This is a genomic window from Micromonospora sp. NPDC047557 (genome assembly GCF_043205095.1).
GTDB lineage: Bacteria > Actinomycetota > Actinomycetes > Mycobacteriales > Micromonosporaceae > Micromonospora.
The window spans coordinates 796,837-1,021,359 of the sequence record NZ_JBIDDK010000001.1; the positions used below are offsets into that span (position 1 = coordinate 796,837).

At 71.6% G+C, this 224,523-nt stretch carries 216 protein-coding genes, 1 tRNA gene, 2 pseudogenes and 1 riboswitch; of the genes and pseudogenes, 93 read left to right on the forward strand and 126 right to left on the reverse strand.

From position 1 onward, the window contains the following. Positions 1–550: 550 nt before the first annotated feature. The 3 genes from ACGGAQ_RS03650 (at position 551) to ACGGAQ_RS03660 (ending at position 2,691) form a co-directional block, all read left to right on the forward strand. The gene (locus ACGGAQ_RS03650; protein WP_393044268.1) at positions 551–889 is read left to right on the forward strand and encodes a lipopolysaccharide assembly LapA domain-containing protein; all 339 of its coding nucleotides are present in this window, start codon (positions 551–553) and stop codon (positions 887–889) included. A 3-nt stretch (positions 890–892) separates the two neighbouring features. Beyond that, positions 893–1,435: a DUF5994 family protein gene (locus ACGGAQ_RS03655; RefSeq protein WP_393044270.1), complete on the forward strand. Its 543-nt coding sequence runs from the start codon at positions 893–895 to the stop codon at positions 1,433–1,435. Between the two features lie 80 nt (positions 1,436–1,515). Beyond that, entirely contained in the window at positions 1,516–2,691 is a 1,176-nt protein-coding gene (locus tag ACGGAQ_RS03660) for a low temperature requirement protein A (RefSeq protein ID WP_393044272.1), read from the forward strand. A 7-nt stretch (positions 2,692–2,698) separates the two neighbouring features. Here the strand turns inward: ACGGAQ_RS03660 and ACGGAQ_RS03665 are convergent, their stop codons facing one another. The 4 genes from ACGGAQ_RS03665 to ACGGAQ_RS03680 form a co-directional block, all read right to left on the reverse strand. Next, the gene (locus ACGGAQ_RS03665) at positions 2,699–3,730 is read right to left on the reverse strand and encodes a medium chain dehydrogenase/reductase family protein (RefSeq protein WP_393044274.1); all 1,032 of its coding nucleotides are present in this window, start codon (positions 3,728–3,730) and stop codon (positions 2,699–2,701) included. Positions 3,731–3,825: 95 nt separating this feature from the next. Beyond that, on the reverse strand, positions 3,826–4,368 hold the full coding sequence (locus tag ACGGAQ_RS03670) for a TetR/AcrR family transcriptional regulator (protein ID WP_393044276.1): 543 nt from the start codon (positions 4,366–4,368) through the stop codon (positions 3,826–3,828). A 46-nt stretch (positions 4,369–4,414) separates the two neighbouring features. Then, complete coding sequence (locus ACGGAQ_RS03675; RefSeq protein WP_393044278.1) at positions 4,415–4,744, reverse strand: nuclear transport factor 2 family protein; 330 nt, start codon at positions 4,742–4,744, stop codon at positions 4,415–4,417. Between the two features lie 25 nt (positions 4,745–4,769). Then, positions 4,770–5,549, reverse strand: a complete 780-nt coding sequence (locus ACGGAQ_RS03680; RefSeq protein ID WP_393044280.1) for an SDR family oxidoreductase — start codon at positions 5,547–5,549, stop codon at positions 4,770–4,772. A 116-nt stretch (positions 5,550–5,665) separates the two neighbouring features. Between ACGGAQ_RS03680 and ACGGAQ_RS03685 the strand changes: the two genes are divergently transcribed. Next, the gene (locus tag ACGGAQ_RS03685; protein WP_393045649.1) at positions 5,666–6,181 is read left to right on the forward strand and encodes a winged helix-turn-helix transcriptional regulator; all 516 of its coding nucleotides are present in this window, start codon (positions 5,666–5,668) and stop codon (positions 6,179–6,181) included. Between the two features lie 156 nt (positions 6,182–6,337). Here the strand turns inward: ACGGAQ_RS03685 and ACGGAQ_RS03690 are convergent. Beyond that, positions 6,338–6,945, reverse strand: a pseudogene (locus tag ACGGAQ_RS03690) (transcriptional regulator); the annotation flags it as partial. Between the two features lie 283 nt (positions 6,946–7,228). Here ACGGAQ_RS03690 and ACGGAQ_RS03695 point away from each other — a divergent pair. Then, positions 7,229–8,095, forward strand: a complete 867-nt coding sequence (locus ACGGAQ_RS03695; RefSeq protein ID WP_393044282.1) for an oxidoreductase — start codon at positions 7,229–7,231, stop codon at positions 8,093–8,095. 33 nt (positions 8,096–8,128) lie between these two features. Here the strand turns inward: ACGGAQ_RS03695 and ACGGAQ_RS03700 are convergent, their stop codons facing one another. Continuing rightward, a complete protein-coding gene (locus tag ACGGAQ_RS03700) occupies positions 8,129–9,040 on the reverse strand; it encodes a LysR family transcriptional regulator (RefSeq protein ID WP_393044284.1) in 912 nt (303 codons plus the stop codon). A 28-nt stretch (positions 9,041–9,068) separates the two neighbouring features. Here ACGGAQ_RS03700 and ACGGAQ_RS03705 point away from each other — a divergent pair, with 28 nt between their 5' ends. Next, positions 9,069–9,950, forward strand: coding sequence for an NAD(P)-dependent oxidoreductase (locus ACGGAQ_RS03705; RefSeq protein WP_393045651.1), 882 nt, complete (start codon positions 9,069–9,071; stop codon positions 9,948–9,950). Next, entirely contained in the window at positions 9,947–10,354 is a 408-nt protein-coding gene (locus ACGGAQ_RS03710; protein WP_354855585.1) for a RidA family protein, read from the forward strand. Before ACGGAQ_RS03705 ends, ACGGAQ_RS03710 begins: the two co-directional genes overlap by 4 nt. A 49-nt stretch (positions 10,355–10,403) precedes the next feature. Here the strand turns inward: ACGGAQ_RS03710 and ACGGAQ_RS03715 are convergent, their stop codons facing one another. Then, complete coding sequence (locus tag ACGGAQ_RS03715; protein ID WP_393044286.1) at positions 10,404–11,945, reverse strand: MFS transporter; 1,542 nt, start codon at positions 11,943–11,945, stop codon at positions 10,404–10,406. A 106-nt stretch (positions 11,946–12,051) separates the two neighbouring features. Between ACGGAQ_RS03715 and ACGGAQ_RS03720 the strand changes: the two genes are divergently transcribed. Next, positions 12,052–12,531, forward strand: coding sequence for a winged helix-turn-helix transcriptional regulator (locus ACGGAQ_RS03720; protein ID WP_393044288.1), 480 nt, complete (start codon positions 12,052–12,054; stop codon positions 12,529–12,531). 8 nt (positions 12,532–12,539) lie between these two features. Here ACGGAQ_RS03720 and ACGGAQ_RS03725 read toward each other — a convergent pair whose 3' ends face one another. The 6 genes from ACGGAQ_RS03725 to ACGGAQ_RS03750 all read right to left on the reverse strand — a co-directional run bounded on the left by ACGGAQ_RS03725 (position 12,540) and on the right by ACGGAQ_RS03750 (position 20,521). Then, complete coding sequence (locus ACGGAQ_RS03725) at positions 12,540–13,070, reverse strand: GNAT family N-acetyltransferase (protein WP_393044290.1); 531 nt, start codon at positions 13,068–13,070, stop codon at positions 12,540–12,542. Positions 13,071–13,141: 71 nt separating this feature from the next. After that, positions 13,142–15,355 carry a glycoside hydrolase family 27 protein gene (locus tag ACGGAQ_RS03730; protein ID WP_393044292.1) on the reverse strand — a complete coding sequence of 738 codons (2,214 nt, stop codon included), beginning with the start codon at positions 15,353–15,355 and terminating at the stop codon, positions 13,142–13,144. A 46-nt stretch (positions 15,356–15,401) separates the two neighbouring features. Further along, positions 15,402–17,489: an alpha-galactosidase gene (locus ACGGAQ_RS03735; RefSeq protein ID WP_393044294.1), complete on the reverse strand. Its 2,088-nt coding sequence runs from the start codon at positions 17,487–17,489 to the stop codon at positions 15,402–15,404. Beyond that, positions 17,486–18,307, reverse strand: a complete 822-nt coding sequence (locus ACGGAQ_RS03740; RefSeq protein ID WP_393044296.1) for a carbohydrate ABC transporter permease — start codon at positions 18,305–18,307, stop codon at positions 17,486–17,488. Before ACGGAQ_RS03740 ends, ACGGAQ_RS03735 begins: the two co-directional genes overlap by 4 nt. Beyond that, a complete protein-coding gene (locus tag ACGGAQ_RS03745) occupies positions 18,307–19,224 on the reverse strand; it encodes a carbohydrate ABC transporter permease (RefSeq protein WP_393044298.1) in 918 nt (305 codons plus the stop codon). Before ACGGAQ_RS03745 ends, ACGGAQ_RS03740 begins: the two co-directional genes overlap by 1 nt. 1 nt (position 19,225) lies before the next feature. Then, positions 19,226–20,521, reverse strand: coding sequence for an ABC transporter substrate-binding protein (locus tag ACGGAQ_RS03750; RefSeq protein WP_393044300.1), 1,296 nt, complete (start codon positions 20,519–20,521; stop codon positions 19,226–19,228). Between the two features lie 159 nt (positions 20,522–20,680). Here ACGGAQ_RS03750 and ACGGAQ_RS03755 point away from each other — a divergent pair, with 159 nt between their 5' ends. From ACGGAQ_RS03755 to ACGGAQ_RS03790, 8 genes are all read left to right on the forward strand, one after another. Beyond that, complete coding sequence (locus tag ACGGAQ_RS03755; RefSeq protein ID WP_393044302.1) at positions 20,681–21,427, forward strand: SDR family NAD(P)-dependent oxidoreductase; 747 nt, start codon at positions 20,681–20,683, stop codon at positions 21,425–21,427. Positions 21,428–21,464: 37 nt separating this feature from the next. Next, positions 21,465–22,175, forward strand: a complete 711-nt coding sequence (locus ACGGAQ_RS03760) for an FCD domain-containing protein (protein WP_357490871.1) — start codon at positions 21,465–21,467, stop codon at positions 22,173–22,175. Then, positions 22,172–23,317: a galactonate dehydratase gene (gene dgoD, locus ACGGAQ_RS03765; protein WP_393044304.1), complete on the forward strand. Its 1,146-nt coding sequence runs from the start codon at positions 22,172–22,174 to the stop codon at positions 23,315–23,317. The genes ACGGAQ_RS03760 and dgoD overlap by 4 nt, the downstream gene beginning before the upstream one ends. Next, positions 23,311–24,150: a hypothetical protein gene (locus ACGGAQ_RS03770; protein WP_393044306.1), complete on the forward strand. Its 840-nt coding sequence runs from the start codon at positions 23,311–23,313 to the stop codon at positions 24,148–24,150. Before dgoD ends, ACGGAQ_RS03770 begins: the two co-directional genes overlap by 7 nt. An 11-nt stretch (positions 24,151–24,161) precedes the next feature. Beyond that, a complete protein-coding gene (locus ACGGAQ_RS03775; protein WP_393044308.1) occupies positions 24,162–24,782 on the forward strand; it encodes a bifunctional 4-hydroxy-2-oxoglutarate aldolase/2-dehydro-3-deoxy-phosphogluconate aldolase in 621 nt (206 codons plus the stop codon). Next, positions 24,779–25,720, forward strand: a complete 942-nt coding sequence (locus tag ACGGAQ_RS03780; protein WP_393044310.1) for a sugar kinase — start codon at positions 24,779–24,781, stop codon at positions 25,718–25,720. Before ACGGAQ_RS03775 ends, ACGGAQ_RS03780 begins: the two co-directional genes overlap by 4 nt. Positions 25,721–25,742: 22 nt before the next feature. After that, entirely contained in the window at positions 25,743–26,624 is an 882-nt protein-coding gene (locus ACGGAQ_RS03785) for an SMP-30/gluconolactonase/LRE family protein (RefSeq protein WP_393044312.1), read from the forward strand. A gap of 100 nt (positions 26,625–26,724) precedes the next feature. Further along, positions 26,725–27,828, forward strand: a complete 1,104-nt coding sequence (locus tag ACGGAQ_RS03790; RefSeq protein ID WP_393044314.1) for an L-dopachrome tautomerase-related protein — start codon at positions 26,725–26,727, stop codon at positions 27,826–27,828. A gap of 19 nt (positions 27,829–27,847) precedes the next feature. Here the strand turns inward: ACGGAQ_RS03790 and ACGGAQ_RS03795 are convergent, their stop codons facing one another. Then, positions 27,848–28,603 carry a dienelactone hydrolase family protein gene (locus tag ACGGAQ_RS03795; protein WP_393044316.1) on the reverse strand — a complete coding sequence of 252 codons (756 nt, stop codon included), beginning with the start codon at positions 28,601–28,603 and terminating at the stop codon, positions 27,848–27,850. Positions 28,604–28,801: 198 nt separating this feature from the next. Here ACGGAQ_RS03795 and ACGGAQ_RS03800 point away from each other — a divergent pair, with 198 nt between their 5' ends. From ACGGAQ_RS03800 to ACGGAQ_RS03810, 3 genes are all read left to right on the forward strand, one after another. Then, entirely contained in the window at positions 28,802–29,194 is a 393-nt protein-coding gene (locus tag ACGGAQ_RS03800; protein ID WP_393044318.1) for a hypothetical protein, read from the forward strand. After that, the gene (locus ACGGAQ_RS03805; protein WP_393044320.1) at positions 29,191–29,694 is read left to right on the forward strand and encodes a universal stress protein; all 504 of its coding nucleotides are present in this window, start codon (positions 29,191–29,193) and stop codon (positions 29,692–29,694) included. Before ACGGAQ_RS03800 ends, ACGGAQ_RS03805 begins: the two co-directional genes overlap by 4 nt. Before the next feature lie 74 nt (positions 29,695–29,768). Next, a complete protein-coding gene (locus ACGGAQ_RS03810) occupies positions 29,769–30,110 on the forward strand; it encodes an SAV_915 family protein (RefSeq protein WP_393044322.1) in 342 nt (113 codons plus the stop codon). On the opposite strand, the gene ACGGAQ_RS03815 is transcribed toward ACGGAQ_RS03810, so the two are convergent. From ACGGAQ_RS03815 to ACGGAQ_RS03850, 8 genes are all read right to left on the reverse strand, one after another. Then, positions 30,071–32,080: an FAD-dependent oxidoreductase gene (locus tag ACGGAQ_RS03815; RefSeq protein WP_393044324.1), complete on the reverse strand. Its 2,010-nt coding sequence runs from the start codon at positions 32,078–32,080 to the stop codon at positions 30,071–30,073. The genes ACGGAQ_RS03810 and ACGGAQ_RS03815 overlap by 40 nt on opposite strands. Positions 32,081–32,184: 104 nt before the next feature. Continuing rightward, positions 32,185–32,865, reverse strand: a complete 681-nt coding sequence (locus ACGGAQ_RS03820) for a response regulator (protein ID WP_354855575.1) — start codon at positions 32,863–32,865, stop codon at positions 32,185–32,187. After that, positions 32,862–35,414 (reverse strand): DUF4118 domain-containing protein, encoded by a 2,553-nt coding sequence (locus ACGGAQ_RS03825; protein ID WP_393044327.1) that lies wholly within the window; start codon positions 35,412–35,414, stop codon positions 32,862–32,864. The genes ACGGAQ_RS03820 and ACGGAQ_RS03825 overlap by 4 nt, the downstream gene beginning before the upstream one ends. Before the next feature lie 73 nt (positions 35,415–35,487). After that, the gene (locus ACGGAQ_RS03830; protein WP_393044329.1) at positions 35,488–36,369 is read right to left on the reverse strand and encodes a potassium-transporting ATPase subunit C; all 882 of its coding nucleotides are present in this window, start codon (positions 36,367–36,369) and stop codon (positions 35,488–35,490) included. Further along, positions 36,369–38,564: a potassium-transporting ATPase subunit KdpB gene (gene kdpB / locus ACGGAQ_RS03835; RefSeq protein WP_393044331.1), complete on the reverse strand. Its 2,196-nt coding sequence runs from the start codon at positions 38,562–38,564 to the stop codon at positions 36,369–36,371. Before kdpB ends, ACGGAQ_RS03830 begins: the two co-directional genes overlap by 1 nt. 20 nt (positions 38,565–38,584) lie before the next feature. After that, the gene (gene kdpA, locus ACGGAQ_RS03840; protein ID WP_393044333.1) at positions 38,585–40,240 is read right to left on the reverse strand and encodes a potassium-transporting ATPase subunit KdpA; all 1,656 of its coding nucleotides are present in this window, start codon (positions 40,238–40,240) and stop codon (positions 38,585–38,587) included. Beyond that, positions 40,240–40,329 carry a K(+)-transporting ATPase subunit F gene (gene kdpF / locus ACGGAQ_RS03845; protein ID WP_036390805.1) on the reverse strand — a complete coding sequence of 30 codons (90 nt, stop codon included), beginning with the start codon at positions 40,327–40,329 and terminating at the stop codon, positions 40,240–40,242. Before kdpF ends, kdpA begins: the two co-directional genes overlap by 1 nt. A gap of 384 nt (positions 40,330–40,713) precedes the next feature. After that, the gene (locus tag ACGGAQ_RS03850) at positions 40,714–41,754 is read right to left on the reverse strand and encodes a TRM11 family SAM-dependent methyltransferase (protein ID WP_393044335.1); all 1,041 of its coding nucleotides are present in this window, start codon (positions 41,752–41,754) and stop codon (positions 40,714–40,716) included. Between the two features lie 72 nt (positions 41,755–41,826). Here ACGGAQ_RS03850 and ACGGAQ_RS03855 point away from each other — a divergent pair, with 72 nt between their 5' ends. Then, a complete protein-coding gene (locus ACGGAQ_RS03855; RefSeq protein ID WP_393045653.1) occupies positions 41,827–42,681 on the forward strand; it encodes a zf-HC2 domain-containing protein in 855 nt (284 codons plus the stop codon). Positions 42,682–42,705: 24 nt separating this feature from the next. Here the strand turns inward: ACGGAQ_RS03855 and ACGGAQ_RS03860 are convergent, their stop codons facing one another. From ACGGAQ_RS03860 to ACGGAQ_RS03870, 3 genes are all read right to left on the reverse strand, one after another. Beyond that, positions 42,706–43,329 carry a CGNR zinc finger domain-containing protein gene (locus ACGGAQ_RS03860; protein WP_393044337.1) on the reverse strand — a complete coding sequence of 208 codons (624 nt, stop codon included), beginning with the start codon at positions 43,327–43,329 and terminating at the stop codon, positions 42,706–42,708. Between the two features lie 7 nt (positions 43,330–43,336). Beyond that, entirely contained in the window at positions 43,337–44,185 is an 849-nt protein-coding gene (locus ACGGAQ_RS03865) for an MBL fold metallo-hydrolase (protein WP_393044340.1), read from the reverse strand. A 162-nt stretch (positions 44,186–44,347) separates the two neighbouring features. Beyond that, on the reverse strand, positions 44,348–45,844 hold the full coding sequence (locus ACGGAQ_RS03870) for a flavin-containing monooxygenase (RefSeq protein WP_393044342.1): 1,497 nt from the start codon (positions 45,842–45,844) through the stop codon (positions 44,348–44,350). 127 nt (positions 45,845–45,971) lie between these two features. Between ACGGAQ_RS03870 and ACGGAQ_RS03875 the strand changes: the two genes are divergently transcribed. Next, a complete protein-coding gene (locus ACGGAQ_RS03875) occupies positions 45,972–46,481 on the forward strand; it encodes a pyridoxamine 5'-phosphate oxidase family protein (protein ID WP_393044344.1) in 510 nt (169 codons plus the stop codon). A gap of 20 nt (positions 46,482–46,501) precedes the next feature. On the opposite strand, the gene ACGGAQ_RS03880 is transcribed toward ACGGAQ_RS03875, so the two are convergent. Both ACGGAQ_RS03880 and ACGGAQ_RS03885 read right to left on the reverse strand, forming a co-directional pair. Next, entirely contained in the window at positions 46,502–47,134 is a 633-nt protein-coding gene (locus tag ACGGAQ_RS03880) for a TetR/AcrR family transcriptional regulator (RefSeq protein ID WP_393044345.1), read from the reverse strand. Between the two features lie 78 nt (positions 47,135–47,212). Beyond that, the gene (locus tag ACGGAQ_RS03885; RefSeq protein ID WP_393044347.1) at positions 47,213–47,611 is read right to left on the reverse strand and encodes a VOC family protein; all 399 of its coding nucleotides are present in this window, start codon (positions 47,609–47,611) and stop codon (positions 47,213–47,215) included. 99 nt (positions 47,612–47,710) lie between these two features. Here ACGGAQ_RS03885 and ACGGAQ_RS03890 point away from each other — a divergent pair, with 99 nt between their 5' ends. Next, positions 47,711–48,688, forward strand: coding sequence for a helix-turn-helix transcriptional regulator (locus ACGGAQ_RS03890; protein ID WP_393044349.1), 978 nt, complete (start codon positions 47,711–47,713; stop codon positions 48,686–48,688). A gap of 78 nt (positions 48,689–48,766) precedes the next feature. Here ACGGAQ_RS03890 and ACGGAQ_RS03895 read toward each other — a convergent pair whose 3' ends face one another. Then, the gene (locus tag ACGGAQ_RS03895; protein WP_393044350.1) at positions 48,767–49,084 is read right to left on the reverse strand and encodes a hypothetical protein; all 318 of its coding nucleotides are present in this window, start codon (positions 49,082–49,084) and stop codon (positions 48,767–48,769) included. A 61-nt stretch (positions 49,085–49,145) separates the two neighbouring features. Here ACGGAQ_RS03895 and ACGGAQ_RS03900 point away from each other — a divergent pair, with 61 nt between their 5' ends. From ACGGAQ_RS03900 to ACGGAQ_RS03955, 12 genes are all read left to right on the forward strand, one after another. Then, entirely contained in the window at positions 49,146–50,027 is an 882-nt protein-coding gene (locus ACGGAQ_RS03900; RefSeq protein ID WP_393044352.1) for an alpha/beta fold hydrolase, read from the forward strand. 32 nt (positions 50,028–50,059) lie between these two features. Then, positions 50,060–51,220 (forward strand): acyl-CoA dehydrogenase family protein, encoded by a 1,161-nt coding sequence (locus ACGGAQ_RS03905; RefSeq protein WP_387263984.1) that lies wholly within the window; start codon positions 50,060–50,062, stop codon positions 51,218–51,220. Next, the gene (locus tag ACGGAQ_RS03910; protein WP_393044354.1) at positions 51,210–52,424 is read left to right on the forward strand and encodes an acetyl-CoA C-acetyltransferase; all 1,215 of its coding nucleotides are present in this window, start codon (positions 51,210–51,212) and stop codon (positions 52,422–52,424) included. Before ACGGAQ_RS03905 ends, ACGGAQ_RS03910 begins: the two co-directional genes overlap by 11 nt. A gap of 17 nt (positions 52,425–52,441) precedes the next feature. Then, positions 52,442–54,583 carry a 3-hydroxyacyl-CoA dehydrogenase NAD-binding domain-containing protein gene (locus ACGGAQ_RS03915; protein ID WP_393044356.1) on the forward strand — a complete coding sequence of 714 codons (2,142 nt, stop codon included), beginning with the start codon at positions 52,442–52,444 and terminating at the stop codon, positions 54,581–54,583. Then, positions 54,580–55,701, forward strand: a complete 1,122-nt coding sequence (locus ACGGAQ_RS03920) for a CaiB/BaiF CoA transferase family protein (RefSeq protein WP_393044358.1) — start codon at positions 54,580–54,582, stop codon at positions 55,699–55,701. The genes ACGGAQ_RS03915 and ACGGAQ_RS03920 overlap by 4 nt, the downstream gene beginning before the upstream one ends. Before the next feature lie 88 nt (positions 55,702–55,789). Then, positions 55,790–56,236, forward strand: a complete 447-nt coding sequence (locus ACGGAQ_RS03925; protein WP_393044360.1) for a YbaB/EbfC family nucleoid-associated protein — start codon at positions 55,790–55,792, stop codon at positions 56,234–56,236. 3 nt (positions 56,237–56,239) lie between these two features. Further along, positions 56,240–56,581 carry a hypothetical protein gene (locus tag ACGGAQ_RS03930; RefSeq protein ID WP_354855556.1) on the forward strand — a complete coding sequence of 114 codons (342 nt, stop codon included), beginning with the start codon at positions 56,240–56,242 and terminating at the stop codon, positions 56,579–56,581. After that, on the forward strand, positions 56,559–57,644 hold the full coding sequence (locus ACGGAQ_RS03935) for a hypothetical protein (RefSeq protein ID WP_393044362.1): 1,086 nt from the start codon (positions 56,559–56,561) through the stop codon (positions 57,642–57,644). The genes ACGGAQ_RS03930 and ACGGAQ_RS03935 overlap by 23 nt, the downstream gene beginning before the upstream one ends. Before the next feature lie 14 nt (positions 57,645–57,658). After that, complete coding sequence (locus ACGGAQ_RS03940; protein ID WP_393044364.1) at positions 57,659–57,937, forward strand: hypothetical protein; 279 nt, start codon at positions 57,659–57,661, stop codon at positions 57,935–57,937. Positions 57,938–58,132: 195 nt separating this feature from the next. Next, positions 58,133–59,374 (forward strand): DUF2786 domain-containing protein, encoded by a 1,242-nt coding sequence (locus ACGGAQ_RS03945; RefSeq protein ID WP_393044366.1) that lies wholly within the window; start codon positions 58,133–58,135, stop codon positions 59,372–59,374. A gap of 148 nt (positions 59,375–59,522) precedes the next feature. After that, entirely contained in the window at positions 59,523–59,879 is a 357-nt protein-coding gene (locus ACGGAQ_RS03950; protein ID WP_393045655.1) for a YciI family protein, read from the forward strand. Next, a complete protein-coding gene (locus ACGGAQ_RS03955; protein ID WP_393044368.1) occupies positions 59,876–61,138 on the forward strand; it encodes an RNA polymerase sigma factor in 1,263 nt (420 codons plus the stop codon). The genes ACGGAQ_RS03950 and ACGGAQ_RS03955 overlap by 4 nt, the downstream gene beginning before the upstream one ends. 75 nt (positions 61,139–61,213) lie before the next feature. Here ACGGAQ_RS03955 and ACGGAQ_RS03960 read toward each other — a convergent pair whose 3' ends face one another. The 7 genes from ACGGAQ_RS03960 to ACGGAQ_RS03990 all read right to left on the reverse strand — a co-directional run bounded on the left by ACGGAQ_RS03960 (position 61,214) and on the right by ACGGAQ_RS03990 (position 67,244). Continuing rightward, complete coding sequence (locus ACGGAQ_RS03960) at positions 61,214–62,662, reverse strand: alpha/beta hydrolase (RefSeq protein WP_393044370.1); 1,449 nt, start codon at positions 62,660–62,662, stop codon at positions 61,214–61,216. Between the two features lie 123 nt (positions 62,663–62,785). Beyond that, positions 62,786–63,055, reverse strand: coding sequence for a hypothetical protein (locus ACGGAQ_RS03965; RefSeq protein WP_393044372.1), 270 nt, complete (start codon positions 63,053–63,055; stop codon positions 62,786–62,788). Continuing rightward, positions 63,052–63,399, reverse strand: coding sequence for an ArsR/SmtB family transcription factor (locus ACGGAQ_RS03970; RefSeq protein ID WP_393044373.1), 348 nt, complete (start codon positions 63,397–63,399; stop codon positions 63,052–63,054). Before ACGGAQ_RS03970 ends, ACGGAQ_RS03965 begins: the two co-directional genes overlap by 4 nt. A 159-nt stretch (positions 63,400–63,558) precedes the next feature. Further along, a complete protein-coding gene (locus ACGGAQ_RS03975) occupies positions 63,559–63,732 on the reverse strand; it encodes a CsbD family protein (protein WP_139583988.1) in 174 nt (57 codons plus the stop codon). 75 nt (positions 63,733–63,807) lie between these two features. Next, on the reverse strand, positions 63,808–66,060 hold the full coding sequence (locus tag ACGGAQ_RS03980; RefSeq protein WP_393044375.1) for a heavy metal translocating P-type ATPase: 2,253 nt from the start codon (positions 66,058–66,060) through the stop codon (positions 63,808–63,810). A gap of 12 nt (positions 66,061–66,072) precedes the next feature. Beyond that, positions 66,073–67,020, reverse strand: coding sequence for a hypothetical protein (locus tag ACGGAQ_RS03985; RefSeq protein WP_393044377.1), 948 nt, complete (start codon positions 67,018–67,020; stop codon positions 66,073–66,075). A 14-nt stretch (positions 67,021–67,034) separates the two neighbouring features. Next, positions 67,035–67,244 (reverse strand): copper ion binding protein, encoded by a 210-nt coding sequence (locus tag ACGGAQ_RS03990; protein WP_354855548.1) that lies wholly within the window; start codon positions 67,242–67,244, stop codon positions 67,035–67,037. 149 nt (positions 67,245–67,393) lie between these two features. Here ACGGAQ_RS03990 and ACGGAQ_RS03995 point away from each other — a divergent pair, with 149 nt between their 5' ends. After that, positions 67,394–67,690 (forward strand): metal-sensitive transcriptional regulator, encoded by a 297-nt coding sequence (locus tag ACGGAQ_RS03995; RefSeq protein WP_030329541.1) that lies wholly within the window; start codon positions 67,394–67,396, stop codon positions 67,688–67,690. 5 nt (positions 67,691–67,695) lie between these two features. Here the strand turns inward: ACGGAQ_RS03995 and ACGGAQ_RS04000 are convergent, their stop codons facing one another. Next, positions 67,696–69,807, reverse strand: coding sequence for a copper-translocating P-type ATPase (locus ACGGAQ_RS04000; RefSeq protein ID WP_393044380.1), 2,112 nt, complete (start codon positions 69,805–69,807; stop codon positions 67,696–67,698). A 311-nt stretch (positions 69,808–70,118) separates the two neighbouring features. On the opposite strand from ACGGAQ_RS04000, the gene ACGGAQ_RS04005 reads away from it, so the two are divergent. After that, a complete protein-coding gene (locus ACGGAQ_RS04005) occupies positions 70,119–71,483 on the forward strand; it encodes a YibE/F family protein (protein WP_393044382.1) in 1,365 nt (454 codons plus the stop codon). A gap of 166 nt (positions 71,484–71,649) precedes the next feature. Next, positions 71,650–71,780: riboswitch (cyclic di-AMP (ydaO/yuaA leader) on the forward strand. A gap of 4 nt (positions 71,781–71,784) precedes the next feature. Continuing rightward, positions 71,785–72,804: a coiled-coil domain-containing protein gene (locus tag ACGGAQ_RS04010; protein WP_393044384.1), complete on the forward strand. Its 1,020-nt coding sequence runs from the start codon at positions 71,785–71,787 to the stop codon at positions 72,802–72,804. An 88-nt stretch (positions 72,805–72,892) separates the two neighbouring features. Here the strand turns inward: ACGGAQ_RS04010 and ACGGAQ_RS04015 are convergent, their stop codons facing one another. Further along, the gene (locus tag ACGGAQ_RS04015) at positions 72,893–73,618 is read right to left on the reverse strand and encodes a carbonic anhydrase (protein WP_393044385.1); all 726 of its coding nucleotides are present in this window, start codon (positions 73,616–73,618) and stop codon (positions 72,893–72,895) included. A gap of 248 nt (positions 73,619–73,866) precedes the next feature. Between ACGGAQ_RS04015 and ACGGAQ_RS04020 the strand changes: the two genes are divergently transcribed. Together ACGGAQ_RS04020 and mycP are read left to right on the forward strand one after the other, a co-directional pair. Next, on the forward strand, positions 73,867–74,196 hold the full coding sequence (locus tag ACGGAQ_RS04020) for a MarR family winged helix-turn-helix transcriptional regulator (protein WP_354855544.1): 330 nt from the start codon (positions 73,867–73,869) through the stop codon (positions 74,194–74,196). Positions 74,197–74,346: 150 nt separating this feature from the next. After that, a complete protein-coding gene (gene mycP / locus ACGGAQ_RS04025; RefSeq protein WP_393044388.1) occupies positions 74,347–75,582 on the forward strand; it encodes a type VII secretion-associated serine protease mycosin in 1,236 nt (411 codons plus the stop codon). A 90-nt stretch (positions 75,583–75,672) separates the two neighbouring features. On the opposite strand, the gene ACGGAQ_RS04030 is transcribed toward mycP, so the two are convergent. The 6 genes from ACGGAQ_RS04030 to eccCa (ACGGAQ_RS04055) all read right to left on the reverse strand — a co-directional run bounded on the left by ACGGAQ_RS04030 (position 75,673) and on the right by eccCa (ACGGAQ_RS04055) (position 84,015). Beyond that, the gene (locus ACGGAQ_RS04030; RefSeq protein WP_393044389.1) at positions 75,673–76,998 is read right to left on the reverse strand and encodes a WXG100 family type VII secretion target; all 1,326 of its coding nucleotides are present in this window, start codon (positions 76,996–76,998) and stop codon (positions 75,673–75,675) included. Between the two features lie 18 nt (positions 76,999–77,016). Then, a complete protein-coding gene (locus ACGGAQ_RS04035) occupies positions 77,017–77,580 on the reverse strand; it encodes a hypothetical protein (RefSeq protein ID WP_393044390.1) in 564 nt (187 codons plus the stop codon). A gap of 37 nt (positions 77,581–77,617) precedes the next feature. Further along, on the reverse strand, positions 77,618–79,042 hold the full coding sequence (locus ACGGAQ_RS04040) for a S8 family serine peptidase (RefSeq protein ID WP_393044391.1): 1,425 nt from the start codon (positions 79,040–79,042) through the stop codon (positions 77,618–77,620). A gap of 119 nt (positions 79,043–79,161) precedes the next feature. Further along, a complete protein-coding gene (locus tag ACGGAQ_RS04045) occupies positions 79,162–79,440 on the reverse strand; it encodes a WXG100 family type VII secretion target (RefSeq protein ID WP_354855539.1) in 279 nt (92 codons plus the stop codon). Positions 79,441–79,465: 25 nt separating this feature from the next. Continuing rightward, complete coding sequence (locus ACGGAQ_RS04050; RefSeq protein ID WP_393044393.1) at positions 79,466–79,774, reverse strand: WXG100 family type VII secretion target; 309 nt, start codon at positions 79,772–79,774, stop codon at positions 79,466–79,468. A 278-nt stretch (positions 79,775–80,052) separates the two neighbouring features. Further along, positions 80,053–84,015: a type VII secretion protein EccCa gene (eccCa, locus tag ACGGAQ_RS04055; protein ID WP_393044395.1), complete on the reverse strand. Its 3,963-nt coding sequence runs from the start codon at positions 84,013–84,015 to the stop codon at positions 80,053–80,055. Positions 84,016–84,181: 166 nt separating this feature from the next. Here eccCa (ACGGAQ_RS04055) and eccD (ACGGAQ_RS04060) point away from each other — a divergent pair, with 166 nt between their 5' ends. Then, positions 84,182–85,579 carry a type VII secretion integral membrane protein EccD gene (eccD, locus tag ACGGAQ_RS04060; RefSeq protein WP_393044397.1) on the forward strand — a complete coding sequence of 466 codons (1,398 nt, stop codon included), beginning with the start codon at positions 84,182–84,184 and terminating at the stop codon, positions 85,577–85,579. A 22-nt stretch (positions 85,580–85,601) separates the two neighbouring features. On the opposite strand, the gene ACGGAQ_RS04065 is transcribed toward eccD (ACGGAQ_RS04060), so the two are convergent. Beyond that, positions 85,602–86,789, reverse strand: coding sequence for a type VII secretion protein EccE (locus ACGGAQ_RS04065; RefSeq protein ID WP_393044399.1), 1,188 nt, complete (start codon positions 86,787–86,789; stop codon positions 85,602–85,604). Positions 86,790–86,948: 159 nt separating this feature from the next. On the opposite strand from ACGGAQ_RS04065, the gene eccB reads away from it, so the two are divergent. From eccB to ACGGAQ_RS04080, 3 genes are all read left to right on the forward strand, one after another. Further along, the gene (eccB, locus tag ACGGAQ_RS04070) at positions 86,949–88,475 is read left to right on the forward strand and encodes a type VII secretion protein EccB (RefSeq protein WP_393044401.1); all 1,527 of its coding nucleotides are present in this window, start codon (positions 86,949–86,951) and stop codon (positions 88,473–88,475) included. An 87-nt stretch (positions 88,476–88,562) separates the two neighbouring features. Then, the gene (locus tag ACGGAQ_RS04075) at positions 88,563–88,931 is read left to right on the forward strand and encodes a hypothetical protein (RefSeq protein WP_393044403.1); all 369 of its coding nucleotides are present in this window, start codon (positions 88,563–88,565) and stop codon (positions 88,929–88,931) included. Then, on the forward strand, positions 88,924–90,183 hold the full coding sequence (locus tag ACGGAQ_RS04080) for a hypothetical protein (RefSeq protein WP_393044405.1): 1,260 nt from the start codon (positions 88,924–88,926) through the stop codon (positions 90,181–90,183). Before ACGGAQ_RS04075 ends, ACGGAQ_RS04080 begins: the two co-directional genes overlap by 8 nt. A gap of 64 nt (positions 90,184–90,247) precedes the next feature. On the opposite strand, the gene ACGGAQ_RS04085 is transcribed toward ACGGAQ_RS04080, so the two are convergent. Continuing rightward, positions 90,248–90,385, reverse strand: a complete 138-nt coding sequence (locus ACGGAQ_RS04085; protein ID WP_393044407.1) for a hypothetical protein — start codon at positions 90,383–90,385, stop codon at positions 90,248–90,250. 26 nt (positions 90,386–90,411) lie between these two features. On the opposite strand from ACGGAQ_RS04085, the gene ACGGAQ_RS04090 reads away from it, so the two are divergent. The 5 genes from ACGGAQ_RS04090 (at position 90,412) to ACGGAQ_RS04110 (ending at position 93,564) form a co-directional block, all read left to right on the forward strand. After that, positions 90,412–90,771 (forward strand): hypothetical protein, encoded by a 360-nt coding sequence (locus tag ACGGAQ_RS04090; RefSeq protein ID WP_393044409.1) that lies wholly within the window; start codon positions 90,412–90,414, stop codon positions 90,769–90,771. A gap of 268 nt (positions 90,772–91,039) precedes the next feature. Further along, positions 91,040–91,837 carry a hypothetical protein gene (locus tag ACGGAQ_RS04095; protein ID WP_393044411.1) on the forward strand — a complete coding sequence of 266 codons (798 nt, stop codon included), beginning with the start codon at positions 91,040–91,042 and terminating at the stop codon, positions 91,835–91,837. Positions 91,838–91,915: 78 nt separating this feature from the next. Continuing rightward, complete coding sequence (locus ACGGAQ_RS04100) at positions 91,916–92,254, forward strand: hypothetical protein (RefSeq protein ID WP_393044413.1); 339 nt, start codon at positions 91,916–91,918, stop codon at positions 92,252–92,254. 31 nt (positions 92,255–92,285) lie between these two features. Further along, positions 92,286–92,693: a pyridoxamine 5'-phosphate oxidase family protein gene (locus tag ACGGAQ_RS04105; RefSeq protein ID WP_393044415.1), complete on the forward strand. Its 408-nt coding sequence runs from the start codon at positions 92,286–92,288 to the stop codon at positions 92,691–92,693. Positions 92,694–92,919: 226 nt separating this feature from the next. After that, on the forward strand, positions 92,920–93,564 hold the full coding sequence (locus tag ACGGAQ_RS04110) for a C39 family peptidase (RefSeq protein WP_393044417.1): 645 nt from the start codon (positions 92,920–92,922) through the stop codon (positions 93,562–93,564). Positions 93,565–93,574: 10 nt separating this feature from the next. Here ACGGAQ_RS04110 and ACGGAQ_RS04115 read toward each other — a convergent pair whose 3' ends face one another. From ACGGAQ_RS04115 to ACGGAQ_RS04150, 8 genes are all read right to left on the reverse strand, one after another. Then, positions 93,575–94,900, reverse strand: a complete 1,326-nt coding sequence (locus ACGGAQ_RS04115) for an aromatic acid exporter family protein (RefSeq protein WP_393044419.1) — start codon at positions 94,898–94,900, stop codon at positions 93,575–93,577. A gap of 75 nt (positions 94,901–94,975) precedes the next feature. Further along, positions 94,976–96,145, reverse strand: coding sequence for a M20 family metallopeptidase (locus tag ACGGAQ_RS04120; RefSeq protein ID WP_393044421.1), 1,170 nt, complete (start codon positions 96,143–96,145; stop codon positions 94,976–94,978). Then, positions 96,145–96,921, reverse strand: a complete 777-nt coding sequence (locus tag ACGGAQ_RS04125; RefSeq protein WP_393044423.1) for an amino acid ABC transporter ATP-binding protein — start codon at positions 96,919–96,921, stop codon at positions 96,145–96,147. The genes ACGGAQ_RS04120 and ACGGAQ_RS04125 overlap by 1 nt, the downstream gene beginning before the upstream one ends. After that, entirely contained in the window at positions 96,918–97,769 is an 852-nt protein-coding gene (locus ACGGAQ_RS04130; RefSeq protein WP_393044425.1) for an amino acid ABC transporter permease, read from the reverse strand. Before ACGGAQ_RS04130 ends, ACGGAQ_RS04125 begins: the two co-directional genes overlap by 4 nt. Positions 97,770–97,886: 117 nt before the next feature. Continuing rightward, complete coding sequence (locus ACGGAQ_RS04135; protein WP_393044427.1) at positions 97,887–98,834, reverse strand: transporter substrate-binding domain-containing protein; 948 nt, start codon at positions 98,832–98,834, stop codon at positions 97,887–97,889. Between the two features lie 90 nt (positions 98,835–98,924). Further along, on the reverse strand, positions 98,925–99,866 hold the full coding sequence (locus tag ACGGAQ_RS04140) for a MurR/RpiR family transcriptional regulator (RefSeq protein WP_393044429.1): 942 nt from the start codon (positions 99,864–99,866) through the stop codon (positions 98,925–98,927). Between the two features lie 66 nt (positions 99,867–99,932). Continuing rightward, positions 99,933–101,363, reverse strand: coding sequence for a hypothetical protein (locus ACGGAQ_RS04145; protein ID WP_393044431.1), 1,431 nt, complete (start codon positions 101,361–101,363; stop codon positions 99,933–99,935). Between the two features lie 208 nt (positions 101,364–101,571). Continuing rightward, the gene (locus ACGGAQ_RS04150; RefSeq protein ID WP_393044433.1) at positions 101,572–102,825 is read right to left on the reverse strand and encodes a cyanophycinase; all 1,254 of its coding nucleotides are present in this window, start codon (positions 102,823–102,825) and stop codon (positions 101,572–101,574) included. A 169-nt stretch (positions 102,826–102,994) separates the two neighbouring features. Between ACGGAQ_RS04150 and ACGGAQ_RS04155 the strand changes: the two genes are divergently transcribed. Then, positions 102,995–103,600, forward strand: coding sequence for a hemerythrin domain-containing protein (locus ACGGAQ_RS04155; protein ID WP_393044435.1), 606 nt, complete (start codon positions 102,995–102,997; stop codon positions 103,598–103,600). 70 nt (positions 103,601–103,670) lie between these two features. Here ACGGAQ_RS04155 and ACGGAQ_RS04160 read toward each other — a convergent pair whose 3' ends face one another. Beyond that, the gene (locus tag ACGGAQ_RS04160) at positions 103,671–103,841 is read right to left on the reverse strand and encodes an antitoxin (RefSeq protein ID WP_255787856.1); all 171 of its coding nucleotides are present in this window, start codon (positions 103,839–103,841) and stop codon (positions 103,671–103,673) included. Positions 103,842–103,999: 158 nt separating this feature from the next. On the opposite strand from ACGGAQ_RS04160, the gene ACGGAQ_RS04165 reads away from it, so the two are divergent. Then, positions 104,000–105,187: an AI-2E family transporter gene (locus tag ACGGAQ_RS04165; RefSeq protein WP_393044437.1), complete on the forward strand. Its 1,188-nt coding sequence runs from the start codon at positions 104,000–104,002 to the stop codon at positions 105,185–105,187. Here the strand turns inward: ACGGAQ_RS04165 and ACGGAQ_RS04170 are convergent. Then, on the reverse strand, positions 105,182–105,859 hold the full coding sequence (locus ACGGAQ_RS04170) for a dienelactone hydrolase family protein (RefSeq protein ID WP_393044439.1): 678 nt from the start codon (positions 105,857–105,859) through the stop codon (positions 105,182–105,184). The genes ACGGAQ_RS04165 and ACGGAQ_RS04170 overlap by 6 nt on opposite strands. 181 nt (positions 105,860–106,040) lie before the next feature. On the opposite strand from ACGGAQ_RS04170, the gene ACGGAQ_RS04175 reads away from it, so the two are divergent. Next, entirely contained in the window at positions 106,041–106,220 is a 180-nt protein-coding gene (locus tag ACGGAQ_RS04175) for a hypothetical protein (protein WP_354861957.1), read from the forward strand. A gap of 45 nt (positions 106,221–106,265) precedes the next feature. On the opposite strand, the gene ACGGAQ_RS04180 is transcribed toward ACGGAQ_RS04175, so the two are convergent. The 10 genes from ACGGAQ_RS04180 to ACGGAQ_RS04225 all read right to left on the reverse strand — a co-directional run bounded on the left by ACGGAQ_RS04180 (position 106,266) and on the right by ACGGAQ_RS04225 (position 119,818). Continuing rightward, positions 106,266–108,638 carry a glycoside hydrolase family 65 protein gene (locus ACGGAQ_RS04180; protein WP_393044441.1) on the reverse strand — a complete coding sequence of 791 codons (2,373 nt, stop codon included), beginning with the start codon at positions 108,636–108,638 and terminating at the stop codon, positions 106,266–106,268. Further along, a complete protein-coding gene (locus ACGGAQ_RS04185; RefSeq protein ID WP_393044443.1) occupies positions 108,635–109,453 on the reverse strand; it encodes a beta-phosphoglucomutase family hydrolase in 819 nt (272 codons plus the stop codon). The genes ACGGAQ_RS04180 and ACGGAQ_RS04185 overlap by 4 nt, the downstream gene beginning before the upstream one ends. Positions 109,454–109,514: 61 nt before the next feature. After that, entirely contained in the window at positions 109,515–109,979 is a 465-nt protein-coding gene (locus ACGGAQ_RS04190; protein ID WP_354861951.1) for a DUF4442 domain-containing protein, read from the reverse strand. A gap of 62 nt (positions 109,980–110,041) precedes the next feature. Further along, on the reverse strand, positions 110,042–111,088 hold the full coding sequence (locus tag ACGGAQ_RS04195) for a hypothetical protein (protein WP_393044445.1): 1,047 nt from the start codon (positions 111,086–111,088) through the stop codon (positions 110,042–110,044). Between the two features lie 92 nt (positions 111,089–111,180). Further along, complete coding sequence (locus tag ACGGAQ_RS04200) at positions 111,181–112,479, reverse strand: ABC transporter ATP-binding protein (RefSeq protein ID WP_393044447.1); 1,299 nt, start codon at positions 112,477–112,479, stop codon at positions 111,181–111,183. Between the two features lie 132 nt (positions 112,480–112,611). Next, the gene (locus tag ACGGAQ_RS04205; RefSeq protein WP_393044449.1) at positions 112,612–114,822 is read right to left on the reverse strand and encodes a CDP-glycerol glycerophosphotransferase family protein; all 2,211 of its coding nucleotides are present in this window, start codon (positions 114,820–114,822) and stop codon (positions 112,612–112,614) included. A 16-nt stretch (positions 114,823–114,838) separates the two neighbouring features. Continuing rightward, positions 114,839–116,803: a DUF5941 domain-containing protein gene (locus ACGGAQ_RS04210; RefSeq protein WP_393044451.1), complete on the reverse strand. Its 1,965-nt coding sequence runs from the start codon at positions 116,801–116,803 to the stop codon at positions 114,839–114,841. Further along, positions 116,800–117,546: an ABC transporter ATP-binding protein gene (locus ACGGAQ_RS04215; protein WP_354863304.1), complete on the reverse strand. Its 747-nt coding sequence runs from the start codon at positions 117,544–117,546 to the stop codon at positions 116,800–116,802. The genes ACGGAQ_RS04210 and ACGGAQ_RS04215 overlap by 4 nt, the downstream gene beginning before the upstream one ends. 1 nt (position 117,547) lies before the next feature. Then, positions 117,548–118,375, reverse strand: coding sequence for an ABC transporter permease (locus ACGGAQ_RS04220; RefSeq protein ID WP_393044453.1), 828 nt, complete (start codon positions 118,373–118,375; stop codon positions 117,548–117,550). A 72-nt stretch (positions 118,376–118,447) separates the two neighbouring features. Next, a complete protein-coding gene (locus ACGGAQ_RS04225; protein WP_393044455.1) occupies positions 118,448–119,818 on the reverse strand; it encodes an L-serine ammonia-lyase in 1,371 nt (456 codons plus the stop codon). Between the two features lie 518 nt (positions 119,819–120,336). Here ACGGAQ_RS04225 and ACGGAQ_RS04230 point away from each other — a divergent pair. Next, the gene (locus tag ACGGAQ_RS04230) at positions 120,337–120,546 is read left to right on the forward strand and encodes a PspC domain-containing protein (protein WP_393044457.1); all 210 of its coding nucleotides are present in this window, start codon (positions 120,337–120,339) and stop codon (positions 120,544–120,546) included. A 385-nt stretch (positions 120,547–120,931) separates the two neighbouring features. On the opposite strand, the gene ACGGAQ_RS04235 is transcribed toward ACGGAQ_RS04230, so the two are convergent. The 7 genes from ACGGAQ_RS04235 to pdxH all read right to left on the reverse strand — a co-directional run bounded on the left by ACGGAQ_RS04235 (position 120,932) and on the right by pdxH (position 127,088). Further along, positions 120,932–121,738: a DUF4230 domain-containing protein gene (locus ACGGAQ_RS04235; protein WP_393044459.1), complete on the reverse strand. Its 807-nt coding sequence runs from the start codon at positions 121,736–121,738 to the stop codon at positions 120,932–120,934. A gap of 99 nt (positions 121,739–121,837) precedes the next feature. Then, positions 121,838–122,998: an acyl-CoA dehydrogenase family protein gene (locus ACGGAQ_RS04240; RefSeq protein ID WP_393044461.1), complete on the reverse strand. Its 1,161-nt coding sequence runs from the start codon at positions 122,996–122,998 to the stop codon at positions 121,838–121,840. A gap of 34 nt (positions 122,999–123,032) precedes the next feature. Beyond that, positions 123,033–123,338: a type II toxin-antitoxin system VapB family antitoxin gene (locus ACGGAQ_RS04245; protein ID WP_357004262.1), complete on the reverse strand. Its 306-nt coding sequence runs from the start codon at positions 123,336–123,338 to the stop codon at positions 123,033–123,035. A gap of 188 nt (positions 123,339–123,526) precedes the next feature. Beyond that, positions 123,527–124,129, reverse strand: a complete 603-nt coding sequence (locus tag ACGGAQ_RS04250; protein ID WP_393044464.1) for a nitroreductase family protein — start codon at positions 124,127–124,129, stop codon at positions 123,527–123,529. Further along, a complete protein-coding gene (locus tag ACGGAQ_RS04255) occupies positions 124,129–125,058 on the reverse strand; it encodes an aldose 1-epimerase family protein (RefSeq protein WP_393044466.1) in 930 nt (309 codons plus the stop codon). Before ACGGAQ_RS04255 ends, ACGGAQ_RS04250 begins: the two co-directional genes overlap by 1 nt. 18 nt (positions 125,059–125,076) lie before the next feature. Beyond that, entirely contained in the window at positions 125,077–126,375 is a 1,299-nt protein-coding gene (locus ACGGAQ_RS04260; RefSeq protein WP_393044468.1) for an MFS transporter, read from the reverse strand. Beyond that, complete coding sequence (gene pdxH / locus ACGGAQ_RS04265; RefSeq protein WP_393044470.1) at positions 126,372–127,088, reverse strand: pyridoxamine 5'-phosphate oxidase; 717 nt, start codon at positions 127,086–127,088, stop codon at positions 126,372–126,374. Before pdxH ends, ACGGAQ_RS04260 begins: the two co-directional genes overlap by 4 nt. A gap of 192 nt (positions 127,089–127,280) precedes the next feature. Between pdxH and ACGGAQ_RS04270 the strand changes: the two genes are divergently transcribed. The 3 genes from ACGGAQ_RS04270 (at position 127,281) to sepH (ending at position 131,014) form a co-directional block, all read left to right on the forward strand. Continuing rightward, entirely contained in the window at positions 127,281–128,387 is a 1,107-nt protein-coding gene (locus ACGGAQ_RS04270) for a citrate synthase 2 (protein ID WP_354862774.1), read from the forward strand. A 231-nt stretch (positions 128,388–128,618) separates the two neighbouring features. Then, entirely contained in the window at positions 128,619–129,746 is a 1,128-nt protein-coding gene (gene serC / locus ACGGAQ_RS04275; protein ID WP_393044472.1) for a phosphoserine transaminase, read from the forward strand. 185 nt (positions 129,747–129,931) lie between these two features. Next, the gene (gene sepH / locus ACGGAQ_RS04280) at positions 129,932–131,014 is read left to right on the forward strand and encodes a septation protein SepH (protein WP_355065543.1); all 1,083 of its coding nucleotides are present in this window, start codon (positions 129,932–129,934) and stop codon (positions 131,012–131,014) included. Between the two features lie 121 nt (positions 131,015–131,135). Here the strand turns inward: sepH and thpR are convergent, their stop codons facing one another. The 5 genes from thpR to ACGGAQ_RS04305 all read right to left on the reverse strand — a co-directional run bounded on the left by thpR (position 131,136) and on the right by ACGGAQ_RS04305 (position 135,776). Next, positions 131,136–131,714 carry an RNA 2',3'-cyclic phosphodiesterase gene (gene thpR / locus ACGGAQ_RS04285; RefSeq protein ID WP_393044475.1) on the reverse strand — a complete coding sequence of 193 codons (579 nt, stop codon included), beginning with the start codon at positions 131,712–131,714 and terminating at the stop codon, positions 131,136–131,138. A gap of 11 nt (positions 131,715–131,725) precedes the next feature. Then, the gene (locus tag ACGGAQ_RS04290; protein ID WP_354854804.1) at positions 131,726–132,235 is read right to left on the reverse strand and encodes a hypothetical protein; all 510 of its coding nucleotides are present in this window, start codon (positions 132,233–132,235) and stop codon (positions 131,726–131,728) included. Between the two features lie 139 nt (positions 132,236–132,374). Further along, positions 132,375–133,658: an MFS transporter gene (locus ACGGAQ_RS04295; RefSeq protein WP_393044477.1), complete on the reverse strand. Its 1,284-nt coding sequence runs from the start codon at positions 133,656–133,658 to the stop codon at positions 132,375–132,377. Between the two features lie 73 nt (positions 133,659–133,731). After that, on the reverse strand, positions 133,732–134,181 hold the full coding sequence (locus ACGGAQ_RS04300; RefSeq protein ID WP_393044479.1) for a MarR family winged helix-turn-helix transcriptional regulator: 450 nt from the start codon (positions 134,179–134,181) through the stop codon (positions 133,732–133,734). A 116-nt stretch (positions 134,182–134,297) separates the two neighbouring features. After that, on the reverse strand, positions 134,298–135,776 hold the full coding sequence (locus tag ACGGAQ_RS04305) for an NCS2 family permease (RefSeq protein WP_393045657.1): 1,479 nt from the start codon (positions 135,774–135,776) through the stop codon (positions 134,298–134,300). A gap of 88 nt (positions 135,777–135,864) precedes the next feature. Here ACGGAQ_RS04305 and ACGGAQ_RS04310 point away from each other — a divergent pair, with 88 nt between their 5' ends. Next, positions 135,865–136,110 (forward strand): DUF2530 domain-containing protein, encoded by a 246-nt coding sequence (locus tag ACGGAQ_RS04310; protein ID WP_393044481.1) that lies wholly within the window; start codon positions 135,865–135,867, stop codon positions 136,108–136,110. A 28-nt stretch (positions 136,111–136,138) separates the two neighbouring features. Here ACGGAQ_RS04310 and ACGGAQ_RS04315 read toward each other — a convergent pair whose 3' ends face one another. Further along, positions 136,139–137,068: a DUF3027 domain-containing protein gene (locus tag ACGGAQ_RS04315; protein WP_393044483.1), complete on the reverse strand. Its 930-nt coding sequence runs from the start codon at positions 137,066–137,068 to the stop codon at positions 136,139–136,141. Between ACGGAQ_RS04315 and ACGGAQ_RS04320 the strand changes: the two genes are divergently transcribed. Together ACGGAQ_RS04320 and ACGGAQ_RS04325 are read left to right on the forward strand one after the other, a co-directional pair. Continuing rightward, the gene (locus ACGGAQ_RS04320; protein WP_393044485.1) at positions 137,067–138,680 is read left to right on the forward strand and encodes an MFS transporter; all 1,614 of its coding nucleotides are present in this window, start codon (positions 137,067–137,069) and stop codon (positions 138,678–138,680) included. The genes ACGGAQ_RS04315 and ACGGAQ_RS04320 overlap by 2 nt on opposite strands. After that, the gene (locus ACGGAQ_RS04325; protein ID WP_393044487.1) at positions 138,677–139,327 is read left to right on the forward strand and encodes a futalosine hydrolase; all 651 of its coding nucleotides are present in this window, start codon (positions 138,677–138,679) and stop codon (positions 139,325–139,327) included. Before ACGGAQ_RS04320 ends, ACGGAQ_RS04325 begins: the two co-directional genes overlap by 4 nt. A 13-nt stretch (positions 139,328–139,340) precedes the next feature. On the opposite strand, the gene ACGGAQ_RS04330 is transcribed toward ACGGAQ_RS04325, so the two are convergent. Next, positions 139,341–140,168: a GNAT family N-acetyltransferase gene (locus tag ACGGAQ_RS04330; RefSeq protein ID WP_393044489.1), complete on the reverse strand. Its 828-nt coding sequence runs from the start codon at positions 140,166–140,168 to the stop codon at positions 139,341–139,343. Positions 140,169–140,851: 683 nt separating this feature from the next. On the opposite strand from ACGGAQ_RS04330, the gene ACGGAQ_RS04335 reads away from it, so the two are divergent. Further along, entirely contained in the window at positions 140,852–141,682 is an 831-nt protein-coding gene (locus ACGGAQ_RS04335; RefSeq protein WP_393044491.1) for a 1,4-dihydroxy-6-naphthoate synthase, read from the forward strand. Here the strand turns inward: ACGGAQ_RS04335 and ACGGAQ_RS04340 are convergent. Beyond that, positions 141,643–142,029, reverse strand: coding sequence for a cold-shock protein (locus ACGGAQ_RS04340; RefSeq protein ID WP_088986676.1), 387 nt, complete (start codon positions 142,027–142,029; stop codon positions 141,643–141,645). The genes ACGGAQ_RS04335 and ACGGAQ_RS04340 overlap by 40 nt on opposite strands. A gap of 27 nt (positions 142,030–142,056) precedes the next feature. Continuing rightward, the gene (locus ACGGAQ_RS04345; protein ID WP_393044494.1) at positions 142,057–142,680 is read right to left on the reverse strand and encodes an HAD family hydrolase; all 624 of its coding nucleotides are present in this window, start codon (positions 142,678–142,680) and stop codon (positions 142,057–142,059) included. 84 nt (positions 142,681–142,764) lie between these two features. Here ACGGAQ_RS04345 and ACGGAQ_RS04350 point away from each other — a divergent pair, with 84 nt between their 5' ends. Next, entirely contained in the window at positions 142,765–145,248 is a 2,484-nt protein-coding gene (locus ACGGAQ_RS04350) for a helicase-associated domain-containing protein (RefSeq protein ID WP_393044496.1), read from the forward strand. Positions 145,249–145,278: 30 nt separating this feature from the next. On the opposite strand, the gene ACGGAQ_RS04355 is transcribed toward ACGGAQ_RS04350, so the two are convergent. Beyond that, positions 145,279–145,515, reverse strand: a complete 237-nt coding sequence (locus ACGGAQ_RS04355) for a hypothetical protein (protein ID WP_393044498.1) — start codon at positions 145,513–145,515, stop codon at positions 145,279–145,281. Between the two features lie 95 nt (positions 145,516–145,610). Then, on the reverse strand, positions 145,611–146,501 hold the full coding sequence (locus tag ACGGAQ_RS04360; RefSeq protein ID WP_393044500.1) for a L,D-transpeptidase family protein: 891 nt from the start codon (positions 146,499–146,501) through the stop codon (positions 145,611–145,613). 173 nt (positions 146,502–146,674) lie between these two features. On the opposite strand from ACGGAQ_RS04360, the gene ACGGAQ_RS04365 reads away from it, so the two are divergent. Beyond that, the gene (locus ACGGAQ_RS04365) at positions 146,675–148,354 is read left to right on the forward strand and encodes a DNA repair helicase XPB (protein ID WP_355065525.1); all 1,680 of its coding nucleotides are present in this window, start codon (positions 146,675–146,677) and stop codon (positions 148,352–148,354) included. Between the two features lie 111 nt (positions 148,355–148,465). Here ACGGAQ_RS04365 and ACGGAQ_RS04370 read toward each other — a convergent pair whose 3' ends face one another. Next, positions 148,466–149,038, reverse strand: coding sequence for a TetR/AcrR family transcriptional regulator (locus tag ACGGAQ_RS04370; protein ID WP_393044502.1), 573 nt, complete (start codon positions 149,036–149,038; stop codon positions 148,466–148,468). Between the two features lie 88 nt (positions 149,039–149,126). Here ACGGAQ_RS04370 and ACGGAQ_RS04375 point away from each other — a divergent pair, with 88 nt between their 5' ends. Next, positions 149,127–149,498, forward strand: a complete 372-nt coding sequence (locus ACGGAQ_RS04375) for a DUF4267 domain-containing protein (RefSeq protein ID WP_393044504.1) — start codon at positions 149,127–149,129, stop codon at positions 149,496–149,498. A gap of 87 nt (positions 149,499–149,585) precedes the next feature. Here ACGGAQ_RS04375 and ACGGAQ_RS04380 read toward each other — a convergent pair whose 3' ends face one another. The 4 genes from ACGGAQ_RS04380 to ACGGAQ_RS04395 form a co-directional block, all read right to left on the reverse strand. Then, a complete protein-coding gene (locus tag ACGGAQ_RS04380) occupies positions 149,586–150,281 on the reverse strand; it encodes a hypothetical protein (protein ID WP_393044506.1) in 696 nt (231 codons plus the stop codon). Between the two features lie 191 nt (positions 150,282–150,472). Continuing rightward, positions 150,473–155,458 carry a carbohydrate-binding protein gene (locus ACGGAQ_RS04385; RefSeq protein ID WP_393044508.1) on the reverse strand — a complete coding sequence of 1,662 codons (4,986 nt, stop codon included), beginning with the start codon at positions 155,456–155,458 and terminating at the stop codon, positions 150,473–150,475. Positions 155,459–155,554: 96 nt separating this feature from the next. Next, a complete protein-coding gene (locus ACGGAQ_RS04390; protein WP_393044510.1) occupies positions 155,555–156,298 on the reverse strand; it encodes a hypothetical protein in 744 nt (247 codons plus the stop codon). Positions 156,299–156,469: 171 nt separating this feature from the next. Next, on the reverse strand, positions 156,470–156,814 hold the full coding sequence (locus ACGGAQ_RS04395; protein WP_393044512.1) for a type II toxin-antitoxin system HicB family antitoxin: 345 nt from the start codon (positions 156,812–156,814) through the stop codon (positions 156,470–156,472). 672 nt (positions 156,815–157,486) lie between these two features. Between ACGGAQ_RS04395 and ACGGAQ_RS04400 the strand changes: the two genes are divergently transcribed. From ACGGAQ_RS04400 to ACGGAQ_RS04410, 3 genes are read left to right on the forward strand one after another with little or no spacing between them, the layout of a single operon-like run. Next, a complete protein-coding gene (locus tag ACGGAQ_RS04400; protein WP_393044513.1) occupies positions 157,487–158,125 on the forward strand; it encodes a hypothetical protein in 639 nt (212 codons plus the stop codon). Next, a complete protein-coding gene (locus ACGGAQ_RS04405) occupies positions 158,122–160,335 on the forward strand; it encodes a hypothetical protein (RefSeq protein ID WP_393044515.1) in 2,214 nt (737 codons plus the stop codon). Before ACGGAQ_RS04400 ends, ACGGAQ_RS04405 begins: the two co-directional genes overlap by 4 nt. Then, positions 160,262–162,484 (forward strand): hypothetical protein, encoded by a 2,223-nt coding sequence (locus ACGGAQ_RS04410; protein ID WP_393044517.1) that lies wholly within the window; start codon positions 160,262–160,264, stop codon positions 162,482–162,484. Before ACGGAQ_RS04405 ends, ACGGAQ_RS04410 begins: the two co-directional genes overlap by 74 nt. A 410-nt stretch (positions 162,485–162,894) precedes the next feature. On the opposite strand, the gene ACGGAQ_RS04415 is transcribed toward ACGGAQ_RS04410, so the two are convergent. The 3 genes from ACGGAQ_RS04415 to ACGGAQ_RS04425 all read right to left on the reverse strand — a co-directional run bounded on the left by ACGGAQ_RS04415 (position 162,895) and on the right by ACGGAQ_RS04425 (position 165,129). Then, positions 162,895–163,491, reverse strand: coding sequence for a hypothetical protein (locus tag ACGGAQ_RS04415; RefSeq protein WP_393044519.1), 597 nt, complete (start codon positions 163,489–163,491; stop codon positions 162,895–162,897). Then, positions 163,476–164,594 carry a helix-turn-helix domain-containing protein gene (locus ACGGAQ_RS04420; protein WP_393044521.1) on the reverse strand — a complete coding sequence of 373 codons (1,119 nt, stop codon included), beginning with the start codon at positions 164,592–164,594 and terminating at the stop codon, positions 163,476–163,478. The genes ACGGAQ_RS04415 and ACGGAQ_RS04420 overlap by 16 nt, the downstream gene beginning before the upstream one ends. 328 nt (positions 164,595–164,922) lie before the next feature. Then, entirely contained in the window at positions 164,923–165,129 is a 207-nt protein-coding gene (locus tag ACGGAQ_RS04425; RefSeq protein ID WP_393044523.1) for a winged helix-turn-helix domain-containing protein, read from the reverse strand. Positions 165,130–165,533: 404 nt separating this feature from the next. Between ACGGAQ_RS04425 and ACGGAQ_RS04430 the strand changes: the two genes are divergently transcribed. Beyond that, a complete protein-coding gene (locus ACGGAQ_RS04430) occupies positions 165,534–165,803 on the forward strand; it encodes a hypothetical protein (protein ID WP_393044525.1) in 270 nt (89 codons plus the stop codon). A 72-nt stretch (positions 165,804–165,875) separates the two neighbouring features. Here the strand turns inward: ACGGAQ_RS04430 and ACGGAQ_RS04435 are convergent, their stop codons facing one another. Continuing rightward, a complete protein-coding gene (locus ACGGAQ_RS04435) occupies positions 165,876–166,790 on the reverse strand; it encodes an RNA polymerase sigma-70 factor (RefSeq protein WP_393044526.1) in 915 nt (304 codons plus the stop codon). A 169-nt stretch (positions 166,791–166,959) separates the two neighbouring features. On the opposite strand from ACGGAQ_RS04435, the gene ACGGAQ_RS04440 reads away from it, so the two are divergent. Next, on the forward strand, positions 166,960–167,442 hold the full coding sequence (locus ACGGAQ_RS04440; RefSeq protein ID WP_393044528.1) for a carboxymuconolactone decarboxylase family protein: 483 nt from the start codon (positions 166,960–166,962) through the stop codon (positions 167,440–167,442). 123 nt (positions 167,443–167,565) lie between these two features. Here ACGGAQ_RS04440 and ACGGAQ_RS04445 read toward each other — a convergent pair whose 3' ends face one another. Together ACGGAQ_RS04445 and ACGGAQ_RS04450 are read right to left on the reverse strand one after the other, a co-directional pair. Continuing rightward, positions 167,566–168,528, reverse strand: a complete 963-nt coding sequence (locus ACGGAQ_RS04445; RefSeq protein ID WP_393044530.1) for a zinc metalloprotease — start codon at positions 168,526–168,528, stop codon at positions 167,566–167,568. A gap of 159 nt (positions 168,529–168,687) precedes the next feature. After that, positions 168,688–169,440: a TIGR03089 family protein gene (locus ACGGAQ_RS04450; RefSeq protein ID WP_393044532.1), complete on the reverse strand. Its 753-nt coding sequence runs from the start codon at positions 169,438–169,440 to the stop codon at positions 168,688–168,690. A gap of 140 nt (positions 169,441–169,580) precedes the next feature. Here ACGGAQ_RS04450 and ACGGAQ_RS04455 point away from each other — a divergent pair, with 140 nt between their 5' ends. Then, positions 169,581–170,612 carry a hypothetical protein gene (locus ACGGAQ_RS04455; protein WP_393044534.1) on the forward strand — a complete coding sequence of 344 codons (1,032 nt, stop codon included), beginning with the start codon at positions 169,581–169,583 and terminating at the stop codon, positions 170,610–170,612. A 51-nt stretch (positions 170,613–170,663) separates the two neighbouring features. Here ACGGAQ_RS04455 and ACGGAQ_RS04460 read toward each other — a convergent pair whose 3' ends face one another. From ACGGAQ_RS04460 to ACGGAQ_RS04470, 3 genes are read right to left on the reverse strand one after another with little or no spacing between them, the layout of a single operon-like run. Continuing rightward, entirely contained in the window at positions 170,664–171,548 is an 885-nt protein-coding gene (locus ACGGAQ_RS04460) for a hypothetical protein (RefSeq protein ID WP_393044536.1), read from the reverse strand. Between the two features lie 6 nt (positions 171,549–171,554). Next, complete coding sequence (locus ACGGAQ_RS04465) at positions 171,555–172,073, reverse strand: SigE family RNA polymerase sigma factor (protein WP_393044538.1); 519 nt, start codon at positions 172,071–172,073, stop codon at positions 171,555–171,557. A gap of 54 nt (positions 172,074–172,127) precedes the next feature. After that, positions 172,128–172,496, reverse strand: a complete 369-nt coding sequence (locus ACGGAQ_RS04470) for a MerR family transcriptional regulator (RefSeq protein WP_393044540.1) — start codon at positions 172,494–172,496, stop codon at positions 172,128–172,130. Positions 172,497–172,602: 106 nt separating this feature from the next. Between ACGGAQ_RS04470 and ACGGAQ_RS04475 the strand changes: the two genes are divergently transcribed. Together ACGGAQ_RS04475 and ACGGAQ_RS04480 are read left to right on the forward strand one after the other, a co-directional pair. After that, on the forward strand, positions 172,603–173,466 hold the full coding sequence (locus ACGGAQ_RS04475) for an NAD(P)-dependent oxidoreductase (protein ID WP_393045659.1): 864 nt from the start codon (positions 172,603–172,605) through the stop codon (positions 173,464–173,466). A gap of 77 nt (positions 173,467–173,543) precedes the next feature. Continuing rightward, on the forward strand, positions 173,544–174,284 hold the full coding sequence (locus ACGGAQ_RS04480) for a hypothetical protein (RefSeq protein ID WP_393044542.1): 741 nt from the start codon (positions 173,544–173,546) through the stop codon (positions 174,282–174,284). 6 nt (positions 174,285–174,290) lie between these two features. Here ACGGAQ_RS04480 and ACGGAQ_RS04485 read toward each other — a convergent pair whose 3' ends face one another. From ACGGAQ_RS04485 to ligD (ACGGAQ_RS04495), 3 genes are all read right to left on the reverse strand, one after another. Beyond that, positions 174,291–175,358, reverse strand: coding sequence for a hypothetical protein (locus tag ACGGAQ_RS04485; RefSeq protein ID WP_393044544.1), 1,068 nt, complete (start codon positions 175,356–175,358; stop codon positions 174,291–174,293). 86 nt (positions 175,359–175,444) lie between these two features. Then, on the reverse strand, positions 175,445–176,362 hold the full coding sequence (ligD, locus tag ACGGAQ_RS04490) for a non-homologous end-joining DNA ligase (RefSeq protein ID WP_393044546.1): 918 nt from the start codon (positions 176,360–176,362) through the stop codon (positions 175,445–175,447). Then, complete coding sequence (ligD, locus tag ACGGAQ_RS04495; protein ID WP_393044548.1) at positions 176,352–177,293, reverse strand: non-homologous end-joining DNA ligase; 942 nt, start codon at positions 177,291–177,293, stop codon at positions 176,352–176,354. The genes ligD (ACGGAQ_RS04490) and ligD (ACGGAQ_RS04495) overlap by 11 nt, the downstream gene beginning before the upstream one ends. Positions 177,294–177,378: 85 nt before the next feature. Between ligD (ACGGAQ_RS04495) and ACGGAQ_RS04500 the strand changes: the two genes are divergently transcribed. The 6 genes from ACGGAQ_RS04500 (at position 177,379) to ACGGAQ_RS04525 (ending at position 182,783) form a co-directional block, all read left to right on the forward strand. After that, positions 177,379–178,389, forward strand: coding sequence for a Ku protein (locus ACGGAQ_RS04500; protein WP_393044550.1), 1,011 nt, complete (start codon positions 177,379–177,381; stop codon positions 178,387–178,389). Positions 178,390–178,464: 75 nt separating this feature from the next. Then, positions 178,465–179,103: a DUF4241 domain-containing protein gene (locus ACGGAQ_RS04505; protein WP_393044552.1), complete on the forward strand. Its 639-nt coding sequence runs from the start codon at positions 178,465–178,467 to the stop codon at positions 179,101–179,103. A gap of 100 nt (positions 179,104–179,203) precedes the next feature. Further along, on the forward strand, positions 179,204–179,920 hold the full coding sequence (locus tag ACGGAQ_RS04510) for an FKBP-type peptidyl-prolyl cis-trans isomerase (RefSeq protein ID WP_393045661.1): 717 nt from the start codon (positions 179,204–179,206) through the stop codon (positions 179,918–179,920). 189 nt (positions 179,921–180,109) lie between these two features. Beyond that, positions 180,110–180,934: a hypothetical protein gene (locus tag ACGGAQ_RS04515; protein ID WP_354854811.1), complete on the forward strand. Its 825-nt coding sequence runs from the start codon at positions 180,110–180,112 to the stop codon at positions 180,932–180,934. Positions 180,935–180,966: 32 nt separating this feature from the next. Then, on the forward strand, positions 180,967–181,623 hold the full coding sequence (locus tag ACGGAQ_RS04520; protein ID WP_393044554.1) for an HAD family hydrolase: 657 nt from the start codon (positions 180,967–180,969) through the stop codon (positions 181,621–181,623). A gap of 149 nt (positions 181,624–181,772) precedes the next feature. Then, positions 181,773–182,783 carry an NADPH:quinone reductase gene (locus ACGGAQ_RS04525; protein WP_393044556.1) on the forward strand — a complete coding sequence of 337 codons (1,011 nt, stop codon included), beginning with the start codon at positions 181,773–181,775 and terminating at the stop codon, positions 182,781–182,783. Positions 182,784–182,970: 187 nt separating this feature from the next. Here ACGGAQ_RS04525 and ACGGAQ_RS04530 read toward each other — a convergent pair whose 3' ends face one another. After that, entirely contained in the window at positions 182,971–184,620 is a 1,650-nt protein-coding gene (locus ACGGAQ_RS04530) for a fatty acid--CoA ligase (RefSeq protein ID WP_393044558.1), read from the reverse strand. 56 nt (positions 184,621–184,676) lie between these two features. On the opposite strand from ACGGAQ_RS04530, the gene ACGGAQ_RS04535 reads away from it, so the two are divergent. Beyond that, the gene (locus ACGGAQ_RS04535; RefSeq protein ID WP_393044560.1) at positions 184,677–185,168 is read left to right on the forward strand and encodes an NUDIX domain-containing protein; all 492 of its coding nucleotides are present in this window, start codon (positions 184,677–184,679) and stop codon (positions 185,166–185,168) included. Between the two features lie 53 nt (positions 185,169–185,221). Here the strand turns inward: ACGGAQ_RS04535 and ACGGAQ_RS04540 are convergent, their stop codons facing one another. Beyond that, positions 185,222–186,337 (reverse strand): NAD(P)/FAD-dependent oxidoreductase, encoded by a 1,116-nt coding sequence (locus tag ACGGAQ_RS04540; RefSeq protein WP_393044562.1) that lies wholly within the window; start codon positions 186,335–186,337, stop codon positions 185,222–185,224. A gap of 148 nt (positions 186,338–186,485) precedes the next feature. On the opposite strand from ACGGAQ_RS04540, the gene ACGGAQ_RS04545 reads away from it, so the two are divergent. After that, the gene (locus tag ACGGAQ_RS04545) at positions 186,486–187,343 is read left to right on the forward strand and encodes a helix-turn-helix transcriptional regulator (protein ID WP_393044564.1); all 858 of its coding nucleotides are present in this window, start codon (positions 186,486–186,488) and stop codon (positions 187,341–187,343) included. Positions 187,344–187,392: 49 nt separating this feature from the next. On the opposite strand, the gene ACGGAQ_RS04550 is transcribed toward ACGGAQ_RS04545, so the two are convergent. Both ACGGAQ_RS04550 and ACGGAQ_RS04555 read right to left on the reverse strand, forming a co-directional pair. Beyond that, on the reverse strand, positions 187,393–189,069 hold the full coding sequence (locus ACGGAQ_RS04550) for an MDR family MFS transporter (protein ID WP_393044566.1): 1,677 nt from the start codon (positions 189,067–189,069) through the stop codon (positions 187,393–187,395). 195 nt (positions 189,070–189,264) lie between these two features. After that, complete coding sequence (locus ACGGAQ_RS04555) at positions 189,265–189,807, reverse strand: type 1 glutamine amidotransferase domain-containing protein (RefSeq protein ID WP_393044568.1); 543 nt, start codon at positions 189,805–189,807, stop codon at positions 189,265–189,267. A gap of 180 nt (positions 189,808–189,987) precedes the next feature. Here ACGGAQ_RS04555 and rfaE2 point away from each other — a divergent pair, with 180 nt between their 5' ends. Together rfaE2 and ACGGAQ_RS04565 are read left to right on the forward strand one after the other, a co-directional pair. Beyond that, on the forward strand, positions 189,988–191,784 hold the full coding sequence (gene rfaE2 / locus ACGGAQ_RS04560; RefSeq protein WP_393044570.1) for a D-glycero-beta-D-manno-heptose 1-phosphate adenylyltransferase: 1,797 nt from the start codon (positions 189,988–189,990) through the stop codon (positions 191,782–191,784). Further along, positions 191,781–192,659 carry a glycosyltransferase gene (locus ACGGAQ_RS04565; RefSeq protein WP_393044572.1) on the forward strand — a complete coding sequence of 293 codons (879 nt, stop codon included), beginning with the start codon at positions 191,781–191,783 and terminating at the stop codon, positions 192,657–192,659. Before rfaE2 ends, ACGGAQ_RS04565 begins: the two co-directional genes overlap by 4 nt. Positions 192,660–192,666: 7 nt before the next feature. On the opposite strand, the gene ACGGAQ_RS04570 is transcribed toward ACGGAQ_RS04565, so the two are convergent. The 3 genes from ACGGAQ_RS04570 to ACGGAQ_RS04580 are packed head-to-tail and all read right to left on the reverse strand — an operon-like array spanning position 192,667 to position 194,833. Continuing rightward, positions 192,667–193,773, reverse strand: a complete 1,107-nt coding sequence (locus tag ACGGAQ_RS04570; RefSeq protein WP_393044573.1) for a glycosyltransferase family 9 protein — start codon at positions 193,771–193,773, stop codon at positions 192,667–192,669. A gap of 8 nt (positions 193,774–193,781) precedes the next feature. Then, entirely contained in the window at positions 193,782–194,330 is a 549-nt protein-coding gene (locus ACGGAQ_RS04575; RefSeq protein ID WP_393044575.1) for an Hsp20/alpha crystallin family protein, read from the reverse strand. Then, positions 194,327–194,833 carry a DUF2231 domain-containing protein gene (locus ACGGAQ_RS04580; RefSeq protein ID WP_393044577.1) on the reverse strand — a complete coding sequence of 169 codons (507 nt, stop codon included), beginning with the start codon at positions 194,831–194,833 and terminating at the stop codon, positions 194,327–194,329. The genes ACGGAQ_RS04575 and ACGGAQ_RS04580 overlap by 4 nt, the downstream gene beginning before the upstream one ends. 165 nt (positions 194,834–194,998) lie before the next feature. Here ACGGAQ_RS04580 and ACGGAQ_RS04585 point away from each other — a divergent pair, with 165 nt between their 5' ends. Next, on the forward strand, positions 194,999–195,616 hold the full coding sequence (locus ACGGAQ_RS04585) for a pyridoxamine 5'-phosphate oxidase family protein (RefSeq protein WP_393044579.1): 618 nt from the start codon (positions 194,999–195,001) through the stop codon (positions 195,614–195,616). Between the two features lie 54 nt (positions 195,617–195,670). On the opposite strand, the gene ACGGAQ_RS04590 is transcribed toward ACGGAQ_RS04585, so the two are convergent. After that, positions 195,671–196,075, reverse strand: a complete 405-nt coding sequence (locus ACGGAQ_RS04590; protein ID WP_393044581.1) for a VOC family protein — start codon at positions 196,073–196,075, stop codon at positions 195,671–195,673. Between the two features lie 134 nt (positions 196,076–196,209). On the opposite strand from ACGGAQ_RS04590, the gene ACGGAQ_RS04595 reads away from it, so the two are divergent. Next, complete coding sequence (locus tag ACGGAQ_RS04595) at positions 196,210–196,740, forward strand: 2'-5' RNA ligase family protein (protein WP_393044583.1); 531 nt, start codon at positions 196,210–196,212, stop codon at positions 196,738–196,740. A 29-nt stretch (positions 196,741–196,769) separates the two neighbouring features. On the opposite strand, the gene ACGGAQ_RS04600 is transcribed toward ACGGAQ_RS04595, so the two are convergent. Then, the gene (locus ACGGAQ_RS04600) at positions 196,770–197,015 is read right to left on the reverse strand and encodes a hypothetical protein (protein WP_393044585.1); all 246 of its coding nucleotides are present in this window, start codon (positions 197,013–197,015) and stop codon (positions 196,770–196,772) included. Between the two features lie 89 nt (positions 197,016–197,104). Here ACGGAQ_RS04600 and ACGGAQ_RS04605 point away from each other — a divergent pair, with 89 nt between their 5' ends. The 6 genes from ACGGAQ_RS04605 to ACGGAQ_RS04630 are packed head-to-tail and all read left to right on the forward strand — an operon-like array spanning position 197,105 to position 204,920. Then, positions 197,105–197,359, forward strand: a complete 255-nt coding sequence (locus ACGGAQ_RS04605; protein ID WP_354854706.1) for a hypothetical protein — start codon at positions 197,105–197,107, stop codon at positions 197,357–197,359. Continuing rightward, entirely contained in the window at positions 197,356–198,684 is a 1,329-nt protein-coding gene (gene eccD / locus ACGGAQ_RS04610; protein ID WP_393044587.1) for a type VII secretion integral membrane protein EccD, read from the forward strand. The genes ACGGAQ_RS04605 and eccD (ACGGAQ_RS04610) overlap by 4 nt, the downstream gene beginning before the upstream one ends. 13 nt (positions 198,685–198,697) lie before the next feature. Continuing rightward, positions 198,698–199,636, forward strand: coding sequence for a MinD/ParA family protein (locus ACGGAQ_RS04615; protein ID WP_393044589.1), 939 nt, complete (start codon positions 198,698–198,700; stop codon positions 199,634–199,636). Positions 199,637–199,651: 15 nt separating this feature from the next. Continuing rightward, a complete protein-coding gene (gene eccCa, locus ACGGAQ_RS04620) occupies positions 199,652–203,611 on the forward strand; it encodes a type VII secretion protein EccCa (protein ID WP_393044591.1) in 3,960 nt (1,319 codons plus the stop codon). Further along, positions 203,611–203,970 carry a hypothetical protein gene (locus ACGGAQ_RS04625; RefSeq protein WP_393044593.1) on the forward strand — a complete coding sequence of 120 codons (360 nt, stop codon included), beginning with the start codon at positions 203,611–203,613 and terminating at the stop codon, positions 203,968–203,970. Before eccCa (ACGGAQ_RS04620) ends, ACGGAQ_RS04625 begins: the two co-directional genes overlap by 1 nt. Then, entirely contained in the window at positions 203,955–204,920 is a 966-nt protein-coding gene (locus ACGGAQ_RS04630; protein WP_393044595.1) for a DUF6177 family protein, read from the forward strand. The genes ACGGAQ_RS04625 and ACGGAQ_RS04630 overlap by 16 nt, the downstream gene beginning before the upstream one ends. Here ACGGAQ_RS04630 and ACGGAQ_RS04635 read toward each other — a convergent pair. The 8 genes from ACGGAQ_RS04635 to ACGGAQ_RS04670 form a co-directional block, all read right to left on the reverse strand. Further along, on the reverse strand, positions 204,917–205,612 hold the full coding sequence (locus ACGGAQ_RS04635) for a hypothetical protein (protein ID WP_393044597.1): 696 nt from the start codon (positions 205,610–205,612) through the stop codon (positions 204,917–204,919). The two genes, ACGGAQ_RS04630 and ACGGAQ_RS04635, sit on opposite strands and share 4 nt — an antisense overlap. 118 nt (positions 205,613–205,730) lie before the next feature. Further along, positions 205,731–206,081 carry a hypothetical protein gene (locus tag ACGGAQ_RS04640; RefSeq protein ID WP_393044599.1) on the reverse strand — a complete coding sequence of 117 codons (351 nt, stop codon included), beginning with the start codon at positions 206,079–206,081 and terminating at the stop codon, positions 205,731–205,733. After that, on the reverse strand, positions 206,081–208,030 hold the full coding sequence (locus tag ACGGAQ_RS04645; protein WP_393044601.1) for a hypothetical protein: 1,950 nt from the start codon (positions 208,028–208,030) through the stop codon (positions 206,081–206,083). Before ACGGAQ_RS04645 ends, ACGGAQ_RS04640 begins: the two co-directional genes overlap by 1 nt. Further along, the gene (locus tag ACGGAQ_RS04650) at positions 208,027–208,386 is read right to left on the reverse strand and encodes a DUF6507 family protein (protein ID WP_393044603.1); all 360 of its coding nucleotides are present in this window, start codon (positions 208,384–208,386) and stop codon (positions 208,027–208,029) included. The genes ACGGAQ_RS04645 and ACGGAQ_RS04650 overlap by 4 nt, the downstream gene beginning before the upstream one ends. Positions 208,387–208,424: 38 nt before the next feature. Further along, positions 208,425–208,730 (reverse strand): pore-forming ESAT-6 family protein, encoded by a 306-nt coding sequence (locus ACGGAQ_RS04655; RefSeq protein WP_393044605.1) that lies wholly within the window; start codon positions 208,728–208,730, stop codon positions 208,425–208,427. A gap of 18 nt (positions 208,731–208,748) precedes the next feature. Continuing rightward, the gene (locus ACGGAQ_RS04660) at positions 208,749–209,084 is read right to left on the reverse strand and encodes a hypothetical protein (RefSeq protein ID WP_266248208.1); all 336 of its coding nucleotides are present in this window, start codon (positions 209,082–209,084) and stop codon (positions 208,749–208,751) included. A gap of 296 nt (positions 209,085–209,380) precedes the next feature. Beyond that, positions 209,381–209,740, reverse strand: coding sequence for a hypothetical protein (locus tag ACGGAQ_RS04665; RefSeq protein ID WP_393044608.1), 360 nt, complete (start codon positions 209,738–209,740; stop codon positions 209,381–209,383). Between the two features lie 184 nt (positions 209,741–209,924). Next, positions 209,925–211,082: an MFS transporter gene (locus ACGGAQ_RS04670; RefSeq protein WP_393044610.1), complete on the reverse strand. Its 1,158-nt coding sequence runs from the start codon at positions 211,080–211,082 to the stop codon at positions 209,925–209,927. A 124-nt stretch (positions 211,083–211,206) separates the two neighbouring features. On the opposite strand from ACGGAQ_RS04670, the gene ACGGAQ_RS04675 reads away from it, so the two are divergent. Continuing rightward, a complete protein-coding gene (locus ACGGAQ_RS04675; RefSeq protein ID WP_393044612.1) occupies positions 211,207–211,980 on the forward strand; it encodes an AraC family transcriptional regulator in 774 nt (257 codons plus the stop codon). A gap of 199 nt (positions 211,981–212,179) precedes the next feature. Here the strand turns inward: ACGGAQ_RS04675 and ACGGAQ_RS04680 are convergent. Then, positions 212,180–212,253, reverse strand: a tRNA-Thr gene (locus tag ACGGAQ_RS04680). Positions 212,254–212,396: 143 nt separating this feature from the next. On the opposite strand from ACGGAQ_RS04680, the gene ACGGAQ_RS04685 reads away from it, so the two are divergent. Further along, positions 212,397–214,133 carry a metallophosphoesterase family protein gene (locus tag ACGGAQ_RS04685; protein ID WP_393044614.1) on the forward strand — a complete coding sequence of 579 codons (1,737 nt, stop codon included), beginning with the start codon at positions 212,397–212,399 and terminating at the stop codon, positions 214,131–214,133. Positions 214,134–214,236: 103 nt separating this feature from the next. Here ACGGAQ_RS04685 and ACGGAQ_RS04690 read toward each other — a convergent pair. Then, a pseudogene (locus tag ACGGAQ_RS04690) lies at positions 214,237–214,443 on the reverse strand (regulatory iron-sulfur-containing complex subunit RicT); the annotation flags it as partial. Positions 214,444–214,514: 71 nt separating this feature from the next. Here ACGGAQ_RS04690 and ACGGAQ_RS04695 point away from each other — a divergent pair. Both ACGGAQ_RS04695 and ACGGAQ_RS04700 read left to right on the forward strand, forming a co-directional pair. Beyond that, positions 214,515–216,062: a recombinase family protein gene (locus tag ACGGAQ_RS04695; RefSeq protein ID WP_393044616.1), complete on the forward strand. Its 1,548-nt coding sequence runs from the start codon at positions 214,515–214,517 to the stop codon at positions 216,060–216,062. A gap of 79 nt (positions 216,063–216,141) precedes the next feature. Then, a complete protein-coding gene (locus tag ACGGAQ_RS04700) occupies positions 216,142–216,291 on the forward strand; it encodes a hypothetical protein (RefSeq protein WP_393044618.1) in 150 nt (49 codons plus the stop codon). A gap of 35 nt (positions 216,292–216,326) precedes the next feature. Here ACGGAQ_RS04700 and ACGGAQ_RS04705 read toward each other — a convergent pair whose 3' ends face one another. The 6 genes from ACGGAQ_RS04705 to tmk all read right to left on the reverse strand — a co-directional run bounded on the left by ACGGAQ_RS04705 (position 216,327) and on the right by tmk (position 222,252). Beyond that, the gene (locus ACGGAQ_RS04705; RefSeq protein WP_393044620.1) at positions 216,327–217,163 is read right to left on the reverse strand and encodes a stage 0 sporulation family protein; all 837 of its coding nucleotides are present in this window, start codon (positions 217,161–217,163) and stop codon (positions 216,327–216,329) included. 285 nt (positions 217,164–217,448) lie between these two features. Further along, positions 217,449–218,129 carry a hypothetical protein gene (locus ACGGAQ_RS04710; RefSeq protein ID WP_393044622.1) on the reverse strand — a complete coding sequence of 227 codons (681 nt, stop codon included), beginning with the start codon at positions 218,127–218,129 and terminating at the stop codon, positions 217,449–217,451. Continuing rightward, positions 218,129–218,434, reverse strand: coding sequence for a hypothetical protein (locus ACGGAQ_RS04715; protein WP_393044624.1), 306 nt, complete (start codon positions 218,432–218,434; stop codon positions 218,129–218,131). Before ACGGAQ_RS04715 ends, ACGGAQ_RS04710 begins: the two co-directional genes overlap by 1 nt. A 1-nt stretch (position 218,435) precedes the next feature. Continuing rightward, on the reverse strand, positions 218,436–218,765 hold the full coding sequence (locus tag ACGGAQ_RS04720; protein WP_007454690.1) for a YbaB/EbfC family nucleoid-associated protein: 330 nt from the start codon (positions 218,763–218,765) through the stop codon (positions 218,436–218,438). Positions 218,766–218,887: 122 nt separating this feature from the next. Next, positions 218,888–220,162 (reverse strand): DNA polymerase III subunit delta', encoded by a 1,275-nt coding sequence (locus ACGGAQ_RS04725; protein ID WP_393044626.1) that lies wholly within the window; start codon positions 220,160–220,162, stop codon positions 218,888–218,890. Beyond that, the gene (gene tmk, locus ACGGAQ_RS04730) at positions 220,162–222,252 is read right to left on the reverse strand and encodes a dTMP kinase (protein ID WP_393045664.1); all 2,091 of its coding nucleotides are present in this window, start codon (positions 222,250–222,252) and stop codon (positions 220,162–220,164) included. The genes ACGGAQ_RS04725 and tmk overlap by 1 nt, the downstream gene beginning before the upstream one ends. Before the next feature lie 317 nt (positions 222,253–222,569). Between tmk and ACGGAQ_RS04735 the strand changes: the two genes are divergently transcribed. After that, entirely contained in the window at positions 222,570–223,775 is a 1,206-nt protein-coding gene (locus ACGGAQ_RS04735; RefSeq protein ID WP_393044628.1) for an amino acid deaminase/aldolase, read from the forward strand. 43 nt (positions 223,776–223,818) lie between these two features. Here the strand turns inward: ACGGAQ_RS04735 and ACGGAQ_RS04740 are convergent, their stop codons facing one another. Beyond that, entirely contained in the window at positions 223,819–224,424 is a 606-nt protein-coding gene (locus tag ACGGAQ_RS04740) for a TetR family transcriptional regulator (RefSeq protein WP_393045666.1), read from the reverse strand. Positions 224,425–224,523 lie beyond the last annotated feature (99 nt).

A 224,523-nucleotide genomic window follows, 5' to 3' on the forward strand; every position in this document is an offset into this window, starting at 1 on the left:
GATGCCATCCGCTGCCGTCATCGGGGACCGAATGTGCGGTGACCGGTGAATCCGACTGTCGGGCCGATGGTCGAGGACGACCAGGACGATCAGCACGCCGCAGCGGTTGGGATGACGATCGGTAATGCCCTGACGGGCTGGTGGCGGCGACATCCGGCGGCCACCGGGGGCCCCGGACGACATGCCCAGCGTACGCCCCGGCCCGTGCGGCTGCACGCGCACCGGCCGCGCCACCCGGCGGAGGTCGCCTCCGCGGCGGTCCCTGCCGCGGCGGCGTACGCTCGGAGTACTCGCCGCCGCACACCCATTCGACCCGGTCGCCGACTTCCCGTGGCACCGATGGCCGGCCCCTCCCCCGCACCGGCTCGCCGGGCCGCGACGGCTTGTCGACGGCCCGCCCTCAGCCCGCCACGCTGGCAGTCAGCCGCGCCGGGCACCCATCGGAAGGCGGCGGATCGTCATGACCGCACCCCCGAACAGCCACATCCAACCCTCCACCATCAACGGTCACGAGGGTCCCGCCGATTCTCGCCCGGCTCCTGTGCCGCCGGTGGTGAAGCGATCGCGAATCGGGGATCTCTGGATCGTCGCCGTGGTGTTCGCGGTCATGCTCCTGCTGCTCCTGATCTTCGTACTTCAGAACGGGCAGCAGGCCGAGGTGTCCTTCTTCGGGACGCACGCGGCCCTGCCCACCGGCGTGGCGCTGCTGCTGGCGGCGGTGATCGGCGTCCTTCTCGTCGCCCTTCCCGGCACTGCCCGGATCCTCCAGCTACGGATGCGCAGCCGCCGTTCCTCGACGCCCCCGCCCGGATGGCCCTCGTCCGGTTCGATCCCCCTGTCGAGGACCGGCGTCGCCCCGGTTCCGCCGGCGCCCCGCCAGGACGGCTGAGTCATGACGGCCACCGCGCGAAGGCCCGCCACGATCTCCGTCCCGACCCCGACCGCCCCTCGGCTCATCCTCGCCACCGTTCGGGGGCGGACGGTGCTCGACGGCGCCTGGTGGCCACGGTCGTGGGACGCGGCCGCCGAACTTCCCGGGCTTGTCGGCGCACTGGTCGAGCGGCATGGCCGGATCCGGCATCTCATGCTCAACATCCGCGCCTGGGACAGCCGGATCCATCGGTTGACCGTCGGACCGCACGTGGTCCGCATCGGCTGGTTCGACACCCTCGACCCTGCCGTGCTGGTCGCCACGACGGGCAGGGACGACCAGGTCGACCTGCTCGTGGTGCCACCCGCCACCGAACCGGAGGCAGCCGCGCGGGCGATGACCGCCGCCGCGGATCCGGCCAACCGCAGGCGAGCACCGGACATCCTGGCCACCGCCCCGCGTCCGGGCCCGTCGGCGGCGACCGCCGATCGGTACGCGGTCTGGGACAACGAGGGCGGTAGCAGCGCTCCCCGCCGAGACCGCGTTGATCCAGCCGCTCGATAGGGGCTGACCTGCCGCTTCGCGGGAATAGACGCTGCTGCCTCACTAGCATCAAGGTCCCGAAGCAACCAGACGGGCACCTGATGACTACCGACCGAGCGGTGGGACTGACCCGCAGGGACGAGGGGCCCCAGCGGGCGACCCTGCTGGAACTGTTCCTCGATCTGGTCTTCGTCGCCGCGCTCGCCCTGACCTCCCGCACCCTGGCGCAGCGTCTGGACTGGATCGGGGTCGTGCAGAGCACGTTGGTGCTGATGGCGGTCTGGTGGGTCTGGTCCGCCACCGCGCTGGCAACCGAGCTCTGCCACGCGCGGCGACCACCGGTCTTCCTCACGACGCTCTGGGTCATGCTCGGGACCATCCTGCTGGCCGGCTCACTGCCCGGCGCCTTTGCCGAGCACGGCCTGCTCTTCGCGGGCGCGTACGTGGCCATCCAGGTGGGACGTGGGGTCTTTCTCGTCGCCGCGCTGCACGGTCGCGCTGCACCCGCCAACCGGCTGATCTTCTGGTTCGTCGTGTCCGCCGTGCCCTGGCTGGCCGGCGGTCTCGTGGCGGGCCCGGCGCGGGGCCTGCTGTGGGCCGGCGCTCTCGCCGTCGACTACGGGGCAGCCTGGTTCCGATACCCGACGCCGCGACTCGGCCGGCTGCCCATGCTCCAGTACGCCGTGGCAGCCGACCATCTGGCGGAGCGCTATCAGCAGTTCTTCACTCTCGCCCTCGGCGATCTCGTCCTCGTCACCACGCTGACCTACGCCGACAGCGGTGTGACGACCACCCGTACGGTGGCGCTCGTCGTGGCCTTCGCCGCCACCGTGCTGCTGTGGCAGATCTACGTCCACCGCGCCGGGGCCCTGCTCCAGGCCGCCATCGAGTCCTCCCGGGACCCCGGCGGATTCGTGCGGTCGGCGCCCAACACCCATCTGCTGATGGTGGCCGGAGTGGTGCCGACGGCGGCCGGCTTCGAAATCGTCATCGCCCACCCCACCGCGTCCACCACACCCTGGCTGGCCGGCGTCCTCCTCGGCGGACCCGCGCTGTTCCTGGCCGGTCGCGCCCGATTCGAGTACGAGGTGTTCAGCCGGGTGTCACCGTCCCGGTCGGTCGCGCTGCTCGTGCTGGTGGTCGCGGGGCCCGCCCTGGTGCGTACGCCCGCGCTGGTGCCCGGTCTCGTCGCCACCCTCGTCCTGGCGGGAGTCGCTGTCGCGGACGGCCTCCGCGCCCGTGGCCACCCGCCCGAGGCACCCGCGCCGTCGACGTGATGGCCGGTCAGGGCTCCAGCACGACCTTGCCCGGGCGACTGCGGGCCTCGGCGAAGACCAGCGCGGCGGAGACCTCGGTGAGCGGGTAACGGGCGGCGATCTGGGGCACGATCACGCCCTGGCGCAGCAGGTCGAGCACGATGCCGAGGTCGGTACGCAGCCGACGCCGGAACGCCGCGGCGCGGATGCGGCGGCCGGACCAGAAGTTGTAGAACCCGACCCGGTGACCGTTCGGCAGGGCGTTCCAGGTGTAGAGGCGCGCCAGCAGCTTCACGAAGACCCAGACGATCGAGCGTGCGGAGCCCAGGGCGGAGGCGTTGCCGTAGACGACCAGCTTGCCGCCGGGGGCGAGCAGCCGGTACGACGTGCGTACGCCCGGGCCGGCGACCGGGTCGAAGAAGGCGTCGACGCCGCCGGGAGACAGCGCGCGGACCCGCGCGGCCAGGTCGGGGTCGCGGTAGTCCAGCGGTTCGACGCCGAGTTCCCGCAGCGCCGCGTGGTGTCGCGGGGCGGCGGTGCCGATGACCCGCAGCCCGAGGTGGCGTCCGAGTTGGACGAGCACGGTCCCGACGCCGCCGTTCGCGCCGTGCACGAGGATCGTCTGCCCGGCCCGCAGGCGGGCGCCGTGCAGCATCTGCCAGGCGGTCACCCCGTTGACGACGACGGTCTCGGCCGCAGCCGGGTCCAGGCCCGGCGGGACCGGGGTGAGGTCGTCGACGCCCACCACCGCGTGCGTGGTCCAGGCGCCGGTCTTGGTGACCGCCGCGACCCGGGTGCCGACCAGCGAGCCGTCGCCGCCCGGTCCCACCGCCCGGACGGTGCCGACCAGGTCGTAGCCGGGTACGAACGGGAAGGCCGGCTGGCCGGGGTAGAGGTCACGGCGCATGCTCTGCTCGGCGTACGAGATGCCGGTGGCCTCGACCTCGACGAGCGCCTGCCCCGCGGCGGGAAGGGGCATGGCACGTCGGTTGACCTGGAGCCCGTCCGGCTCCACCACGCCGGGCAGTACCACTTCGGTGATCATGCGCTCGGTTGTCATCACGTTCTCCTCCTGTTTGTAAGTGTGCACTCACACACATGCTTGCCGGAAAAAGTGGGCCGCCCGGAAGCGGCCCGGTGGTACGGACGTCGGGATCAGGGGTGGCGGATGCCTGCGGTCAGCGCACGAGCCCACGGCTCGGGCACCTGCTCCAGGCCGGCGGTCACGATCAGGTGGCAGAGCTGGCCGTACGCGAAGAACTGCTGGACCTGCGCGTCGCTGGCGCCGGACCGACTCCCCACGAAGGTGGCGACCCGCCGGTAGCCGGCCCGCACCGCCTCGGCGATCTCCGGGACGTCCGTGACGGCCTGCGCCTGCACCTGGAACAGCAGGAGATCACGGTCGGCGATCAGCTCAGCGTAGGCGTCGCCCATCGCCTCCAGAATCTCCTCCGGCCCGGCGTCTCCGGCACGCTCCGCCCCGACCTCCAGCGCCATGACGATCCGCTCGAAGCACGCCCCGGCGGCCGCCACGAACAACCCGAGCTTTCCGGCGAAGAGCCGGAAGACGTACGCCTCGGAGATGCCGGCGGCGGCCGCCACGGCGGTGACCGGGGTGGCGTGGAAGCCGGTGCGCGCGAAGGCCGACACGGCGGCGTTCAGAACGGTGGCCCGGCGGGCCTCAGCGGTGGATCGCATGTTTGTAAGTGTGCACTCACAAACAGAGCGATGTCAAACCCTACCGTCAGGGCGCGATGCGCAGTGCCCGGATGGCCTTGTCGTCGTAGTCGCTGAAGCGGTACCGAAGGCCCGCGAACGGACTGCCCGGAAAGTCACCGGTGATCGTGGCGGTGACGACCGTGCCGGCCGGAGTGTCCTCGACGTCGGTGATCTCGTACGACACCAGCGGCACCTCGCGACGCCACCGTCGAATGGCCTCGATGCCGTGGTAGCTGGTCGACTCGTCCTCGACGACCGCGTCGTCGGCGAACAGCGCGAAGTAGTCCTCCGAGTCCGGCCGACCGGCGAGTTCGAAGTAGCGGCGGATGATGTCGGGGGCCTCGCCCTCGGTCATTGTCGTTGTCCTTCCGAGGATCGGATCAGACGGTCGGGATGGTGCCGCCGTCGATGACGTGCTCCGCGCCGACGATCGCCGAGGCGCGGTCGGAGACCAGGAAGGCCACCAGGTCGGCGACCTCCTCCGGGCGGGCCGGACGACCCAGCGGGATCCCACCCAGGGAGTCCATCAACTGGGCGAGGGCGGCGTCGCGGTCGACCCCACCGCCGCTGGCGAGACGGTCGATCAGCGCGTCGGCGGCCGTGGTCTGGATGAAGCCGGGCGCGACGCTGTTGACCCGTACGCCGTGGGGTGCGACCTCGTTGGCCAACCCCTTGCTGTACGCGGTGAGCGCCGCCTTGGCCGCCGCGTACCCCAGGGTGGCCTCGTACAACGGCTTGCGGCGCTGGATCGAGGAGACGTGCACGATCGCGCCGGAACGCTTCTCGATCATGGCTGGGACGAGACGCCGGTCGAGGCGTACCGCGCCGAGGAGGTTGAGGTTCAACTCCTGCATCCAGGCCTCCTCGTTGAGCGCCGCGAAGCCGCCGGCCGGGGCGTGTGAGCCACCGACCACGTGGACGACGATGTCGGCGCCGCCCGCAGCGAGCAGACGGTCGGCAACCACCTCGGCACCGTCGACGCTGGACGTGTCGGCGGCGACGAAGCGGTCGGGAAACTCGTACCCCTCGGGAGCGCTGCGCGCGCTGACCCAGACGTCCGCGCCGAGTTCGCGCAGCCGGGCGGCTATCGCCGCGCCGGCGCCCTTCGTTCCACCCGTCACCAGGGCTTGGCGACCGCGCAACGAGTCCCGCTCGGACATCTCCCCACCTCCATCACGACAGCCTGAAGCGGACGCCGGACCGGCGTCGTATAGTTACTTCGAAAACAGCACCTACTGACTTCGACCTTAGCACCTACTCGTAGGAAGGCTCACCAGTGGCAGGGAAGATCCGCTTGGAGGACCGCGAGTGCCCGCTGTCCAGCGCCCTCGGCCACGTCGGCGAATGGTGGACGCTCCTGATCTTGCATGATGCTTTCGACGGTTACACCCGGTTCGACCAGTTCCAAGCCAACCTGGGGGTCTCCACCAGCATCCTGACCAGCCGCCTCAAGACCCTGACCGGTCAGGGTCTCCTCGAACGACGCCGCTACCAGACCCGGCCGGACCGCTACGAGTACGTCCTCACCGACCTTGGCCGCAGCCTGCGTCCCGTCGTCGTCGCCCTCGCCGCCTGGGGAAACTCCCGCCTCGACCCCAGCGAGCGCAGCATGATCCTCATCGACCGGAACACCGGCGTGGAGGCCGACCCGGTCATCGTCGACCGCAGCACCGGGCGCCCGCTCGACGACAGCGACTTCGTCTTCGCCGCCGGCCCGGCCGCCAGCGACGCCATGCGCAGGCGCTACGAGCACATCCGGACCGAGGGGTCGGCCGACCGGCACCCGCGCTGACCGGCCATTCGGCTCACTCCAGGGGATACAGGCGGGCCGGATCGCCGGCCCGGCGACTGTCCGGCTGGCGTCCGGCGTGCTGGCCGCGATCGAGCCGAGCAGCGCCAACGAACGTGCCGACTCCGTACCGGGCTCGGCGTGGTAGATCACCAGGAGCTGCCCCTCGGCGCCGGCTACCGCGAGCTTGTCGCAGTACAGGTCGAGATCGCCCACCTCGGGGTGGTGCAGCCGGCTCACCACACCCTGCCGCCGCCGCACCTCGTGCCGGGCCCACAACTGGCGGAAACAGTCGCTCTTGAGCGACAACTCCCCCACCAGCGCCGTCAGTCGCGGGTTGTCGGCGTCCGCGGCCGAGTCGGCACGCAGCTGCCCCACCACGCTTGCATCGCCTGCCGCCAGTCCCGGAACAACTCCCGCTCCGCCGCGTCCAGGAACACCGCGCGGAGCCGGTTGGCGCCCGGAGCGAGATCCGGCGACAGCGCCCTCGCCATCCGGTTCGACGCCAGGATGTCGAGATAGCGGTTCTGCACGAACGCCGGCATCGGGAGCTCTCGCACCAGGTGCAGGACACTGGCCGGCACCCGCTCGACGGCCGGCCGGACCGCCCGGCGGGACCGCGGCCGGGTCAACCCGATCATGTACGCGGTGGCCTCCGGGTCCAGCCGCAGCACACCGGCGAGCGCGTCGAGGACCTGCACCGAGGGATGCCGCTCACGCCCCTGCTCCAACCGCAGGTAGTAGTCGGCGCTGATGCCCGCCAACATCGCCACCTCCTCGCGGCGCAGGCCAGGCACCCGGCGCAGGCCGACGCCCGGGCCGAGACCGACGTCCTCGGGCCGGACCCGTTCCGACAGGCGCGCAGAAAGTCGCCGAGCTGGTTGGTGGCGTCCATGCCGTCGACGGTAGATCGCCCCACGACCCGGTGACTGGCTGTGTCACTACCAGGAACACCTCGCCCTGCCGCCCGGACGGACGCCGACGGACAGTCGTCGAAGGTCGATCTCCGGACCGCCGCATATCCACGACGACAACGGATAGAGGAACGACATGAGCGACAACCTTCCCGGCGGCTCCCTGACCCCCGCCGACGGCCTCACCCTGAGCCGGATGGGCTACGGGGCGATGCAACTGGCCGGCCCCGGTGTCTACGGCCCGCCGCGCGACCGGGCGCAGGCCATCGCCGTGCTGCGCGAGGCCGTCGACCGGGGCGTCCGGCACATCGACACCAGCGACTTCTACGGCCCGGTGGTGGTGAACGAGCTGATCCGCGAGGCGCTGCACCCGTACCCCGAGGATCTGCACCTGGTCACCAAGGTCGGCGCGCGACGCGGCACCGACCGCTCCTGGATCCCGGCGCTGGAGCCGGACGAACTGAAGGCCCAGGTCCGGGACAACCTCCAACACCTCGGTCTGGACGTCCTCGACGTGGTCAACCTGCGGGTCGGCGTGGCGGAGGGCACCGGCGACGATCCCCTGTCCGAGCAGTTCGGCGCCCTCGCCGAGTTGCGGCAGGAGGGGCTGATCCGACACCTCGGGCTCAGCAACGTCACGCTCGACCAACTCACCGAGGCCCAGGCCATCGCCCCGGTGGTCACGGTGCAGAACCTCTACAACCTCGCCAACCGGCAGGACGACGCCCTGGTGGACCGGTGCGCGGCGGAAAACATCGCGTTCGCGGCGTTCTTCCCGCTCGGCGGGTTCACGCCGTTGCAGTCCGACATCCTCAACGACGTGGCCGCCCGGGTGGGCGCCTCGCCACAGCAGGTCGCCCTGGCCTGGCTGCTGCAGCGCTCCCCCACCACCGTGCTGATTCCGGGCACGTCGACGCTGGCACACCTGCGGGAGAACCTCGCCGCGGCCGACCTGAAGCTGCCGGCCGACGCGATCGCGGAACTCGACACCATCGGCGGGTGACGCCGGACGCGGACCGTCGTGCGGCGGTCCGCGTCACCCGCCCGCCTCGCTCAGGCCCGCCCCCGCCGCCCGGTCCAGATGAGTGAGGAACCGCCGCACCGCCGGTGGTCGGCTCCGCCCAGCGACTGTCGCGGCGAAGATCCGCCGCACGGATGCGTCGTCGGGGTGCAGGCGGAGCAGGGTCAGGTCGGACGGAGCGGCGCGTACGGCCAGGGCCGGCACCAGCGCGACGCCGAGACCGGCCGCGACACAGCCCAGCTTGCCGGTCCACTCGGCCGCGACAATGTCGATCCGCGGGCGAAAACCCGCCGGCAGGGTCGCTCGCAGCAGAGTCTCCTCGGCGGTCGCCGAGCCGGCGATGAACGACTCGTCGGCCAGGTCGCGCAGGCGGATGGTCCGCCGGTGGGCGAGCCGATGCGCCCGCGGTACGGCCACCAGAAGCGTCTCGTCGACGAGGTGGTGCAGGTCGAACTGGTCGCGGTCGAGCGGCTGGTCCGACGCGGCGCTCACCACGGCGACGTCGGCTTCACCGTCGACCAGGCGCTCCAGCAGCTTCGGCGTGAGCCCTTCGACAAGCGACAGGGCCACCTCGGGATGGTCGGACTTGAAGCTGGCCAGAGCACGTGGCACAAGCGCGGCGACCGCCGTGGGGAACGCGCCGACCCGCAACCGCCCGGCGGACAGGTCGCGCAGCGCCGCCAGGTCCCGCCGGGCGGCGTCCAGCCGGTCGAGCACCGCCTCGGCGTGGCCGAGCAGGCAACGGCCCTGCTCGGTCAGGGCGACACCGCGCGGCAGCCGGTCCAGCAACGGCGACCCGGTCTCGGCTTCCAGCGCGGCGATCTGTCGGGACACCGCCGACTGGGTGTAGCGCAGGCTGCGGGCCGCAGCCGTGATGGAGCCGTGCTCGGCGACGGCACGAAAGACCTGGAGCGCGTTCAGCTGCATCGTGACATGCTCCCGCAGCATGGCAGCGATGCATAACGGTCGTTGGTGGCATGGCTTCCCGTCCCCTAGCCTTGCCGACATGTTCGAGATCGCACTGTTGGGTACGGGCACGATGGGCACCGCGATCGGCCGTCGACTGCTGGCCACCGGGCATCGACTCACCGTCTGGAATCGCACGTCCAATCGCACGGTGCCGCTCGTCGACGCCGGAGCGCGAGTCGCCGGCAGCCCAGCCGAGGCGGTCCGCGACGCCGACGTGGTGATCACCATGCTCACCGACGCGGTCGCCGTCCGGCACACGCTGGTCGACTCGGGTGCGGCACTGGCGCTGCGGCCGGGCACCCCCGTGATCGAGATGTCCACCATCGGTCCCCGGGCCGTGGCCGAACTGGCCACGCTGCTGCCGGCGGGAGTACCACTGGTCGACGCCCCGGTCGCCGGCAGTGCCGGCGCTGCCGAGACGGGCCAGCTCGTTGTGTTGGCCGGCGGGGAGAAGACGGTCGTCGACCGGGTCGCCCCGCTGCTGGAGACGTTGGGTACGGTCCGCCGCTGCGGCGACTCCGGTCGGGGCGCCGCGTTGAAGCTGGTGCTCAACACCGCGCTGATCACCGCGGTCACCGCGGTCGCGGACGCCCTCGCCGTCGCGGATGCCGTCGGCGTCGACCGACGTACCGCGATCGATGCACTTGGGACCGGGCCACTTGGCGGCGCGGTCGCCCGGGCGACCGCCACGGACGCCGCGTTCGCCGCCGCCCTGGCCGCCAAGGACGCCCGGCTCGCCCTCGACGTGCTCGGCGACGCGCCGGCGCCCCTGCTGCGCGCCGCCGCGTCGGCGTTGGCGGCCGCGCCCGATCCGGAGGGCGACATCGCCCGTCTCACTGACAGCGCCGCACCCGAGGAGCAGAAGTGAACCTGACCCTGGACAATCCGACGACCGTGGCCGCGCCGTTCGGCGACCGGTTCGCGCACGTCGCCCGCCTCGACCTGCCAGGGGGCGCGTTGCTGATGCTCTCCGGTCAGGTTGGTGTGGACGACGCCGGCGCTGTGGTCGCACCCGGCGACGTGCGAACGCAGTCAGAACGGATCTTCGAGTTGATCGGAGCGCTGCTCGCGGCGCACGGCGCCACCTTCGCCGACGTGCTGCACGTCCGGACGTTCCTGACCGACCTCGGCGACCTGGCCGGCTATGCCGACGTCCGCAACCGCCACTTCGGGCAGACCAGGCCCGCCAGCACCACGGTCGAGGTGAGCCGGCTCTTTCTCGACGGCGCGGTGCTGGAGGTCGAGGTCACCGCGGCCGTGACCACGGGTTGACCGCGATCGGCTGATGTCAGTGGTGATCGGCGCAGTCGGCGCTCCGGCCTCAGTGCTGGTGGGGGCGGTTGCGGATGAGCGTGAGCGCGAGTACGGCGGTGACCAGGAAGACGATGCCGGTGATCCGCAGACCGGCCTGCACTCCGGAGGTCATGGCCTCGGCGAGCGCCGACCGGACCGGATCGGGCAGCGGCTGGTCGCCGGTCGCGCCGGAGGCCACCGCCGCCTGGACGGCGCTGCGGGTGGGTTCGCCGACCTGGTGGGCGGCAAGGCGGTCGGGCAGGTCGGCCACCATCGTGGTGGTGAGCAGCGTGCCCAGCAGGGACGAGCCCAGCACCGAGCCGACCTGACGGGAGGCGTTGACCGCGCCGGAGGCCATGCCGGCCTGGGCGGGCGCCACGCTGGCCAGCGCCGCCGCCGTCGCCGGGGCCACCACCAGCCCGCTGGCGGCGCCGAACAACGCGAACAACGCCCAGCGGTGCTCGAACGGCGTGGTCGGCCCCTGCGCCGCCAGCCCGAAGCTGGCCACCGCGCCGAGCACCAGACCGATGGTGAGTGGCGCCTTGAACCCGGTGCGCCGGATGGTCCGCCCGGCACCGAAGGCCACCAGGACGTACGTGCCGAAGAGCACCAGCATCCGCCAGCCGGTGTCCAGCGGGCTGAGCGACTGGGCACGCTCGTGGAAGAGGACGAGCAGGATCGCCACGCCGGTGAAGCCGAACAGCGACACCGCCGCGACGGCCATGACGGCGCTGAACGACGTCGAGCGGAACAGCCGTACGTCCAGCATCGGTGCGCTGGTCCGCAGCTCGACCAGTACGAACGCGACAAGCGCGACGGCCGAGACGATCCACGCGGCCCCCACGACGCCGCTGGCGTAGCCGTCGCGTCCGCCCTGGATCATGGCGTAGACGGCGGCGGCGATGGCGACGGTGCCGAGCAGCAGACCGGGCAGGTCAAGTCGTCCGGCGCTGGGCCGTGATTCGGCCACCCCGATCGCGGCGACGACGAGGGTGACCACGCCCAACGCGATCACCGACAGGTAGACGGTGTGCCACGAGTGCTGGCGCAGCAGCGTACCGGCGATGAGCGGGCCGATCGCCAGCCCGATTCCGGAGGCGGCCGACCAGGCGGTGATGACCTCGGTACGGCGGTGCGGGTCGGTGAAGGTGGCACCGAGGATCGCCAGGCTGTTCGGCAGGATCAGTGCACCGCCGAGGCCCGCGACCAGCTGACCGGCGATCACCCAGCCCACGGTCGGGGCGCTGGCCACCACGGCACCGCCGGCGATCATCGCGACGACTCCGGCGCCGAACATGCGCCTGCGCCCGTACCGGTTGCCCAGCGTGGCGGCGGACAGCACCAGGCTCGCCACGACCAGGGTGTAGGCGCTGGGGATCCAGATAACGGTGGTCGGGTCGACCCGGAGGTCGGCCTGGATGGTGGTCAGGGCGGAGACCGTCGCGGTGATCTGCAGGAAGGTGATCATCGCGCCCAGACACATGGCGATCAGGGTCACCGGCCGGGAGCCGCGAACGGTCGTACGGGTGGAGACGGCCGGTCCGGTCGGGGCCGTGCTGCTGGTGGTCACAAGGCGTCCTCGGGTTGGAGTCCCGCTGGCTTGCATTTGCAGAAGCCAGCAGTGCCCCAGTGAATCACCTGGCTAGCTTCGGCGCAAGCCAGGTAGACTGGGCGGCATGGAGGACCTACGGGACAACCGCGAATCCTGGTCGATGGAGAACTGCTCCGTCGCACGGGCGATGGACATCGTGGGCAGCCGTTCGACGATCCTGATCATGCGCGAGGCACTGCTCGGCACGCGCCGTTTCGACGACTTCGTCCGCCGGGTCGGAATCGGCGAGCCCGCCATGGCGGCCCGACTCAAGGAGATGGTCGCCGCCGGGCTGCTCGAACGGATCCCCTACCGGGAGCCGGGACAGCGCACCCGCCACGAGTACCAACTCACCCGCAAGGGTCGCGAACTGCTGCCGGTCATCACCGCGCTGCGCAACTGGGGCGACACCTGGAGCGCCGACGAAGCCGGCCCTGGCATCCTCGCCACCCACCACGACTGCGGCGAGCCGGTCCGTGCGGTGCTCCGCTGCGCAGCCGGGCACGACATCGAGAGCGGCGACATCGACATCACCGCCGGGCCGGGCCTGATCCGCCGCAACTGACCCCCGGGTCAGTCGACCCGCTGTGCCAGCACCTGCCCCGGCCAGTCTCCCGAGCGGAAGGTTTCGGTGCGGGTGAACCCGTGGCGCTCGTAGAAGGCCACCAACTCGCCGCCGCCGCCCGCCCAGCAGTCGACCCGTAGCAGCCGCACGCCGGCGCGCCGGGTTTCCTGCACGGCGTGTGCCAGCAGGGCCGCCCCGAGGTGCCGCCCGGCGAACCGCCGGTCGGAGACCAGGAGACGGACGTACCGCTCGGGCTCCGGTGCGGGCGTGATCGGTGTCTGCGGATGAGGCCCGGAGTCCAACACCAGGACACCGGCCGGCGTTCCGTCCAGTTCCGCGATGTACGGAAGGTTCTCGGTCAGGTACCGATCGACCAGCTCGACCCCGCCGGGCTTCTCCGAGAACGGTGTCGTGCCCCACTGCTCGGTGTTGCCCCGCGCGTTCATCCAGATCACCGCGGAGTCGAGCATGGCCAGGACGGCGGGTGCGTCCGCCGGGCCACCGCGTCTGATCCGTACGCCGCGAGTGGTGTCGTCCATGGCGGAACTGTAATCGCGGCCGCAGATGGTGGTGGCGGGCCGCCGATCCGCGGCCCGCCACCTGTGTCGGATCAGAGGACGATCTGGTGCACCCGGTCGTCCGCGCCGCGCACGGCCAGCCAGGCGCTGCCGTTGGCGCCCTCGGCGGCCCCCGGGGCGCCCCGGAACGCGTCGGTGGCGAACTCGCCGCGACGGAACCAGCCGCCCCACGCCCCGTCGGTCAGGTTGCGCTGCCAGAGCCGATTGTCGGCGGCCAACGCGAACAGATAGACCCGCCCGGCGGTGGCGAGCAGCGTCGGGCTGCCGCTGGTGGTGCCGCCGAGGTTGGTCCAGGCCGACCAGGTGGTGCCGGTCCGACTGCGCCACCACACCTCGTCGGTGCGGCTGCGGACGGCCACGTGCAGCACGCCCGCGTCGTCGACGACCGCGCTCGGCCGGCCGTAGACCGGCCGGTCGTCGGGAGCGCCGACGCCCGTCCAGCCACTGGTGGGGGTACGCGACCACAGCTTGCCGTCGGCGCCACGGACGACGAGCGTCCACTGCGTCGGGCTGGTCCACGCCACCGTCGGGCCGTCGGTCAGCGTGCCGCCGAGGCTCTGCCACGGCCCCCACGTCCCGCCGACGTAACTGCGTCGCCAGGCGGCGTTGTCGGTGCCACGGACGAACACGTCGATCCGGCCGTTCGCCGAGGCGTACGCGGCCGGCTGACCGAGGATCCGGCCACCGACCGGGCCGCCGAGCGAGGCCCACGCGGTCCCCCACGTCGTACCGGAGCGGGTGTTGACGGCCAGCGCGCCCTGCGCGTCACGGACGAAGGCGGTGGCGTGCGTGTCGTCCACCCGCACCAGCGCGGGGCTGGCGCTTGCGGTGCCGCCGAGGTTGGCGCCGGCGACCTGCTCGGTGCCGGTCAGACCCAGCATGGCCACCCCGTGCGCCGGAACCTCGACGGTGTACGAGCCGGTGAACGGCTGGACACCGGCGGTGCCCGGCGCGGCGTCCACGTCGGCGCGGGCCCACAGGTCACGAACCCGGACGGAGCTGCCGAGCGCGACGTCGGCGAAGGTCACCGTGATCTGCTGAGCGGTGTCGTGCCGGTTGAGCAGCGCGACAGTCCGCTTGCCGGGCCCGGTGAGCACCTTGCTCCACACCTGCGCGTCGGTGCCGGTGTCGGCGACCTTGACGCCCTGTCGGACCAGCGGGTCCTGGTCCACCGCGACGATCTCCGGGTTGGTCAGCGCCGAGATCATCTCCTTCGGCAGGCCGCGCGGGTCGGAGCCGATCACCAGCGGCGCGGCCATGATGGCCCACATCCCGAGCTGCGTCTTGGACTCCTCCAGGCTCAGCTCGTACCCGCCGTCGGGCAGCGGGCGCATCGGCAGCAGGTAGTCGGGGTCGTTGTAGTGCCCCGGCCCGGTGGCCGCCGGGTGGTACGCGTTGACGTCCATGTTGCGCAGCACCCACGGGAACGCCCACTGTGGAGTCGGGTCGGTGAGCCCCACATCGGTGTACGTCCGCCACGAGTCGGCGATCGTCGGCGCGTACGTGTAGCTCCAGGTGGAGAGCTGCTCCGGGGTGTAGGGGCCGCCACCCCAGTCCGAGCTGACCGGGTTGCAGATGTTGAGCAGCATCGGCCGGGGCGACTGGCGTACCGCGTCGGCCAGCTCGCGGAACGTGGCCTCCGGGTCGAGACCGGCGGCCCGGCCGCACAGCCAGTCGGCCTTGAGGGCGTCGAAGCCCCAGCCGGCGAACTGGGCGACGTCGGCCTGGTAGTGGCCGTTGCTGCCGAGGCCGCACTGCCCCGGCAGGTACGGGCCGGCGTCGGTGTAGATGCCGGCCTTCATGCCCTTGCTGTGGATGTACGCGGCCAGCGCGGCCATCCCGCCCGGGAAGCGGGCCGGGTCGGCGACCAGTTTGCCGGCTGCGTCGCGCGGGGTGGGCGCGGCCCAGTTTCCGTCGATCCAGACGTACGTGTACCCGGCGTCGCGCAGGCCACTGTGGACCATATGGTCGGTGACCGACCTGACTTCGGCCTCGGTGGGATCGCCACCGAGGCCGAAGTAGGTGTTCCAGCCCTGGTAGGGCGTCGGAGCGAGCCCACTGTCGAAGAACGTGGGCGCGCCCTGGTCCTCGGCCCCGGCGCTGGCCAGCGTGTGGCCGGGACGACCAGGACCGTGACCAGCTTGCGGAGGGCCGGCCTGGGAAGGGCCGGCCATGGCCGGCAGAGGGCTGGCCAGGCCCAGGCCGAGCGCGGCCAGGGCCGCGGTCAGCGGTCGGTTCAGGCGCATGGAGGTACTCCTGTCCCTCGGGGGTGGGGGTGGTGGTGCTCCGAGCTCAGCCGCGGGTCAGCACGATGAGGTCGGCGTCGTGGGTGGCGCTCCAGTGCACGGGCAGGCCGACCGTGCCGAGGTGGCTGCCCGAGTAGTGCCGCTCGCCGTCGGAGTAGCGGGCCGCCGGGTCGAGGCCGCGCAGTGGCAGCCGCACCGGGCGCGACGGAAGCAGGCCGGCGCCGTCGAGCCGGCCGGTGTGCCAGGCCAGCACGACCACCCGATGCTGGTCCGGCGCGGTGTACTGCACGGCGCAGCGGGCCTGGTCCGGGCCGCCGATCAGGTGCACCTCGCCGTGCGTGACGACATCCCGGATCTCCTTGTAGCGGGCGATCCAGCCGGCCGCCTCGACCCGCTCGGCGGGGGTCCACGCCCGGATGTCCGCGCCGATGCCGAGCACCCCGGCCATGGCGAGGACGAACCGGAACGCGAGCGTTCGCGGTCGGCTGTCGAACAGGCCGGGCGCGTCGGTGACCCAGGAGCTGAGCAGGTGCGGGGCGTTGGCGTGCAGGAAGCCGTACTGGATGGCCAGCCGGTCCAGCGGGCCGGTGTTGTCGCTGGGCCAGAAGACGTCGGCCCGGGCGGCCATCGCCAGGTCGGTCCGCCCGCCGCCGCCGGCGCACGCCTCGATCAGCACGCCGGGATGGTCCCGGCGCAGCCGCTCGTAGATCCAGTGCAGGTTGGCGACGTGCGCGCCGTCGAGGTCGAGCGGGGCGACACCGCCCGGCCGACCCGGCTCGGTACGCGGTCGGTTGAAGTCCCACTTCAGGTAGTCGATGTCGTACCGGCGCAGCAGACCGTCCACGGTGGAGTGGACGAACTCGGCGACCTCCGGCCGGCCCAGGTCGAGCAGGTACTGGTTGCGGACCGGGGTGAGCGGACGACCGTCGACGGAGTACACCCAGTCCGGGTGCTCGGCGTACAGGGCCGACTTCGGGTTGACGCATTCCGGCTCCACCCAGAGCCCGAAATTCAGCCCGAGCGCGCGGACCTCGGCGATGAACGCGTCGAAGCCGGCCGGGAACTTCGCCGGGTCGGGCGTCCAGTCGCCGAGGCCGGCCGTGTCGTCGTCGCGGCCGACGAACCAGCCGTCGTCCACCACGAACGTCTCCACGCCCAGCTCGGCGGCGATCCGGGCGAGCGCCAACTGGCTCTGCGCCTCGACGGCGAAGTAGGTGGCCTCCCACGAGTTGTAGAGCACCGGGCGCGGGGTGAGCCGGTCGGCGGCGAGCAACCGCTGGTGGGTGTGCCAGACGCGGGCCAGGCCGTCCAGGCCGTCCGGGCTGTACGCGCCGGTGACCATCGGCAGGGTCAGCGACTCGCCGGCGGCCAGCTCCAGCGGGCCGTCGACGAGCTGGCGGCCGGCGCGTACCCGGGTCAGGCCGCCGGTGTCCCGCTCGGCGCTGATCTCCCACGAACCGGTCCAGGCCAGCGCCATCCCCCAGGCCGGGCCGGCCGGCTCGGCGGTGTCCCGCACGGCCAGCCAGGGCACGTGCAGGTGCCCGGGTACGCCCTGGGAGCTGCCGATGCTGAAGCTGCCGTGGCCCAGCTCGACGTGGGCGAGCTGGAACTCCTGGGACCACTGCCCCCACTGGTGGCTGAGCAGCGCGCCGTGCGGCGTGGGTACGCAGAACCCGCCCGATCCGGCGCGGACCACCCGCAGCGGGCCGGTGCCGTCGTTGCGCAGCTCGACCCACCGTTGCACCACGTCGGTGCCGGTGGGCATCCGGTAGTGCACGGTGGCGCGCAGCCCGGTAAGCGGGTCGGCGAACCCGACGGCCAGCTCCCGCTGGTCGGCGTCGGCCACCGCATCGGTGTGGCGCAAGCCCACCCGGCGAGCCCCGGTGGAGGTCTCCACCACCAGGTCGGCACCCGTGAACGGGCGGTCGGCGTCGGTGGCGTACTCGATGGGGGCGGCGTCCCCGGCGGTGAGGAACGGCACCGGGCCGTCGTAGGCGACCGGTGACGGGCCGTCGGAGACGCCGTGCGGCCCCCACGCGACCAGTTCCAGCCAGCGACCGTGCGCGGGCACGGTGACGGTGTACTCGGTGTGCGCGCCGCGCAGCGTCCAGCGCTGTCCGGTCGCCGCGGTCACTTGACCGCTCCGAGCGCCAGGCCGGAGACGAAGTGCCGCTGGAAGCGCAGGAACACCGCGACGGTGGGAACGGCTGCGATGACCGTACCGGCGGCGATGACGTTCCAGGACGAGACGAACTGTCCCTGGAGGCCGAGCAGCGCCGGGGTGACCGGCATGTTGTCGTCGGTACGCAGCACGGTGATCGCCCAGAGCAGGTCGTTGAAGATCCAGGTGAAGGAGAGCGCGCCGAGGGCGGCCAGCGCGGGCCGGGTCAGCGGCAGCATCACCCTCGTGAAGATCTGCGCGGTGCCGGCGCCGTCGATCGTGGCCGCCTCCTGGATCTCGCCCGGCAGGTCCCGCATGAACCCGTGCAGGACGAACGTGTAGAAGCCGAGCCCGAAGCCGACCTGCACCGCGATCAGCGCCCAGAGCGTGTCGTACAGGCCGGTCAGCTCGCTGAACTTGGCCACCGGGATCAGCAGGATCTGCGGTGGCAGCAGGTTGCCGGCGAGCATCAACAGCAGGATCGTCCGCCGGCCGGGGATCCGGAACCGACTCAACGCGAACGCGGCCATCGCCGCGAGGCCGAGACTCAACAGCACCGACGGGACGGTGACCACCATGCTGTTGATCAGCGCCCGCAGCTCGCCGCCGTCGGTCCACGCCTGTCGGTAGGTGTCCAGGGTGAACGACCGGGGCAGGCTGCCCACCCCGTGCGCGGCGATGTCGTCGAACGACCGGGTGGACATCACCACGACCCAGAGCACCGGCCCGAGCCAGAGCAGCGACAGCAGGATCATGCCGGTGTGGAAGGCCCCGGTGCGGAGCTTGTTCATCACGCTTCCTCCCGGAACGCGCGGACCAGGTAGCCGAGGATGACCGCCAGCGCGAGCACGAAGATCACGACGGCGATCGCCGAGGCGTAGCCCAGCCGCAGGCTCTGGAACGCGGTCGAGTACATGTAGGTGCTCAGCAGCTCCGACGAGTGGTACGGGCCGCCCTTGGTGAGCGACCAGACGATGTCGAAGGAGCGCAGCGAGTCGATCACGATGACCGAGAGCACCACCGCGTTGACTCCCTTGAGCTGGGGGATTGTCACGTGCCGCAGTCGCTGCCAGGAGTTGGCGCCGTCCATCCGGGCGGCCTCGTGCAGCGCCGGGTCGATGGCCTTGAGCCCGGCCAGGAACAGCACCATGACGTACCCGATCTGCCGCCACAGGGCGGGCAGGATCACCGCGTACAACGCGGTCTGCGGGTCGGCGAGCCAGGGCCGGATCAGGCTCTCCAGCCCGACGGCCCGCAGCAGCGTGTCGGCGATGCCGTCGGGCTGGTAGAAGACCCGCCAGACCAGCGCGGTCACCACCAGCGAGAACACCACCGGGGTGAACAGCGCGGCCCGGTAGAAGCCGACCCCGCGCCGCTCCTTCTGCAGGACCAGCGCCATGCCGAAGCCGCCGAGCACGGAGAGACCGCCGAAGAGCACCAGCCAGATCACCGTGTTGACCAGCGCGCCCCGGAAGGTGGCGTCACCGGCCAGCTCGACGTAGTTGTCGGTGCCCACGAAGGCCGGCGGCGACATCCCGTCCCAGCGGGTGAGCGAGAACCAGAAGCCCTGCAGCGCCGGCCAGAACACCCAGATGCTCTCGACCAGGAACGGCACCAGGACGAACGCCACCAGCAGCGGCGACAGTCGGGCCGACCGTCGCCGCCGCCGGATGGAGGTGACCGAAGTCGTGGAGATCGTTGCTGTCACGTCAGCCCTTGAAGACCTTCTCGGCGCCGGCCTGCCACTCCCGCAGGATCGCGTCGATCTGGTCCGGCTTGTCGATGAACTTGGTCAGCGCGGTGTCCGCGGTCGGCTGGAGCGCGTCGCTGGAGTCGCGGTTGAAGAACTGGGTCAGCTCCTTGGCCTCGTCGAGCATCGCCTTGCCCTTGACCACCAGCGGCGAGTCGGACGCCTTGGCCTTCGGGTTGGCCGGCAGGACGATGCCGGAGCTGGCCTTGACGTACGCCTCCTGCGCCTCGGTCGAGGCCAGGTAGGTGAGCAGCGCCCTGGTGCCGGTCGGGTTGGCGGTCTTCGCGCTGGCGAAGAAGCCGTCCGTCGGCGCCTCCTCGGCCAGCGGCACCGCCGGGTCGATGATCGGGAACCGGAAGAAGTCCAGGTCGCCGAGGGCGTCCTTGGGGGCGGCATCGGCGAAGAACGTGCCGATCAGGAACATCCCCGTCTTGCCGGCCAGCAGGGCCGTGGTCGCCTCCTGGAACGGGTACGCCTTGCCCTTGGGGTCGAAGTAGGGCAGGGCCTCCCGCCAGCGGGTGAAGACCGCCTTGACCTTCGGGTCGTCGAAGCGCTGCTTGCCGGCGAGCAGCTCGCGGTGGAACGACGCGCCGTTGATGCGGATGTTGAGGTAGTCGAACCAGGCCGAAGCGACCCATGGGGTGTCGCCGAGACCGATGCCGATCGGGGGGACGCCCTTGCTCTTCAACGTCTCGCAGAGGGCCAGGAAATCGGTCCAGGTCTTCGGCTCCTGCACGCCCCACTTGGCGAAGTTGGACTTGCGGTAGAAGAAGCCCCACCAGTAGTTGTTCATCGGCACGAAGATCTGCTTGCCGCTGGCGTCGGTGGAGAGGGTGCGCAGCGACTGCGGGTAGTCGCCCAGTGACTTCCAGACGTCGGAGACGTCCAGCAGCAGGTTGCGGCTCGCGTAGTCGTTGGCGACCGAACCCGCGTACCAGGTGTAGAGGTCGGGCGGGTTCGCCGAGGTGAGGTACGTCGGGAGCTGGGTCCGGAAGGTCTCCGAGGCGATGGTGTTGAGGCTCGCCGTGCCCTTGCCCTGAGCGTTGAAGTTCGCGATCAGCTTCTCCATCGCCGCCTTGGCCTGCGGCGAGGAGAGGTTGGACTGGATGGTGACCGCGCCCGAGCCGTTGCCCGCCGCCGGCCCGCTGGCGGAGCTGGCGCACGCGCTGAGGAACGAGCTCGCGCCGAGCGCACCCAGGCCGGCGAGCCCGAGGTGGCCAAGGAATCGCCGGCGACCGGGGTCGAAGTCGCTCACGGTGGTGTCCTTCCTCTACGACACGCAGCGTCACGACGCGATGTGTCGGCCATGTGAATGTGTGTGACCAGAAGGTTGCATCGGCCGTCCCCGGCTGTCAAGATATCTTCGTAATTAATGATTAGACGAGATCAAGGCGAGGGTCAGGTGGATCAGCCTATGCGCCGGCTTGAGGGCAAGAACGCGCTGGTCACCGGCGCGATGGGTGGGATCGGCGCGGCCATCGCCCGGCGACTCGCCAGCGAGGGCGCGGCGGTTGCACTGCTCGACGTCGCCGACGCGACCCCGCTGGCCGAGGAACTGACCGCCCGCGGTGACCGCGCACTGTCCGTAGTGGGCGATGTCAGTGACGAGGCCGATTGGACGGCCGCCGTGACCGCCGTACGGGCCGACCTCGGCCCGGTCGACATCCTCGTCAGCACCGCGTACGCCGTGCGGGTCGCCCCGGCCCACGAGACCAGCCGGCAGTCCTGGGACCACCAGCTCGGTGTCAGCCTCACCGGCTCGTTCCTCGGCGTCCGCGCCTGCCTGGACGACCTGCGGGCACGCGCGGGCGCGGTGGTGCTGATCTCCTCGGTGCACGCGCTGGTCGGGTTGCCCGGTCGGCCCGCGTACGCCGCGGCCAAGGGCGGCCTGGTCGCGCTCGGCCGCCAACTCGCCGTCGAGTACGGCCCGCAGGTGCGGGTCAACACGGTGCTGCCCGGTCCCATCCTCACCGCCGCCTGGGCCGACGTGTCCGAAGAGGACCGACAGCGCAGCATCGCCGAGACCGTGGCGAAACGGTTCGGCACCCCGGACGAGGTGGCCGCGACGGTCGCCTTCCTCGCCTCGGCGGACGCCGCCTACGTCACCGGCGCGAGCCTCGTGGTGGACGGTGGATGGACCGCGGTGAAAGCCTCGGCCTGAGAGATCGATACCGACCAGCGAGAAGGCCAGGAGAGCATTGGCACAGTACGCACGCCGCGGTGTCCACGGGCAGACCGTCGAGGCGATCGCCCGTCGCATCCTCACCGGCGAGATCGCCGCCGGCGCGACCCTGAACATCGTCGCGCTCCAGGAGGAGTTCGACGTCAGCCTGACGGCCCTGCGCGAGGCACTGAAGGTCCTCTCCGCCAAGGGCATCGTGGACGCCCGGCAGAAGCGCGGCACCTTCGTCCGGCCTCGCGCGGACTGGAACCTGCTCGACGGCGACGTGATCCGCTGGCAGTTCGCCGAGGGCGCCGACCAGCGGTTGCTCGACCAGCTCCACGAGGTACGCGCCATCATCGAGCCCGCCGCCGCCCGGCTGGCCGCCAGCCGCGCGACCGAGGACGATGTGGCCGCCCTCGACCGGGCGCTGACCGAGATGGCCGAGGCCGACGGTGACCCCGCCGCCGCCGTCGCCGCCGACCTCGCCTTCCACCGCGCGCTGCTCGCCGCCACCCACAACGAGCTGCTGGAACGCATGGAGGTCGTGATGGAGACGGGTCTCGCCGAACGGGACCGCCTGGTGCACGGCGGCGCCGCGCACGACGACCCGGTGCCGAGTCACCGCGCGGTGGTCGACGCGCTGCGCGAGCGGGACGAGTCGGCGGCCGAGACCGCCATGCGGGAGTTGCTGGACAAGGCCGTCCGCGACGTCGAGAAGGCACGGGGACGAAGGGGCAGTCAGTGAAGATCGAGCGGATCGAGACGTTCCTGGTCGCGCCACGGTGGTTGTTCTGCCGGGTCGAGACCGACGAGGGGCTCGTCGGGTGGGGCGAACCCGTCGTCGAGGGCCGCGCCGAGGTGGTGCGCAGCGCCGTCGAGGTGCTCTCCGAATACCTGATCGGCGAGGATCCCCTGCGCATCGAGCAGCACTGGCAGGTGCTCACCAAGGGTGGCTTCTACCGGGGCGGCCCGATCCTCTCCAGCGCGGTCGCCGGCCTCGACCAGGCACTCTGGGACATCGCCGGGCAGGCGTACGGGGCTCCGGTGCACGCCCTGCTCGGCGGACCCATTCGCGAGAAGGTGCGGATCTACTCCTGGATCGGCGGGGACGAGCCCGACGAGGTGGCCGACGCCGCCGCCGCGCAGGTCGCCGCCGGCCTCACCGGGGTCAAGATGAACGCCTGCGGGCGACTCTCGGCCATCCCCACCTCCGCCGAGGTCGACGCGATCATCAATCGGGTCGCCGCCGCCCGGGAGGTGCTCGGCCCGGACCGGGACATCGCGCTCGACTTCCACGGCCGCGCCGGGCTGGCCGCCGTACGTCGCATCCTGCCCGAGTTGGCCCCCCTGCGCCCGATGTTCGTGGAGGAGCCGGTCCTGCCCGACCAGGCCCACCACCTGCGCGACATCGTGGCCGGCACGCCGATCCCGGTGGCCACCGGCGAACGCCTCTACGGCCGCTCCGAGTTCCTCACCCCGTTGCAGGCCGGGGTCGCCGTGGTCCAGCCGGACCTGTCGCACGCCGGTGGGATCTCCGAGGTCCGCCGGATCGCCGCGCTGGCCGAGACGTACGGCGCGCTGCTCGCCCCGCACTGTCCGCTCGGCCCGATCTCCCTGGCGGCCAGCCTCCAGGTGGCCTTCGCGACGCCGAACTTCCTGATTCAGGAGCAGAGCATCGGCATCCACTACAACGTGGGTTCCGAACTGCTGGACTACCTGGTCGACCGGGAGCCGTTCCGGTTCGTCGACGGGCACATCGCCCGCCTCGACCGGCCCGGCCTGGGCATCACCGTGGACGAGGCGGCGGTCCGCAAGGCCGCGCAGACCCCGCACACCTGGCGCAATCCGGTCTGGCAGCACGCCGACGGGTCGTTCGCCGAATGGTGACCGGCGCGACGCAGGTCCCGCTGCGCGTGACGTACGACGCGGCGCACGGCGGCCGGTGGACCAGCCTCAACGGCGGCGGCCGGGAATGGCTGTGGCGGGGCCCGGCGTCCGGCCGGCACGACGTACGCCCCGACGACGCGTTCGTCGACGCTGGCGGCCTGGAGGAGTGCCTGCCCACCGTGCGCGGCGAGCCCGACCACGGCGAGGTGTGGTCGCGGCCCTGGCGAAGCGCCGGCCCCGGCGCGGTGGTGATCCAGCGGCCGACGTTCACGCTGAGCCGGCGGATCACCGACGACGGTGGCGTGGTGGTGGCCGACTACCGCCTGACCGCCGAACCCGGTCACCGGTTCGTCTGGGCCGCGCACGCCCTGCTCGACCTCTCCCCCGCCGCCCGCCTCGACGCGCCCGCCGGCACCCCGACCCGCCTGCACCCGGAGGCCGCCGCGCTGCTTGCGCCGGGCACCTGGCCCGACGGCGACCCGTGGCTCACCGGGCCGTGGCCCGCCCCGGCCGGGCTGACGCTGGACACACTCGGCCCCGACGACGGCACCGCCCTCGGCGCGGTGCTGCTCGACTGCCCCCGCGTCCAGGTGAGCGACGGCGACGACCGGCTGACCCTGGATCTGGAGTGCGATGGCCAGCCCCGCAGCACCGCGCTCTGGCGCAACCTGGGCGGCTGGCCGGTCGACGGCCCCTACCGCAGCATCGGTGTCGAGCCGATGCTCGGCAGCGCCTTCGACCTGGCCGACGCCGGCCCGGCCGACGCGGCGGTCGTCCCGCCCGCCGGTGAGGTCAGCTGGCGACTCACCATCTCCGCCCACCGCATCCACTGAGGACATTCGCGATGAACCTGCTCGAGGAGCTGCGTACCCACCGGTTGCTGGCCATCGTGCGCGGCCCGGACCCGGCCGCGGCGCTGGCCGCCGTGCTCACCCTGGCCGAGAGCGGCGTCGCCCTGGTCGAGGTCTCGCTGACCAGCGCCGACGCGCTCGGCATCATCCGGCGCGCCCGGGCCGCCCTCGGGCCCGACTTCGCCCTGGGGGCCGGCACCGTGCTCAGCGCCGAGGACGCCCGGGCGGCCGCCGAGGCCGGCGCTGGCTTCCTTGTCACCCCGGCGCTGGCGCCGAGCGTCACCGAGGCCGCCCGACTCGGGCTGCCGGTGCTCGCCGGGGCGCTCACCCCCACCGAGGTGGTGCAGGCCAGCAGCGCCGGCGCCACCGCCGTCAAGCTCTTCCCGGCGTCCCTCGGTGGGCCCGACTACCTGGGCGCGCTGCGCGACCCGTTCCCCGGCACCGCGTTCGTGCCGGTCGGTGGGGTCGACGCGGACGGCGCGCGACGCTACCTCGACCGGGGAGCCGTGGCGGTCGGCGTCGGCTCGCCACTGCTCGGCGACGCCGTCCGCGGCGGTGACCCGGCGGCGCTGCGCGAGCGCGCCGCCGCCTTCCTCGCGGCGGTACGGCAATGACCGACCTGCTCACGCTCGGCGAGACGATGGCGGCCTTTCGCACCACCGGCCCGCTGCGGCTGGGCGGCACCGCCGGGATCTCCGTCGCCGGGAGTGAGTCGACGGTGGCCATCGGGCTGGCCCGGCTCGGTCACCACGCCGCCTGGGTCGGTGTCACCGGCGCGGACGAACCGGGCGAGCTGATCCGCCGGACGCTGCGCGCCGAGGGCGTCGACCTGACCTGGTCCCGGGTCGACCCGGCCGCGCCGACCGGGCTGATCCTCTTCGAGAACCGGGTCGCCGACATCTTCCGGGTCACCTACCACCGCGCCGGCTCGGCCGGCTCCCGGCTGGGCCCGGCCGACGTCACCCGCGCCTTCGACGCGCCCGGGTCGCCGCCCCGGCTGCTGCACGTCACCGGCATCACCTGCGCGCTGGGCGCCGGGCCGTACCAGGCGGTGGTGGAGGCCGTACGCCGGGCTCGCGCGGCGGGCAGCACGGTCTGCCTGGACGTCAACCATCGCAGCCGGCTCTGGTCGGTCAGCGAGGCCGCGGCGGCGCTGCGCCCGCTGCTGCCCTCGATCGACCTGGTGGTCGCCTCCGACGACGAGTTGGCCGTGCTGACCGACGCGCCCGACGCGGCCTCGGCGCTACTCTCGGCCGGCGTCAGCGAGGTCGTGGTCAAGCACGGCGGCGACGGAGCGACCAGCCACCGCGCGGCCGGCACGATCCACCGTCCGGCCCGGACGGTGCCGGTGGTGGACACCGTCGGAGCGGGCGACGCCTTCGTGGCGGGCCTGCTCTCCGGTTGGCTGGACGGCGCGGACGCCTCGACCCGGCTGGACCGGGCGGTCACCACCGGCGCGTTCGCGGTCGCCACCCGGGGCGACTGGGAGGGCCTGCCCGACCGGGCCGAGTTGGCGCTACTCGACCACGGCCCCGGCGGTACGGTCCGCTGACGATCCTTTTTGGAGGAGCACCATGGAGCTGACCGAGCCGACCGTCTGGAGCACCGACCGGCTGGAGTTGGGTGAGGGCCTGCGCTGGGTCGACGACCGGCTGGTCCTGGTCGATCTGCTGGCCGGGCGCCTGTTGGAGACCGACGGCGACGCCCCGGCCCCGCTGCGGGAGTTGCGCCGCCTCGACGTGCCGCTCGGCGCGGTCGCCCCGGTGGTCGACCGGCCGGGCGAATGGCTGGCCGCCGCCGGGACCGGCGTCACCCTGCTGCCCGCCACCGGCGATCCCCGACCGGTCGCTGAACTGGTCGACGACGCACCCGAGCCGACCCGGATGAACGACGCGGTCGCCGATCCGCACGGCCGTTTCTGGGCCGGCAGCATGACGTACGCGATGGTGCCGGGCGGTGGCACGTTGTTCCGCCTCACCCCGGGCGCCGCGCCGGTCCCCGCGGTGACCGGGCTGACCATCCCGAACGGGCCGGCGTTCGACGCGGCCGGCACCACCATGTACCTGGCCGACACGCCCCGCGGCGAGATCGACCGGTTCACCGTCGACCCCGCCACCGGTGCCCTGCACGGCCGGGAGCCGTTCCTGCGGCTGTCCCCCGCCGACGGCGGCCCGGACGGCATGACGCTCGACGCGGCCGGCCACCTCTGGATCGCGCTGTGGGGCGGCTCCGCGGTACGCCGCTACCGGCCCGACGGCACCCTGGAGCGGGAGATCCGGCTGCCGGCCAGGCAGCCGGCCGGCATCTGCCTGGGCGGCCCCGACCTGCGGCGACTCTTCATCGGCACCGCCCGGGTGGGGCTGGACGCGGCGGGCCCGCAGGACGGCGCCCTGCTCGCGGTGGACGTGCCGGTGCCCGGTCTGCCCGCCGCGAGCGCCGGCGCACCACTGAGCTGATCGGAGGCATGTCGGACGCCCGGGCGGGAAGAACCGCACCCGAGTGCGGTAACAGCCGACCGGTGGGGAGCGAGCCGATGAGCACCGTGGGGTGGATGTCATGAACGGGCCGGTCGGCGACGAGCCGCTGGGCGAGCTGGAGCTGGTGCACACGTTCACCGGCCCGATGCCGACCGGGGTGAGCGTCTCGCACCGGGGCCGGATCTTCGTCAACTTCCCGAAGTGGGGTGACGAGGTGCCGGCCACCGTCGTCGAGGTGCGCGACGGCCGGGAGGTGCCCTACCCGGACCAGGCGTGGAACGACCCGTCCGGCGACGACGACGCGGGCGCGTTCGTGTCGGTGCAGAGCATCGTGGTGGACCCGGCCGACCGGCTCTGGGTGCTGGACACCGGCAGCCCGATGTTCCAGCCCACCAAGCCGGGCGGCCCGAAGCTGGTCCGGGTCGACCTGGACACCGACACCGTCGCCCAGGTGATCACCTTTCCGGCGGACGTGGCGCTGCCGACGACGTACCTCAACGACGTCCGCTTCGACCTGCGGCGCGGCGAGTCGGGGGTCGCCTACATCACCGACTCCGCGTTCGCCGGGCCGAACGGCATCATCGTGGTGGACCTGGCCAGCGGGGCCTCCTGGCGGCGGCTGCACGACCACCCGTCCACGAAGGCGGACCCGTTGAGCTCGTTCCGCCCGGTGGTCGAGGGCCGGCCGTTCCTGGAACGCCCGGCCGACGGTCCGCCGAAGCCGGTGGCCATGGGCTCCGACGGCATCGCCATCTCGGCCGACGGCACCCGGCTGTACTACTGCCCGCTGGTGTCCCGACGCCTGCACAGCGTCTCCACCGAGGCGCTGGCCGACCCGTCGGCCACCCAGGAGGCGGTCGCCGCGACAGTTGTCGACGAGGGCGACAAGGGCACCGCGTCGGACGGGTTGGAGAGCGACGACACGGGGCGGCTCTACCTCACCTCGTACGAGCACAACGCGGTGCTGCGTCGACTGCCGGACGGCGCGTACGAGACGCTTGTGCACGACCCGCGGCTGCTCTGGCCGGACACCATGTCGGTGGCCACCGACGGGTACCTCTACGTGACCGCCAACCAGTTGCACCGGCAGCCGCAGTATCAGCGCGGCCAGGACCTGCGACGCAAGCCGTACGCGCTGTTCCGCACCCGCGTCGACGCCGGCCCGGTGCTGCTGCGCCCCTGACCGGGCCGGCCAGAGCCCGTCAGCTCGTCGGCAGGGTGCGGCCCAAGAGGTCGAACAGGGCTGCCCAGTGCCGCTCGGTGGCCTGCTCGTCGTACGCCGGGGTGTCGGCCATGGTGTAGCCGTGGTGCGCGCCCGCGTACACCTCGGAGCGGTAGCGCACCCCGGCGGCGTCGAGCGCCTTCTCCAGCGTGGCGATCTGCTCGGGCGTCATCGACTGGTCGGCGTCGGCGTGGCCGAAGTACACCTCGCCGGTGATCGAGTCGACGCCCAGGTGTGGGCTGTCCGGCGCGTCGGTGACGATCCGCCCGCCGTGGAAGCTCGCCATCGCGGCGATCCGGTCCGGGTGCGCCTCGATGGCCCGCAGCGCGTTGGTGCCGCCCATGCAGTAGCCGGTGATCGCGACCGGGCCCGGCCGAACGTCGTCGCGGGCGGCCAGGAAGTCGAGGTACGCGGCGCTGTCCCGGCTGATCACGTCGGGGGTCAACGCGCCGACCAGCGGCATGATCTTCTCGAAGAGCGCGCCCCGCGCGTCCGCGTCGCCCAGTCGGGACAGGTCGAACAGCGGCGCCCGGCCGGCCCGGTAGAACAGGTGCGGCGTCAGCACCAGGTAGCCGCGTTCGGCGATCCGCTCGGCCATCTCCACGAGGCGGGGCCGAGGCCCAAAGGCGTCCATGAACAGCAGCACCGCCGGGAACGGGCCGTCCCCGTCCGGGCGGGTGAGGCTTGCGTCCGCGATCCCATCGCCGGTCGGGATGTCCACAGTCGTCGTCTGCACCGAGCCTCCTCGTACGCCGATCTTGGTCCGTTTGGCACGTTACTCGCCACGCCGGCGTGCCCGAAACCGGTCCGCCAGGCGGGGGCCGGCGCTTCAGGCCGGGACACCCCGTGAACGGCGCGTCAAGAATCGGCGTTGGCCCGTCGAAACGGCGTATCGACGGGCGCTGGGCGGCCGACGGGCGGTGACGATGGGTCCATGAGTCCTTGGCGGATGACACGCTGGGAACGCGGGAACCTGCCTCCCGACACCGACCCGATCGAGCCGGCCCCGGGCCCGGGCGCGCCCGAACGCCGGCACGAGGCGCTGGTCAGCGTCCGGCTCGGCCCGTCCGCGCCCGGCAGCCACCTGGTGGAGTACCTGCGGCACGAGCCGTGTGCCGTCGACGCCTGGTGGATCGCCGCCGACGTCGACGCCGTGGTGCGGCTCTCCGCGGAGAGCATGACCGTGCTGCACCGGGCCGTGGCCGACCTGCGCCTGCGTGCCGGAGTGGAGGTGGCCGAGGCCAACTACATCCTCCGCGCGCTCGACCTGTCCGCGCCGGCCGACCGGCACGACGCCGCCCCGGCGTGGGCGGTGCCCGCCGCATGAGCCGCCCCGCCGTTGCCCACCGGATCGTCGTCGGCGTCGACGGGTCGTTCGCCGGAATGCAGGCGCTGCGTCGGGCCGTCCAGCTCGCCCGCCGCGAGGGCGCGCAGGTGGACGCCGTACGCGCGTGGGTCTTCGCACCCACGTGGCGGCCCGGCACGCTGACCTGGCGCTGGCAGGACGAATGTGACCGGGCCGCCCTGGTCTACCTGCGCGGCGTCTTCGACGCGACGATGGGCGGCATCCCTCGGGACGTCACGGTTCGACTGGTGACCACCCAGGGGTACGCCGGACAGGTGCTCGTCGACCACGCGGACCGGGAGTCCGACCTGCTCGTCGTCGGCAGCCCCGGCCGCGGCCGGTTCGGCCGGTCACGCGGACACGTGACCCGGTACTGCGTACGACGTGCCGCCGTGCCGGTCGTCGCGGTGCCCGCCCCCGCGTGGGCGCGGGCGGCGACGATCCGCCGATTCGCCCGCGACCTCGAACAGCTCAGCCGATGACCGCCGGCGGCCCGGCGCGACGGGAAAGGACCACCCCGACCATGGACGACGGCCCGATAACCTACGCCGTTCCGGTGCGTGAGCTGCCAGGGCGACTGGTGGGAACGGTGCGCACCGGGCGGACTCCGCAGGGTGAGCGGGTGGGGATCGCCTTCACCCGAGCGGATCTGCTGGTGACCGCCATGGGCGCCGACCAGCCCTGGGAGGAGCTGTGCGAGTCGGCGCTGCGCGGGATGCTGCGTCCGCTCGGCATCGACCGGATCCAGGTCGACCCGCTGTTGGTGGCGCCGCCGCTCGATCCGAGCGTCGGCGACCGCGCGACACCCGTCGACGCGTCCGTCGGAAACCAGGCGACGCCGGCGGTCCCGGCCTCCGTTCAGGCCGGCACGAAGCGCACCGCGTCGGCGACCACGTAGCCGTCGGTGTTCTCCGTACGGATGAGCACACTCCCGTCGCTGCCCGCCGTGAACGGGTATGTCCCCAGCGGCACCCACTGGCCGCCGGACTGCCGCTGGTCGACCGTCCGAGTGGTCACCCCACCGGAGTACGCGATGTCCACCGGCACGTTCGTCGCCCGGTTCGGGTGCCCGGTCCAGCGCAGCTGCACCGTCCACGACCCGGAGGTGGGCAGCGTCGGGCGGAACCGCAGCCGGTTGACGCCCTTGGCGGTGTTGCCGTCGTGTTCGTAGTCCGCGCCGTAGTAGCCGCCGATGTCGACGCTGCGCACCCAGGTGCCGGCGCGGGTGATCCCGCTGGTCGCCGCGTTGTCCAGGATCACCTCGCCGGGCGTACCCCAGTCCAGCACCGCGCCGTCCTGGCGCAGCCGGGCCTGGAGGGCGGGCACCGAGACGGCCTGCACGGCGAGGTTGCCGGTGAGGGCCAGGGACGCCGCGGTGGCCGCCGCCTGCCCGAGGATCATGAACACCGGTTCCATCCGGATCGAGCCGTACGCGATGTGACTCGCGGAGAGACAGACCGGCACCAGCAGGTTGGCGCACTGCGCCTGGTGCGGCACGATCGCGCGGTAGCTCACCGGGTACGGCGCGGGGACGCCGATCTGCACGTCCCCCTCGTTGCGCACCTTCCCGTCCACGACCACCCGCTGACAGTTGTGCGAGTCCATCGTGTAACTGGCCAGGCCCACCGAGTCGGTGGCCCGCACCCGGCCCCGGCAGTCGGCCTCGGTCATCACGTACGCCGAGATCATCCGGCGGGCTTCCCGAATGTAGAGCAGCGGCGGCCAGCCACCGGTGCCGGTGAACTCGTCGGCCGGTAGTCCCCATCGCGCGGTCGAGTCGCGTACCGAGGCCGGCAGGCGGGGATCGTTGGCCAGGAACCACATCAGTCCCTGCTGGTAGGTGCGGTGCTCGGCGATGATGCTCTCCCGCACGGCCCAGCTCGCCGTCGGGTACGCGTAGTTGAAGCCGATGTTGTCGGTCGACACGGCGCCGTTGTTGTTGGAGTCGGTCTTGCCGCCGCCGATCGAGTGTGTGGTGAAGTACGGTCCGGCGTAGCCGGCCTGGATGTGGCGTAGCAGCAGCTCGTACCGGATCGGGTCGTAGCCGGACGGCTTGCCGAACGGGATCCGGTTGGCCGCCTGGGTCAGGCACATCCGGAAGCAGTACGCCTGGATTCGGTCGTCGCCGCTGCCCCGCGGGGCGAGCGGCGCGGCGGAGACGCCCGGCAACAGGCCGCTCGCGGGCGAGCCGGCCGTCACGTACGGGTCGACGGGGTAGGCGAACTGGTGGGTGTTGCCGGACTGCACCCCGTTGATCGTCTCGCCGTACGTGTCGTTGGACTCGCGCCCGACGGTGAAGCTCACCCCGGCCAGGGCCAGCAGGTCACCCTCGTACGTGGCGTCGAGGAACACCCCGCCCCGGTAGATCGACCCGTCGTCGGTGCGCAGCTCGGTGATCCGGTTTCCACTGCGGCCGAGGCCGGCCAGCCGGGCATTGATGATCACCGGCACGCCCGCCTCGGCCAGCAGGTCGGCGAAGACGTCGGCGGCGACGTGCGGTTCGAAGGTCATCCGCAGCGGCGAGGTCGGCGTGAGGGTTCCGCCGTGGTATTTCACGTACACCCGGCGGTAGAACTCGGCGGCCAGCCCGCCGATGGACGCCTGGACGCCGGTGTCGGTGGCGCCCAGCCCGGCGGTGCTCAGTCCGCCGACGTGGCTGGTGGGCTCCACCACCACCGCGGTGCGGCCGAGCCGGCGCATGGTGATCGCTGCGGCCAGCCCACCGGAGGTGGCGCCGTAGACGACCAGGTCGGCGGTGGTGACGGCGGCTCGGGCGGGGCCGGCACGGAACGGGTCGGTGAGACCGGCCAGGACGAGACCGGCGCCGCCGGCGGTCAGCAGCCGGCGACGGGACAGGGGCAGGGACACGGCGGGCTCCCAAGGGGGTAACCGGTGAAGGGGACGGTTACAGAAGCACGCCGCTGCCGCTGCGAACGAAATTCTTCAATCTCTGCCGGCGGGTGTCAACGGGGTCAGGGGCGGTAGCGGTAGCCCATCCCCGGCTCGGTGATGAGGTGGCGGGGCCGAGCGGGGTCGTCCTCCAGCTTGCGTCGCAGCTGGGCCAGGTACTGCCGCAGGTAGTTGGTCTCGTTCTGGTATTCCGGCCCCCACACGTCCTGGAGGAGCTGGCGCTGGCTGACCAGTTTGCCGGGGTGACGCAGCAGCTTCTCCAGCACGCTCCACTGCGTCGGGGTCAGCTTGACCTCGGTGTCGTCGTCGCGCCACACGCGGTGGTCGGCCAGGTCGACGGTGTGCCGGCCGATCCGCAGCGCCGGCACGGCCTCGCTGGGCGCGCCGAGCCGCCGGGTCACCGCGCGGATGCGGGCCAGCAGTTCCTCCACCCCGAACGGCTTGGTGACGTAGTCGTCCGCGCCCGCGTCGAGCGCGGCGACCTTGTCCTCACTGCCGGCCCGGCCGGAGAGCACGATGATCGGCACGGCGGTCCAGCCGCGCAGACCCCGGATCACCTCGACGCCGTCGATGTCGGGCAGGCCGAGGTCGAGGACCACGAGGTCGGGCGGGTGGCTGGCGGCGGCCTTTAACGCGGCGGCCCCGGTCGCGGCGACGTCCACGTCGTACCGGCGGGCGCGCAGGTTGATCCGCAGCGCCCGCAGGATCTGCGGTTCGTCGTCGACGACCAGGATGCGCGTCATTCCTGCGGCTCCTCCGGGCTGGTCTGCGCGGCGGCGGGCAGCCGCAGCACCATGGTGAGCCCACCCCCGGGCGTGGTCTCGGGGGTGATGCTGCCACCCATCGCCTCGGCCAGCCCTCGGGACAGGGCGAGCCCGAGACCGACGCCGGTCTGGTTGTCCCGGTCGCCGAGGCGTTGGAACGGCAGGAAGACGTGCTCCCACTGGTCCTCCGGGATGCCCGGCCCCCGGTCGATGACCCGCAGCTCCACCTGGCCGGCGTGCGCGCTCGCGGTGACGGTGGGCGGCTGGTCGGGCGGGCTGTAGCGCAGCGCGTTGGCGATGACGTTGACAAGCACCCGTTCCAGCAGGCCCGGGTCGGCGGTGGCCGCGGGCAGGTCGGCCGGGATGTCCGTGGCGACCGTCGCGGCCGCCGGGCCAAGTTCGTCCAACGCCAGGGGTACGGCGTCCTCCAGGCCGATCGCGGTGGCGGAGATGCCGAGCACGCCGGCCTGGAGGCGGCTCATGTCCAGCAGGTTGCCGACCAGCCGGGCGAGCCGGTCCAGCGACTCCTCCGCGGTCTCCAGCAGTTCCTCGCGGTCGGCCTCGTCGAACTCGATGTCGTGGCTGCGCAGGCTGGTCACGGCCGCCTTCGCAGAGGCCAGCGGCGTACGCAGGTCGTGGCTGACCGCGGCGAGCAGCGCGGTGCGCATCCGGTCGGCGGCGGCGAGCGGCCGGGCGGTGGCGGCCTCCTCGGCGAGCCGTTCCTGGCGCAGCGCGACGGCGGCCTGGGCGGCGAACGCCTCGACGATCCGCCGGTCGGCGGCCTCCAGGCGCCGGCCGCTGAGCACGACGGTGATCCGGTCGTCGACGGGTACCGCCGTCTCGCCGCCGTCGGGCGTGCAGGCGGGCTGGTCGCCGACGCTGGCGACGACGCACCAGGCGTGCTCCTCGCGGGACCGGTCGGGGCGGCCGCTGGCCTCCTCGGCCAGCTCCAGCACGCTCACCGCGCGCAGCCCGAAGGTCTCCCGGAGCTGGTCCAGCAGGGCGGGCAGGGGGCGTTCACCGCGCAGCACGCCACCGGCGACGGCGGCGAGGGTCTGCGCGTCGGCGGCGGCCCGCGCGGCCTCGCGCGTACGCCGGGCGGCCACGTCGACGATCCAGCTCACGGCAAGCGCCACACCGACGAAGACGGCCAGGGCGAGCAGGTTGTCGGCCTCGGCGATGGTCAGCGTGCGGTACGGCGGGGTGAAGAACCAGTTGAGCAGCAGCGACCCACCGAGCGCGGCGATCAGCGCCGGCCACACCCCGCCGACCAGCGCGACCCCGACGACCCCGGCGAGGGACAGCAGGATGTCGTTGGTAAGCGTCAGGTCGGGCAGGGCCTCGAGCAGCAGGGTGAGCAGCGGCATGCCGAGCACCGCCAGGCCGAAGCCGAGCAGCCGGCGGCGGCGGGACAGCGCCGCCGGCACGGCCGCCGCCCGACGGCCCTTGCCGGCCTGCTTGTGGGTGACCAGGTGCACGTCGATCGAGCCGGAGAGCGCGGTGGTGGTCACCCCGACGCCCCGGGCGAAGATCTGCGCGAGGCGGCCCCGCCGGCTGGCCCCGAGCACCAGCTGGGTGGCGTTCACGCCCTGGGCGAAGTCGAGCAGGGCGGCCGGCACGTCGGTGCCGAGCACCTGGTGGTACGTGCCGCCGAGGCTCTCGACGAGCACCCGCTGGCGGGCCAACTGGGCCGGATCGGCACCGGCCAGGCCGTCGCTGCGGGCCACGTGCACGGCGAGCAGGTCGGCGCCCTTGCTGCGGGCGGCGACCCGGGCCGCCCGGCGGATCAGCGTCTCGCCCTCCGGGCCGCCGGTCAGCGCCACCACGACGCGTTCGCGGGCCTCCCAGGTGGCGGCGATGCCCTGCTGGGTGCGGTAGCGGTCGAGCTGCTCGTCGACCTTGTCGGCCAGCCAGAGCAGCGCCAGCTCGCGCAGCGCGGTGAGGTTGCCAACCCGGAAGTAGTTGCCGAGCGCGGCGTCGATCTTGTCGGGGCGGTAGATGTTGCCGTGCGCCATCCGGCGGCGCAGCGCCTCCGGGGTCATGTCGACCAGTTCGACCTGCTCGGCGGCGCGGACGATCTCGTCGGGCACGGTCTCCCGCTGGGTGGTGCCGGTGATCTGCGCGACGACGTCGTTCACCGATTCCAGGTGCTGCACGTTGACCGTGGACAGCACGTCGATCCCCGCGTCGAGCAGCTCCTGGACGTCCTGCCAGCGCTTGCCGTGCCGGGAACCGGGAACGTTGGTGTGCGCCAGCTCGTCGACCACCGCGATCTCCGGCCGGCGGGCCAGCACGGCGTCCACGTCCATCTCGGTGAACTCGGCGCCCCGGTAGGTCATCGCGCGGCGGGGCACCTGCTCCAGGTCGCCCAGCATCGCGGCGGTGTGCGGGCGGCCGTGGGTCTCCACGAAGCCGATCACCACGTCGGAGCCCCGCGCGGCCCGCCGCTGGGCCTCCTCCAACATGGCGTACGTCTTACCGACGCCGGGAGCGGCCCCCAGATAGATGCGTAGTTCTCCGCGTGGCACGAGAACCATCCTCCCTGGTCAAAGTGGCGGGCGGGGCCGCGCCCGGTCGGCACGGCCCCGCCCGCGAGGGTGCTCAGCGCGCGGCGAACTGCCTGTCGAGGGCGATGTTGAGCTCCAGCACGTTGACCCCGGGCTCACCCATGAACCCGAGCCCACGCCCGTCGGTGTGCTCCTCGACCAGCTTGCGGACCGCCGCCGGGTCCGCGCCGCGCTCGCGCGCGACCCGGTTCACCTGCAGATCGGCGTACGCGGGACTAATCTGCGGGTCGAGGCCGCTGGCGCTGGCGGTGACCGCGTCGGCGGGCACCGCCGGGTCGGCCGGCGCGTCGCCCCGGATCGGGGTGATCACCCCGCCGGCCGCGACGTAATCCTCGCCGGGCTGGGCCAGCTCCACGGTCACCCCCTGGTACGAGGTGACGAACGGGGTGGCCGGGGTGACCTGGTTGACGCTGACCACCCGGGTGACCGGGCCGGTCAGACCGTCGGCGCGGAAGACCGCGAGCACGGCGCCCACCCCGTCGTCGGTGCAGTAGGGCCGCCGGCCGTCGACGCCGTTCAGCTCGCCGACGGCCTTGCTGCGTCCGCAGACCTGGGTGAGCAGGCTCTCGCTGGACTCCTCCGGGTCGGTGGCCAGGGTGTCGACCACACTCTCCGGGCCGAGGTTGCTGGCCGAGGTGGAGGTCGGGTCGTAGCCGTCACCGGCGGCCGACGGGCGGGACTGGAAGTAGCGCGGGACGGGGTTGCCGTCCGCGTCGGTGAAGGACTGGCCGATCAGCGAGCTGCCGACGGTGTTGCCGTCCACGGTGATCAGCGAGCCGTCTGCCTTGTGGTTGAGGCCGGGCAGCTGACCGAGCGCGACCAGGGCCAGCGGGTAGACCAGCCCGAGCAGCACCGTGAAGACGAGCAGGGCACGCAGGGCGGCGAGGTGTTGGGCGAGCCAGGTGGGTAGGCGCATCACGAAATCCCCGGGATGAACTGGATGAGCAGGTCGATGAGCTTGATCCCGATGAACGGCACGATGATGCCGCCCAGCCCGTACACCAGCAGGTTGCGGCTGAGCAGCTTCGACGCGGCGGCCGGCCGGTACCGCACGCCGCGCAGGGCGAGCGGGATCAGCGCGATGATCACCAGGGCGTTGAAGATGACCGCGGACAGGATCGCCGACTCCGGGCTGGCCAGCCGCATGATGTTCAGGGCGTCCAGGCTCGGGTAGAGGCCGGCGAACATGGCCGGGATGATCGCGAAGTACTTCGCGATGTCGTTGGAGATGCTGAACGTGGTCAGCGCCCCACGCGTGATCAGCAACTGCTTGCCGATCTCCACGATCTCGATCAGCTTGGTCGGGTCGGAGTCGAGGTCGACCATGTTGCCGGCCTCCTTGGCGGCCGACGTACCGGTGTTCATGGCCACCCCGACGTCGGCCTGCGCGAGCGCCGGCGCGTCGTTGGTGCCGTCACCGGTCATCGCGACCAGCCGGCCACCCTCCTGCTCCCGCTTGATCAGCGCGAGCTTGTCCTCCGGCGTCGCCTCGGCCAGGAAGTCGTCCACCCCGGCCTCGTCGGCGATGGCCTTCGCGGTACGCGGGTTGTCGCCGGTGATCATCACGGTACGGATGCCCATCCGGCGCATCTCGTCGAACCGCTCCCGCATGCCGGACTTGACCACGTCCTTGAGGTGGATGACGCCCAGGGCGCGAGCGGGCTCGCCGTCGACGTGCTCGGCGACGACCAGCGGCGTGCCGCCGGTGCCACTGATCGCGTCCACGATCTCGCCGACCTGCTCGGTCGGGTGGCCGCCGTTCTCCCGTACCCACTTCATGACCGCGGCCGCGGCGCCCTTGCGGACCCGGCGTCCCGTGCCCGACGCGCCGCCGTCGACGCTGGCGTCCGGGGTCAGGTCGACGCCGCTCATCCGGGTCTGCGCGGTGAACGGCACGAACGTGGCGTGCGGCATCACGCCGGGCTCGCGCTCGCGCAGCCCGAACTCGTTCTTCGCCAGGACGACTACCGAGCGCCCCTCCGGGGTCTCGTCGGCCAGGCTGGACAGTTGCGCGGCGTCGGCCAGGGACGCCGCGTCGACCCCCTCGACCGGGACGAACTCCGCGGCCTGCCGGTTGCCCAGCGTGATGGTGCCGGTCTTGTCCAGCAGCAGGGTGTTGACGTCGCCGGCCGCCTCGACGGCCCGGCCGCTCATCGCCAGCACGTTGCGCTGGACGAGGCGGTCCATGCCGGCGATGCCGATGGCCGACAGCAGCGCGCCGATGGTGGTGGGGATCAGGCAGACCAGCAGCGAGACCAGCACGACACCGGTGACACCGGAGCCGGTGATCGCCCCGCTGTCCGGCGCGGCAGCCTGGTACGCCTTGGAGAAGATCGCCAGCGGCTGAAGGGTCACCACGGCCAGCAGGAAGATGATCGTGAGCGCGGCGAGCAGGATGTTCAGCGCGATCTCGTTCGGCGTCTTCTGCCGGTTGGCACCCTCGACCAGGGCGATCATCCGGTCGATGAAGCTCTCCCCCGGCTTCTGGGTGATCTTCACGATGATCCGGTCGGAGAGCACCTTGGTGCCGCCGGTGACCGCGCTGCGGTCCCCGCCGGACTCCCGGATGACCGGGGCCGACTCGCCGGTGATGGCCGACTCGTCGACGCTCGCGATGCCCTCCACGATGTCGCCGTCACCGGGAATGATGCCGCCCGCCTCGACCAGCACGATGTCGCCCTGGCGCAGCTGCGGCGCGGGCACCGCCTCGTCGCGGTAGGTGTTGGCCCGCGCGCCCGGCTTCCAGTCGACCAGCCGGGTGGCGATGGTGTCCTGCTTGGCCTGTCGCAGCGCGGCGGCCTGGGCCTTGCCCCGGCCCTCGGCGACCGCCTCGGCCAGGTTGGCGAAGATCACGGTCAGCCAGAGCCAGATGGTGATCGCCCAGGCGAACACCGACGGGTCGGTCACCGCCAGAACGGTGGTGAAGGCCGCGCCGATCTCCACGATCAGCATCACGGGGTTGCGCCACAGGGTGGTCGGGTTGAGTTTGCGTACGGCGTCCGGCAGGGACCGGATGAGCTGCTGGGGGTCGAGCAGGCCCCCGCCGACCCGGTTGCCCTGCGTTGCCGGGGTGCCTGGCAGTTGCTCTGTCGGGGCGGACGTGACGGACATGTCCTCGTTCCTCATGATGGTCAGAGCCCTTCTGCCAGCGGGCCGAGCGCGAGCGCGGGCAGGAAGGTCAGCGCGACGAGGACCACCGTGACGCCGACGACCATGCCGATGAACAGCGGTCGATGAGTCGGCAGGGTGCCCTCGGACGCGGGGGTGGGTGCCTGGCGGGCCAGCGAACCGGCCAGCGCGAGCACGAAGATGAGCGGCAGGAACCGGCCCAGCAGCATGCACAGCCCCAACGCGGTGTCCCACCAGGTGGTGTTCACAGTGATGCCGGCGAAGGCGGAACCGTTGTTGTTGCTGGCCGAGGTGAACGCGTACAGCACCTCGGAGAGGCCGTGCGGGCCGACGTTGAGCGCCGTCGAGTTGTTGCCGGTGGCGAACGCCGCCGCCGTGCCGACCAGCACCAGGATCGGCGTGATCAGGAAGTAGAGCGAGGCGAACTTGATCTCCCGCGACCCGATCTTCTTGCCCAGGTACTCCGGGGTGCGGCCGACCATCAGGCCGGCGATGAACACCGTGATCACCGCGAGGATGAGCAGGCCGTAGAGGCCCGAACCGGTGCCGCCCGGCGCGACCTCGCCGAGCATCATGTTGACCATGGTCATCATGCCGCCGAGCGAGGTGAACGAGTCGTGGAACGAGTTGACCGCTCCGGTGGAGGTGAGCGTGGTGGCGGCGGCGAAGGTGGCCGAGTTCGACACGTCGAACCGCACCTCCTTGCCCTCCATCGCCGCACCGACCGCCTGCGGGACCGTGCCGTGGCCGGCCAGCTCGAAGATGTTGGTGATGGCGACGCTGAGGAACGCGAGGATGCCCATCACCGCGGCGATGGCGTACCCCTGCCGGTTCTGCCCGACCATTCGGCCGAACACCCGGGGCAGGCTGAACGGGATCAGCAGGAGCAGGAAGATCTGCAACCAGTTCGTCCAGGTCGTGGGGTTCTCGAACGGGTGGGCGCTGTTGACGTTGTAGAAACCGCCACCGTTGGTGCCCAGCTCCTTGATCACTTCCTGGCTCGCGACCGGGCCGCCGGTGATGGTCTGGGCACCGCCGGTCAGCGTGCTCACGTCGGTGCCGCCGGAGAGGTTCTGCACCACCCCGCCGATCATCAAGACGATGGCCCCGAGGACCGCGATCGGCACCAGGATGCGCAGCACGATCCGCGTCAGGTCGACCCAGAAGTTGCCGAGTTGCCCGGTGCGGCTGCGGGCGAAGCCGCGTACCAGCGCGACCGCCACCGCGATGCCGACCGCCGCCGAGACGAAGTTCTGCACGGCGAGACCGGCCATCTGCACCAGGTGGCCCATCGTCGACTCACCCGAGTACGACTGCCAGTTGGTGTTGGTCACGAACGACACGGCCGTGTTCCACGCGCCGTGCGGCACCACCGGGTCGAAGCCCAGCGACAGCCACAGGTGGTTCTGCACCCGCTGGAACAGGTACAGGAACAGGATCGAGACCGCGGAGAACGCGAGCACGCTGCGGGCGTACACGCCCCAGGTCTGCTCGGCGGCCGGGTTGACCCCGACCAGGCGGTAGATCCCCCGCTCGATTCGCGACTGCTTCGTCCCGGAGACCGCTCGGAACATGTAGTCGCCGAACGGCTTGTAGACGGCGACCAGGGCCGCCACCAGCGTCAGCACGAAGATGACGCCCGCTGTTGTCATGGTCATCAGAAGCGCTCCGGAAACAGCAGGGCGAACACCAGGAACGCGCCCAGGACGATCGCGAGCACCAGACCGACGGCGTTGACCGCGTTCACAGCTTCTCCACCGCCCGGACCACCAGGGCGAGCACTGCGAACAGCGCCACCGTGAGGACCACGAACACCACGTCAGACACGCTGACTCCTCTAACCGGAAAGGTTCGTCGCGACCGCCTTCCGGTCGCGCGGGGCAATCAAAGCCCCACCACCCGCCGGACGGCAGGGGTCATAACGCGACCATGACGGCGGCGAACCTTTTCTTGACGCGGTTTTCACACCTGCCCACTGAACAGGTGAAATGCGGCACAGCGGCGCGTCAGCCGGGGAGACGAGGGGTGGCTGTCCACCCTTTGCTCTGCTTCAACGGAGGCGACAGCGAGGCACCGACACTGTTGCGCCGGTTGAAGCAGAGCAAAGGGCCCGAAGGGGATGGGCGGCGGGTCAGGCCGGGCGGCGGGCCACCAGCACGTCGCGCATGATCGACTGGTCGACCCGGTGTCGCAGCGCGCGGTAGGGCTCGTCGTCCACCACCGTCAGGCCGGCGTCGGCCAGGGCCGCCGCCGCGCCGTCGCGGCTGGCGACGTGGGTGTTCCACGAGATGCCCAGCGCTCCGCCGGGGCGCAGCAGCCGCGCCCAGACCGGCGCGGCGTCCGCGAGCAGCGCCAGCGGGTCACGCGTCAGACCCTGATCGGCGGTACGGCTGCCGTGCTGTACGCCGTACGGCGCGTCGGCGACCACCAGGTCGACGGTGTCCGGCCGGAAGAACTCCCCCGCGCGGGTGGTGTCGGCGTTGACGACGTCGAGCAACTGCGTACGGCCCGCCTTGTGCTCCTCGCGGGTCGGCGCCAACTCGATGCGCACCCGCCGGCCGACCACCTTGCGCTCCCGCCGCACCGGCCCCGACTCCAGCACCCGGTGCTTGACCCGCTTCTGCTTCAGCCAGGTCGTGACGAACGCGCGGTACGCCTCGACGTCCTTCTGGTCGCGCTCGATCCCGGCGGCGTCGAAGCCGTACATCAGCGCCTGGTTGAGGGTGGTGCCGCGACCGCAGAGCGGGTCGAGCACCCGGAACCGGCGGCTGGTCAGCTCGCCGGCCCAGTCCGACGCGAGCAGGGTGACGTTGACCAGCAGCTTGGTGAACTGCTCGTTGGTCTTGCCGGGGTACTTCTGGATGGTGAGCAGATCGTCGTCGTAGCGGTCCAGCCGGCTCCACTCGACCGGGCGCAGCAGGTCGCCGACGATCTCGAACAGCGCGTACCCGGCGGAGAGGTTGCCCAGGACGGCCAGGTCCCGTTCGGTCAGCCCGTCACCGCTGAACGTGACGTAGGTCGCCCCGCCGACAACCTCCGTGTCCAGCTCGCCGATCCGGCCGTCGAGCGCCGACCGGCCGAAGATCTCCAGCTCGGCCCGGGTGAGGTCGATGGCGGAGCGGGCGTACACCCGGTTGGTGGCGGGCAGGATCAGCAGGCCGTAGCGCGTCATGATCCGGCGAGTATTCCACAACGGGTGACGGTCGCCGGGAACCGGAGCGGCCTGCGGACCGACTACCCACACATGGGGTGTGAGCAGTGGCGGGAGGTCCTGTCCGCGCAGTTGGACGGGGAGGAGACCGCCGCCGAAGGGGCGGCGGCGCAGGGGCACCTGGACGAGTGCGCCCAGTGCCGGGCCTGGTTCGCGGCTGCGGTCGCGGTGACGCGCCGGGTTCGTACCCGACTGGTCACCGAGGTGCCCGACCGGACCGACGCGATCCTGGCCGCCATCGGTGGCAGCGCCGCTGGCGACGCGGTTGCCGACGCCGGTGACACGCCGCCGGCTGGCCGGTCGCGCTGGCGGCCCCGCTTGCCCGGCCGCGCCGGGTTGGTCGTCGGGCTGCGCGCGGCGCTCGGGCTGCTCGGCGCGGTCCAGCTCGTGCTCGGCCTGGCCCAGGTGGGCCGGGGAGCGAGCGCGGACCACGTGCACGCCGCCGGCCAGCACCTGTGGCACGAGTCGGCCGCCTGGAACGTGGCGGTCGGGGCCGGCTTCCTCTTCGTGGCGGTACGCCGCAGTCCCCCAGCGGGTCTCCTGCCGATGCTCAGCGCGTTCGTCGGCACGCTCCTGCTGCTCTCGGTCAACGACCTCGCCACCGGCTCGGTGGGTGGGGAGCGCCTGGTCAGCCACGGGTTCCTGGTGGTCGGCTACCTGATCACCGCCCTGCTGTCCCGGCCCGGGCTGCGCCCCGGCGGACCCGCGCCGCAGCGGCAGCCGACGCCGTCGCGCTGGAGGTTCGGCACGGACGAGACCGAACGGCCACTGCGGGTGGTCAACTCCGGGGCGTACCCGGCGCAGGCAGCCGACCGCAACGCCGCCCCGGCCGCGCGCACCGGCCGCGCCGCGCGCGCCGGTCAGGCTGGCGACCGCCGGGCGGCCTGAGCCGAGGCGGCGCGCACGGCCTGTTCAGTCCGCCTGTCGACGGCGGGCCCGGTGGGCGCGCAGGTTGGTCGGGAGCCCGCAGACGCGTACGGAGTGCCAGACCCCGCTGTTGTTGCGCGAGCGGTCATAGAACGCGACCTGGCAACGCGGGTTGCGGCAGGTCTTGATCCGCCGGCCGACGTCGGTGAGTTGCGCCTCGAACAGCTCCGCCAGGACGAGGGAGACCAGCAGGTCGGCTCCGGCTCCGGCGGGTTCGAGGTGGACCGAGCCGTTCCCGTCGAGCCGCAGCGTGGCGCCTGTGGCGCGAGGGGCCGGCGCCGGCTCGGGCGGCCCGGATTCCGGTGTGGCGTGCAGCCTGGCGTCGATCCCGTACCGCAGCTCCTCGCGGAAGGTCCGCAGCGCCCGCAGGCCCGCCGGGTCGAGCGTCACGTCGGGTGCCGGCCGCCCGGTGACCGTCGACCACCGGGCGGCGACATCGTGCGCCCACTGCGTGGCGCTGCCGAGATCGTCGAGGAGATCCGGCTGGCGCGGCGCACCGGCCGAGATCGTGTTGAGCAGGTCCTGGACGAGCCCGAGGCCGCCCGGAGCGGGGTCGAGGTCGTACCTCGCGGTGGCGGGCCACAGCGCGGAATCGGATGCCGGCGGCATGGTCAGGTCACTTCCCGATCAGGCCGAGCGCCCCGTACCAGAGCGGCCCCGGGTTCACCCAGTCCGGATAGAGCTCCATCATCGCGTCGAAGAACTCAAGGGCCGTCGACTTCTCCGCCAACAGCCGCTCCACGTTCAGCAGGTACCTCCGGGTCTCGTCGATGCTCGACGGGTCGTCGGGGCGGTTGCGGTTCTTGTGGCTGGCGACGACCGCCCGGGGCGCGAGGGCCTCGACGCGGTCAAGGGCCTTGAGCCACTCTCGCAGTCCACCGTTGACGGTTTCCAGCAGGTACTGGTGGACGCCGTTGTAGACGACGTCGCCGGCCACCACAAGACCGATCGACGGCACGTGCAGGACGGTGGTCTGGTCGCCATCGGTGTGCCCGGTCTCGACCGGCTGGGCGACGTTGCCTTCGAGCAGGATTCCGCCGGGCGGCACCGGAATGGCGTCGATGGGCGACTCCGGGATCAGCCCGGGGAAGACCTTGTCGAACACCTCTTGGCGCCCGACAGTGGCCTGCTGGTGCATGACCTGGATGGTCCCGGGCGTCGCGTAGGTAACGGCGTCGGGGAAGCGCTTGACCAGCTCGGGGGCACCGAACCAGTGGTCGCCGTGCCCGTGGGTGGCGTAGATGGCCGTCAGCCGCTTGCCCGACCGCTCGATCCAGTCTCCCGCCGTCGCGATCTGCTCGTGGGTGAACGGCGGGTCCACCAGCAGCGCCTCCTCGGCCCCCGAGATCAGGGTGGTGGCTGTCGGGTTGAAGTGGATGGGCGAGCCGTCCGGCATGCGCTGCTCTCCGGCCCGGACCGGGCCGTCCAAGACCAAGACCTCGTAGGACAGGGCAGTTGTGGTCATGTCTCCTCCTCGATGACGCGTGAGCCGCCGGTCGGGCGTGCCACCGACCCCCGCACCGCTGAAATAAGCATAAGCCTTACGGCTATTTCAGCAGCTGCGTTCGCGGGTGCTCTGTGTCACGGCCACGGCGACTCGTCGGCCGCCGTGGGGGGCCGGTCAGATTCAGCGTCCAGGACCCGACCAGCCGCTGCGGCCGTAGTCGGCCGGATCCAGCCGGGCGGTACGGCGGCGGTACTCGGCGGCCATCCCCGGCCAGTTGGTGACGATCCGGCCGGTGGCCGTGCGGTACCAGCTCCGGCAGGCGGTCCACACGCTCGTGGCGAGCCGGCGTTGCAGCTCCGCGTCGTAGTCGGCGGCCACCTCGGGGCGTACCTCCAGGGGTTCGCCACCGGCGGCGAGCAGGCGCACCGCCTGCGCGATGTGTCGAGCCTGCGCCTCGTGGAAGTAGATCACCGACGTGTTGCCGGTGTTGGTGTTCGGGCCGTACATGAGGAAGAGGTTGGGAAAGCCGGGCACGGCCATCCCGAGGTAGGCGTACGCACCGTCGCGCCACTCCTCGCTGAGCTGACGGCCGGCGCGTCCGGTGACCCGGATCGGCACCAGGAAGTCGGTGGCCGCGAAGCCGGTGCCGTAGACCAGCACGTCGCAGGGGTGGACCCGGCCGTCGGCGGTGCGGATGCCGTCCTCGGTCACCTCGACGATCGCCTCGGTGACCAGCTCGACGTCGTCCCGGCCCAGGGCGGGCAGCCAGTCGTTGGTGAACAACACCCGCTTGCAGCCCATCGGCTCGACCGGCGTGACGCGGGCGCGCAGCTCCGGGTCGCGTACCTGCCACCACCGCTGCGCCCGCGACACACCCCGCAGCACCGCCGCGGCGACCCGGTTGCCGGTCACGGCCAGCCCGGTGAGCACGGTGACCGACCAGAACGCCGCCCGGGGCACCCGCATCAGCGCCGGCACCCGCCGGTAGAGCGCCCGGCCCAGCCGCCCGTGCCGGCGGTCCGGCTTGGGCAGCGTCCAGGGCGGAGTGCGCTGAAAGACGGTGACCCGGGCCGCCCGGCCCGCGATGGCCGGCACCAACTGCACGGCGCTGGCGCCGGTGCCGATCACCGCCACCCGGGCACCGTCCACCCGTACCCCCGGGTCCCACCGGGCCGTGTGCATTGCGGGCCCGGCGAACCGCTGCGCGCCCGGCAGCGCCGGCACCACCGGCCGCGAGAGCTGCCCGACCGCCGGGACCAGGACATCCGCCGTCAGTTCCGCGCCATCGGCGGTACGCAGCCGCCAGCACGCGCCGGCCTCGTCCCACGACGCGTCGGTGACCTCGGTACGCAACCGCACGCTGTCGGTCAGCCCCAGCTCGGCCACGCAGCGGTGCAGGTAGTCCAGGATCTCCGAGTGCGGCGGGAAGCGCCGCGACCAGTCCGGGTTCAGGGCGAAGGAGTACGAGTAGAGCGGTGCCGGGATGTCGCAGGCGCAGCCCGGATACCTGTTGTCCCGCCAGACGCCGCCGATCCGGTCGGCCCGCTCCAGCAGCACCACGTCCGCGTGGCCGGCGCGGCGAAGCGCTGCGGCCACCGCCACTCCTCCGAACCCGGAGCCGATGATCGCCACTCGCACCCGATTGGGCTGTCGGGCGGTCGCTGCGCTGTCGGTCATGGCGGGCTCCCTCGGCGGTGCGGCCGACCGTAACAGCTTGTTGGCGGCGGGCCAACGACTGGAGCATGGCCGCCTGTCGATCCTGGTAGTCGGTGGGTAGGGTCCTCGCCATGATCGTGAGGGCTGCATGCCGTTGACGAATCCATGGTTGACCGGGCCCACGCCGACAAAGCGGCTCGACCGTGAACGGCTCGAAGAGCGCATTCTCAATCTGTTGTCGTCGCAGAACATGTGCGTGCTCGCCACCACGGGTCCGGACGGGCCGCTGGCCACGCCGGTGCGGTACTACCCACTCGGCTTCGCGGTGCTCTCCACCGCCGCTCCGCGATCGCCGAAGATGCGCAACATCGCCGCCGATCCGCGCGTGTCCGTCGGCATCTTCGCGCCGCTCGTCGGGCTGGCCAGCAGCCGCGGAGCTCAACTGTTCGGAACGGCCAGGGTGCTTGATCCCCAGCATCCGGACCGTGCGCACTACTGGACGGCGTTCCGCTGGGAGAACGAGCACGCCGAGCGGGGGCGACCCCTGTCCGAGCCACCCGAGGACACACTCGTGGTCGTGGAGGCGGAGCGGATCGTCTACACCGAGCACTGGCTGCGACGGGACGGGTACGCGCCCCGCCAGTTCTGGCGTCGCTGAAAAGCCTCCGCCAGCTGCGGTCAGGACGGGTCGCTGCCCGCGATGACCTGCGGGATGACCTGTTCGACGATGGTCAGCAGCGTGGTGGTGAGCAGCAGGTGGACCTGGGCACGGGTCAGCGCTCCACGCTGGAGCCATTCCCGCGCCGTCGACGTCGCCAGCCCGCCGTACGCCCGGACCATTCCGCGCAACTCCTCGCGATGCTCGGCCTCGCCGGCCAGCCCGACGGCGACGAGCATCCGGTCGGCGGCGACCTCCTCCGCCTCGGCGAGCACCCGTTCCACGTCGGCGTCGCCGCCCATCCCCCGGGCGGTGACGGCGGCCAACCAGGACGTGCTGTGCCGCGACACCACGTCGAGGAACCACGCGACGCTGGCATCCACACGCGTCCGCAGGTCACCCTTGGGGAGCCGTTCCAGGGCAACCTCGGGGATGGTCACCATGACCCGGACGACCTCCAGGTAGAGCTCCTTCTTGGTGCCGAAGTAGTGGTTGACCAGGCCCCGGGCGACGCCCGCCTCCCGGGCGACGTCGGTGGTCGACACGTCCGCGTACGGCCGCTCGCCGAACAGCCGGACCGCGCAGGCCAGGATCTGGCCGCGCCGGGCGTCCGGCTCCAACCTGCGGCGGCGCGGAGCCGTCTCGACACTCATCTGCCCGACCCTATCGGCAGCTCACACCGCCAGCTTCGGCATCGACGTCTCCCGCGCCCTCTCGGCGCCGCCGACCGGTCAACGGCGGAACCTCGCGATCGCGTCGGGGGTCACCGGAGTGAAGAAGTTGAGCAGGTTGCCGTCGGGGTCGCGGAAGAGCAGGGCCCGGTTACCCCAGGGCATGGTCGTGGGCTCGTTCACGAAGTCGTCCACCACGCTCTTCAGCCTCTCGTAGAGCGCGTCCACGTCCTCCACGAGGAACTCGATGATCACGCTGTGGTTGTCAGCCGGGCGGGCCGAGCCGGGCGCGAACAGTGGGACGGTGCGGGTGCTGCCGATCGCCAGCGTGCCGTGGGCGGTGCGCAATTCGGCGAAGTCCTCGTTGCCCCAGGTCGCCTGCGCGCCGGTGATCTTCTCGTAGAAGCCGACCAGGCGGTTGATCTCGTCGGTGATGATGCGGATCGAGACGAAGTCCATGTCTTCTCCCTGCTCAATGCGGTCGCTAACGGTCCGTCGAGATCACGCTAGAGCGAATACTGGACAGATTTGGGCCAGTATCTTGATAAGGTTCAGACCGTGGCACGACCAACAGCCCAGGTGCTCGCACTGCTGGAGCTCCTGCAGTCCGGCGGCGTCCGGACGATGGCCGAGCTTGCCGAGCGCCTTGGTGTCGAACCGCGCACGGTGCGGCGCTACGTGAGTCATCTGGTCGACCTGGACCTGCCGGTCGAGTCGGTGCGCGGTCGCTACGGCGGGTATCGGCTCGCCGCCGGCTATCGCCTGCCGCCGTTGATGCTCAGCGACGACGAAGCCCTGGCCGTCCTCCTCGGCCTGATCGCCGGCCGCCGTGCCGGGTTGGCGACGGCAACGGGCACAGCGGGCGAGACAGCCGCCGCGAAGATCCGTCGCGTCCTGCCGCCGCGGACGGCGGACCGACTGGACGCCGCACTCCAGTCCCTCGCCTTCACCGCCGAACCCGGTGACTTCCCCGCGCCGCGGACCGAGGTACTGCTCGCCGTCGCCGAGGCGGTCCGCCATCACCGGCCGATCTCGGTGCAGTACACCTCGGGCGACGGCCGGCGCAGCGTCCGCGTGCTGCATCCGTTCGGGCTGGTCAACCATGCCGGCCGGTGGTACGTCACCGGGGTCGATCCGGAGATCGGCGAGGACCGCACCCTTCGACTCGACCGCATCGCGGACGCGAGACCGCTGCCGGGCTCGTTCGAGCCGCCCGCCGGAACCGATCCGGCCGGGCACCTTCTCAGCTCGATGGCACGAGCGCCGTACCAGCACGCGGTGGCGCTGCGGATACAAGGAACAGTCGAGCAGATCCGCAGGCGTCTACCGGCCAGCATCGCCGAGGTGCGAGAGGGTGCGGACGAAGGCTGGCAGGACGTGGAGATCCGGGCAGAGAGCCTCGACTGGTTGCCCGGCGTGCTCGCCGCGCTCGACCTGCCGTTCGTCATCGAACGCCCGGACGAGCTCCGCGACCGCGTCGTCGCACTCGCCGAGCGCCTGGCGGCCTCGGCACAACGTGAGTCGGCCCGCAACTAGCAAGCCGCCACCCTCACCTTGATCACTCGATGCTCACCAGTTGTCAGCGCCGCTCCTGAGCTGCTGAGCATCAATTGATCACTGAATTCCGCGCCGACCAGGTTCGCTCGGCGGCACTCGCAGGAACGTCACGCCCCGGAACTCGAACTCCGCCTGGGCGACGGCCTCCCTCTCCGTCGGATGACACGTGTCTGCCACGACCTCCCACTCCCGCGTGCAGTAGAAGAGGTAGCGGTGGGTATCGCCGTCGTAGCAGGCGATCGCGAGGCGTACGACCATGTCAGCGAAGTTGCCGACGGAGTGGCGCGCCGCACCGGTTGGCGACTGCTCCGGCCCCAGGTTGGCGAACATGGTGACCCGGGCTCCGTCGAGCAGAGCCGGCGGTGTGGCACTCATGGCACGATCCTCGCCCATCGGCAGGAGTTGAGTGTGAGCCCCGGCGTGTGAGGGTGGGTGGATGCAGCGTGGGGATCCGGACTGGCTCGCTCACACGCGGCGTGGTGACGGGCCGCCGCTGGTGCTTCTTCATGGCATCGGGAGTCGGTGGCAGGTGTGGGAGCCGGTGCTCGACGAGGTGGCCCGGCACCGCGACGTCATCGCGCTGGACCTGCCCGGCTTTGGCGCCTCACCACCGTGGCCCGAGCCAACGAACCCAGCAAAACCACCGAAGCCGCCAAAGCCACCAGAGCCATCGCAGCCACCGGAGCCGCTGGCGCAGGCGGCCCCCGGGTCGGTGGAGCACCTGGCGGATCGGGTCGCCGCGTTTCTGGACGCGCTGGGCGTGCAGCGGCCCGCCGTCGCCGGCAACTCGCTCGGCGGCGGCATCGCGCTGGAGCTGGGTCGACGCGGCCTGGCCGACCCGGTGACGGCGTTCTCGCCCATCGGGTTCTGGGGGCCGATCGGGCGACGGTGGTGCCAACTGACGGTCGGCGGGGCCCGGTCGGCGGCTGGCGGGCTGCGGCCGGCACTGCCCCGGCTGCTGGCGAGCCGGGCCGGGCGGGTGGCGTTCTGCGGCCTCTTCTACGGCCACCCGGGTCACCTCGACCCCGACGAGTGCGTCGAATCGGCGGCGGCGCTGGCCGACGCGCCCGGCTTCGCAATGGCCCGCGCCGCGTTCGCCGGATGGCAGCTCCGTCGAGAGACGGCCGGCGCGCTCGACGACATCCCCGTGACGGTCGCCTGGGGTACGCGCGATCTCGTGTTGCCGTACGCCACTCAGGCCCGGCGGGCCCGCGCGGCGCTGCCGGCGGCCCGGCACGTGCCGCTGGCCGGCTGCGGACATCTGCCCTTCGCGGACGACCCGAAAGCCTGTGCCCGGCTGCTGATCCAGACTTATTGACATGCCGCCAACAGCGCGCGAGGGTGGTGCACATGCCGACGCTCGATGGCTCCCCCTCGCCCTGGCGCGAACCTGAGCACGACGACCTCGCCGACCTGGCCCGCACCTTCTTCACCAAGGAGGTGCTGCCGCACGCGGACCGCCTGCTGGCCCAGGGTCACCCGGACCGCGAGCACTACCGGCGCGCGGGTGAGCTCGGGTTGCTCGGCCTGTCGGTCCCCGAGGAGTACGGCGGCGGGGGCGGCGGCTTCACCCACGAGGCCGTGCTGCTGCACGAGCAGGCGTACACCGGGGAGAGCAGCCTCGGGCTGGCCGTCCACAGTGGCATCGTCACGGGCTATCTCGTCGCGTACGGCAGCGAGGAACAGAAGCGACGGTGGCTGCCCGGCCTGTGCAGCGGTGAGCTGGTCGGCGCGATCGCGATGACCGAGCCCGACGGCGGCTCGGACCTCCAGGCGATGCGCACGCGGGCGGTCCGCGACGGCGACGACTACCTGGTCACCGGCGCGAAGACGTTCATCACCAACGGCGGCCTGGCCGACCTGATTCTGGTGGCCGTCAAGACCGACCCCGAGCAGCGGGCGGCCGGCGTCTCACTGCTGGTGTGCGAGGTGGGCGGCGACCCGGAGGGCTTCCGCCGGGGCCGGCTGCTGTCCAAGATCGGGCTGCACGCCAACGACACCGCCGAGCTGTTCTTCGACGAGTTCCGGGTACCGGCGGCCAACCTGCTCGGCGGCGCCGAAGGGCTGGGCTTCATCCAGCTCATGCAGCAGCTTCCGCAGGAACGGCTGGTCATCGGCGTCGGCGCAGTCGCCGCGATGGAACGCGCGGTCGAGCTGACCGTGGCGTACGCCAAGGAGCGCACCGCCTTCGGCAAGACCCTGATGGGGCACCAGAACACCCGGATGGTGCTCGCCGAGTGCGCCACCCGCACCCGGGTCAGCCGAGTCTTCCTGGACGACTGCATCGTCCGGCACACCCGTGGCGACCTGGACGTCGCCACGGCGGCGATGGCGAAGTCATGGCTCACCGACGGGCAGTGCGAGGTCATCGACAGGTGCCTGCAACTGTTCGGCGGTTACGGCTACACGACGGAGTACCCGATCGCCCGGATGTACGCCGACGCCCGCGTCCAGAAGATCTACGGCGGCACCAACGAGATCATGAAGGAGTTGATCGCCCGTGCCCTCTGAGGCGTACGTCTACGACGCGGTCCGCACCCCGCGCGGACGCGGCCGGGACACCGGCGCGCTGCACGGGGTCAAGCCGATCTCGCTGGTGGTCGGCCTGATCGACGCGCTCCGCGAGCGCAACCCCGGCCTGGACGTGGGCCGGTTGGAGGATCTGCTGCTCGGCATCGTCACCCCCGTCGGGGAGCAGGGCGGCGACCTGGCGCGGGCCGCCGCGCTGCTGGCCGGGCTGCCCGACGAGGTGGGCGGGGTGCAGCTCAATCGGTTCTGCGCCTCCGGGCTGGAGGCGGTCAACTCCGCCGCCGCGCGCATCCGCTCCGGCTGGGAGCACCTGCTGCTCGCCGGCGGGGTCGAGTCGATGTCCCGGGTGCCGATGGGCTCCGACGGCGCGGCCTGGGCCACCGACCCGCAGACCGCGCTGGCCACGTCGTTCGTGCCGCAGGGCGTCAGCGCCGACCTGATCGCCACCCTGGAGGGCTTCACCCGCGACGACGTGGACGGCTACGCGCTGCGCTCGCAGGAGCGGGCCGCCAAGGCGTGGGCCGGCGGGCACTTCGCGCGCTCGGTCGTGCCGGTACGCGACGGCAACGGGCTGGACATCCTCACCGTCGACGAGCACCCCCGCCCGGAGACGACCCGGGAGGCGCTGGCGAAGCTCACCCCGTCCTTCGCCACCATGGGCGAGGCCGCGGGTTTCGACGCGGTCGCGTTGCAGAAGTTCCACTGGCTGGAGGCCATCGAGCACGTCCACCACGCCGGCAACTCGTCCGGCATCGTGGACGGCGCGGCACTGGTGCTGATCGGCTCGGAGCAGGTCGGGCAGGACCTCGGCCTCACCCCGCGCGCCCGGATCGTCGGCGCGGCCGTCACCGGCGCCGACCCGACGCTCATGCTGACCGGCCCGATCCCGGCCACCCACAAGGCGCTCGCCGTCGCCGGGCTGACCCTCGACGACATCGACCTGTTCGAGATCAACGAGGCGTTCGCGGCCGTGGTGCTCAAGTACGTCCGCGACCTGGGCCTCGACCCGGACCGCGTGAACGTCAACGGTGGCGCGATCGCTCTCGGCCACCCGCTGGGCGCCACCGGAGCGATGTTGCTCGGCACGGCGTTGGACGAGTTGGAGCGCCGCGACCTGCGCCGCGCCGTGGTGACCCTCTGCATCGGCGGCGGCATGGGCGTCGCCACCGTTCTCGAGCGCTGCTGACCCGGGGGACAAGACCAATGACCACCACCATCCGGTACGACCGCAGCGCCGACGGCATCGTCACGCTCACCCTGGACGACCCCGACCAGTCCGCCAACACCATGAACCGGGCGTACGCGGCATCGATGAGCGCCGCGCTGGACCGGCTGGAGGCCGAGCACGATCTCGCCGGTGTCATCGTGACCAGCGCGAAGTCGACGTTCTTCGCCGGCGGCGACCTGCCCGAGATGATCCGCGCCACCCGCGCCGACGCGCCCGCGCTGGCGGACCTGCTCGGCACCATCAAACGGGACCTGCGTCGACTGGAGACGCTGGGCCGACCGGTCGTCGCGGCGGTCAACGGCTCCGCGCTCGGCGGCGGCCTGGAGATCGCCCTCGCCTGCCACCACCGCATCGCGCTGGACGCACCCGACTCGCGGCTCGGGCTGCCCGAGGTGACCCTGGGTCTGCTGCCCGGGGCCGGCGGCGTCACCCGGACCGTACGGATGCTCGGCCTGGCCGGCGCGCTGACCACGGTGCTGCTCACCGGCCGGCGGATGCGCCCGGCTGACGCCCTGGCCGCCGGGATCGTCGACGAGGTCGTCGCCACCGAGGCCGAGATGCTGGATCGCGCGCGGGCCTGGATCGCTGCCAACCCGCATCCGGCCCAGCCGTGGGACCGGCCGGACTACCGGATGCCCGGTGGCACCCCGGCCAGCCGTTCGCTGGCCGCGCAGCTGCCCGCCTTCCCGGCCACCCTGCGCAAGCAGCTCAAGGGCGCCCGGCTGCCCGCACCCGAGGCGATCCTGGCCACCGCCGTCGAGGGCGCGCAGGTCGACCTGGACACCGCGTTCACCGTGGAGACCCGGCATTTGATCGGCCTGCTCACCGGGCAGGTCGCCAAGAACATGATCGGCGCGTTCTTCTTCGACCTCAAGGCCGTCAACGGCGGCGCCGCCCGACCGTCCGTGGACGTTGCGCCGGTGCGGCGGGTGGCGGTGCTCGGCGCCGGCATGATGGGCGCCGGCATCGCGTACGCCTGCGCCAGCGCTGGCCTCGACGTGGTGGTCCGGGACGTGTCGCCGGAAGCCGCGGGGCGGGCCCGGGAGCACGCCGAACGACTGCTGGCCCGCCGGGTCCGCAAGGGCCGCGCCACGGAGGCCGACGCCCGCGCGGTGCTGGACCGGATCACCACCACCGACCAGGTGGACGCGCTCGCCGGCTGCGACGCCGTCATCGAGGCGGTCTTCGAGGACCCGGCCCTGAAGAAGGCCGTCTTCGCCGAGGTGCTGCCGGTGCTCGCGCCGGGCGCGCTGCTCGCCTCCAACACCTCCACCCTGCCGATCACTCAGCTGGCCGCCGGGGTGGACCGGCCGGCCGACTTCATCGGCATGCACTTCTTCTCCCCCGTGGACCGGATGCCGCTGCTGGAGATCGTGGTCGGTGCGCAGACCGGTGACGAGGCCCTGGCCCGCGCGTTCGACCTGGGCCGGCGGATCGGCAAGACCCCGATCGTGGTCAACGACGGCCGGGGCTTCTTCACCAGCCGCGTCATCGGCCGGTTCATCGACGAGGCGGTCGGCATGGTCGCCGACGGCGTGCCGGCCGCCTCGGTGGAGCAGGCCGCGTTGCAGGCCGGCTACCCGACCGGGCCCCTCGCGCTGGCCGACGAGGTGAGCCTCACCCTGATCCAGCGGATCCGCCGCCAGTTCGAGGCGGCCAGCGAGGAGTACCTGCCGCTGCCCGCGCACCGGCTCGTCGACGAGCTGGTCGACGCGTACGACCGGCCGGGCCGCGCCGCCGGACGCGGCTTCTACTCCTACGACGACGGCGTTCGAGGCCGGTTGTGGACCGGCCTCGCCGACCTGGTCACCGACGCCGGCAGGGCGGTGCCGTTCACCGACCTCCAGGAACGGATGCTCTTCGCCGAGGCGCTGGACGCGCTGCGCTGCCTCGACGAGGGGGTGCTGCGTACCGAGACCGACGCCAACATCGGCTCGATCTTCGGCATCGGCTTCCCCGCCTGGACGGGCGGCGTGATCCGCTACGTCCGGCAGTACGCGGGCGGCCCGGCCGGCTTCGCGGCCCGCGCCGCCGAGCTGGCCGAACGGTACGGCGACCGGTTCACGCCTCCCGCCGACCTGGCGGACCGGCTCGCTGCGCCGGTTGGCGTCGCGTGACGGCGGCACGCGGCGGGCCGCTGGCCGGGGTGCGGGTGGTCGAGCTGGCCAGCCTCGCGCCGGCCCCGTTCGGCTGCATGGTGCTCGCCGACCTCGGGGCGGACGTGGTGCGCGTCGACCGACCGGGCGGCCCGGGAGCCGGACGCCTCGCCGCGCCGACCGGTGGACCGTTGCAGCGCGGCCGGCGGATCACCGCGCTGGACCTGAAGTCCCCGGCCGGTGTGGCCGACCTGCTGCGCCTCGTCGAGCGGGCGGACGTGCTCGTCGAGGCGTACCGGCCGGGGGTCGCCGAGCGGCTCGGCTTCGGCCCGGACGTCTGCCAGGCCCGCAACCCCCGGCTGGTGTACGCGCGGATGACCGGCTGGGGCCAGGACGGCCCGCTGGCTGCTCGGGCCGGCCACGACATCGACTACATCGCGGTCGCCGGGGCGTTGGAGCCCCTGGGTCGAGCCGACGCACGCCCACACGCGCCGCTGAACCTGATCGGCGACTTCGCCGGCGGTGGCATGTTGCTGGCCGTGGGGGTGTTGGCCGCACTGCTGGAACGGGAACGCTCTGGCGTCGGCCAGGTCGTCGACGCGGCCATGGTGGACGGATCGGCGCTGCTCACCTCGTTCCTGCACGGACTGCTCGGCACCGGCCTGTGGGCCGCCCCGCGCGGGCGGAACCTGCTCGACGGAGGAGCGCCCTTCTACGACACGTACGCCACCGCCGACGGCGGCTTCATGGCCGTCGGGGCGCTGGAGCCGGCCTTCTACGCCGTACTGCTGGCGGGCCTCGGCCTGGCCGACGAGGCGGAACTGCCCGATCAGTACGACCCAAGCGGCTGGGACGAGCTGCGCAGGCGGTTCACCGAACGGTTCGCCGAGCGGACCCGGGACGAGTGGACGGCGGTCTTCGCCGACCTGGACGCCTGCGTCGCCCCCGTGCTGGCCCCGGGTGAGGCGCACCGGCACCCGCACAACGCGGCCCGGGGGACGTTCGTCGAGGTGGACGGCGAGATCCAACCGGCGCCGGCACCGCGCTTCGACCGTACGCCTGCGGGCCCGCCCACCCCGGCGCCCGATCCGGGACGTGACGTCGCGCCGGTCGAGGACATTCTGTCCACCTGGGAGTGATCCACAACCGACTTCCGGGGCAGCCGTGCGGGTGCCGCATTGATACGGTCGTGCACCGACGGTGGACTGCGGACGTGGGGGGACGAGCATGGCGAGCGGGATTGATCCGTCCGGCCTGAGCAGCTCGCTCGAAGAGGCGATGCGCCTGCTGAGCCAGGCAACAGGTGCTGTCACGGCGCAGCCGGGTGACGGCGACGGGCCCGTGCCGGACGCCGAGCAGATGGTCGGGCGGGGCACCGGCGGTGACGGTCTCGTCGAGGCGGAGGTCTCCGCGTTCGGCGCCCTGCAGACGCTGGTGATCGACCCGAGCCTGTCCCGGGCCGGCACGAGCACGATCGCCGAGTACGTCCTGGAGGCGGTCCAGGCGGCACAGGCCGACGAGCGCGCCCGCCGGGCCGACCTGACGGCCGGCGCCCAGGTCGACAGCACGGCCCTCACCCAGCAGCTCGAACGGGTCTCCGAGCAGGCGTTCCGCGGCTTCCAACAGATGATCGGTGACCTGGACGCGGCCACCCGCCGGATGGATCGTCGCTGAGCCATGTCCGACGGAATTCAGGTGGACGTCGACGCTCTGCACGCCGCCGCCGCGTCGATCGCGACAACCGGCCAGCAGCTCGGCGAGGCGGTCAGCGGCCTCGAGTCGACGGTGAACGGGGCGGGTAATCCCTGGGGCGCCGACGAGGCGGGCTCCCTCTTCGGGGCCGTGTACGTCGAGGTCCTGACGCATGCGCTCGACGTGTACCGGTCGATGGCCGACCAGTTGTTGGAGGCCGCCGAGAACCTCGACCTCGGTGCCGACGCGCACGAGGCGACCGACCTCGCCAACGCGGAACTCTTCACGAGGATGGAGCTGCCCAGTGGGTATGCAGCTTCCTCCTGAGCTCGCCGAGGCGCTGGGCTGGGTCGGTTTCACCTGGCCGACCGCCGACGAGGAGTTGCTGTTCGAGGCGTCCCAGATGTGGTTCGCCTTCGCCGGCCGGCTGCGGACGGCGGTCGGGGAGGCCCAGGCGGGCGCGGCGCAGGTCAGCACGACCAACCGCGGCGACGACATCCGGGCGTTCGAGCAGGCGTGGCAGGACGAGGAGGGTGCGCCGCGCCGCATCGAGGACGGCGCGCAGGCCGCCGAGCTGATCGGCATGGCGTTGCTGGTGATGGCCATCATCACCCTGACGCAGAAGATCATCGTGATCGTCCAGTTGACGATCCTGGTCATTCAGGTGGCAATCGCGTTGGCGGCGGCGGCGCCCAGCTTCGGTGCCTCGCTGGCCCAGATCCCCGTCTCGATCGGCCTGGCCCGGATGGCGATCCAGCGGGTCATCAAGGAGGTCATCGAGAAGGTCGTCAAGGAGATCATCCCGCAGTTGTTGAAGCGCGCGAAGACACTGCTGCGCCGCTTCACCCGAAAGGGCGCGAAGCGCGGCGGCCCGAAGCGGCCCGGCGTGCCCGGCCCGCACACCACCCCGCGGTACTCCAACACCAAGCCGATGCTCGACAAGTACCGCAACGAGCATCTGCCCGGAGGGCACTTCCCGACGGCCGTGCGCCGGCTCAGCCCCGAGGAGCTGGAACAGCACCGGGTCTTCTTCGACAGCAACGGCGTGCTGCGCAGCGCGCGCAACGGCGAGCCGTTCGACACCTCCAGCGCGCAGACCGTGTTCAGCGGGAACGGTCAAGCGATCTTCGTGATGGACCGTAACGGCAACCTCTACGCGTCCAACTACCAGAAGGTCGGCGACTTCCACCACTCCACTCTGGGCGGCGGAAACCCGGTCGCCGCGGCCGGCGAGCTGGTCGTCAAGGACGGTAGGGTCCAGTACGCCACGGCGCGCAGCGGTCATTACCAGCCCGACCCCAGCCACATGGCCAATCTCGACGCCGAGTTCAAGCGCAACGGCGTCAACGGGGTACCAATTCTGGGCTGGGATGGCGGCCGGATCTTCTAGGGGAGTCGACGAGCATGGGTACGGACAGTTGGAAGGGCCACGTCAACGGGATCCTCTACGGGGTCCAGTTCGACAGGTCGCTCGACGATTCGGTGGTGAAACGGGTCGCCGACGGGGTGGCCGCCGGGCTTTACCCGGGTGGCCGGGCCGAGACGCGGGACGCGCTGGAGCAGGCGCTGCTCTACTCGGGCCCGCTGAACGACCAGGCCGAGACGCACCACAGCGAGGACGACATCCGCGCGTTCTTCCGGCGGCTCTCCGCCGCCCTGGCGACCCCGCCCGCGCAGAGTTGATCAGTGGGTTCGCGTCACGGCATCGCGGTGTCGTGACGCGAACCTCTTGATCACCGCCAGACACCTCGCATCCGCCTGGGTCACGCCCGAACTACCCCAAACTGGCCGAGTCGTGCCCGCCGAAGCCGTGCCGGCATGATCATTGGGTGGGGCGGCCGGATGCCTCGCCGGCAGCGGAGACCGAAGGAGGTGCCTGTGCCGGACGCGGACGAACTCGTCGCCGACGCGCTCGCGGCGGTGCGCGGCACCGACGTACGACAGGCCGAACGGCAGCTGGACCGGCTGATGGTCGGCACCGGCGCGGCGGACGGCGCCACGGCGGTGGACGCGGCCCTGCGGCGTCGGCTGGTCCGTGGCCTCGGGCAGCTCTGGCCACGCGGCTGGCAGCCGGTCGACGTGCACCGGATCACCGCGCGGCGGCTCGACGCACGGGCGGCCCGGCTGGTCCGGGACGCGCTGGCCGCCCAGCGACGCGAGCAGGCCGGGCCGGTCCCCGACTGGTGGGACGACCAGCTACGCGGGCTGACCGCCGAGGGTCGGGACGACGGCCACGACCTGCTGGCCGCCTGGACCGCCGCGGAGGGACTGGACCGGGCCGACGCTCTGCGCGCCGCGGTCGACGTGCTCGCGCTGGTGGAGAGCCTGCCGCCGATCGCGGTGCTACGCCCGCCGCCCGGCTCGACCGGGGCGACGATCCCCCGCACCGCCGGTACGGTCCGCAGCGGGTCACCGATGCTGGACCGGGTACGCGCGCTGCTCGCGAAGGCCGAGTCGACCACCTTCCCGGCCGAGGCGGAGGCGTTGACCGGGAAGGCGCAGGAGCTGATCGCCCGGCACAGCATCGACGAGGCGTTGCTGGCCGCCGGGGCGGAGCCCGGCGACGTGCCGGGCGGGGTCCGGCTGGGCACCGAGACCCCGTACGCGGGGGCGAAGGCGCTGCTGGTGCAGGAGGTGGCGGCGGCGAACCGGTGCGAGGCGGTCTGGTCCGACGACCTCGGTTTCACCACAGTGCTGGGGTGGCCGGCGGATCTCGTGGCGGTGGAGCTGCTCTACACCTCGCTGCTGGTGCAGGCCACCGCCGCGATGCTGCGCGGGCGCACCGAGCGCCGGCCGGGGTCGGGCCGGCGGACGAAGGTGTGGGACGAGTCCTTCCTCAACGCGTTCGCGCTGCGGATCGGTGAGCGGCTGCGCGCGGCCACCGAGGCGGCCGACCAGGCGGCTGCCGAGACAGCCGGGCCGGAGCGTCTGCTACCGGTGCTCGCCGCCCGTGGCGAGGCGGTCCAGGAGCGGCTGGGCACCCTCTTTCCGGGCGTCACCCGACACCGGCTCAGCGTCCGCGACGCGGAGGGCTGGTCGTCCGGCACCTCGGCCGCCGACCGGGCCGCGCTCGACCTCGGCGGCGGCCAGCGGCCTCGACAGGTGCCGGGCCGACCCTGATCCGCACGGCGTGGGACCACCGCCGGAGACTCTTTCTGCGATTTTCTTCGGTAGGCGGTAGGGAACGGGGTCTCGGCTCCGACCCTCCGGTGAGCCGCACCCCGCCCGGGGAGCGACCAGCCAAGCGAGGAGCATCCCCGTGAAGTACATGCTGCTGATCTGGAACCGGCCCGGCTTCACCGAGGAGCTGACCGAAGAGGACCGTAACGCCCTGTTCGGCGAGGTGGACGAGATCATGAAGGAGCTGACCGAGAGCGGCGAGCTGGTCGACGGCCAGGCGCTGGCCAACCCGTCGCAGACGCAGACGGTCCGGCTCGCCGGCGGTCACCCGGAGATCGTCGACGGGCCGTTCATGGAGAGCAAGGAGCAGTTCGCCGGCTACCTGACCGTCGACTGCGACAGCCCGCAGCGGGCCGCCGAGATCGCCGCCCGCTGGCCGGACGTGCGCTTCGGCGGGGCGATGGAGGTCCGACCGGTCATGGAGCAGGCAGGGACGGAGATGTGACCGACGACCGGACGGTCGAGGACCTGCTGCGCACGCTCGCGCCGCAGGTCCTCGGCCTGCTGGTCCGCCGGCACGGCCAGTTCGACAGGTGCGAGGACGCCGTCCAGGAGGCGTTGCTCGCCGCCGCGACGCAGTGGCCCGGACAGGGCGTACCGGACAACCCCCGCGCGTGGTTGCTCACCGTGGCCACCCGCCGGCTCACCGACGAGTGGCGCAGCGAGAGCGCCCGCCGGAACCGCGAGGTGGCGGTGGCGCTGCGCGAGCCGGCGTACGCCCAGGTGGCGCCGGCGGCCGACGCGGAGCCGGCGGTGGCCGACGCGGACGACACCCTCACCCTGCTCTTCCTCTGCTGCCATCCGGCGCTGGCGCCCTCGGCGCAGGTGGCGCTGACCCTACGGGCGGTCGGCGGCCTCAGCACCGCCCAGATCGCTCGGGCGCACCTGCTGCCCGAGGCGACGATGAGCCAGCGGATCCGGCGGGCCAAGCAGCGGATCGAGGCCGCCGGGGCCCGGTTCCTGATGCCCGGGCCGGGTGAGCGCGGCGAGCGGCTGCGGACCGTGCTGCGGGTGCTCTACCTGATCTTCAACGAGGGGTACACCGCGTCCAGCGGACCGGACCTGCGACGGGCCGAGCTGACCGGCGAGGCGATCCGACTGGCCCGCGTCCTGCACGGGCTGCTGCCCGACGACGGTGAGGTGACCGGGCTGCTGGCGCTGATGCTGCTCACCGACGCGCACCGGGCGGCCCGGGTGGGCGAGGACGGCGAGTTGGTGCCGCTGACCGAGCAGGACCGCACCCGGTGGGACGCTGGCGCCATCGCGGAGGGAGTCGCCCTGGTCACCGAGGCGCTGACCTGGTCGCCGCCCGGCCCGTACCAGCTCCAGGCGGCGATCGCGGCGGTGCACGCCGAGGCGCCGACGGCGGCGGAGACGGACTGGCCGCAGATCGTGGCGCTCTACCGGCTGCTGGCCCGGATCGCTCCGAACCCGATGGTCACGCTCAACCAGGCGGTGGCCGTGGCCATGGTGGACGGGCCGCGGGCGGGCCTCGCCCTGCTCACCCCGCTGGACGCCGACGAGCGGATGGCCGGGCACCACCGGCTCGCCGCGGTACGGGCGCACCTGCTGGAGCTGGCCGGGGAGCCGGGCGCGGCGCGGGAGGCGTACCTGACGGCCGCGCGCGGCACGACGAGCCTGCCCGAGCAGCGCTACCTGGAGCGGAGAGCCGCCCGGCTGGCGGGCCGACCGTCACGCCCCTGACGTACCGCGTGCTGCGCTGACCACGGCACGGCCCGGTCGCCGCGCGGCACTGTCGCGCGGCGACCGGCGTGTCGGTCAGCTCGCCACGTCGACGGCCGGGCAGCGGGCGCCCCGGGCGGGCACCACCTGGTCGATCAGGTAGGCGTCGACGGCTCGCCCCACGCAACCGCTGGTGGTGTAGCTGCCGTGGCCCCAACCCTCGTACGTCAGCAGCACGCCGTGCCGACCCAACTGCCGCGCCACGTTGGTGGCCCAGGCGTACCCGCTGGCCGGATCGTGCACGGTGGCGGCGAGCAGCAACGGCACGTCGCTGTGAACCCGCAGACGGTGCTGCGGGTTGGCCACCGGAGTCGGCGAGCCCAGGCAGGTCACCAGTGCGAACAGCGCCGGCGGGTAGCGCAGATCGGGCGCGAGCCGGGCCGCCCGGCGCACGAGTCCGGCGTACTCGCGGTAGTCGCGGACCGGCAGGTCCCAGTCCTGACAGAAGACCGCGAAGGGGTACGGCGCCACGGCATCCACCGTGCGCGCGCTGACGCTCGGCGTCCCGGGGCCCTGGAGCTTCCCGATCCACTCGGCCAGGCCCGGCCATCGCCACGTGTCGTAGAGCTGCTTGTGGGCGAGTCGACTCAGCTCGAACGGCTGCAGTGCGGCCCCGGCGCGGCCCGGGTCGGTCAGCAGACCACGCTGGGCCCGGTCGTGCAGTCCAGCCCAGATCGCGCGGACGTCCCGACCGTGCAGGACGCAGTCGGCGGACCTGTCGCACCAGGCGACGAACTCGTCGAATGCGTCCTCCGCCGTGACCGCCTGGGTGTCCAGGAAGGCTCGGGTGCCGAGGCTGTGGTCCATGGCGGCCTCCAGCACCACGGCCCGGACCTTCTCGGGGAACAGCTCCGCGTAGCGCTCACCGAGCACTGTGCCGTACGAGCTGCCGTGGAACGTCAGCCGCCGTTCGCCGAGCGCGGCGCGGACGGCATCGAGGTCGCGGGCGGCGCTTGTCGTGTCGACGTGGTCGTAGAGCGGCCCGGTGCGCGCCCGACAGTCGGCGCGCAGCAGCGCGTTGTCGGCCAGCGTGGCGTCGAACTGGGCCTGGTCGGCGATCAGCTGCGGTTGCCGGGCGAGCAGCTCCCGGGCGCAGATCACCGGGTGGCTGCGGCCGGTGCCGCGCGGGTCGAAGCTGACGACGTCGAACCGGCGGCGCAGCTCGGCGCTGAACCGGGAACTCCCGGTCACCACCCGGTCGACCCCGCTGTCGCCGGGTCCACCGGGACCGAAGACCAGCGCGCCCGTACGGGCGGCCGGGTCGGTGGCGACCCGACGGGCCAACGCCAGGTCGAAGCGCTCACCCCCGGGCTGGTTCCAGTCGACAGGCAGCGACAGGGTGCCGCAGTCGGCGGTGGCATCCGTGGGGCAGGGCTGCCAGTCGATGGCAGGTCGCGCCGCGGCCGGGGTCGGCGGGGTCAGGCCGGCGGTCGTGAGGGCCAGGGCCACCGCCCAGCCGAGGGCGGATTTGCGTACGTGCGGCATGGGGTGCTGTCCTCTTCCCGAAGGAGCGTTACCGGTGAAACTCGCCCCCTGGGCGAGGTGATGCTGCTTCCACCCGGGCCGTCGAGTGGCCGCTCGACGGCCCGGGGCCTTCGTCCAACGAGGTCAGTCGACCTCGCGCAGGACGCGTTCGAGCGTGGCCATCCGGGTCTCCATCCCGCCCAGCCGGCCGTCCAACGCCGCGAGCAGGCGGGTGTTCTCGGCCTGGGCCTGGGCTGCCGTCTCGGCGAGCCGGCGGTAGTCGTCCGCCCGGGCCGCTTCGAGCCGGGCACGCCGGGTCTTGCCGAGCTGCACCACGCTCACGGTGAACACGCTGATCAGCAGGGCGAAGACGCCGAGCGCGCCGACCACCTCGGTCCAGTCGTGTTCGCTCATCGGTCCGCTCCGGGCTGCTCGGTCGAGTCGGGCACGGTAAGCGTCTCGACCGCCGCCGCGATGATCTGGGGGGTGAGTGTGAGCGCGAACGGCTCCACCTCGTAGTAGTTCATGGCCTTCCCGTCCTCCGACAACTCCAGGCGGGCGGTGACCAGCCCGGCCGCCGCCAGCTTTCTCAGGTGGACCTGCAACAGCGCTCGGCTGATGCCCAGTTGCCGGGCCAGCCCGCTGACATAGGCACGTTCACGCGCCAGCGCGGCGACGACCCGCAGTCGGTGCGGGTTGGCCAGGGTGGCCAGCACCCGGACCAGGTCGTCGCCGGTCGGCGGTGGAGCGGCACTCATAACCAGCCCTTGCACATGCCAACAGAAGTTAGCAGGTGTGGCCGCGCGGCGGTGCGGTCGACGGCGGAATCAGGGGGATCTCAGGGTTCACGGCCCCGGACACACAGCACGCCGGGCCGGTGAATGATCACCGGCCCGGCGTGCGGGTTACGTCGTACGTCAGCTCTTGAAAGCGTCCTTGATCTTCTCGCCCGCCTGCTTGAGCTTGGCCGTGGACTGGTCTGCGCGCCCCTCGGCCTCGAGCTGCTCGTTGTCGGTGGCCCGACCGGCGCCTTCCTTGAGCTTGCCGGCCGCGTCCTCGCTGGCGTTGTTGATCTTGTCATCGATACCCATGTGCCAACCTCCATTGCGAGCGTCGCTACGACCTCAGCAGTACCCCCGCAGTCCGCCGCCCAACCATCACCGCCGTCACATTCCGCGATCGACGGCCGAACGGAACCGGCGCAGGCGCAGGCTGTTGGCCACCACGAAGACCGAGGACAGCGCCATGGTGGCACCGGCGATCATCGGGTTGAGCAGGCCGGCGGCGGCCAGCGGCAGGGCCGCCACGTTGTAGCCGAAGGCCCAGAACAGGTTGCCCCGGATGATCCCGAGCGTGCGCCGGGACAGCCGGATGGCGTCCACCGCCGCATCCAGGTCGCCGCGGACGAGCGTGAGATCGGACGCCTCGATCGCCACGTCGGTGCCGGTGCCCATCGCCAGCCCCAGATCGGCCTGGGCCAACGCCGGCGCGTCGTTCACCCCGTCGCCGACCATCGCCACCGACCGCCCCTGCGCCTGGAGCCGCCGGACGACGTCGACCTTGCCGGCGGGCAGCACCTCGGCGATCACCTCGTCGATGCCCACCTCGGCGGCGACCGCCCCGGCCACGGTGGGGTTGTCCCCGGTCAGCAGGACCGGGTTGAGCCCCAGGGCGCGCAGCCGGGCCACGGCCGTCCGGCTGGTCGGCCGGACCACGTCGGCGACCGCGAGCACGCCCCGCGCCCGTCCGTCCCAGCCGGCGACGATCGCCGTACGCCCGGCGGCCTCCGCGTCCTGCACGGCCAGATCGACCTCCGGCGGTACGTCGACACCACGCTCGCCCAGCAGCCGGAGCCGGCCGACCAGCATGGTCCGACCGTCGACCGTGCCGGTGACGCCCAACCCTTCGAGGTTGACGAAGCCGGTCACCGGGGGCAGCGCTCCGGCCTCGGCGGCGCCCGCGGCGACGGCCCGGGCGATCGGGTGCTCGGAGGCGGCCTCCACGGCCCCGGCGAGCCGGAGCAGCTCGGCGCGGTCCTCGCCGCTCGCCGGCACGACGTCCACCAGGGTCATCCGGCCGGTCGTCACGGTTCCGGTCTTGTCCAGCACGACGGTGTCGACGCGACGGGTGGACTCCAGCACCTCCGGTCCCTTGATCAGCACGCCGAGCTGGGCGCCGCGGCCGGTGCCGACCAGCAGCGCGGTCGGAGTGGCCAGGCCGAGGGCACACGGGCAGGCGATGATCAGCACGGCGACGGCGGCGGTGAACGCGGTGGTCGGACCGGCGCCGGTGCCGAGCCACCAGCCGAGCGTGCCCACCGCGAGGGTGATGACGATCGGCACGAAGACGCCGGAGATCCGGTCGGCCAGCCGCTGCACGGCCGCCTTGCCGCTCTGCGCCTGCTCGACGAGGTCGGCCATCCGGGCGAGCTGGGTGTCCGCGCCGACCCGGGTGGCGGTGACGACCAGCCGGCCGCCCGCGTTGATCGTGGCTCCGACCACGCCGTCGCCCGGGCCGACCTCGACCGGCACCGACTCGCCGGTCAGCATGCTGGCGTCGACGGCGGACGTGCCCTCGTCGACGACCCCGTCGGTGGCGATCTTCTCGCCGGGGCGGACCACGAACCGGTCACCGACGACGAGCCGGTCCACCGGGATCCGGGTCTCCACCCCGTCGCGCAGCACCGCCACGTCCCGGGCGCCGAGTTCGAGAAGGGCGCGCAGGGCCGCCCCGGCGGTCCGCTTGGATCGGGCCTCGAAGTAGCGGCCGGCCAGGATGAACACCGTCACCCCGGCGGCCGCCTCCAGGTAGATGTTGCCGGCGCCGTCGGTGCGGGTGATGTCAAAGCGGAAGGGATGCGTCATCCCGGGCATCCCGGCATCGCCCAGAAAGAGCGCCCAGAGCGACCAGCCGAACGCGGCCAGGGTGCCCAGCGAGACCAGGGTGTCCATGCTCGCGGCGCCGTGCCGCAGGTTGGTCCACGCGGCCCGGTGGAACGGCAGCCCGCCCCAGACCACCACCGGGGCGGCGAGGGTCAGCGAGAGCCACTGCCAGTAGTCGAACTGCCAGGGCGGCACCATGGCCAGCAGGACCACCGGCACGCTGAGCACCGCCGACACCCACAGACGGGTACGCGGACCCCGCAGCGGGTCGACCGGCTGCTCGGTCGTCGGCGGAGCCGGCAGGGCCGCCGTGTAGCCGGTCTTCTGCACCGTGTCGATCAGGTCGTCCGGGGTGACGCTGTCGACGTACCGGACGGTGGCCTTCTCGGTGGCGTAGTTGACGGTGGCGCTCACCCCGTCCATCCGGTTCAGCTTCTTCTCGATCCGGGCGGCACAGGCGGCGCAGGTCATTCCCCCGATGGCCAGCTCGATCCGGTTCGGCGCCTCGGGCAGTGGTCTGCTGCTGGTGGTGGTCATCGTCCGATCCCGTCAGTTGTGCCCGTGGCCGGGGGTGCCGTGCTCGGTCGGCGCCGGCCCGCTCGGAGTGGGGTCGCCCCCGGTCGTGGCGGTGCCGGCGACGACGGTGAACTCGGCGGTGTGCACCCGCCCGCCGTGCCGGAAGTCGAGGTAGAGCCGGTAGCTGCCGGCCGAGGGCACCTCGGCGAGGAAGGTGACCTCCGGACCGGGGCGGGTACGCCCGTCGCCGGGTGTACCGTCCGGGTGTACGTGCAGGTACGCGAGATCGCCCCGGCGCAGCGCCACCAGGTGCCCGTACGCCCCCAGGTAGGGCTCCAGATCGGTCACCGGTCGTCCGTCGCGGCTGACGCTCAGGGTGAGTGACGAGGTGCGGCCGGGCTGCGGCACGCCGGCCAGGGTGACGGTGTAGCCGTCGACCGTGGTGCTGGTGGCCGGGGCGGGCAGCGGCCGCTCGGTCAGCTCACCGGGGACTGTCACGTCCACCCCGAGGGTCAGCGCCTCGCCCCCGGTCGGCGTGAAGTCGGCGAACGCCCGCCACTGCCCGGGGCCGTCCAGCGGGGTGTCGACCCGCCAGGTGCCGTCCGGTGCGAGGTCGGGGTGCACGTGGCGGAAGCCGGACAGGTCCCGCCGGGCGACGATCAGGTGCATCCGCTTGTCGTGTGCCACGTCGTACCCGGTCACCGGGCGGCCGTCCGGCCCGCCGATCCGGAAGGCGAACTCACCGGCCGGGGCGGCGACCGGAACGAGGGTGTAGCCACGGTCGGAGACGAGCAGGCCGCCGGGAATCCGGTCGGTCACCTCGTCGTGCGCGGTGGGGCCCGAGCTGTGGGCGGCGCTTCCGTCGTGCCGACTCTCGGCGACCGGGGCGGCCGGGTCGACCACCCGGCCGATCCCGTACGCCGCGCCGAAGACCGCCGCGAGCCCGAGGGCGAACCCGCCCATTTTGGTCACCGTGTTCACCCCGGGCCTCCCGCTCACGCCTCGACGAGGTCGTAACCGGCCTCGTCGACCGCCGCCCGGACGGACTCCGCGTCCACGGGCTGCTCGCTGGTGACGGTGACCCGGCCGGTGGCGAGATCCACCTGCACGTCGCGCACCCCGGCGATGGCGCCCACCTCGGCGCTGACCGCGCTGACGCAGTGCCCGCAGGTCATGCCCCGCACCTGGAACGTCGTGTCGACCATCGAATCTCTCCCTTCGTCGCCTGCCAGCCTATACCCCCCAGGGGTAAGGTCGAGGCACACTCATGGCCAGTCATGTACCGGTACCCGGTGGGGGTATCGGACACGAGGGACGTTACCATACCCCCCAGGGGTACGCTATCCTCGTCGCCATGACCGCACCCACGCCGATCCGCGGCTACACCGCCAGCAAGGACCAGCTGCTCGCGCGGCTCCGCCGCGTCGAGGGGCAGGTCCGGGGCATCGAGAAGATGGTCGACGACGACCGTTACTGCATCGACGTGCTCACCCAGATCTCCGCGATCCAGGCCGCGCTCGACAAGGTGGCGCTGGGCCTGCTCGACGGGCACGCCCGGCACTGCATGCACGAGGGGGCGGCCGAGGGCCGGGCCGACGAGATGGCCACCGAGATGATGGCGGCCGTCGGCCGACTCATGAAGCGCGGCTGAGCCGGTCAGTCGGGCTCCGCGTCGAGGCGTACCCGGCGGAGCAACTGGGCGTTGAGCGCCACGACGATGGTGGACGCCGACATCAGCACCGCCGCCACCGCCGGGCTCAACGCCACCCCGGCCCAGGCGAGCACCCCGGCCGCCAGGGGCAACGCCACCACGTTGTAGCCGGCGGCCCAGGCCAGGTTCTGCCGCATCTTGCGGTACGACGCCCGGGAGAGCCGGACCACGGCACCGACACCGCGCGGGTCGGACGACGCCAGCACCACCCCGGCGGACTCGATCGCCACGTCGGTCCCCGCCCCGATCGCGATGCCGACGTCGGAGCGGGCCAGCGCCGGCGCGTCGTTCACCCCGTCGCCGACCATCGCCACGGTCAGCCCTCGCCGCTGGAGCTCCGCGACCCGGCTGTCCTTCTCCGCCGGCAGCACCTCGGCGAAGACCTCGTCCACCCCCGGCCGGAAGCCGAGATCGACGGCCACCGACTCGGCCACGGACCGCGCGTCGCCGGTGATCATGGCGATGGTGCGGATGCCTTCGGCACGCAGCTCGGCGATGGCCTGCCGGGCCTCGGGACGCACCTCGTCGGTGAGCGCGAACGCCGCGAGCACGGTGTCCGGCAGCCGCACCAGGTACAGCACCACGGCCCCGCGCGCCGACCATCGGCCGGTCGCCGCCCCCAGGTCGTCCGGGAGCGCTCGGCCCAGATCCCGCAGCAACGCCGGGCCGCCCACCGCGTACTCCGTACCGTCGATGGTGGCCCGCACGCCGCGGCCCGGCAGCGATCGGAAGCCGGTGGCACGCGCCGGGCCGGCGGACCCGGCCGCCGTCACGATCGCCCGAGCCAGCGGATGCTCGCTGTCGGACTCGACGCCGGCGGCGATCCGCAGCGCTTCCTCCCGCTCCAGCCCCTGGGTCGTCACCACGTCGCTCACCGCGTGCTCACCCCGGGTCAGCGTGCCGGTCTTGTCGAAGAGCACCGCGTCGACGGTCCGCATGCGCTCCAGCGCCAACCGGTCCTTGACCAGGATCCCGCGCCGCGCCGCCAGGGCGGTGGAGAGCGCCACGACCAGCGGGATGGCCAGGCCGAGCGCGTGCGGGCAGGCGATCACCAGGACGGTGACCGTACGGACCACCGCCTGGTCGGGTTCACCGAGCGCGGTCCACACCACCAGCGTCACCACGGCGGTGCCCGCGGCCACGTAGAACAGCGCGGCGGCGAACCGGTCGGCCAGCAGTTGGGCCTGGCCACCCGAGCGCTGCGCCTGCGCGACCATGCGCTGAATGCCGGCGAGCGCGGTCTCGTCACCCAGCGCCTCGACCCGGACCCGGATCGCCGAGTCGGTGGCCACGGTGCCGGCGACTACCCGCTCGCCCGTCGACCGGGCCACCGGCCGGGACTCACCGGTGATCATCGACTCGTCCAGTTCCGCGTCGCCACCGACGATCCGGCCGTCCGCCGGCACCCGACCCCCGGGCCGGACAAGCACCACGTCGCCCACCCGCAACGCGCCGACCGGCACCGGCTCGGCCTGCCCGTCCGCCGCCACGCGCTCGGCCTCGTCGGGCAGCAGCGCGGCCAACGCCGCCAGCGCCCCCCGGGCCTGCCCGATGGCCTTCATCTCCTGCCAGTGCCCGAGCAGCATGATGGTGACCAGCGCGGCCAACTCCCACCAGAAGTCCAGGTCGAAGGCGCCCAGGCTGGTGGCCAACGACGCCGAGTACGCCACCGTGATCGCCATCGTGACCAGCAGCATCATTCCCGGCGCCCGATCCCGGATCTCACGCACCGCACCGACCAGGAACGGCCAGCCACCCCAGAAGAAAATCACCGATCCGAGCACCGGCCCGACCCAGGAGCGGCCCGGAACGTCCCACCGGAGCCCGAGCCCGTCCACCACCAGATGGCTGGTCAGCACCACCGGCAGGGTGAGCACCAGGCAGACCCAGAACCGGCGGCGGAACATCGCCGGGTCGTGGCCGGCGTGCTTGTCGTGGCCGGCGTGCCTCTCCGCGCCGGCGTGCCTCTCCGGGCCGGCGTGCTGATCGTGGTCGACCGGCGTCGCGTGCTGGCTCTGGTCGGCGGCCTGCTCAGGGGCGGGCTCGGACGCGGGCATGACTCCAACATGCCGCTCCGGCCGACGCCACGCGGGCGGTTCGACCATCCGACACTCCGCCACGACCTGCGACACCCGGTCCGGCTGGCTAGCATTCCGGCGATGGCCTACCGGACCCCACCGCCCAGAAGGGCACCGGCGCCGCCACGGCGCGGCGCTTCCGCCGACCGGCCGCTCCGACGGCTCACCCTGTGTGATCACCGGGTCGCCAGCCGGCAATCCGATGCACCCGGCACCGCGTTCCTCCGGCGGAGGTGAACCGACCGGCCCGTCGGCACGTACCCCGCACCGGATCGTTGGGAGTTCTCGCATTGGGTTCCGACCACAGCCGTACCGCTCCGCCCGTCCCACCCCGGGTCCGGCGGATCCTCGTCGCGACGGTGGTGCCGCTCTTTGTGGCCACCGTCGTCGCCGCCGTGGTGCTCTGGCCACGGGACGGGTCGCCGCAGACCGGCGGCGGCACGGACGCGCCGCGCCACCACGGCACGGTCACCCGGGTGGTGACCGAACCCTGCCCACCGTCGGCCAACCCGGAGGGCACGCCGGCCACCGGGCCGTGCGGGACCGTGGACGTACGGATCGAGGACGGGCCGAGCGCCGGCCAGCAGGTGCGCACGCCCGTTCCCGCCGGGCCCGGCGCTCCGCGGGTCGAGGTCGGCGACGACGTCGTTCTGGTCGAGCTGACCGACCCGACCGATCCCGCCACCAGCAGCTGGAACATCGCCGAGCATCAGCGCGGAAAGCCGCTGGTGTGGCTCGCGGTGGTCTTCGCCGCCGCGATCGTCGCGTTCGGCCGGTGGCGGGGCCTGGCCGCGCTGGCGGGGCTGGCCGCCAGCTTCGCCATCCTGCTCACCTTCGTGTTGCCGGGCATCAGCGCGGGCCGGTCACCGCTGCTGGTGGCGGTGGTCGGCGCAGCCCTGATCATGTTCGTGGTGCTCTACCTGACACACGGAGTGACCGCGCAGACCTCGGTCGCGGTGCTCGGCACCCTGGGCAGCCTGGTGCTCACCGGCGTGCTCGCGACCATCGCCACCGCCGCCACCCATCTGACCGGCTTCGGCAGCGAGGACGCCACCACGCTGTCGATGTTCCAGGCCGATGTGGATCTGCGCGGCCTGCTGCTCGCCGGGATCATCATCGGCTCACTCGGCGTGCTCGACGACGTGACCGTCACCCAGGCCGCCACCGTCACCGAGCTGGCGAACGCCAACCCCGGCCTGAGCCGGCTGCAGCTCTACCGGGCGGCCACCCGGGTCGGGCGGGCGCACATCGCCTCCACGGTCAACACCATCGTCCTGGCGTACGCGGGCGCCTCCCTTCCGCTGCTGCTTCTGCTCACCGCCGACACCCGCCCTCTCGGGCAGATCCTGACCAGCGAGTTCCTCGCCCAGGAGATCGTCCGCAGCGCGGTCGCCACGCTCGGACTGATCGCCGCCGTACCCCTCACCACCGGGCTGGCCGCCGTGGTGACCGCAGCCGGGTCGACGCCGGCGCAGGACGCGGCCGCCGACGTCCTGACGCCGCGCCCCCGTCCGGACCGGGCGGAGGCACTGGCCGCCCTCAGCTCCCCGCCAGCGGGTCGGCCGGACGGGCCCGACCCGGAGCGGAGCGCACCCCCATCCACCGCCACCACCGGGTGGCCAGAGCCGAACAGGAGCACGGATACGGCATGGTGACACTCCTCAGCGTGACCGGATCGGGCCTGCGCCCTGAGAACCGCGTCACTGGTCACTCAACGCCATGGCGAAATGACGCTTTTAGTCGGCCTCGGGACGTAGCTCAGGCGGTGGACTCTCGGGTAACCTCGCTGCCGGTCACCGACGAAGGCGCGCAGCGGCGCCTGCGGTGCCACCGCCTAATCGCCAACCGGCGAGCCGGGGACCCAGGCACGTGGGGTGAATCCGCGACAGCGGTAGGGGCCACTTCCGCCCCGAACCCGTCAGCTAACCCGGTCGGCGGTCGACGGAAGGGAACATTGTGACGGCACCCCTACGCCGCTGGTTGACACCCGTGGTGGCCGTGCTCGCTGCGCTGACCGTGTTCGCCGGGCCCCTCCCGGCCCACGCCGCCCCGACGACCCCCGCACCGTCCGGGCACGAGGAGGAAGACGAACCCAAGCTCCTCAACGACGTCATCGAGCAGACCAACCGGGACTACGTGGCGGCCAAGTCCAAGCTGGACAAGTCCAAGAAGCGGCAGCTTGAGCTGGCGCTGGAGGTCGAGCGGGCCAAGGCCGACCTGGCGGCGCTGGCCCCGCAGGTCGCGCAGATCGCCGCCCAGTCGTACCGGACCGGACGGATCGGCGCGATGGCGATGCTGCTGGAGAGCGACGCCCCGGACTCGTTCGTCCGACGGGCTGCGGCGCTCGACGAGATGAACATGGTCAACGAGAAGAAGCTCGCCGAGGTCAACGCGGTCAAGTCCCGCGCCGAGCAGGCCAAGCTGGCCCTCGACGCGGAGGTCCGCGAGCAGCAGAAGCAGACCGCCCTGATGGCGAAGGACAAGCGCGACGCGGACAAGGCGCTCGCGCTGGTCGGCGGTCAGGGTTTCACCGGCGGTCTGGTCGACGCCGTCTCGCCGGTCGCCCGGATCGGCCCGGGTCGCACCGCCGACGGCGACTGGAAGCCCGAGTCCTGCAGCGAGGACGATCCCACCACCTCCGGTTGCGTCACGCCGCGCACTCTGCACGCGTACAAGGAGGTCAAGCGGGCCGGGTTCAACCGGTTCGTCGGCTGTCACCGCAACGGTGGCCCGTTCGAGCACCCGAAGGGCCGCGCCTGTGACTGGTCGTTGCAGAAGAGCGGCTTCAGCCCGTGGCACAACAACGACACCCGCATGTACGGCAACAACGTCGCCGCGTTCCTCATCCGCAACGCCGACCGCCTCGGCATCTACTACGTGATCTGGAACCGGCAGATCTGGTTCCCGGCGACCGGCTGGAAGTCGTACAGCGGACCGTCGAACCACACCGACCACGTGCACATGTCGCTGCTCTGACCCGGTGCCAAGAAGTCGAGGGCCGTCCCGCATCAGGCGGGGCGGCCCTCGTCGCGTCAGACGGCGGAAATCGCCGGGGCGGTCCGCGTCAGGCGGCGGAAGCTGCCGGGTCGTCCAAGGCGCCGGGCGTGTCGAACGTCGCGACACCCACCGGTACGGGGGTGACCGGGCGCACCGCACCGGCGGCGAGCCGGTACGACATGCCCACCACCGCACACCGCCCCTGCGCCACCTCGTCGGCCAGCACGGGCGACTGCCCGAGCAGCGTCTCGACGGTCTGCGCGATGTGGATGTCGACGATGCCGTCGATGTCGTCCACGCCCTCGGCGGTGGCACGTCGCAGGCTGGGCAGCACCGCGTCGACCACCGCGGGAAGGTGCCCCGGCGGCGCGACGCCGGTGGCGGCGGCCTCACGGGCGGCCTGCACGGCACCGCACGAGTCGTGGCCGAGGACCACCACCAGTGGCGTGCCGAGCACGGTCACCGCGTACTCCACGCTGCCCAGCACCTCCGGGCCCGCGGTGTGCCCGGCCGTACGGACCACGAAGAGGTCGCCCAGCCCCCGATCGAAGATGATCTCAGCCGCCAGGCGGGAGTCGGAGCAGCCCACGATCACCGCGAACGGGTGCTGCCCGTCGGCCACGGCGGCCCGGTGCCCGGCGTCCTGGTTGGGGTGGCGCGGCGCCCCGCTGACGAAGCGTCGGTTGCCCGCGGTCAGCTCGGCGTACGCTCGGGCCGGCTCGGTCGGCGTCGGCGCTCGATCGGCGGCCCGCTGCGGGCCCGGCTGCCCGCCAGGCGTACCGGAACGGCTCATCCCCGCACCTCGTCTCCACGCGTTTGACCTGCTCAAGAGGCTTTTCAGCCGGGCCGGCGGTGGGCGCTGGCTCGGGCTCCACGGTCACACGCACCGCAAGATGCGTCAAGATATGCGTGATTTAGATTTCATACGTTGACCCCCGAACCGGCCCTCCGGCCGTGGGGACCGGGCCGGTCCGTCGGCACCTGGCCCGACCCTCCGGCGGGCACGGAGGTGGGGCGGACAACCGGAGAGGCGGCTCCACCATGACGAGCGCGGCGACGGCCGGAGGCGGCCGGAACTGGACGTTCCTCACCAACCACGGGCATGTGCTGCTGGCCATCGCCCGTGATCCCACCGCGCGACTGCGCGACGTGGCGGCCGAGGTGGGCGTCACCGAACGGGCCGCCCAGGCGATCGTCGCCGACCTGGAGGCCGGCGGTTACCTGCATCGCACCCGGGTGGGGCGCCGCAACGAGTACACCCTGAACCCCGCCGGCCGGTTCCGGCACCCCGCCGAGGCCGACCGCCAGGTCGGCGACCTGCTCGCGCTGTTCGCCGAAGCACCCGCCGACGACGTCGCGTCCCGGCCCTGACCGGCGTCATCCCACGCCGGCTTCGAGCGGCGACCCGTTACCCGCCCTGACCGTCGTCATCGCCCCCCCCCGCTGAGCGACGTCATCGTTCCCGCCCGGAACGGCGTCGCCGGGCCGCTGCCCGACGCGGTGCAGCGGTAATCTCTGCGGGTGCGCGAATGCCTGCCGCCGAGCGCGACCGAGCCGTCCCGCCGTGTCGTCCGAGCTGTCCTCAGTGGAACGCTGGCGGCCCTGCTCGGCGCCGCCCTGGTGGTCCCCTCCTCCCCTGCGGTCGCGGCAGCGCCCACCTGCGGCCCGGCCGGCGAGGACGGTCTGGTGCAGATGCCGTGGGCGCTGCGAAGGGTGGATCCGGCCTCGGCGTGGCCGCTGTCCCGGGGTGCCGGGGTGACGGTCGCGGTCATCGACTCCGGGGTCTCCGCCATCCACCCGGCCCTGAAGGGTCAGGTGCTCGAGGGCCGCGACTTCAACAACCTGCCGGCCAACCGGGGGCAGTGTGACCTGGCCGGTCACGGCACGATGGTCGCCGGCATCATCGCCGGAAAGGACGGCACCGGGGTGCCGTTCAGCGGTATCGCCCCGGCGGCGCGCATCCTGCCCATCCGGGTCCTGCCGGACGCGAAGGGCACCAACGACGAGGGGCTGCCCGGGCAGATCGCCGCAGCCATCGACTGGGCGGTCGACAACGGCGCCGACGTGATCAACCTGTCCCTGGTGACCCTGCCCCGCCCCGAACTGGCACAGGCCGTCGAACGCGCCCTCGCCAAGCGGGTGGTGCTGGTCGCCGCCGCCGGCAACCGGCAGGAGACCCAGGAGGACAGGCCCGCCTACCCGGCGGCGTACCCCGGGGTGATCGCCGTCGGCGGCGTGGACGAGCAGGGCGGGCACGTGGGCACCTCGGTGAGCGGCACCTTCGTCGACGTCGCCGCGCCGGGACTGAACATCATCGGCCCGGCGCCGGGCGGATCCGGCTACCGTGCCGAGCCGACGGGTGGCACCAGCTTCGCCGCCGCGTACGTCTCGGGGGTGGCCGCGCTGGTTCGGGCCGCCTACCCGGATCTCACGCCGGAGCAGGTCGCCGACCGGTTGGAGCGGACGGCGGACAACCCGCCGCAGGGGCGCAACGCCGAGGTCGGCTACGGCGTGGTCAACCCGTACCGGGCGGTGTCGAGCCTGCTGGGCACCCGCACCAACCCGCCGGTCGACACGCTTGCCGCACCCGCCCCGGCGGCCGACCCGCTGAGCTGGCAGCGCACCGTCGCGATCTGGGCCGCCGCGGTGGGAGCTCTACTCGCCGTACTGCTGCTGATCACGCGACCGATCGTGGCGCGCGGCCGCCGACGCGGCTGGCGGCCGGGCCGACGTACCGACGAACCGGTCACCGGCTGAGCGGCTGGCACAGCCCCCGGGACGGTTGGTCCGTGGGACACGTCACGGCGCTGCTGCGGTCGACCACAGCAGCGCCGTGACGCGGAAAGCTCAGCGCAGGATGCCTGAGGTGCCACCGCTGTCGGCGCCCCACACGTCCTCGTCCTCCTCCAACCAGGTGTTGCGGGCGGTGTCCTCCTCGCCGTAGCCGGCACCGCCGCCCGTCCCAGCCACGCCACCGGCGCCGCGAGCACCCGCGCCCCGACCACCGGCCCCCGCGGCGCCACGCCCGGCACCGCCCCGACCGGCGCCGCCGCCACCGGCGACGCCACCCATACCGGGTGCCATGCCGCCGCCCAGCTTGCCGCCCGCGCCGAGTCGGCCACCGGCGCCCCGGCCACCGCCACGACCGGCACCCGCCGCGCCGCCGCCCATCATCGGGCCCATGCCCGGCGAGACCGCCCGGCCGAGCGCGCCGCCGCCCGCGAGAGCACCGGCGCTGCCGAGGCCGCCACCACCGCCGCTGCCGAGCCCGCCACCCGAGCCCAGGCCGCCGCCTCCGAGACCGGTGCTGAGACCGGGCGAACCGCCACCACCGGCACCCGCGAGGCCACTGCTGAACTCGTCGCCCGCACCGCCGACGCCCGGGACGCCACCGGTGCCCGGGTAGGTGCCCGTGCCGGAGTCGTACCCGCCGGAGAGGTCGGGATGGGCGCCGGACCCGCTGGGCAGGTTGCCGGTGCCCGGCATGTCGGTGGCGCCGATCGAGGGCGAGGCGCCCAGGCCGCCCCCGGGCGGGCCGCCGCCGAGCTTCGGCACGCCACCACCACCGCCACCACCACCGCCGCCGTTGCCCAGATTGGGAATCTCGGGCTTCGGACTTTGCGTATTGGGGCCGTGAGCATCACCCGGAGTGCCGGGCGCGATGGCCTGGTAGTCACCGCTCACCTGCTCGTAGACCCGGGCCGCGTCCTCCGACTGGTCGTTGATCCAGTCGGCGATCGCGGTCACCGGGTCGAACCAGCCCAGAAAGTCCGGCGAGACCTTCGCCTCGAAGAAGCCGACCCCGAGGGTCAGCTTGGCGTTACGCGCCTCCAGCACGTCGTTGACGCAGGTCGCCGGGACCGGGAAGTCCCGCTGGGCCGCAGTGAGCTTGTCGGCGGCGGTCTTGAGCGACTGGACGATGCCGCTGCCCTTCTCCGCGTCCGCCACGATCTGCCCGGTGTCCTTGGAGATCTGCTCGATGTGACCCTTGAACGCCTCGTACGCCGGACCCTTCCAGGTCGTGCCCAGGTCCTTGATGTTGGTGTCGAGGCTCTGCTTGACGTTGTTGAGATTCTTGATCAGCTGTTCCCAGCCGAGGGCGGCGCTCTCCACGTCACCCGGCCGGCCGTCGATGACGACCTTCTGGCACATCTCTTCCCAGCTCAGGCCCATCTGCCGTCCTCCCCCGTCCTAGCGTCCGTCGCCATTGCCGGCCACGTCGCCGAAGACACGCTGCATGTCGGCGGCGGACATCCTGTTCTGCTCCTCCGCCGTCTCGTAGTTCTGCTTCACCTGGCGCAGCGCCTCCGCCGCGTCGTACAGGCTCTGCGAGAGCTTGCGGACACCGGACTCGGTGCCCTGGTAGAGCCCCTGGTGCTTGGCGGCCAGCCGGGCCGCCCAGTCGAACCCCCCGAGCGGGCTCGGCTGGCCACCGGCCCCGCCCGCCACGCCGCTGGCCGCGCCACCCATCAGATCCTGGATGTCGACCATGTCGTAGGAGAGCTTGTTCAGGTACGCGGCATGGGTTTCCAGCCAGGTGATGGCCGAGTCCAGGCTGGTCGCGTCCCACTCGGTCTTGACGCCTGCCTCACCGGGCGCGGCGACGAGGCCCTTCGGCGCCGCGGCGTGGTCGACGTTGTCGATCTCCAAGCCGGTCAGGGCGAGGCCCGACGTCGGCATCCCGCCCACCGGGATCGGGATGTAGAGGTCGTCGTTCACGTACCGTTCCGGCTGCTTGGTCCTGTCGTCCGTCATCGGTCCCCTCCCCGAAACCCTGACTGGTGGTCTGCGCTCACTGCTGCTGTTGCGGGCCCGGCGGCGGCGGGCCCGAGCCCGGCCAGCCGGACGGGCCCGGCGCCGGAGCGGTCGGCGCGGGCGGATGACCCGACGCGGGATGGCCGGGCGGCGGGTACCCCTGTCCGGGCTGGCCCGGCGGCGGGCCGTACCCGGGGACGGGCTGCGGCGGCGGGCCGTAGGCCGGTGGCGGCTGGGCGGGCCAGCCGGGTGGCGGCATGCCGGGTACGCCGGGGTACGGGCCGACGGCGGCCGGCGGTGCGCGCCGCTTGCGGCGTCGCAGCACCACCAGCAGCACGATCAGCCCGATGATCGGCACGCCGAGGCAGAGTCCCACCTGGACGATCGCGCCGGCCTTGTTCGAGACGCCGAACTCGACCGCCGGGCCGTCGTCGTCCTTGCCGGGCCGGGCGGCCCCGCCGGAGCGGGTCGGACCGGCCGCCGCGCCCTCCAACAGCGGGTTCGCCGTCACGGCCGGCACCGATCGGGTCAGGGCGGCTATCGGGTCGACTCGGCCGAAGCCGAACTGCGGGTCCCGGCCGGCCGGACCGGCATCGCGTGCGGTCTCGATCAGACGGCTGATGACGTTGGGCGCATCGAGCTTCGGGTACTTCGAGCGCATCAGCGCCACCACACCGGACATGATGGCGGCCGCCGAACTGGTGCCGCTGGCCAGCGAGTAGCCGTTCGGCGAGACCGCCTTGGGCGCCGGGGCGATGATGCTCTCCATCGGACTCGCGATCACGATCTCCGGGCCCTGCACCGAGCCGGCGAAGAACCCGCCGCGCTTGTCGAACCCGGAGACGGCGATGACGCCCGGGATGTTGGCGGGTGAGGTGACCTGTCGGTCGCCCTGCTCGGTGTTGCCCGCCGAGGCGACCACCACGGCGTCCTTGCTCAGCGCGTAGTTGATGGCGTCCACGAGCTCCGGCTGAGCCGTCCCCTCGTCGCCGAGCGAGAGGTTGATGACGTCGGCGCCGTTGTCCGCAGCCCAACGGACTCCCAGGACCACGTCCTGGTTATCGAAATTGGCGCCCATCGAGACCGGGAGAATCTTCGCGGCCGGGGCGATGCCCAACTCGTGCATCGCGCCACCGCCGCGTCCCGCGACGATGCCGGCCATCGAGGTGCCGTGCCCCTTCACCTTGTCGTCGTCACGCCGGCCGTCCGGGGCGGCCGTGGCGTTGGTGCCGTGCCCCGCGAGCACCTGCCCGCGCAGGTCTGGATGACTGGCCTCGACCCCGGTGTCGACGACGGCGACCACGACACCCGCGCCCTTGGTGATCTTGTGCGCGGCGGGGATCTTGAGGTAGTCCAGGTACCACTGAAGGCCACGGACCGTGTCAGCGGCCCGAGCCGGCGTCGGCGCGACAGTCACCGCGGGCGCCAGCGCGGCGCACAGCGCCAGCACGGCCGCGCCCACGGCCCGTGTCGATCGGAAAGGCTTCCCCGTACGCATCGCTCTCCCAGTACCTCGCCGACGCCAACACAATGCGGCTCCGGCCCGGTCGAAGCCGGACCGGAGCCGCACTGGTGATTGTGTCAGCCCCACACCTTGGAGTTGCTCATCTCGGTGGAGACGTAGTTCTCGCGGGCGATGCCGACGGCACCACCGATCTCGTTCAGGATCCGGTTGATGTCCCGGACCGACGAGTCCCACTTCGCCTGGTGCTGCTCGTAGGCGGTCCGGTCCTCGCCCTCCCACTGCAGCTTGGACAGCATCGACCGCAGCGTGTCCAGCTTCTCGTCGATGGTCTTCGAGATGGCCTGCATCTGCTGGTTGCTGCTCTCGAGGACCGCGTAGTCAACCTTGATCGTCACGACTTCCTCCTCTGCTGGCTACGGATCACGGGTTGAGAGCAGAGTGGAACTTGTCCAGCATCTGCTGCTGCTCCTCGTCGTTGACCTGGTGCGTCGTACCCGACTTGTCGAGCAGGTCCGCGATGTTGTCCATCGCGGTCAGCAGACCTACGGTGTCCTCGTTCCAGCGAGTCATGAGCGACTGGAACCCCGTGGACGCCTGACCCTTCCACGCCATGGCCAGGTCGTCGACTACGTTCCACAGCTTCTTCAGCTCGCCGTCGACCTCGCTGCGCGTGGACCGCACGTCACTCGCGGCGGTATGCAGAGTCGCAGCTTCGACCTCGAACGCCATGCTTCACACCCTTCCGTCATGTTGTGGCGGCGGCTTTGCCGCGCCCCTCCCCCGCGGCAAGGCAGCAACACCCCACCGACGGACACTCCACCTGAGACCGTAGCGGAATCCGTCCAGCCATCGCAGCCCTGGCCGGCCGCGTTCGATGGATGGCGGTGAATCGCGTCGTTTGTGCGGCCCGTTCGGACGGGATTCCGACCCGAAGAGCCCCGCGACCACGCATCGCCATCCGTTGATTCCACACGGTCGGCTCCGCGAGCCCCGGTGTGACGGCTCAATCAGGCTGGCTCGGACCAGGCGGTCTGGATCAACTGCTGGCCGTCGCGGCGGCGGACGAGCGTGCCCCGACCGGGTGGCTGCGGGCTCGGACGCAGTGTGCCGAAGACCGCGCCCTCCTCCCGGTTGCCGGACATCAGCAGGCCGGGCGAGTCCAGCTCACGCAGCCGTTGCAGCACGGGCTCGTAGAGCGCCCGGGACACCCCGCCGACCCGACGTGTGACGATCAGGTGCAGACCGATGTCACGGGCCTGCGGCAGCAGCTCGTGCAGGGCACTCAGCGGGTTGCTGCCACCGGAGGCCACCAGGTCGTAGTCGTCCACCAGGATGTAGAGGTCCGGTCCCTTCCACCAGCTGCGGTCCCGCAGTTGGGCGGTGGTCACGTCCGGGCCGGGCAGCCGGTTGGACAGCGCGCTGCGGATCGAGCCGAGCCCCTGCGCGAACGCCTGGTTGGACGGCGCGTAGTCGAGCAGGTGATCGCCCTCCACCGCGCCGAGCAGCCCACGCCGGTAGTCGGCGATCACCAGCCGCGCCTGGGCCGGCGTGTACCGCTCGGTGATGCCCCGGGCGATCAGCCGCAGCAGGTTGGTCTTGCCGCACTCGGCGTCGCCGAAGACCGTCAGGTGCGGCTCGTTGGCCAGGTCCAGGTAGACCGGCGCGAGCGCGGACTCGTTGACGCCGATCGGCAGACCGGGGGCCGACCGGTCGATGATCCGGGCCAGCTCGGACACCGGCAGCCGGCGCGGCAGCAGCCGCACCTTCGGCGCCGGACGCCCCGGCCAGTTCGCCGCCACGTGCCCGGCGAGCGCGACCGACGCCTCGCTCAGATCCTCGATGTCGCGCCGACCGTCGATCCGCGAGATCGCGGTGAGGAAGTGCAGCTTGTCCCGGGTCAGGCCGCGACCGGGCGACTTCTCCGGCACGTTCATCGCCGAGCGCCGGTCGATCTCGGACTCCGCCGCGTCGCCCAGGCGCAACTCCAACTTGGTGCCGAGCAGATCGCGCATGTTGATCCGGATCTCCGCCCAGCGCACCGCCGTGAGCACCACGTGCACCCCGAAGCCCAGGCCCCGGTTGGCGAGCGTCGTGATGGTCTGCTCCAGCTCCTCGTAATCCTGGCGCAGGGTGTTCCAGCCGTCCACCACCAGGAACACGTCGCCGAACGGGTCGTCGGCGAACTCGCCGGCCGCCCGGCGACGGCGGTAGCTCGCCACCGAGTCGATGCCGTACTGGGCGAAGCGCATCTCCCGCTCGTCCAGCACCGCCACCACCTCGGCCACCGTGCGTCGCACCGCCTCGACGTCGCGTCGGCCGGCCACCCCCGCCATGTGCGGCAGGCGCTCCAGGCTGCGCAGCGCGCCACCGCCGAAGTCCAGGCAGAAGAACTGCACCTCGCGCGGCGTGTGGGTGAGCGCCAGCGAGGCCAGCAGCGACCGCAGCATGGTGCTCTTGCCGCTGAGCGAACCGCCGACGATGACCACGTTGCCGCCCGCTCCGGCCAGCTCGACCATCATCGGGTCGCGGCGCTGCTCGTACGGGCGGTCCACCACGCCAACCGGCACCGTGAGGCGACCCCGGCCCGGCCAGGACGCCGTGCACAACCCGTAGGTCGGGTCGACGGCCAGCGGACCGAGCAGCTCGCCCAGGCCCGGCGGTTCCGCCAGCGGCGGCAGCCACACCTGGTGCGCGGGCCGGCCCCGACCCTTGAGCTGGTCGATCAGGACGTCCAGCATCGCGACAGCCTTGCCGTCGGCCGGCTGCTCCGGCTCCGGCATGGCGTCCACCGACACCTGCGTGGCCTGCGCCGGGATGAAGCTGACGCCGTACGGCACGATCCGGCGCTGCACCAGGGCCTGCGACGCGGAGGCCTGCTGGCCGGGCGCCCGGTACGGCCCCGAGACGTACGCGGCCCGGAACCGCAGCATGGTGCTGGTGTCCGTCTTCAGGTAGCCGTGCCCGGGAGCGTTGGGCAGCTCGTAGGCGTCCGGCACGCCGAGCACGATCCGGCTCTCCACCGCCGAGAAGGTCCGCAGACCGATCCGGTACGACAGGTGGGTGTCCAGGCCGCGCAGCTTGCCCTCCTCCAGGCGCTGCGAGGCCAGCAACAGGTGCACGCCGAGCGACCGACCCAGCCGACCGATCATCACGAACAGGTCGATGAAGTCCGGCTTCGCGGCCAGCAACTCGCTGAACTCGTCACAAATGATCAACAAGCTCGGCATCGGCGCCAACGGCTCACCGGCCGCCCGGGCCTTCTCGTACTCGAACCGGGACACGTAGTTGCCCGCCGCGCGCAGCAACTCCTGCCGGCGCACCATCTCACCGGCCAGCGCGTCGCGCATCCGGTCGACCAACGGCAGCTCGTCGGCCAGGTTGGTGATCACCGCGCTGGTGTGCGGCAACGCCTCCAGGGAGGCGAACGTCGCGCCGCCCTTGAAGTCGACCAGGACGAAGTTCAGCTCCTCCGACGAGTGGGTCACCGCCAGCGCCGCCACCACCGTACGGAGCAGCTCGCTCTTGCCCGAGCCGGTCGCGCCGATGACCAGGCCGTGCGGGCCCATACCCTCGTGCGCCGACTCCTTGAAGTCGAGTTCGACGACGTTGCCGTCCGGGCCGACGCCGAGCGGGATGCGCAGCCGGTCCCGGTGACCGCGCGGCCGCCAGGTCTGGTGCACGTCCACGGCGGCGGCGTCACCGACGCCGAGCAGGTCGGGCAGCTCCGTGCTGCGGGCCAGCGGCTCCTCGTTACTGGTCTGCTGCTGCGACAGCCGGTACGGCGCGATCTGCCGGGCCAGCCCTTCGGCGGCCTCGGCGGTGAGCCGGTCGGGTCGTCCGAGCCGCGACGACGAGCTGCCCCGGATCAGGTCGAGGGTGGTGCCGTCGCCCACGTCCAGGCAGAGCAGCCAGCGGCCGGCGTCGCGCGGCACCGTCCCGGAGAGGTCGATCAGGGTGACGCCGAGCAGCCCCTGGCCCACCAGCTGGCAGGTCGGGGAGATCTCGCCACCGTCGACCACCACGACCACGTGTGGCGCGGTGGTCAGCGGCTTGGCCTCGGCGGCGAACCGGGGTCGCCCGGCCAGCTCGGCCGCGAGAGACTCCTCGGCCTCGGCCAGGCTGGCGAAGACCAGCCGGCGCGCGCCGGCCGCGTCCGTCCGGCCGCTGTGGTGAGCGTGGGGAAGCCACTTCACCCAGTTCCAGGCCGCCTGCCGGTCGGGCGCGGCGACCACGGCGACGACCAGGTCGTCCGGGGCGTGGAACGTCGCCAGTTGGCCCAGGGCCGCCCGGGTCAGGTCGAGCACGGGATCGCGGTCGCCGCGCAGCACCACCCGGCTGAACGCGCGCACCGACAGCGCGGTCGGCAGCTCGGGCACAGTGGAGTGTGCGCGAACGAACCGACGCAGCGCGATGGCGCTCATCGGCTCCAGGTCCTCGACCGGCTTGGTCTCCGGGGGGACGATCTCCACGGCCAGCCGCTGCGGGCCGAGCGCGATCCTGGTCTCACCGAAGTCGGGCTCGGTGATCCGCCGCTCCCAGAGCCGGCGGGACGCCGCGATCGACCAGAGCGCGTCGGGCTCGGGGTGCCGCCAGTTCATCGCGTCCCGCTGCTGGGCCGCCGCCCGCCGGGTGCGCTTGCGCATCTGCGCCAGGTAACGCATGTAGTCGCGGCGGTCCGCGTTCAGCTCGGCCTTGTCGTTGCCACCGTTGCTGAGCGAGCCGATGGCCATGCCGAGCATCGAGACGCCGAACAGGCCGCCCGCGACGTACGTCATCATGCCGCCACCCCGGCCGGCGTAGAGGAACGCCATCGCACCGACACCGCAGACCATCGGCAGGATCATGAGCAGTTGCCCCATCCCGCGGGGCGTTTGTTCGGGCAGCTCGGGCGGGGACTCCAGCAGCACCTCACCTCGCGGCAGGGCCGGCCCCGGCTGGCGCGGAGGTCGGCGGAACACGACCGTGCTCACGGCTGTCTCCTCCCCAGAAGCGGCCCTGCTGTCGTGCCGGCGCGGCCCGAAGCCCGCGGGTGGGCACTGTACGTGCCCGTCATCGTAGGTAATCTCCCGTGGGCGCGGTGCACCCGCACCGCGGGACCCCGGCCCGCCGATCGTAGATGGACACCAGGAGGCCACTGTGGCGACGAAGACGGCGACCGGTGGTCTGAGCCGGATCACCATTGTGGCCCCCCGTACCCGGATGGATCTGGCCCTGCCGTCGGACGTGCCGATGGCGGACCTTCTGCCCACCCTGCTGCGCTACGCCGGGGAGGACCTGGCCGACGACGGGGTGCGGCACGGCGGCTGGGCGCTGTCCCGCCTGGGTGGCGCACCGCTGGACGGTGGCCGTACGGCCGCGCAGCTCGGTGTCCGCGACGGCGAGGTGTTGTACTTCAACCCCCGGTCCGCCTCCGCGCCGGAGGTCGTCTTCGACGACGTGGTGGACGCGGTCGCCACCGCGACCACCCAGCGGCCGGGTTCCTGGCAGGTCGGGGCGACCCGATCGTTCGCGGTGCTGTTCGCCGCGGCGGCATTCGGCGCCGGCGCCCTGGCCGCCCTGTTCACCGGCCCTCCCCACCTGCCCGGCGCGCTGGCCGCCCTGCTGGTCGCGGTGGCGCTGCTGGTCGGCGCGGCGGTGCTCGCCCGGGCCGCGGGTGACAGCGGGACGGGCTCGGTGCTGGCGATGGTCGGGCTGGTGCACGCGGGCACCGGTGGCCTGCTGCTGCTCGCCGGTGACCGGAAGCTGACCGAGCTGGCCAGCCCGCACGTCCTGCTCGCGGCGACCGCCGTGGTGGTCGCCGGGGCGGTGGCCGTGCTGGCCGTCGGTGACCGGTACCCCCTCTTCTTCGCCGCGATCGGGGTCGGCGCGGGGACGGGTCTGGGTGCGCTGCTCAGCCTGGCCCTCCGCATCGACGCCGCGGCCGGGGCCGCGGTGGTGGCGGCGGTGGCGTTCGGCGTGGTGCCGGCGCTGCCGATGGTGGCCTACCGGCTGGCCCGGCTGCCGGTGCCGTCGATCCCGACCGGCCCAGACGACCTGAAGACCGACAGCGAGTCGGTGGACGGGCGGCAGGTGCTGGAGCGGAGCGACCGGGCCGACCAGTTCCTCACCGGTCTGTTGTGGACGGTCTCGGTGCTGGTGCTCGGCGCGCAGCTCGTGCTGGCCCTGGACGGCCGCCTGCCGGCGGTGCTGCTCTGCCTGGTGCTGGCCCTGCTGTCGTTGCTGCGGGCGCGTCCGCTCCTGGGTCGGGCCCAGCGCGTTCCGGTGCTGCTCGCCGGCACCGTCGGACTGGGCCTGGCCGCCGCGGCGACCTTCGCCGGTGGATCGCTTCCGGTCCGGCTCGGCCTGATCCTCGGTGGCCTGCTGCTGGCGGCCGTGGTCAGCCTGATCTACGGCCTGACCGTCGCCGGCAAGCGCATCTCGCCGGTGTGGGGCCGGTTGCTCGACATCGTCGAGATCATGCTGATCATCGCGCTGGTGCCGCTCGCCGTCTGGGTCTGCGGCCTGTACGGCTGGATCGTCAACCTGCGGCCCTGACCGGGGAGGCTCCAGCGCTCCGTCAGCGGGGTTGCCGACGACCGGCGCCGCCCAGCGCCGACGCGACCGGCGCGCTGGCGTAGACGCCCGGGCCGTGCTGCCCGTCCATCAACCGGGCCGGCGTGCCGGCGCGGTGCGCGACGTCCCGGACGACCTTGACCAGCGCCTCGACGTGGTTGTCCATCGCCGCGACCCGGAGCATCGGCGCGGCCATGCGCCCGTCGGGCGACACCGCCGCGGCCACCGTGTGCGAGGGGGCCGACGTGGCGGTGATCGCGTCCACCAGCGGGCCCAGCGGCGCGTCCGGGCGGCCCCGCAGGGTCAGGCAGCGGTGCGTCCAGCCGCCGCCGCGCAGCCCCCGCCAGCTCTCCGTCGGCGGCTCCGGCACCAGGTCCAGCCCGGCGGCCGACACCACGGCGGCGCGCAGCTCGTCGCGACCCAGCGGGCGGTGGGCCAACCCGGCCGCCGTCAGCGCCTTGCCCAACCGGCCGATTCCGGCGGCCAGCGTCCGGTGGACACCGGGCAGCCCGCCGCCCCGGCTCACCGTCTCGACCCGTGCGTCGTGGACCGTGAGCCGCAGCGCCACCCAGACGGTCCGGTGCGCCGCTGGCGGAGCACCGGGAGCCGGGTACCAGACCAGGGTGTGCGCGACCACCTGGGCCCTGGACACCGGGGCCGAGAAGTCGGCGAGGACCCGCAACGCGCGGTCCACGGTCGCCGCGTCCACCGAACCGACCGTGGCGCCGGTGACCGGTTGCAGCGCGACGGCGGCGAACCAGCCCTGCTCGTCCTGCCCGATGCCGAGCCGGGTGCCCCGGTCGGTCAACTCGATGACGCTCAGCTCGGGTGCGAGCGCGGCCAGCCGGGGGTCCACGGCGGTCCCGCCGGCCAGCGCGGCCGCCGCCCGTTCGCGGCGGTGGCGCAGCCGGCGACGCAGCAGCACGTCGTCGAACCACCAGCGACCGCCACGGCGGGCGAACGCGGCCACCACGACCGCGACCGCCAGGGCGGCGACCGTGGCGAGCAGCCAGCTCGGCCCGGCCGTCGCGGCCCAGACGGCGAGGGCACACACCTCGAGTACGACGAGCTGGCCGACCAGCACCGGACCGATGCGACCCCGACCCGCCCGATCGGCCGCCGGGGTGGCCCGTACCGGGACGTCGGACGGCCTCGTGACCGCTCGGGCGGGTGGCGCCTGAACCTGCGTCATCGCTGACTGTCCCTCCTGGACGGTACGACTCTGCGCCGGGTCGGCCCGGCACCGATCCGGCGGCGGCCCCGAGGACCCGCCGTCGGCCCCTTATCGTAGGGAAGCCCGCGACGGCACCCCGAGGACATCGTCGCGGATCCACCCCGCCGGAGGTAAGTCATGCGGACCCGCCGCGATCAGGTGCAGGCGTACCGCTTCGTCACCCGTCGGATCGTCTCCGCGCTCGTGTCGGGCGATCCGGAGACGACCAACCTGCCGATGCGACGGCTCGGCATGGCGGTCTTCGGCAGTGTGATCGCCGCGGCGGTGGTGCTCGGCGGCGTGGGCGCGTACGGCCAGTTGACCGGGAACACCGCGCCGCTGGAAGAGAACACCCTGGTCATCGAGCGGGAGACCGGCGCGACGTACGTGTTCGCCGAGGGACAGCTGCATCCGACGCTCAACTACGCCTCGGCACGGCTGATCCTCAACGAGCCCGACCCCACGGTGCGCACCATGTCGCAGGCGGCGCTGCGCGACCGACCCCGGGGGCACACCGTCGGCATCGTCGGCGCGCCCGACGCGTTGCCGGACCGCAAGTCGTTGACCGGCCTGCCGTGGTCCGTCTGCGACGTGCCCGACGCGGCCGACCCGCGCCACTCCACCACCCGCGTCGTGATCGACCGCGCGCTGCCCGGCGGTGCGCCGCTCGGTGACCGGGCGGTGCTGGTCACCGTGGACGGTCAGCGGCACCTGCTCACCGGCAACTCCCGGCTCGAGGTGCGCGGCGGTGACCAGGCGGTCGCGGCGCTGCGGATGACCGGCACGGCGCCGCTGCCGGTCGGGCAGCAGCTGCTCAACGCCGTGCCGGCCGGGCCGCCGCTACGCAAGCCGTCGCTGCCCGGAATGGGCGACCGCAGCGGGCTGAGCGTCGCCGGCCGACCCGCCACCATCGGTCAGGTCTTCCAGGCGGCGGGGCAGCACTACGTGCTCGCGCGGGAGGGTCTCGTCTCGATCAGTGAGATCACTGCCCTGCTGCTCATCAGTGGCGGCGGTCAGATCACCGACATCACGCCGGACCAGGCCGGTCGGCTGTTGACCGAGCAGCGGGTGGACGCGGAGGGAATGCCCCGGACGCTGCCCACCCTGTACCAGGCCCGGGCCGGACAGACGCTGCTCTGCGCGACGTACCGGGCCGGCAGCGCCGGTGGTCCCCCGACCACCACGCTGGAGGTCTTCGACCGGGCTCCGGCCGAGTTGACGGCGGACGAGCCCGGCTCGGTGCCGGTGCGCCAGACCAACCGGGACGCGGTGCGCACGGCCGAGTCGGTGCTGCTGCCCGGCGGCAAGGGCGTACTGGCCCAGGCCGCGCCCGGCGCCGGCACCAGTGGGTCCGGTGCCGCCGGCGCGACGGTCTACCTGATCAGCCCGCAGGGTGTCCGGTACCCGCTCGGTTCCGCCGAGACGCTGGGGGCGCTCGGCTACGAAGGGGTCACCCCGCTGGCGGTGCCCGGCTCGCTGCTCGCGTTGATCCCGACCGGGCCCACCCTGGACCGGGAGGACGCGCTCGCGCAGTTCGCACCCGGTGACGAGCCGGCGTCCGCGTCCGTGCCGCAGCCGACGTCGTCCACTACGGCCACGGGCGCCCCGGCGAGTGGCGGCACGGGCGGTGGGCTGCCCGGGGCATCGACCGGCGCCGACGGCTGAGGCGTTCGGACGGGTCGCCCCGGGTCGCGGCAGTGGACTAACCTGGGTTCGCTGACGGTTGTCAACCAGAACGACGGGGATTTTGCCATGACCGGGCGTACGGAAGTCGACCTGCTGTCCCTTGAGGACTTCCACCAGCACCTGACGTCGCGGCTCAGTCAGGCCGAGTCGGTGCTGCGCAAGCTCAACACCGAGATGCAGTGCAGTCCACCGGCGTTGGGCTCGTTCACCGACGCCACCCAGAATTCGCGCCGCTACAGCGAGGTCCACCAGTCGTACGTGGATCAGGCCGAGCGGCTCCGGCAGGCGGTGCAGGCGGCGCAGCAGGCGACAAGCACCATCCTGGCCAACTACCGCACCGCCGAGGCGCGTAACGCGGCCAACGCCACCGACATCACGGCTGCGCTGACCGGTGTCGACCGGGCGTTGCAGCCGAAGGGGGACGGCAGTGTCTGAGTACACCCAGCGCTACCAGGACAAGAGCCACCGCGAGCTGTACGACGCGGTGATGGCCGGCAAGCCGGAGCAGATCGAGGGGATCGCCGCCCAGTGGGCCGCCCTCAAGGGCATCCTGGACGGCCTCGGCCGGGAGCTGAGCGGCGACCTGGAGAAGCTCGGCAACACCTGGACCGGCCCGGCGGGTCGGGAGTTCCAGCGCCGGCTGACGCTGATCGTCGATCACTCCGACGCGCTGGGCGAGGGCATGGCCGGCATCAAGCAGGGCCTCACCATGATGGCCAGCCAGCTGCGCACCGCGCACAAGCAGGCCGAGAGCCCGGAAGAGACCGACGACAACGACCAGGCCATCTCGGGCGCGCTCAAGGGTGCCGCCTTCGGCCTGCCCGGTGCCGTGGTCGGGGGCATCATGGGCCACCAGCAGGACAAGGAAGAGCAGGAGAAGGCCCACCAGCGGATGGTGAACGTGGTGGCCGAGCTGGCCGCCGGCTACGACCTCTCCGCCTACGACCGGGTGGTCGACCCGCCCCACCCCCACCCGGAGACTCCGCACACGACCAACCAGGACCGGCCGACGCCGCGCAGCGGCCCGGCCACCACGACGCCGTCGGCAGCTCCGACCGCCACCGGCCTGACCGCGCACACCGGTGGCGCGACAGTCGCGACGCCCGACGGGGTGGCACCTCCGCCGGCCGGCGGGGGCGATTCCGTCCCCGGCCAGGACGGTGGCACCTCGGTCGTCGCCATCGGGCCGGAGGGCACCGGTAGCGACCCCGAGGGCAGCACCACCTCCCTCGCCAGCGCGGACCCGCTGCTCGGCGGGGCCCTGCTCACCGGCGGGGCGGCCGGGCTGACCACCACCGTGGCTGCCAGCGCCTCGGGCGGGCCGGGCCTGCTCTTCGGAGCGCCGGCCGGTGGGGTGCTGCGCACCTCCGCGCTCGCCGGGTCGAGCAGCACGCCCACCACGGCGGCCCGGCCGACCGGCGGCGCCGCCGCCGCCGAGAGCCGGTCCGCCAGTGGCGTCGGGCGGAGCATCGACGGCCGCCGCGGTGAGTCCGGTCGGTCGGCCGCGGGTGGGCGCCAGGGTCTGACGGGCAACGGCCGGGGCGCCAACCGCCCCGGGGTGCTCGGCGGGCACGGTCGCCCCGAGGACGACGAGTCCGACGAGCGGCTGACCTGGCTGACCGAGGACGAGATGGTGTGGCAGGACGGCGGGGACGCCGCGCCGCCGGTGCTCGGCACCGCCGGCTGACCCGCCGACGGCGCCCGGCGCCGCACGAGACCCGAGTGACCCCTGCCGCCTGCTGCGGCGGGGGTCACCGTGGTTCGGCCCCCGGACCCCGCACCCGGACCCGGACCCGGACCCGGAGCCGGTGCGGCCGCAGGTCAGCACCGTCCACAGTGTCGACGGTGGTGGCGGTCACCCCCATTCGCCCGCTGTCGTGCTGCGCCATGCCGAGTCGGACGATAGGTTGGTCGGGTGTCGTCCGCAGCCCTGGTCCGCCCCGCCCGGTGGGCCGTGCTGTGGTCACTGCGGGAGCTGACCCGGCTGGCGGTCACCGCGCTGGTGCTCGCGGTCGGCCTCGGCGGCGCGCTCGCCGCCACCCCGCCGTCCGCTCAGGCGCAGCTGCGGCCCAGCGCCGTGAGCAGCCGGGTGGACGCCGTTCAGCCGGAGGCCGTCGCGGCCACCGAGCGGACGAGCCAGCCGGCCGCGCCCCGGCCGAGCAGCGACGCCATCGTGGCCGCGCCGACCGGCCCGGTCCTGACGGGCGCGGAGCACACGCCGGCCGTTGAGCCCGGCCGCGGCACCCCGCCCCGACGCGGCCCTCCCACCAGCTGATCTCAGGCCGTCAGGCCACCCGACGCTCGCTGTGACCCGGCTCCGGGTCGTGCGTCCGGGTGTTCGGGTCGCCGCCACCGGCGCTACCCGCAGCCAGACCCGATCCGGCTCACGAGATCCCGCCCAGCGGGGATCGGCCGAGCCGGGCGGCCATCCGCAGCTCACCCCGACCACTCGGAACCCGGCGCGTCGACACCAGTCGAGCGACCGGCCCGGTGCCGTCAGGACCCATCCGTCGATACCGTCGTTCGACCGCGAGGTGCTGATCATGCAGACCGTCCTCTCCGCCGTCCTGCCCGACGTGCCCCGGGCCGCCGCCATCTGGCTGAGCCTGCTCGGGGTGGTGGTGGTCGCCGTCGCCGCGCTCCTGCTGCGACCCGGCCGGCTCCGCCTCGACCCGGCCGCCCGGATCCGCAACGCCGCCATGCCCAGCCAGCTCGAACAGGCGCTCCAGGATCGGGAGCAGAGCCGCTACGCGCAGGAGATCGCGGTGGCCGCCGAGCGCGCCACCACCACCGCCCAGCGTCGGCGGGCGGAGTGGGTGGCCGCGCAGGAGACCGTCGAAGCCGCCTGGCAGGCGCTGGAGGCGGCCGAGGCCGGCGTACGGCGGCTCGGCGAGGCGGCCGCGATGCCGCTGCCGCAGACCGTGCGGACCCCCGCCGAGTACGCCGACCGCGAGCGTTACCTGCACCGGGCCGCGCTGGACGCGTACTGGCGGCGGGAGCTGTCGGTGGAGCAGCTCAGCGACGTCTTCGCGCACCGCGACGGCTGGGACCCGCGGCTGCACCCCGTCGAGCAGGAACTCGTGCTGCAGCGGGCGATCCGCGACAATCTGGCGGCCCGGCACGTGGCGGCCCAGGAGCGGGAGCAGGCGGCCTGGCGGGCCGCGGAGCTGGCCGTGGCTGCGGCTCGCAGCCTTCGCGAGGAGGCCCACGCGGCGACCGGGCGGCGGGTGGCGGAGTCGGCGTCGGTGCTGCCGCTCAGCGAGGTCCTCCGGCCGTCGACCGAGCAGACCCGGGAGAACGCGGTGGTCGCCCGCGGTCGGGCGGCGGTCCCGGCGTTCTGACCCGGTGGCCCGGCGGTTCCGGTTCTTCGCGACCCGGCGAACCGGGCCGGGCCGGCGCTTGTGGGTTAGCGTGACGGCATGTCCCGACAGGCGTGGGTCCTCGTGGTGATCGCCGGCATCCTGGCGATCGCCACACTTGTCGGCGCGGTGGTGCTGGCGGTACGGCTGGTGCGGACGAGGCGGCTGCTGACCGGGCTCGGCGCGGGCGGCAAGGTCGCCTTCTACGGGGCGCTGATCTACACGATCTTTCCGGTGGACATCCTCCCGGACCCGATCTACCTGGACGACATGGGTGTTCTGGCCGGCGCGCTGATCTACCTCACGCGGCTCGTGCACAAGCGCCGGGCGGCCGGCCGTCGCCTGCCCGGGCAGCCGGACGCGCCGCCGGATCCGGACCGCGCCCGCTCCGTACGATGATCGAGGTTGGCGCGCAGGACGGGGGACGGACGTGGCGGGCGATCATCGGCTGGACATCCGCGACGACCGGGTGGCCGCCTTCTGCGCGGAACGGCACCTGGCGACACTGACCACCCTGCGCGCCGACGGCACCCCGCACGTGGTGCCCGTCGGGGTCACTCTCGATCCGGCAGCCGGGCTGGCCCGGGTGATCACCTCAAGTACGTCCCGCAAGGCTCGCCAGGTGGCCGCCGCCGGCGCCGACGGCACTCCGGTGGCGGTCTGCCACGTGGACGGCCGCCGCTGGTTGACGATCGAGGGCCGGGCGGTGCTCCGGTCGGACCGAGCCGCCGTCGCGGAGGCGGAGCGCCGCTACGCCGAGCGGTATCGGACCCCGCGCCCGAATTCGGAGCGCGTGGTCATCGAGATCACCGTGACGGGGTTGCTCGGGAGCCTCTGAGCAGCACCGGCGTGCTGTCCGCTTCATGCCACCGTGCCCCTTTCGGGCTCTCCCGCGGCCGCGCGCGGTCTCCCGGAATCTCGCACCGGCGGTAGCCGTTGCACCTGGTCACGACGCCCCAGCGGCAGCCGGCGACGGAATGTCGGCCGAAGCAGGGCCGTTACGTCCCCGGTACGCACGGCCGAGACCGCCACGGAGGCGGCTACCCCCGAACGGAGACTCGACCATGAACCCGATCGTGCAGAAGAGCGGCCTGTCCGTTGTCGGCCTGCTGGTCGCCGGCGGTTGCGCCCTCGGCCCTGCGGTCGCCGCGCAGGCAGCCCCCGCGCAGGGCGCCCCGACCTCGTCGAGCCAGACCAACCGGAGCGCGGAGCGCATTCTCGACGTCGACTACCAGGCCCAGCCGAACTTCTTCTACTGCGGCCCGGCCGCGACCCGGATCGCGCTCTCCGCGCAGGGTAAGGCGCTGTCCCAGGACGAGGTGGCCAAGCGGCTCGGCACCACGGAGGCGGGCACACCGTCGGCCCTGGACACCACCCGCGTGCTCAACGAGCTGACCGGCGGTCACTACCGGACCACCGAGATCCGTGACTCGGTGGCTCGCCCCGATCAGGTCGAGCAGCTGCGCCGGGACGTCCTGGCCGCGATCGACGCCGGCCGACCGGTGGTGGCCAACATCAAGGGCACGACAGTGGACACCGACGGCAACCCGCACTCGTACGAGGGCGGCCACTACCTGACGCTCGTCGGCTACCGCGACGGTGGGGACAGCATCCGCGTCGCCGACCCGGCCGACCCGGCGCTCGGCGAGTACTGGATGAGCCTGCCGAAGGTCGCCAACTGGATCGCCGAGCGCGGCTACTCCTCCTGACCCTGACGGTTCACCGGGCCGGTCTCTTCTGCGCGGAGAGGCCGGCCCGGTCGTCGTCGCGCCGACGGGTCGCGAGGTGCGCCCGCCGACGCGCCCGGGCGGCCCGAGTCGGCCGGGCGCGGTGCAGATGGCGTCGGGTCGGCGGGGAGATGGCCGCCTCGCCAGCGCCGGCCGCCTTGCGCACGATCCGGTTGGCGTCGTCGGGCTCGCACCCTGCCGCCCGGAGCAGGTCGCTGGACGCGGTGCGCAGGCCGGTGACGAGAGCGTCGCCGAACGACTTGACCCCGATCGCGGCTGCCCGTCCGGCCAGCTCGGCACACTCCTCGACCAGCTTGCGGGTGCACTGCGTCGTCTCGCCGACCCGGCACTCCGTCCGCATCTCCTCCACCGCCTGTCCCAGCCGGGCGATCGCGTCCGGCAGCTCCGCCGGAATCGGCTCGTCGTACTGCAGGGCGGTCGTCGACCAGCGGGCCAGCGCGCGGCTGTCCAGCAGCAGCCGCTCCAGGTGCGACGCGCTGCGGGCGTACCGGTGGAACTGTTGACGGCGGTGCCAGCGTGCCGGCGCGATGGTGACCACCTCCTCCGCCCCACTCAGCGAGTCGTTGAGGCGCCCCACGTCGCCCTCGGTGCCGCGAAGCCGCTCCAGAACACCCTGCGCCCGGTCGACGTCGCGCTGCCGTACCGCCTCCGCCAGCTCGGCGAGTTGCTCGTGCAGGACCGCGAAGATCGGCGTGGCGGCGCGGTCGAGCACCCGTATCGGGTTGATGGGCAGGAGCAGCGCGACCACCAGGAGGCCGACCGCGCCACCGACGAGCGCGTCGAAGATCCGGGGCAGCTCCAGGCCACGTTGCATCGGGGCCAGCGTGGCGATCAGCACCGCCGTACCGCCAGCCTGGCCGACCAACGGCCCGCCCTTACCGGCCACCAGGAGGGCGCTGGCGATGGCCAGGGCGACGACCACGCCGGTCTGCCACGGCCCGTTGCCGATGATGAAGCGCAGCGCGTCACCGATGACGATGCCCAGGCCGACGCCGAACAGCAGCTCGAAGGTTCGTCGGGCCCGCTGGCCGATGGCGGTGGCGATCGTACCGACGGCGGCAGCCGGGGCGAAGACGTGCGCTCCGGGGCCGAGGAAGTGCTGGGCGATCAGGGCGGCGAGCGCGGCGGCCAGCCCAGCCTGGATCGAGATGACCAGGGTGACCTCCCACTGCCGGGCCCGGATCCGGCTGGCCTGCCCGCTGCGGTGTCGCACCCGCTCGACCGCCTGCTCGCTCCTCTCGGCAGCCTCGCCGAGCGGCGACCGGTCCCGGTCGGCTGGTGGGCGGTCGTCGGCCATGGCGGCGGTTACCCCGGGGACGTGCGGCCAATCGTGCCCCTCCGCCCCACCGGCACCGGCCGCACCAGCCGTACGTCAGCCACCGTCGTCCCGGCTGACCTGGTCGATCAGGCCGGCCAGCAGTGCGGTACGGGGTACGACGGAGTCCAGGTCCAGCCACTCCGACGGGCTGTGGTCCGCGCCGCCGACCGGGCCGAGTCCGTCCAGTACCGCCGCGCCCGCCTCGGCCAGCAGATTCGCGTCGGCACACCCGCCGGTCGCGGTGTGGGACACCGGTACGCCCAGCCCCGCCCCCACCTTCGCGGCCAGTTCGGTGAGTCGGCGATCGGCAGGGCTCGGCTCCCAGGGCGGGGTGGGCGCGTGGACGGCCACCTCGGCCCGGACTCCGGAGACGGTCGGCACGGCCACCAGCCGACGGATCTCGGCCAGCGCCGTCTCGTACTCGCCGGTGCGCCAGGCGCGCAGGTCGACGAGCATCCGGGCCTGATCGGCGACCACGTTCGGCCGGTTCCCGGCGTGCAGGTGCCCGACGTTCACCGTCACACCCGGCCAGCGGCCGTTGAGCGCGTCCAGCGCGACGGTCAACCGGGCCGCGGCGAGCAGGGCGTTGGCGCCGCGTTCCGGTTCGATGCCGGCGTGCGCCGCGCGACCTCGCAGGGTGACCTCCAGGTCCGCCACGCCCTTGCGGGCGGAGACCAGGTCGCCGTTCTCGCGGGCGCATTCGAGGCAGAGCGCGACGTCGACCTCCGACCCGAGGCGGCGCAGCAGGGCCCGGCTGCCGGGCGAGCCGATCTCCTCGTCGGGGGTGCAGACCAGGATCAGCTCCCCGTACTCGGCAAGCCCCAACCGGGCCAGCACCTCCATCGCGGCCAGGCCGGCGAGCACACCGCCCTTGTCGTCGCACACCCCCGGGCCGTACGCCCGCCCGTCCTGCACCCGGAACGGACGGGCGGCTGCCGTGCCCGGCGGGAACACCGTGTCCAGGTGGCCGGCGAGCAGGATGCGGCGGGTGCCGCGTCCGCGCCGGCGGGCGATCAGCACGTCGCCCAGCGGAGTGCCGGCCGGGTCGGCGACCGGCTCCCGCTCCACCGCCAGACCGGCGGCCAGGCACCAGGTCTGCACGAGATCGGCCGCCGCGCGCAGTCCGTCGAGCTGTCCGGAACCGGAGTCGATGCCGACCAGCTCGGCCAACCGCTCGTGGTACGCGGTGAGCCGGTCGCCGGCGGCGGTGAGCAGCGGATCCATCAGAGCACCTTGTCGAGGAAGGCGCGGGTGCGCTCGTGCTGGGGGTTGCCGAGCACGTCGGCCGGTGGGCCGGCCTCGACGACCACCCCGCCGTCCAGGAAGGCCACCGAGTCGGCCACCTCCCGGGCGAAGCCCATCTCGTGGGTCACCACGATCATCGTCATCCCTTCGGCGGCGAGGCCTTTCATCACGTCCAACACGTCACCCACCAGCTCGGGGTCGAGCGCCGAGGTGGGCTCGTCGAAGAGCATCAACTTCGGGTGCATGGCCAGCGCGCGGGCGATCGCCACCCGCTGCTGCTGCCCGCCGGACAGTTGCCCAGGGTAGGCGTTCGCCTTCTCCGCCAGCCCTACCCGTTCGAGCAGCCGCAGCGCTTCGTCGCGGGCCTCCTCCCGGGCGGTGCCGAGCACCCGGACCGGCGCCTCGATCACGTTGCCCAGGGCGGTCAGGTGTGGAAAGAGGTTGAACCGCTGGAACACCATGCCGATGTCCCGGCGGCGTCGGGCCACCTCGCGGGCCTTCAACTCGTAGAGCTTGTCGCCGCTGCGCCGGTAGCCGACCAGCTCGCCGTCGACCCAGAGCTGGCCGCCGTCGATCCGTTCCAGGTGGTTGATGCAGCGCAGGAACGTCGACTTGCCCGAGCCGGAGGGGCCGAGCAGGCAGGCCACCTCGCCGGGCGCCACAGCGAGGTCGATGCCCCTGAGCACCTCGATGGGGCCGTACCGTTTGGTGACCGACTCGGCCCGGACCATGGGAACCCGTTCGGCGACGCTCATCGCACTCCTCCTCGACTGAACCCGCGCCCGAATCGCCGTTCGATCGCCCACTGCCCGGCGGAGAGCAGGCTCACCAGCGCCAGGTACCAGATCGCGGCGACGACCAGCAGCGGGATCACCTTGTAGTTGCCCTGGTAGACGGTCTGCACGGCGGTCATCAGGTCCCGCCCGGCGATGATCGAGACCAGGGCGGTGGACTTGAGCATGGTGATCGTCTCGTTGCCCATCGGCGGGATGATCACCCGCATCGCCTGGGGCAGCACCACCCGGCGCAGGGTGAGCGCCGGGCTCATGCCGAGCGCCGCGGCGGCCTCGGTCTGGCCGCCGTCGACGGCGAGGATGCCACCCCGGATGACCTCGGCGGCGTACGCCATCTCGTTGAGCGACAGGGCCAGGACGGCGGCGACCGTGCCGGTGACCACCACGCTGGTGGGCTGGTCGAACAGGACGGTGCCGGTGACCGGCAGGCTCAGCGTCAGCCGGGGGAAGAGCGCGCCGAGGAAGCCGAAGAAGATGATCTGCACGAGTAGCGGCGTGCCCCGGAAGACCCAGATGAAGGCCCAGGAGACCGCCCGCAGCACGGGGTTGGGCGACAGCCGCATGACCGCCAGCAGGACGCCGCCGACGGTGCCGAGCACCATCGCCAGCAGGGTCAGCCAGAGCGTGGTGACCACACCGTCGAGGATGTAGTCCTTGAACAGGTACTCGCCGATGGTGGCGGGTTCGAGGTTGGGGCTGTCCAGCAGCGCCCGGAGGAACAGGGCCGCCAGTCCGACCACGAGCAGCGCGGTCAGCCACCGACCGTAGTGCCGCACGGGGACCACCCGTACGGTCTCGGTGTCGTTCATGTGCAGTGCCTCCAGCGGAAAAGCGGTGCGGCGGTCGCCGGGCGCCTTTCGGACCCGCCCTCACGGTGTGGAAAGGGCGCCCGGCGACCGCGGTTCAGGGGGTCGCCTACCGCGGGGTCAATCGATGGCCTGGTCGATGGTGGCCTGCTTGACGGCGATCGGGGTCTGCTTCCACTGGCCGAGGATCTTGGCGTAGGTGCCGTCGTCGATCAGGGACTGCACGGCGGCCCGGTAGGCCTCGGCGACGTCCTTCTTGCTCTTGAGGAAGCCGAAGCCGTTCGGGCTGGCCAGCCAGCCGTTGGGGGCGGACAGGTCGTCCACCAGGTCGGCCTTGCCGGCCAGCGTGCCGGCGGTGTCCACCAGATTGACCTTGGTGGCGGCGACCACCTCGACGTTGCCCGCGATCAGGGCCTGTACCGCCTGCGGATTCTCCGGGTACTCCTTGACCTCGATGGCCCTGCCGGCGCAGCTCTCCTTGGAGTACGCGGTGAGGTTCTTGGCCTGGTTGCTGGCCTTCTGCACGGCGACCTTGCGCCCGCAGAGGTCCGCGACGGTCTTGACGCCGAGCGGGTTGCCGGTCTTGACGAGGAAGCCGGTGCCGGAGGCGGAGTAGTCGACGAAGGTCGCGACCTGCTGGCGCTCCTTCTTGTCGGTGATGCCACCGGCGATGGCGTCGTACTTGCCGGCCTGGAGGCCGGGCACCAGCCCGTCGAAGGGCTGCTGGGTGAAGGTGGCCTTGATGCCCAGCCGGGCGGAGGCGGCGAGGAAGAGGTCGTAGTCCAGACCCTTGAACTCGTCGGTCCGCCCCTCCTGCTTGAAGTCGATGAACGGTTCGTAGGGGGCGTTGGTGGCGACCGTGACCGTGCCCCGCCCGCGCAGGTCGGCGGGGACCTTCTTGGCGAGGTTGGCGTCGGTGCTGATGGGGCCGACGCCCTCGACGGTGACCGTGACGGTGGGGGCCTCGCCGCCGGAGCCGGCAGCGGTGGAGGAGGTGCCGCCGCAGCCGGCGGTGACGGCGAGAAGGGCCGTGGCCGTGGTGGCCAGGGCGAGCTGACGGATGCGCATGGGGTGTCCTTCCGGGTGCCAGACGTACCAGCACCCGGACTGTAACGCACATTACTATTTCTGTGGGGTTACAGTTTTCTGTAACGACGGTCAGCCGATGTGGAACTCCTGCTGCGCCTGTTCCATCGCCTTCAGTCGGGTGCCCGCGACCGGCCCGAGCCGGTCGATCACCGCCGCCACCACCGTCTCCACCAGGGCCAACGCCGGAACGAAGCTGTCGTACAGCGAAGGCGACTCCACCCGGCCGGGCAGCACCACCTCGGCCAGACCGGCCACCGGGGACAGCCACCGGTCGGTGAACAGCACCACCCGGGCACCGCGCCCGGTCACCTCGCGGGCCAGTGCCAGCGTCGGCTCCTCGTACCGCCGGAAGTCGAAGAGCACGACCAGGTCACGCCGGCCCACGTCGACAAGCATGTCGGTGCGCTCGACCGGGCTGGGCGGGAGCAGCCGACTCCCTCCGCGTACCTGCATGAGGTGCAGCACCAGATAGTGGGCGAGCAGCCCGGAGAACCGGCCGCCGGCCGCCGTGACCCGCAGCTGCTGGTCGGCGAGGAGCCGGGCCGCCGCGTCCAGCTCACCCTGCGGCAGCTCGACGAGCGTGCGGGCGACCGCCTCGGGCAGCCGCGCCGCCGCGCGGGACAGCGCCCCCGCCGGCGGTTCGCCCGTGCGTTCCGCCGCCCGGTACGCGGTAAGCGGCGAGACCTCGCGCTCGGTCAGCTCGTCGCGCAGCGCGCGCTGGAACTCCGGGTAGCCACCGAAGCCAAGACGGCTCAGGAAGCGCAGCACGGTCGGCGCGCTCACCTCGGCGCGCTCCGCCAGGGCGGCCACCGTGCCGAGCCCGGCCGCCGGATAGGCGGCGAGCAGGGCCCGCGCCACCCGTCGCTCGGCCGGGCTGCACTCACCGAGGCGCTGCCGGATGAGGGCGGCCACCCCGACGGCCGCCGGCTCGGCGCCGTCGGGGTCAGAACCGCTGGGGTACGCCGCCGCCGGCCGGGCGTCCGGCTGGTCGGCGTGATCGGAGGTCGACACGCGCTGAGCCTAGCCGTGGCCCGAGGCGGCGCGGACGCGCCGAACGCGCCCGCGCCGCAGCGGTGATCAGGACTTCGTGACGGTGCAGCTGTAGTCGGCGCTGCCCGATCCCGAGTACGCCTCCAGCTCGACGTAGTAGGTCGCCGAGCCGGACGCGGTACGGGTGGTGGACGCCGACTCGTCGGTGCCGGCGCCGTCGTTGACCGACCGGGTGAGCGTGCTCCCGGTGGAGCTGAGCAGGTAGAGATCGGCGTCGTACGCGGTGGGCACCGCGCAGTTCACGGACAGCGTCTGCCCGCTGGCGAGGCTGACCGCGAAGTAGTCCCGGTCCGTACCGCTCTTCATGTCCCCCGTGATGGTCAGCGGGTAGCTGCGGCCGGTCACGTCGTTGGCCGCGGTGCGGGAGTCGTTGGCCTCGACCTCGGCATAGCTGGACCCGCCGGTGGGCGGCGGCGTGGAGCAGTCGGTGACCGGCGTACCGCTGTAGAGGCTGCCGCTGGGGACGCCACTGGTGACGCTCTTGAGGTAGTAGCCGCAGGTCGGCCGGTTGCCGAAGTGGTAGCTCTGACCGCTGGTCAGCTTCCAGATCTTGAAGTTGGAGTAGGTCAGGGGTTGGCCCGAGCTGGCCACCTCCGGCTGGTGGTCGCCGAGCACGACGTACGCGCTCGGCCCGCTGAGGGTGGCCAGGCCGGTGCGGTCGATGAAGAGCGAGGCGCCCTCCTCGACGCCCACTCCCCACGCCTTGCCACCGCTGGTCCGGCCGTCCTTGATGGACCGCGCCACGAACGCCATGAGCCGGCCCATCCGGTCCCGGGTGACGAAGTGCGAGTCGTTGATGGTGTCGGCGTAGTTCGGCCAGCGGAACATCCCGGTCGTGAACGTCATCGACGCGTCGTACGGATCGTCGAGGGCGATGGCCGAGGTGGCGCTGCCGCCGCAGGCGTCGTACACGATGTCGCTGTTGACGTGGTGCCCGGCGCTGCCGCCGCCGACCCCGCCGCCCTTGGCCACCACCGACTCGACGGACGCCTCCAGTGCGGTGCCCTTCCACGCCACGTACCGACACTGGTCGCCGCCGGCGAAGTAGACGAACTCGGCGTTGCGGATGTCGGTGTTGACCTGGCTGTTGTTGCCGTCGCTGGCGGCGGTGAGAGTGAGCGTGGTGCAGGAGTTGACGCCGCTCAGCCCGGTGATCACGTCACACTCCGGGGTGCCGGTGCCCGATCCGGCGACGACGGCCACGTCGATCGAGCCGGAGCCGCCGCGAATCGCGGCGATCGCCTGGTTCATCGTCGCGGCCACGATGCCGCCCGAGCCGTTCATGGTGTACGCCGGGCCGGACCAGCTGGCCCGGCTGACGTCCGTCGAGCTGCCCTGCCGGACCCGGGTGACCTGGGCGTACGCGGCGGTCACCCCGATCGGCGCCACGGTCAGCAGGGTGGTCGTGGTGACGAGCACCGCGAGCCGCTTGCGGATGGGGTTACGGGAAGGGGACATGGGCACCTCCGAGGGGCCACGAATCGATGAAACAGAAGTTACATCCATCACGTTCGTTGCTCAATAAGTAACCTCTGTTACATCTCGTCGCAGCGCCCGCGGCGACGTGGCCCGGCCGGCATCGCCCGGACGAGCGGTATGACTCCCCGTCATATTTATGACGCAGAGTCATACCGCTCCTGGTGGGACGTGCCGGGTGGGCCGATCGTCAGACCGGGCGGATGCCGATCACCGCGTCCACGAACGACGTCGTCGAGCCGACCCGGTAACCGGCGAAGCCCCGGCCCCGGGTCACCTCGGCGGCGAACTGCGGGTCCTTCTCGTACGACGTGCCCGACGTCGACGCACAACCGGCCTGGTCGACAAGTCCTTCGGCGAGGCCGACAAGTGCGTAGTCGTAGAAGACGTCGTCCGAGGCCGGGACGGTGCACGCGCCGACGTTTGGGGTCACCCGCTGCTTGCCCGGCGCGATGACCGGCTGCCAGCGGCCGGACCGGTAGCGGTCACCGGAGGTGAGCCGGCTCCACCGGACCCCCTCGATGCCCCACACAACCGACTCCGTGACCCGCGCGCGGCGCAGGTCGAGCACGCTCACGCCACGCGTGCCGAGGACGCGCAGCGACTGCCGCGGCGTGCCGACCCCGGTCACCTCCAGCGCCGTGTCCTCGTCCAGGCCGAAGACCCGCTGGTGCCGGGTGTCCGCCGCCAGCCGGATCGACCGGGCCTCCCGGCCCCGCCGCGAGAAGTGCGTGTCCAGCAGGCCGTCGGTGAAGAACCCGAAACCACCCCTGGGCAGGTACGCCAGCACGCCGGCGTCCTCGAAGTAGCCGGGCCGGGCACCGTCGCGCAGACCGGGCTCGGTGGAGCCACCGGTGATCATGTCGCGGCCGGCCATGATCTGCGCGCCCGCACTCGTGCCGGCGACCACCGCACCGGCGCGGAGCTTGCGCCGCACCGCCGCCAGGGCCGGCGTGTCCCGCTGGGCCTTCCCCCGGGTCATCGTGGTGACATAGCGGTACTGGTCGCCACCGCCGAAGAAGAAGCCGGTCATCGAGTCGATCTGCCGGACCACGGCCGGGTCCTCGGCGGCGCCCGGCCGGTCCAGGTCGATCGGGATCCACTGCGCGTCGGCCACGCCGTAGCTCCGGAACAGCGTGGCGTAGTAGTCGCCGTTGCAGACACTGTTGTTGCAGTCCGGAGTGGCCGCGTCCGGATCCTCGGCCGGCACCGGGGCGGCCGCGGTGAAGATGCCGATGCGGGCCTTGCCGACGCCGCCGGCCAGCCGGACGATGTCGCCGTAGACGGCAGCGTTGTCGTCGGCGAGCCCGCCGCCGACAAGGACCAGACTGCCGCCACCGGAGTGGGACGGATGGGCCGAGGTTGGTGCCGCGGCCAGCGGGACGCTCATCGCGACCGCCGTGCACGCGCCGAGCCCGAGGGCCAGCAGGCGGTTCAGGGGCATGACTGCTCCTCACAGAAGACCGTGAGGGCGGGCCGAGACGAAGCGTACGACAGCGTCCCGACGCGAACAACGGGTCGCCGTCAAATCCATCGGCGACCGTAGGTTTGCCCGACCGCTGCGGGGTACCAGGGGCCACACACCCACCGACCGCAACCGGTAAGGGGCCCAGATGAGCAATCCACAGACCACCGGCGACGAAGATGTCGTCGACATCCTCGTCGCCGACCACCGCGAGGTCGAGACTCTCTTCGTCGAGCTGGAGACGCGGCAGGGCACGCCCGAGTACCGCCGGCAGCTCACCGACGTGCTGATCGCCGAGCTGGTCCGGCACGCGGTGGCCGAGGAGGCGTACGTCTATCCGACGGCTCGCAAGGCACTGCCCGACGGCGACCAGATCGCCGACCACGAGATCGACGAGCACTCCGACGCCGAACGGACCATGAAGGACCTGGAGTCGGTCGAGGTGTCCGACCCCCGCTTCGACGAACTGCTCGCCCACCTGACCAGCACCATCCGCCACCACGTGCAGGACGAGGAGAACGACCTCTTCCCCCGCCTGCGCGCCGCAACGGCCCGGGAGGAACTGGTCGAGCTGGCCGCGAAGGTGACGGCGTTCAAGAAGGTCGCGCCGACCCGGCCCCACCCGAGCGCGCCGGACCATCCGCCGGCGAACAAGCTGCTCGCCCCCGGCACCGGGATGATCGACCGAATGCGTGACGCACTGCGCGACCGGCCGACGTCGATGGACGAGCTACGCGAGAAGCAACAGCGCTGACCGACGCACCGTCCGACAGGGACGATCCCGGGCCGCCGACACCTCGGCGGCCCGGGAGACATCCGGTTCGTCAGCGGACCTGGTCACCCTCACCGGTACGCGCCTGCGCCTGATCCACGCCCTTGTCGATCTGATCGTCGTACTTGCCGCCGGTGCGCTTGTCGGCCATGTCACCGGCCTTCTCCATACCCTGGTCGACCTGCTTGTCGTGCTTGTCCGCGACGTCCTTGGCCTTGTCCATGAAGTCACCCACGGCGCTCCTCCTCCTCGGGTCGTTACCACTCGCGTTCCCTGGGCCAGTCGGCGCAAACACCGACGGTCCGGACGGGGATGGCGCGATTCGGGTGTCGGCGCATCGCCGGCCGGGTACCGACCTCGCCGAGATCGAGGAGGGCCGACATGACGGCAGACGAACCCGGGGCGGACGCCGCGCCGACAACTGGCAGCGCGTCCACCACCGGCACGGCGTCCACCGCCGGCACCGTGTCCACAACCGGCAGCGCGGCGACGACCGGTGAGACCGGTCCGCGCCAGGCGTGGGCCACCCTGCCCTGGCTGGTTCGAAGCGCGGTGGTGTGGAGCGCCTGCCTGGTGGTGATCGTCGCCGGGCTCTACCTGCTGGGCCGGATCGCCGTCCTGCTGGCCCCGCTGGCCATCGCCCTGGCCGCCACCATCTTCCTCACCGCCCTGCTCGACCCGGTGCTGCTTCGGCTGCGCCGCCTGCGCCTGCCCGCGGCACTGGCCGCGCTGCTCACCGTCCTGCTGCTACTCGGCATCCTGGTGGGGGTCGGCGCGCTGGTCTGGAACCTGACCGCCAGCCAGTTCGACCAGCTCAGTCAGGAGCTGACCCAGGGGCTGGACCGCAGCCGCGACTTCGTCACGTCGACCCTGCCGGTCAGCGACGCCCAACTCGACAAGCTGATCGACCAGGCCAGGGAGGGGCTCAGCGGCAGCTCTCCGGACCCGGTGGCGGGCGCCCGGACGGCCAGCGAGGTCGTCGGCTCCGCGCTGCTCGCCCTGGTGCTGCTCTTCTTCCTGCTCAAGGACGGCCGGTCGATGTGGCACTGGGTGCTGTCCCGGATGACCGGCCCGAACCGACCGGTGGTGGCCGAGGCCGGCCGGGCCGGCTGGCAGACGCTGGGCGCGTACAGCCGGGGGACCATGCTGATCGCCGCGATCGACGCGATCGGCATCGGCCTGGCCCTGGTGCTGCTGCGGGTGCCGCTGGCCCTGCCGCTGGCGCTGATCACCTTCCTCGGCGGCTTCGTACCGATCATCGGGGCGACGGTGGCCGGCGCGGTGGCGGTGCTGGTGGCGCTGGCGGCCAACGGGCCGACGACCGCCCTGCTCACCCTCGCCGCGGTGGTCGCGGTGCAGCAGATCGAGGGCAACCTGTTGGAGCCGTTGGTCATGAAGCGCCAGGTGCGCCTGCACCCGGCCGTGATCCTGGTGGCGGTCACCGCGGGCACCCTGATCGCGGGCATCGCCGGCGCCTTCGTCAGCGTTCCGATCACCGCCGTCCTCTGGCGGGTCATCGACACCGTCCAGCGCCGCCGCTCCGGCGCGGACGCGCCGGCACCGTCATGAGCGGCGCGGCACCGCTGTCGTCCGGGCGAGATGGGTGCTGAACCAGGTGCCGGCATGTTCGGCGACCTGGTCGAGCGCGCCGGGCTCCTCGAAGAGGTGGGTGGCTCCCGGCACCACCCACAGCTCGCCGACCTCCCCCAGCTCGGTGAGCGCCTGTTCGTTGAGCGTGATCACTTCCTCGTCCAGGCCGCCGACCAGCAGCAACGTCGGGGTACGCACCTGGGCCAGGGCGGTGCCGGCCAGGTCGGGTCGGCCGCCCCGGGAGACCACCGCGCCCACTCGGTCGGCGCGGTACGCGGCCGCGACCAGCGCGGCGGCGGCGCCGGTGCTGGCACCGAAGAGACCGATCGGCACGTCACCGGCGGGGCTCTCGGCCGCCAACCAGTCGACGATCCCGGCCAGCCGGCTGGCCAACATCCCGATGTCGAACCGCAGTTCGGCTGTGCGCGTGTCCAGCTCGTCCTCGTCCGGGGTGAGCAGATCCACCAGCACGGTGGCGAAACCGCGGTCGGTCAACGTCCGGGCCACCGCGACGTTACGTGGGCTGTGCCGCGAGCTACCGCTGCCGTGCGCGAACAGCACCACGCCGACCGGCCGTGGGGGCAGCATCAGGTCGGCGGGAAGCTCGACGTCCCGGATCGGAATGGTGACCGTGCTGCGCTGCTCGTCCATGCCGCACCTCCGCGTGCTCGCCTCTGGCCCGCTTACCCCACCCGCCGCGTCGCACGCGCCCGCGCCCGCCGCATCGCGCAACCTCAGGGGCGGCGTTTGCCAGGTGGACCGCCGGGTACGCGACGAGGAGACCGCAGACCGTGTCGGCGCACCGGCGCCCCGACGGATCGCGAGGATCAGCATGGCCAAGCAGCAGATCTCCCGGCAGCAGCAGATGACCGAGCGCGACCAGCGTGAACAGGACGCGGAGCGCAACCAGGACTTCGGGGACCAGGCCGCCTCGGCTCGGCTGCCCGACGATCCCAAGGCGGCCGCACCCCGCGACGCGATCGGGCGGCCCTCGACCGGCGAGCCGGTCTGACGAACGCGCGTGCCGGCCGGGGCGGGAGCATTCCCGCCCCGGCCGTCACTGCTCGTGCTCGGGCAGCCGCAGCAACGGCGACCGGCCCGGTGGCTGCTCCGGCGGCGGCCCCGAGGGCTCGGCCGGCGGCACCGGCACGGTCACCGGCTCGTTGCAGGTGACCCGCAGCATCTGGTCGTGGTGGCGAAGCTCCACGACGTCGTCCGGGCCACCGTGGCGCAGCGAGTACGTCGTCTGGTGCGGCCGGACGTCCACCCGCAGCGCCAGCCCGCGCCACTGAAGGGAGAACTCCAGTCGGCTGAGCCGGCTGGAGAGCCGGGGCGCGAACGACAGCTCACCGTCGTGATCGCGCAGCCCGCCGAACCCGCTGACCAGGGCGAGCCACGCGCCGGCCAGCGAGGCCATGTGCACGCCGTCGCGCGTGTTCTCGTTGAGGTCGTGCAGGTCCATGAGCGCGGCCTCGCGCAGGTAGATGTGCGCCAGGTCGGGATGGCCCACCTCGGCGGCGAGCACCGACTGGGTGCAGGCCGACAGCGACGAGTCGCGCACCGTCCGGCGTTCGTAGTAGAGGAAGTTGCGCACCTTCTGCTCGGGGGTGAACGCGTCCCCCCGCCAGTGCATGGCCAGGACCAGGTCAGCCTGCTTGACGACCTGTTTGCGGTACAGATCGAAGTACGGGTAGTGCAGCAGCAGCGGGTACTTCTCCGCGGGTGTGTGCGGGAAGTCCCACTCCTGTAGCCGGGTGAACCCCTCCACCTGCTGGTGCACGTCCAGCTCGTGGTCGTACGGCACGTGCATCGAGGTCGCCGCGTCCCGCCAGCTCGCCGCCTCCTCGTCGGTCACCCCGAGGTGGAACGCCTCATCCCGGTAGCGCATCACGACCTCGGCGGCGGTGAGCAGGTTCCGCTGGGCCATCAGGTTGGTGTAGACGTTGTCGTTCTTCACCGCGGTGTACTCGTCGGGGCCGGTGACCCCGTCGATGTGGAACTGGCCGTGCCGGTCGTGGTGCCCGATCGAGCGCCACAGCCGGGCGGTCTCCACCAGCAGCTCCAGACCGATCTCCCGCTCCATGACCGTGTCCCCGGTGACCAGCACGTACCGGCGGACCGCGTCGGCGATGTCGGCGGCGATGTGGAACGCGGCGGTGCCGGCCGGCCAGTACCCGGAGGACTCCGGCCCCTCGATGGTCCGCCAGGGAAAAGCGGCGCCCTTGAAGCCGAGCGTCTCGGCCCGTTCCCGGGCCTGCCCCAACGTGCTGTGCCGCCACTGCAACGCGCTGCGCACCGCGCTCGGCTGGGTGTACGTGAGCACCGGCAGGACGAACATCTCGGTGTCCCAGAAGGCGTGCCCGTCGTAACCGGGGCCGGTCAACCCCTTCGCCGCGATCGGGCGCTGTTCGGCCCGCGCGCCGGCCTGGAGCACGTGGAACAGACCGAACCGCACGGCCTGCTGGATCTCCGGATCGCCCTCGACCAGCACGTCGGCCGCGTCCCAGAACTCGTCGAGGTAGTTGCGCTGCTCCCGGTGCAGCCCGTCCCAGCCGTCGAGCCGGGCCCCGGCGAGCGCCGCGCCGACCTGGTCGCGGAGCGCGGGCAGCGAACGGCGGCTGGACCAGCTGTACGTCAGGTACTTGACCACCCGCAGCTTCTCGCCGGGCCGGAGCACGCAGCCGATGGTGGTGCGTACCCAGTCCTCGTACCCCTCGGACTCGATCGTGGTGTGGTCCGGGCCGTGCACCTCGTGCTCCATGGCGGCGGCCACCCGCAGCCCGGAGACCTTGGTGCGGTGGATCAGCTGCCCGCCGTCCGGTGTGGTCAGCTCCTCCTCGGCCTGCAACGGCGACTCCAGCACCGCCGCGACCCGGGGGTCCTTGCTCTGCGCCGGCAGCGACTCGTTGGCGACCAGTTCGGACTGGACGATCAGCCGCAGCGGGCCGTCGACGGCCTCCACCTCGTAGCTGATCGCGGCGACCGACCGCTGGGTGAACGACACCAGCCGGGTGCTGCGGACCTTGACCTCACGGCCGGCCGGCGAGCGCCAGTGCAACTCCCGGTGCAGGGTGCCGGCCCGCATGTCGAGGATGCGCTCGTGCGACAGCAGCTCGCCGTAGCGGACGTCGAGCGGTTCGTCGTCGACGAGCAGCCGGATCAGCTTGCCGTTGGTGACGTTGACGATGGTCTGCCCCGACTCGGGGAACCCGTAGCCGGCCTCCGCGTACGGCAGCGGACGCAGCTCGTAGAACGAGTTGAGGTAGGTGCCGGGCAGGCCGTGCGGCTCGCCCTCGTCGAGGTTGCCGCGCAGACCGACGTGCCCGTTGGAGAGCGCGAAGACCGACTCCGACTGGGCCAGCACGTCCATGTCCAGGCGGGTCTCCCGGATGTGCCAGGGCTCGACGGGATAGGCCCGTTCCCGAATCACGCGAGGCCCCGCTCGCCGGTCGGCGCCCGGCCAGCGGTGTCGCCGGCGGGGCGTGGCGCCGGCGGGTCGGCGTCGCCCGCGTCGAGCAGGTCCGCGAGATCCTTCACCACAATGTCGGCGCCGTGTGCGAGCAGCTCATCGGCCTGTCCCACCCGGTCCACACCGACCACGTACCCGAAACCGCCGGCCCGGCCGGCGGCCACCCCGGAGAGCGCGTCCTCGAAGACGGCGGCCTGGGCGGGGTCCACCCCGAGGATCCTGGCCCCGGCCAGGAAGGTGTCGGGCTCCGGCTTGCCACGCAGCTTCTGCTCGCGGGCGACGAGCCCGTCGACCCGCGCCTCCAGCAGGGCTTCCAGCCCGGCCGCGGCGACCACCTCGCGTCCGTTGGCGCTCGCGGTGACCACCGCCCGACGCAGCCCGGCGGCGGCCGCCGCCCGCAGATAACGCACCGAACCCGGGTAGACCTCGACGCCGGCGGTGCGCAGCTGTTCCAGCAGCAGGACGTTCTTGCGGTTGCCGACACCGTTGACGGTGTCGGCGTCCGGTGGGTCGTCGGGACTGCCCTCGGGAAGCACGATCCCCCGGGAGGCGAGGAACGACCGGACGCCGTCGGCGCGGGGCCGGCCGTCGACGTAGCGGTTGTAGTCCGGGCCGGGGTCGAACGGCTGGAAGGGCTCTCCGGTTGCCGTGGCGCGCTGCCGCAGGAAGTCGTCGAACGTCTTCGTCCAGGCGGCGTTGTGCACCCGGGCGGTCTGCGTCAGCACACCGTCCAGATCGAAGAGACAGGCGGTCACATGAGCAGGTAGGCCCAGCACGGTACGAATCTAACCACCCGGCCGGGCCCGCAAACCCGTTTTCGGCCGCCCGTGGCGTGGCTCAGTTCGGCCGCAACGTCCAGATCACCGTCATCGCCGAGGTGGGTGTGCCGTCCTCGGTGGCGATCTCCACCTCGACGGCGAACTCGGGCCGCCGACCGGACTCCAGCTCGGCGATCACCTCCGGGGCGGGCCGCCCGAGCCGCGCGGCGGCCAGCACCGGCCCCCGGGCCAGCTTGCGGTAGGCGATCTCGGCCCGGACGGCGAGCGGTACGCAACGGTCGAGCAGCTGCCCGAAGGCGGCCAGCACGACCGCGCCGGAGGCCGTCTCGCCGAGCGTGAACATCGCCCCGGCGTGCGGGCCGCCGACGTGGTTGTGGGTGGCCGGCGTGTCGGGGAGTCGGACGACGGCCCGCACCCCGCCGTCCGCCTCCGGTGCCACCTCGACGAATTCGATGCCGAGCGTACGGGCGAACGGCACCGCTTCCAGGATGCCGGCCGCCACCTGGCGGGAGTCGATGGTCATAGCCCGACGTTACTTCTCGGTAACCAGGGGGGCAACCAGGGTTTTCCCCGGCTACCGATGGGTCAGAGGTTGGCGATCGTCCGCAGGATCTCCGCGTAGAAGTTGCCGTCGATGCTGCGGAAGAGCGAGAAATCCTGACCCGGGTCACCGAAGAACGGACGCAGCGTCCACGCCAGCTGGGTGCCGACGAACCCGAAGAGCAGGATCCAGATGTAGAGCAGCGTCATGCTGGCCGGCCGCTGCGTCGGCTCGCCGCGCCGGGCCGGCGGGGTGGCCCACGGGCGCTGCGCCGGCGGGTAGCCGGGCGGCAACACGCCGGGCGGGAACGAGCCGGGGGCGGGTTGTCCGCCCCACTGGGCCGGGACGTGCGCCGGCACCTGAGCCGGGGTCTGCACGGTCGGCGCCGCGGCGGGCGTGCCACCGTTCGCGGCCGAGCCCGCCACCGCTGCTCCGGCCGGCACGGCGACCGGCTCGGCGCCCGCATCGGTGGACGAGGCCGCATCGGCGGGCACGCTGGCCGGCACCGAACCGGCGGGTACGGCAGCCGGCACCGCCGGCGCTTGGGCGTTGACCTGGCCCGCGGCCCCGGCCGTGGCCACCGCCGGGGCGAGCAGGCCGTGGTCATTGAGCACCTGCATCCCGCCGGTCAGGAAGCGCAGCCCGACCAGCGCGGACAGCGTCAGGATCGCGACGTTGAGCAGCTTGAAGAAGCCGTAGTCGGGCGCGGTGATCAGGAAGAAGAGGCTGATCGGTGCGAACGCCACCGCGAGCATCGAGGTCACCGTGATCGCGACCATCACCAGCGCCAGCGACTGGCGCACCGACAACCGGGCGCCGAACACCAGGTTGAACAGGTAGAGCGTGGGCAGGCAGATGGCCAGCGTGACCAGGAACAGCAGCGGCAGCTTCAGCGCGGACGTGAGCGCCATCAGCGGGCTGTGGAACGCCCCGAGCACCGCGCCGTAGCAGGCGAGCGCGATGGCGGAGCTGGCCAGCATCCGCCCGGTCAGCGCGTTGAGGTCGCCCTCGGCCACGATCTGCTGCCAGATGCCCTGCCGGTCGCGCAGGATTCGCTCGATGACGAGCGGACTGGGACGGTCACCCGACACGGGTGCACCCCTCTCGGTGTGTCACATAGTGGACTAGTGGGCAGACGGTAGGACACCGGACGGCCGTCCCGCCACCCCGCTACGGCGTGGCGTCACCGCCAACCCACGTCGATCCGGGCCCCGCGCTCGTCAAAGAAGTGCAGCGCGTCCATCCGAACCGACACGGCGAGCGGGTGGCCGGCGGTGACCGCCGGGTACGGCGCGAGCCGCACCGCCAACTCCGCCGGACGACGGTGGTGCCGGCCCGGGTCGGGCAGGACGCTGGTCCGCGTGGCGCCGTTCGACACCTCCTCGGCCTCCACCGGCTTGCCGGTGAGTCGCTGCATCACCGCACCGAACCGGCGCAGCCCTCGCTGGCCCACGGGCGGCGGGTCCAGTGGCGCGCCCATCTCGTCCACGATGATCGCGGTCGCCCCGATGTCGAGGAACGCCAGCGACTCGTGCCCGTGGTGCTCCAGGTAGCGGATCCGGCCACGCAGGACGTCACCGGGGCTGTCCGGGGCGACCGGGGTGAGCGCCTCGGCCCGCATCCCGACCACGATCCGCTCGCCGTGGTAGTGCGCCACGGCCCGGCTGCGGATGTCGTTCCACGGCAGGTAGAGCGACTGGTCACCGAGGTTGAGCGTGACGTACCGGTCGAGGTGGACGTAGACCGACGCCTCCAACAGGTTCATCCGGGGGCTGCCCAGGAAGGCGGCCACGTAGAGCGTCGCCGGGCGGCCGTACACCTGGGTGGGTGTGCCCACGTCCTGGAGCACGCCGCGGCGCATGATCGCCACCCGGTCGGCCATGGTCAGCGCCTCGGCCTGGTCGTGGGTGACGTAGACGGTGGTGACGCCCAGCTCCCGGGTCAACCCGGAGATCTCCGCGCGCAGTTCGGCGCGCAGCCCACTGTCCAGGTTCGACAGGGGCTCGTCCATCAGGAACAGTCCCGGTCGTCGGACGATTGCGCGGCCCATGGCGACCCGCTGGCGTTGGCCGCCGGAGAGCTGGCCCGGTTTGCGGGCGAGCACGTCGCTGATGCCCAGGGCGCTCGCCACGTCGGTGACCCGCTCACCGCGGGGCTCGGGTTCGACACCGGCCAGTCGCAGCGGAAAGGCGATGTTGTCGCCCACTGTCATGTGCGGATAGAGCGCGAAGTCCTGGAAGACCATTGCGATCTTGCGGTCGCGTGGTGGCAGGTCGTTCGCCAGTTCCCCGTCCAGCAGCACCGCACCCTGGGTCGGGTCCTCCAAACCGGCGATCATGCGCAGCACTGTGGACTTGCCGCAGCCGGACGGCCCCAGCAACACCATGAACTCGCCGTCGTTGACATCCAGATTTATGCTGTCGACGGCCAACGTGCCGTCCTTGAAAACTTTGGTCACATCTTTGAGCGCGACGGTGCTCACCGTCACCTCCCCCAGCTCGTCGGCCGAACCCCCACAAGACTGTGACCAGGATCATTCGTTTCGCACATCGGGTAAACGTCTCGTGTTCGGCCCATGACACAGCTATTACGCCGGGACGAGGTGTCGTTGCGGTCAGCAGCCCGCCGACGGTTCGGGCTGCTCGCCGAGGAACACCCGGCGCACCACCCGCTCGGCCGCCTGCCCGTCGTCCAGCCGGCAGAACCGGCCCCGGAAGTGCTGGCGGGCCTTATGCGCCGCGTCCGAGCGCACCGCGTCCGTGCGGAACAGGTCGAGCAGGTCGGCGAACGTGGTGGCCACGGCCCCCGGTGGCTCCGCGGTGACGTCGAAGTAGACACCCCGGGCCAGGCGGTACGCCTCCCAGTCCGGCGTGTAGAGCACGATGGGCCGGTCCAGCACCGCATAGTCGAACATCGCCGAGGAGTAGTCGGTGACCAGCACGTCGGCGACGAGGTAGAGGTCCTCCACCCGTTGGTAGCCGCTGACGTCGCGCACCCGCTGGAAGTCCAGCGGCCAGCCGGGCCGGCGCTCCCGGTCGTGGAAGTAGTGGCTGCGCATCAGCAGCCGCCCCGAGTCACCGAGCGCGGCGACGAACCGGTCCGGGTCGAAGGGCGGTCGGTAGCCGGGCAGGTGCTCGCGGTGCGTCGGGGCGTACAGCACCACCTGCTCGTCGCGCCCGAGGCCGAACTCCGCGCGGAGCCGGCGTACCTCGTCCGGACTGGCCGTGACCAGCCGGTCGTTGCGCGGGTAGCCCACCTCCAGCGTCGTGTAGGTGGCCGGATAGGCCCGGTCCCACATCTGGGTGGAGAAGCTGTTGGCGCTGACGCTGTAGTCCCAGCGGTCCACCCGGCGCAGCAGGCCGGCGAAGTCCATCCGGCCCGCGCCGATCGGGTAGCGCTGCTGGTCGAGCCCCATCACCTTGACTGGGGTGCCGTGGTGGGTCTGCACGTGCACCTGCTCCGGCCGCTTCCGGACGAAGTCCGGGTAGTTGACGTTGTTGACCAACCACCGGGCCCGCGCGAGGACCCGGTAGTACGCCGGGGTGCCGGCGACGACGTACTCCACCCCGGCCGGTACGGCGTCCACCCGGTCGCGGCGCACGATCCACACGCCCCGCACCTCGGGGGCCAACCGGCGGGCCGCCTCGTAGATCGCGGCCGGGTTGCAGGAGTACCCGCGGTACCAGTAGGCCGCGTACACCGCGAGCGTCGGGTCCACCGGCCGGCGCAGCTCCGCCCGGTAGTACTCGTGCAGCAGCCCGTCGCGGGCCAGCCGCGCGCCGCGCCGGGCCACCGGCCCGACCCGACGACGGGCGGTACGCGCCTGCCTCCGGGCCGTGTCGCGGGCCCGGCTGGCAGCCCGCAACGCGCTGAACGTCCGCCACCGGCCGGCCGCGACCAGCCGGTGCTTGACTCCCTCGACGCCCTCCGGCACGGGATACCCGCCGTCCGGCAGCCACCGCGCATAGTCGGCGGTGATCTGCGCGAAGAACGCCGGCCGCAGTTCCGGGGCGATCCGCTGACCATTGCCGAGCACGGTCAGGTAGTGCCAGATCATCCGTTCGAAGACCGCCGGCCGCAGCGCGTCCACCGCCGGTGACCAGGCGTCCATCAGGTGAAAGACCCGGTGCCACTGCGGGAACACCTCGAAGTGCCGGTCCCCTCTGGTCTTCGTGATCGCGCCGGCACGGCGCTGCCGGTAGTTGACGCAGACCCGATCCAGTACGCCGATCCGCTGCGCCGCCATCAGCACGGGATAGCTGAACGAGACGTCCTCGTACCAGCCGTCCGAGAAGCGCAATCCCAGCTCGACCAGAAACTCCCGGCGGACCAGCCGGTTCCAGGCGGTGTGCAGCAGCCGCATCGCCTCCGGCCGGTCCCGCAGCCGGAAGGTCGCCACGCCGGGCGACTCCGGGAACACCTCGGCCATCGCGCTGCGGGTGACGGTGTCGTTCCAGTGCGTCCGGACGTGGTCCACCAGCAGCACGTCCGGCCGGGTCGCGCGCAGTCGCTCGGCCACCTCCCGCAGGCAGTCCGGCGCCAGCCAGTCGTCCCCGTCGAGAAACCACACGTACTCACCGACGGCCTGGTCCAGCCCGATGTTGCGGGCTGGACCGAGGCCGACGTTCTCCGACAGCCGGACCGACCGGACCCGCTGGTCGCGGGCCGCGTACTCGTCGATGATCTCACCGCTGGCGTCGGGCGAGCAGTCGTCAACGGCGATCACCTCGAGGTCGGTCACCGGCTGGCCGAGGACCGAGTCCAGACACTCGCGCAGATATCCCTGAACCCGGAAGGCCGGCACCACGAAACTGATCAGGGTCATCCGGCCGTCCCTTTCGTCAGCGCGGCGCGACACCTCCCGCGCCCACCGGCGCGGCCGACGCCCGCGCGCTACGGGCCGGCCGGACGAACCAGGCCAGGACGACGCTCGCCACGAAAACCACGAGAAGGTACGCACCGAGTGTAGCCATGCCGATACTCACGATGCCGACAATCGCCGCGAGGGTCAGCAGCACCGAACGTCCGTCCCAGCCCAGCGTGGCGCCGTGCAGCGGCGGTGCCGTCTGCCGCTTCTCCAGTCGGGCCGTCAGGTCGTAGTGGTGCACGGTGAGCACGAAGACGTAGCCGAAGATCAGCCAGCCCGGCGCGTCGCCGACCACCCCGACGGCGATCGCGAACAGGTACTCGGCGGCCCGCAGCGCCGCCGGCACCAGCCAGTCCAGCGGGCCGTTGTGCGCGGCCCCGGCGCCGAGGCCGCCGGCCAGCAGCACCAGCAACGCCACGGGCACCGCCCACCGCAGCCCTGCCGGCGAGTCACCCAGCAGGGCGGCGACCAGCAGCACCGCCGGACCGAGCGCGGCGATCACAGCCAGGGTGAGCGGCCCCATCGGGCGGACCACCGGCAGCCGGCGGGCCAGCGGGCCGTCGTCGCGGTGCAGGGTCGCGTCGACCGTGTCCAGCACCGGCACCCACATCCAGCGGGCCCGCAACGTGCGCAACGCCCCGGTGTACGCGAACGCCAACCCACCCCAGACCAGCACCGCGATGAGGCTGACCAGCGGGTTGAACAGCGCCACGGTCAGCGCGATCAGCGCCCACCGCTCGCCGATCGGGAACACCACGGTCCGCTTCAGCCAGTACGACAGCGAGCCCGTGTCCGCCTGCACCCGGGTCGACGCGGCGTTCAGCCGGTCACCGATCCCGCCGCTGGCTCCCGCCGCCGTCCGGGGCCGGCGTGCCGCCTCGTCGTGCAGCACCCCGTACCAGGTGTCGGTCATGTGTCGGACGGTCTGCAACGTCATCGCGGCGATCGCCAACGCCCAGCCGTTGCCCAGCCCGGCGTGACTGACGCCAAAGCCCAGACCGGCGTAGACCAGGTACTCCTTCGCCCGGTCGGCCATCGTGTCCAGCCAGCCGCCCCACGCGCTGAAGTGCCGGGTGTAGCGGGCCAGTTGACCGTCCACGCAGTCCAGCACGAAGCCGAGGTAGAGCAGCACCGCGCCGCCGACCAGCGCTGGCCTCCCGCCGACCCCGAACAGCACGGCGGCGGCCAGTGCGAACAGCACCGAGATCACCGTGACCCCGGTCGGGGTGAGCCGCAGCCGGGCCGCGAGCCGGACGACGTACGGCGACCAGGTGCTGACGAAGTACGTGGAGAAGAAGTCGTCCCGCTCCTTCACCGACAGCCGCAGCTCGGCGCGGTCCTCGTCGACCGCCGTCACCGCCGCTTCGGCGGCGACCAGTTCGGCGTCGTCGTCGACCCGGTGCGCCACGAGCAGGCGTACCCGCTGGGCGAAGATCAGGGTGCCGAGCGCCGCGAGACCCGCGACGAGCCGGTCCACGGCGGGCCCGGGGCCGCCGGCCGCGACGGCCCGCGCGGCGGCGGCCAGGGTCGGCAGGTCGTCGACGCCGACGCGCAACGCGCCACCGAACACGCCGGTGGCGTCGCCGTCGAGGGCGTCCAGCGGGCCGGCGTCGACGATCTGGCCGCGTTCCTCGCGCACGGCGGTCCGTCCGGGCACCGGCGGGTCGGTCAGCACCAGTGCCACGGTCGGTCCCACCGGGCTGGTGGCGAGGTGCCGCAGGACGGCGGTGTGCGCCACCAGGTCGGTGCCGCTGATCAGCAGCGGCCCGTCGGCGGCGTCGGCCATCGCGGCCAGCTCGTCGAGGGTGGCGGCGAAGCGCACCTCGGCCGCCCCGGCCCGGCGCAGCTGGGCGGCGAGCCGGTCGGCCAGCGGCTCGCCGGACGCGGTGCTCAGGCTCGCCGCGGGCGTCCCGGCGGCGAGCACGATCGCGAGCGTCACCGCGGAACCGCGGCGTGGTACGCGTCGAGCGCCTCGGCGATGGTGCCGTCGAGCGTCAACCGGCCCGCGTCGAGGTACAACCCCCGACGGCAGAACCGGGTCAGGTCCTTTTCGTTGTGTGACACCAGCACGAGCGTGCGCCCCTCCCCGAGCAGACGTTCAATCGTCGCGTAACACTTCTTGCGGAACTCCGCGTCGCCGACCGCGGTCACCTCGTCCATCAGCAGGATCGGGTGCGGCAGGTGCGAGATGATCGCGAAGCCGAGCCGCACCTTCATTCCCGACGAGTAGTGCCGCACCGACGTGTCGATGGCCCGTTCCACCTGCTCACCGGCGAACTCGACGATCTCGTCGAAGTGCCGCTTCAGGTAGCTCGTCGACAGCCCGTGCAGCCCACCGACCAGGTGCAGGTTCTCCCGCCCGGTCAGGTCGTTGGAGAAGCCGGCGGACAACTCCAGCAGCGGCGCCACCGCGCCGTGCACCCGGATGTCGCCCTCGTCGGGGATGAGCACCCCGGCGATCAGCCGCAGCAGGGTGCTCTTGCCGGTGCCGTTGCGGCCGATCACCCCGACGGTCTCGCCCGGTTCGACGGTGAACGACACGTCGCGCAGCGGCCAGAACTGGCCTGGCAGGGCGCCCCGGGCGCCCCGGTGGATGAACAGCTCGCGCAGCCGCAGTTGGCGGCGACGGTTGCGGACGAACCGGATGCCCAGACCGTCCGCCTCGATGATCGGCGCGGCCACGTCAGAGTTCCTTGAGCACGGCGGGCTCCAACCGGCGGAACGACCACCAGCCCGCGGCCAGCACCAGCAGGCTGCCGACGACAGTGGTGGCCAGCAGCCGGGCGTCCGGGAACTCGTCCGGGTACCAGATCGCGTGGTGCAGCTGGAAGATCCCGACCAGCGGGTTCAACTCGTACACCACCTTCAGCCAGCCCGGCAGGCCGGACTCCCGAACCAGGCTGAGCGGATAGATGATCGGCGTGGCGTAGAACAGCACCCGGATGATCAGCCGCAGGAACCGCTCCACGTCGCGCATCAGCACGTTCCACGCGGACAACAGCAGGGCCAGCCCGATCAGCAGCACCGCCTGCACCGCCACCGCGAGCGGCAGGGCGAGCAGCGACCAGCCGGGGTGGATCTTGCCGCGCGCCGCGTAGATCACCGCGATGGCGATCAGGATCGGCAGGCCGGCCGCGTACTCGGCGAACCGACCGGTGACCCGGCCGATCGGGAACACCTGCCGCGGCACGTTCATCGTGGTGATCAGTCGGGACTGGCCGGTCAGCGCGTTGGTGGCCTCGCTCAACGCCGAACTGGCCCACATCCAGGCGAAGATCCCGGTGATCAGGAACAACGGGTACGACCCGGCGGCCTCGCCGAGGTGCCGACCGGTGTCGCGGGAGTAGAGCACCCCGAAGACGAACCAGTAGATGGCGCCCATGCCGAGTGGCTCGATCAGCGACCAGAAGTAGCCCAGCACCGACTGCTGGTACTTGACCGCCAGATCCCGTCTGACCAGGATGCGCAGCGAGTTGCGGTGCGACCACAGGGCCGCGACGCCAGAGGTCACCGCAGCCTCCCGCCTCCTGAAAACGGACGCCAGGTTAGCAGTCGGTGAACGAATGCCCCGAATCGGCGGGGTTCAGCACTCGATCACGTTGACGGCCAGACCGCCCCGCGCCGTCTCCTTGTACTTGACCTTCATGTCGGCGCCCGTCTCCCGCATGGTCTTGATGACCTTGTCCAGCGACACCTTGTGCACGCCGTCGCCGCGCAGGGCCAACCGGGCGGCCGTGATCGCCTTGATGCTAGCCACCGCGTTCCGCTCGATGCAGGGGATCTGCACCAGGCCACCCACCGGGTCACAGGTCAACCCGAGGTTGTGCTCCATCCCGATCTCGGCGGCGTTCTCCACCTGTTCCGGAGTGCCACCGAGCACCTCGGCCAACCCCGCCGCCGCCATCGAGCAGGCCGAGCCGACCTCACCCTGACAGCCGACCTCCGCGCCGGAGATCGACGCGTTCTCCTTGAACAGCACGCCGATCGCGCCCGCCGCCAGCAGGAACCGCACCACCCCGTCGTCATCGGCGCCCGGCACGAACCGGGCGTAGTAGTGCAGCACCGCCGGGATGATCCCCGCCGCGCCGTTCGTCGGCGCGGTGACCACCCGGCCGCCCGCCGCGTTCTCCTCGTTGACCGCGAGCGCGAACAGCGTGACCCAGTCCATCGCGTGCAGCGGGTCGGCCGTCCCGGCGTCCGCCTCCAGGCCGCGCCGCAGCTCCGCCGCGCGCCGCCGAACCTTCAACCCACCAGGGAGTACGCCGTCCCGCTCGCAGCCGCGCTGCACGCACTCCTGCATCACCCGCCAGATCTCCAGCAGGCCGGCCCGGATCTCCGCCTCGCTGCGCCACGAGCGCTCGTTGGCGAGCATCACCTCGCTGATCGACAGCCCGGTGCGGGTGGTGACCTCCAGCAGCTGCGCCCCGGTCAGGAACGGGTATCGCACCCGCGTGCTGTCCGGCTTGATGCGGTCCGCGCCCGCCGCCGCCTCGTCCACCACGAAGCCACCGCCGACGGAGTAGTAGCTGCGCGCCCGGACCTGCTCCCCGGCGGCGTCGAAGGCCACGAAGGTCATCCCGTTCGGGTGGTACGGCAGCGACCGGCGACGGTGCAGTGTCAGGTCCCGGTCCGGGTCGAAGTCGATCTCGTGCGCACCCAGCAGACTGATCCGCCGCTCGGCACGGATCCGCTCGACCCGAGGACCGACGGTGTCGGTGTCGACCGTCTCCGGCGCCTCGCCGGCCAGCCCCAGCAGCACCGCCCGGTCGCTGCCGTGCCCGTGGCCAGTCGCGCCCAGCGAACCGAACAGCTCGGCCTGCACCCGCGCCGTCTCGGTGAGCAGCCCGTCGGCCTTGAGCCCGGCCACGAACGTACGGGCGGCCCGCATCGGCCCGACCGTGTGCGAGCTGGACGGCCCGATGCCGACGCTGAAGAGGTCGAAAACACTGATCATGGCTGCGCTTCCTCGGCGTCGTCCCGTCGTACGGGATCCGCCCGGTCGTGGCCGCCGGTCCGGCAGCCCCGCTCGTGGCCGCCCGGTCGGGCGGCCGCCGGCCACCCGGGGTGTGGGTGCCCGACCAGCGAGCCTACCCGCCCAGCTCACCCCTCACCCGAGCACCGCGACGCGGCCGCCCGATCATGGCAGCGCGGCCACCCGGCCGCCGGCTGCCGGCCACCTCTCCGCCATCGCGCGCAGCCCGCATGATCGCGCTCGAACCTTGTTGTAGTGGCCTCGGGAGCGGCGGGAAGCCACTACATCCAGGATCGAGCACGATCTTGGCGCGGGGCGCGGGGCGCGGGGCGCGGGGGCGGATGGGCAGGGCGGGCGCGGAGGCGTCGGACGGGGCCGCACGGGTAAGTACCTACGGGTCCACGGGTCGACGATCCTCCTCGGGACCGAGGGCGGGATCGCCACCCCTTTCTACCGTGGATTGCAGACGCGGCGCACCGCCGCAGAGTGGGAGTACGACGATGAGTCGCAAACTGGTTCGGCCCCGCGAGGGGCGCATGCTCGCCGGTGTCTGCGCCGGCCTTGGTCAGCGGTTCGGCATGTCGGCCGGGATGGTCCGGCTGCTGTTCCTGCTGTCACTGCTGCTGCCCGGCACCCAGGTGATCGTCTACCTGATCCTCTGGATCCTCATGCCGAACGAGGACCGCTACCTCGCCTCCACCGGCCACTGACCCACCTCTCCGCCGGCCGGCCGCAGCGGGTCGAGCCGGCCGCAACTTCAGGGATACTGCTGCCTTACGGACGCCGGAGGCAGCAGTATCCCTGAAGTTGTGCAGATCTTGGCGGGCACCTCGCCCGGCACAGCCCAACCCTGCCGATGATCCACTCCACATCGGCGATGTGGCGCTTTCAGGACGCGGTGATGCCCCAACACCGGCGATGCGGAGTGGATCAACCCGCTCGGCGGCGCGGCAGCCCGCCAAGCGCGCCAGGCACGGCAGCCCGCCAAGCGCGGCACCTCGTAAGGCGCGGCAGACACGGCAGCGCCCGCTCCGATGATGGTCAGGGCGGGCGCTGTCGAGATGTTAGAGCGCCACGGGGCGCCCTTTGCCGAGGTCAGGGGGCCGTGTAAGTGACCGTGACCTGCTGGTAGCCCAGCGAGCGCAGCAGCCCCTCCAGCATCTTGCGGGTGTTCTCCTCGGCGCGGGCGGAGAGCCCGCTGTCCCGAGCGGCGGCGGTGATCCGATCCTCGGCCAGTTGGTAGACCTGCTGCTGGCGGTTGGGGTCGTTGCCGACCAGGTCGCCGAGCCGGTTGAGCAGGCCGCGCTGCTCGGCGAAGACGTAGCTCTTCTCCATGTCGAGGTTGGTCTCGCCGAGCTGCGGCGCGGGCAGCTTGATCTCGACCGACTTGCCGTCGGCGGACTGCACGATCGCACCCTCACCGATCTTGGTGAAGTCGACGTACGCCTCGACGCTGCCGGCCCCGACGAACAGGGTGCGTTCGTTGAGCAGGAAGTCCGGGACGTTGCGCCGGTCGTTCTGAGTGTCGACCACGACCTGGAAGTTGCCCTCGGCGGCCACGTAGCGGCTGAGATCCTGGATCGACTTCAGCAGCGGCGGCTGGCTGCGGTCGGTCTGCTCCTTGGCGAACGGGTTACGGAAATCGGGCAGGAAGCCGGTCGCCTGCACGCCGAGCAGCACCACCACGGCGAGCGCGGCGGCGCCGAGCAGCAGGAGCAGCCCACGGGCCGCGCCACCGGACCCACCGCCTGGGCCGACCCCACCGCTCGGGGGGCCGCCGGTGCCGCCCGGTGTGTCCGTGGTGGGGTCGGGTGTCGCGGCCGAGCGCTCCTTGAGGTCGTCGCCGGTCGGGTAACCGGGGAACTCCCTCGTGGGCTCGTTGATGCCAGCGTCGCGGGCCATCACACTCACCGTCCTCGTCAGACACGTCGTCTGTCAATGACGGTACGGCCCCGGTACGACAGCCGCTCGGCGAGCGGCCGGAATGCGTAAACGGGCAGGTCAGGCGAAGGCGGAGAGCCCAGTGAGCCGCTGCCCGACGACGAGCTGGTGGATCTCGGAGGTGCCCTCGTACGTCAGCACGCTCTCCAGGTTGTTCGCGTGCCGCATCACCGGGTACTCCCCGGAGACGCCGTTGGCGCCGAGGATGGTGCGGCACTGCCGGGCGATGGCCAGGGCCTCCCGCACGTTGTTCAGCTTGCCCACGCTGACCTGCTCGGGGCGGAGCCGGCCGTCGTCGGCGAGCCGGCCGAGGTGCAGCGCGAGCAGTTGGCCCTTGACCAGTTCGACTGCCATGTCGGCGAGCTTGGCCTGGGTGAGTTGGAATCCGGCCAGCGGCCTACCGAACTGGGTGCGGCTGGTGGCGTACGCCAGGGCGGTCTCCAGGCAGTCCCGTGCCGCGCCGAGCGAGCCCCAGACGATGCCGTAGCGGGCCTCGGTCAGGCAGCTCAGCGGCGCCTTGAGCCCGACCGCCTCGGGCAGTTGGGCGTCGGCGGGGAGCCGGACGTCGTCGAGCACGATCTCGCCGGTCACCGACGCGCGCAGCGACATCTTGCGGCCGATCTCGCGGGCCGTGACGCCTGACGTGTCCATGGGTACGGCGAAACCGCGGACGCCCTCGTCGGTGCGTGCCCAGACGACGGCCACGTCGGCGATCGGCGCGTTGGTGATCCACATCTTGGCTCCGGTCAGCACCCAGTCGTCGCCGTCGCGGCGGGCCCGGGTGGTCATGGACGCCGGGTCGGAGCCGTGATCCGGTTCGGTGAGGCCGAAGCAGCCGATCGCCTCGCCGATCGCCATCGCCGGCAGCCAGCGCTGCTTCTGCTCCTCGCTGCCGTAGCGCCAGATGGCGTACATCGCCAGTGAGCCCTGTACCGAGACCAACGAGCGGAGCCCGGAGTCACCGGCCTCCAGCTCCTGGCAGGCCAGCCCGTACGCGACGGCGGAGGCACCGGCGCAGCCGTAGCCGGTCAGGTGCATGCCGAGCAGGCCGAGTTTGCCGAACTCGCGGGCCAGCTCGCGGGCCGGGACGCGACCCTCCTCGTACCACTCGGCGACGTGGGGGCGGACCCGCTCGTCGACGAGCTGGCGGACGACGTCGCGGATCTGCCGCTCCTCTTCGCTGAGCGACGGGTCCAGGTCGAGCAGATCGAGGGCAGTCATGCCGTCACCTTAACGAAGCCTCAGCTCAGGCCGGTCACTCGATCGACCCGGAGAGCACCAGCACGCGGGCATGGATCTGGTTGCGCTGTTGCAGGGCGGCACGCAGGGCGCGGTGCAGCCCGTCCTCCAGGTAGAGCCCACCGTTCCACTGGACCACGTGCGGAAAGAGGTCGCCGTAGAAGGTCGAGTCCTCGGCCAGGAGCTTGTCGAGCGCCAGCTCGCGCTTGGTGGTGATCAACTGGTCCAGGCGCAGCGGACGGGGCGGAATCTCCGCCCACTGCTTGAGCGTCAGGTTGTGCTCCGGATAGGGACGCCCGTCCCGGACCGCTCTGAAGATCACGACGGCACGCTCCCCTCCCCGTGGCCGGGCCGACCGACGACACCGAGCCGGGCCGCGGCGGGCACCGCGCGGCGCGGCACCGATGACCGTGCCAGCCTAGCCGTCCGGTGCACGCGACGTTCTGCTCCCTGATGTCAGTTTCGCTACCGCTCGCCCGATCCTCAACTCCGACGAACGGGACGCGCCACTCAACTCCACCGCCCGCGCCGCACCACCTCGTCCATTTCGCGCCGCCCTCGGCGCAGCGATGGTGACCGATGGTCCGGCGCGCGGTAACCGATTGTGACGGCACCGATGGGGTGGTACTCCTCCGGCACGCCGAACGCGTCCCGGTACGCGCCCAGCCGCTGCGGCGGAATCCCGAAAAAGCACGCCCCCAGCCCTTCGTCCACGGCGGTGAGCAGCATCAGGAGCGCGGCGAAGCCGGTGTCCACGTACCAGTAGGGCACCGGCCAGCGGTCGGTCGACCGGTCCGTCCAACCCTTGTCCGGCTCCGCGTACCGCCGCAGGTAGGCCGACTCGTTGGCGTGCGGCACCACGATGAGCGGCGCCCTGCGCATCCCCGCCAGCCAGCGCTCCCGCCCGCCACCCTCCGGCGTGGTGGCGGCCCAGAACCGCTCCCGGTCGGCCGGCTCCTCGAGCACCAGGAAGCCCCAGCCCTGGGCGAACCCGGCCGACGGGGCGCGGACGGCGTGGTCGAGCAGCCGATCCACCACGTCGGGCGGGACCTGACGGTCCGGGTCGTAGTTGCGCACCATCCGCCGACGGCGGACGACCTCGGCGAACTCCATCAGGCCCCGGGACGGATGCCCCAGGCACCCCGCCAGGTCGTGCCGGGCTTGAGCGTGAGCAGGTCCTTGCCCGAGCGGAACGCGTCCGGCGGGCAGGTCATCGGCTCGATCGCCACCGAACGCCGGTGCCGCTCGCCGGTCAGCGCGTCCCCGGTGAACACCTGCCACCAGCCGAACTCCGCGTCCGCCCAGATGCTCACCCCGGACGAGGAGTCCGGCGCGGCCAGGCTCACCGAGGAACCGCCGTCGGCGTCCCGGACCACCTCGCCGAAGCAGAGGTCCAACTCCACGCCGCCGATCCGACGCGGGCTGGTCCAGTCGTACTCGGTGCCGGCCACCGGGGTCGCCCCGACCGGGAGCAGCCGACCGTCCACCAGCACCCGGGTACGCGCCGGCAGCCGCATGACCAGGTCGTCCACCGCGACACCCGGCAATTGCAGGTACGGGTGCACCGAGAAGCCGAACGGGGCCACCTCGGTGCCGATGTTGGTCACCTCGTGCTCGGCGCGCAGACCGTCCGCGCCGACGCTCCACCGGCTGACCAGTCGCAGCGGCCACTCGTAGCCGGGCTGCGGCGGCAGGTCGTAGCCGACCGTCACCGCATCCGCGGACTGCTCCAGCAGCCGCCACGGCACCCAGTTGACCAGCCCGTGGATGGCGACGTGCCGCTCCGGCTCGGTCAGCGCGAGCTGGTGCGTCCGGTCGGCGAACGGGTAGCGACCGTCGCGGATCCGGTTCGGCCAGGGCGCGAGCACCTGCCCGGCGCAGCCGGGGCACACCTCGTCGGTCCGGTACCCGTCGACCAGGTCGACACCGTCGTGCCGGTACGTCCGCAGCCCGCCGCCCACCTCCACGATGGCCGCCTCGTGGCCCGCGGCGGCGATGGTCCACTGTGCGCCGGAGAAGGGGCGCTGGTCGGGGCTTTCCATGTCGGCGACCCTAACCGGTCACGGCCGGTCGCCGCTCGACGCCGTCGTGGCCCGGTAGCGCAGCAGCGCCGGGAAGGCGACCGCGAGCACCACCACGAGCACCGCCGAGGCGAGCCCACCGGCGACCCAGGCCACCCCGCCGCCGAACCCGGCGGCCATGGTGCCGGCCCGCAGGTCACCCAGGCGCGGACCGCCGGCCACCACCACCGTGTTGACGCCCTGGAGCCGACCGCGCATCTCATCCGGCGCGTACACCAGCAGCATGGACTGGCGCAGTACGGCGCTGACCAGGTCGGCGGCGCCGGCCACGGCGAGCAGCAGGACCATCAGCCAGAGCTGATGGGCCAACCCGGCCGCGGCGATGGCCAGGCCCCAGCCGACCACCGCGACCACCAGGCCGACCCCCTGCCGGCGGAGTCGACCGATCCAGCCGGAGGTCAACCCGCCGATCATGGAGCCGATCGCGATGGCGCTGTAGAGCAGGCCGACCGAGCCGCCCCCGCCGAACCGCTCCTGGGCGATCTCCGGGAACAGCGCCCTCGGCATGGCCAGGATCATCGCGATCAGGTCCACGCCGAAGGAGAGCAGCAGCACCGGCGTGGTGGCGAGGTACCGGAATCCGTCGATCACACTGACCAGGCCGGCACGCCGGGCCTGGCCGTCGGCGGTCGGCTCGGGCGGCAGCGAGGGCAGGCGCAGCGCTGCCCAGAGCATCGCGGTGAACAGCACCGCGTCCATCCCGTACGCGATCGGCAGCCCCACTGTCGTGTCCGACGAGGCGGAGAGGATCAGACCGGCGGCGAGCGGGCCGGCGACCGAGGCGGCGGTGAAGGTCGTGTAGTTCAGGGTGCTGGCGGCCGGGACGAGGTCGTCCGGCACCAGCCGGGGCAGCATGGCGCTGCGGGCCGGCGAGGTAATCGCGAAGGCCACCGACTGCACCGCCATCAACGCCAGCAACAGCACCGGGCTGCCCACGTTCAGCAGTGCCTGGACCAGCAACCCGAGAGTGGATGCCCAGAGCAACAATGAGCCGCCGAGCAGCACCGCACGGCGGTCGCGGGCGTCCGCGACCGCGCCACCCCAGAGCCCGAAGACCAGCAGGGGTACGAAGGCGGCCACACCCAGCAGACCGACCCAGAACGAATCCCGGGTCAGGGCGTACATCTCCACCGGCACCGCGACGGCGGTGAACCCGAAGCCGAACATCGCCACGGTGTTGCCGAGCCACAACCGCCGGTACGCCGGAACACGCAGCGGACGGACGTCGATCGCCCAGCGGCGCGCTCCGCGCGGCCGGGCCTCCTGCACATCCGTCACGGCGCCAGCCGCTCGACGATCCAGTCGCTTCCGTCGACGCGACGGAACCGCAGGCGGTCGTGCAGCCGACCCGCCCGCCCCTGCCAGAACTCCACCGAGTCCGGCCGGACGCGCAGACCACCCCAGTGCGGCGGAGGCGGGATGACCGTCGCGTCGGCGAACCGCTCGGCCACCTCCCGGTAGCGCTCCTCCAGCGCGGCCCGGTCCGGCACCACCTGGGACTGCGGGCTGGCCCAGGCGCCCAACTGCGAGCCGCGTGGCCGACTCGCGAAGTACGACTCGGTCACCGCCGGATCGACCGGGGCGATCGACCCGGCGACCACCACCTGCCGCTGCATGGGAAACCACGGAAAGACCAGGCTGGCGTACGGGTTGGCCGACGCCTCGACGCCCTTGCGCGAGAGGTGGTTGGTGAAGAAGACGAAGCCCTCGGGGTCGTACCCCTTGAGCAGCACCGTCCGGCCGCTGGGCCGGCCGGCGGCGTCGGCGGTGCCCACCACCATCGCGTTCGGCTCGGGCAGCCCGAAGGCCACCGCGTCGGCGAACCAACTGTCGAACTGGCGGTGCCAGTCTGCGGCCAGGTCAGCTTCGGTCAGGCCCAGGTCCGCGGCGTACTCGTTACGCATCGCGGCCGGGGCGGGTGTGTCGCCCGTCACGTCCCCACTCCTTCTCGGCGGCCCGACATGCACCCTTTGGCGCTGGCCAGTCCGCATCGCCCAGTCTCACCGAGTGGCGCGGAGAATGCGCGTCCTCAGATGTCGTGTGCAGCACAGTCGCAGCGGGTCGCATATCCGGTTACGCAGCAGGCAAGATGTTCCGAACACATCCCTGAGGGTCGCCTAAGGCGCTCGGCCGACCGGCCGGCTCAGCTGATCAGGCGCACCGACCAGATCCAGGAGAGCGACATGGCCGATTTCAAACCCGGTCTGGAGGGCGTCGTAGCCTTCGAGACCGAGATCGCCGAACCCGACCGCGAGGGTGGCGCGCTGCGCTATCGCGGGGTCGACATCGAGGATCTGATCGGCCAGGTCTCGTTCGGCAACGTGTGGGCGCTGCTGGTCGACGGCCGGTTCGGGCCGGGCCTGCCGCCGGCGGAGCCGTTCCCGGTGCCGGTGCACTCCGGCGACATCCGGGTCGACGTGCAGTCGGCGGTCGCGATGCTGGCGCCGTACTGGGGGCTCAGCCAGCTGTTGGACATCTCCGACGAGCAGGCCCGTGAGGACCTCGCCCGGGTGTCGGTGACCGCGCTCTCCTTCGTCGCGCAGTCCGCCCGTGGCCTCGGCCTGCCGGCGGTGCCGCAGAAGGAGATCGACAAGGCGCAGACAATCGTCGAGCGGTTCATGAAGCGCTGGCGGGGCGAGCCGGACCCGCGGCATGTCAAGGCCGTCGACGCGTACTTCATCTCGGCCGCCGAGCACGGCCTGAACGCCTCCACCTTCACCGCGCGCATCGTCGCCTCCACCGGCGCCGACGCGGCGGCCTGCATCTCGTCGGGCATCGGCGCTCTCTCCGGGCCGCTGCACGGCGGCGCGCCGTCCCGCGTGCTCAGCATGCTGGAGGCCGTGGAGCGCAGCGGCGACGCGGAGGGCTACGTCAAGGGTGTCCTGGACCGCGGCGAGCGGCTGATGGGCTTCGGCCACCGGGTCTACCGTGCCGAGGACCCGCGCGCCCGCGTGCTCCGGCGCACCGCCAAGGAGCTGGGCGCGCCGCGCTTCGAGATCGCCGAGGCGCTGGAGAAGGCCGCCCTCGCCGAGCTTCAGGCCCGCCGCCCGGACCGGGTGCTGGCCACCAACGTCGAGTTCTGGTCGGCCGTGGTGCTGGACTTCGCCGAGGTGCCGGCGCACATGTTCACCTCGATGTTCACCTGCGCCCGGATGGGCGGCTGGAGCGCGCACATCCTGGAGCAGAAGCGTCTGCAGCGGCTGGTCCGCCCGTCCGCCCGCTACGTCGGCCCGAACACCCGCAAGCCGTCCGACGTCGAGGGCTGGGCCGCCATCCCGCACGGCGTCTGAGCTGCCCCATCCCGCAGCATCTGAGCTGCCCGGAGGGCCCCCGCACCGCCCGCGAGGCGTGGTGCGGGGGCCCTTTTTCGACCGCGGCCGACCTCGCGGGCCGCTCGATGTGTCGAAGGACTCAGACCGCCCGTCGGGACCCCGGCCGTCGCCATCCGCCCCGGGTGCAAGGATGAGGGCCGGCAGTGTCGCCGGGCCCGCCCTCGCCCTTGCGGAAGGATCTTCAGTACCGTGGCTGACGCACCGATCATCCGGATTCCCGACGAGATCAAGCCCGCCGACGGACGTTTCGGCTGCGGCCCGTCCAAGGTCCGTCCGGCGGCCGTGTCCGCGCTCGCCGAGGTGGCGACCAGCTACCTGGGCACGTCGCACCGGCAGAAGACGGTCCGCGACCAGGTGGCCCGACTGCGCTCCGGCATCGCCGAGTTCTTCTCGCTGCCCGAGGGCTACGAGGTCGTGATCGGCAACGGCGGCACCACAGCGTTCTGGGAGGTCGCCACCTTCGGCCTCGTCCGCGACCGTGCGCAGTTCGCCAGCTTCGGCGAGTTCGGCGCGAAGTTCGCCAAGTCGGTCTCCGACGCTCCGTTCCTGGGTGAGCCGACCGTTCGCAAGGCCGCGGCGGGCAGTGCGCCGACCCTGGTCGCCGAGGCCGGCGTGGACGTGTACGCGACGCCGCACAACGAGACTTCGACCGGCGTGGCCGTGCCGATCAACCGGGTGGCCGGTGCGGACGAGGGGTCGCTGCTCCTCGTCGACGCCACCTCGGGCGCGGGCGGCCTGGAGGTCAACGTCGGCGAGACCGACGTCTACTACTTCGCGCCGCAGAAGTGCTTCGGCTCCGACGGCGGTCTCTGGCTGGCCCTGATGTCGCCGGCCGCGCTGGACCGGGCCGCCGAGATCAAGGCGTCGGGGCGTTACATCCCGGCCTTCCTGGACCTGGTGACCGCGATCGACAACTCGCGGCTGGAGCAGACGTACAACACCCCGGCGCTGGCCACCATCTTCCTCGCGGCCGAGCAGACCGACTGGATGAACGCGCAGGGCGGTCTGACCTGGGCGGCCAAGCGCACGGCGGAGAGCGCCGCGACCGTGTACGGCTGGGCGGAGCGGTCCACGGTGGCCACCCCGTTCGTCACCGACCCGGCGCTGCGGTCCAACGTGGTCGCCACCATCGACTTCGCCGACGGGGTGGACGCCACCGCGATCGCCAAGGCGCTGCGCGCCAACGGCATCGTCGACACCGAGCCGTACCGCAAGCTCGGCCGTAACCAGTTGCGGGTGGCCCTGTTCCCGGCCGTCGAGCCGGCTGACGTCGAGGCGCTGACCGCGTCGATCGACTACGTCGTCGAGCGCCTCTGAGCATTGTCACGGTGGGTGTCCGTCGGGGCCCCGATGGACACCCACCGTGATCATCGCCGCAGCTCAGTCGCGACATGCGGGGTGTCGCTTCCCCCACCCCGAGACAGATGCGCGTACGGTGGTCCGAGACGCCTGGGTGGCCGACTCGTGGCGTGCGGCCAGCGAAGCGGGACGGAGGCAACGCTATGCGCCCAGTACGCTTCGTCGCCCTTTCCGAGGACGGCCAGGCGCTGGTGCTCGCCGACGAGGTCGGGCGACTCCTCGCCCTGCCGATCGACGAACGCATCGCCGGCGTGATGCACCCCGAGCCGGGTGCCCCGCCGCTCGCGGTGGCACCGAGCACCGTCGACCCGACTCCCTCACTGTCTCCCCGGGACATCCAGGCCCGCATCCGCTCCGGTGAGTCCGCCGAGGACGTCGCCCGGATCGCCGGGGTGCCGGTCGACCGCGTGCTGCGCTACGCCGGCCCGGTGCTCCAGGAACGGGCGATGCTCGCCCAGCACGCCCGTCGCACCCGCCTCAAGGGCGCGGAGAAGCCGACCCCGCTCGCCGAGGTGGTCAACGGCCGACTGAGCCAGCACGGCATCGACACCGAGAAGATCTCCTGGGACGCGTACCGGCGCGACGACGGCACCTGGCGGATCATCGCCACCTGGCCGTCCGGCAAGGCCACCGCGCAGGCCATCTGGGACATGGACAAGGCCCGGCAGGTGGTCACCCCGCACGACGACATGGCGCAGTACCTGTGCGCCGAGCGGCCCACGCCGATCCTCGGCCAGGAGCCGGCGCCGGAGCGGGGCGGGCACGCCCTGCCTGGTCCGTCGCGTGGCGAGCCGAGCCGTGGTGGGCACGGGCTGCCGGCCGCGTCCGAACACCCGCGCCCTGGTCGGGATCCGATTCGGGCCGGCCGGGACGCGCTGCTCGCTTCACTTGACCGTCCGCTCGGCGGCTCGTCGGGTCGCGGCCTTGAGCCGCGTACCCCGGCTGCTCTGGCCGGGTCGGACGCGCCCCGGCAGCGGCCGGTCGGCGGCGGCGCTGCCGCGCTGCTCGGCGGCGGCCAGGGCTCGGCGTTCGACGACGACTCGGACGCGCCCAAGGAGGTCCCGGCCGTTCCGTCGCTGGCGGTGCTGCGGCCCCGCCGGACCGGCACGGCCGCCGCGGCGGCCGGTGGCGAGTCCACCGACGCCAACGGCAAGCCGCGCAAGCGCCTGCCGAGCTGGGACGACGTGCTCTTCGGCAGCGGTCCGGCCGCCCGCGAGTCCTCCTGACGCGTGCCGTCTGCGGGCCGCGAACGGCGCCGCCTACGGGTGCCGGTCCACTCCCGAGATCGCCGATGTCGCGGTATCCCGTGCGGTTGATGCCCCGACATCGGCGATCCGGAATGGATCATCACAGCGCCCAGGCGGCCAGCCGCTCGTAGCGCGGCTCGGGGTCTTGGCGACTGCGGACGAGCACCAGTTCGCCGGCCGACCACTCCGGTCCCTGATAGTCGTCCAGGGCAGCCCGATCGGCGTCGACGGCAGCCGGCTCCACTCGGTCGCCGGGCCGGGCGACGGTCAGGTGCGGCCGGAACGGCCTGTCGTCGTACGGCAACCCGGCGCGGCGAAGCCGATCCCGGATGAGCCCGGCCAGGACGTGCAGCGCCTCGACGTCGCCCCGAGCATCCACCCAGAGCACGGTGCGCCGGCCGTCGCCGAACACCCCGCCGCCGCCGAGACTCAACCGGGGCGAGGCGTTCCGGCCGTCGAGGAACCACTGCGCGGCGAGCCCGAGCGCACTCTCCACCTCGACCAGCCGGGTGGCCTCGACGTCACCGAGGAAGGCCAGGGTGAGGTGCAGGTTCACCGGGTCGGCGAGCCGGACCCGGACGCCCGCGGCGGCCGCCGCCGCGACGCGCAGGCGGGCCACCCGTGCGCCGAGGTGGGTGACCGCCTCGATGGGCGGGTAGACCGCGACGAAGAGCCGCACCGACCCGCCGGTCAGCGGTGCCGTTGCCGGTGCCCGGCCCGGGCCGCCGGCAGGGTCAGACCGGCGGCGTGCAGGACGCCCTCCACCCGTACCCGTTCGATCTCCTGGTCGACACCGGTCAACTCGGTGAGGTGTTCGGTGATCCCGAGGGCGCGGCAGGCCAGCCGGAGCCGGTCGTCGTACGCCTGGACCACCGCGCCGTGCCAGACCATCGACCGGCCGGTGCCGCCGAGCCGCTGACCGCCGAGGCGACGCAGGTCGGCGGCGAGCTGTTCCAACGGGCGACGGTCGGTGCGGTCGAACTCGCTGAGGTCGATGTCGCGGGTCAGCGCGTCGGCTTCGATGGCCCGGTCGAGGCGCGCGATGGTGCGTCGCTCCCGCCGGCGCTCGCGCCACTCGGACCAGGCGCAGACCACCCGGTCGATGATCTCGTCGGCGCAGAAGAGCAGGGCGAACGCCGCCGGGAGGCTGGCCACGGCGAGGAACGCCAGGGCAAGCATCAGCGCGCGTTCGACTCCCACATATCGACGCTAAGCCCCGTCGTGCCACCTCGCCAGCGATTTGGCCGCATCCGCGCTATCCGCCGATCGGGACTTCGCCGTGTTCTCCGAATGTGCGCGAAGGGCCCCGTTCCGGTCGGAAGGGGGCCCTTCGCGCAGTTCAGCAGTCGGTGGAGGTGACGTAGAAGCGGGGCATGGGCAGCACCCGGAAGCGCAGTCGCGCACCGGAGCGGCGCAGTTGCCAGGTGAGCGCGATCAGCGCGGTGGCCAGCGAGATGAGCCCGCCCATCCAGATGCTCGCCCCGGCGCCGAAGCGCTCGGCGACCCAGCCGATCAGCGGTGCGCCGACCGGGTTGGTGCCCAGGAACACCAGCACCCACAGGGCCATCACCCGCCCCCGGAAGGCGGCGTCCACCCCGAGCTGGACGCGCTGGTTGGCGGCCTGGGCGAAGAAGACCATGAAGAAGCCGGTGGGCACGAGCAGTGCCACGACCAGCCAGTACGTCGACGCGAAGCCGACCAGGGTGCCGAAGCTGGCGCAGCCGATCGCGGCACCGAGCACCAGCCAGACCGACGGGCGGCTGCGCCGGCCGGTGCCGCTGAGCGCCCCGCCCAGCGCGCCGACGGCCAGCGCGGTGCTGAACAGGCCGAAGGAGGCGGCACCGGTGTGGAAGACCGTCTTGGCCAGCGCGGCCAGGGTGAGCTGGAAGTTGAACAGCGACATGCCGATCACCGACATCACCGCCATCGGCAGCAGCAGGTCCGGCCGGCGCCACACGTACCGCAGCCCGTCGACGACCTTCGCGGACGCCCGCTCGTCGCGCGGTGGGAGCGCGTCGCGGTGCAATTCGCTCGTGCGCATCCGGACCACGTTGACCAGCGGCGCGATGGAGCTGACGGCGGTGAAGAGGAAGACCGGGCCCACGTCGAAGGCGGCGATGGCCAGGCCGGCGACCGCCGGGCCGACGATCCGGGCGGAGTTGAACACGGCGGCGTTCAGCGACAGGGCGTTGGGCAGCAGCGGCGTGCCGACCAGTTCGGAGACGAACGCCTGGCGGACCGGGGTCTCCACGGCGTTGGCGGTGCCGAGCAGGGCGGCGAACGCGAAGACGTGCCAGAGCTGCACCAGGTCGGTCAGCACCAGCAGGGACATACCGAGCGCCAGCACCGTCCAGAAGGCGTTGGCGGCGAAGAGCAGCACCCGCTTGTCGTAGCGGTCGGCGAGCCGGCCGGAGAGCAGCGTGAGCAGCAGCACCGGGGTGAACTGCAGCGCGGTGACCACGCCGAGCGCGGTGGCCGAGTTGTGGGAGAGCTCGAGGACGAGCCAGTCCTGGGCGATGAACATCATCCAGACGCCGATCAGTTTGATCAGCTGCCCGGATGCGAAGAGCCGGTAGTTGCGGACCTGTAGGGACTGGAACATCGTGCTCAGCTTGGCCTGCACTCTCGGTGCGCCTCCTTAAGGACGTACGCGTCATCGACAGGTGACGGCACGGCCGGAAGTGGCGCGCGCGGGCTCAGGCGCGAGCGAGCTGCTGGAGAATCTCGGCGGCCCTGTGCAGGGTCTCCCGTTCGTCCTCGTCGAGCGCGGCCAGCCGGTGGGCCAGCCATTCGTCGCGGGCCCGCTCGAACTGGTCGAGCACGGCCTGCCCTCCTTCGGTCGCCGCGAGGATGACCTGCCGACCGTCGGTCGGATGGGGGGTCCGCTGCACGAGGCCACGGTCCTCCAACTTCGCGACGATCTTGGTCATCGTCGGTGGCTGCACCCGTTCGACGTCGGCCAGTTCCCGGGGCGTCATCGCGCCCGCCAGCCGCAGGCTGGTGAGCGCAGAGACCTGGGTGACCGTGAGGTCGCCGACCGGCCGGGCCCGTCGGACCCGCCGGTTGAGTCGGGTGATCGCATCTCGCAACTGGGGAGCCAGCTGCGCCGGTGGCACGCGTTCCGCCGTCACCGTCCGCTCCGTCACGTTAGTTAGCTTAACTAATGAGCCTGGCTAACGACATCCGTTATGACCAGGCTCACGAGGATGTTTGTGCTGTTCCGGGCGGGGAATCACCCTCGACTCCCCGCCCGGACGACGCGTTAGAGGACCAACGACTCGATGGGCCCGCGCAGGAAGTACAGCACGAAGAGCGCGGCCACCCCGTACAGCAGCGGGTGGATCTCCCGGGCCTTACCCTTCGCCAGCTTGACCACCACGAAGGTGATCAGACCGGCGCCGATCCCGTTGGAGATCGAGTAGGTGAACGGCATCAGCACGATGGTGAGGAACGCCGGAATCGCGATCTCGTAGTCGGACCAGTCGATCGTCCGTACCGCGGTCATCATCAGGAAACCGACCACCACCAGGGCCGTCGACGCCGCCTCGAACGGCACGATCACCACCAGCGGCGCCAGGAACATCGCCAGCAGGAAGAGGACGCCGGTGACCAGGCTGGCCACGCCGGTCCGGGCGCCCTCCCCGACACCGGCGGCACTCTCGATGTACGACGTGTTGCTGGAGGTGCTGGCCGCACCACCGGCAGCCGCCGCGATCGAGTCGACAAGCAGGATCTCCTTGGCCTTCGGCGGGGTGCCACGCTCGTCGAGCAGACCACCCTCCTGACCGACCGCCACCATCGTGCCCATGGTGTCGAAGAAGTCCGTGATCAACAGGGTGAAGACGAACATCAGCACGACCACCCAGCCGGCCCGGCCCCACGAGTCGAGCACGTTGAACTTGCCGAGCAGCGACAGGTCCGGCACGTCCACCACCGTCTTGGGCAGCTCCGGCACGTTCAGTGCCCAGCCCTTCGGGTTGGGCTTCCCGTCGACGAACGACGGGCCGATGTTGGCGACCGCCTCGACGATGACCGCCAGCACGGTGGAGGTCAGGATCCCGATCAGGATCGCGCCCTTGATCCGGCGCACCACGAGCACCAACGTGAGCAGCAGGCCCACCACGAAGACCAGCAGCGGCCAGCTCACCAGCTTGCCGCCGATGCCCAGGCCGACCGGCACTGTGGTGTTCGCGACGTCCGGGATCCGCCGGACGAAGCCGGCGTCCACCAGACCGATGATGGTCAGGAAGAGGCCGATGCCGACGCCGATCGCCGTCTTCATCTGCGTGGGCACCGCGCGGAACACCGCGGTACGCAGGCCGGTGAGCACCAGCACGGCGATGATCACACCCTCGATCACCACCAGGCCCATCGCGTCGGCCCAGGTCATCTCGGGGGCGATCTCGTACGCCACCAGGGCGTTGACGCCCAGACCGGCGGCGAGCGCCAGCGGGAACCGGCCGACCACACCCATCAGGATGGTCATCAGGCCGGCGACCAGCGCGGTCGCCGCGGCCAGCGCCGGAATCGGGAGGGACTTGCCGTCACCGTCGACGGCACCGCCCAGGATCAACGGATTGAGCACCACGATGTACGCCATCGTGAAGAAGGTCGCCAGGCCACCGCGTACCTCACGGCTCAACGTCGAGCCGCGGGCGGAGATCTCGAAGAACCGGTCGAAGCCGTTACGCGGGTGAGCGGGGTCGGGAGGTGTGCCGTTCTCGGGCGGCAATACTGCCATCAGGTCCTCGCAGGTGATCTTCCAGTTGTCGCGCGCATCGTCCCAGATCACCGACGGGCAGGGGAAGCGGATCGCGTACGCTTGCCCGATGCCGAACGACCAGCCACCGCGTCCCGCGCCGCTGGACCCACCGATGGTGCCGTTCGCCGTCGCCGGGCTGATCGTATGGGCGGTCGTCGGGCTGGTGCTGCTGGTCTTCTTCCGGGGCTGGCTGACCGAGCACGACCACGAGAACTGGCTCTGGACCTGCCTGGCCGGTTTCCTGTGGGGGTTCCCCGGCCTCGCCGTGATGATGCGTCACGACGCCAACCGACGCCGCCGCCGCGCGAGCTGACGGCACCCGGCCGCGCCGGAGCGAACGCTCAGGGGTGCCCGTACGGCTCCGCCGGCTCGGCTGCCTCCACCGAACCCGGGGCACGGCTGACCGACATGGCCTCCACCGCGCTGTCGTCGTACACCGTCGGAAGATCCTCCACCGCGGTCTCGGCGGCCTCGATCAGCGTCTCGGAGTGGGCGCCGCAACCATGGTCGGCGCTGACCACCCGGCCGTCGTCCGGGGCGTAGAAGTTGCCGCACGCGCCGAAGGCCTGCCGCATCGCACCGGCCAGCGGCAGGTAGAAGCCGCAGGTGCCGCAGCGGGCGGCGGCCGGGGCGGCGACGGAGATGGCCGCCGTGGGGCCGTGGTCGCCGTCGTACCAGCGCTGCGCCGCGTCGGCGCGACCCTCCCGGGAGAGCACCCGGGCCCGACCGAGACCCAACTCCCAGGCCGTCTCCTCGACCGCCGGGTCGTCGGAGAGCAGATAACCGGGGGCCAGCCGCTCGTCCTCCGGAGAGGTCGGCAGCAGATCACCCGGGCCGAGGTCACCCGGCTTGAGCCGCTCCTGCCAGGGCAGCCAGCCGGGCGCGAGCAGCGCGTCCGGGCCGGGCAGCAGCACCGTCTCGCAGATGGTCACCGTGCGGCTGCGCGGAACGCGGGTGACGGTGACCGCCCACCGCCAGCCGCGGTAGCCGGCGAGGCGGCATTCGAAGTAGTGGGTGACCAGCCGTTCACCCTCGGCCACGACCTGCAGGTGGTCGCCGACATCGTCGGCGTCCACCTCGGTGATGCCAGCGCGGGCCACCTCGACGGCGGCGGCGCAGACCTGGTCGAGACGGGCGGCACGGGTGGAGGCGGGCCTGGTCACCCGACCATTGTTCCCCATGCTCTGCGCAGAGGTGACAGGGACTCCCGGGGAACCTTTCACCGCAGTGGTGCGGCGTACCTGGATCAGATGGGCGAGGATGGTGCACATGCCGCCGTACTCCCGCTCCGGGCGATCCGTCCTCGGGCGGACCGTCGGCACCGGCATTCGGGCGGTCCGCCTGCTCCTGCGTGGTTCGGTGGGCAGCGGCCGCTGGGTGACCCGCCGGGCCGGTCGGGCCCGGACGCGGGGCGCCGGCGGTGAGGTCGGCATGGTTCGCCTGTTCGATCTGCACGCCGTCTCCTGCGCGGGCGACACACTTATCGCCATCGGCCTGGCCGGGACGATCTTCTTCAACGTGCCGCTCGGCGAGGCCCGCAGCAAGGTCGCGCTCTACCTGCTGGTGACCATGGTGCCGTTCGCGATGCTCGCCCCCGTGGTGGGCCCGTTGCTGGACCACTTCCGGCACGGCCGGCGGTACGCCCTGGCCGCGACCATGCTCGGCCGGGCGTTCCTGGCCTGGCTGATCTCCGACTACATCCACGGCTTCGGGCTCTATCCGGCCGCGTTCGGTGTGCTCGCGCTGTCGCGTGCCTACGGCGTGGCACGGTCCGCGGCGGTGCCCCGGCTGCTGCCGGAAGGGCTGGGCCTCTCCCAGGTGGGCGCACGGGCCAGCGTCTACGGCACGGTGGCGGGGGCGCTCGTGGCGCCGATCGGGTTGGCGGCCTTCTGGTTCGGGCCGCAGTGGCCGCTGCGCGTCGCGTCGGTGATCTTCCTGATCGGCATGGTGATCTCCCTGCGGCTGCCACCGAAGGCCGATTCGGAGCCACCGGAGCGGGTCCCCCGCGCGCTGCGCGCGCTGGGTCGCCGCGGAGACCGGCCGCTGGGCCGGGGCAGACCCGCCGGGCGGTTGGTGATCGCCACCCTGATCGGCGCCGCGACGCTGCGTGCGGTGTACGGCTTCCTGCTGCTGTTCCTCGCCTTCGCCATCAAGAAGGGTGACCTGACCACCAGCGTGTTCGGCCGGGACCTGGGCGCGGAGTGGGCGCTGGGCCTGATCGGCGGCGCGTTGGCCGTCGGCAGCTTCCTGGCGACCGCCGTCGGCACCCGGTTGCGCATTCACCGGCCGACCGCCATCCAGTCCAGCAGCATGATCATCGTGGCGGGGGTGGCGGTGCTCGCCGTCATCCAGTTCTCGCTGTCGATGGTGGCCCTGCTCTGTCTGGTCACCGCGCTGGTCAGCGGGGTGGCCAAACTCGCCGTGGACGCCTCGATCCAGGAGCGCATCCCGGAGCGGCTGCGGGCCAGTTCCTTCGCGCACTCCGAGACGGTGCTGATGCTCGCCTTCGTCGTCGGCGGCGGGCTCGGACTGGTCCCGTTCGACGGCCGCACCGGCATCGCGGTCGCCGCCGGCGTGGGCATCCTGGCCGCCGTCCGGGGGGTGGTGGTGGCCGCCCGGCTGCGCGCCGAGAAGCTCGCCGGCCGGCCGCTGGGTGACGACGAACTGGCTGAGGACGAGTCGGCAGAGGACGAGCCGGTGGCCGAGCCCGCGGACGTCGCCCCCACCTCGCCGGCTCCCACCCGGGCCAACTCGCCGCAGCACGACGAGCCCGGGCTGGCGCCGCCGGGCTATCACATCTACCGCCCCTCCTCGGCGGTCGGCGGCCCGGGCGGCGGAGCGGACGACGAGACCCGCCGGGAGTCCCCCGGCTCGCTCTCGTGACCGGCCTGCTGGTGGTGACGGCGGTGCCGGCCGAGGCGGACGCCGTACGGGCCGGACTGACCGACGCCCGCGTCACCGTCGCCCCGATCGGGGTGGGCCCGGCGGTCGCGGGTGCCGCCACCGCACGGCTGCTGGCCCTGGCCGAGGCGGCCGGTCGCCCGTACCGCGCGGTGGTCAGCGCCGGCGTGGCCGGCGGCTTCACCGGGCGGGCCGCGGTCGGCGACACGGTGCTCGGCACCGCCAGCATCGCCGCCGACCTGGGCGCCGAGTCACCCGACGGCTTCATCGGTGTCGACGAGCTGGGCATGCCACCCGCGTTGCTCGGCGGAGGCAGCGTGGTGCCCGCGGACCCGGGTCTGCTCGCGGCACTCCGGGAGGCCCTGCCGTCGGCGACGACCGGCCCGGTGCTCACCGTCAGCACGGTCACCGGCACCGCCGCCAGCACCGATGAGCTGCGCCGCCGGCATCCGGAGGCGGTCGCCGAGGCCATGGAGGGGTACGGGGTCGCGGTCGCCGCCGCGCAGGCCGGGGTGCCCTTCGTCGAGCTGCGCACCATCTCCAACCCCATCGGCCCCCGTGACCGCGACGCGTGGCGGCTGCGCGAGGCCCTCACCGCGCTGACCGCGGCAGCTCCGGCGCTGCGCTGACCACGGGCACTCGTCACACCTCGAGCATCAGCGCCGACGGCCTGCTCGCCTGCAGCTCGAACCCACAGGCGAGAAGGAACTCGACGTTGCCGAACTCGGCGACCGCGTGGGCGGCGCGAATGCCGGCCCGTGTCATCTCCTCTGCCAACAGCTCGACCAGCCGCCGCCCGACGCCAAGTGCCCGCAGGCCCGGGGCAACGACCACACCTTCCAGCACCAACTCACGCCGGTCGTCCAGATCCTCGCCGAGGAGCAGATCGACGCTCCGCTCATGAGCCCGCAGCTCACCGACCGGCCCGCCGCCGGGCACCTCGGCGAGGAACCGCCAGGACGTGGCCGGCAGCCCGTCGGATACCCGCCGGAAGATCATCTGCGCTCGCGCCTCCGACCGCCACCGCCGCCTGTCCCGCCGCGCCCGATCCAGGTCGTAGGTCAACTCCGGAACCTTCACCGGCCACAACCTCTCCGGGAGCGTGTACGAGTGCACCCACCAGGCGCCCGGCCAGTCTTTGAGGGTTCGGACCCGGCGGACGTCGAGGTGGGCGGGGTACCGGCGGTCAGCCTCGTCCCGTGGCTCGTCGACCGGCATGCCCAGCAACCCGCCTCCCGGGGTGGAGAACTCGTCGCCGGGCAAGCGGAGCGCGAGCTCGCCCCCTGCGGCCGCGACCAGCCGCGCCACCGTGCGAAAGGCTGGCCCGCCGCCCTGGCCGGCCTCGATCCGCGCCAGCGTGCTCTTCGGGACCCCGGACCGCTCGGCCAACTCCCGCTGGCTCAGATCGGCACGTCGACGAAGATCACGCAGCGCCGCGCCCACATCGATCGCGTCCCCTCCGGCTGCCACCCACTCATGGTTTTCTGCCCGGCGAACGCCGTCAACAGGCCTCCTTCCGCCTGTGGATAACCATGTGGACAACGTCACCGCCGCTGTGGGTATCCCCTCCGTCGGGCCCTGTCGAGCTGCCCCATGAATGGGGCGGCGGTGAGGAACCACCGGCGAAGGAACGTCGGTGGTGACGCGGAGCTGCGGCCGGCGCATCGTCACCGCTCCACCACGCCGCCACGGCCTGCTCATCGGGCGGCGGCTCACGCCCGTGGTGCGCAGCCCGCCACCGTCTCGCCACCACGACCGGCGTCCGCCCACCAAGATCGCCCCTGGTGCCCGCTCACGGCCGTATCACCGCCGCCACAGCTCGCCGCGGGCGCTGACCTCGCCCCATATCTGGGGCAGCTCTACAGGGCGTGACGTGACCTCACCCACCCCCGCCCGAGCCCGACCGGACACCCCGCCCGAGCTAAACGGGAGCATCCCCGCCGAGCCTGACCGGACACCCCGCCGGAGCCCGCCGGGAGGCCGGGAGGCCGGGGCCGGAACGTCGGGGGCCGGAACGCCAGGGGGCCGGACGCCGAGGGCCGGAATGCCGGGGGCCTCGAGGCCGGCGCCGGGCGGGCCGGTTAGTCCGTCGTGGATCACAGTGGGCGGGGTGTGCGCGGGCTGCTGGCCGGGGGCGGGGCTAACGTGAGGGCGTGGCGCTCTCCCTGGCGATCTCGCCCTGCCCCAATGACACGTTCGTCTTCGACGCCCTGGTGCACGGGCGGGTGCCCGGTGCGCCGCCGGTCGAGGTGACGTACGCCGACGTGGACGTCACCAACACGGCGGCCGAGCGGGGTGCGTTCGACCTGGTGAAGGTGAGCTACGCGGCGCTGCCCTGGCTGCTCGACGACTACCACCTGCTGCCCTGCGGGGGCGCGCTCGGTCGCGGGTGCGGGCCACTGGTTCTCACCAGGGGCGACCGCTCCGACCTGACCGGCGCCACGGTGGCGGTGCCCGGTGATCGGACGACCGCGTACCTGCTGTTCCGGCTCTGGTCGGCCGGGCAGTCACCGGCACGGATCGAGTTGGTGCCGTTCCACGAGATCATGCCGGGCGTCGCGGCTGGTCGCTACGACGCTGGGTTGGTCATCCACGAGGCCCGGTTCACCTACCACCGGCACGGCCTGACCGCGCTCGTCGACCTCGGCGAGTGGTGGGAGGCCGACACCGGGCTGCCCATCCCCCTCGGCGCGATCCTGGCCCGGCGTGGCGCGGTGGACCCGGTGGCAGCGGCCGAGTGGATTCGCGAGTCCGTCCGGCAGGCCTGGGCGGATCCTGCGGCCAGCCGGGAGTACGTGCTCGCGCACGCCCAGGAGATGGAACTCGACGTGGTGGACCGGCACATCGGCCTCTACGTCAACGAGTTCACCGCCGACCTGGGCGAGGCCGGCTTCGCCGCGGTGACGGCGCTCCTCGACCGCGCCGCCACCGCCGGCCTGGTGCCTCAGACCTCCAGCTCGCGCGCCACCGCGTGGACCAGCTGAGCGATCTTCTGCGCGGTCTTCTTGTCCGGGTACCGGCCCCGGCGCAGATCCGGCTGGACCTTCGCCTCCAGCACCTTGATCATGTCTTCGACGAGGCCGTGCAGCTCCTCGGCCGGCCGACGTCGCAGCTCCGCCATCGACGGCGGCGCGTCCAGCAGCTTGACGCCCATGGCCTGCGCGCCCCGGCGGCTGTCCACCACGCTGAAGTCGACCCGCTGACCACCCTTGAGGTCGGTGACGCCCGCCGGCAGAGCACCCTTGGGCAGAAACACGTCGCCGCCCTCGTCACTGGTGACGAAGCCGTATCCCTTGGCCGTGTCGTACCACTTCACTCGACCCGTAGGCACCTGAAAACCCCTGCTTCACTTGAGCCGCTACTGCTCCCAGGCTAGCTGGATCATGCCGTCGAGCGCCGCTGGGAATCCGGTGAGATCGTCCAGCACCACGCTCGCCCCCGCCGCGCGCAGCTCATCCGGGGAGCACGGCCCGGTCGCGACCCCGATTCCCGGCACCCCTGCCACGCCCGCCGCCACCATGTCCGCCACGTGGTCACCGACGTAGTGGGTCGCGCCGTGCTCCCGCAGCGCGGTCGCCTTCTGTTCAGCGAACAGGTCACCGGCCAGCTCGTCCACCACGAGGCCGAGGTGATCCAGGTGCAACCGGGCCAGTCGGCCGATCTTGGACGTGACGACGAGCACCCTTCCGCCCCGGGCACGGATCGCGTCGATCGCCTCCCGCGCGCCGGGCAGCGGCACCGTCGGTGTGATGGCGTACGCCGGATACAGCTCCCGGTACACCTGCACGGCCGACTCGACCTGCTCCGGCGGGAACCAGTGCGCGATCTCGGTGCGCAGCGGCGGACCGAGCCGGGACACGGCCAGGTCGGCGTCCACCGGCACGCCCGTCCTGGCGGTCAGCGCCCGGTAGGCCGCGGCGATGCCGGGGCGGGAGTCAACCAGGGTCATGTCGAGATCGAATCCGACGGTCAGCGCGGGCATGTCGAGAAACGTACCCGGCGACTCCCGACCGCCCGGACGTCCGAGGGGCGCGACTGCCCCACCCCGGGCTAGCGTGGAAAGACGATGACCACCTCACTCGCCGACCACCTGCGGTCGCTGCCCGACGAGTCGCTGGCCGCGCTCCTTGCGCTCCGGCCGGACCTCGTCGTGCCCGTGCCCGCCGACGTCTCCGCCCTGGCCATCCGCGCCCAGTCCCGGGTCTCGGTGGCCCGCGCCCTGGACGGGCTGGACCAGTTCACCCTTCAGATCCTCGACGCCGCCCGGCTCACCCGGCATCCGGACGAGGGCACCACGGCCACCGACGCCGTGCTCGCCATGGCGACCACCGGGCCGCACCCTCCGGCACCGACGGCCGTCCGGGCCGCCCTCGGCCGGCTGAGGGCGCTCTTCCTTCTGTACGGCCCCGAGCACGCCCTGCACGTGGTGCCCGCCGTCGACGAGGTCTCCCCGTACCCCGCTGGGCTCGGCCGACCCGCCGCGGAGCTGGACCCGCGCACGGCCGCGCTCTGCGCGGACCCGGCGAAACTGCGCCGGACGCTGCTCGCCGCGCCCCCGTCGGCCCGGGCGATCCTGGACCGGTTGGCGGCCGGACCGCCCGTGGGCAGCGTGCCCCCGGGCGCGTTGCAGGCACCGCCGATCGGCACGCAGGACGCCGTCCTCGCCGACCCGACCAACGGTGGTGCGCCGACTGGCTCGCCGGTGCGCTGGCTGGTCGACAACCGGCTGCTGGTCGCCGTCTCGGCCGGCTCGTCGACGGCCAGCGGCACTGTCGAGCTGCCCCGCGAGGTGGGGCTGCTGCTGCGCCGCGACAGTGGCCCGCTCGGGCCGTTGCGCACCAGCCCGCCGCCGGTGGCCACCGCGCCCCGCGAGCCCAAGGCGGTCGACTCGGCCGGCGCCGGGCAGACCATGGAGGTGGTCCGGCACACCGAAGGGCTGTTGGAGCAGCTCGCCGCCGAACCCGCGCCGGTGCTGCGCTCCGGCGGCATCGGCGTCCGGGACCTGCGCCGGCTGGCGCGTACCGCCGGCCTGGACGAGCCGACCACCGCGCTGCTGCTGGAGGTGGCGTACGCGGCGGGGCTCGCCGGTGAGATGGAGCTGCCCGGTTCGACCACCGGCAGGTACGGCGCGGATCAGCAGGTGCTGCCGACCGGCGGGTACGAGGTGTGGCGGGCCGCCTCACTGGCCCAGCGGTGGGAGCACCTGGCCCGCGCCTGGTTGACGATGACCCGGCAGGTCGGCCTGGTCGGTCGGCGGGACGACCGGGACCGGCCGATCACCGCGCTGTCCGCCGAGGCCGAGCGGGCCGGCGCACCGGCCACCCGGCGGGCGGTGCTCGGGGTGCTCGCCGACCTGGAGCCGGCGACCGCGCCCACCCCGGAGGAGGTGCAGGCCCTGCTGGACTGGCGGGCGCCGCGGCGCAGCCGGGGTCGGGAGGCCGCCCACCGGGAGGTGCTGGCCGAGGCGGCGCAGCTCGGCGTGACCGGCCTGGGGGCGCTCACCTCGTACGGGCGGTTGTTGCTGAGCGAGCTGACGTCGGCGGACGAGCCGGGCGGCGACCCGCTGGGGTTGCACGCGGACGCGGAGAGCGGCGATCCGTCCAGTGCCGCCCGGGCGTTGGACGCGCTGCTGCCCGCCCCGGTCGACCACTTCCTCGTGCAGGCCGACCTGACCGTGGTGGTCCCCGGGCCGCCCGAGCCGGCGCTGGCCGCCGAGTTGGAGGCGACGACCGAACTCGAGTCGGCCGGCGGGGCGAGTGTGCACCGGGTCACCACGGCGAGCGTACGGAGAGCGCTGGACGCCGGTTACACGGCCGACGACCTGCACGAGCTGTTCCGGCGACGGTCTCGTACCCCGGTGCCGCAAGGGTTGAGCTACCTGGTGGACGACGTGGCCCGTAAGCACGGTGGGCTGCGGGTCGGGTCGGCCGGGGCGTACCTGCGCAGTGACGACGAGGCGCTGCTCACCGAGGTGCTGGCCGACCGGCGGCTGGAGTCGTTGACGCTGCGCCGGCTGGCGCCGACGGTGTTGAGCACCCCGTACCAGGTCAGCCGGCTGCTGGGCGCGCTGCGGGACGCCGGCTACGCGCCGGTGCAGGAGGACGGCACGGGCGGCACGATGCTGTCCCGGCCTCGGATCCGGCGTGCTCCGGCGCGGGTCGCGGTGACCACCAGGACGCTCGATCCGCTGGCCGCCCCGAAGCTGCCGATGCCCCGGCTGCTCGGGGTGGTGGAGCACATCCGACGGGGCGACGCGGCGGCGCGGGCGGCCCGCCGGGCGCCGGCCGTCGTCCGGGGTGGGGCGGCAGGGTTGGGCGGAGGCCCGGTGCCCGCGCACACGCACAGCGAGGCCCTTGCCGTGCTCCAGCAGGCGGTCCGCGACAAGGCGCTGGTCTGGGTCGGCTATGTCGACGCGCACGGGGCGACCGCGTCCCGGCTGGTCAAGCCGGTCTCGATCGGTGCCGGCTACCTGCGGGCCGAGGACGAGCGGACCGAGATGCTGCACACCTTCGCACTGCACCGGATCACGGCGGCGGTGCTGGCGGACTGAGAAAGGCAACGCCGCCGCTGGTGTGCCCGGTCAGCGGCGGCCGCGCCGAAAGGTGCCGACCACCGAGACGACCAGCAACAGGGCGAAGCCGGCGCCGGCGGACTCACCTACCGAGTCGACGAAGCCCTGCCGCAGCACCAGCCAGCCGAAGAGGAACCACCCGACGAGGAGCGCCGCGGCGAGGGCGTACGCGACCACTGTCGCGCGGGACACCTCGTCGGGTGGCGCCTGTTCATGCTCTGCGATCACGTCACGGTCGACCGTCATGCCCAGCCTCCCCGCCCGCTGCGGCCCTGGACTCCCAAGAGTGTCACTCCCGGGACAGGTGTGACAGGGGATAAACCCCGAGTCGGGCGGGATGGTCAGGTGCCGGGGCGACGGCCGATCAGCACCACCCGGGTGCCGACCTTGCCCAACTCCCACATCCGGACGGCGTCGGCGTGCAGCAGGTTGACGCAGCCGTGCGAGCCGATCGACTTGTCGTGCAGGTAGGTCGTGGTCTCGTGGAAGCCCATGCCCTGGGTGAAGTGCTGCCAGTACGGCAGCCACACCTCGTACGGGTTGGACCACTCCTTCGGATTGCGGTAGTTGACCGTGTAGGTGCCGGACGGGGTCCGGTAGCCGGACATGCCGGTGCGGGTCACCGTCGGCGCCATGATCACCTTGCCGCCCCGGGCCGCCCACACGGTCTGCCGGGTCAGGTCCACGCAGAAGGTGGTGCCGGTGCCGGCCTTGCAGCGGGTCGTGTCGGTGGTGGCGAGTCGCTGGGCCACGTCCAGGGTGGTTGGTCCGGCGCGTCCCTCGACGGGGCGAATGCCGTACCTCTTCTGGAACTTCTTGATGGCGGCGCAGTCGGCGGCGGACTGCCGCCCGTCGACCGTGACCGGCCCGAACCCGCCGAGGCGGGCGAGGTAGGTCTCCACGGCTCGCTGGTGCTGGCCCTGCGGGCAGCCGGCGACGGTCGGCGTACCGGTGCTCGGGGTCGGGGTTGACGCCGTGCGGGTCGGCTTCGGCGTGGGTTTCCCGGAGGGTTTCGGGCTGGGTTTCGACGTCGGCGCGGCCGGCGTGGGCCGGCCGCGCTGGCCCGGCCCGGACGTGCCGCTCGCCCCCGTTGCCTGTTCCGCCGTACCGACCGGGGCGGCTCCCCCGCCACCACTCCCGCCGGACTGCGGATCGAACGTGCACGCGCCGGCCCCGACCAGCACGACCACCGCCAGGGCAACCAGCCGGAAAGTGCTCCGGACACGCTTCATGGCACCTCCCCTGGACGGTCGTCCCTTTGCTAGACGTTCGTGAGTGCCGTCCTGGTTGCACCCGGTGCTCATCTTTCTTTCCACGTTCTCCGCCGTGCAACACTGGATGGTCGGCCAGCGGCGGGTCTACGACCCGCTCCGGCTGGACGGCCAACCGAGGAGAGGACGCTGGCGTGAGTGGTGGACCCCTGATCGTGCAGTCGGACAAGACCCTGCTGCTGGAGATCGACCACCCCGACGCGCAGGCCTGCCGGATGGCGATCGCTCCCTTCGCCGAGCTGGAGCGCTCCCCGGAGCACGTGCACACGTACCGGCTGACCCCGCTCGGGCTGTGGAACGCCCGCGCGGCGGGGCACGATGCCGAGGGCGTGGTCGACACGCTGATCAAGTACTCGCGGTACCCGGTGCCGCATGCGCTGCTGGTGGACGTGGCCGAGACGATGGACCGCTACGGCCGGCTCCAGCTCGCCAACGACCCGGCGCACGGGCTGGTGCTGCGCGCGCTGGACCGGCTGGTGCTGATCGAGGTGGCCAAGAGCAAGAAGCTCGCCGGGATGCTCGGCGACAAGATCGACGACGACACGATCCGGGTCCACCCGTCCGAGCGGGGCCGGCTCAAGCAGGCGCTGCTCAAGCTGGGTTGGCCGGCGGAGGACCTGGCCGGTTACGTCGACGGTGAGGCGCACCCGATCGAGCTGGCCGAGGCCGGCAAGGACGGGCGCAAGCCGTGGACGCTGCGGTCGTACCAGCGGGAGGCCGTCGAGGCGTTCTGGGCGGGCGGGTCGGGCGTGGTGGTGCTGCCCTGCGGCGCCGGCAAGACCCTCGTCGGGGCGGCGGCGATGGCCGAGGCAAAGGCGACCACGCTGATCCTGGTCACCAACACCGTCGCCGGCCGGCAGTGGAAGCGGGAGCTGATCGCCCGTACGTCGCTGACCGAGGAGGAGATCGGCGAGTACTCCGGCGAGCGCAAGGAGATCCGCCCGGTCACCATCGCCACGTACCAGGTGCTCACCTCGCGACGCGGCGGCGCGTTCACCCACCTGGACCTGTTCGGCGCCCGCGACTGGGGCCTGGTCGTCTACGACGAGGTGCACCTCCTGCCCGCGCCGATCTTCCGGTTCACCGCGGACCTCCAGGCCCGCCGCCGGCTGGGCCTCACTGCCACTCTGGTACGCGAGGACGGCCGCGAGGGTGACGTGTTCAGCCTGATCGGGCCGAAGCGGTACGACGCGCCGTGGAAGGACATCGAGTCGCAGGGCTGGATCGCCCCGGCCGAGTGCGTCGAGGTCCGCGTGACCCTGACCGACGCGGAGCGCATGTCGTACGCGACGGCGGAGGCCGAGGAGCGCTACCGGATGGCGGCGACCGCCCGCACCAAGCTGCCGGTGGTCAAGGCGCTTGTCGACCGGCACCCGGACGACCAGGTGCTGGTGATCGGCGCGTACATCGACCAGTTGCACCAGATTGGCGAGTACCTCGACGCGCCGATCGTGCAGGGCTCGACCACGAACAAGGAGCGGGAGCGGCTGTTCGACGCGTTCCGCACCGGGGAGATCCGCACTCTGGTGATCTCGAAGGTCGGCAACTTCTCGATCGACCTGCCCGAGGCGGCGGTGGCGATCCAGGTGTCCGGCACGTTCGGGTCACGGCAGGAGGAGGCGCAGCGCCTCGGTCGGGTGCTCCGGCCCAAGGCCGACGGCCGGCAGGCGCACTTCTACACAGTGGTCTCCCGGGACACCATCGACACGGAGTACGCGGCACACCGGCAGCGCTTCCTCGCCGAACAGGGGTACGCGTACACGATCGTCGACGCCGACGACGTCCTCGGCCCGTCCCTGCCGTCCTTCGACTGACCGCGCTTGGCGCCTTGATCGACTCGCGTTCCTGGAAACCGGGGTGTCCCGAGCGCCCCGACACCCCGCCTTCCTGAAACCCGAGTTGATCAAGGCCCGGTCCAGCCCCGCTCAGCGGGAGAAGCGGTTCACCAGCACCGCGAGTCGCCGGTCATGGCCCTCACGGCGGAGCCGGCCGCTGCGCATCAGCGTGACCAGACCGTGCAGGCCGCTCCAGAACGTCTCGGTGAACGTCTCCAGGTCACCGTCCTCGGCGAACGGGCGCACCGTCTCGGCCAGCTCGGCGAAGCCCCGGGCCAGGTCGGTCGGGACGTCCTGGCTGGCGAACGGCAGGTCGACGGCGAGGGTGAACATCGCGTCGTAGAGGGCGGGCCGCTGTTCGGCGAAGGTGGTGTACGCCGCGGCGACGTCGGCGACCGCCTGCCGGGGGTTGGCGGCCGAGGCCCGCGCCGACGCCAGGGCGGTGGCCAGCTCGGCGAAGCCCTCGACGGCGACTGCCGCCATGATGGCGTCCTTGCCCTTGAAGTGGCTGTAGAGGACGGGCTGGCTGTATTCGATCTCGGCGGCGAGCCGCCGGGTGGTGACGGCGTCCCAGCCCTCGGTCAGGGCCAGGTCGCGGGCGGCGGCGACGATGGCCCGTTCCCGTTCCGCCCGCTCGCGCTCCCGGCGCGTCTGAGTCGACATGACAACAATCCTAGCAGCGCTAGCGTCGCTGTCGTTGCTCTGCTAGCGTCGCTCTTACATCTAGCGGCGCTAGCAATTGGAGCGAACCATGTTGTCACCCCTCGCCTACGGGCTCGCCGTCGTCCTCAGCCTCTTCGTCGCCTTCATCGGTGCGCGGTTCCTGCTGGTGCCGCAGGCCGCCGCCGCCGGGTACGGCGTGCCGGCCCGGCCGGACGGCGATCCGGCCTACCTGACGATCAAGGGCCTACGCGATCTCAGCTACGGCCTGCTCGGCCTCGCCCTGATCGCCTTCACCACGGCCGACGCGGTCGCGTGGTTCATGCTGATCGTCGCGCTCGTTCCCCTGGGCGACACCGTCATCGTGCTGCGCAACGGCGGAACGAAGGCCGTAGCCTTCGGCATCCACTTCGCGACGGCCGCAGTGGTCCTCCTGAACGCCGCCCTGCTCTTCGCCCTCTGACGCCCCACCCCACGTGGTGATCAAGAGGTTTGCGTCATCGACGGGCCGATCGGTGACGCAAACCTCTTGATCAACGCGGTCGGGGGGTCAGGACGTGGGGGGTGGGCAGCGGTCGGGGAGTTGGACCTCGCCGGGGTGGAGCTCGAAGGTGTCCATGGTGAACCACTCGTCGAGTTCCGGGTCAAAGAGGTTCTGCAGGCCGAACTGCAACACCTGCCACCACCGGGTCGAGTCGCGCTGGTCGACGTAGATGTCGCCGAGCGCGAGCGGGAACCGGAAGAACTCTCCTGGCACGGTGGAGCCGCCGACGACGCCGACCCGCCAGTGGTCGACGTGCCGGTCCTTCTCCCCCTGGAGGATCTCCGGCCCGACGAAGCGGGCGGTCTTGAGCTTGTCGTTGAAGATCTGCCGGTTGAAGAACCCCGGCACCTTGCTGCACGCACGGGGAGGGAACAGCGGGATGTTCGGCCACTTGTAGGTGAGCGTGTAGAGGGTGTTCTGGTAGATCAGGTTCGTGAACCAGATCGGGTACTCCGGGCCGCCGGCGACCATCTGGCTGTTGCCGTCGCGGCCCTGCCAGGTGAACGGGACGTCGATGCCGAGGTCCCGCACGATGTACCGGCCGGTGCCCCGGAAGTCCGCCGGCAGCAGCGGAGGGCGCGGCTCGCGCGGCTCGGGGGCCGTAGGACCATCGGCCTGGGCGGCGCGAGGCAGCGGCGCCGCCGCCGGACCCGGCGCGACCACGCCGAGGGCGAACAGGGCGCCGGCAACTGCCGACACCACCATCCGACGTGTACGCCTCGACGCCACCGCTGCCCTCCGTCGGGTGTGAGAGTGCCATCCGCTTTCGGCGCAGCGTATGAGCAGGAAAAACGTGAGAGCCGGCGGAAGACTGCCGCTCCACCGGACGGGTGACGAGACGCGCACCGGCCCGGGACCAGCAACGGTCCCGGGCCGGCGTCACGCCAATCTGACTACTTGATCAGCTTCCAGGGACCATTCTTGTCACCGGGCTCCTGGCCGCGCGTCCACCATTTCGCCTCGTACACGTGCCCCTTGAATGTCACCCGGTCGCCGGCGTTGTAGACCCTCGTGAGCGTCCACGCCGCCGGGCTGTTGTCCGGTGGGGTCGGGGCGATCTCCTCCCAGGACCCGTTGCGGTCACCGGGCTTCTGGTTGCGGGTGTACCACTGGGCCCGCCACTTCTTGCCGTCGTACATCGCGACGTCGCCCGCGTTGAAGATCCGCGACGCGGTCCAGATCGCCGTACCGTCCTCGGTCATGGCGATTTCCTGCCACGCGCCGTTGGCGTCGGCGCCCGGCTTCTGGTTCTTCGTGTACCAGGAGGCCCGGAAGACCCGGCCCTGGTAGGTGACCCGGTCGCCGTCGTTGTAGACGGTCGACGAACTCCACTGGGCCGGCAGGTTCACCGTCAGGACGGCGGTGGCCTGCACCGGAGTGAGGTGGTCGTCGCCCGCGTACGACGCGGTGAGCGTGTGCTGGCCACCCGCGAGGCCCACCGGAAGAGTGAACGTCGCGGCGCCGTTGGTCAGCGTGGCCGAGCCGCGAACTGTCGTACCCTCGCGCAGCTCCACCGCGCCGGTGACCGGCGTGCTGCCGGCCGCGACCTGCACCGTCACCGTCGCCGCGGTGCCCCAGCTGGTCGGGGCGGCGGTGACTGTCATCGTCGGAACCTGCTTGGCGGTCGCGAACACGGCCGGCTGGGCCACCGCCTCGCCGCCGTCGGCGCTGCGCGCCGAGACGATCCAGCCGTACGAGGTGCCCGGCAGGAGCTTGTCCCAGGTCGCCGTGGCGACACCGTTCGAGGTCACCTCGTCGGTGCCGATCGTGCCGGAGGGCACGTATGCGGCGAGCGAGTCGGTGCTGAACGACGTCTTGCGGGTGCTGAGATCCACCGGCAGGGTCAGGTTGTCCTCCGAGCCGTTGTAACGCGGCTTGGGCTGGCTGCCGTCCTGGCGGATGTCGTACTCGGTCGCCCCGAAGTTCTTCAGGAACGGCGAGTACGTGTCGATGTGCATCTCGGCCCGGTCCACGTCGAACTGGAGCAGGCGCAGGAAGCTCGCGCCGAACTGCAACCGGTCGGTGGCCTTGTGGTCCGGCTTGCCGTCGCCGTTGACGTCGATGGTGCCGTCGGCCGCGACCTGGTTCGGCCACAGCTCGGCGGCGGTGACCGTGTAGAACTGGTAGTCCGCGAGCAGCTCGACGACGTCGTGGCTGACGGTGACGCCGATCTTCGACTTCAGGTTGGTGCCCACGCCGTGCTCGTGCCCGGCGAGGACCAGGAACACGTTCGGGTTGGTCTCGACGACCTGCTTGAAGAGCGGCGAGCCATCCGGTGCGGAGAAGTCCGCACCCCGTCCGTCCGGGTTGACCGAGGGCTTCAGGTAGTCGTGGGAGAGCAGGATCCCGTTGCGGTCCTTGTACCGCTTGAAGATCGAGTCAGCCCACTTGGCCTCGGCCGGCGTGACGCCGTACGACAGGCCGACCGCCACGAAGTCCAGGCCACCTGCCGAGAAGAGCAGGTAGTTGTTCTGGTTGTCCTTGCCCGGCGTGACGGAGCCGTCGGCGTTCGTCTTCTCGTCCCAGGCGTGGTACTCGGTGCCCTTCGGCCAGCCCTTCGCCGTCCCGTAGTAGCGGTCCGCGCTGAAGGTCCGGCTGAACCGGGACGTGGGGCCCGTCTCGGCGCCCAACTGGTCGTCGTGGTTGCCCGCGATGACCTGGTTGACGACACCGTTGTCGTCGAGGATCTTCTGGAAGCCCAAGGCCGTGGCCAGCTCCTTCTCGACCTGCTCATGCAGACCGGGTCGCTTCAGCGAGCCGTCCGGGTTCGTGGCCAGCGGGTCGTAGTAGTCGTTCTCGATGACGTCGCCGGTGTGCGCGGCGTACGCGATCTTGCGGCTGGCCGCGTTGTCGGCGATCCACTGCATCTGGTCGCGGTACGCCGCCGACCAGATCGCCTGCTCCTCGGCCGTCTCGACGTCGGAGGGCTCGGCGTTGCCGTCGAAGTCGTCGTACGTGCCGCCGGCCGCACCCTCGGTGATGTACTGGGTGTCGGTGAAGTGCGCCAACGAGAAGTCGTACGAGTTCGGGTCCTCGAAGCGGTCCTTGTCGTTCTGCGCCGACGCGTCGTGCGGTGACAGGTCGTCGGCGAACGGGTCCTCGCCGGTGACCAGCACGTGGACGACGCCGCCGTCGCGGTAGCCGGCCTCCACCGGAGCGGTCAGGACCGTCTCGTGCCCGGCCTGGCCCCGCGCCGAGGTCAGGACGATCCACTTGCCGGTGGCCGGGTTCCAGGCCCGCAGCGCCACGATCCGCGCCGGGTCGATGGTGCCCGACCAGCGCAGCGTGGGCTCCTGCTTGGTGGCACCCAGCGGCAGGTCGTACCGCTGGAAGACCACCCCACGGCCGGACGGGGTGTCGATCGTCGCGCCGTCGAGCGGACGCAGCGAGGCGACGTCCACGCTCCGGTCGTGCTGCACGTCGAGCACTGTCGGCACGTCGGCCGCCTCGCCCTGGTAGCCGCCGGTCGGCAGCACCACGTCCGCCTTGGTGAACGTGGCGGTCAGCCCGACGCCCTCGGCACCGGGGATCCGGGCGGACAGCTCCGCCGAGAGCGGGTCGGTGTTCTTGACCGTCGAGTTCAGCTCGGTCGGGACGTCCGGGATGCTCGCGCTGCTGAAGCGCACCTCACGGGTGGCGGTGTTGCCGAGCGCGTCGGTCGCCGTCAGCGCTATGACGTGCTCACCGGCCGGCAGGCCGTGGCCGATCTGGTCGCCCTGCTTGACGGCGACGCCGTCGAGGGTGATGGCCGGCGCGCCGACCACGCCGGAGGCGTCCTTGGTCTTGACGTTGAGCGCGACTGTCGACGTCAGCCGCTGCCCGGCCGCCGGGACGCTGCTCTCGATCTCCGGCGCGGTGTTGTCGGTGGTGAAGCGCCGCGTCGAGGTCTTGTCCCCGACGACAGCCTTGATGGTGTGGGGGCCGTCCGCGATCGTCGTCGTGTCCACGTCCGCGCGCTTGCCCAGCGCCGGCAGCGCCGTGCCGTCCTGCGCGGTGACGTCGAACAGGACCACCTTGGTCAGCACCGAGTTGTAGCTGCTGCCGCAGGTGCCGTCACCGAGGTACGTGGTCACCTGGGAGCCGGCGGGGTAGCTCGCCGAACCGATCGTGACCGTGGTCTGGGCGATCGAGCGGGTCAGCTGGGTCGCCTTCGCCTCGGTCGGCAGCAGCTGGAAGTCCCGCAGCGTGAAGTCGTCGAAGTTGTCGCAGCCACCGGGCTTGGCGCTGCCGTGGTCGTTGCCCGCGACGAACTCCACGGCGTTGACGCCCGGCACCAGCCACTCGTTCGGGAAGGCGAGGTCGGCGACCTCCTTCTCCCACATGCCGATCTCCAGCCCGATGCCGTTGATCAGGACCTTGTTGTCGTACCCGTTGTCGCTGCCGTTGCCCCCGACGAACACCTTCAGGTGCGCGTCGCCTCCGCTGCCCAGGGTGTCGACGGTACGGGTCGTCGGGGCGCCGCCGATGGTGAAGTGGAACTCGGCGTCCCTGTTGGCCGCGCAGGTGCCGTCGCCCAGCGCCAGCGTGGCGGCTGTCGTCTCCGCCTTCGTCACTGTCGTGCCGCTGGTGGTGACGAGGTACGTGGTGCCGGCCGTCACCGTGCCCACCGTGCTCAGGCTGAGGCTCGTGGCCGCCCGGGTGAGGGTGAAGTCGTCGTGGTTGGCGCAGGTAGCGCCGTTCACGGTGCCGTTGTAGTCACCGGTGCGGACCTCGACGACGTTGTCACCGAGGTGCAGGAACCGGGTCGGGAACGCCACCCTGACGGCCTCCGCCCCGGTGGCGCCGTAGTCGCCACCGAGATCGACCCGGTGGCCGTTGACAAGCGCGTAGTTCTGATAGCGGGCCTCGATCGAGTTGCCGGCCGCGACCGCGAGGCCGAGCGTGGCGGTGCCGGCGGCCAGCGCCTCCGCGTTCTCGGCGGGCTTGTCGTCGATGGCCAGCGACTCGACGTGCTCCTTGCCACCGCTCGGCAGCGCGGCGATCACCGGCCGAGTGCCGCGTACGCGGGCACCGTCACCAGGGGTGACCACCGCCGCGCCGGCCGGCGAGTTGTTGACGTCGACGGTCACGGTCGTCTTCGCGCCCGACAGGGTCGTCGCGCTGACGGTGTGCGTACCGTTGCTGAGCCTGGTGGTGTCCAGGTCGGCGCGCAGGCCGGACGTGCTGCCCGGCTCGCCGGAGATGACGAAGGTCAGGGCCTGCTTGAGCAGCTTCGCCGAGCTGCCGCAGGTGCCGTCGCCGAAGCTGTAGCTGAACAGGTTCTGCTCGCCGTCGGCGACCACGCCGAGCAGGCTGAGGCTGATGCTGCTCAAGGCGTAGTCGTCGTAGTTGGGGCAGCGGCCACCCTCACCGTTCGGCAACTCCTCGTAGCCGACGGCGGTCTTGGTGGTCGTGTCGACCCAGTTCGCTCCAGCCTGGACGGTGACGGTGTTCGCGCCGGGTTGCAGCCAGTCGCCGGGGAAGTCGAGGGTGCCGACCTGGCCACCCGGGATGTCCGGGAGGTACACCCGGTCCGCCTCGGCGGTGTGGCCGTTGACGGTGATGTAGTTGCGGTAGCGGGCCTCGGTGCCGTTGCCGCCCATTTCGAAGGCGAAGTGGGCGGTGCCGGCGGTCTTGTCGGCGCTGACCTTGTCGCCGTCGACGGCGAGGGTGGTGACCGAGTCGTTCTCGGTGACCGGCTCGACGACGACGGGGACCTTGCCCTCGACGTTCTGCCCGTCGGTCAGGTTGATCAGCGGTGCGTTACCGCTGGTCGGGACGGTCTGCGCTCCTGCGAGGGTGGGGCTGAGGGTCGTCGCCGGTCCGGCGATGAGGATGAGCGCCACCGCGGACAGGAGTCCGCGTGTTCGCTTCCTACGCGCACGTGGTGCGTGCGTCATGGCGAGGTTTCTCCTTAGTTGGGTGCGAAAACCGCCGACGCCGAGCACCGGAATGCTGACCACGGCGGGCACGGGGGCCAGAGCGGGTGGCCGGTCTCAGGACGGTCGGGCGTGGGCGACCCGCCGGCGAGTTACCTGGCGTCGCAGCAGCGCGACGGCGGCCGCGACGAGCAGCAGGGGTCCGACGCTTCGGGCGACCTTCCAGGCGGTGGCGGGGCCGTGGTCGGCCGCACTCGCCGCACTCGCCGCACTCGCCGCGCTCGTCGCGCTCGTCGCGGGCACGTCGCCGAGCACCCAGTCGTGGACGTACCGGCCGGGGCCGTACACCTGGCGCTGGCCCTGGGGGCCGGTCGCCACCGTCTGGTACGCGGGGTCGAGATCGCTCAGCATCCGCACCTCGATGGCGGCCTTGCCGACCAGTCCCGGGCAGGTGTAGTCGACGTCCACACCGGAATTGGCAGGGTCGCGCGGCGGATCGACGGTGCCAGTGCACGCGTGTCCGTCACTGATGACGGACATTTGCTTGAGCAGGTAATTCGCGAACGGTGCGGACGAGGCGAGGACTGTCGCGTCCGAAGCCTGGAAGGAGATCGCGCCGTCGAGCAGAACGCGGTCCTGCGGCAGCAGGCCGAGTCGGACGCCGAGGAGGGTCAGTTCGTCGACGCCGCCCGGCTTCCACGTCAGGTGCACCACCTCGGGGCGGGTCGCGTCCGCAGCGACGGTCACGGTCTGCGGATAGCCGTACGGGTGGGCTGCGGCGGGGACCGCCGAGGCGAGCAGGGTGAAGGCGAACGCCACCGAGATCACGACGCGGCGGGACCACCGTGCAGTTGAGGGCATGCCAGCGCTCCGGTCTACAGGTGCTGTGGCACGCCGGTGGGCGCAGCCGTCCAGTGACCCTGCCGGGCGTCGGCGAACTCGCCAGGCGAGCTTGATGAGAAACGGGCGCAGCGGGGATGAACAGTTAGTTGATCAACTGCGCTCTCCAGGGCGCACGGGCTGCCCGACCGCTCAGGCGGCGTTGAGCTTCCGTAGGACGTACTGGTTGAGGCTCACGCCATCCTCGGCGGCGTGGATGGCAAGCTCGCGGTGCAGGCTTTCGCCGACGCGCAGGTCGAACTTGCCCGAGTAGCTGCGCTCGGCGAACGGCTGCAGCACCGCCTCGCCCTGCTCGTCCATGTCCGCGATCACTTCACGCAGTAGGTCCTGGAGCCCCTGCAGAGCCTCGATCTGGGAGGGCACCAGCCAGGACAGGGACGGGAACTCCGCGCAGGTGGCGACGAACTCGCGGTCCGGGACCGACCACGTAACGCGGTAGGTGTAGTGGGACACCTCAGGATGGGGATCGGTCTGCATCACATGGCCTCCTTGTCGATCGACTTGAGCACCTGCCGTACCTGGTAGCCCTTGCCCTTGCCCTTGTCGTTCTGGATGTTGACGCGTGGGTCGCCCGTCCAGGCAACTTGAACACCGCATGGGAGGTGCCGGCCTGCCGCGGCTTCCCGAAGTAGTGCTCGCACACCCCGTAGAGATCATTCTCGCGCTCCCTACAGATTTGATGTCGTAAACGACTCAGCCGCCAGCGCTTGCTCGACTCGGCGACGCCGTGCCGCAGGCGGTAACGTCGCCACCTGGGCGAGGTAATGATCGCCTAATGCGGGGGCACTTTGGCGTAGTAAATCCGCGATCCTAGAGGACCGCCGTCGTGCCGAGCTGGCGAGTGCGGAAGTGCAGGCGATCGTCGGGCGGCGGTCGGGGGAGGGGCGGCGCGCGTGCCCACGCGAGGCGACATGTGGGTGCGACGCTGAACGGTGCCAGCACGCGCGACATCGCCACGCAGCGTTCTACCCGCACCATGATCTAGTCAGACTCCCATCTGTCCACAATAATCATCACCATGTGCGTGCGCCCCGTTACGAGACACACCGCCCGGCGCGGTTGGCGGAAGGGGGCCATGTGACACCGACGAGCCGTAGCCGGGTCGCTGGCGGAGCTACGTCACAAACGGCTGCTCGTCTGTTGCTGGCGATGGACAAACTCGGCGAGGACGTGCCAACAAGCTGCCCGGTCCACGGCGCGGTCAAGGTAGTCCAATCGTTGAGCTTGCTGATCAAGATCGACTTTTGGATCAGAAACCCTGATTACTTAGCGGATGAGCTACTCACCGAGATCGAGCAGCAGCGCCAGCCGCCTTCCCTTCTCTCACGTATCGGAAGCATGATCGGCGGAAAAGCGCCAACGCTCCACCGCTACCCAATGGCCAAGTATCTCTACGGCGCCTACGAGCGGCCCGACAATGCCCTTGCGCTCCTGGCTTCTCACAAGTTGATCCGTCACCTGCGTACGAGCGACACATCGAAGGCTCGACGCGACTATTACTTGCTAGAGAAGGGCAGCGAGGCCGCCACGGCGATGCGTGCCGAGGTGCCGGTGGTGTCTTGGTACGACCAGCAGGCCGAGGCGGTCGGACTGATTCCCGAGGCCAGCATGGGTGGCGCAGCACGCAGACGTCAGTACGAGCAGCCCGAGTATGAGCAGACCCCCTGGGGTGCCGTCATCCCTGAGATCACCGAGCGCGTTAGGGACCGGGCATTGAAGGTAGCCAGGCATTTCAGCTTCCCGCTCGATCTGCAGGTGAATCCTATCGATGCTGAGGACAAGCCATGACCGACGTGATCGAGACCCCCACAGCCGTCGAGCCATTCGAGGGAGCCGACGAGTGGGTAGCGGCCATCGCCAAACGTGCTCGCTGCTTGCCTGAAGCGGTGCGTGCCGAACTGGCACGGCAGCAGATCCGCCCCCCCGCCGGCTGGGGTTCCCAGCGCCACCTCCACTTAGACGGCATGCTCTTCGCCGGGGTCAAGACCCCGAAAGACGCACCCCGCACGCCGTACATCTTTGATATCCAGTTCACCCAAGGCGTCACGGCGTTTGGGACCCACAACGAGAACGACGCTGGAAAATCATCCGTGATCCGGACCCTGCGCTGGGCACTCAGGGGCCGCTCCCAACTACAGCCTGACGTGCGCAAGTGGATGCGCGCTATCGTCCTTGAACTACGCATCGAAGAAGAGCGGCTGGCCGTGGCGTTCGCCGTCACCGACGGCGAGCCGGCAGGCGCGGTCCTTCGACTGCGGCAGCCGATCGACTTCGTCGAACTACGTGCCCGGCTTGAGCAACCAACGGAAGCGCTACGGATTCCTGTCGGCCCCGATACCGGCGCGCAGGTAAACAAGGTGCACGCAGCCATGACCGCCTACCTGCATGAAAACCATGCCGTCGAGGTAGCCGAGTTTCGTTCCAGCGAGGACTTCGAACGCGTCATGGACGATGTGATGCTCGACCGCCTCGGCTTCCCGCGCATCCCCAGCTGGCAAAACCGCCCCAAGGACCAGCAAGCACACGACGGGGACGGTTCAATGGGAGAGCTGGGCTGGCAGACGTGGAGCGGAGCGCTTAGCATCACCGAACCCAGCGTGCCGGTCGTGCTTGGGGAAGAGCAACGTGCCGTCGTCCGGTTGCTCCAGATGTACCTGGGCAGCCCGTGGGCCGTCACCGTCGCTGCGATCGCCGCGCGTAAGGGGCAGTTGGGCAGCCAGTTGGGAACCCTTCAACGCCGTCTGCAGGACCAGCAAGGCGCCCACACTGGCGACTTGGCGCAGTTGCGCAGCCGTCTGCGGGAGATTGACGCAGAACTGTCGAGTCATCCGGACCCGGGCGATCTATCGGATCTGGACCGGCGGATACGTGCCGCGTCCGACGCAGGACGCACGGCGGCCGCAGCAGAGGCCGCCTATAGGGAGACATCCCTTCGGTACGGCGAGGTCAGTCGCCTGCTCGACGACGCGGAGTCCGAGGTGGCCGCCTTGCAGGAAGCGAAACTCACCCGCAGGTTCTGGCACGCGCTTAAACCGAGCTGCTGCCCCCGATGTGACGCGGACGTGACCGAGGACCGGTGGGCGAGGGAACGAGCTGGTCAATGCTCGCTTTGCGACAGCCCACTCGAGCTTCAGCAGGCGGCACCGCAATCACCCGAGGCCGCCCATGAACTCGACAATGCAGCTATCGAGAAGTATCTCGCCGAGGGTGCCGCGCTCGACATAGACACCCTCGACGACTTGGCCGCTGCTCAGCTGCAGGTCCGGCAACTCGAGCAGCACCTCGGCGTCGTCGACAGGGACAGGGATGTAGCCCGGCAAGCCCGGGACGCAGCCCAACGGGCATGGCAGGCGGCCCAAGCTGACGTCACTGGACTACCCCAGCGTTCAGTAGGGCAGTGGCAAAGCCTGACGGTGGAACGCGCCGTGACACTGGCCCGCATCGAAGAACGGGAGAACGTCCGACCCACCGCCAACCTGGAGAAGCAGATCGAAGAACTCCAGCGGCAGCTAAAGATCGTCAAGGCTGCCGAGCAGGAAGCCCAAAAACGTCACAAGGAGGATCAGGAAGACCTGCTGAGGATGGTCAGCGAGCAGGTCACCAGGCTTGGCAGGACACTTGGGGTCCGGAATCTGGAGTCCGCCACCCTGCTCGGGAACGGGCACATGCCGGTTGTCAAGGGCGGAGAGAAAGAGAACTTCGGCCAGCTGGAACCCGGTGAGAAGTTGCGCCTGAAGATTTCACTGATTGTCGCCCTCATGCGCGTAGGTGAGGAGGCCGGGGTTTCACGGCACCCCGGCCTCATCGTCATCGACTCCCTCGGAAGGGAAGAGCTCAATCCCAAGAACATGATCGATATGCTTGGAGAGCTGGTAAAACTCACGCAGGAGGTGCCATACCTGCAAGTTGTGCTGACCAGCGCCTATGGCGATCGACTCGTCGAAGGGCTCGGCGAAGAACGAGTACTGCTCGCGGAAGCAGGGCAACCCCTATGGTGAGGCCGCCTGCCATCTCGAAGATTCGGGTCAAGGCCTACGAATAGCAGGCACGCCGTCGGAAGGAGGCAACGTGGGACGAGCTATCGAGCAGCTACGCCAAGCCCTTGCAAGCGCCGAAGAGCCCACCCTTGCCTCCATCGGTGGCCCAGCCGCCGTCCTGGCAGCTTCCGATGACTTGCCCTCGACCTCCGAGCTGCCCTTCGTCATCTCTCTGCTGATGGACGAATGGGCCAGCATCGCCGACCGGAGCGCCCTCGTCGACCTCGTCGTGACAGCAGTCGGCATCGCACGCCCCTTCGAGCTCGACGACCTGCTGGATCTGGTCCTCAGCGACGAGACAGTAGTTCCCGACCTCGCGGGCCAGCTGGAGAAACCCCTCAAGCTCCGCGCAGCTGGTGAGGATGCGGCGGCGGGCATTGCGCTGGAGGCGTGGCTCAGGCTCAATCTCGGCCGATGGACCCGCTCGCCGCTGGTGCTGCTGGGTGCACTCGACGAGCACGCCGCATCCGCCGCCAACGCTGAATCCGGCACCATCGACGAAACCTTCCTACAGCGTCTGGTCCGCTGTCTAGGCGCAGCCGGTGAACACTGGCACGAACACGGCTCAGAGATGGCCGCGGCATTGCGAGGACTCCTTCACCACACAGCCGTGGATGACAACATCGCCTTCGAGCTCGCCATGCTGGAACTACGCAAGGGTCTCGAAGGCGCGGATCCAGTAGGATCTGTGGCAGCGCTACGAGAAGCACGCTCACATTTGGCGCTGTGTGCCCAGTATGAGGATCGAATCGATGCGGAAATTTTTGGCGCTGCAATCGATGCCCTGCTCGCCTTCGTGACTGGTGCCCTGCCGACGCCTGGTGATCTGGACCGGCTAAAGGCCCTCGTTTTCGACTTTCGTCTCAACTCCTTGTCTGAGTACCCGCACTGGCGGCAGCCTCGGGCCGACACCGCAGTGCATTGGCTCGGACTCGTCGATGCCCTGACGCGTCTTCAGGATCTTGACCGTGGTTGGCTCAACGCTGCCGAACTCATCGCCGACATGGCGACGGTCTACCGCGCACACCGCACGCTGACGCTGGTACAGCCCGCCGCCGTTGTCAGTAGAGACCAAACGCCCGAGGTAACAACCGATTGCGCTGCGCTGCCGGCGCTGCTGCAGCCTCGCCTAGTCACCGCCGTGCGCCGGCAAGGACACGGCCTAGACATGCTTGACCACTGGCTTGCCACCGTTGAGCAGACAGCCGAACCTGAGGACGTAGCCGCGATTCGCGACATACGCGACCGTGTCAGATTTGGGGGTGCGGATCAACACCCAAAAGTAACTAGCGTCGACTTGTCGGCGCTCAGGGAAGTACTTGGCATTCCTGAGGATGACTTGCCAGCTGTCCAGGCGGCGCTAGGTGCCTATCCCGAGATGGCGCACAAGCTCAATGCCCTTGCTGCAGCTAAAGCCGAGGCGACCAAAGTAGACGTCAACATCTACTTCCAGCGTACTTTCGCGCGGGTAAGAGACGAGCTGCTCGCCATGAGCGGATTCACGGGGGAACGTGCGAGAAGGGTAGAACAGGTTGCCCTTGCGCTGCTCCGTTACGTCAGGTGGCGCGGATCGGTAACGGCTGGCAGCAAACTCGCGGCTTCCTTTCAGCGACGCTTCTCCAGCGCCGACGACGCGCCGAAGGAAGCGGAGTTTGCCGACGACCTTCATGGGTTGTTGGCGATGACCCTAGAGGTTGTGCCGATCAAGGAAGTTTCGCACATCGCCAATGGTCGCATCGATCTGATCGCCGACTTCGGCGCGATCTCGCTCGTCATCGAGTGCAAACGCGAACTGCACGACGCCTCTATGGAGCATCTGGCATCGCTCTACGCTTTCCAAGCGGCAGAGTACGACTGGGCTGACCCGGGCGTTGCCTTCCTTGTGGTACTCGACCTGACCAAAAAGACGCGCAGGGTGCAGCTCGGCGAGTCCGTACGTGTCGTCTCGATTCCCCCCGCTGGAGGCGGCCAGCCGGAGACCGTGATGGTGTCCAGAGTGCAAGCGAACCTACCTCCACCGTCCTACCTCTCGACCCCTTCGGCCGCGAGGGCTCGCGTGGCGGCAGGATCGGCTTTGGAGAACGCGCCGGAGATCGGTACAACCTCGTAATAGCCATCAGCTGCACCCCCAACGATAAGGGAGACGATCAGCCCAGGTTGCCGAATTCGCTACTTAGGATCAAGGCGGCCTGCAAACGGGCGCGCCGACCCCGGCCCGGCTGCTGGCGACCTCCGGCCGGCATCAGCGGCCGGCCGGCCACGTTGGCGGACGACAAGGCTTTGGAGACCTCGGGACTCCGCCCCGGCCCTCGGCCCTCAGAGATCAGCCGGGGCGGATTACCTCGCCGGGCCCCAGAAGGGCTACCAGCCTCTCGGACGAGCCGAGGTCGTTCGGGCTGGTGAGGCGCTCCGCCCTGTCCTCGTTGGGGAGGCTGGACGGTCTGCCGACTGCCCGAGGAGGAGATCCTTGAAATTCACGCTTACGCTGACTCGCAGTGAGCTGATGGCGCAGCCAATCTTTCAGGAATTTGGGTGGCCGTCGAATAGCCCGTTCTCATTGGCCCAGCTCTCGAACCCGCCGACTGGAAATGGCAACCGATACTGGCTCACCAGCAAGTCATCGGCCAGCACACTCACCAGCTTCACCGTGAGCAGGTCTTGCCTTATTGCATCGGACAAAAGCGATAGGGTCGGCTTGAGGAAGATGCCATTCTCTCGCGCCGCCCTTCTCCCTGCTCCGTCATCGACAACGGCGATGCCTCCGACCACTGAAGCAAGGGCTAGAACTCCAGCCTCTCCCTTGTTGCGTTCGCCCTTGACCAGTAGTGCGGCAAACTTCGCGAACGCCACGATTTCCTCGGAGGTCTGAAGCTCTCGATGTTCGATCCAGTCCGCTTCAAGAGCAGCCCTGACGCGACTGTCTCTTGCACTCATCTGCTGCAACTCGTCCACGACCACATCGGGCACGAGAGCTAGCCGGGGACCAACCACAGCCTTCAGGACGCCAAGCCAGTTCTGCCGAGCGAAGTGCGCTAACGGACTTGTATCGAAGACGAGCACCTCACGGTGCGACTCTTCGGCCAATGCATCGACCTCATCACTCAGACGAGGTTCCATATGGCGCTCTCCGGTAGGCTCGGTAGAACCGGTAGATCCTCTTCGTTCCATGTATCGAAAAGGAGATCGGTGGCGCGAGCGGGCGAAATCATTTCATGGCGATAGATCCTTAGCACTGACTCTTCGTATGATCTCGGAAGACATGGGGGCGCAAGCTCGTCGGGAACCACCAGGTTAAGCTCGACGATGTCCGCACGAGTGGTCCGGATCGAGCGCACCTGCCGCCCACCGGACTGTGCAATTAGCCCGAGTTCAATTAGGCGACGGGCCAGAGTTGACATGTCGACTCTGAAAATGCTGCCAATCTTGACGCATCTTGCTCGTAGGTCGTCACCTCGCGCCTGCGAGTCGTCCCACATCTGCCTTAGGCCGACTGCCGGAAGCAGCAGGGCGCGGGCAAATCGGTCGAGCCGCGACTCCCAAGCGTTGTCATCTTCCCAGTCGGAGACTCGCCAATCGACCGAGTACTCATCTGCAAAAAGGAAGTGTCCTAGTTCGTGTGCCGCAGCAAGCCTCCGCCTGCCGACGTGTAGGTGGCCGTTTACAACCGCTACGCCGCCCCGCTCAAGGAGAACCGAGGCGGCATCAGCGGCATCGCGCCCTAAGTCGAAGGCGAAGACTAGCAAACCAAGGTTTGAGAAATGACCAGCAATATCTACAAGCGGCGCGATTGAATTTAGCCCCAGGAGGCCGCGGGCGATTGTCGAAGAAGCTTCGGCCTCTTCGGCGTTTCGAGGCCTAGACAGCGTCTGCACAGAAGGTGTGTTCCATCGTTCGTCACGCTGTGAGGTGAACTCGACGTTCCACGTAACTCTCTCGACTGTCCGGTCTATGGTGGGACTCTCCGCCCCCGGCTCTTCAAGATTACGATGGGACACAATGGCCGGTGGCGTTTCCATCACGAACCACTCAATTCGCTCTCCCAAAGTGTTCGCGATCCGAGCTAGTTCAAGCGCCGAAACCCGGCGCCCCCCGTTTTCGATCTTGGCGAGGACCGACCGGTCTAGCGAGATGGCCGAGGCAAGATCAGCCTGGGTGAGGCCGGCACGGCTTCTTGCCTCGGCGATGCGCCTGCCCATGGACGCGCTGTCGCTCACTGTCACGTGTGCGATTCTAGAACATTCCTTTAGGTGATGGCCATCACTTGGCCCACAGCCTTGGGTCGATCAGGCAGGAATGGGACACCAGGATGAGCGGGGTTAACGGCCGTAACGCCAGTGCGGCGGTGGCGGGAGGGCCTTCGGCCGTCCGTGGGTGCCGTTGCTGACAGCAGCGGCTACAGCAACGCGACTGGACCACCCATGATGCCTCCGGGTCTTTGGCTTGCGTCTGAATGGTGTAGGCGAGGTCACCATCGAGGGCGATGCCGGCTCGATGAGGTCAAAGGTTGGACGGTCTGCGCCGGGGCCTGCCCTCCCCAGCCGTCCGGGGTCAACGCCGACTGTCCGCAACGAAGACGCCGCGACCAGGGCGCCCAACCAGCACACCCTGCTCCCGCAGCGTCGCGATCGCGCGCTGGATCGTCGAGTGCGAGACGTCGTAGGAGTCGGCAAGCGCACGGCCTGAGGGCAACTGACTGCCCGGTGGATAAGTACCGTCCTTGATCTTGCCTCGCAGGTCGTCTAGCAGCTCGTCCATGGTGGGTGGAATAGGCACGGTGCGGCCCCTTGCAGTCGGTTGGCCCACCCAGTATTGATCCACCCCCTCGACGTAGGCAATGCATCTACTGAAAGAGGTGATGGTGGTGACATAGCTGACGGTGATGATGGTTCAGTAAAAGAGGACAGCGCGGTACTTGACGTAGGTGAGGCTGCATCGGTAGCGTCACCCTCGGTGATGCGATGCTGCTGCGGTCGGTTGGCGCCTCTCGTACCGGTCTCGCATCGCCGCTGAGACCCCACCCACCGCGCTCCCCCGGCGCGGCCCTGCTGCCGTACCGCTGATCGAGGCTGCGGTCGCAGGGTGGGGCGGTCTCCGCCGCCCGCAACCGGCGGAGGCCGCCCCCTCCACTTCGAGGCGACCCGACGAAGGGCGGTCTACCGATGAGCAGCCGCTGGGTGATCCACCTGCCGGTCACCGCACCCGACCTGCTCCGGGCGCGGATCTTCGCCCGGACCGCCGCCCGGGTGCTGGCCCGGCTCAGCGCCCGCGTCGAGCCCGGCGGGGTCACCGTCTCGGCCGAGGACCAACAGGGCGTACGACACTGGGTCTTCTGCGACCGGCCGCTGCCGCACGGACACGGCCGATGTGCGCTGGCGGTGGACCACACCTCGGCGTGCGCGCCACGCCCGCCGTGGCCCCGACGGCGCTGAATCGTCTACGTCATCAACTCCTGGTCACGCAGGTGGAGACAGCCACGCCGCTGGGCGACCGGGTGACGAGCGTCAACGGCTCAGGAGGTTCTCCCGCTGCATGTGTGACAGCTTCTCCGGGTTGCGGACGGCGTAGAGCCCGGTGATGAGCCCGTCGTCGATGCGGATGGCCACGACGGTGTCCAACTCGCCGTCGAGGTGGACGATGAGCGCCGGATAGCCGTTGACCTGCGCCGACCGCCACGTCGTGACGCCCGGGACCTTGCCCCACCCGCCGGCCAGCGCGCGGGCCACCTTGTCGGCACCGAGGATGGGCCGTGGGACGGCCTGCTTGATCCCGCCACCGTCACCGAGAAAGACCACATCCGGCGCGAGGATGTCGAGCAGGCCCTGCAGATCGCCCATGTCGACAGCCCGCTGGAACGCGTCGAGCGCGCTGCGGGCTTCGGCTGCGGAGACGACCTGGCGGGGTCGGCGCGCGGCGACGTGCGCGCGGGCGCGGTGGGTGATCTGGCGGACGGCAGCCGGGCTCTTCTCGACGGCTTCGGCGATCTCGTCGTACCCCAGGTCGAACACCTCGCGCAGCACGAACACGGCGCGTTCGGTCGGCGCGAGGGTTTCCAACACCAGCAGCATCGCCATCGAGACGCTGTCGGCCAGCGCGATGTCCTCAGCCACGTCGGGGGCGGTGAGCAGCGGCTCGGGCAGCCAGGAGCCGACGTAGGACTCCTTGCGGCGGCCGAGCGTCCGCAGCCGGATGAGTGACTGCCGGGTGGTGATGCGGACCAGGTAGGCGCGCTGGTCGTGGACCGTGCCCAGGTCGACGCCCGCCCATCGAAGCCAGGTTTCCTGGAGTACGTCCTCCGCGTCGGCGGCCGAGCCGAGCATTTCGTACGCGACGGTGAAGAGCAGGTTGCGGTGGGCGAGGAACGCCTCGGTGGCCCGGTCCGGGCTGTCGTCGGCGGCGGTCTGCGGCGTGCCCACCATGGGTGACTCCTGTTCGCTCTCGACTGCGTCGCCCATCAGATGCCGGACCCGGCCGTTCTGTGACACCTGCGGCCTGTGGCGGTGGTCACCCCGGCCGCGCCGTCACAGATCGGAGATGGCCGGCATCTCATGGTCGTCCGATCGAACGACGCGAGTGAAGGACGGAACCATGGACGCCCGATTCAACATGTTCGACAACGAGACAGCGATGAAGTTCTTCAAGCGGTTCGCGAGCGCCGGCCAGGTGATCCAGCGGTCGTCGCTGCCGCAGTCCACGCAGGAGCTGGTGTCGCTGCGGGCCAGCCAGATCAACGGCTGCGGCTGGTGCATCGACGTGCACACCAAGGAGGCCGCGGCGGCCGGTGAGAGCGCGGTCCGGCTGAACCTGGTGGCCGCCTGGCGTGAGGCCACCGTCTTCACCGAGGCCGAGCAGGCTGCGCTGGCGTTCGCCGAGGAGGGCACCCGGCTCGCCGACGCCCACCAGGGCGTGTCCGACGAGACCTGGGCTCAGGTGCGCAAGCACTACGACGACGACCAGATCGCCGCGCTTGTCGCCCTCGTCGCCCTGATCAACGCGGCCAACCGGCTCGCCGTGATCGTGCACCAGCGGGGCGGTTCGTACGAGCCGGGCATGCTCGCCGCCTTCGACTGAACGGGAGGCGTGCCCGGTCTGGGATCACCCGACCCCGGACCGGGCACGCCGACCATCAGCGGAGGCGTTCCGGGGGCCGACGCTGCGCTGGTCGCGGCCCGCCAGCCCTCGACAATGCCTGCGTCAGCCGGCGCCGCCGGCGCGGAACGCCACCCAGGCGTCGCTCATCCGGTCCGCCTGGCCCGCCGTGAACATGTCCATGCAGGAGTCCTGCGTGTAGTCCATGAAGTTGTGGATCGGGTCCAGCCCCGGTGCGGTGCAGGTGTCCGCGCCCACCGGGCAGTTGAACTGCGGCGCCGCCTCGCGCGGGGTGTCCGCGACGAAGTCGCCGGACGCGGAGCAGCCGTGCGCGAAGGTGTGCTCCAGCATCAGCCAGTGCCCGACCTCGTGCGTCAGGGTGTCACCGAGGGCGTACTTGCCGGCCGTGCCGCCCGGCATCGACTCGTCGAGCATCACCACGCCGTCGATGTAGTCGCGGCCGTTGTTGTAGCCCTTCGGGAAGTACGCCCAGCCGAGCAGGCCGCCGCCGATGTTGGCCGCGTACACGTTGAGGGTCTCCGAGTCGCCGGTGTAGAGCGCCTTCTTCATGTCTCGCTCGTTCTTGCCCGGCTCGACCGTGTACCAGGCGCTGTTCACCGTCCACGTGGTGTCGACGAGCGAGAACCGGAACGGTGTGTCGGAGGCGTTCGCCGCCGTACGGCCCGCGTACGAGTCGTTGAGCACCGTCATCTGTGCCGCGATCAGGGTGTTCCACCTGGTCGTCTCGGCGGCGGTGAGCGGGTGGTCGGAGACCATGTGGAAGACAGTCGGGATGGTGACGCTGCCGTTGGGCAGGCGCGGCGCGTCCTTGATCACGCCGTAGGCGTTGGCCTCGTTCTTCGAGTACAGCTCCGGCTCCTTCGCCGTGGCGCCCTGGGCGAGCCGAGCGGCGCCGTGCGCGTCGGCGCCCGGGTCACACGCCGCGACACCCGGGGAGGCGGTCGCGGTGGCGGCCGTGGCCAGCGCCCCGGAGGCCCCGCCGGACGCCAGGAACGTGGCGGCGGTGGCGGTGAGAACCGCCAGTCGGAAGGTCGATCTCCTGTGCATCGGTGCACCTTTCAGTGAGGGAGCGGTGCGCTGTCGATGACGTCGTTGTTCGGGTATGAGAACATGCCGACGGCGTCGACAAAAGACCCTCTGAGCAGGGCAGATGTCGATGTAATGGAACTGGGTCGGCCAGCGCTGTTAGGCCCGCGCGGCAGCGGTCTACAGGACCCGGGTCACCCGCTCGGCGGCGACGATCGCATCCCGTCGCGCCGGGTCGAGGTTGGCGCTGATGACCACGGACGCGCCCGCCGACAGCGGCGCGAGCAACCACTTCAACGGCTGCTCGTGTTCGGCGGCGTCGACAAGCAGCCGGTCACCGGCGCGCAGGTCCAGCATCCCGGCGACCTCCCGGGCGAGCGCTCCCCACTGACCGTAGGTGGTGCCGTCCGCACTGGCCGGGTCCGACGGGTGGATGGCGGTGTGGTCGGGCGTGACGTCCGAGTGGCGGAGCACCTCAGCGGACCAGTCCAACCAGCCCAGCGGCACGTCGGCCAACCGCCCCAGCCCGGTGCCGACGAGGTAGCGGTGCGGGGCGTCCGGCACGTCCTCCAACCAGTCGTCCTGACGTTCGGGGGTCACGAAGACCGCGTCGAACGGCCGGTCACCGCCGAGCTCCAGCACCGGCAGGCCCGCCGTGGCGCGCGGTCGGAACGACACCGCCAGGCCGCAGGCCCAGGCGCCCAACAACACCGCGGCGGTACGCCAGTGCGGCGGCAGCAGCACCGCTACGCGGCTGCCGGGGCCGAGTCCGCAGCCATCCCGCAGCAGGCTGGCGCTGCGCGCGGCCCAGGCGCCGATCTGCTGCGCGGTCAGGTCGACGCGTTCGCCGGTCGCCTCGTCGCGGTAGCTGAGCAGCGGAATCTCGGTGGCGGTGGACGGGTCCGACAGGTCGGCCGTGGCGTGTGGCTGCATCTGCGTGCTCCCGGGTGACGACGTCGCCACCACCCTACGCAACGACTTTGGTCGTACCCCTCGTCGGCCGATGGCCGTAGCGGCTGGCCGGGTGGCCCACGGACGCTACGGACGACCCGCAGCGCCATCGAGGAGTGCCCATGCCGACCGAGCCCGACCTCGCCGACCGTCCCCCGTTGCGCCGCCGGCTCGTGCCGGTGGTCGCGTTGCTGCTGCTCGCGCCCTGGGCGGCGGAGTGCTCGTGGGGTGGCTTCGGCCTCGACGGCTTTCTCCCGGTGGTGATCTTCCTGGGCCCGATGTACGGCGGGGCGGCGATCCTGATCCGGGAGACCGCCCGACACCTCGGCGCGGGATGGCCGACGATCGTGCTGCTCTCCGCCGCCTTCGGTGTGCTCCAGGCCGGCCTGGTGGACCAGTCCCTGTTCAACCCCGATTACCTGAATGACACGCAGTACGCCGACACCCGGGCCGCCGCCGAGGCGTCGCTGGTGCCGGGGCTCGGGTTCAGCCTCCGGCAGGCGTTCGACTACGTGGGCAACCACATCCTGCTGACCATCTGCGCGCCGATCGTGTTCGTCGAGTCGTTCCTCGGTGCGAAACGGCGGCTTCGGCCGTGGCTCGGACGACAGGGGTTGGCGGTGGTCGCCGTGCTCTACCTGCTCGGCAGCCTGCTGATCTTCGGCTCTCCAGAGGGCCGGAAGAACTTCCTGGCCAGCCCGCTGCAACTGGCCTTCGCCACCGCGGTGGTCCTCACCCTGGTCGCGGCGGCCCTGCTGCCCCGCTGGCGCCGCACCGACAAGCGCCGGGTCCGCCGGGTGCCGCATCCGCTCTGGTTCGTTCTGCTGATCGTCGTCCTCCGTTTCTTCACCGACGTGACCCCCGGCTGGGCCGGGGTGGCCATCGCGCTGGCGCTCGCCGCCACCGTCGGGGCCGTAATCGCGTACCTGTCGGGCAGCGCGCGCTGGGGGCAGCGGCACGTGCTCGCCGCGGGCTCGGCGAGCGTGGTCAGCGCCGCCGCGTTCGCGTACCTGGTGCCGCCGTACTCCCCGGCGAGCCCGGCGGCGGCCCTGGCCGGCGACGTCGCGGTCACCGTCATCACGGTGGCCCTGGTCGTTGGCGCCTGGTGGCGTCTGCGCCGCGCTTCGCCCGCTGTGCACATCCCCGCGGGCTGAACCGCCTGAGCCCGGCGTCCATCAGCGTGGACGCCGGGCTCAGGCACGGGCCTACTCCTTGATCATGACTACGTCCGTCGGGCGCTTGACCGTCACCTCGACGCCGTAGTCGAACAGGTCGAGCTTCGAGCTGACCGTCCCCCGGTCGAGCCGGCCCTTCGCCGTCGACTGCCAGGTGCTGGTGAGCGCCACCGTCGCGATCCGCCCGTCGCGATCGAGCGTGACGTCACCTGCCGTGCTGGTCGACCCGTCCCTGCTCGTCGTCGTGTACGTGAAGTGCAGGGTGCCGTCCGGGTTCTCGGTGACTGTCGCGTTCGCGCTCTTCAGTGCCGCGAACAGGGCGGCCGGGTCGGGTTGGGCGGCACCCAGGACGGCGTTACCGTCGCCCTGGAGGGAGAGCCTGTCGTACGTGCCGGGGTACTGCCCGTAGCGGCCGTAGGTCTCCCCCGGGCCCTTGTCGGGGGGCAGCTCGCCCAGCGGCCGCTCCCCACCCTCGTACCGGGTGCCGTTGATGAGCAGCTCGGTCAGGACGGAGTCGTCCTGCGGCACCCGCACGTACCCGGTGGCGGTGCGCGGGTCGAACGCGCCCTCGTACGTCAGCCCACCCGGGCCCGAGTTGGTGAGCCGCATCCGGTAACTGATGTTCTCGCTGGCGGTGGCCGCCGAGACGAGGCGCATCGCCGGCGAGGCCGGCTCCGGCCGCGCCGCCTCGGCGGTGATGCCGGGACGCTCCGGCGGGGAGTTCGTCGTCACGGTCACTGCGGTGCCGACGCCCAGCGCCAGCAGGGCGCACGTCGTACCGACGAGCGCGGTCGTCCGGCGTCGGCGGCCGCGCCGGCCCTGCTCGATCAGCGCCCCCACGTCCGGGGCGGAATACGGTTCGCCGTCGACGATGTCGTGCAACCCGTGTGCGAGCCGGTCATCGATGTTGTTCATGACTGTTCACCTGCTTACCGAGTCGAAGGAGTTTTCCAGGAGGTGCCGCAGCTTGCCCAGCGCCCGGGCGTTCTGGCTCTTGACGGTGCCCAGCGAGCAACCCAGCACCTGGGCGACCTCGCGCTCGCTCAGGTCCTCGTAGTGGCGCAGCACCACCACCGCGCGTTGCTTCGCGGGCAGCGACAGCAACGCCCGGCGCAGGACGACGGCGTCGGGGCCCACGCCGCCGGCCGGGGCGGCCTGGTCAGGAACGTCCGCGACGAGGCTCTCGCGCCGACGCCGCCGCCAGATCGACGTGTGGTTGTTGACCAGCGCCCGGCGCAGATAGGCGTGCGGGTCGTCGAGCCGGGACAGCCGCCGCCACCGTTCGTAGACCCGGACCAGGCTGTCCTGGAGCAACTCCTCGGCCCGCCACCGGTCTCCGCAGAGCAGCATGGCCAGCCGGATATGTCGCTGCCAGGCCACCTCGACGAACGCGACGTAGGACCGGTCCGCCGCGGACAGGGGTTTCTGTTGGTCGGTCACGCCCCTACCACGCGGCGGCCCCGCGGAAGGTTGTCACGGCCCGTGGACGGGTGCTCAGATCTGGTCGCGGGCCCTGGAGCCGGCCTGGATGAGCCGGTCCAGGACGGCGCGAGCACCGGCGAGCCGGTCGATGGACATGGTGATCCGGTCGCGCTCCACCGCGAGAGCGTCGAGAAGTTCCGGGCAGGTGGGGGCCAGCACGGTGACGTCGTCGGGGATGCAGGGAAGGATCTCGGCGATCGCCGCGGTGTTCAAGCCGGCGGACAGCAACAGTTGGATGTGCCGGACCGTGCCCACCGCCTGCGGCTCGTAGTGGCGGTAGCCGCTCGCGAGACGGGCCGGTCTCAACAGACCCTGCTCCTCGTAGTAGCGCAGGGCTCGCGGGGTGGTGCCGGCCCGCCGCGCCAGTTCACTGATCCGCACACCACGAGCAGATCAAGGCTTGACCTTCACGTCAACGGCAAGGTTTAGCGTCGTCGCTGTGACTCACCGCAATCATGAGGACAACTAATCCGGTCCTGTCGCCGTCCTGGGGCTCGGCCCGATGGGCCGGGCGCTGGCCGCCGCGTCGCTCGCCGCCGGCCACCCCACCGTGCTCTGGAACCGCTCACCCGGCAAGGCGACCGCGCTGGTGGCCCAAGGGGCGGTGCTCGCTCCGACGGTGGCCGATGCGGCACGCCGGGCATCGGTCGTCATCGCCTGCGTCATCAACTACCGGGCGGTCCGCGCCGTCATGTCGGGGCTCGAACGCCCGCCGAGAGGAACATTCGTCAACCTCAGCAGCGGGCACGCCGGCGAGGCACGGGACATGGCGGGCTGGGCAGCGCAGCGGGGCGTCAACTACCTCGACGGTGCCATCCTGACGCCCGCGCCGACCATCGGGACACCTGCCGCGACGATTCTCTACAGCGGTCCGCGGGCCCTCTTCGACGACAGCCTTCCCTGGCTGGAGAGCTTCGGTGGCACCAGCGCCTACCTCGGCGCGGATGCCGGCACGGCAGCGGCGTACGAGATGGCGTTGCTCGACCTGTTCACCATGTCCGTCGGCGGGCTCGCGCACGCCTTCGCCCTGGCCACCACCGAGGGCATCCCCCCGACCGCGTTCGCCCGCTTCGCCAGAGGAATCGGTGGCCTGTTACCCGACATGGCCGACCGGTTCGCCGATCACCTCACGTCCGGAACCTTCGCCGCCGACATATCCACCATCGCGTCGGCGGGCTCCGCCGTCGCCCACGTCCGCGACGCCGCGGCCGCGCGCGGTGTCGACCCGGCGCCGCTACAGGCCGTGCACTCGATCATCGAACGGGCCATTGCGGCGGGCCACGGAGGCGACAGCTACGCCAGACTGGTCCAGTCGCTCGTACCAGCCGGTCCGGCGCAGGCGGCACGCTGATCACGATCGGCGACGGACCGGGTGCCGCGACCCGGCGACTACACTCGCCCCCACACCACTTTGGAGGGGGCGGCGCAGTGGGTGAACTGCTGTCGGCGGTGGTCCAGATCGTCAACTCGTACGTCAGCAGACTGCTGGACCGGCGGGCGGTTTCCCAGGATGCGAAGGTCGGCGCCCACCTGCTGGACGTGGTCCTCACGTTGCAGGAGTTGTGCCTCAACGGCGACCGCCTCCTGACCCTGGCCGACACCATGATCTCCGGTGCGGAGCCGCGGGCGGACGACCAGGCGGAGTTCGCTGCGCTGCTGCACCGGCAGTCCGTGCTGATCAACCAGCTCCGGCGCGGCATGGACGACTCCCGCGCGCTGCTCGCCACCGTCGACGTGGACTTCGCGTTCGCGATGGCGCCCTTCCTCGACGGCAAGTCGGGGCTGCTGACCCGCTGGCAACAGCAGGCAGCCCTGAGCCGGTACTCCACCACGACGCTGTTCTTCCTGCCCGCAGAGGCGGTCACCCGGGTGGTGGCTGCCAGTCCGGCCGCCTCGACCACCACGGCGCTCGACCGGAACCGGACGGACTTCGTGCTGGTGATGGCCGACGAGGTACGCAGCGCTCGCCGGCGGGAGGTGGCGGACATCCGAGCCGTCGCAGACGACGAGCGCGCGACGCTGCTGCGGGACGTGGGCCGGGCCCGCGCAGACCTGGCCGCCGCCCGGGCGCTGTGCGCGCGGCTGCTCGCGGCTACCCAGGAGGCCATCGGTCCAGCGGCCACCGCCCGGATACGACGGACGCTGACGCCCCGACAGCAGCACCGTTGAGCGGAATCAGTCGCCCGGATCCCGGTCCCAGTCGAAGCCGGCGCGGGCGAACGCGACGCTGCCGTCGCCGGTGGCGTACACCTTGATCGCTTTCAGGCCCAGCGACCGGGTGAGCCTTTCCAGGTTGGACATGATGCGCTGGAAGAGCCCGGTGTCGGTGGCCTCCTCGACGATGCGGATCTCGTCCAGCATCGCCATCCGCCGGGGGAAGGAGAGCCGCAGTTCGAGCAGGACCCGCAGAACGTCGGACGGCGCGATGCGCAGCGAGACCGCGGCGCCGCCGTCGGCGTAGAGCGAGACCTCGACCCGCGCGTCGGGCAACTCCGCCGTCAACACCTCGTGGAACTGCCGCGGCGTCAGCTTCATCCACTGTCGCCAGGCGGCGAGCGCGGCCTCGTCCGCCCGGCCGACCGTCAGCGCCGGTTCCGCCGCCCGCAGGTCGGCCACGGTCAACGCCTCGACCTCGACCGGTCGCTCCCCGGCTCGGACCTCCTCGTACGGCGTCAACGGCACTCCCGCCTCGACCAGGAGCCGGTCGAAGTCCGGGTCGGGCCAGTACGGGGCCGGCGCGAACTCGCCGACGCGGCACCACAGTTCGTGCCACAGCCGTACCGCGCCAAGCGGTCGAAGGCCGAGCCGCATGGCGGCGACGAGGACGCACCTGTGCAGTTGCAGCGTTGCGGCGAGCGCCGCCAGGTTCGCCCCCGGCTCGTCGCAGGCCCGCAGGGCGTCGACGGAGTTCCGGTCCAGTTCGGTGTACGCCACCAGTTCCGGCAGGTCCGTCAGACGAACCGGGATCGGGGAGTCGAGCAGGGAGTCGAGGTCGGCCGGCTCCCAGGCAACGTCGTCGTTCAGCAGGATCATCCGCAGATCCCGGCCGTGCTGGCGGACCACCACCTGGAGGATCGGCTCACCATGCGGCAGCGTCCGGTGGTTGAGCCACACCACCGCCTCGGGGTAGAGCCGCAGGCTCACATCGATCGCCGGCACGGTGACGAGCAGGGCGGAGCCGTCGTGCTCAACCCGCAGCGCGCGGAGCTCACTCAGCGCGCCGACGAGTTCACTCATCTGCATCGGCGAACTCTAGCGACCGAACGCGTCGTACGCGATCACCGACAACTGGGCCCCCGCCCCGACTGCGCCCACAGCACCAGCCAGGGTCAGCCCTTGACCGGCAGTTCCGGGCCGCCGTCGAGCAGGGCGGCCAGCAGGTCGCCGTACTCCTCGACCCGCTCCAGGACCTCGGCGGCGGTGAACTGGCGGACGGCGGGCTTCCGGCCACGCGCGCCGGCCTCGACCTCGTCCCAGGTCAACGGCGTCGAGGCCGAGGGCGTCCGCTGGGCGCGCAGCGAGTACGGCGCCACTGTGGTCTTCGCCGCGTTGTTCTGACTCCAGTCGATGAAGACCTTGCCGGGGCGCAGGTTCTTCGCCATCTTCGACACGATCAGCTTGGGGTGCGTCTTCTCCAGCTCCTGCGCGATCCGGCGTGCGTAGGCGGAGACGTCGTCGGCGGACTGGGTGCCGGCGATCGGGCAGCAGAGCTGCATGCCCTTCTTGCCGGACGTCTTCGGGTACGAGTCGATGCCGTCGTCGGCGAGCCGGTCGCGCATCAGCACCGCGACCGGGCAGCACTCGGCGAGCCCGGCCGGCGGGCCCGGGTCCAGGTCGACGACCATCATGTCCGGGTCCTGGCCCACCTTCCACTGCGGTGTGTGCAGCTCCAACGCGGCGAGGTTGGCCAGCCAGACCAGGGTGGGCAGGTCGTCGGCGACCACGTAGTCGATGGTCTCCCGACCCTTCGTCGACCCGGGCGCGGGCAGCGTCTCCACCCGTACCCAGTCCGGGGTCGCGGCCGGCTTGTTCTTCTCGAAGAAGGACTTGTCGTCCACCCCGTTGGGAAAGCGGATCCGGGTCACCGGCCGGTCATGCAGGTGCGGCAGCAGCACCGGGGAGATCCGGGTGTAGTAGTCGATCACCTCGCCCTTGGTGAAGCCCACCGCCGGATAGAGGACCTTGTCCAGGTTGGACAGCTCCAGCGGGCGGCCCTCGACGTCCACCCGCACCTTCTCAGCCGGCATCGTCGACCTCCTCCGGCGGCTTGTCCGGGCGCAACCGCAGCACCCGGGGGAAGCGCAGCCGGCCGTCGGGGGTGCGCTGGCCGTACTTCACCTCCACCACCACCCGGGGTTCTACCCAGATGGCGCCCCGGGCATCCTCGCGCGGCACGCCCGGCGCGAACGGTGACCCGCCGGAGCGCAGCGGCTCCAGCTCGGCGAGGAGCTGCCGTTCGATGGCCGCCCCGATCCCGCCGCCGACCCGGCCCCGGTAGATCAACCGGCCGTCCGGGCCGGGCACCCCGACCAGCAGCCCACCGATGCGGCGCGCACCCGGCCGCCAGCCGCCCACGACGAAGTCCCCGGTCACCTCCAGCTTGACCTTCACCCAGTCCGGGGAGCGCACGCCGGGCCGGTAGACGGCGCCGACCCGCTTGGCCATCACGCCCTCCAGGCCGTGCTCCCCGGCCGCCTCGTAGGTCGCCGGGCCGTCGGCGAACACCGGCGGCACCGCCCACCGGGCGCCGCCGAGCGCGAGCGCATCCAGGGCCTCCCGCCGGCGCTCGTACGGCCAGCCGGTCAGGTCGTCGCCGTTGTGGCGTAACAGGTCGAAGATCATGTACGTGACCGGCATGACCGCCGCCAGCCGGGCCGCCTTGTTGCGATCCCGGACGTGCATCCGCTCGGCCAGCGCCGTGAACGAGGGTTGCCCGCCCTGGCCGAGCAGCACCACCTCGCCGTCGAGCAGCACGTCGTCGACCTGCTCGCAAAGGGTGGCCAGCTCGGGGTACGCGGCGGTGATCTCCACGCCGGAGCGGGCGTACAGGTGCTGGGCGCCGCCGGAGATGTCGGCGAGCGCGCGGACCCCGTCCCACTTGAACTCGTACGCCCAGCCGTCACCGGCCGGGAGCGGCCCGGTCATCGCGAGCATCGGCTTGAGCGGCGCGCCGGGCACGACCCGACTGTAGTAGCAGGCCGAACACCTCGCGCGGAGTTCCAACGGATGCGAGCATGGTCGATACCGGGGAAGGGAGCGCAGGATGCGTGCCATCTGGAAGGGAGCCGTGTCGTTCGGGCTCGTCTCGATCGGGGTGAAGCTCTACTCGGCGACCGAGGAGAAGGACATCCGGTTCCACCAGGTGCACCGCGAGGACGGCGGCCGGATCCGCTACAAGCGCACCTGCTCGGTCTGCGGCGAGGAGGTCACCTACGACGACATCGCCAAGGGCTACGACATCGGCGGCGGCGAGATGGTGATCCTCACCGACGAGGACTTCGCCGATCTGCCACTGACCAGCTCGCGGGCGATCGACGTGCTGGAGTTCGTGCCCGCCGAGCAGGTCGACCCGATCCTCTACAACAAGGCGTACTTCCTGGAGCCGGAGGGCACTGCCACCAAGCCGTACGTGCTGCTGCGCGACGCCCTGATCGACTCGGAGCGGGTGGCCATTGTCAAGGTGGCGCTGCGCCAACGTGAACAGCTCGCCACGCTGCGGGTCCGCGAGGGCGTGCTGCTGCTCAACACCATGCTCTGGCCGGACGAGATCCGTACGCCGGACTTCGGTTTCCTCGACGAGGACCTGAAGGTACGCCCACCGGAACTGGCCATGGCCAGCTCGCTGATCGACTCGATGACCGGCGAGTTCGAGCCGGACGTCTTCACCGACGACTACCGGGCCGCGTTGCAGGAGGTCATCGACGCCAAGGTGGAGGGTCGGGAGGTCGTGCAGCCGGAGGAGGCCGAGGAGGCGCCGGCCGCGGCGGTGGACCTGATGGCCGCGCTGAAGGCATCGGTGGACCGGGCCCGGGCGGCACGCGGCGAACAGCCCGCGCGCGGTGGGGGCGGCGGCGAGCCGACGCCCATCTCGTCGGCCCGCTCGGCTCAGAAGGCGGCCGAGAAGAAGGCCGCGAAGAAGACCACGGCGAAGAAGACGGCGGAGAAGAAGACCGCCGCGAAGAAGGCCGAGCCAGCGAAGAAGACGGCCGCCAAGAAGGCCGAGCCGGCAAAGAAGACCGCCGCGAAGAAGGCCGCACCCCGCAAGAGCGCCTGACCGTACGGCGGCGACGAAGGGTGTCCGCCGGACCGGGTACGCTCCGCCGGCCGTTGGCCACCGGAGGAGCCCCCCATGCCGTACACCCCTGACCTGGACCGGTTGTTGACGCCCGGTGCCCGCTTCACCGACGAGTACGGCGCGTACCTGATCGAGGCCCATCCCGTGGATGACGTCGTGCTGCCCACCGGCCGGGTGGTCGGGTGCGACCCGCTGGTCTGCCCGGAGGCCGAGCCGTACACGGTGACCGTCGCGCCGGGGCGGTATCCCGCCCGCGCCTGGGTGGCCGTGGTGCTCCGCGAGGACGCCGAGGTGGACCGGCGGGTGGCCGCGCTGCAACTGGTGGTCTCCGACGAGCCGGCGATTCGCTGGGAGCCGGCCGTCGCGGGCGACCAGGACGTCGCCGCGCTCGGCCCGGACGACTACTTCGGGTACGGGGTGGACGCGGGCGCCGGCACGCTCGCCGACCCGACGGCGCTCGCCGTCCTCGACGGCTGGGACCACGACCAGGTGGAGGAGGTGTTCATCCCCGACGAGCTGCCCGTGTCGCCGGTCCGGGGCCTGATCACCGCAGTCCTGGACGAGGCCACCGGCGCCAATGTCGTCACCGTGGCCACGGGTTGGGGGGACGGCTGCTACGGCACCTGGATCGGGCGCGCGGCCGACGGGGGCGTGACGTCGTTCGTGACCGACTTCATGGTGATCCCGAAATAACGTCCCGCGAGGGCGTCGCTGGGCGATCCGAGGTATCCGGGGCGGGCACGGCAGGCCGCCGGGCGGGTACCGTGTGCGTCGGCTTTCCCCCCGGCACCGGGTGCCGGCCACACCTTCGCAGCAGGGAGTCGACGACGTGAGCGAGCGCACGCAGGAGAACCGGTCGGAGGGCCAGAGCCCGGCGACGAAGGCGGGTCGGCGGCTGGCCGCCCAGCTGGCCGCGCAGAAGGCCGCCGAGGCGAAGCGCCGCCGCCAGGCGTGGGCGGGCGGCCTCGCCGGCGTCGCCGTGATGGCGCTGCTGATCGGCGGTTTCGTGTGGATCGACCGGAACCGGAGCGACGACAAGCCCGCCAACCAGGCAGGCGCGACCCCGTCCGCCTCCGCCCCGGCCGCGGACGCCCCCACCGCGCCCCCGGCGCCGCAGCTGCCCAAGGACGCCGACCCGGCGCTGGGCACCAAGCCGACGGTGACGGCGGGCAAGGGTGAGCTGAAGAAGCTCACCGTCACTCCGGTGATCAAGGGCACCGGCCCGGCGGTGAAGAAGGGCCAGACCATCACCACCAACTACGTGGGCGTCTTCTACAAGGACGGCAAGGAGTTCGACTCGTCCTGGAACGCCGGCCAGCCGGCCAGCTTCCCCATCGGCGTGGGCCAGGTCATCCCCGGCTGGGACCAGGGTCTGGTGGGCGTGACCGTGGGCAGCCGGGTGCAGCTCGACATCCCGGGCGAGCTGGCGTACGGCAACGACGAGGCCAACGCCAACGGGCGTCCGACCGGTCCGCTGCGCTTCGTGGTGGACGTGCTCGCCGCCCAGTGACCCGTCCGGATCGCCCCGGTTGTCGCCGCGGCGCGATGGACTTGTTCACATGGGGCTTCCTGCCCGTCACCCTCCGGCAGTAGGTTCGGCGTCACCCCGGGCGGCCCGCCGTCCGGGGTGACCATGCGGACCCGGGACGCGGAGGTGCACGTGACGGCGCTGGACGAGCCCGGGCGGACCGCCCGGCTGATGTGGACGCACTTCGAGCCGGTGCACGCGGTCACCTACTTCCACCCTCGGGCCCGGGCCGCGCACGAGGCGGTCGGGCTGCGCGGCTACTGGCGGGGTTACTTCGCCTGCCGGACCGCGCCGCTGGGCGCCGCCGAGGCCGCCCCGGTCATCGCCGCGTTCTTCAATTTCGCACCACCCATGGTGAGCCGGGCCCTGCCGGCGGTCTGGCGGCTGGCCACCCCGCAGGAGGCCCTGCGCGCCCGGCTGACCGGCGCCGTGCAGGCCCTCGCGGAGCTGACCTACGAGCTGCCCGAGGCGCACCTGGCCGAGGCCGCCGACCTGCTGGAGCGGGCCGCCTCGGCGGCGCAGACCGCCGGTCGGGTGCTCGGCGCGGCCAACGCGGCGCTGCCGATCGGGGAATATCCCCTCGCCCGCCTCTGGCAGGCCGCCACCACGCTGCGGGAGCTGCGGGGCGACGGGCACAACGCCGCCCTGGTGGCCGCCGGCCTGGACCCGGTGGAGACGCTGGCCTGGCGGGTCGCTGTGGACATGTCGGCGGAGAACCTGCTCGGCCGGGGCTGGTCCGAGGAGCAGTGGCGGGCCGCCCGCGAGCGGCTGGCCCAGCGCGGCTGGCTGACCGGGGACGGCACGGCCACCGACGTCGGTCACGCCGGGTTCCAGGCGATCGAGGACGCCACCGACCGGGCCGCCGCACATCCGTGGGAGGCGCTCGGCCCGGACGACACCGACCGGCTGCGTGAGCTGCTGGAGCCGATGGCCCGGTCGTGTCACACGGTGATCCCGCCGAACAGCCCGATCGGGCTGCCCGCGCTGCCCGGCTGACCGGCGGTCCACCTCTCGGGCAGGATGGGCCCGTGGTGGATGCGGTGGTTTTCGACCTGGACGGTGTAATCGTGGATTCCGAACCGGTCTGGGAGGAGGTCCGGCGGGCGTACGTGGCGGCACACGGTGGGTCCTGGCAGCCGGACACCCAGCGCCGGCTGATGGGCATGAGCACCGGGGAGTGGGCCCGCTACCTCAGCGGTGAGCTGGGCGTGCGCCGCAGCGCCGAGCAGGTCGCCGACGAGGTGGTGCGGGAGATGGCCCGGCGCTACACCGAGCACGTACCGCTGATCGACGATGCCGACGACGTCGTACGCCGGCTGGCCGCGCGGTGGCCGCTGGGGTTGGCCAGCTCGTCACCGACCCGGCTGATCGCGGCGGCGCTGGACGCCACCGGCCTGACCGGCGCGTTCGGCGCGACCCTCTCCACCGAGGAGACCGAGCGGGGCAAGCCGGCGCCGGACGTGTACCTGACCGTCGCGCGCCGCCTCGGCGTCGACCCGACCCGTTGCGCGGCCGTGGAGGACTCGTCCAACGGCGTGCGGTCGGCCGCGGCGGCGGGGATGAAGGTGGTGGCGGTGCCCCACGGGTCGTACCCCCTCGACCCGGACGCCGCCGCGCTCGCGGTCGTGACGCTGCGGTCGATCGGCGAGTTGACGCCGGAGCTGGTGGACGATCTGGGGGCGTGACGTGTCCGGCGTCACCGCCGTCCGATCCCTGTCGCCCTATACGGTTTTTCCCGGGCCGGAGGGTTCGGCATGACGGGGACTGTGCGGGGTACCGCAGCCGGCGGTGCTCGACCCGGGTGCCAGTCGCCGGACGGGTGAGGAGACCACGAATGAAAGCCATCGTGTACGAGCGCACCGGCGACCCTTCCGTGCTGGAGCTGGTCGACCGGCCGGTGCCGGAGCCGGGGGCCGGTGAGGTGCTGGTCCGCCTGGCGGTGTCCGGGGTGAACCCGACGGACTGGAAGTCCCGGCGGGCCTTCCCGCCGGACGGGTGGCAGATCCCCGGGCAGGACGGCGCGGGCGTGGTGGAGGCGGTCGGCGAGGGGGTCGACCGTGAGCTGATCGGCGAGCGGGTCTGGATCTGGGAGGCCGCCTGGCAGCGGCCGTGGGGCACCGCGGCGGAGTACACGCTGGTGCCGGTGCGGCAGGCGGTTCCCCTGGGCGACGCCTCGTTCGAGTTGGGAGCCAGCCTGGGCATCCCGTTCCTCACCGCGCACCGCTGTCTGACGGCCGGCGAGTTCATGCCCGACGCGCTGCGCGCCGGTGCGCTGGCCGATCACACCGTGCTGGTGCAGGGCGGGGCGGGCGCGGTCGGCAACGCGGCGATCCAGCTCGCCCGCTGGGCCGACGCGACGGTGATCGCCACGGTGAGCAGCGCGGAGAAGGCGCAGCTCGCGGCGGCGGCCGGCGCCTCCTATGTGATCAACTATCGGGAGCAGGACGTGGTCGAGGAGGTCGGCAAGATCGCCCCCGACGGTGTCCACACGATCGTGGAGGTCGCGCCGGCTCCGAACGCGGCGGTGGACGTGCAGATGATCCGGCAGGGTGGCGCGGTCTGCGTGTACGCCGACAACGGCGGCACCGAGGTGACCCTCCCGATCCGCCCGCTGTACGTGGTGAACGCCCGCTGGCAGTTCGTGCTTGTCTACACGGAGCCGAAGGCGGCCAAGGCGCAGGGTGTGATCGACGTGGCGGCGGCGGCCAACCAGGGCGGCCTCCGGGTCGGCGCGGACGCCGGTCTGCCGCTGCACCACTATCGGCTGGCCGACACGGCCGCCGCGCACCAGGCGGTCGAGGACTCGGCGGTGGGCAAGGTGCTGATCACCACCAGCGACGCCTGAACGGGTCGCTGGACACCCGATTTCCCCGTCATCAGGACAGACGCGAACAAGTTTCGCAACAATGACGGTGCGGGATCACCCCGTGTGGAGCGGGCGGCCCCGGCGCGGTGCGAACGCCGGGGCCGCCCCTGGGGAGGAATGTCAGGAGTACTCCTCTGCCCAACAGGCGACAGTGCCCGGTAAAACGTTACGGTGCTGTCAGCTCCCGGACAGTCAGCTCACCGTCGGCGTACCGCGAACGGACGACCTTCTTGTCGAACTTGCCGACGCTGGTCTTCGGCACCGTGTCGATGAACGCCCACCGCTCGGGCAACTGCCACCGGGCGACCGAACCGGCCAGGAAGTCCCGCAACTCCTCGGCGGTCACCGACGCACCCTCGCGGACCACCACTGTCGCCAGCGGCCGCTCGTCCCACCGCTCGTCCGGCACGCCCACCACGCACGCCTCCAGCACGGCCGGATGCGCCATCAGCGCGTTCTCCAGCTCCACCGAGGAGATCCACTCGCCGCCGGACTTGATCACGTCCTTCGCCCGGTCGGTCAGTGTGATGTACCCGTCCGAGGAGAGCATGCCCACGTCGCCGGTACGCAGCCAGCCGTCGCGGAACTTCTCCTCATCCGGGGCGTCGTCACCGACGTACCGCGCGGTCACCCACGGCCCGCGGACCTCCAACTCGCCCACGGCCGTGCCGTCGGCGGGCAGCGGATCGCCCAGCGGCCCGACGATGCGCGCCTGCACCCCGGCCGGCACGCGACCCTGCGTGTAGCGGTAGCGCCAGGCCTGCTCGCCGGTCGCCCCCGCCGGCGGGCGGGAGACCGACCCCAGCGGCGACATCTCGGTCATCCCCCAGGCGTGGATGACGTCGATCCCGTGCCGCTCGTCGAACGCGTGCATCAACGCCGGCGGGCAGGCCGAGCCACCGACGATCACCTCGGTGAGCGAGGACGTATCCACGTCGTGGCTGTCCAGGTAGGCCAGCAGGTCGGTCCAGATGGTCGGCACCGCACCGGCCAGGGTGGGCCGCTCGGCGGCGATCATCTCGGCGATCGGCGCCGCCTGGAGGAACCGGTCCGGCATGATCAACGACGCGCCGGAGAGGAACGCCGCGTACGGCAGGCCCCAGGACATGGCGTGGAACATCGGCACGATGGCCAGCTCCCGGTCGGTCGGCCCGAGACCGAAGCCCTCCGGCATGCAGACCTGCAACGAGTGCAGGTAGATGGACCGGTGCGAGTAGGCCACGCCCTTCGGGTTGCCGGTGGTGCCCGAGGTGTAGCAGAGCGCGGCGGCGTCCCGCTCGTCCACCTCCGGCCAGTCGTACACCTCGGGCCGGTCGGCCAGCAGCGCGTCCCAGTGGTGCACGGTGATCCGGTCTCCGGCGGCTGCCACCAGCGGGGCCGGGTCGCCACCGCCGACCACCACCACGTGCCGCACCGTGCTCAGCTCGCCGAGCACCCTGGCCAGCAGCGGGATGAGCGTGCTGTCGACCAGCACCACCCGGTCCTGCGCGTGGTTGGCGATGTAGGCGAGCTGGTCGGGAAAGAGCCGGAGGTTGAGGGTGTGCAGCACCGCGCCCATGCTCGGCACCGCGAAGTAGGCCACCAGGTGCTCGTTGTTGTTCCACATGAAAGTGGCGACCCGCTCGTCGCCGGTGACGCCGCACTCGTCGCGCAGCGCATGGGCCAACCGGGCGGCGGTGCGGCCCACCTCGGCGTACGTCATCCGGCGGGGTTCGGCGCCCGTCCAGGTGACCACCTCGGCCGTGCCGTGCACCCCTGCGCCGTGCTCGAGGATCCGGGAGACCTGCAGGGGGGCGTCCATCATCGTGCTACGCATGGGTAACAAGCTAGTGTCGGCGGTCACACGTTGGGAACCCCCGTAAATTGTCGCAGGTGAGCATCTCCTGGGCCGACTCATACGTGGGGCAGTTGCGCGCGCTCGCCGGGGACCGGACGCTGATGTTCGTCGGCGCCCGTGCCGTGGTCAGCGACAGCGCGGGGCGCATCCTGCTCATCCGACGCTCGGACAACGGTCAGTGGGCCATGCCCGCCGGGGCCATGGAGCTGGGCGAGTCGATCGCCGACTGCGCGGTCCGCGAGGTCCGCGAGGAGACCGGACTGCGGGCGCTGCGGGTCTGCGCGTTCGCCCTCTACACCGGCCCGGACCGGACCAGCACCAACATGTACGGGCACACGTACCAGGTCTTCACCACCGCGTTCAAGGTCGAGGAGTGGGACGGGCAGCTGACCCGGGTCACCGACGAGACCACCGACGCCGGCTTCTTCCCCCGCGACAGGTTCCCCACGCCGCTCTCCGGATCGGTGTTGGAAACCCTGGCCGACCTGGACGTCTTCGAAAAGACCAACCGGCTGATCCTCAAGTAGGGCGGCCCTTGGCGTCGAGCGGGCGAGGTTGACTCCGGGCGCACCGCCAACCGCTAGCGGCCGGTGGCGGTGGGGCCGAACTGCTCGGTGAAGCGGCCGGTGAACAGGTCGACGCCCTTGTACTCGGCCACCGTCGCGGCAGGAACGACGGCCGGGCCGTCGGGCGTGGGCATCTGGCCGACGCCGTGCCGCGACCCGAGCGGAACCAGGATCATGGGATCGGGCATCGGCTGGTACGTCGCCGTGCCCTGCTCGTCACGCAGCTGTGCGCTGATGTTCCGCACCACGACCTCGGCATGCCGCAACGCGTATGCCGCCATCTTGTCTTCGGCGACATCGGTCAGGTCGCCGATCGCGTAGACGTGGCCGAGGATGCCGTCGGGCCCGTGGACGTTGAGCGTCTCGGTGACGGACACCTGCCGCTGTGCGGTGAGAGTGGTGAGCCGGCTGTCGTCGAGGTAGTCGCTGTTGATGCGCAGCCCATGGGCACGGAACCAGATGTCGGCGGTGATCTGGTCGCCGTCGGTGGTGGTGGCCGTGAAGGTCGCGGCCCGATTGGCCCCGGTCGTCAACGGCGCGGCCAGACCGGTACCCAGCCGCACCTCGATGCCCAGCTCGTCGAGCTGCCGGTGCAGATCGTCACGCATCTCCGGCCGGAAGCCGGGCAGCAACCGCTCGGCCGGATCGACGATTGTCACCTGCTTGTCCGGCCAGACGTCCTTGATCTCACCGGCCAGCTCCAACCCGACCGGCCCGGCGCCGAGGATCAGCACGCGTTGGGCGCCGGCCAGTTCCTTGTTGCTCTGGCGCAGGTCGTCCAGCGCCTCCTCCACGGAGTTGGCGTCGAGTCTGGCCGGGTATGCGTAACTGGACCCGGTGGCCAGCACCAGATAGTCCGCCGCGACACGCTGACCTGAGGCCAGGGTGACCCCGCCCGGGTCCACCGAGACCGCTCGATCCCGGATCAGCCTGCCCCGCGAGAGGACCGTGTCGAAGGGGAAGAAGATGTTGCCGGCCCAGTCGGGCCGGGTCAGCGCCCGCAGTGCTCCCGCGACGTTGACGAACGCGTCCCGCGGATCGATGAGGACGACATCGGCCTGTGACTCCAACGCCTTGGCAACCGCTGTACCCCCGTAACCGCCGCCGACGACCACAACCGTACGACTCATGACTCAGCTCCTACCGACCAGGGAATCGCGCTCGACCGCTGTCGAGCGCCTTCCCCCACGGTCGTCAGCCGGCGGCGGCCCGGGGAGGCCGGGCTGAGGCTGGTAGTGGCAGGGACACCATCCGCTCGGCCGACGTTGTTACGTTCGGATGGTGAGCGACAACGAGCTTGGGCTCTTCCTGCGGGTCCGTCGTGAGGCGGTGACGCCGGCCGAGGTGGGGCTGCCCGCCGGGCCGCGCCGCCGCGCCCCCGGGCTACGCCGTTCCGAGGTGGCGGCCCTCGCCGACGTGAGCGTGGAGTACGTCACGAGACTCGAACAGGGCCGCGACCGCCGGCCGTCGCCACAGGTGCTCGCCGCGCTCGCCAACGCTCTCCGGTTGACTCGGAACGAACGTGTCCACCTGCACCACCTCACCAAGGCGGCCGATCCCAGCTTCAACTGCCGAGGCAACACCACCCCGACCGGCGAGGTACGCCCAACGGTGCGGGCGCTGCTCGACCGCCTCGAACCCACGCCTGCGGTGCTGCTCAACCAGCTCAGCGACATCCTGGCCCACACCGCCGGCTACGAACGCCTGGTCACACCGATCGGGTTGCTGGACGCGCCACAGCCCAACCTGGCCCGGTTCGTCCTGGCCGACAGGCGCGCTCGTAGCGCGTTCCCCGACTGGGGCCACATGGCCGACGAGCAGGTCGCCGCCCTCAAACAGGGCCCGTTTCGGGCATATCCTCCGATGGCCGCCCTGGCCGACGAACTGACGATCACGGCCGGCGACGACTTCACCCGCCGGGTCGACACGGTTCCCAGCCTGCCGAAGGCCAGCGGCATCTTCCGCCTGGCCCATCCCGAGGCGGGCATGCTCCGGCTCGCGTACGAGACCCTCGAACTCCCGGTTGACGACGACCAGCGTCTGCTCGTCCATCTGCCCGCCGACGCGGCGACCGCCACCGCACTCGACCGCCTCAACAGCAAGCCGTCGCAGCCGCTGCGCCTCGTGGCCGGATGACACCGACCGCCGCCTCGGCGAGGCCGGGGCGATCGGCCGACGGACGCGGTCAGATCATCGTCTGGGACTTGGCGTTCATGTCGGCGGCCGCCTCGTCCTTGGACTCGCGGGTCAGCGGCTTGCCGCCCGGCGCCGGAGCCTCACCGCCGAGCGGGTCGGCCCCGCCCTTGGCGCCCTGCGGACCGGCACCCCGCAGCTCGTTGTTCGGCAGCGCCAGGGTGACCAGCACCGCCACGATGGCGACGAGCCCGGTGGTCAGGAAGACCAGGTGCAGCGACTCCACGAACGACGCCTGGATGGCGGCCCGGACGGCGCCGGGCAGGGCCATGATGGTCGCCGGGTCGTTGATCGAGATGTTCGTGCCGCCATTCGCCGCGACCGCGGCCCGCTGCTCCGGTGGAAGCTGGGCGATCGCACCGGGCAGCCGGTCGGCGAGCTGCGAGTTGAGCCGCGACGAGAGCACCGTGCCGAGGATGGCCACCCCGAACGAACCGCCCAGCGACCGGAAGAACGTCGCCGACGAGGTGCCGGCGCCCAGGTCGCGGACGGAGACCGCGTTCTGCACCGCGAGGACGAGCGACTGCATGCACAGACCGAGGCCGACGCCGATCACCACCATGAAGCCGAACGCCACCCAGAGCGACGTACCCACCTGCAACCGGGTGAACAGCAGCATGCCGACCAGCAGGGTGACCGCCCCGGCCACCGGGAACCACTTGTACCGGCCGATCCGGCTCATCGCCCGGCCGGTGAGGATCGAGGTCACGATGATGCCGGCCATCATCGGCAGCATCAGCAGACCGCTGCGGGTCGGCGAGGCGCCCTTGACGATCTGGAGGTACAGCGGGATGAAGATGATCGACCCGAACATCACCAGACCGAGCACGAAGCCGGCGGAGTTGGCCAGCGCGAACGTGGCGCTGCGGAACAACCGCAGCGGCAGGATCGGCTCGGCGACCCGCGCCTCCTGGAGCACGAAGAGCACGGCCAGCACCGCACCGGCGACGAAGAGGCCGATGATCAGCCCGGAACCCCACGGGTACTCGTTTCCGCCCCAGCTCAGCGCGAGCAGGAGGCAGCTCACCCCGGCCACCAGCAGGCCGGCGCCGAGCCAGTCGATCGCGTGGTTCCGGCGCTCGAACGGGATCAGCCGCATCACGTGGTAGCAGACCACGATGGCCAGGATCGCCAGCGGCACGTTGATGTAGAAGATCCACCGCCAGTCGGTCTCCGCGAAGTACCCACCGACCAGCGGGCCGGCCACCGACGCGATGCCGAACACCGCCCCGAAAAGACCCTGGTAGCGGCCTCTCTCCCGGGGTGAGACCACGTCCGAGATGATCGTGAACGCCAGCGTCAGCAGACCACCGGCGCCGAGACCCTGGATGCCCCGCGTGACGATCAGCTGGGTCATGTTCTGCGACAGGCCGGCCAGCAGCGACCCGACCAGGAACGTGCCGATCGAGAAGAGGAAGACCGGACGACGCCCGTACAGGTCGGCCATCTTGCCGTACAGCGGGGTCGACGCGGTCGAGGCGAGCAGGTACGCGGTGACCACCCACGAGTAGTGGTTGATCCCACCCAGCTCACCGACGATGGTCGGCAGCGCCGTGCCGACGATGGTCTGGTCGAGGGCGGCCAGCAGCATGCCCGTCATCAGGCCCAGCATGAGCAGCCGGATCTGCTGGCGATTCAGTACCGGCGCGGCAGAGGCTTCGGTGGTCATCAAGCCCACTTTCCCGACCACCGGAGAACATGCCCCATACCCGAGAAAAACCCCACGGCTCCCATACCCCCACCCCACCCCCACCCCACTGCCCACCCCATTGATCATGAAGTTATTGCCACGACACGCCGGGCGGGACGGCAATAACTTCATGATCAACCGGGGTGGGGGCGGGGCCGGCCGGGGCCGGCCGGGTTAGGGGGTTGCGAAGGTTTGGGTGATCTTTGCGCAGAAGGCGGGGAGGTCGTCGGGCTTGCGGCTGCTCGTCAGGTTGCCGTCCGTCACGCACTCCTCGTCGACCCAGGTGGCGCCGGCGTTGGTCAGGTCGGTGCGCAGGCTGGGCCAGGAGGTGATCCGCCGGCCACGCACCACGTCCGCCTCGATCAGCGTCCACGGGCCGTGACAGATCACCCCGACCGGCTTGCCGGCGTCGAAGAACGCCTTCACGAACCGCACCGCGTCCGGGTCGGACCGCAGGAAGTCCGGGTTCGCCACCCCGCCCGGCAGCACCAGCGCGTCGTACCCGGCGGCGTCCGCCTTGTCCGCGGTGACGTCCACGTCGTACGTCTTGGACTGGTCCAGGTGGTTGAAGGACTGGATGGAACCGGGCTTGAGCGAGACCAGTTCGGCCGTCGCGCCGGCGTTCTCGACCGCCTCGCGCGGCTGGACGTACTCGACCTCCTCGACGCCGTCGGCGGCCAGGAAGGCGATTCTCTTGCCCTGCAGTGTCGCTGCCATCTCGGTACATCTCCTCTCGGGGGTACCTCAATTCCCTTCCCGGCCTCCAACGCCCGAAACACCCCACGCCGGCACGACAGGCACCCCGCCGACGAGGGTGGGACGAAAGGTCCTGGACCTGCGGCGCAGCCGGTCCCGGCGCGGGGTTTGTCCCGAGGGCCGCTGGGGACCCGGGGAGGCATGGCAGGAGCAGCAGCGGAACAGCGCCGGCTCGCCACCGTCGTGGAGAGCTGGCTCGGGCGCCCGGTCCTGATCGTCGGCGACGCGATGCTGGACGAGTGGCGGTTCGCCGACTCCGACCGGCTCTGCCGGGAGGCGCCCGCCCCGGTCCTCACCCTGCGCCGACGGATCTCCGCCGCCGGTGGGGCCGCGAACACCGCGGTCAACGTCGCCACCCTCGGCGGTCGGGCCGTGCTGGTGGCGCCGGTCGGCGCCGACGTCGCCGGCGACGAACTGCACGACTGTCTGGACCGGGCCGGCGTCTGGGACCGTACGGTCAACCAGCCCGGTCGGCCCACCCCCGTGAAGCGGCGGATGCTCGCCGGCAACCAGATCCTGCTCCGGGAGGACTCCGGCGACTCCGACGACGCGCTCGACCCGGACGGGGTGGACCGGCTGCTCACGGCGCTGAACTGCGCCACCGAGGAGCTGCGCGCCGCTGCCGGCGGGGAGGCGCCGACCCTGGTGGTCTGCGACTACGGCCTGGGTGCGCTGCCCGCGCCGGTCCGCGCGTGGCTTGTCGAACAGCGCGAGCGGTACGCCACTGTCGCGCTGGACGCCCACGACCTCGCCGACTGGCGAGGGCTCGCGCCGACGGTGGTCACCCCCAGCTTCGCCGAGGCGACCCGGTTGCTGGCCCGTGCCGGTGGCCCGAACCGCTCGACCGCCGGCACCGACCTGCACCTGGAACACCCCGACAACGATCCGGCCGACGGGCCGTCCGAGCTGAGCGTCGGCGCCGCCCCGGGCGGGGCCCGCGCGGACGACCGGCCCGGCCCGGTCGGCGAGCCGACCCTGAGCGAGGGTCGGGTGGCCCTGACCGGCGACGGCCTCAGCGTCACCGGCACGGGCGTCACCGTGAACACCGAGGCCGGAGCGGGCGTGGACCGGGCCGTACTGGCCGAGTCGCGCCTCGCCGAGCTGCGCGCGCACACCGGCGCGGACGTGGTCGCGGTGACCCTGGACACCGACGGCGCGGTGGTCGGCGGCGCGGACGGGGAACGGCGGCGCAGCCACAGCACCCCGGTCCCCGCGAGCCACGCGGTGGGCGCGGGGGACGCGTACCTGGCGGCGATGACGCTGGCCCTGGCCGCCGACGCGCCGCTGCCCACCGCCGCGCAACTCGCCCAGCTCGCGGCCACCATCACCGTGTCCGACACCGGCACCTGCGTGTGCCTGCGCAACGACCTGCTGGCCGCCCTCGACATGCCACCGGAGACCGCCGGGCACCCGGCGGTGGTCGGCACCGACGAACTGGACGCGATCGTCGCCGAGCATCGCGAGGCGGGCCGGTCCGTGGTGTTCACCAACGGCTGCTTCGACGTGCTGCACCCTGGGCACGTGCGCTACCTGGAACAGGCCCGCGCCCTAGGCGACCTGCTCATCGTGGCGGTCAACTCGGACGGCAGCGTACGCCGGCTCAAGGGGCCGGACCGGCCGGTCAACCCGGTCGAAGACCGAGGTGCCCTGCTTGCCGCGCTGTCCTGCGTGGACCACGTGGTGGTGTTCGAGGAGGACTCGCCCGCCGCGCTGATCGAGGCGGTCCGCCCCGACGTGTACGTCAAGGGCGGCGACTATCCGCCGGAGCTGGTGCCCGAGGCGCCGCTGGTGCGCCGACTCGGCGGTCAGGTGCGCACGCTGGGATACGTGCCGGACCGGTCCACCTCGGCGATCATCGACCGGATCCGGTCACACAGCCAGGACCCGTCGTCGCACGCCACCGACCCGTCGCTGAGCCCTCGCACCCAGGCGTCGTGAACCGGCCGCTCGCCCTCGGCAGCCCGGCGGAGTTCCGTGCCGACCGGCTGGTCGACGTGTTGGTCCCGACCCGTAACCGGCCCGCCGAACTGGCCGTCACCCTGGCCGGGCTCGCCGCCCAGGGCGGGGTTCCCGGCTTCGGCGTGGTGGTCAGCGACCAGTCCGACGGGGATCCGGCGTACGCCCATCCCGCCGCGGCCACCATGGTCCGGGCGCTGCGCCACGCGGGCCACCCGGTGCTGTTGACCCGCCGGCTGCCGCGCCGCGGGCTGGCCGAGCACCGCGCCTACCTGCTCGCCGCGTCCTCCGCCCGGTACGTGCTCAACCTCGACGACGACGTCTGGCTGGAACCCGGGGCGCTGCATCGGCTGGTCACCGCGATCGAGGAGCTGGGCTGCGGGTTCGTCGGCAACGGCGTGCACGGCCTGTCGTACACCGAGGACGTACGACCGGACACGCACCGGCACTACGAGGAGTGGGCCGGCCGGCCCGTCCCGGAGCGGATCCGGCCGGGCACCCCCGAGTGGGACCGCGCCCGCATCCACTCGGCGGCCAACCTGCTGCACGTCACCGCTGAGCTGGCACTGCCGCCGGGGGCGTGGCGGGCGTACAAGGTGTCCTGGATCGGCGGGTGCGTGCTCTACGACCGGGCCAAGCTCGTCGACTCCGGGGGCTTCGACTTCTGGCGGCGGGTGCACGAGAGACACCAGGGCGAGGACGTGGCCGCCCAGCTCGCGGTGTTGGCCCGCCACGGCGGGGCGGGCATCCTGCCCAGCGGCGCCTACCACCTGGAGACCCCCACCACGGTCACCGAGCGGGACGTGGAGGCGTGGGAGGTCGTCCTCGCCGACGAGGACACCCCACAGCCGGCCTGAGCGCCGCCTACGGGCTGAGCAGTTCGCGGGCCGCTTCCAGCACCTCGGCCACCGGCACGTCGGTGACGAACGAGTCGCGGTGCGGGCACTCGCCGTCACCCGGCCGGTGCGGGTAGATGCCCGGCGTGCAGTCCACGCCGCAGACCGGGCAGTGCACCGTCCAGGAGCTGATCGGCCGGTGCCGGCCACGCAGCGGCGTGGCCGTGTTGATCAGGTTGCCGACCCAGAAGATGCCCACCGTCGACGTGCCCACCGCAGCGGCCAGGTGCAGCGGACCGGTGTCGTTGGAGACGACCAGCGCGCAACCGGCGTAGCAGCCGGCCAGCCCACCGAGACTGAGCGTGCCCACCTGCGGCCGGACCGGCACCCCCGCCGCCGCGACCACCTGGTCCACCACCTCACGCTCGGCGGGCGTACCGGTCACCAGCACCTCGTACCCGTCGCCGTGCAACGCACGGGCCACCTCGGCGAACCGCTCGGCCGGCCAGCGGCGGCGGGTGTCGGAAGCGCCCGGATGCAGCGCCACCCGAGGGCGCGCCGGCGGGCCGAGCACCTGCTCGGCCTCGGCCCGGTCCGCGTCGGTGACGGCGAGTGTCGGCACGATGGTGGTCGCCGGAGCGCCCACCAGAGCCACCACCTCCAGATAGCGGATCACCTCGTGCTGGTAGTACACGTAGCGGATCCACCGGTCCAGCGGCGGCGCGTCCTCCGCGCGCAACCCGACAGTCACCCGGGCACCAAGGCGGCTGATCAACGGGTTGGAGTTCGCGCCACCGCCGTGGGCCTGCACCGCCAGGTCGAAACCCTCGCCGCTGGCCGCCGCCACGAAGTCATCCATCGTGGACGCCGGCTCACCGGCCTCCGGCTCCCGAATGCCGGGGCCCGGCGGCACCACCAGCACCCGGTCCACCGGGCCGGGCCGGTCGCGCCAGAGCTTCGCGTGCCACGGCGCCCCGAGCAGCACGATCTCCGCCGAGGGGTACGCGGCGCGCAACGCGTCCAACGCCGGCAGGACGAAGATGAAGTCGCCGAGGGCGTTGGCGCGCAGCACCGCGATCCGGCGCACGTCTTCGACTCGCCCCGCCGTCGGGCCGAGCAGGGACGGGGTGACCACGTGGCGCGCTACTCCCGGTCGATCTCGCCGACGCTGTCCGGGTGGTGCAGCTCCCGGTCCGCGGCGGGATCGGCCGCTATCGGCGTACCACCGGAGAGGCCGCCCGACCGCGGCCCGCTGCGGCCGACGGTGATGGTGCGCGCCGTGGGCCGCGCGGCCCGGGGCAGCCGGACGCGCAGCAGCCCGTGGTCCATCACCGCGTCGATGCCCTCCGGGTCGACCCGGGACGGCAGGTCGATGCGGTACTCGAAACCGCGCGTCTCGAAGCCCCCGGGAATGCCCTGCTCGGCGTTGACCTCCGCCTCGGAGCGGGCCCGCACGCACAGCTCGCGGTCGTCCAGCTCGACGGCCACCTCCTCGGGCGCGACGCCCGGCAGCCGGACGACGACCTGCCAGCCGTCCGCGGTCTCGGTCAGCTCGACGTCGGACGACCCGGCCCGGCCGCCGACCAGCCGGCTCAGCTCGGCGCGCAGCGACTGCAGCTCGCCCATCGGGTCCCAGCCCTGTTGCCGGCCGCGCCACCCCCGGCCGAAACCGCCGGTCTGCTGCTCGCTCATCGCACGTCTCCGATCCGCTGGGTGGCCGTGGTGGGCCGCAGTGAGCTGGGCGCATCCAGACCGGCGTCGCGGTCGACGCCCACACCGAGCCGGTCGACCAGCTCCCCGCCGAGCCACGCGCTGATGCCGAGGATCGCCACCGCGACGACCTCGATGGCGATCAGCGCGCCACCGGCGGCCCGCGAGTCGGCGTTGAGCCGGACCGCCCACACGGCGGCGAAGAGCAGGATCACCGCGACGTTGGCGCCCGCGTGCAGCAGACCCACCCGCTTCGCGCGGGTGCCGGTCGGGATCGCCAGCAGGTCGAACGAGCCGGCCGCCGCGGCGAGCAGGCCGCCGATCAGGCCGACGGTGATGTTCCAGTACGCGACCTCGCCGAGGAAGTCCGGCCCGCCGACCGTGTCGACGATGTCGAAGAGCACCGCGGTGACCAGCAGCGCGACCGGGAACATGACCAGCATCGGATGGACTGGGTGCCCCAGCACCTTGAGTCGACTCTCCATCTCCCGGCCTCCACTGGTCGGCTTTTCCTGCGGACGGTACGAGCGGCGGGCGTGTCGGGTGAGGCCGTACCCCGGGCGACCGGGGGCAAACCTCGCACTGGCCACGCGGGCCTAGGCTGGCGACGGTGGCGCCGCCACCCGGGTCAACGGCTGGGGGAGGATCGCGTGACGGTGGAGATCACTTCGCACGAGGAACTACGCGAGCTGCTCGGCACGCCGAGCGCGCGCGCCGCCAACAAGGATCGCGCCCGCCTGCACGAGCGGGACCGGCAGTGGCTCGCCGCCGCGCCGTTCTGCCTGATGGCGACGGCCGGCGCGGACGGCAGCTGCGACGTCTCGCCCAAGGGCGACCCGGCCGGGTTCGCGCTGGTGCTGGACGACACGACCATCGCGCTGCCGGAGCGGCCGGGCAACAAGCGGGCCGACGGCTACCGCAACATCCTGGACAACCCGCACGTCGGGCTGCTCTTCCTGATCCCGGGGCGCACCGACACGCTGCGCATCAACGGGCGGGCCCGCCTGGTGAGCGACGCGCCCTGGTTCGACGACATGGTCGTCAAGGGGCACCGGCCGGTGCTCGCCGTGGTCGTGGAGATCGAGCAGATCTTCTACCACTGCGCGAAGGCGTTCCTGCGGTCCGCGCTGTGGCAGCCGGAGACCTGGGAGCCCGAGGTGCTGCCGTCCCGCGCCCGCCTGATCAAGGAGGTCGAGACGCCCTCCGAGAGCCTGGAGGAGCTGGAGAGGCACTACGGCCCGGAGTACGCCACGAAGATCTACGTCTGATCCCGTGGCCGGGTCAGGCCGGCGTGCCGAACGACCCGGTCGCCGGGGAAACGGTCACTCCGGGGTGACCGACACCATCCACAGGTGGCCGTCCGGGTCGGCGAAGACGCCCGCGTACCCCCATGGTTGGGTGGTCGGCTCGCTGACGACCTCGCCGCCGGCGACGCGCGCCCGCTCGACGACCGCGTCCGCCTCGGCCGGGGTGGCGGCCCCGAGGCCGAGCAGGCACTCGCTCTGCCCCCGCGGGGCGACCTCGTGCCCACCGATCACCCAGCCGAAGCCGCCGGTCGGGATGAGCATCAGGCGCAGCCCGTCGTTGACCACGAACTGCAACGGCTCCGGGATGCCGTCATCGGCCAGCTCACCCACCGCTTCGAGGCCGAGACCGTCGCGGTAGAAGCGGTAGGAGGTCGGTCGATCGGCGATCGGCAGACTGATGATCATTGGCGCGGCGGGCATGGACGGCACCTCCACAGGTCGGACGGACACGGCCACCGGATCGGACAGTCAGGACCGCGTTTCCAGTATGGAGAGCGGGACTGACACTCGTAACGCTGTAGACCAGCACCGGCCATGATCGGGAAACTGCCGGGATGGAACCGACACAGACGGCGCTCATCGTGCCGATACCCGAGGCCGAGGAAGCGGTAGGCCGGTTTCGGGAATCTCTCGACCCGGCTGCCTCATGGGGTGTGCCGGCACACGTGACCGTCCTCTACCCGTTTCTGGCTCCGCAGCAGATCAACGACCAAGCCCTGACCCTGCTGCGTAAGGCCATTGCCGGCATACCGCGGTTCGACGTTGCGCTGACGCACATCGACTGGTTCGGTGACACGGTCGTATGGCTTGCACCGCAGCCAGACCGTCCGTTCCGGGACCTCACCGCGGTGGTGTGGCAGCAGTTTCCCGAGACCGCCCCATATGCCGGGGCGCACACCGAGGTGGTGCCGCACCTGACCATCGGCCAGGACGCCCCCAAGCCCACACTGAGCCACGCCGCGGAAACGGCCTCCGCGCGGTTGCCGATCAACGCGGCCGTCGACATGGTTCGACTCATCGCCGGAACGCCGGGCCTAAGCCCTTGGCGCACCGTCTGCGAGTTCCCACTGGGGGCGGATCTTTGAGGACGTGTCGGCCTTCCTCGGCGTATCGGTCAGCACGACCAGCCGGACGGATTGCCGAACGACTCGCGGGAGATGCCGGAGCCGGTCTCCGGCCACGAACCGAACCGGTCGTTGTGCAGGTGGGCGAAGAAGTAGCAGAGACTCTCGCACTCGGCGTCGAGCACGGCGAGGGCCGGGGTGGCCCGGACGGCCTCGTAGTAGTCGCGGCCGAGCGCGACGATGAAGCCCCGGCAGTAGAGGAAGCCGTCGGTCACCTCGTGGATGTCCTCACCCACCTCATCAGCGCGCGGTCGCGGCGTGCCGACCCGGCACCCGCGAGATCGCGTTCCCCGATCGAATTAGCGCCCGTGGATAGAATCGAGCCGTGGCTCGGGAATTCGACACTCAGCTCATCGAGTCGGTCGCGGTTCGTCGCGCCCGCATGCGTGAGCTGCTGCTGTGGGGCCGGCAGCGCCGGGTCCGCGCCACGGGTGACGGGTTCCGGTGGTTGCGTACCGGTCTCGTGCTGGCGGCGGTGGCCTGCGCCGTGTGTGTCGGCTGGTCCTTCCTCCAGAACGTCGTCGCCGAGCAGCAGAGGGCACGCAACCCGGCACCGATCCAACCCACGGGTCCGCGATGACCCAACCGCGGACCCTCGCCTCCGCCGGTCACCTCAGTCGGGTGACCCTGGCCGGGCCACACCGACGCATCGACCTCGTGCTGCCCGCCGACGAGCCGCTCGGCCTGCTGCTGCCCGAGATCGTCGCGCTGGTGGGCCACCCGCCAACGGACGATTCGCGGGGCTACCAGATCAGCACCCTCGACGGCACGGTGCTCGACCCGGCCGGCAGCCTTCGGCAGGCCGCCGTGCCCGACGGCGCGCTGTTGCGGGTCGACCCGATCTCGGAGGCGCCGCCGGCGGCGATCGTCCACGATGTCTCCGACGAGGTCGGCGACGACCTCATCCGGCGGCGCGGCCGGTGGGGTGACGCCGCCCGCACATGGACCGCCACCACCGCCTGCCTGGTGGCCGCCGCGGTGGCGGCACTGCTCGCCAGCCCGCATCTCGGGCCTGCCGCGGTCAGCGTCGGCGGCGGCGCGGTCGCCCTCGCCGGCCTCCTCGTCGGGATGGGGGGCAGACGCAGGATCGGGGTGGCGGTGCTCTTGAGCGGCGCCGCGATGGTGATGACCGCCGTGCCCGGCTGGACGGACACCCGTACCCTCCTCTGGGCACTGTGGACCGTGGTGATCGGCTGCACGGTCCTCGCGGTGGGTGCCGTAACGGGCAACGGGCGCGCTGGCGTCCTCGGTGGCGGCACGATGCTGGCCCTGGTCACGGGCTGGAGCGTGCCGCTGCTGCTCGGCATGCCCGCCGAGCGGGTCGCGGCGGTGCTGGCGATCGCGTCGGTGGGCATGCTGGGGCTGTTGCCGCGGTTCGCGATGATCACATCGGGCCTCACCCGTCTCGACGACCGCCGCAGCAACGACGAGCCGGTGAGCCGGGTATCGGTACAGGCCGCGGTGGACTCCGCGCATCGTGGGCTGGCCGTCGCGGCGATCGCGGCGGCGACCTCGGCGACGCTCGCCGGGCTCATCCTCGCGTCGACACCGGGCCCGTGGCGACTGGTGCTGGCAGCCCTGGTTGCCGGCGCCCTGCTGCTGCGGATGCGCGCCTTTCCCCTGGCGGCCGAGGTGGTGACGCTGGTGGCGGGCGCGCTGACCATCGGGGGTGGCTTGCTGTTGTGCTGGGTACAGGAGCGGCCCGGCACCTGGTGGGGCACGGCGGTGGCGGCACTCGGCGTCTGCGCGGTGGCCCTGGCGATCCTGGCGTACCGGCCGCCGCCACACGTCCTGGCGCGAGGCCGGCAGGTCGCCGATCGCGTCGAGGCCCTGACGGTGATGGCGCTGGTGCCCGTCGCCGTCGGGGTGTTCGGGCTCTACTCGCGACTTCTCGACACCTTCTGACTGAGGCGGTGGCATGAGCGCTCCACCGGTGCCGCGCACCGCGCCGCCGGCCGACCCGCCGGCGTCGGAGCCGGACGACCTGTCGATCGCGCGCAGGCCGCCCTCCGGCGATTCAGCGCTACGGCGTACCTGGCGCAGCGCCAGCCGGATGTTCGCCAGCGGCCGGCAGACCCGGGAACTCGCCGACCTCGCCGCCGAGGTGCAGGCACCCGTACACACCGGCCGGCGGATCGCGGTGGCCTCCGTGCAGGGTGGCGCGGGGAAGTCCACGCTTGCCGCGCTGCTGGCGTCGGTGTTCGCCGCGCGTCGCGCCGATCCGGTGCTCGCCGCCGACGCGGACCCGTACGAGGGCTCGCTGACCTGGCGGCTCGGCGCCCCGAGCGACCCGTCACTGCAACGACTGGCACCCGGACTGCTCGCGGGCCGGGGCGGCGACCTGCGCGACCTCGAACCACTCCTCCCACGCACCGGGACAGGTCTCTGGGTACTGCCGAGCGGCACCACCAACCCGAACCTGTGCACCGCGGTCACGCGCGCACTGTCGCGTCTCTTCGCCGTCACTGTCACCGACTGCCCACCCGGCCTGGAGGCCCGTACCCCGGCGGGGGTGATGGCCGACGCGCACGCGGTGGTGCTCGTCGCGGCGGCGACACCCGACGGGGTTCGGGGCACGTACCAGACGCTGCGCCGGATCGTCGACGACGGCTACGGGTCGTGGCTGGAGCGCGTGGTCGTCGTGTTGAGCGCGAGCAACCCGCACGGCCGCGCGACGCTGATCCACGGCGCCGCCCGTGAGCTGATCGAGCAGACCGGCGTACCGGTGGTGGTGCTGCCCTATGACCGTCACCTGGCCGCCGGTGCGCTCATCACCCCGTCGCGGATCGGCGAGGCGACACTCGTGGAGGCGACCCGCGCGGCCGCGCTGGCGCTGAGTCGCGCTCGGCGGATGTGACCGGAGGCCCCCCGCATGTCGACGCGCATGGTGCACCGCCCCGCCCGGATGGCCCGCCCGATGGCCGCGATGGATCCACTCGTGCTGGACCCGCCACCGCAACTGCCCGACGGCAAGTCCGCAATGGGACTCCAGGCGTTGCTGCCCATGGCCGGCGCCGGAGTGGCGATGAGCATGATGATGTTCCTGCGCGGCTCCGGCTTCGCGGCTCTGGGCGCCGTGGTCATGGTGGCGGCACTGGGCGCCGCCGGGGCGATGTACCTCACCCAGCTGGGCAAGGCCGGCCGGCAGCGCCGGGCACAGCGCGAGCGCTACCAGGACTACCTGGAGGAACTGCGCGAGCAGTTGCGCGAGACCGAGCAGCTCCTGCGCGAGGAGGCGAACCTCCTCGACCCGCCAGTGAACCGGCTGCTCGACGTGATCCGCAGCCCGGCCCGACTGTGGGAGCGCCGACGCGCCGACATCGACTTTCTGCACGTACGGCTGGGCATGGGTTCGCTGCCCGTCCGTACGATCGAGCTGCGCGAGCAGAGCACCCCCACCAATCCGCTCGATCCGTTCATGCGTCACGAGGCGCGCTCACTGATCCGCCGATTCGCGCTGGTACCCGGGCTGCCGCTGCGGGCGAACCTGGACTGCGCCGGGGATGTCAGCGTGATAACGCCGAACTACGCGGACGCCGTCGCCCTCGCCCGGGCGATCCTCGTGCAGGTCGCCACGTTCCAAGCCCCCGACGACGTGACGCTCGCGATCATCACCACCCCCGAGCGCGCCCGGAGCTGGCGTTGGGCACGGTGGCTGCCACATCTGCTCGACCGGACCTCGATCGGCCCGTCCGGCCCGACCCCGCTGCTGGTCACCACCGTCCAGACGCTCGTCGAACTGCTCAACGAGGATCTGGAGGAGCGGACCACCAGCGCGCTCAAGTCGTTCCGGCACGGTGTCGGGCGTACGGAGGCGAAGGCGCGGCCACGGCTGCTGGTCATCGACGACGCACACGGTGAGCTCGCCCGCGTGCTGGCCAGCCCCGACCAGACGGTCGGTCTGGCCAGCCTCGGCGTCACCGTGGTGCACCTGCTCGCCGACCGGCTGCACGAACCCGGCGACGTCTCCCGCCGGATCACCGTCGACGGCGATTCGGTCACCCTGGAGGATCTGACCGCGTCCAAGGCGGTGACCGTACGCGGCACCCTCGACGAGGCACCGGGCCCGCTCGTGGAGGGCCTGGCCCGCAGCATCGCGCCGCTGCGGCTGTCCGCCGACTCCTACGACGACGGCACCGGTACGCCACCGGCCGACTTCCAGGACCTGTTGGGCCTGTCTGACCCCACGAACCTGGATCTGGTCGACCTCTGGCGGCCGCGGGGCGAGCGGGATTTCCTCCGCGTCCCGATCGGGGTCAACCCGGCGGGGCGTCCGGTGCTGCTCGACCTCAAGGAGCCAGCGCAGCTCGGGATGGGGCCGCACGGGCTGTGCGTCGGAGCGACCGGTTCGGGCAAGAGCGAACTGCTGCGCACGCTCGTGCTCGCCCTGGCGGCGAGTCACCCGCCGGAACGGATGGCGATGGTCCTCGTCGACTACAAGGGCGGGGCCACGTTCGCGCCGTTCAGCGAGTTGCCGCACCTGGCCGGGCTGATCACCAACCTGGTCGCCGACGCGGCGCTTGTGGAACGGATGTACACGAGCCTCGACGGCGAGGTGCAGCGCCGCCAGCAGGTGCTCGCCGACGCCGGCAGGGTCACCGACATCACCGAGTACCACCTGCTCCGCGCGGCGCAGGGCGAGCACACCGACCTGCCCCCGCTGCCCCACCTGCTCGTGCTCATCGACGAGTTCGGCGAACTGCTCGCCGCCAAGTCCGAGTTCATCGACCTGTTCCTGCGGATCGGACGGATCGGGCGGTCGATCGGCGTGCACCTGCTGCTGTCGAGCCAGCGCGTCGAACAGGGCAAGATGCGCGGCCTGGAGAACTATCTCGCCTATCGGATCGGCCTACGGACGCTCACCGAGATGGAGTCGCGGACCGTCCTCGACACAGCCGACGCGTTCCACCTGCCGCCGTTGCCCGGGAACGGCTACCTGAAGGTCGACGTGTCGATCTACCAGCGGTTCAAGGCCGCCTACGTCTCCGGCCCGCTCAGCAACGGCGCAGACGCCGAACTCGCCCCGATCGTGGGGCCGCTGGCGAAGCCGATGCCGGTGTTCGGCACCGCGCGCACCGACGCCGACGAGAGCGTGCCCGAGGAGCCGAAAGCTTCCCGGCGCACCACCGGGCCGACCCTACTGTCGACTGTGGTGCGGCAGCTGGCGGCGAGCGGGCAGCGGGTCCCGGCGATCTGGTTGCCGCCCCTGCCACCCATGCTCACCCTCGACGAGGCTGGCGGCGGGGTGCTCACCACACCGGACGGCGTACGCCTGGGAACCGGGTCGCGCCCCGGCGTCGGGTTGCCGGTTCCGCTGGGTCGTCTCGACGATCCCGCCCGTCAATGGCAGGGCCCCTGGGTGTTGAATCTCGCCGGGAGCGGCGGCAACCTGCTCGTCCTCGGCGGGCCCGGCAGCGGCAAGACGACAGTGCTGCGTACCCTCGCGCTCGGCCTGGCCACCACCCATCGCCCCATCGATGTCGGCATCTACGGCATCGACCTGCTGGGAAACGGCCTCTCGGGGCTTGCCGGGCTCCCGCACGTCGGCGGCGTCGCCAACCGCGAGGACCGCGAGCGCGTCCGTCGCGTCGTCGACGAGGTGCACGCGATGCTCGCCCAGCGGCAACGCGTATTCAGCAGGCACCAGTTCGACACGGTCGAGGACCTGCGAGGCGCCGACGAGAGCGTGCGTACCGAGGTCGGCTGCGTCGACGTGGTGTTGCTGATCGACGGCTACGGCCAGCTCAACGCCGAGTTCGAGAGCCTGGAATCCAAGGTGCACGACCTGCTCGCCAGGGGCGGCCGCTACGGCATCCACGTGATCGGCACCGCCCGCCGGTGGAACGAGGTCCGTGCCGCGCAGCAGGTCGCCTTCGCCAACCGAGTCGAGCTGCGGCTCACCGAGCCCGCCGAGTCGAGCATCGACGGCAGGCAGGCTCGGGGCGTCCCACCGGATCAGCCTGGCCGGGCTCTCACCAGTGAGAAGCTGTTCGCCCAGGTGGCGCTCCCCCGACTGGACGGGGTTCCGGACCCGGCCAACGCCGGTCTGGTGGCGGCCGCCCGGTTGGTGCGAGCAGCCTGGACGGGAGCACTGCCGCCACCCGTCCGGGTCCTTCCCGCCGTACTCCCCGTGGCCGACCTCGCCGGCACTCCCGCCGGCCACGGCGTGGTCCCCTTCGGTCGCTACGAGAGTGATTTCTCCCCCGCCGTTCTCGACCTGTTCGGTCGCGACCAGCACCTCCTCGTCCTCGGGGACCTCCGGACCGGAAAGACGAACCTGCTGCGGCTGGTCGCCGAAGAGTTGATGGGGCAGTACACGTCCGAGGAGCTGGTCTTCGCGGTGTTCGACCCGCGCGGCGTACTCGCCGACGCGGTGCCCGACTCCTACTGCGGTGGGTACGCCACGAACTCGGCGCTCGCCCAGCAACTGTCGAGAGCGGTCTCCGACGAGCTGGCGAAACGGCGGTCGTCCGAGTCGGCGCGCACCCGGATCGTGCTGCTCATCGACGACTACGAAATCCTGGCCGCGTCGGCCACGCAGCCGCTCGGCGCGCTGGTCCCGTACGTGGCGGCCGGCCGTGACACCGGGCTGCACGTCGTGATGGCCCGCCGGGTGGCCGGCGCCTCACGCGGTCTGTTCGAGCCGTTCCCGCTGGCCGTGCGCGAGGCCGGCTGCCTGAGCCTGCTCATGTCCGGCGACCGGACGGAGGGCCAGCTGTTCTCGGGCGTACGCCCCATGGTCCTGCCCACCGGACGCGCGCAGCTGATCCGCCCCGGCGACGGCCCTCGCATGGTGCAGACCGCGTTCGCCGGCCAGACGAAGGAGCACTGATGACGTTCGACACGGTGGCGCTGTGCCGCGCCGAGCCCGATCCGGCTGCGATGCTCGGTGCCCTGCTCGCGGCCGGTTCGGAGCTGAAGATGGACACGGTCGAGGCGGCCGGGCTGATGCGGCTGTTCGACCCCGGTGACGGGCGTCTGCTCCTGAGCGTCGAGACCGCGCGCCTGGTGCAGGTGCCGGGCGAGGCCGAGCGGTTGCTCGGTCTTCCGCTCGACGACTCCTTCGGCGGCCGGATCTGGTGGGTGGAGAGCCACGCACCGGCCGCGGACCCGCGGGCCGCGGACGTGGCCCGCCGTTTCACCGCCGCACTGGTCGAGATCACGGGAGGGCTGACATGGATGAGCCGATGAACGGCGCGACCGACACGATCACCGACCGGGCCGTCGTTCTCCACCAGGACCGCGTGGTGGTCGGCCTGGCACCCTGGCTCGCGGAAGCCGCGGTCGACGCGGTACGCGACGGACTGCTGCTCCAGGTCGTCACGCCGGCGGACGGCGTCATCACGTACCCGCTCGAGATGATGCTCGCCCAGGCACAGGGACAGTGGGTGGTGCGGGCCGGCGGCCAGTACCGCGACGGGCTCACCGGCCTCCCGCTGCACTGGGACGGTCACCGCTTCGCCAGTGCCGACGCCTCGCAGCCCACCGGTTCGCCGCCCGCCGACGCACCGTGGACCGGCGGCCTGGAGATCCAGATCGTCACCCTGCACCCCGCCACCGAGGCCCTGCGACTTGGGGCCAGCACCGAAGCCGCCGTCCGTGCCCTCACCGGCGGCGATCCGGCCGGGTGGGGCGTCGGCGAACCGGTCACGGAGCCGTGGTCGCGCCACGAACTCACGGCGTTCTGTCGAACGCGCGCGCCGGCACCCACCAGCCTGACCGTCGTCGGCGGCGGGGGCAGGTCCGCCACACTCGGGGTCCTGACGGTCGAACGGGTCGACGTCGGCATCCGCGAACAACTCCGGCTGGCCGGCCCTGCCCTGTCGTCCGTCGACGAGACGACGATCGAGGAGCTCGCCGAGAAGCTGGCCGGCACGGCCCGCAGCATGATCGTGACCGTCCATCCGGGCCGGACCGGCGGGCTGCGGTCGAGCACGCCGAGCATGCCGGCGTTGCCGTGGGGCATCCTGGTCGGCCATCAGGAGAACCCCGTCGAATCGGAGCACGAGGTGGTCATGGGCCGCCCCTTGGGGCGGGGTGCCCGACGCGCATGGTGGTATCGACTCGACGGTGGCCCCGGCGCCCCGTACGAAACGCTCGGCGCGGTGCTACGCCGGTACGGCCTGGACGTCCCCCGCTAGAGCGGCTCGTGTTGGCGGTCGATGAACGAGCTCACGCTCTCCGCCTCGGCGCGGGTCTTCTCGTGGAGGCCCGGATCGTCTGCCAGACGATCGAAGTAGCCCTTCTCCTCCGGGCCGCCGAGATCCAGAATCGTCGGGATGGTGATGATCGTCAGACGCCACGGCAGACGAGGTGTGGCCGCCTTGAGCAGGTCGACCACTCGGGCTCGTACCGAATCGTCCAGGTGATCAGGCCCCACGCGGCGGAACCAGCGGACCAGACTCTCCGTCGCGCCTTGCAGGATGAAGAAGACCCATGATCGACCAATGCTGTCGATGACCTCGTCTGGTGGCGTCGTCCACGTGACGCCGAAGACGTCCTCCGGGTCCAGGTAGGCCTCGGCCCAGTCGCGCACCCTCTCGGGCGTGACGTCGGCAAGGGTCGGCATCGACTGCTTCAGCCGTGCGTACAGGATGAACCAGTAGTCATCGAAGAACGCCTTGGGAAGCCCCCAGTCGGTCTCGTCGCCGTAACGGTCCCGGACGTCCACCAGGTAGGCGAGGCACGTCTCCAACGCCCGTAGGGCTTCGACCTGCTGCTGCGGGCCGGGCGGCAGCTCGCGCGTCGCCTTCCCACGCTCGACGGGATCCGCCAGCCGCCATGGAACTGGCACGGCAGCCAGCATTTCGGGGGCAACCCAGGGACCGGTCACAGGAAATCAACTCCATAGGGCCTGAGGAGGGAAGCCACGTGCCGTCGGCGACGAACTAACGCATGCTCTCCGCCGCCAGTTTTGAGTGGACTGCCGGAGACGGCCAGCAACGGTCGGCTCAGTCGGTGGACTCGAGAATCTCCTGAAGACCTCTGACGAGGTACATGGGCCGGTAGCCCAGTCCTTTCAACTCACCGAACATTTTTCTCGCGGCGGGTTCGTCCAACTGACCTCGACGGAAATCCCGGACCGTTAACACATAGGGCATCTCCTCGAACGGGATCCCCGCGTCGTCCTCCAGCTCGTGGCCCACCTTGAAGTCGAGCGCCAGGTCCTCGGTCTTGCCCAGGTAGTCGGCGTAGGGCTTGTCGGATGGTTCGAAGGGGATACCTAGGGTGGAACTAACCTTGTCGGCCACCCGTTCCCGGTCGTCAGTAGACCCGAAATATATTTCCACGTAGTTCGGCATCAGGGCGTTGCCTGCCAATCCATGTCGAAGTCCGCACCCCAGATCCGGACTCTCGTGAGCTTCGCAGCGTTACCGGGGGACGCGTTGAGGAACGCGGCGAGGCCCTTGATCGCGTCGGCCCGGGTGAGTGGCGTATGCCTTGCGTCGATGATGATATTGCCGCCTTGACCTATGCCCGAGGTGGAACCAACAATCTCGTTCTTGATCGTACGGTGTGTCGGTGGGTCAGCCTTGACCGTCTTGAACTCGGTCGGCTCGCCGTTGACCAGCGAGTCGGCCGTACGCTCCGTCCCACGCGGGATCGGCTCGATGTCGTTCGGGCCCATTTGCGCCAACCGCTGGGCGATGGCCTCCTCGTCGGCGTTGAACCGAAACTTGGGATCGAGGTGATCCTGCCTGATCTGGCCCGGCCACGTCGCCGGGTCGTCGGTGACTCCGGCGGGACGCGGCTCCGGATCACGCAGGGCCGGCGGAGGCACGTGGTCGGTCGCCCTGGCAGGTGGGTCGGTCACCGGTGCCGGGTCATCGGAGGACTGTCCATTCGACGTGTCGTCCCTGACCGGTTCGCCATCCGGCGCGTTTCCATCCGGCGTACTGCCCTCCGGTGTCCCGCCGTGCGGCGTGTCGCCATCCGATGTCCCGCCGTGCGGCGTGTTGCCATCCGGTGTGCCGCCAGGCGGGTGGTTGCCGCCGGGGCCGTTGCCGCCGTCCATGTGCATCGCGTCGCCACCGCGAACGTTGGGCATCTCGACCTCGAAGCCACGCCCGAGCGGTACGTCGCCGGCGATCGCCGGCACCAGCCCGAGCCGCGGAATCTGGATGTCGAACTTCTTGGCGAAGTTGATGGCCACCTCGCCGACGGTGGGCAGCTTGTCGAGCCAGTTGCCCGTGCGGACCAGCGCCGCGCCGATCCGGGCGGCGGTGGCGCTGCCCCGGATGCCGTTGACGGCGGCACCCGCACCGCGCAGCCCGGAGCCGGCACCCTTCGTACCCACGACCGCGGAGACGATGTTGAAGGTGGCCATGCCGGCCGCCTTCGACTTGTCCTCGCCCCAGGTGTCGTACGCGATGATGCTCTTGCCCGCGTTGAGCAGGAGATTTCCCGCCTCACGCTTCTCCATGAACGGCATGCCGACCGTCTGGTCGATCACGATCGTCACCGGGTTGACGTAGATCGAGACCGCCCACACGAACTTGCCGAGGCCGAGCCACGACTGGCCGGCGGTGCCCCAGCTCCACTCACCGGTGGTCGGGTCCCGGCCAATCAGGCCGCCCAGATCCTCCAGCATGGTGACGAAACTTTCGCCGATGCCGACGAAGTACGCCCCCACGTCACCGAAGAAGCCGCGGTCGTGCTCCTCGTTGCTGCCCCAGGGCAGGGCGCCGTCCTCACCGGCAGCGGCGTTGAGCGTGTCGGCGGTGAAGCCGTACTCGCCGTCGTCGGCCTGGCCGTCGGCGTTGTCGGCCCGGTACTGGCGGCCGCCGTACAGCGCGTTGATCGTGTTGGCGCACTTGCGCTGCGCTTCGAAGAACGCGGCCACCTGTGTGTTCACCGAGGTGATCAGGCCGTTGTGCTGGTTGACCTTGCCCTCGTCCTCGCGCCAGTCCTCGTCGTCCTTGACCGAGCCGACGAACTGCTCCGCCTGGCCCTTCAGCGCCGCGAGTTGGGCCTTGATCTCCTTGACCTCGGTGGCGTACGTGGCCAGCGCTGCCCCGACGGCCTGGACGTCCTCGCCGACCGAGGCCGAGACCGTCCGTATCGGGCCGCTGGCGGCGAAGAGCTGCTCCGCCTCCGGCGCCTTGTATACGGCCGCCAGCCCCTGCCAGGTGCTGTCGACCGCCTGGCCGGTGTTGGCAAAGTCGCCGCCGGTGGTCTGGATGGTCTGGGCGTGGGTGGCCAGCGCGTCCATGTTGCCGGGGATCTGCGGAATCTCCCCCGGATTGATCATCGGGGCACCGCCTGACCGCCCGGCCCCGGCATCGTCGCCGACGGGTCGGGCGCGGCGGCTGCGCTGCGCTGCGCGTTCGCTGCCATCTCCAGATCACCTTCGACGTAGGCGTTCGTCGCCTGCGCCGCAGCCTGCATGCACGCCCCCGTGCGAGTGAACACGAACTCGAGATCCGTCCGAATCGACTCCACGAAGCCCTGAAGCGCCTGACCCACGATCTCCGAACTGGACTCGGTCGCGGATCCCTCCAGCGCCGAGTTCAAGCTCTTCATCTGCCCCTCGAAAGGGGTGGCCGCGGCATGTGTGCGAGTCAGGACGTCGCGCACTCCGCCGGGGGAGATGTCCCACGTGCTCACGCTCGTGCTCCCTCGTCAACAACTCGTCGGGTAACGGCTCAACCGATGGACTGCACCGCCGAGCGGGCCCGGGACAGCGTCGTGTTCGCCGTCTCATCGTTCTTCGTCATGGTGGTCTTGACCAGATCGATGATCGTGCGGACCTCGCCTGCGGCGCGGTTCCACCGCTCCTCGACGGTCCGGTACTCCTCGGACACACCGTCGGCCTGGAAGTCGGCCATGGCTGCCGCGACGTCGGCGCTGCGCTGAGAGATCACCGCCTCAAGCCGGGCGATGATGCCGGCGAGGTCGCCCTGGACCTGCTGGGACGTGCCGGTGTCGAAGCTACGTCGGTCTGTGCTCATGACTGTCACTCCCCCGTGTCAGCGACTGCTCGAGAACCTGGCCGCGTCGAAGTTCGCCGTGCCCGCCGTCGACGAGGCATTGTCCGCCATCTCGGTGTCGCCCTGACCGAATGCGGAGTCCATTCCACTCTGGCCGCCGAGAATCGCACCCAGGGCGGAGTTGAGATCAGCGGTGATCGAATCGGCGTTGGCCTTGAACGAATCGAACGCCACTCGCCCAGCCCCGTTGAAGTTCCCCTGCAACGGCTCCGCCGCAGCGATCAACTGCTTGATCAGAGAACCGAGATCATCGGAGGACCCCTGCGTCTGCTTGGTCAGGCTGCCGAGCGTCTGCGCTCCCATGTCGAACTTCATGCCGCTCCTCCCGCTCTGCGATCCAGCGTCCGCCATCAATGCTACGGGGTCCGCGCCACATCATCCTCAGCAGGTTCGAAACATGTCTATAACTACGGGTGATGCCCGAAAATCGTCAACGGGTCGCTGGGGAGCGCTATCGGCGGCTGTCCCGATGGAAGATCGAATATGGCGATCAGCGCGTACGGTCCTACGGCATAGATCAGGCACACCAAGAGCAGGTTCAGTCTTTGTAACCTGTAGTGGGGCACCTCTTGCGGACTAGATGCGGACCGCACGCCCACTGACGGCCGGCGCTACTCCTCCGCCGGCAAGTCGTCAAACCACCTCCGGGACGATGCGGGTACCAGCAACAGGCCAACGAGGACTGACGCACCAACGATCTGCAGCAGCCCGAACGCGTCAGCCCTGGTGATCGCGACGACGCCGTACAGAACGCCGGCGGTCGAGAAAACGGTCGTCCAAAACCGGGCCCGCCCGCTACCACGCCACAGGCCGTAAGCCAACGCAAGGAGAAGAAGTACCCCTATCAACCCGGTGGCCATGGATGGACCCTTCGAAAACATCGTCGTCGCCGCGAGCGCGGCGGCCACGAGCAAAATCACCGAGGCGGCGGCAACCGGCATAGGAACGCGTCGCTGACTTTGCTCGATCATCGGGCTCATGGTAGGCATCGTTTGCCCGGTCCACTAGCCCACTGGCCGCCTCGATCACCCGGCCACTGTTGACCGCTCAGATGCGGGCTCGGGTTCGGCGACCGCCGCCCACCGTCCCTTGTTCCGCAGGATGGCGACGGGATGGTCGAAACAGTTCGTTCATCAGCGCGGTCGGCTTACCCCGTCATCTCTGCGGCTCCGTGAGGAACACGCCGAGGGCCAGCGCCACCAGGGGGATCAGACAGATGATGGTGAACACGCCCTGCGGGCCCCAGGTTTCCGCCGCCACGCCGAGGACGGGCGCGAGGAGGCCGCCGATGCTCACGGCGAGCCCGAGCGTCACGCCCGCCGCCGTGCCGGGCCGCGTCGGCAGATAGTCCTGGCCCAGCTTGACCAGCACGGCGAACGGGATGTTCAGGGCGATGCCGGCGAACACGGCGAAGACGAGCGGCGGGTACTCCCCGGGCGTGAGCCGCAGGCCGACGAGCGCGGGAATGGCGACGATCGCGCCGAACTGCATGGTGCGGACCATCCCGACGCGGTCGGCGATCCGACCCCCCAGCAGGGTCCCGGCCACTCCGCCGACCAGGAAGCACGCCAGCGCGGCGCCGGCGAGCCCCTTGCCCGCGCCCAAATGGCGTATCCAGAACAACTCGATGAAGGTGATTGCACCGAAGAAGGCGACCGACCTGACGGTCGCGATGCAGGTCAGCACGAGGAAGGGGATCCAGCGGTCCCGGCCGCTGTGCGAGGCGGTGTGCGCGGCCGGTTGCCGCAGCCGATTCCGGTACAGCAGGAAACCCATGAGCACGGCCGGCGGGATGAAGAGCGCTGTCGCTCCGACGCCCATCGCGATCAGTGCGGGGGTGGCCAGTACCGGCGCCAGAAAGAACCCGACACTGCCCCCGGCGGCAAAAATGCTCATCGCCGTCGCGCTGTCGCCCGCCGCCACCCGTGCCGACTTTCCTGCGGCCGGGTGGAACATCGCCACGCCGAGTCCCGACACGCAGAGCAGAAGCCAGACCGCCCCGTAACTGTGCACGAGACCGGAGAGACCGAGCCCGACACCGGCAATCGTTACTCCCGCCCCCGCCAGCCAGTCGAGCCGATAACGGTCGACAGCGACGCCGATAAAGGGTTGAGGAATGGAGCTGCCCAGGGTCGCGGCGAGCGTCAGACCGCCTGCGGCGACATAGCTGTAATGGCGGTCCAGTACGAAATACGGGACGCAGGCCGGCACCAGACCCTGGTAGAGGTCGTCGACCGCGTGGGCAGCACCCCACAGGCGCATCCGTCGCCACGCCGACGGTTGCCTGTCCAGTTCCTCGGCAAGTGCCAGCACCGACCCAGGGTTGACCGGATTCGCTCGGCTGCTTGTCTCCGCCACCATCACCTCTCTCGTTGCGGGTGTTGGAGGAAGAGTGCCGGATCGTCTCAGTTGCCGGCTATTGATATCCTGCCGACTTATGTCGCCAAGCAGCCAGGATCTGGACGGCCCCGCCCGGATCCCCTTGGCCGACCGGGACCGGATCGACTGGCACCACCACGCGCGCCACCAGCTTGTCTGCCCCCGCAACGGCGTACTGGCAGTGTCGACGCCGACGGGGATGTGGACGGTGCCACCGGACCGGGCGGTGTGGATTCCGGCCGGTGTCGCCCATGCCCATCGGGCGTACGGGCCCACCGACATGCGCGCGATCATGTTCGACCGCCCACTGAACCCGATGGGCGTGGATCAACCGACCGCCCTGGCCGTCTCGCCGCTGCTGCGCGAGGTGATCGTCAGCCTCACCGACGGCGTGGAGCTGACCGACGCCGAACGGGACAACCTCGAGCGCGTGGCTCTTGACCAGCTACGACGGGCGGCCACGTTGCGCCTGCGCCTGCCGTACCCGGCCGATTCCCGGCTGCGGCACCTTGCCGAGATCCTGCTCGAAGACCCCACCGACCGTCGCACCCTCGGCGAGCTGGGCACGGCCGTGGGGGCCGGCGCGCGTACCCTCAGCCGGCTGTTCCGGGAGCAGACCGGGATGTCGTTTCCGCACTGGCGGACGCAGCTGCGGTTGCATCACTCGCTCACGTTGATCGCCGAGGGCGAATCGGTGACCACGACCGCCGCGGCCAGCGGTTACAGCGGCCCCAGCGCGTTCATTCAGGCGTTCCGGGCCTACTTCGGGATGACGCCGGGCGAGTATTGCCGGAGCCGGCCGGGGCGCGATTCTTCTCCGACCCCGAACTGAGTCGACCCAACTGGACGCCAGGTCGTCGACCTCCGGCTGACCGGCGCGGTCCGGGTCGCCGTCAGCCCGGCCGCTGCGACGAGGCAGCGGCACGCGGCCCCCATCCACCTCGTGGCGACCAGCCGCGAGCGCTCGCCTCGACGTGGCAGTGAGCCTAGAAACGCAGAAGCCCAGGCCATTGACCTGGGCTTCCGTACCGAGCCGCCTGACGGAATCGAACCGTCGACCTACGCATTACGAGTGCGTCGCTCTAGCCGACTGAGCTAAGGCGGCAACGATCAGCAAGTGTACGGCACCCCCCGGCCCCGGACCGAGCGGGATACCCCCGCGCCTCCGTCAGCACCAACCGGACAACCATTGCCATCTGGCTAATTACCGGACAGCGTCTCGCCGGGACCGGTACTACGCTGCGGCGCGTGAGTGACGAACGCGACGATCACCAGACCCCGGCGGGCGAGCAACCCGACGGGGAGCGGGCCCCTCGCCGGCCGCGCTCCACCGATCCGCTGGAGTTGGGTTTCACCCCCCGCAAGCCGGTGCCATGGCTGGCCCCGTTCCTGTTGATCAGCACCGGTATCCGCACGCTGTTGGCGATCCTCTTCGGCGCCTACCTGGACAAGCGCGAGTTGCAGAACGCCTTCGGCGACGGCATCTTCCGCCAGGCGGGGCCGGACGGCGGGCTGTGGCTCGACTACGTGGCCGACCTCGGTGACGGCTTCCACGCCACCTACTCCGTCGCGTACCTGCTGGCGCAGCCGGAGCTGACCGTGGACGGGCACCGGCTGCCCCGTGCGCAGACCCTGGTGATGGGCGGGGACCAGGTGTACCCGTCGGCGGCCTACGCGGAGTACGAGAACCGGTGCAAGGGGCCGTACCAGGCCGCGCTGCCGGCAACCCCGCCCGAGCGTCCCACGCTGTTCGCGGTGCCGGGCAACCATGACTGGTACGACGGCCTGACCGCCTTCCTGCGGCTCTTCGTTCGCTCCCGGGACCGCAACTTCGCCGGCTGGCGCACCGGGCAGTCGCGGTCGTACTTCGCCGTGGAGTTGCCAGCCGGCTGGTGGCTGCTGGGCGTCGACGACCAGTCCGGCTCATACCTGGACGACCCACAGTTGGCCTACTTCGACGAGGTGGCCCGGCGGCTCACCCCGGAGTCGAAGGTGATCATCGCGGCGCCGTCGCCGACCTGGGTCAAGGCCGCCGACGACCCCATGGCGTACGACTCGATCGACTACTTCGTCCGGACCATCATCGACCCGTCCGGGGCGCAGGTGCGGCTGCTGCTCTCCGGCGACCTGCACCACTACGCCCGCTACGCCGGCCCGGGCCGGCAGTTGATCACCTGTGGCGGCGGCGGTGCGTACCTGTATCCGACGCACAAGCTGCCGGAGCGTATCGAGGTGCCGCCCCGGGACACGCTGGCTCGACGGGCCAGCCGCACACAGCCGTACGACCTGGTGGCCCGCTATCCGGACGCGGCCCGCTCCCGGCGCTACGGCTGGGGCATCTTCGCCCGACTGCCGTTCCGCAACCCCGGCTTCGCCACGCTGCTCGGCACCCTGCACACCCTGCTGATGCTGGCCATGGCGGGCGCGGCGGCGAACTGGGCCGACAGCACCAACCAGCGACTGTTCAGCGTCCCGCTGGTGCTGATGGTGCTCGTGACGGTGGTGGCGGCGGCCCTGTTCGCCAAGCCGCCCAGCGCCAGCGGCAAGCGACATGTCCGGCACTGGATTCTCGGCGTCAGCCACGGCGTGGCTCAGGTGGCGCTGGCCGCCGGTGGCACCTGGGTCTGGTTGGCGCTGCCGTTCTACGACTGGCCGTGGCCGCTGCCGGCGGTCGCCGCGGCGGTGCTGTACGGCCCGGTCATCGGTCTGGTGGCCAGTCAGCTGGTGGCGGCGTACCTGCTGGTCGCCAGTGCGTTCGGGGTGAACGTCAACGAACTGTTCGCCGGGCAGGGCATCGAGGACTCCAAGTCGTTCCTGCGATTGCGCATCGACCCGGACGGCACGCTGACCATCTACCCGATCGGGGTCGACCGGGTAGCCCGCGACTGGCAGGTGAACCCCGATCAGTCCCCCACAGCAAGCTGGCTAACCCCCCGCACCCCGCTAACCCCCCACCTGACCGAATCCCCCATCGTGCTCTCCTGACGAACATCCAGCCCCGTTGATCATGAAGTTATTGCTCCGACACGCCGGCAGCGGTGGCAATAACTTCATGATCGACGGGGTTCGGCCGGGGGCCAGCGGGGGGTTAGGGAGTGTAGTGCTGGTCGTGGGCTTGGCGGGGGGCGCAGACGGAGGCGCGGGAGCAGGAGCAGCGGGAGCCGTCGGCGTCGAGGCGGACGGTGACCGCGTCCCGCGGGACGCTGTGGCCGACCACCCGACCGTCGCCCTCGGGGGTGGAGACACGGCTGCCGACTGCCGGCGCGGTCTCCTGGAAGCGCTGGTACAGCGGATGCCCTCAGTTGACCGCAGACAGTATATTCATTAGCTTGACTGAATGACTGATGACCAGGTCAAGGCAGCCCCATGACTCCCCGCGCCACCACGATCAAGAGTGCTGCCCGTCGCCGGGCGATGCGGGCTCTCGCCCCGCAGGGAACCGCCCTCCGCGCCGTGCTCTATCTGCGGATGAGCATGGACCGGACCGGTGAGGGTGCCGGCCTGGAGCGCCAGGAGGAAGCGTGCCGGGCGTTGGCCCTGGCTCGCGGCTGGGAGGTGGTCGCCGTCGTCGACGACACCATCTCGGCCATCGACTTTCGCCTCACCGAACGGCCCGGCTGGATGAAGGTCATTCAGATGGTCGAGGACGGCGAAGCCGACCTGATCGTGGCCTGGCACCTGGACCGGGTGACCCGCTCGATGAGGGACCTGGAGGTGCTGATCGAGCTGGCCGTGGAGAAGAACATCGGCCTGGCCACCGCCACCGGGGATATCGACCTGACCACCGACGTGGGTCGGATGGTCGCCCGCATCCTGGCCGCTGTGGCTACCGCCGAGGTGGAGCGGAAGGCAGAGCGTCAGATCCTGCGTAACGACCTGCGGATCCAGCAGGGCAAGCCGCAGTGGATCCGGCGTCCGTTCGGCTACGAGCTGGACGGCGCGCTGCGGGAGCCTGAGGCGGCGGTTGGCGGCAAGGCGTACCGCGATGTGCTCGCCGGCAAGTTCCTATCGACCGTGGCGCGGGAGTGGAACAAGGCCGGCTTCACGACCACCGCGCCGGATCCGGAAAAGGCTCGGCCTCGCCAGCCCCGCAAGCAGCACTACAGCCCGTCCGGGCAGTGGAACAACGTCGCCGTGCGGAACTGGCTGCGCGCGCCTCGGAACATGGGCAAACAGACCCTGTACGGGGAGATCGTCGGCGACGGAAACTGGGAGGCGCTGGTAGACGAGGAGACCTGGTGGGCGGTGGATCGCCTGCTCAGTGACCGGGAGCGCCCAGACGGCAACGGAGGCAAGTTGCAGAACCTGCTGTCCGCCATCGCGAAGTGTTCGGTGTGCAACGCGTCGATGGGGGTGGACAGGCGAGGCCGGGAGAAGGACGACCTGGTCTACGTGTGCAAGGGCTGGGCGAACAAGCCGGAGCTGGGCCGGGGGCACTGCTCGATCGGCATGGACTTCGCCGACGGGATCGTCGTGCGCCGGTTGATCCAGCAAATGGAGAAAACTGGCAGGGCAACGTTCCATCCGCAGCCGGTCAGCATCGACACCACGCCGCTCAAAGAACGGGAGAAGGAGATCGCCACGCTCATGGCCGAGCTGGTCGAGGACCGGACCCAGGGGTTCATCACCCGGGCCGCCCTACAGCAGGGGTCCGCAAAGCTCCAGGCCGAGCTGGTCGACGTTCAGACCGCCCTGGCGAAGGCCGGCGCACACGGTGGTCCAACCGATGAGATCGACATCGAGGCGGCGTACGAGGAGTTCACTGCCATGGAGTTGGGTGAGCAGCGCCAGGTCCTGCGCGACGCCTTCGCGCTGATCCAGGTCCGGCCTCGGGGCAAGGGTCGGCCGAAGAAGGGTGAGGGGACCTGGAAGCCTGAGCTGATCGAGTCGCCGTTTTCCCCTGCCTGGCAGTAGGCAAGCAGAAAGCCTCTTCCCTCCTCGCGATGAGGGAAGAGGGGCGTACCCCCTCGCCGCCGGGGACCATAGTTCCGCCATGGCCGGTCAACCGCCGCAACCGCGTCCCCGACAGCCGGTGGGTGTCGGCGTGATCGGGGAGATGAAGGCCGACCTGACCAAGCTGAACTCGGACAGCAAACTGCCGGACCTGGCCCCGCGTTTCGTCGCCTGGACTGAGTCCCGATAGACCCCCGGGTCCCCCTGCGGGGAGGAGGCCCTGCTCTACCGAGTCGGGCCTTCTTCGTATGCCCGGCGCGATCCGCAGACGTCAGACAGCGAGCACCGCTTGGTCTCGCCGCTGGAGAGCTGGCGAACAGTCACCGTCTCGCTCGGGACGTGCCGCGAGACGACCCTGGCCTCGCCTTCCGAGGTGGTAACCCTCTGGCCACTCGTCGGGTATGTGCTGCTTCTGTCATACAGCGGGTGCTCGTACTTCAGGCAGCACATCAACCGGCCACACGCCCCCGAGATGCGCAGCGGGTTCAGCGGCAGATCCTGGTCCTTGGCCATCCGGATGGTCACCGGCTCGAAGTCGGTGAGGAACGTCGCGCAGCACAGGTCCCGACCACACGAGCCGATGCCGCCCTGGACGCGGGCCGAATCCCGTGCCGAGAGCTGCCGCAACTCGACCCGGCAGTGCAGGGTGGCGCCCAGGTCGCGGACCAGGGACCGGAAGTCCACCCGGTGCGGGGCGGTGAAGTAGACGGTGCTGCGTTCGCCGCCGCCGTCGCCCGAGCCGAGCACGTGGTCGACGGCCACCACCTTCATCGGGAGGCCGTGCGCACGGATCAGCCGCTTCGCCGCCACCTTCGCCTCGGCCTTACGACGGCGCAGCGCCTCGTCCCGGACCAGGTCGTCGTCGCCGGCCAGCCCGACCAGCCGGGGGAAGCCGTCGGTCTCCTCGGTCACCCACTGGGCGGCCCAGACGCACTCGGCCACCTCGGGCCCGTCGTCGGTCGGCACCAGCACCCGGTCGCCCACCTGCGGGCGCAACTCGCCCGGGTCGAGGTAGTAGAGGCGCCCGTACCGGTTGAAGCTGACCGCGCAGAGCATGCCCATCCCCCCACCTTACGACGCATCACCGCAAAGGACGCACCGGCCAATCCCCGCACCGGCATCCATGACCGTCGACTTGACCTATTGCCGGGCCACCCGTCGTGCCGTTGACCCTCGCCCGGACGGTTGATTCCGGGCGTGGGTGGGCGACAAACCTCTCCGGGCGGCGTTGAGTGGAGGCAGACCTGCGGGGGGTGCAGGGGGAAGACCACGGCGTCGCCGTGGGCGCCGACTCTGCTCGGGCGCCCGCGAGCGACGCCGTGGCCTGTCCGGGGACGCGGCGATCGGCTACCAGCCGACCCGGGTGGGCTGGTCGTACCGGGGACGGGCGTCCATCGACGACCGCCAGGTGGACTCGGCCAGGCTCGGCGCCCACTGGCGCAGCAGTGTCTCGGCGCCGTCGTACGCGACGCACAGCACCGCCAGCACCCGCGCGGCGATCTCGGCCGCGTCGGCGACACCCGGCCCGACCGGCGTCAGGCGGGTCGGCGGGCCGGTGGCGGTGGCGGCGACCACGGCCACCGCCTCGGCCGAGCGCAGCACGTCGGCCATCGTTCGGGCCAGGGCGAGGCGGCTGCCCTCCACCCAGTCGGCGAGCGCGTCCGCGTACCCGGCGGTGGATTCCAGTCGCCCGACCAGGCTCTCCGGGCCCTCGTCGAGATGGCGCAGCAGCGCGGCGCGCTCCTGCCCGTACGCCGAGGCGGCCGGGCCGGACCAGAGCACCGGGTCGGTGAGCGCCGCGCCGACGTCGTCGTACCCCCGAACCAGCCGGCGCACCGCGTGCCCGGCGCTGGCCAGCGGCGCCGGGTGCAGGTCGAGGAAGCCCCGGACGGCGTCACCCGGCAGCACCTGCATCCGGCGCAGCAGAGGCCAGACCCGGTGGCCCTCGGGAACGCCGGCCGCGAGCAACGCGTCCACCCGGTGGAGCAGGTCGAGGCCGGGTTCGGCGAGCCGGTCCAGTGGGTCCATCACGGCTCTCCGATGATCCGGCGGCGGGCGGCGCGGTCGACCTCGGCGTACCGGTCGGCGGCCTCACGGACCGCCGAGGCGGCGGCGGCGAGCCGAGCGGCGGCGGTCCGTGCCTCGCGGGCCCGGTCGTCGGTGGCGGCGGTCCACTGTCGGTGCAGCGCACGACCGATCTCGCCCGGGCGGCCCGGGGCGTCCGCGCCGAACGCGGCCTGGGCCGGGTCGCTGGCGGTGACCGTGTGGGACAGGGTGGTCAGCGTGGCGCTCGCCTCGTCGAGCCGGGCGGACAGCGCGCGCAGTGTGTCCATGTCAGGCCCCCGCGAGCGGTCGGTAGGCGGCGAACGTCTCGTTGTGCAGCTTCTCCCGGGCCCACTCGGCGGCGTCGGCGGCCGCGGTGACGGCGGCCTGCACCGAGCCCGCCACGTCTCGTGGGCTGCGGGTGTGCAGCGGCCCGAGGAACCGGACGTCGGTGATCCGCCCACCGGCGGTGACCACCACCTCGACCAACCCGTCCGGCGAGCGGACGGTGACCTCGACGGTCGACACGGCCTGGTCGAACTCGGCCTGCAGCGATTCGATGCGGCGGTAGCGCCGCACCGCCTCCTCGATCCAGGCCTCGTCGATCTCCCCCCGCGGCATCGGCGACTCCTCCCGGATGGCCCCTCACTGAGCGTGCCGTCACCGTCACCACGGCACACCGGACCGTACCGCACAGCAATCGCGCGTGTCGATGGCTGTGGACAACCGGCTGGAGCTGCGGGTCAGCCCTTCCAGAGGGCGAGCATCATCGCCTCGACCGCGATCCGTGGCTTGACGTTCGCCTCGATCGCCGCCCGGCAGGCGAGGACGGCCTCCAGCCGGCGCAGCGACCCCTCGGCGTCCCACTTCTGGGCCCCCGCGCCGGCGAGCGCGGCGGTGTCGGTGTGCACGGGATCGACCGGGGCCCGCAACGCCATGGTGAGCGCGTCCCGGTAGAAGCCGGCCAGGTCGACGAGCGCGCGGTCCAGCGCGTCCCGCTGGGCCCGGGTGGCCCGCGACTTCTGCCGCTTCTCCAACTCCTTGAGCTGCCCGGCGGCGCCGCGCATCGCGCCGGCCGCGCCCCGGCCGGTGCCGCCCGCGCCGAGCGCGGTCTCCAGCGCGGCCCGTTCGGTCGCGTCCGCCTCGGACACCGACGCCTCGGCCTCCGCCTCGGCCGCCTCGATCAGCGCAGACGCCGCGTCGAACGCCGCGCCGACGCCGGTCAGCCGGCGCGGCACGGCGAGGACCGCCTCACGCCGCTTGCGGGCCTCCGGATCGCGGGCCAGCCGGCGAGCCCGACCCACGTGCCCCTGCGCGGCCGCCGCCGCCCACTGCGCCACGTCGGGCGCGATGCCGTCCCGACGGACCAGCACCTCGGCCACCGCCGCGGCCGGCGGCTGCCGCAGGGGTACGACACGACAGCGCGACCGGATGGTCACCGAGATGTCGTCCGGGTGGGTGGACGGGGCGCAGAGCAGGAAGACCGTACGCGGTGGCGGTTCCTCGATGGCCTTGAGCAGCGCGTTGCCGGCCGCCTCGGTGAGCCGGTCGGCATCCTCGATGACCACCACCTGCCAGCGCCCGCCGGACGGGGTGCTGGCCGCGCGCAGCACCAGCGCGCGCATCTCGCCGACGCCGATGGAGAGCCCCTCCGGCACCACCATCCGGACGTCGGCGTTGGTGCCGCCCATCGTGGTGTGGCAGCCGGGGCACTCGCCGCAGCCGGTGCCGTACGTGCACTGGAGAGCGGCGGCGAAGGCCCGGGCGGCGACCGAGCGACCGGAACCGGGCGGCCCGGTGAAGATCCAGGCGTGCGTCATCCCGGTGGACGGGTCCAGCGCGCCGGGCTCGGTGCCACCGGTCTCGGGAGCAGCCTCGCCGGCCGGGCCGGCGGCGATCAGCGCGGGCGCCCGGTCGGCCGCGCCGGCGCGCAGCACGGCCGCCGCCGCGCCGGCGGCCCGGCGCAGTTCGGCGACCGCCTCGTCCTGGCCGACCAGATCGGCGAAGACGTCCGGCATCAGGTCTTGTGCTCCATCGTCACCAGCTCCGCGTCGGATAACTCCGGCTGCACCGAGGTGTCCGGGCCCTGCGCGGGGCGGGGGTGCACGATGCCGCCCGGCTTGCCCAGCATCTCCTGCACGCGCCGGACCACCAGCTGAGTGATCTCGTCGGCCGGCCGGGAGGCGTCGAGCACCAGGTAGCGCTTCGGGTCGGCGGCGGCGAGGTCCAGGAACGCGTAGCGGACGCGCTCGTGGAAGGCGAGCGACTCCGCCTCGAGCCGGTCGGCGCCCGCGTTGCGCGAGGCCACCCGGGACAGGCCGGTCCGCGGCTCGACGTCGAGCAGCACCACCAGGTCCGGCTTGAGCCCACCGGTGGCCCAGGAGGAGAGCCAGGAGACCTCGTCGACCGGAAGCGTCCGCCCGGCACCCTGGTACGCGAGCGACGAGTCGACGTACCGGTCGCTGATCACCACACCGCCACGGACCAGCGCGGGCCGGACGACGGCGGCCACGTGGTGCGCCCGGTCGGCGGCGTAGAGCAGCGCCTCGGCGCGCGGGGAGGGCGCCTCGTCGCCGGAGGTGTCCAGCACGAGCGACCGGATCCGCTGGCCGACGGCCGTGGCCCCCGGTTCGCGGGTGACCAGGACGTCGCACCCCTGGCCGCGCAGCCGTTCGGCGAGCGCGGTGAGCTGGGTGGACTTGCCGGCGCCCTCGCCGCCCTCGAACACCACGAAGAGCCCGGCGGAGACGAACGGCTCGGAGGGCATCAGCGGGCGACCCCGGATCGAGCCCCAGAGGTCGGCGAGGACGGGGACGCCCTTCTTGTCGTCCATCTGGCCGAAGGCGCTGATCCCGGCGAAGATGCCGGCGGCACCGGCGGCGAGCAGCAGCAGGCGGGTGGAGGAGACGGAGATGCCGAGGTCGGCGATTGTCAGTTTGCGAGAGCCGCCGACGCCGACCAACACGCTGCTCAGCCCGATGGCCAGGATCAGCACCAGCCGGGTGCCGATCTGCACCACCGCGAAGACCCGGCCACGCACCTCGTCGGCCACCTCGCCGCCCAGCAGCGTGGTGCCGGCCAGGAAGGCCATCCCGGCGCCGGCGCCGACCAGGACCGCTCCGACGATCGCCATGGACAGGTGGATGGCGAAGGCGAGGGTCATCACGGCGGCGCTGGCCAGCACGATGCTCATACCGAACCACCGACGCCGGGACATCTCCTTGACGATCATCGGACCGAGACCGATGCCGAGGGCCAGACCGACGAAGATGGCGCCGAAGAGCAGCGAGAACGCGGCGTCGCCGGCGCCCAGCGAGCTGGCGAAGAACTTGGCCGTGCCGACCACGATGCCGCCACCGGCGAACGCCCCGAAGATGCCCAGCACCAGACCACGCACGAGCGGGGTCTGGCCGATGTACTTCCAGCCCTCGGAGAACTGCCGGAACATGCTCTGCTCGGAACGCTCGGCCTCACCGCGTTGCGCCTCGCTGATCTCCTTGATCCCGAAGGCCACCACCAGTGCGGTGGCGAGCCGGGAGAAGGCGTTGAACCAGAGCGCGAGCTGGGCCGGTTCGGCCCAGGAGGGCAGGTCGCCGCCGACGGCGCCACGGACGCCACGGTCGAGCACGGCCAGGCCGACGGCGGCGGCGACCGGGGTGAGGCCGTACGTGGTGATCAGGGTGAGCTGGTTGGCCGCCTCCAGCCGGGCCCGCGGGATGAGGTTGGGGACCGCGGCCTCCTTGGCCGGGATCCAGAGCAGGGTGATCGACTCGATCAGGAAGGTGGCGATCAGCGCCCACCCGACCACCAGGCCGCCCGGGGCGCCGCTGAGGGCGTAGAGCGGAATGGACGCGAAGAGGACGAAGCGCAGCAGGTCACAGATGACCATCGTCCAGCGCCTGTCGAACCGGTCGGCGAAGACGCCGGCCACCGGGCCGAGCACCAGCGCGGGCAGCAGCCGGATCGCGGTCACACCGCCGAACGCGGCGCCCTGGGCGGTGCTGCCCTGCACCTGGGAGGCGGCGAAGAGAGCGGTGGCCAGCAGACCGAGCCAGTCGCCGAAGGAGGCCGCGCCGAGCACGATCCAGAGCCGCCGGAACGGCCTGATCCGCAGAACCGAGCGGATCGCGGCGTAGCCGGACGGATCGACCTGACCCGAGCTGGACTGGTTGGCGGCGTTGCCCGACTGGTCACCCGCGCGCGACACGCCGGGCGACTCGCCGCTGTTCTGGCTTTCGATGGCCGTACCTCCACGTGCCGGCCCATCGCTGGGCACCCCCGGTGGAACACTCTAGACCCGGTGGGGGCCGCCCCACCGGCGACATTCTCCTGCTCGCTGAGCCTAGGCCGCCCGGGGCGCCGGCCGCAGCCCGGGACGTACGCGAGGGTATTTCGCATTCACCGTCGGACAGTTAGCGTGCACACGTGGCCATCGAAAGCGACAAACTGCGCGACCGCCTGGACCGGGCGACCGCCCATCTCGACCCCCCGTACGCCGTGGTGGATCTCACCGCCTTCGACGCCAACTCGGCGGCTCTGGCCGACCGCGCCGCCGGCAAGCCGCTCCGGCTGGCCAGCAAGTCGGTGCGCAGCCGGGAGCTGATCGGCCGGGCGCTCGCCCGACCCGGCTGGCGGGGCGTGATGGCGTTCACCCTGCCCGAGGCGATCTGGCTGGTCCGCGCCGGCGTGAGCGACGACGTGCTGGTCGCGTACCCGAGCGCCGACCGGGCGGCCCTCGCCGAGCTGGCCGCCGACCCGACGCTCGCCGCCGCGATCACGCTGATGATCGACGGCACCGGGCAACTGGACTTCATCGACGCCGTCCGAGCCCCGGGGCAGCGCGCCGAGCTGCGGCTCTGCCTGGACCTGGACGCCTCCTGGCGCCCACTGCGCGGGGTACACGTCGGTGTCCGCCGCTCGCCGGTGCACAGCGCCCGGGCGGCCGGCGCGCTCGCCGCCACCGTCGCCGGCCGCGCCGGCTTCCGGCTGGTCGGGCTCATGTCGTACGAGGCGCAGATCGCCGGCCTGGGCGACGCGCCGCCGGGGCGGACGCTGCTGGCCGGCGCGATCCGGCTGGCCCAGCGCGGGTCGTACCGCGAGTTGCTGGCCCGCCGGGGTGCGGCGGTGGCGGCGGTACGCGAGCACGCCGACCTGGAGTTCGTCAACGGCGGCGGCACCGGCAGCGTGGCCGCGACCAGCGCCGATCCCGCGGTCACCGAGGTCACCGCGGGATCGGGCCTGTACGGGCCGACGCTGTTCGACGCGTACCGCGCGTGGCGGCCCACCCCGGCGGCGTTCTTCGCCTGCGCGGTGGTCCGCCGGCCGACGCCGGAGCTGGCGACGGTGCTCGGCGGCGGTTGGATCGCCTCCGGCCAGGCTGCCGACAGCCGGCTGCCGCGGCCGTGGCTGCCGGCTGGCCTGAAGCTCGTCGCCACGGAGGGTGCCGGCGAGGTGCAGACCCCGCTCTCCGGCGCGGCGGCGGCCACCCTGCGGGTCGGCGACCGGGTGTGGTTCCGGCACGCCAAGGCCGGTGAGCTGTGCGAACGGGTCAACGAGCTGCACCTGGTCGAGGGGGACGCGATAGTGGCGACCGTGCCCACCTACCGGGGCGAGGGCCACGCGTTCCTCTGACGGCCCGCCCCGCGCGCCGACTCAGGCGTGCTGAACCGCCGACTCAGGCGTGCTGGACGGCCTCGGTCTGCTGCTCGGCGGCGGGGTCGCCGCTGTCGCGCCCGTCGACCTGGCGATGCAGGTACTCCCGGATCAGCGCCTTCGCCTCGAGCAGCACCCGCTCGTCGCCGTCGGACTTCCGCCGGAACGCGAGCTTGATCAGCGCGTCGGCGGCCTCCACCGCGATCTCCAGGACGAAGCGCAGCTTCGGCACGTCGGTGAGCCCGAAGCGCTCGGTGAGCACCCGCGCCAACTGGTCGGCGATCACGCCGTTGTTGTCCCGCTGCTCATCGAGCAGGTGCAGGTCGACCACGTCGCCGAAGTGCAGAGTACGAAAGCCCGGGACGGTGCGGTGCATCGTGATGTACTCGTCGATGCCCGCGTCGACGCCGTCCCACCAGTGGGTCATCTCGTCGGAGGCGAAGCGCTCGTCGAGCCGCTGCAGGTAGGACTCCATCGTGCGCAGGGTCAACGCCTGCACGATCGCCCGCTTGTCCGGGAAGAACTGGTAGACCGACCCGATCGCCACTTCGGCCCGCTCGGCGAGCAGGGTCGTGGTCAGACCCTCGTACCCGACCTCGTCGACGAGTTCGGCGCAGGCATCCAACATGCGCTGTACCCGCGCGACACTTCGACCCTGCACCGGTACGCGGCGCAGCGGCCCGGTCGTGGCGGCTGGTGTGGACACTCGGCGCCACCCCCCTTCGAC

Bases quoted from the DNA above. Each gene is read 5' to 3' on its own strand.
- ACGGAQ_RS04375 (WP_393044504.1), top strand. From the start codon at position 149,127: ATGTTGTCACCCCTCGCCTACGGGCTCGCCGTCGTCCTCAGCCTCTTC.
- ACGGAQ_RS03830 (WP_393044329.1), bottom strand. From the start codon at position 36,369: ATGCGCCTACCCACCTGGCTCGCCCAACACCTCGCCGCCCTGCGTGCC.
- ACGGAQ_RS03805 (WP_393044320.1), top strand. From the start codon at position 29,191: ATGAGCCGCCCCGCCGTTGCCCACCGGATCGTCGTCGGCGTCGACGGG.
- kdpB (WP_393044331.1), bottom strand. From the start codon at position 38,564: ATGTCCGTCACGTCCGCCCCGACAGAGCAACTGCCAGGCACCCCGGCA.
- ACGGAQ_RS04360 (WP_393044500.1), bottom strand. From the start codon at position 146,501: ATGAAGCGTGTCCGGAGCACTTTCCGGCTGGTTGCCCTGGCGGTGGTC.
- ACGGAQ_RS03725 (WP_393044290.1), bottom strand. From the start codon at position 13,070: ATGGACGACACCACTCGCGGCGTACGGATCAGACGCGGTGGCCCGGCG.
- ACGGAQ_RS04540 (WP_393044562.1), bottom strand. From the start codon at position 186,337: ATGAGTCGTACGGTTGTGGTCGTCGGCGGCGGTTACGGGGGTACAGCG.
- ACGGAQ_RS03975 (WP_139583988.1), bottom strand. From the start codon at position 63,732: ATGGGTATCGATGACAAGATCAACAACGCCAGCGAGGACGCGGCCGGC.
- ACGGAQ_RS04320 (WP_393044485.1), top strand. From the start codon at position 137,067: ATGCCGCCGTACTCCCGCTCCGGGCGATCCGTCCTCGGGCGGACCGTC.
- pdxH (WP_393044470.1), bottom strand. From the start codon at position 127,088: ATGCGGACTGGCCAGCGCCAAAGGGTGCATGTCGGGCCGCCGAGAAGG.
- ACGGAQ_RS04015 (WP_393044385.1), bottom strand. From the start codon at position 73,618: ATGAGCCGTTCCGGTACGCCTGGCGGGCAGCCGGGCCCGCAGCGGGCC.
- ACGGAQ_RS03925 (WP_393044360.1), top strand. From the start codon at position 55,790: ATGGCGAGCGGGATTGATCCGTCCGGCCTGAGCAGCTCGCTCGAAGAG.
- ACGGAQ_RS04695 (WP_393044616.1), top strand. From the start codon at position 214,515: ATGACTCCCCGCGCCACCACGATCAAGAGTGCTGCCCGTCGCCGGGCG.
- ACGGAQ_RS03965 (WP_393044372.1), bottom strand. From the start codon at position 63,055: ATGAGCGAACACGACTGGACCGAGGTGGTCGGCGCGCTCGGCGTCTTC.
- ACGGAQ_RS03850 (WP_393044335.1), bottom strand. From the start codon at position 41,754: ATGACGCGCTACGGCCTGCTGATCCTGCCCGCCACCAACCGGGTGTAC.
- ACGGAQ_RS03705 (WP_393045651.1), top strand. From the start codon at position 9,069: ATGCATAACGGTCGTTGGTGGCATGGCTTCCCGTCCCCTAGCCTTGCC.
- ACGGAQ_RS04595 (WP_393044583.1), top strand. From the start codon at position 196,210: ATGGAACCGACACAGACGGCGCTCATCGTGCCGATACCCGAGGCCGAG.
- ACGGAQ_RS03995 (WP_030329541.1), top strand. From the start codon at position 67,394: ATGACCGCACCCACGCCGATCCGCGGCTACACCGCCAGCAAGGACCAG.
- ACGGAQ_RS03660 (WP_393044272.1), top strand. From the start codon at position 1,516: ATGACTACCGACCGAGCGGTGGGACTGACCCGCAGGGACGAGGGGCCC.
- ACGGAQ_RS04385 (WP_393044508.1), bottom strand. From the start codon at position 155,458: ATGACGCACGCACCACGTGCGCGTAGGAAGCGAACACGCGGACTCCTG.
- ACGGAQ_RS03940 (WP_393044364.1), top strand. From the start codon at position 57,659: ATGGGTACGGACAGTTGGAAGGGCCACGTCAACGGGATCCTCTACGGG.
- ACGGAQ_RS03875 (WP_393044344.1), top strand. From the start codon at position 45,972: ATGCCGTTGACGAATCCATGGTTGACCGGGCCCACGCCGACAAAGCGG.
- eccB (WP_393044401.1), top strand. From the start codon at position 86,949: ATGCGGACCCGCCGCGATCAGGTGCAGGCGTACCGCTTCGTCACCCGT.
- ACGGAQ_RS04170 (WP_393044439.1), bottom strand. From the start codon at position 105,859: ATGGACGAGCAGCGCAGCACGGTCACCATTCCGATCCGGGACGTCGAG.
- ACGGAQ_RS04345 (WP_393044494.1), bottom strand. From the start codon at position 142,680: ATGCCCGCGCTGACCGTCGGATTCGATCTCGACATGACCCTGGTTGAC.
- ACGGAQ_RS03870 (WP_393044342.1), bottom strand. From the start codon at position 45,844: ATGACCGACAGCGCAGCGACCGCCCGACAGCCCAATCGGGTGCGAGTG.
- ACGGAQ_RS04035 (WP_393044390.1), bottom strand. From the start codon at position 77,580: ATGACGGACGACAGGACCAAGCAGCCGGAACGGTACGTGAACGACGAC.
- ACGGAQ_RS03865 (WP_393044340.1), bottom strand. From the start codon at position 44,185: ATGACCACAACTGCCCTGTCCTACGAGGTCTTGGTCTTGGACGGCCCG.
- ACGGAQ_RS04545 (WP_393044564.1), top strand. From the start codon at position 186,486: ATGGTGAGCGACAACGAGCTTGGGCTCTTCCTGCGGGTCCGTCGTGAG.
- ACGGAQ_RS03790 (WP_393044314.1), top strand. From the start codon at position 26,725: ATGAACGGGCCGGTCGGCGACGAGCCGCTGGGCGAGCTGGAGCTGGTG.
- ACGGAQ_RS03655 (WP_393044270.1), top strand. From the start codon at position 893: ATGACGGCCACCGCGCGAAGGCCCGCCACGATCTCCGTCCCGACCCCG.
- ACGGAQ_RS04255 (WP_393044466.1), bottom strand. From the start codon at position 125,058: ATGGAAAGCCCCGACCAGCGCCCCTTCTCCGGCGCACAGTGGACCATC.
- ACGGAQ_RS04640 (WP_393044599.1), bottom strand. From the start codon at position 206,081: ATGCCGAACTACGTGGAAATATATTTCGGGTCTACTGACGACCGGGAA.
- ACGGAQ_RS04410 (WP_393044517.1), top strand. From the start codon at position 160,262: ATGGCGATCGACTCGTCGAAGGGCTCGGCGAAGAACGAGTACTGCTCG.
- ACGGAQ_RS04130 (WP_393044425.1), bottom strand. From the start codon at position 97,769: ATGAACGACACCGAGACCGTACGGGTGGTCCCCGTGCGGCACTACGGT.
- ACGGAQ_RS03880 (WP_393044345.1), bottom strand. From the start codon at position 47,134: ATGAGTGTCGAGACGGCTCCGCGCCGCCGCAGGTTGGAGCCGGACGCC.
- ACGGAQ_RS04450 (WP_393044532.1), bottom strand. From the start codon at position 169,440: ATGCAGCCACACGCCACGGCCGACCTGTCGGACCCGTCCACCGCCACC.
- eccCa (WP_393044591.1), top strand. From the start codon at position 199,652: ATGTCGACGCGCATGGTGCACCGCCCCGCCCGGATGGCCCGCCCGATG.
- ACGGAQ_RS04505 (WP_393044552.1), top strand. From the start codon at position 178,465: ATGCCGTACACCCCTGACCTGGACCGGTTGTTGACGCCCGGTGCCCGC.
- ACGGAQ_RS04165 (WP_393044437.1), top strand. From the start codon at position 104,000: ATGACGGCAGACGAACCCGGGGCGGACGCCGCGCCGACAACTGGCAGC.
- eccD (WP_393044587.1), top strand. From the start codon at position 197,356: ATGACCCAACCGCGGACCCTCGCCTCCGCCGGTCACCTCAGTCGGGTG.
- ACGGAQ_RS03720 (WP_393044288.1), top strand. From the start codon at position 12,052: ATGGAGGACCTACGGGACAACCGCGAATCCTGGTCGATGGAGAACTGC.
- ACGGAQ_RS03915 (WP_393044356.1), top strand. From the start codon at position 52,442: ATGACCACCACCATCCGGTACGACCGCAGCGCCGACGGCATCGTCACG.
- ACGGAQ_RS04415 (WP_393044519.1), bottom strand. From the start codon at position 163,491: ATGGAACCTCGTCTGAGTGATGAGGTCGATGCATTGGCCGAAGAGTCG.
- ACGGAQ_RS04590 (WP_393044581.1), bottom strand. From the start codon at position 196,075: ATGCCCGCCGCGCCAATGATCATCAGTCTGCCGATCGCCGATCGACCG.
- ACGGAQ_RS03700 (WP_393044284.1), bottom strand. From the start codon at position 9,040: ATGCAGCTGAACGCGCTCCAGGTCTTTCGTGCCGTCGCCGAGCACGGC.
- ACGGAQ_RS04445 (WP_393044530.1), bottom strand. From the start codon at position 168,528: ATGCACAGGAGATCGACCTTCCGACTGGCGGTTCTCACCGCCACCGCC.
- ACGGAQ_RS03960 (WP_393044370.1), bottom strand. From the start codon at position 62,662: ATGCCGCACGTACGCAAATCCGCCCTCGGCTGGGCGGTGGCCCTGGCC.
- ACGGAQ_RS04020 (WP_354855544.1), top strand. From the start codon at position 73,867: ATGACGAGCGCGGCGACGGCCGGAGGCGGCCGGAACTGGACGTTCCTC.
- ACGGAQ_RS03770 (WP_393044306.1), top strand. From the start codon at position 23,311: ATGGTGACCGGCGCGACGCAGGTCCCGCTGCGCGTGACGTACGACGCG.
- ACGGAQ_RS03780 (WP_393044310.1), top strand. From the start codon at position 24,779: ATGACCGACCTGCTCACGCTCGGCGAGACGATGGCGGCCTTTCGCACC.
- ACGGAQ_RS04435 (WP_393044526.1), bottom strand. From the start codon at position 166,790: ATGGTGGGCACGCCGCAGACCGCCGCCGACGACAGCCCGGACCGGGCC.
- ACGGAQ_RS04530 (WP_393044558.1), bottom strand. From the start codon at position 184,620: ATGCGTAGCACGATGATGGACGCCCCCCTGCAGGTCTCCCGGATCCTC.
- ACGGAQ_RS04270 (WP_354862774.1), top strand. From the start codon at position 127,281: ATGGCCGATTTCAAACCCGGTCTGGAGGGCGTCGTAGCCTTCGAGACC.
- ACGGAQ_RS04625 (WP_393044593.1), top strand. From the start codon at position 203,611: ATGACGTTCGACACGGTGGCGCTGTGCCGCGCCGAGCCCGATCCGGCT.
- ACGGAQ_RS04740 (WP_393045666.1), bottom strand. From the start codon at position 224,424: ATGTTGGATGCCTGCGCCGAACTCGTCGACGAGGTCGGGTACGAGGGT.
- ACGGAQ_RS04125 (WP_393044423.1), bottom strand. From the start codon at position 96,921: ATGAGCGTCGCCGAACGGGTTCCCATGGTCCGGGCCGAGTCGGTCACC.
- ACGGAQ_RS04155 (WP_393044435.1), top strand. From the start codon at position 102,995: ATGAGCAATCCACAGACCACCGGCGACGAAGATGTCGTCGACATCCTC.
- ACGGAQ_RS04645 (WP_393044601.1), bottom strand. From the start codon at position 208,030: ATGATCAATCCGGGGGAGATTCCGCAGATCCCCGGCAACATGGACGCG.
- ACGGAQ_RS03730 (WP_393044292.1), bottom strand. From the start codon at position 15,355: ATGCGCCTGAACCGACCGCTGACCGCGGCCCTGGCCGCGCTCGGCCTG.
- ligD (WP_393044546.1), bottom strand. From the start codon at position 176,362: ATGCCGGCTGAGAAGGTGCGGGTGGACGTCGAGGGCCGCCCGCTGGAG.
- ACGGAQ_RS04720 (WP_007454690.1), bottom strand. From the start codon at position 218,765: ATGCCGCGGGGGGAGATCGACGAGGCCTGGATCGAGGAGGCGGTGCGG.
- ACGGAQ_RS04065 (WP_393044399.1), bottom strand. From the start codon at position 86,789: ATGACGCAGGTTCAGGCGCCACCCGCCCGAGCGGTCACGAGGCCGTCC.
- ACGGAQ_RS04655 (WP_393044605.1), bottom strand. From the start codon at position 208,730: ATGAGCACAGACCGACGTAGCTTCGACACCGGCACGTCCCAGCAGGTC.
- ACGGAQ_RS04030 (WP_393044389.1), bottom strand. From the start codon at position 76,998: ATGGGCCTGAGCTGGGAAGAGATGTGCCAGAAGGTCGTCATCGACGGC.
- ACGGAQ_RS04430 (WP_393044525.1), top strand. From the start codon at position 165,534: ATGAGCAGCCGCTGGGTGATCCACCTGCCGGTCACCGCACCCGACCTG.
- ACGGAQ_RS03930 (WP_354855556.1), top strand. From the start codon at position 56,240: ATGTCCGACGGAATTCAGGTGGACGTCGACGCTCTGCACGCCGCCGCC.
- ACGGAQ_RS03885 (WP_393044347.1), bottom strand. From the start codon at position 47,611: ATGGACTTCGTCTCGATCCGCATCATCACCGACGAGATCAACCGCCTG.
- ACGGAQ_RS03905 (WP_387263984.1), top strand. From the start codon at position 50,060: ATGCCGACGCTCGATGGCTCCCCCTCGCCCTGGCGCGAACCTGAGCAC.
- ACGGAQ_RS04235 (WP_393044459.1), bottom strand. From the start codon at position 121,738: ATGGCCCGCGACGCTGGCATCAACGAGCCCACGAGGGAGTTCCCCGGT.
- ACGGAQ_RS03695 (WP_393044282.1), top strand. From the start codon at position 7,229: ATGAGCGACAACCTTCCCGGCGGCTCCCTGACCCCCGCCGACGGCCTC.
- ACGGAQ_RS04440 (WP_393044528.1), top strand. From the start codon at position 166,960: ATGGACGCCCGATTCAACATGTTCGACAACGAGACAGCGATGAAGTTC.
- ACGGAQ_RS03740 (WP_393044296.1), bottom strand. From the start codon at position 18,307: ATGAACAAGCTCCGCACCGGGGCCTTCCACACCGGCATGATCCTGCTG.
- ACGGAQ_RS04700 (WP_393044618.1), top strand. From the start codon at position 216,142: ATGGCCGGTCAACCGCCGCAACCGCGTCCCCGACAGCCGGTGGGTGTC.
- ACGGAQ_RS03680 (WP_393044280.1), bottom strand. From the start codon at position 5,549: ATGTCCGAGCGGGACTCGTTGCGCGGTCGCCAAGCCCTGGTGACGGGT.
- ACGGAQ_RS04525 (WP_393044556.1), top strand. From the start codon at position 181,773: ATGAAAGCCATCGTGTACGAGCGCACCGGCGACCCTTCCGTGCTGGAG.
- ACGGAQ_RS04660 (WP_266248208.1), bottom strand. From the start codon at position 209,084: ATGAAGTTCGACATGGGAGCGCAGACGCTCGGCAGCCTGACCAAGCAG.
- ACGGAQ_RS03820 (WP_354855575.1), bottom strand. From the start codon at position 32,865: ATGACGCGCATCCTGGTCGTCGACGACGAACCGCAGATCCTGCGGGCG.
- ACGGAQ_RS03855 (WP_393045653.1), top strand. From the start codon at position 41,827: ATGGGGTGTGAGCAGTGGCGGGAGGTCCTGTCCGCGCAGTTGGACGGG.
- ACGGAQ_RS04455 (WP_393044534.1), top strand. From the start codon at position 169,581: ATGCCGACCGAGCCCGACCTCGCCGACCGTCCCCCGTTGCGCCGCCGG.
- ACGGAQ_RS04230 (WP_393044457.1), top strand. From the start codon at position 120,337: ATGAGTCGCAAACTGGTTCGGCCCCGCGAGGGGCGCATGCTCGCCGGT.
- ACGGAQ_RS04395 (WP_393044512.1), bottom strand. From the start codon at position 156,814: ATGCAGACCGATCCCCATCCTGAGGTGTCCCACTACACCTACCGCGTT.
- ACGGAQ_RS04710 (WP_393044622.1), bottom strand. From the start codon at position 218,129: ATGGACCCACTGGACCGGCTCGCCGAACCCGGCCTCGACCTGCTCCAC.
- ACGGAQ_RS04515 (WP_354854811.1), top strand. From the start codon at position 180,110: ATGTGGACGCACTTCGAGCCGGTGCACGCGGTCACCTACTTCCACCCT.
- ACGGAQ_RS04460 (WP_393044536.1), bottom strand. From the start codon at position 171,548: ATGAACAACATCGATGACCGGCTCGCACACGGGTTGCACGACATCGTC.
- ACGGAQ_RS04580 (WP_393044577.1), bottom strand. From the start codon at position 194,833: ATGGAGAGTCGACTCAAGGTGCTGGGGCACCCAGTCCATCCGATGCTG.
- ACGGAQ_RS03950 (WP_393045655.1), top strand. From the start codon at position 59,523: ATGCTGCTGATCTGGAACCGGCCCGGCTTCACCGAGGAGCTGACCGAA.
- ACGGAQ_RS03670 (WP_393044276.1), bottom strand. From the start codon at position 4,368: ATGCGATCCACCGCTGAGGCCCGCCGGGCCACCGTTCTGAACGCCGCC.
- ACGGAQ_RS04135 (WP_393044427.1), bottom strand. From the start codon at position 98,834: ATGCGCATCCGTCAGCTCGCCCTGGCCACCACGGCCACGGCCCTTCTC.
- ACGGAQ_RS04115 (WP_393044419.1), bottom strand. From the start codon at position 94,900: ATGGCCGACGACCGCCCACCAGCCGACCGGGACCGGTCGCCGCTCGGC.
- rfaE2 (WP_393044570.1), top strand. From the start codon at position 189,988: ATGGCAGGAGCAGCAGCGGAACAGCGCCGGCTCGCCACCGTCGTGGAG.
- ACGGAQ_RS03895 (WP_393044350.1), bottom strand. From the start codon at position 49,084: ATGAGTGCCACACCGCCGGCTCTGCTCGACGGAGCCCGGGTCACCATG.
- ACGGAQ_RS04150 (WP_393044433.1), bottom strand. From the start codon at position 102,825: ATGCCCCTGAACCGCCTGCTGGCCCTCGGGCTCGGCGCGTGCACGGCG.
- ACGGAQ_RS04550 (WP_393044566.1), bottom strand. From the start codon at position 189,069: ATGACCACCGAAGCCTCTGCCGCGCCGGTACTGAATCGCCAGCAGATC.
- ACGGAQ_RS03755 (WP_393044302.1), top strand. From the start codon at position 20,681: ATGCGCCGGCTTGAGGGCAAGAACGCGCTGGTCACCGGCGCGATGGGT.
- ACGGAQ_RS04390 (WP_393044510.1), bottom strand. From the start codon at position 156,298: ATGCCCTCAACTGCACGGTGGTCCCGCCGCGTCGTGATCTCGGTGGCG.
- ACGGAQ_RS04225 (WP_393044455.1), bottom strand. From the start codon at position 119,818: ATGATCAGTGTTTTCGACCTCTTCAGCGTCGGCATCGGGCCGTCCAGC.
- ACGGAQ_RS04120 (WP_393044421.1), bottom strand. From the start codon at position 96,145: ATGGATCCGCTGCTCACCGCCGCCGGCGACCGGCTCACCGCGTACCAC.
- ACGGAQ_RS04555 (WP_393044568.1), bottom strand. From the start codon at position 189,807: ATGGCAGCGACACTGCAGGGCAAGAGAATCGCCTTCCTGGCCGCCGAC.
- ACGGAQ_RS04205 (WP_393044449.1), bottom strand. From the start codon at position 114,822: ATGACCCTGATCAGTTTCGTGGTGCCGGCCTTCCGGGTTCAGGGATAT.
- ACGGAQ_RS04175 (WP_354861957.1), top strand. From the start codon at position 106,041: ATGGCCAAGCAGCAGATCTCCCGGCAGCAGCAGATGACCGAGCGCGAC.
- ACGGAQ_RS04050 (WP_393044393.1), bottom strand. From the start codon at position 79,774: ATGGCGTTCGAGGTCGAAGCTGCGACTCTGCATACCGCCGCGAGTGAC.
- ACGGAQ_RS04425 (WP_393044523.1), bottom strand. From the start codon at position 165,129: ATGGACGAGCTGCTAGACGACCTGCGAGGCAAGATCAAGGACGGTACT.
- ACGGAQ_RS04575 (WP_393044575.1), bottom strand. From the start codon at position 194,330: ATGAGCGAGCAGCAGACCGGCGGTTTCGGCCGGGGGTGGCGCGGCCGG.
- ACGGAQ_RS04190 (WP_354861951.1), bottom strand. From the start codon at position 109,979: ATGACCATCGACTCCCGCCAGGTGGCGGCCGGCATCCTGGAAGCGGTG.
- ACGGAQ_RS04615 (WP_393044589.1), top strand. From the start codon at position 198,698: ATGAGCGCTCCACCGGTGCCGCGCACCGCGCCGCCGGCCGACCCGCCG.
- ACGGAQ_RS04725 (WP_393044626.1), bottom strand. From the start codon at position 220,162: ATGCCGGACGTCTTCGCCGATCTGGTCGGCCAGGACGAGGCGGTCGCC.
- ACGGAQ_RS04250 (WP_393044464.1), bottom strand. From the start codon at position 124,129: ATGGAGTTCGCCGAGGTCGTCCGCCGTCGGCGGATGGTGCGCAACTAC.
- ACGGAQ_RS04630 (WP_393044595.1), top strand. From the start codon at position 203,955: ATGGATGAGCCGATGAACGGCGCGACCGACACGATCACCGACCGGGCC.
- kdpA (WP_393044333.1), bottom strand. From the start codon at position 40,240: ATGACCATGACAACAGCGGGCGTCATCTTCGTGCTGACGCTGGTGGCG.
- ACGGAQ_RS04100 (WP_393044413.1), top strand. From the start codon at position 91,916: ATGTCCCGACAGGCGTGGGTCCTCGTGGTGATCGCCGGCATCCTGGCG.
- ACGGAQ_RS04500 (WP_393044550.1), top strand. From the start codon at position 177,379: ATGCGTGCCATCTGGAAGGGAGCCGTGTCGTTCGGGCTCGTCTCGATC.
- ACGGAQ_RS04715 (WP_393044624.1), bottom strand. From the start codon at position 218,434: ATGGACACACTGCGCGCGCTGTCCGCCCGGCTCGACGAGGCGAGCGCC.
- ACGGAQ_RS03675 (WP_393044278.1), bottom strand. From the start codon at position 4,744: ATGACCGAGGGCGAGGCCCCCGACATCATCCGCCGCTACTTCGAACTC.
- ACGGAQ_RS04370 (WP_393044502.1), bottom strand. From the start codon at position 149,038: ATGTCGACTCAGACGCGCCGGGAGCGCGAGCGGGCGGAACGGGAACGG.
- ACGGAQ_RS03970 (WP_393044373.1), bottom strand. From the start codon at position 63,399: ATGAGTGCCGCTCCACCGCCGACCGGCGACGACCTGGTCCGGGTGCTG.
- ACGGAQ_RS04705 (WP_393044620.1), bottom strand. From the start codon at position 217,163: ATGGGCATGCTCTGCGCGGTCAGCTTCAACCGGTACGGGCGCCTCTAC.
- ACGGAQ_RS04675 (WP_393044612.1), top strand. From the start codon at position 211,207: ATGTCGCCAAGCAGCCAGGATCTGGACGGCCCCGCCCGGATCCCCTTG.
- ACGGAQ_RS04085 (WP_393044407.1), bottom strand. From the start codon at position 90,385: ATGGCGCAGCACGACAGCGGGCGAATGGGGGTGACCGCCACCACCGTC.
- ACGGAQ_RS04400 (WP_393044513.1), top strand. From the start codon at position 157,487: ATGGACAAACTCGGCGAGGACGTGCCAACAAGCTGCCCGGTCCACGGC.
- ACGGAQ_RS04355 (WP_393044498.1), bottom strand. From the start codon at position 145,515: ATGACGGTCGACCGTGACGTGATCGCAGAGCATGAACAGGCGCCACCC.
- ACGGAQ_RS04110 (WP_393044417.1), top strand. From the start codon at position 92,920: ATGAACCCGATCGTGCAGAAGAGCGGCCTGTCCGTTGTCGGCCTGCTG.
- ACGGAQ_RS04000 (WP_393044380.1), bottom strand. From the start codon at position 69,807: ATGCCCGCGTCCGAGCCCGCCCCTGAGCAGGCCGCCGACCAGAGCCAG.
- ACGGAQ_RS03785 (WP_393044312.1), top strand. From the start codon at position 25,743: ATGGAGCTGACCGAGCCGACCGTCTGGAGCACCGACCGGCTGGAGTTG.
- ACGGAQ_RS04095 (WP_393044411.1), top strand. From the start codon at position 91,040: ATGCAGACCGTCCTCTCCGCCGTCCTGCCCGACGTGCCCCGGGCCGCC.
- ACGGAQ_RS04305 (WP_393045657.1), bottom strand. From the start codon at position 135,776: ATGGCAGTATTGCCGCCCGAGAACGGCACACCTCCCGACCCCGCTCAC.
- ACGGAQ_RS04405 (WP_393044515.1), top strand. From the start codon at position 158,122: ATGACCGACGTGATCGAGACCCCCACAGCCGTCGAGCCATTCGAGGGA.
- ACGGAQ_RS03980 (WP_393044375.1), bottom strand. From the start codon at position 66,060: ATGACCACCACCAGCAGCAGACCACTGCCCGAGGCGCCGAACCGGATC.
- ACGGAQ_RS04160 (WP_255787856.1), bottom strand. From the start codon at position 103,841: ATGGACAAGGCCAAGGACGTCGCGGACAAGCACGACAAGCAGGTCGAC.
- ACGGAQ_RS04485 (WP_393044544.1), bottom strand. From the start codon at position 175,358: ATGCAGATGAGTGAACTCGTCGGCGCGCTGAGTGAGCTCCGCGCGCTG.
- ACGGAQ_RS04315 (WP_393044483.1), bottom strand. From the start codon at position 137,068: ATGTGCACCATCCTCGCCCATCTGATCCAGGTACGCCGCACCACTGCG.
- ACGGAQ_RS03800 (WP_393044318.1), top strand. From the start codon at position 28,802: ATGAGTCCTTGGCGGATGACACGCTGGGAACGCGGGAACCTGCCTCCC.
- sepH (WP_355065543.1), top strand. From the start codon at position 129,932: ATGCGCCCAGTACGCTTCGTCGCCCTTTCCGAGGACGGCCAGGCGCTG.
- ACGGAQ_RS04350 (WP_393044496.1), top strand. From the start codon at position 142,765: ATGACCACCTCACTCGCCGACCACCTGCGGTCGCTGCCCGACGAGTCG.
- ACGGAQ_RS03990 (WP_354855548.1), bottom strand. From the start codon at position 67,244: ATGGTCGACACGACGTTCCAGGTGCGGGGCATGACCTGCGGGCACTGC.
- ACGGAQ_RS04665 (WP_393044608.1), bottom strand. From the start codon at position 209,740: ATGATCGAGCAAAGTCAGCGACGCGTTCCTATGCCGGTTGCCGCCGCC.
- ACGGAQ_RS03665 (WP_393044274.1), bottom strand. From the start codon at position 3,730: ATGACAACCGAGCGCATGATCACCGAAGTGGTACTGCCCGGCGTGGTG.
- ACGGAQ_RS04310 (WP_393044481.1), top strand. From the start codon at position 135,865: ATGCCGAACGACCAGCCACCGCGTCCCGCGCCGCTGGACCCACCGATG.
- ACGGAQ_RS04240 (WP_393044461.1), bottom strand. From the start codon at position 122,998: ATGACTGCCCTCGATCTGCTCGACCTGGACCCGTCGCTCAGCGAAGAG.
- ACGGAQ_RS03860 (WP_393044337.1), bottom strand. From the start codon at position 43,329: ATGCCGCCGGCATCCGATTCCGCGCTGTGGCCCGCCACCGCGAGGTAC.
- ACGGAQ_RS03900 (WP_393044352.1), top strand. From the start codon at position 49,146: ATGCAGCGTGGGGATCCGGACTGGCTCGCTCACACGCGGCGTGGTGAC.
- ACGGAQ_RS03775 (WP_393044308.1), top strand. From the start codon at position 24,162: ATGAACCTGCTCGAGGAGCTGCGTACCCACCGGTTGCTGGCCATCGTG.
- ACGGAQ_RS04145 (WP_393044431.1), bottom strand. From the start codon at position 101,363: ATGTCCCCTTCCCGTAACCCCATCCGCAAGCGGCTCGCGGTGCTCGTC.
- ACGGAQ_RS04075 (WP_393044403.1), top strand. From the start codon at position 88,563: ATGACCGGGCGTACGGAAGTCGACCTGCTGTCCCTTGAGGACTTCCAC.